We start from the raw sequence: 194185 nt of genomic DNA on the forward strand, positions 1-194185 counted from the left end.
CGCTGCGCGGCCCCAAGCATGGCGGCGCCAACGAGGTCGCGTTCGAGATCCAGAAGCGCTACGACAACCCCGATGAGGCCCAGGCAGATATCACCCGCCGCGTCGAGAACAAGGAAGTCGTGATCGGCTTCGGCCATCCGGTGTACACCATCAGCGACCCGCGCAACCAGGTGATCAAGGAAGTGGCGAGGAAGCTGTCGAAGGATGCCGGCTCGATGAAGATGTTCGATATCGCCGAGCGGCTGGAGACGGTGATGTGGGACATCAAGAAGATGTTCCCCAACCTGGACTGGTTCAGCGCGGTGAGCTACCACATGATGGGCGTGCCGACGGCGATGTTCACGCCGCTGTTCGTCATTGCGCGCACTTCCGGCTGGGCCGCCCATATCATCGAGCAACGCATCGACAACAAGATCATCCGCCCCAGCGCCAACTACACCGGCCCGGAGGACCTGAAGTTCGTGCCGATCAAGGATCGCAAGTAATACCGGCTGCCGGTTTGCTCCGCGTCGGGTTGCATTGATCCGAGCCTGCGGGCAAGGGGGTAGTTGGTCGCTGACACGGGACCACTACCCCTTTTTCATACCAATATTGATTCCCTACACCATGAATTCTGCAAACCGCAAACCGCTACCGGGCACCAAGCTGGATTACTTCGACGCGCGCGCCGCGGTCGAGGCCATCCAGCCGGGTGCCTACGACAAGCTGCCGTACACGTCGCGCGTGCTGGCAGAAAACCTGGTGCGCCGCTGCGACCCGGCCACGCTGACCGATTCGCTCAAGCAGCTGATCGAGCGCAAGCGCGAACTCGACTTCCCATGGTTCCCCGCGCGCGTGGTCTGCCATGACATCCTCGGTCAGACCGCGCTGGTGGACCTGGCCGGGCTGCGCGACGCCATCGCCGACCAGGGCGGCGATCCCGCCAAGGTCAACCCGGTGGTGCCGGTGCAGTTGATCGTCGACCACTCGCTGGCGGTGGAGTGCGGCGGCTTCGATCCTGATGCCTTCGCCAAGAACCGCGCCATCGAAGACCGCCGCAACGAAGACCGTTTCCATTTCATCGACTGGACCAAGAAGGCGTTCAAGAACGTCGATGTGATCCCGCCGGGCAACGGCATCATGCACCAGATCAACCTGGAGAAGATGTCGCCGGTGATCCACGCCGACCATGGCGTGGCCTACCCCGATACCTGCGTTGGCACCGACAGCCACACCCCGCACGTGGATGCGCTGGGCGTGATCGCCATCGGCGTGGGCGGCCTGGAAGCCGAGAACGTGATGCTCGGCCGCGCCTCGTGGATGCGCCTGCCGGATATCGTCGGCGTGGAGCTGACCGGCAAGCGCCAGCCCGGCATTACCGCTACCGACATCGTGCTGGCCCTGACCGAATTCCTGCGCAAGGAAAAAGTGGTCGGCGCCTACCTGGAATTCCGCGGCGAAGGCGCCTCGAGCCTGACACTCGGCGACCGCGCCACCATCTCCAACATGGCCCCGGAATACGGTGCCACCGCGGCGATGTTCTTTATCGACGAGCAGACCATCGACTACCTGCGCCTGACCGGCCGCACCGACGAGCAGCTCAAGCTGGTCGAGACCTATGCCAAGACCGCGGGCCTGTGGGCGGATTCGCTGAAGAACGCCGAATACGAGCGCGTGCTGAAGTTCGACCTGTCGAGCGTGGTGCGCAATATGGCCGGCCCGTCGAACCCGCACAAGCGACTGCCGACCTCCGCGCTGGCCGAGCGCGGCATCGCCGTGGACCTGGACAAGGCCCGCGCGCAGGAGGCCGAAGGCCTGATGCCGGACGGCGCCGTGATCATCGCCGCCATCACCAGCTGCACCAACACCAGCAACCCGCGCAACGTGATCGCCGCCGCGCTGCTGGCGCGCAACGCCAATGCGCGTGGCCTGACGCGCAAGCCGTGGGTCAAGTCGTCGCTGGCCCCGGGATCCAAGGCGGTCGAGCTGTACCTGGAAGACGCCAAGCTGCTGCCGGACCTGGAGAAGCTCGGCTTCGGCATCGTCGCCTTTGCCTGCACCACCTGCAACGGCATGTCGGGCGCGCTGGATCCCAAGATCCAGCAAGAGATCATCGACCGCGACCTGTACGCCACCGCCGTGCTGTCGGGCAACCGCAACTTCGACGGCCGCATCCACCCGTACGCCAAGCAGGCCTTCCTGGCCTCGCCGCCGCTGGTGGTCGCCTACGCCATCGCCGGCACCATCCGCTTCGACATCGAGAAGGACGTGCTGGGCACGGACCAGGACGGCAAGCCGGTGTACCTGAAGGACATCTGGCCGACCGACGAAGAGATCGACGCGATCGTCAAGCAGAGCGTGAAGCCCGAGCAGTTCCGCAAGGTCTACGAACCGATGTTCGCCCTGACCGCGGAAACCGGCGAGAGCGCCGCGCCGCTGTACGACTGGCGCCCGCAGAGCACCTATATCCGCCGCCCGCCGTACTGGGAAGGCGCGCTGGCCGGCGAGCGCACGCTGCAGGGCCTGCGTCCGCTGGCGGTGCTGGGCGACAACATCACCACCGACCACCTGTCGCCGTCCAACGCGATCCTGCTCGACAGCGCCGCGGGCGAATACCTGGCCAAGATGGGCCTGCCCGAAGAGGACTTCAACTCGTACGCGACCCACCGCGGCGACCACCTGACCGCGCAGCGCGCCACCTTTGCCAACCCGACGCTGATCAATGAAATGGCCGTGATCGATGGCCAGGTCAAGAAGGGTTCGCTGGCCCGCATCGAGCCGGAAGGCAAGGTCGTGCGCATGTGGGAAGCGATCGAGACCTACATGGACCGCAAGCAGCCGCTGATCATCATCGCCGGCGCGGACTATGGCCAGGGTTCGTCGCGCGACTGGGCCGCGAAGGGCGTGCGGCTGGCCGGCGTGGAAGTCATCGTTGCCGAGGGCTTCGAGCGCATCCACCGCACCAACCTGATCGGCATGGGCGTGCTGCCGCTGGAGTTCAAGGCGGGGGTGAACCGGCTGACGCTGGGGCTGGATGGCACTGAGACCTATGACGTAATCGGCGAACGCCAGCCGCGGGCGACGTTGACGCTGGTGGTCAATCGCAAGAATGGCGAGCGGGTGGAAGTGCCGGTGACGTGCCGTCTCGACAGCGATGAGGAAGTGTCGATTTACGAGGCTGGTGGCGTGCTGCAGCGGTTTGCGCAGGACTTTTTGGAGTCGACGAAGGCGGCGGCGTAAGGCTCTGTTTGCTCCCTCTCCCGCATGCGGGACAGGGGAGCGTTCACCAGGCGTTGCGGCATGCAATCAGCACATTGGCATACGACGCGCTGATCGCCACGCTCCCCAAGTGCACATTGCCGCCGCTCAAATTGATTCCTAAGCTGTGACAAGGCCCCCAAGCCTAACCCGGACATAGATTCCATGGCCCACGTACCCCAGATCAAAATCCCTGCCACCTACATCCGTGGCGGCACCAGCAAAGGTGTCTTCTTCCGCCTGCAGGACCTGCCCGAAACCGCGCAGGTGCCCGGCCCTGCCCGCGACGCGTTGCTGATGCGCGTGATCGGCAGCCCGGATCCGTATGGCAAGCAGATCGACGGCATGGGCGGTGCCACTTCCAGCACCAGCAAGACCGTGATCCTGTCGAAGAGCACGCGCCCTGACCACGACGTCGACTACCTGTTCGGCCAGGTTTCGATCGACCAGTCCTTTGTCGACTGGAGCGGCAACTGCGGCAACCTGTCCGCCGCGGTCGGCCCGTTCGCCATCAGCGCCGGCCTGGTCGACCCCAGCCGCATCCCGCAGAACGGCGTCGCCATCGTGCGTATCTGGCAGGCCAATATCGGCAAGACCATCATCGGCCACGTGCCCATCACCAACGGCGTAGTGCAGGAAACCGGTGATTTCGAGCTTGACGGCGTGACCTTCCCGGCCGCAGAAGTGCAGCTCGAGTTCATGGACCCGGCCGCCGAGGAAGAAGGCGCCGGCGGCGCGATGTTCCCCACCGGCAACGTGGTCGATGACCTGGAAGTGCCCGGCGTCGGCACGCTCAAGGCCACCATGATCAACGCCGGCATCCCGACCATCTTCGTCAATGCGCAGAGCATCGGCTACACCGGTACCGAGCTGCAGGACGCCATCAACAGCGACACCAAGGCGCTGGCGATGTTCGAAACCATCCGTGCCTACGGCGCGCTGCGCATGGGCCTGATCAAGGACGTGGACGAGGCCGCCAAGCGCCAGCACACGCCCAAGGTGGCCTTTGTGGCCCGACCGGTGGACTACGCCGCATCCAGCGGCAAGAAGGTGGCCGCGGCCGATGTCGACCTGCTGGTGCGCGCGCTGTCGATGGGCAAGCTGCACCACGCCATGATGGGCACGGCAGCGGTGGCAATCGGCACCGCCGCGGCGATCCCCGGCACGCTGGTCAACCTGGCCGCCGGCGGCGGCGAGCGCAATGCGGTGCGTTTCGGGCATCCGTCCGGCACGCTGCGCGTGGGCGCCGAGGCGCAGCAGGTGAATGGCGAATGGGTCGTCAAGAAAGCCATCATGAGCCGCAGCGCGCGCGTGCTGATGGAAGGCTGGGTGCGCGTGCCGGGCGACGCGTTCTGATCCATACCCCCTCGCGAGGCTGCTCATGTCTGCTACCGACACGCCGTCCGCCCCACGCCCCAATCCGGACCAGGTGCTGGTCGACATCGTCGACTATGTCACCGGCTACGAGATCAAGAGCGGCCTCGCCTACGATACCGCCCGCAACTGCCTGATCGACACGCTCGGTTGCGGGCTCGAAGCCCTGTCCTACCCGGCCTGCACCAAGCTGCTCGGCCCCATCGTCCCGGGCACCATCGTTCCTAACGGCGCGCGCGTCCCTGGCACCCAGTTCCAGCTCGATCCGGTCCAGGCCGCGTTCAATATCGGCACGACGATCCGCTGGCTGGATTTCAACGACACGTGGCTCGCGGCCGAATGGGGCCATCCCTCGGACAATCTCGGCGGCATCCTGGCCACCGCCGACTGGATCTCGCGCAACAACATCGCCGCCGGCCGCAAGCCGCTGATGATGAAGGCGGTGCTGACGGCGATGATCAAGGCACACGAGATCCAGGGCTGCATCGCGCTGGAGAACTCCTTCAACAAGGTCGGGCTCGACCATGTGGTGCTGGTCAAGGTGGCCTCTACCGCCGTGGTCGCGCAGATGCTGGGCCTGACGCGAGAGGAGATCATCAATGCGGTGTCGCTGGCATGGGTGGACGGCCAGAGCCTGCGCACCTACCGCCATGCGCCCAACACCGGCAGCCGCAAGAGCTGGGCCGCCGGCGACGCGACCAGCCGCGCCGTTCGCCTCGCCCTGATCGCACGCACCGGCGAGATGGGCTATCCGTCGGTGCTGACGGCCAAGAACTGGGGCTTCTATGATGTGCTGTTCAAGGGGCAGCCGTTCAGGTTCCAGCGGCCTTACGGCTCTTACGTGATGGAGAACATCCTGTTCAAGATCTCGTTCCCCGCCGAATTCCACGCGCAGACCGCGGTGGAGGCCGCCATGCGCCTGCACGTCACGCTGGCGTTGGCGGGACGCAGCGCCGCCGATATCGCCACGGTCACTATCCGCACCCACGAGGCGTGCCTGCGCATCATCGACAAGAAAGGCCCGCTCAGCAATCCCGCCGACCGCGACCACTGCATCCAGTACATGGTGGCGGTGCCACTGCTGTTCGGCCGCCTGACTGCCGCCGACTACGAGGACAACGTCGCGGCCGACCCGCGCATCGACGTGCTGCGCGACAAGATCGGCTGCGTCGAAGATCCGGCGCTGACGCACGATTACCATGATCCCGACAAGCGTTCGATCGCCAACGCGCTGACGGTGACGCTGAACGACGGCACCGTGCTCGACGAGGTGCTGGTCGAATACCCGCTCGGCCACAAGCGCCGCCGCGCCGAAGGCATTCCGCTGCTGGTGGAAAAATTCCGCACAAACCTCGCACGACGCTTCCCGCCGAGGCAGCAGGCAGCCATCCTTGCCGTATCGCTGGACCAGGCCAGGCTGGAAAGTACCGCGGTCAATGAGTATCTCGACATGTATGCAATTTGAGTTATCAGCCTGGCGACTATATGCAAAATCGGCATAACCCTTCCACCTAGCCTCCCGCGCCAAATTCTCCTCACGTATAGTCTCTGCCGCTGCCCGTCAGACCCTGAAATACAGGGCGATGGGCAAGCAGCCATGGACTGAACACAGACGACACCGTTCCACCCAAAAGGTATGTCGTGTCGCTCCTATACGTGCCTACACGTTCGTATATATACCCGAGGAGAATCATGAAACATTTCGCCCGCGTCACCACGCTGGCCGCCGCCCTGCTGTCGGCGAGCCTCATCACCGGCACCGCGCACGCGCAACTGGCACCCGCCCCGGCAATCGCGACGGCCACCGCCCAGGCCCCGGCCGAAGCCCGCAAGGCCAATATCGTCATCATCGGTACCGGTGGCACCATTGCCGGCGCCGGCGCGTCGGCGATCAACACCGCGGCCTACCAGTCCGCCGTGGTACCGGTCGACAAGATCATCGCCTCGGTGCCCGAGATCTCGAAGGTCGCCAACGTCAAGGGCGAACAGATTTTCCAGATCGGCTCGGAAAGCTTTAACAACGAACGTCTGCTGAAGCTGGGCAAGCGCGTGTCGGAAGTGCTCAAGCAGCCGGACGTAGACGGCATCGTCATCACGCACGGCACCGACACCATCGAAGAAACCGCCTACTTCCTGAACCTGACGCTCAAGAGCGACAAGCCGGTGGTCGTGGTGGGCTCGATGCGCCCCGGCACCGCGCTGGGCGCCGACGGCGCGCTGAACCTGTACGACGCCGTGCTGGTCGCTTCGAACCCGGCCTCCAAGGGCAAGGGCACGCTGGTGGTGCTGAACGACGAAATCCACACCGGCCGCGACGTCACCAAGAGCAATACCTTCAAGGCCGAAACCTTCCGTTCGCCGTTCGGCCCGCTGGGCTACGTGGTGGAAGGCCGTTCGCAGTACTACCGCCTGCCGGCGCGCCCGCACACCCTGCAGACCGAGTGGGACATCGACAAGATCGACAAGCTGCCGGAAGTGGCCGTGATCTATGCCTATGGCAACGTCAACCCGGCCAGCATCGATGCTGCGGTGAAGAGCGGCGCCAAGGGCATCATCTACGCCGCCACCGGCAACGGCAGCGTCGGCGACTACATGGTCGAGCCGCTCAAGGCCGCGCGCGGCAAGGGCGTGCAGATCGTGCGCGCCTCGCGCACCGGCAGCGGCGTGGTGGTCCGCAATGCCGAGCAGCCGGACGACAAGTACGACTGGATCGTCACCGACGACCAGCTGCCGCAGAAGGCGCGCATCCTGATGGCGCTGGGGCTGACCAAGACCAACGATCCGAAGGCGCTGCAGCAGATCTTCTGGAAGTATTGAGCCGCGCATAAGACCGGTACGGCGCGCGCGCCGTCGCGATGCGCCGGACCGCAAACAGGCAATCAGAAGCCATCGGATTACGGCAGTCGTCAGGCCGCGACCCGAGGGATCTTACGGCCCTGCGGCTCCGGTTCGGGGCCGTGGCGGCATCGACTTCTTTCCCATCCCGTCCGCCTCCATCTTGAAGGCAGCACGCGCCAGGACACTGGCGCGCTCGGTTGTGTCCGAGCACTTCTGGCGGTTAATTGCGTTATTGGAAAACGGGCGCCGGTCTCCTTCTTCGCACGTCCGGACAAGTGCTGCTCATCAATCCCTTGGCCACCATCGGACAGGGCTTCTGCAAAGTTGGGAGGCGATTTTGGACTAAGCGCCATTTCTTTGAGGAGCTTGTTGACGCACCTTTGCACACTAATACACACCCATCATTGAAATTCGGGAATTGATGTGTAAAACTACACATCAGCCCGAGTGCGCTCTTCGAAATTGATCCAAATGCTCGAACAAGATGGCTGGAAGCTCGTCCGTATTACGCGCAGTCACCACCATTTCAAGCACCCCGAAAAACGGGGATTGGTAACGGTCCCTCACCCTAAACAAGACCTGCCCACCGGAACACTTCGGAGCATTCTAAGAGCGGCGGGCATGCGTTAAATCATCGCTCTTTCGACACACGACGCCATGCAGAAGGACTCAATCGAATTTCCCATCGCTATCCACAAGGAGCCGGGGACCGTTTACGGCGTAACTGTCCCGGATATTCCCGGCTGCCACTCCTGGGGCGAATCCATCGAGGACGCCATCCGCAACGCCAAGGAGGCCATCAGCGGCCATATTGCTACGCTGGCCGAGCTCGGTGAGCAAGTGAACATCACATGCTCAAGAATCGACGATCTTGTTGCGAAGGAGGAATACGCGGGTGCCATCTGGGCGCTGGCCGACGTGGACGTGAGCAGGCTGGACACGCGACCGGAGCGTATCAATGTCAGCCTTCCGCGTTTCGTCCTGCGCCAGATCGATATGTACGTCGAGAAGCGCCATGAAACGCGAAGCGGCTTTCTTGCCCGCGCGGCCCTGGCCGCCCTCGCGCAAGAGCGCTAGCGGCATCTGCGCCCCCGAGCCTTTCCATCGCAGGAAGCATGGCTGGAGCGAGGCCCCGCCTCACCCCGTATAATGTCCCCCCGTTTCACCTGGCCCCAACTCACCACCATGCCGCAGCTTCCCGAGTCCGTCCCGCTCCGCCCTGAACCGGACACCGGCACCACGGATTCCACGCTGTCCGCGCGCCCGGACAGTCCCTGCATCGGCATCTGCTCGACCCTGTTCGATGAAATCTGCCAGGGTTGCGGCCGCACCGCGGCCGAGGTGAGCAACTGGGTGTTCTTCAGCGATGAGGAAAAGCAGGCAATCTGGGCGCGCATCACGCGCGAAGGTACCGCCCGGCGTTTCCAGACGGACTGACGCGCCCCCGTTGGCGCCCGCTTTGCGCCAGGCGCTCAACCGCCCGCGAGGCGCCGTTCCATGTCTTCGACTTCGCGCCGCTCCAGGCGCTGCCGCGCGAGCTTGCGCCAGCTCTCCGCCAGCGGCGGCAGTGCCGCCATGTCTGCGAGCGCGGCGTAGTCGAGCCGGTCGACATAAAGCACCTGCAGCAGCCGCTGCAGGGACCATTGCGGGTATGGGCGTGTCACCAGTTCCAGCGTGTCGCCCGCCGCGACGTCGCCCTCTGCCAGCACCCGGTAGTACCAGCCGGTGCGCAGGCTCTGCTGCACCGCGCGCGACATGCCGGCGTGGCCGAAACGATGATTGAGCTTCCAGCATGGCTGCCGTGCCTGCGAGACCTCGACCAGCGCGCTGCCCAGCCGGAAGCGGTCGCCGATGCAAACGTCGGCTTCGGTCAGGCCGGTCGTGCTCAGGTTTTCGCCGAAGGCGCCGGGCCGGTTCAGTACCTCGATCCCTTCGGCACTGTGCGGGCCTAGCTCAGCGCGCCACGCCGGATAGTGATCGAAGGCGTAGTGGTGCAGCGCCTTTTCCGGGCCGCCGTGGTGCCGCGGATCGCCCTGCCCGTCGCCGGCCAGCCCCAGCGTGGTCACGCGCACCCGTTCCTTCGTCGCGGCCTTGGCGATGCCGCTGGGCACCCCCTTGGGCCCGAACGGGCGTACCTGGCCGGTCAGCACGCTGCCGAGCACGGCGCGCACGGCGGATACCGCATCGCTCATAGCCCGACATCCTCCAGCCAGCGCGCAAACATGCGCTCGCCGGCGGCCGCCACCCTGGCGCCGACCTCGGCGGTACGCGCACGGATGGTGCGCGGATCGATCCCCGCCTTGCCGAGCTCGACGGTATGGCCGATCAGCCAGGCCTCGATATCGCGCGGCATCACCTCGGGATGGAATTGCAGCGCGAGCGCCTGGTCGCCGATGGTGTAGGCCTGGTTCTGTACCGCGGCGGTGGAGGCCAGCAGTTGGGCGCCGGGCGGCAGCTCGAAGGTATCGCCATGCCAGTGCAGCACCTCCCAGTTGGCAGCGGCCAGTTCGGCCAGTGCGGAATCCTGTCCTGCCGGCGTCGGTGTGATCGGCGCCCAGCCGATTTCGCGGGTGCCCGGGTAGACGCGCGCGCCGGCGGCGCGCGCGATCAGCTGCGCGCCCAGGCAAACCCCGATCATCTTGCCGCCACTGGCGAGGCGCTGGCGGATCAGTGCGAGCTCGGCCTCCAGCCACGGATAGGCGTCGGTCTCGTAGACGCCGATCGGGCCGCCAAGGATCAGCAGCAGGTCGGCAGGATTTTCGGAAATGGGAGTCAGGTCATCGACGCCGGCCTGGAATACCTGCAGCGCATGGCCGCGTGCGCGCAACGCGTTGCCGCTCACGCCCGCATGCTCGAATGCGACGTGCTGGATCACATGGGTGGTACGGGTGGCCATCGAAGACTCCTGCCGGTCGAGAGGGTCCTCATGGTAGCTTCAATTTGCGCGCGTTGCGCAAGACCACGGCACGATATCGCCTATTTGCGAATATTCCCGGCACGCCATGCCCTACCCGCGTTATTTCGCCGCAGCAGCGGGCGCCAGTACCAGCATGTCAGGCACTGAGGACACTGGCGGAATGGTCACGTACTCGACCGCCGCCCATTTGGCGGTCCAGTCGCGGTAGCGTGGCAGCAGCGCGTTGCCGGACTGTCCGGTCGAGTCCATGAAGCGCGACGCCTCCAGGTTGGCCAGGTCATAGAGCGCTCGCACGCTGGCCGCATGGGTGTTCTCGAACGGCGCCTTGTCGTCGCGCAGGTTGTGGCGGCCGACGTTGACGGTATAGGTATCGCCGCCGGTAGGCACGCGCAGGTTGAACAGTGGCGACAGGTAAGAGATCTTGCCAAACGGCTTGTGCTCGGCGCGCGCCGCATGCGCCTCGCCCCAATGCCAGCGCGAAGGGTTGTCGCCATAGCGGCGCGACAGGTCCGTCATGGCCGCGGTCCAGGCATCGGCGATGGCGTCGTCACAGCTTTCCGCCGGGCGCGTATGCGGACGATCGCACCAGAACGCGCCAAGCTTGCGCGGATCGCGCAGGATATTGAGCATGGGCTGCTGCACGTTGCGGTGCTCCCACATGCGCCCAAAGATCGGCTCGCCCACCTTTTCTTCGAACAGCCGGCGCGACAGCTCGCGCAGCCACGCGGTGACGACGAGCGGCTCGGCCCGGTCCATGTCCATGGTGCCGTCCCATTTGCGCAGCGCTTCCAGCAGCGCGCGTTCGCGCTCCGGCCGCGCGCCATCCCTGCTGACAGGTGCGGCCAGCAGCAGCGGCAAGGCGTCGCGCACGGCCAGCGACACCACGTCCTTCTGGATCGCGGCAAAGCTGTCGAGCGTGTGCTTGGGCGTAGCCGCCAGCAGTGCGTGGATCCGCTCGAAGCGGTACGGCACCGCCCATTCACTGGTGATGAAATACGGATAGTCCGGCCCGACGATGCGCTGGTTGGCCGTCACGATCACGCCGTCCGCGGGGTTGTAGCGGTGCGGCAGCGCCTCGAACGGGATAAAGCCGGTCCAGTCGTAGCGCGCATCCCAGCCCGGCGCGGGGGCCAGGCCCTTGAGGTCGTTATCGGCGCGGCGCAGCGGCACGCGTCCGGGCGCGTAGAAGCCGATATTGCCGTCGACATCGGCATAGACGATGTTCTGCTGCGGCGAGTGGAAGTCGCGCAGCGCCGCGGTGAAGCTGGCCCAGTCATGCGCCTCGTTCATCTTCAGCCCGGCCTGGAAGGTGCGATCGTCCGCACGCAGCGCGGTCCACTGGAACGCCACCACGTATTGCGCGCCGAAAGGGCCGGCGGCGCTGGCCACCGACTCCGACACATCGGAAATCACAGGCCCGTGGCGCGTTGCCCGGACTTTCAGCGTCACGTCGGGCGCGCCCTTGACGCGGATAGTTTCGGTGCGGGTCTCGAACGCGGCCCAGCCATTGGGGGTCTGGTACTGGGTGTCGTTGCCGGGCCGCAGCCGTTCGATATACAGGTCCTGTACATCGGGCGCGGTATTGGTCAAACCCCACGCGATGCGCGCGTTATGCCCGAGCACCACCAACGGCAGGCCCGGCAGCGTGGCACCTGCCACGTCGAGCCCGGGCGCCGTCATGCGCGCGAAGTACCACAGCGCTGGCGCCTGCAGCCCCAGGTGCGGGTCGTTGGCCAGCAACGGCTTGCCCGATTGCGTATGCGCGCCGGATACGACCCAGTTGTTCGAGCCCATGCCCTCGATATAACCTGGCGGCGCCTTGTCGCCGACGCTGGCCATGGCGTTGGCCAGCGGCGCGAGCTGCTGGTAGAGATGGCCGTAGTCCATCGTGCGTACCGGCTGCTCACCGGGATACGGCGCCAGCAGTTCGCTGATACGGGCCACCGGCAGCACCTGCGCCAGGCGCATGCGCAGCGTTTCCTGGGTCCAGTTGCTGCCCAGGTCCCAGGCCATCATGGTCTGCCAGCCCAGGGTATCGGCCGGCTCCCAGTGTTCGGGCTCGGTGCGCAGCAGCAGGAATTCGGGCGGCAGCGGCCCCTTGCGATGGTCGATCCAGGCATTGACGCCGTCGGCATAGGCCTGCAACGCGGCGCGGGTCTCGGGCGGGCTCTGCGCGAGGATGGCTTCGGCGTTGCGCCGCACGCCCAGCGTGCGCAGGAACTTGTCGTTATCGATCGCGGACGGGCCCAGGATCTCGGCCAGCCGGCCGGCCACGACGCGCTTGTTCATCTGCATCTGCCACAGCCGGTCCTGCGCATGCACGTAGCCCAGCGCAAACCAGGCGTCCGCCTTGCTGGCGGCGCGGATATGCGGCACGCCGTTGCCATCGCGCACGATGGTGACCTTGTCATGCAGGCCCGGCAGCGCCACCGTGCCCGCCGCCGGCGGCTGCGCCGCGTGGCGGTACCAGCCCAGCGTAGCCGCGGCACCGGCCAGCGCCACCACCAGCAGTACCATCAAAATCCTGGCCAGCCGACCGAACCAGCGCATCGTTGCTCCCCTCTATCCCTGTCGTTGTATTGTCAGAACTGCTCTCGCCGCGATTATCCACATGAAAAAATGCCCGGACCAGCCGGGCATTTCCCCTGTTGCGCAGGCGCGCCCGGCTTCAGGCCGCCGGCTTCTTGAGCTGCAGCGCCTTGTACTCCAGGAATTCCTCCAGCCCGTACTTGCCCGCCTCGCGCCCGTTGCCGGACTGCTTGTAGCCGCCGAACGGCGCCTGCATATTGAACGGGCCGCCGTTGATATCGACCTGGCCGGTGCGGATGCGCCGCGCGACGCGGATCGCCCGCGCCTCATCGCCGGACCAGACACCGCCGCCCAGGCCGTAGATGCTGTCGTTGGCGATGCGCACCGCGTCTTCCTCGGTGTCATAGCAGATGATCGACAGCACCGGCCCGAAGATCTCTTCCTGCGCCACAGTGGCGCGCGGCTCGACATTGCCCAGCACGGTCGGCTTGACGAAGAAGCCCTTGTCCAGCCCTTCGGGCGTTTCCGGGCCGCCGGCCACGAGTTCGGCGCCCTCTTCCAGGCCGCGGCGGATATAGCCGGTGACGCGGTCCTTCTGCACTGCCGAAATCAGCGGGCCCAGCTTGCTGGTTTCCTGCAGCGGATCGCCCACGGTAAAGCCCTCGACGATCTTCTGCGCGATCGCCTTCACTTCCTCGTAGCGGGCGCGCGGCACCAGCATGCGGGTATGCGCCGAGCAGGTCTGGCCGGAGTTCAGGAAGCAGGCATTGATGGTGCCCTTGACCGCCGACGGCAGGTCGGCATCGTCCAGGATCACTGAGGCCGACTTGCCGCCCAGTTCCAGCGCCACGCGCTTGACCGTCTGCGCCGCCAGCTCGGACACGCGCTTGCCGGCGCGGGTGGAGCCGGTGAACGAGACCATGTCAACTTCCGGGTGGCTGGCCAGCACCTCGCCCACCACCGGGCCGTAGCCCGTCACCAGGTTGAACACGCCCGGCGGCAGGCCGGCGGCCTCGATCACCTCGGCCAGCACGAAGGCATTGAGCGGCGCCACTTCCGACGGCTTGAGCACCACGGTGCAGCCGGCGGCGAGCGCGGGTGCAACCTTCAGCGTGATCTGGTTGAGGGGGTAGTTCCACGGCGTGATCGCCGCCACCACGCCTACCGGCTCGCGCAGCACCAGCGAGTTGCCGACCTCTTCTTCGAAGCGGAACCCGTCCAGCAGCTTTGCGGCCTGGCCCCAGTTGTAGACCGGCCCGCCTACCTGGATCGCGCGCGCCAGCTTGATCGGCATGCCGACTTCGCCGGCGATGAGCTGGGCCAGCTCTTCGCTGCGGTCCTTGAGCCCTTCGGCAATCTTGACGATATAAGCGGCGCGCTCCGCGGGCGGCGTATTTGACCAGCCGTCGAAGGCGGCGCGGGCAGCCTGGATGGCGTCCTCGGCGTCGCGCGGCGAGCCTTCGGGGATGGTGCCCATCACCGCTTCGGTGGCGGAGTGAATGACGTCGATCTTGCCGTTACCGTGCGGCGCGACCCACTTGCCGTTAATAAAGAGTTTGTCTCGTTGTTGCATGGCCACAGTTCTCGGTTTGGTGCTGGGTTTGGTGAAATGGCAATTGCAATTTTTTGTTACTTTTATGGTGCACGCACATTGTAGAGCGGAATCAGGACAACGATTTCCGCGGCGCCGGCGCGACGGGCCCCGGCGCCGCATACCGCACTCAAAAAGATGGCGATAATCGGCCGCTTTGCCTGACGAAGCGCCGACCGGATCGCGCGCCAAGGCGGCCGGACATAACAAGGGGGAGCAAGACATGGTCGATCCGATCTACCGCAAGACGGAGGCGGGGCAGGACGAGATCAGGACACGCGCGCGCAAGCTGGACCACAAGCTGCGCGCGCTGCTGCTGATGGTCAATGGCGAGCGTCGCGGGCAGGAACTGCTGGCACAGGTGGCGGGCATGGGAGTGGGCGCGGAAGCGATGGATACGCTGGTGGCGCAAGGACTGGTGGAGCCGGTGCCGCAGACGTCACAGCCTTCCCCGGCCACTTCGCCCGCTCCGCAAACGCCGGCCCGACAGCCGGCAGCCGCGACAGATACCAATTTATTTTCGGTATACGCGATGCGGCATGCGCCGCCAGATGCCAATGCCGGTACCGCGGCCGCCTCAGCCCCAGGACAGCACTCGACCACGGACATCGAGGCCTTCCAGCGGCTCTACCACTTCTACACCGACGTCATCGGCCAGCACCTCGGCCTGCGCGGCTACATGCTGCAGGTGAAAGTCGAAAAGGCCGCCGACCTGCCCGCGCTGTTGGCGTTGCGCGATCCATTGCACGCGGCATTGCTCAAGGCCAAGGGCGAAATCACGGCGCACGCCATCGTTGAGCAGCTCGACCAGATCGCCCCCGGGGTCACCGCCGGCTGACATCGCGCAGCACCGGCCGCACCAAAGCAAAAGGCCGCCCGAAGGCGGCCTTTTGCTGTCACGGCAGCGCGTGCGCTCAGCCGTCGATCCCCTGCGACTGCAGGTACTCGTCATACGTACCCAGGTAGTCGGTCAGCGTACCGTCGGTACGGATTTCGATCACGCGCGTAGCCAGCCCGCTGACGAACTCACGGTCATGCGAGACAAAGATCAGCGTGCCCGGGAACTTGTCCAGCGCCACCTGCAGCGACTCGATCGACTCCATGTCCATGTGGTTGGTCGGCTCGTCCATTGCCAGCACGTTATGGCGGCCCAGCATCAGCTTGCCCCAGATCATGCGGCCCTTCTCGCCGCCGGACAGCACCTTGACCGACTTCTTGATGTCGTCGGCCGAGAACAGCAGCCGGCCCAGCGTGCCGCGCAGCGAAGTCTCGTCGTCGCCGGCCTGCGTCCACTGGCTCATCCAGTCCATCACGTTGCGGTCTTCCGGGAATTCCTCGTACGTGTCCTGCGGCATGTAGCCCACGTTGGCGTTCTCGGCCCACCGGATCGCGCCGCGGTCAACTTCCACGCCGCGCTGCACGCCGGTCTGCACCGCGCCGTTGAGCAGGCTGCGCAGCAGCGTGGTCTTGCCCGCGCCGTTCTCGCCGATGATGGCGACGCGCTCGCCGGCCTGGATCGACAGCGTGAGGTTGTCGATGATCTTGCGGTCGTAGGTCTTGGTGACGCCTTCGGCCTCAACCGCCAGGTTGTGCAGCTTCTTCTCGAACTCGAAGCGGATAAACGGGTTCTGGCGCGACGACGGCTTGATGTCCTCGACCTTGATCTTCTCGATCTGCTTCGCGCGCGAGGTGGCCTGGCGTGCCTTGGACTTGTTGGCCGAGAAGCGGCGCACGAAGTCCTGCAGCTCGCTGATGCGCTCCTTGGCGCGCGCGTTGGCGGCCATCTGGCGCTCGCGGGCCTGCATCGACGCTTCCATGTAGTCGTCGTAGTTGCCCGGGTAGACCTTGAGCGTGCCGTAGTCCATATCGGCCATGTGGGTGCAGACCGAGTTCAGGAAGTGGCGATCGTGGGAGATGATGATCATGGTGGAGTTGCGCTCGTTGAGCACGGTCTCCAGCCAGCGGATCGTGTTGATGTCCAGGTTGTTGGTCGGCTCATCCAGCAGCAGCACGTCCGGGTTCGAGAACAGTGCCTGCGCCAGCAGCACGCGCAGCTTCCAGCCGGGGGCAACGTCGCTCATCGTGCCCTGATGCTGGGTGGTGGGGATGCCCACACCCAGCAGCAGTTCGCCGGCGCGCGACTCGGCGGTGTAGCCGTCGTATTCGGCGTACTTGGCCTCCAGCTCGGCGGCCTTCATGTAGTCTTCGTCGGTCGCTTCCGGGTTGGCGTAGATGGCGTCGCGCTCCTGCGCGGCGGCCCACATCTCGGTGTGGCCCATCATCACCACGTCCAGCACGCGCATGTCTTCATAGGCGAACTGGTCCTGGCGCAGCTTGCCCAGGCGGATGCCCGGCTCCAGCATGACGTTGCCCGACGACGGTTCGAGGTCGCCGCCCAGGATCTTCATGAAGGTGGACTTGCCGCAGCCGTTCGCGCCGATCAGGCCGTAGCGGTTGCCCTCGCCGAACTTGACCGAGATATTCTCGAACAACGGCTTGGGGCCGAACTGCATGGTGATGTTTGCGGTAGAAAGCACGTCTGGAACCTTGTCTGGAGATTGTGGCGCCGCGTTGGCCGCGACGCGCCGGTTTTGCACACGGGGCGCACCTCCATGCCGTTCAGGGGCCGGCCTTGCCGGAGAGGCATCGTGCCGGCCCGGGAGCATTCCGGGGGCCATGGCTGGCGATGCGGCAGGGGCCGCGCCCGGTTCATGCTTGAACCCGGCAGGAAGTCAGGAAATAACCGCAAATTGTATCATCCGGGCGCATTCCTTGCGCACCCGGATGGCGCGGCACTGGTGGGTATTTGGCGGACCCGCCATCAAGCCAGCGGCGGCAGCACCGGATAGCCCGAAAACGCCATGCTGAAACCCTCCGCACGTGCGGCCAGCCGCACCTGGGCGCCCACCGGCAGCGTCAGCTTGCGCGCGCAATGGCCGAAGGGCAGGCCGGTCAGCACCGGCACCGGCAGCTGCTCGCGCAGGTAGGCCACCACGGCCTCCATGTCGTAGCCGTTGTCGTAGTCGGTGACGCGGTAGTTGGAAAAGTCGCCCAGCACGATGGCGCGCTGGGCGCCGAGCACGCCGGCCTGCTGCAACTGCACCAGCATGCGTTCGACCCGGTATGGCGGCTCGTTGATGTCTTCGAGGAACAGCACCCCGCCCTCCACCTGCGGCATGAAGGGCGTGCCCAGCAGGCTGCACAGCATCGCCAGGTTGCCGCCCCACAACGTGCCTGCCACGGTGCCGGAGAACGGCTGTCCGCCCGACTGTGGCGCGATCACGTCGACGCTGTAGGCGGGATCGCGCAGGATGCCTTCGAAGTGCTGCCACATATACGGATCGACCGCGTCGGCGCCAAAGTCCGCCAGCAGCATCGGTCCGGCAAAGGTTACACCGCCGGTTGCCGCCAGGTAGGCGAGCTGGAACGCGGTGAAATCGCTGTGGCCGACGATGGGCGTGCCGCGGCTGCGCGCCTGCTCCGCGATGCGGGAAAAGTCCACCTGCGCCAGCAAACGGGCGATGCCGTAGCCACCCCGCACCGCCAGCGTCAGCTCGTGCGGCACGCCGGTGCCGATGGCGTGCAGGTCGGCAAGCCGCTCCGCGTCGGTGCCGCCGAAGCGCAGGTAGCGCCGGGCCAGCACGTCGGGGTTGGTCATGTGGTAGCCATGGTGCTTGAGCCAGGCACAGCCGCGCGCGGCGACGGCCACGTCGTGCGGGTACCCGGACGAGGCGATCAGTCGGACTTCGGTATGCGGCGGCCTGCTGTTCGGCGTACTCATGCTGCGGTATCGGTGTTGGTGTCGTTGTTCTTGCCGGAATCGATTGCGGCCGCGTTGGTGCGCGCTGCTTTCTGCGCCTTGCGCCGGGCGCCGAAGAAATCCTTCAGCATCTGCCCGCAGGTATCGGCCAGTACCCCGCCGGTGATCGTGGTCTGGTGGTTGAGCTGCGCCTGCGCGAACAGGTTGACCACGCTGCCGGCGGCGCCGGTCTTGGGATCGCTCGCGCCAAACACCACGTGGCGCAGCCGCGCATGCAGGATCGCGCCGCTGCACATCGCGCACGGTTCCAGCGTTACGTACAGCTCGCACTCGGGCATGCGGTAGTTGCCGATCACCTGCGCGGCGGCGCGCAGCGCCTGCATTTCGGCATGCGCCGACGGGTCGACCGAGCGGATCGGCAGGTTATGGCCGCGCGCGATGATGGTGTCGTTCCAGACCACCACCGCACCCACCGGCACTTCACCGGCGGCCTCGGCCAGGCGCGCTTCTTCGAGCGCGGCGCGCATGTAATGCGCGTCGCGCGCGGCGGCCTCGGCAGGATCGTCCGGCAGCGCGCGCGGGGCGTGCAATGGCAATGGCGCTAATGGCGGTAGGGGCGGCGTGTCTGGCATCGCCCTCGCTCAGTCCTGCGCCGGCAGTACGACCGGTGCGCTGACTTCGGCCCAGCAGTTGGGCGTTTCAAACAGCACCAGCCTGGTGAGCTGCAGGTGGTGGCCGAAGCAGTCCTTGAACACGGGCGCCAGGATGTCGAAGGCGACCTGGGCCAGGTTCTCCACCGTCGGGATCGCGTCCAGCACCACGGTCTTGTGCCCTTCCATCGATTGCAGGAAGTTCAGCAGCGCGGTGTCGCCCCGGTAGATCAGGAAGGCGTGGTCCCACTTGTTGACCAGGTGCTCGTTGGCGAGCGCCTTGATATCGCCGAAGTCCAGGATCATGCCGTCATCCGAGGCGCCCTCGCGGTGCAGCACCTCGCCCGACAGCGTCAGGTCGAGCCGGTAGCGGTGGCCGTGGATGTTGCGGCACTGGCCGCAATGGTTCGGGATGCGGTGGCCGGAGTCGAACTCCAGCCGGCGGGTGATGGAAACTTGTTTGCTCATGGGTAGCGGCGCCCTGCCGCCTGCGTTGGTGCGGACGCCGCGTGTGCGTCCGAAGCCTGTATTGTGTACGTTTTGCCGTCTGTTGGGCGAAACTCGCCGCGCTTAGCGGATGCCCAGCAGCTTGTGCGTCTGCAGCGACAGCCGCCAGCGCGGATGGCGCTGGCAGAAGTCCACAGCGGCGGCGGTATTTTCCCTCTGCAGCGGGCCGTCCATGGGTTGCACCAGGAAATGGCGGAAATCAAGCTGCTCGTATGCGGCGAAGTCCTGGCCGGCCTGCGGGATCACCACCTTGAGTTCGTCGCCGCGCTTGACCACCAGCTCCGCGCCCATCTTGGGGCTGACGCAGACCCAGTCGATACCCGGCGGCACGGCGATGGTGCCGTTGGTCTCGATCGCGATCTCGAAGCCCTGCGCATGCAACGCGTCGATCAGCGGCGCATCGAGCTGCAGCAGCGGTTCGCCGCCGGTGCACACCACCAGCGGCTTGCCGCCCATGCCCTGCGGCCATTCCGACGCCACCACCGCGGCCAGTTCCTGCGCCGTGCGGTATTTGCCGCCGCGCGTGCCATCGGTGCCGACGAAATCCGTGTCGCAGAACTGGCACACCGCGGTGGCGCGATCCTCCTCACGGCCGGTCCACAGGTTGCAGCCGGCAAAGCGGCAGAACACCGCGGCGCGGCCGGCGTTGGCGCCTTCGCCCTGCAGCGTATAGAAGATTTCCTTGACGGCGTAAGTCATGCGTGGGGTCTCTCTCGGACCAGCAAAGGATGATCGGCAGCCGCTGGCTGGCCGGGGTTCGTTTAATGGTTGGGCAGGGCCGGAGTGCCGGGCTTTGCGTCTGGATGCGGGGATCGAATGGATTCGACGATCGTATCGACGGGGCGGCATCGGGGGCGGCGCGCACGGACCGGGTCTGTGCAAGGCTCCGGGCGCTGCCGGAGGGGCCGTCCTGGCCTGTCGCAGGCTGCGTCCGGGATGGTTCCGGACGTGCCGTAAGTATACCAGAGGGCTCAGGGTTTCCGCTTGGCCGCCACGGGCGACCGCTCCCCGTCCGCAGGCAGGTTAGCCACCAGGAAATCCAGGAAGCAGCCGATCCGCGCCGCCAGCTGGGTGTTGAGGTAGTACACCGCGTGGATCGATTGCCGCACCTCGACCGTGTGGTCCACCAGTACCTGCACCAGGTCGCCCGCGCGGCGATCGGCCTCGGTCATGAAATCCGCCAGGCACACCAGCCCCTGGCCGGCCAGCGCCAGGTGGCGCAGCGTCTCGCCGCTTGAAGCGGCCAGGTGCGGCCGGATCGGCAATTCCGAGCCCTCTTCGGTGCGCAAGGGCCAGCGATTCAGGCCTTCGGGCTGCGTAAAGCCCAGCAGCGAATGCTGCGCCAGGTCGGCGACGCTGCGCGGCCGGCCGCGCGCCTTCAGGTAGGCGGGACTGGCCAGCACGCGCAGCCGCGAAGTGCCGAGCGCGCGCGCATGCAGGGTGGAATCGCGCAGCGTGCCGATGCGGATGGCGACGTCGGTGCGGTGCTCGATGAGGTCGATGATCTGGTCGTTGGTATTCAGCTCCAGCTCGATGTCGGGGTAAAGCCGCCGGAACTCGCCAACCAGCGGCACCACGGCGTGCAGCATGAAGGGCGACGCGGCATTGACGCGCAGCTTGCCGGCCGGGCGCTGGCGCCGCAGCGCCATCTGCTCCTCGGCCAGGTCGGCGGCCGACAGGATGCCGCGCGCGTGCGCCAGCATCGCGGCGCCCTCTTCCGTCAGCTCCAGCCGGCGCGTGGTCCGGCGCAGCAACGTGGTTTCGAGCTTGTCCTCAAGCCGGCTCAGGGCGCGGCTGATGCCGGACACGGTCTGGCCGAGCTGTTCGGCGGCGGCCGTGATCGAGCCGGTATCGACCACGGCGACAAAGGCGGCAAGTTCTTCGAGCGTCAGCTTCATCCTTGAATTCTAGTCAAATATCTTCTGCAGATCACCCGCTTATTCTGCAAAAACATCCGAGGCACACTCCGCTCATCCCTGTTTCCCTCATTCGCCAAAGCGGAGGCTTCCATGCCCATTGCCTTGTTCGCGCTGACCATCAGCGCCTTTGCCATCGGCACGACCGAGTTCGTGATCGTTGGCCTGATCCCCACCATTGCCGCCGACCTCCATGTCTCGCTGCCGTCCGCGGGCCTGCTGGTCAGCCTGTACGCGCTCGGCGTCGCCATTGGCGCGCCCGTGCTGACCGCGCTGACCGGGCGGCTGCCGCGCAAGCTGCTGTTGCTGTCGCTGATGGCGCTGTTCACGCTTGGCAACCTGCTGGCGTGGAAGGCGCCCGGCTATGAATCGCTGGTGCTGGCGCGCGTGCTCACCGGCCTGGCGCACGGCGTGTTCTTCTCGATCGGCTCGACCATCGCCACCGGCCTGGTGCCGCGCGAGAAGGCGGCCAGCGCCATCGCCATCATGTTCACCGGCCTGACCGTGGCGCTGGTGACCGGCGTGCCGCTGGGTACCTTTATCGGCCAGCATTTCGGCTGGCGCGAGACCTTCCTGGCGGTGTCGGCGCTCGGCGCGGTGGCCTTTGTCGGCAGCCTGCTGTTCGTGCCGCGCAACATCGCGCATACAGCCCCGGCCTCGCTGCTGCAGCAGGCCCGCGTACTGGCCGAGCCGCGCCTGCTGCTGGTCTACGCCAAGACCGCGATCGGCTACGGCGGCTCGTTCATCCCGTTCACCTTCCTCGCCCCGATCCTGCAGGACGTGTCGGGCTTTGACGCCGGCGCGGTGAGCCTGGTGATGCTGGTGTATGGGGTGTCGGTCGCCGCCGGCAATATCTGGGGCGGCCGCCTGGCCGACCGCCACGGCCCGATCCCGGCGCTGAAGCTGGTGTTCCTGCTGCTCGCCGTGGTGCTGTTCGTGCTGACCTTCACCGCGCCGCATCGCTGGCTGGTGGTGGCGACCGTGCTGGCGTGGGGTGCCGTGGCCTTCGGCAATGTGCCGGGCCTGCAGGTCTATGTGGTCAAGCAGGCCGAGCGCTTTACGCCTGACGCCGTGGACGTCGCCTCGGGCCTGAATATCGCCGCCTTCAACCTCGGCATTGCCGGCGCGGCCTGGGCCGGTGGCCTGATCGTGACGCACCTGGGCCTGATGCAGACCCCGTGGATCGGCGCACTGGTGGTGCTGGTGGCGCTGGCCCTGACCGAACTGAGCGGGCGCCTGGACCGCGCCGCGGGCTTCGATGCCCGCAGCGGCGGCATGCCGGCCGGTGCCGCGATGCACTGATCCGCCCCCTGAACTGGATCTCTCCCGGACACACCCCTGCAAGCCAAGGAGCACACTATGCAGATTCCATCCATCGGCCTCGGCACTTTCCGACTCAAGGGCCAGCAGGTCATCGATTCCGTGCGCGCCGGCCTGGAACTGGGCTACCGCCATATCGACACCGCGCAGATCTATGACAACGAGGCCGATGTGGGCCAGGCCATCGCTGACAGCGGCGTGCCGCGCAAGGCGTTGTTCATCACCACCAAGATCTGGACGGAGGCGTTCGGCCGCGACAAGCTGCGCACCAGCCTCGAAACCAGCCTGGAAAAGCTGCAGATGGACCAGGTCGACCTTACGCTGATCCACTGGCCTTCGCCCGGCGACGCGATTCCGGTGCAGGCATACATGGAGGCGCTGGCGGAAGCGCGCGCCGCGGGGCTGACGCGTGCCATCGGCGTGTCTAACTTCACTATCGCGCACCTGCGGCAGGCCATCGATGCGGTCGGCGCCGGCCAGATCGCCACGCAGCAGATCGAGATGCACCCGTTCCTGCAGAACCGCAACCTGGCCGACTTCACGCGCTCGCAGGGCATCCACATCACCGCCTACATGCCGCTGGCCTATGGCAAGGTGATGCAAGACCCGGTGCTGCAGCGGATTGCGCAGGCACACGATGCTTCGCCCGCACAGGTGGCGCTGGCGTGGCTGCTGCAGCAGGGCTATGCGGTGATTCCGTCGTCGACGAAGCGCGCTAACCTGGAGAGCAACCTGGCGGCGGGGCCGCTGCGCCTGACTGAAGAAGAGATGGCGGCGATCGCGGGGCTGGACCGTGGAGAGCGGCTGGCTAATCCGGACTTTGCGCCGCAGTGGGACTGAATTTCATTGCGATGGCCTGAAATGGAGCACAGGCCGGTCCCCTTCCCGCTAGCGGGAAAGGTTAGGGTGAGAGCCAGAGCATCGCGGCCTTACACCGCTTATCGCGAGGCACGCGCCTGCCCTCTCCCCCCGCCCCTCTGCCGCGCGCGGGAGAGGGGAGCAACCCGGCGGCTTCGCTTCGTCACTGCGGCGGCGCTGAACACAACCACAGGCCGGTCCCGTCTCCCGCGTGCGGGAGAGGGTTAGGGAGAGGGCCGGAGCGTCGCGACCCTACGCCCCTTATCGCGAGGCACCGCGCCTGGCCTAGGCTCCGGCCAGGTCTGAACGTTCTCTTACTTCAATCCGAGATAGTCGCGCTTGCCGATCTGCACGCCCTTATGGCGCAAGATGTCGTACGCCGTGGTCACATGGAAATAAAAATTCGGCAGCGCAAACCCCAGCAGGTATGACTTGGCGTCGAACGTCATCGGCCCCTGCCGCAGCTTCAGCTAGATCACGCGCTGCTCGCTGCCTTCAAGCTGCGCCGGTGTGATCTGCTCCAGGAACACGATGGTGCGGGCGATGCGGTCCTGCAGTTCGGCAAAGGTGGTTTCGGTATCGGCGAACGACGGCACCTCGATGCCGGCAAGCCGCGCGCCGCAGCCCTTGGCGGCATCGCTGGCGCGCTGCACCTGGGCCGGCAGTGCGTCCATGTCGGCAATCAGGCGGGTCTGGATCAGGTCTGCGGGATCCATCCCTTGCGCCTGGGCGTGGGCCGCACCCTTGTCAAGGATGGCGGCCAGGTTGCCGAGCGCGCGGATAAACAAGGGGATCGATACGTCGTACATCGAGAGCGCCATGGGGTCTCCTGTGCAGGTCTTGGCTGGAATTATCGTTGTGGTCGGGGGCCGTCGGGCGGCACCGCTGCCGCGAGCATAGACCGGATCCGCATTTGCTGCCGGACTACGGCAGCGGCGCAGGCATGAATGGGTCGCCCAGATGCCCAGGACGACCGCGGGCGACACCGGCCGCACCGCCAGGGCCGCGCGCATGGCGGGCGTCACGCTCCATGCATCCACCAGCGCCAGCCCCAGGCCCTGCTGCACAAAAGCGCATGCCGTGAGACCGGGGAATGCACCTCGATGGCGGGCCCGCCGCTGTCGCGCCAAAGAAGCCGGCCAGCGCACGGCCCAGCGGCGTGTCGGGCGGATAGCCGATCCACATGCGGCAGGCCGGCCCGGCAAACCGCCGGGCGCGTGCTGGCGCCGGAGGAATAAGAACGGCACAAGTGTGGCGCACCCCCTGGGCGGCAACCTGATTTAACATATCCGGCCATCGCCCCGGTATCAGGCGGCCTCGCCGCCGCGCCCGACATGAACGCGCCGTTCCCCCTTCGCACGGAATGCCCGCCCGGCGCCTGCATCTGCGGACGCGAAGCGCTGCTCAGTGACCCCAACGCGGACCTGCGCGTGCTGCGGCTTACCCGCGTCGAGGAAAAGCGGCTGGTCGAGCGGCTCGAAAGCCTGACCAGCCTGGAGGAGTTGCGCCGCATGGAAAGCCTGATGCAGGCGCAACTCGGCATCGTGCTGACCATCACGCCCAGTGCGCGCGGCGTGCGCACCGTTCGCGGCATCAATATCCAGGTGCAGGAGCAGCCCGGGCTGTGCCGCAAGATTCGCCAGTCCATCCCCGCCGCCATCCGCCGCAGCATGGAGCAGCATCCCGAGATCGCCTACGCGATCGTCGACGCGCATGACCTGCTGGGCGGAATCTGAAGCCTCAGGAGAGAGCTCGCATGCCCCTGAAACGCCTGCTTTGTTCCGCTGCCCTGGCCGCCGCCACGCTCGTCTGCCACGCCGAGGAGTCCAGGACCTGGCGATTTACCGCCACGGAACTGGCTGCGGCGCTCGAGGGCAAAATGGCATCGCAGGTGCGCGGCGAATCCATGCAGACCTTGTTTTCTTCCGCCTATGGGCAGGCCTACATCGTGGGCATTGCCACCAGACCCAAGGCCGGTTGTGGTGCACTCGCACTGGCGTCCTGGCCCATGAATTGAGCGACCGGGTCTATACCTATCTCTCCGAACTGCCCGACGCCCGCCTGCGCGGCAATGCCGCGCCGTTGGTCAGCGAAGCCCTGCAGAAGGCATTTCCTTGCCGGGGCGGTGAAACACGCCGTTGATTCGGCCGCGCCGACAGTTGCTCGGCTAGTTGATCAGGCGTTCTCGTTGACAAGCCACAGCGCGTAGTCGCGCACATCCGCCGGCCATGCCGCCATCCGCTGCGCGAAACCTGCCAGGTCGCCCGCGAACAGGGCACGCGTCGCCTCTTCAAAGCCCGGGAAATCCCCCGCCATCGCCGCAATGAAGTGGTATGCACGCTCGCTGGCGCGGCGGCTGCTGTCCTTGTCCGCATTATCGCGGCGCGCCTGCTCGACCAGTTTGCGCAACGCCACGGACGCGCCACCCGGCTGGGCCGACAGCCACTCCCAATGGCGCGGCAGCAGCGTCACCTCGCGCGACACCACGCCAAGCCTGGGGCGACCGCGACCGCGGCGTTCAGGCGCGTCAGTAGCGTCTGTTTCGCCGTCGGCGGGCGCGGCGGCCTCGGGCAATTGCGCCACGCGTTCTGCGGTGCGGGCGAGTACCGCATTGTCGGTTCCGCTCGTATCGAGGTCGATGGTGCGGCCGGTGCTGTCGCTGAAGACAAGGACCGGGTCTTGCGCACCGCTTTCGAGCGCGTGCTTGAGCGCCAGGGCATTGGCTTGTAAGGAACCGGTTGCAATGCGGCGATGGCCCTCGAAGGTGGTGAAGGTGCTGGCTTTTTGGGTAGCTGCTCCGCTCATGGCTGTCTGTGCTTGAAAACGATGGCCGAATAATACCCGGGTTAAAAACAAGAAATCAATATCACCCTGGTAAAATTACGGCCAGAGCTACCCACCGGTAGCGCCCGTGCCTGGGTGTCGGTTGCTGGTGCTCAAGCCATGAACCGAACCTGTCTCGACACTGCCCGCCTCCTCACACAAATTGCGCCGTTCGTTTTCGTTGACGAGACATTTGCGCTCAAGGGAGGCACGGCAATCAATCTGTTCGTGCGCGATATGCCGCGTTTGTCGGTGGACCTCGACCTTGTGTTTGCCGAAGCTCCTGGTGCGGCGCGCAGCGATCGAGGTCAAGATCGAGGTCAATTTCGTTATCCGGGGAACAGTACACCCTGCGCGCGCAGCCAGCCTGACACCGCTGGCGCGCGACACGCTGCTGACGGATCTGGAGATCCCTGTCGTGTCGCTGGAGGACGTGTATGGCGGCAAGCTCGTGGCCGCCATGGATCGACAGCACCCTCGCGACCTCTTTGACGTCATGCCTTTGTTTCTGCATGAAGGGATCACACCGGGAATCCGACGTGCGTTTGTGATGTATCTCGCCAGCCACAACCGACTGTGCACGAAGTGTTGTTTCCCGCCATGCGCGACATCCGGCTGGAATTCCTTCACAACTTCAACGGCATGACTGCGGAACCGGTCGGCCTCGATACGTTGCTGGCCACGCGGCATCGGATGGTGCAGGAACTGCAATCCGGACTGGATGTGGATGAACGGAAATTCTTGCTTTCGCTGGTCGCAGGAAGCCCCGATTGGGCCGCGCTCAATGTCGCCCACGCAGAGAATCTCCCTGCACTCCGATGGAAACTACACAACCTTGAACAACTGGCGCGCAAGAGCCCCAGGAAATTTTTTGAACAGAGGCAAGCCCTGGCCCAACGACTGTAATCAGGGTTATGACCCCTTCTGCACGACCGCCTCCGCGGTGCCAGACGTGCCGCGCCGCCCACCATCGACCAGCTCGCCCTCAAAAGCCTCCCACAGCGTATCCCGCCGTTGCAGCGCCTTGATCACAGCCGGCCGGCGCAGTTGCGCGACCGCCGAAACCAGTGCGTTGCACAGGAAGAAGGCCGCCGTGTACGAATCGAACGGCGATGCATTGGCGGTGCGCACCAGCAGGTGGTGGTCCGACAGCGGGACTAGCGGCGCGGCCGGGCTGTCGCAGATCGCCACGACCCGTGCGCCGCGCTCGCGGAATACGCGGGCGATGCTGACCGGCGCACTGGAATAGCGGCGGATGCTGAAGGCGAGCAGCACATCGTCGGGCTCGGCCCAGAGCATGGCGTCCGTGGCGGTCACCGCGCCGACGCCGAGTTCCTGCACCCGCGGGCGGCACATGTTCAGATGCAGCGCCAGCCATGCGCCCACAGGCGCGCTGTTTTTCTGGGCCAGCACAAAGAGCCGTCCGCGCGGCTCGGCCAATAGCCTTGCTATCGCCTCGAATGCAGCGACATCCATCGATTCATGCGTGGCCGCCAGGTTGTGCTGGTCATGCCGCAGCGCATCGTCAAGGCAGGCGCGCAGCGTGCGCTTGCTGCCGATGACGGCCGGCGCCCGCTGTCCCGCGGTCGGCAGCAGCGCCGTCACGCTGGCACGTGCCTCGCGCTGAGCATCGGCATAGCTGGCATAGCCCAGCTTGGCGAACAGCCGCACCACCGTCGAGGCGCTGGTGCCGTGCTGAGCCGCCAGTGCGGTGGCGGATTCCAGCAGCACATGGGGGTAGCCGCGGCTCAGCGTATCGGCCAGTCCGCGCTCCCGGACAGTGAGCGCGGCCGCTTCGCGTGCCAGACGCTCGAGCAAGGTGGCTCCCTGCGCAACCTCCTGTCGGTCTTTCATGGTGTTGACACCTCGCAATGCGTATTGCAAGATCATACCATCTTTGCAATATTCCATTCACCTCAGGGCAGGAAGCGTTAAATGACGGATAGTGAGACCCTTGCGCAGGCAGTGGACGGAGCCATCGGATGGCTGAACGGACAGCAGGCCGCAATGCAGCAGCTGCTGCAGCGCATTGTCGATATCGACAGCGGCAGCCAGCAGGAAGCCGGCGTAACCGCGGTGGCAGACATCCTGCGCGCGCGCCTGGAGGCCGCGGGCATCCCGGTCACGCTGCATACGGTGCCGGGCTACGGTGTCTGCCTGGACGCGCAAGTCCGCGGCGCCAGTGATGGTGCGCCGATCCTGCTGATGGGCCATATGGACACGGTGTTTCCCGCCGGCACAGCGGCGCGGCGGCCTTTTCGCGTGGCGGACGGGCGCGCTTATGGGCCGGGCGTGGCCGACATGAAATCCGGTCTGGTGATGAATGTCTTCGTCGCGGAAGCCCTGGCGCGCTGCGGCGGCAATGCCTTGCCGGTGCGACTGTTCTTTTCCTGCGACGAAGAAATCGGCTCGCCCGCCACCCGCGAGCGGATCATGGACGTCGCGCGCGGCGCGCGGGCCGTGTTCAACGCCGAACCCGGCCGCGTCAGTGGCAACCTGGTTACCGGGCGCAAAGGGTCGATGGTGGTCGAGTTCGAGGTTGAGGGTGTGGCGGCGCACGCGGGCATCAACCACGCGCATGGCGCCAGTGCCATTGAGGCGCTCGCGCGGAAGATCCTGGCGTTGCATGCGCTGACGGATGCCGCGCGCGGCATCACCACCAATGTCGGCTGCGTGAAGGGTGGCATCGTGCCCAATATGGTGGCGCCGCATGCCGAGGCCCAGATCGACCTGCGCTTTACCGCCGACACCGATGTCGATGCGCTGTATGAGCAAGTGCGCGCCATCGTCGAGGCCGAATCGCTGCCACGCACCCGCGGACGGATCACCGCCATGCGCCGCACCATGCCGATGGCCCAGACCCCCGAGCCGCTGCTTGCGCTGTACCAGCGCGGCGCGCAGCGGCTGGGCTTTTCGGTCGAAGGCGAGTTCACTGGGGGCGCCGCCGACAGCGGGCTCACCGCCTCGGTGGGCACCCCCACGCTGTGTGGCACCGGCCCGGTTGGCGGCCATGCGCACACCGAGCGCGAGTACTGCGAACTCTCCACCTTTGTGCCCCGAGCGCAGGCGTTGGCGCTCGCCATCCTGGAGTTGCGCTGAGTCCGGGGTCTCCGCCAGCGCCTGTTTCCCACATTGATTACCACCATGCAGAACGTGCCCTTCTCCCGCCGCCGTTTCCTTCGTACCAACCTGAGCGCCGCCGCGCTGGCGTGCTTCATGCCGCTGGCTGCGCATGCTCAGAGTGCCGCCTATCCCTCGCGCCCCATCACGCTGGTGGTGCCCTTTCCGCCAGGTGGTTCGGTGGATATCATGGCGCGTCAGTACTCGGAGCCGCTGTCGCGCATTCTCGGCGTGCCGGTGGTGGTCGACAACCGCCCCGGCGCCGGCGGCTCGGTGGCCACGCAAGCCGTGGCACGCAGCAAGCCCGATGGCTATACGCTGGTGGTGTCATCGCAAAGCAGCCACCTGGCCAATCCCCTGACGCAGCCGAAGCTGGGCTATGACCCGCTCAAGGACTTCGAGAATATCGCCATCCTGGGGCGCCAGCCGAACGCCCTGATCGTGCATAACAGCGTGCCGGTGCGCACCTTCGCCGAGTTCATCGCCTACGCGAAAAAGAATCCGGGCAAGCTCGATTACGGCAGCGGCGGCGTTGGCAGCATGGGCCAGCTCAATGTGGAGATGCTCAAGGCCAACACCGGCATCTATGCCACGCACATTCCCTACCGTGGCGGCACGCAACTCATCACGGCGGTGCTGAGCAACGAAGTCCAGTTCATCCTGGACAACCTGGTGATCATGCTGCCCCACGTCAAGGAAGGCAAAGTGCGCGCCCTGGCGGTAGCTTCCGAACAGCGCCTGCCGCAACTTCCCGACGTACCGACCCTGGCCGAGCTGGGCTATCCGCAACTCAACCTGAGTTCATGGACCGGCATTGCCGCGCCCGCTGGCACGCCCGAGCCGGTAGTGCAGAAGCTCTACCAGGCCGTGCGCCAGGCCGCCGCCGATCCCGCCATGCAGACAGCGCTGCGCGCCCGCGGCGTGATCCCGCCCGAAGAGATGTCGCCGGCCGGATTCGAGCGGATGATGGCCGAGCGACTGCAGCGGTATGGGGAGGTGGTTCGGCGCGCCAAGATTACGGCGGAATAAAGAACGGGCCCACACGATCCACCAACATCTCGGCGCATATCGATCCAGATTCCGCGTGCCAGGCACATCTTCGTCCCGGCACGCGGTCACGTATGCTGCGCCGGGTTGTCGGTATCCTGCGCCGGGTTGTCGAAGACCATATCGCACGGAGTCGGCAGCCGCGTCGCACGATACGCGTTTGGCGTTTCCCCGAATTCCTTCTTGAACTCGCGACCGAGGTGCGACGCATCGGAGAATCCGCAGGACGTCGCGATATCGGCGACCGTCCGGTCGGAACTCGTCAACAGCCACGATGCCATTCGCATGCGGATCTGCCTCGCATATACGCGGGGCGACTTGCCCGTTTCGGTGGCGAATAGGCGCTCTAGCTGCCGGACGGACACTTCGAGCCGGTACGCGAGCTCCGGTCTGGCTCAGCGGCTGGCCGATATGCTGCTCCATCAGCAGAATGGCGCGCCGCACCTTCGGATGTGTTGCGGGCTCCAGCCCCGGCGGATGCGGTTGCGGCGCGTTGCCTTTCTGGGCGTCGTCGACCAGCAGGATCCGAAGCGCCTTCCGGACGATCGTGGCCTCGACATGGCGCAGCAGGATGGCCGCGGCGACGTCGATCGACGCACGGCCTCCGGAGCAGGTGATCCGCCGCCTGTCGATCACGAAGAGCCGGTCAGCCACGAGATCGCGTTCGTCGGCGCGCGGGAAACGCTCGACGAAGTCCCAGTAGTGAAACCAGCTGACGCAGACCCGATATCCGCTCATCACACCCGCTCGCACAAGCGCAAACGCACCCGTGCAGATTCCGACGAGCGTGGCGGACGTATCGGCCATCGCGCGAATGAACGCTAGTGTCCCCTCGCTGGCCGACGGGCCCGAATGAAGCAGCCCGCCGACGATCACGACATAATCAAACGCTGTCGCATCCTCGAACGTCGTCCACGGCGTGATCTGAATGCCGCAGCTGGCCCGGACCGGCACGAGACTCTCTCCGACGATGGTCCATGAGCAACGAACCGGTCTGCTCAGGTCGCCTTCATCGCTCGCCAGCCTGAGAAGATCGACGAAGCCCGAGAATGCGGTCAACGTGAAGTTGGGCAATAGGACGATTCCGAAGCGGAGCTGCCTTGAGGCTCCAGCCTCGGCGTCTGAGGCTCCAGCCTCGGCGTCCGGCGAGCGGCGAACCATGGGACTGCCTGTGAATCAAGAACAACGAACATTCGACGTCCGGTGGCGCCGTCCGGGAGTTGACGTCATCGCCTGTTTTCGGCGACTTCGACTCCGCCTTCGGGCCATTCGCGCATCATCGCGTCGACTTCCTCGCCGAGCCACTCGCGAAACTGCCGATACTCGGCCCGCGGCTGCGCGTTCTTGTGTGTAATCAGATAGTGATGACGGTCACGAAACACGAGCGCATCCGGAACCGGTCGTACCAGGCTCCCCTGCTCGATCTGGCGATGCAGAAGGTGATGCCAGCCGAGGAGGGTCCCTTCGCCGGCTTCGGCCTGCGCAACGAGGAGCCGATAGTCGTTACTCTCCAGATGCTTGTTCTCGACAAACGTGTCCGTGCCGTCGCCTTGCTGAAACCAGTTGCGCCACACGCGCCAGTCCACGTGCTCGCACACCTGGGCGCGCCCCAGCAGCGACAGGTTCAACGTGGGATGCGACAGCAGGTCCAGCGGCTTCAGCGTCCTCGCGCGAAAGTGCCGTTCGTAGAACGACGGGCTGCAGACCGGGTAAACGACATCGTGGAATAACGGCTCGACTTCGAATTCCTGCTCGCGCGGCGGATTCTTCGTGATGATGACGTCCGGCTCCATCAGTTCGTCCAACTCCATGAAGTGCTCCGTGACCATCACGTGCAACCGGATATCGGGAAACCGCTTGCGAAACGCCGGCAGCCGGGACGACAGCCACAGCGCGGAGAACGTGTGCGACACGCAGACCGTCAATGCATGCCTTTCCGTACGACGCACCGCCTCGGCCGCTTCCGCGATGTTCATGATCGAAAGATACGATGCGTTGTACAGGATGCGTCCCGCATCGGTCAGCGCGATGTGCCTACCGGTGCGCTCGAACAGCGCCACGTCAAGCGAGTCCTCCAGTTCCTTGATCTGCCTGCTGATTGCCGCCTGCGTCACGCACAGCACCTCCGCCGCCTGAGTAAAGCTCTCGTATCTGGCCGCCGTCACGAAGCACCGGAGTGCCCGCAGCGACGGCATCTGCGCGAGGAGTCTGTCTGCAAATGGCTGCTTCTTCAACATGGCTGTCACTCTCAAAAGGGCTCGCACCGGCGCGTCGGAGGAAGTGCCGGTCATCCGGCTGACCGGGCCGCTGCTGGCAACGCAACTGTCGTGCCACGAATCATAGTGCAATGCATTGCCGGCGTGATCCATCCTCGGGGCATCCCTTTTTCAACTCGCCTAGCCCTCGCAGGGGCGCGGCTGGCGAATGGTGTCGCAGCGTTCAATCGAGCTTCAGCCAGGTTGTCTTCAGTTCGCAATATTGGTCGTGCGCGTAGACAGACTTGTCTCGCCCGCCGAAGCCCGATTGCCTGAAGCCGCCGAACGGCGTCGTCAGGTCCCCCTCGCCGAAGCAGTTCACGGTCACAGTGCCAGCGCGGATGCGAGCTGCGACCTTGTGGGCACTGTTGACGTTGTCCGTCCACAGCGATGCGGCAAGCCCGTAGCACGTGTCGTTCGCGATCCGGATCGCGTCTTCGACATCCTCGTATTCAATAAAGCAGACGACCGGGCCGAACACTTCCTCGCGCGCAATGCGCATCTCAGGCGTCACCTGATCGAAGATCGTCGGTTCGACAAACCATCCGCCGGACTCCTTCAGCGTTGCGCGGCCGCCGCATACCACGCGAGCACCCTCCTCCTTCGCCTGTTCAATATGCGCCAGCACTTTCTCGTAGTGCTTCTCCTCGATCAGCGCACCGAGCCTTACTTCCGGGTCGAGCGGATCGCCGGTCTTCCAGAGCGCAAGGACCGTCAGAACCTTCTCCAGCAGTTCCGCCTTCTTGTACGTCGGGACGATGATCCGGGAGCCGGCGCTGCAGTTCTCGCCCATGTTCCAGAACGCAGCCGCGACGGCCTGCTCGGCAACCGCATCGAGATTCGCGACGTCAGGAAGAATGACTTGCGGATTCTTGCCGCCGCACTCGAGCACCACGCGCTTCAGGTTCGTCTCCGCCGAGTAGTGCAGGAAACGCTTTCCGGTCGCGGTCGAACCGGTGAATGCGACGAGATCGACGTCGGGGTGGCGTCCCAGCGCCTGCCCGGCGCCTTCTCCGAAGCCCGGGACGACGCTTAAGACCCCCGGCGGCACCCCCGCCTCGAGTGCGAGGTCGGCGATGCGCAGCGTCGACAGCGACGTCTGCTCTGCCGGCTTGACGATCACGCTGTTACCCGCCGACAGCGCAGGGCCGGTCTTCCAGGCCAGCATCAGCGCCGGGAAATTCCACGGCAGCACCGCGCCGACGACACCGATCGGTACACGAGTAATCATGCTGACGACGTCCGATCCGGAGGGAGACAGCGCATCGTACCGCTTGTCTGTCACTTCGGCATGCCAGCGAATGCATGCGGCAGACTCGGGAATATCCAGCGCCAGGCATTCGCCGATCGGCTTGCCGGCCTCCAGCGCTTCGAGCAGCGCCAGTTCCTCCGAATGCTCATCGATCAGTTGCGCCAACCGAAGCAGCACCGACTTCCGGTGAGCCGGTGTGGCCTGTGACCACACGCCCGATTCAAATGCTCCCCGCGCCGCTGCCACCGCGCGATTCACGTCCTTGTCATCGCACCTCGCCACCTCGGCCAGCACGTTTCCCGACGCCGGATTGAGCGTGCGGAACGTTTCATTCGACGCAGCTGCACACCTCTGCCCGGCAATGAACGCTCTTCCGTCGAGCGACAACGCCTGCGCCTTCTGCTTCCATTCCTGATAAGTCGTCATGTCGTGTCCTCCCAGACTAAAGTTCGGCTCCAGCCGAGAATTCCTTTGCCCAAATCGCCGCCGACACTGCCACGTCGACGATCGGACGAACCGGCAGCCAACGCGGCTCCGGCTGATTCAGCAACTGGCGGACGAGTTCGCTCGACTGGCCCAACGCATATTCGGCGATCAGCTTGCCGGACGCGGATCCTCGGCTCAGGCCAAGGCCGTTGCAACCGACCGCCTCGAAGATGCCGTCGCCGCGGCGGCCGAACAGCGCACCATTATTCGCCGACAGGCAGAGCGGCCCGCCCCACGTGTATTCGAGTTCCACGCCCTTGAGCATCGGGAATCGGCGGTCGAACGAGCGCTGATGCAAGCTCTTTGCCTTTTCCAGATCGGCCTGCGACACTTGCAGCCCGGGGCGAAACGCAAAATGATTGCGCACGCAAATGCGATCCGTTATCAGCCGACGCACGGTCGTGCCCATCGGATCGGCGGGAATCAATGCCCATGAACGTGCGCCACCGAGGCTGGCGACCTCGTCCGCGTTCATCACGCGCGTCATCGAGGCAAACGTATAAACGGGCAACAAACCGTTCGGATGCATGCCGAACGTTGCTGCGTAGGCATTCGTGCAGAGAATCACCTGATTCGCGACGATTCTGCCGCCAGCGAAGTGCAGCACTTTCGCGTTGCCGCGATGTTCGATCTCCGTCACCGCGCTCAACTCGAAAACCTTCACGTTTTCGGGCTGCGTCGCTGCCAGGCCGCGCATCAGCGCAGCCGGCTGCACCGTGCTGCAGCCGGGCGTGAACAGCGCGCCGCGATAGAAATCCGTTCCCGTCACCGCGCCAATCCCCGCCTGATCGAGCCACTCGAACGATTCACCGATGCGGGCCAATCCGTCCGCAAAATGGGCGAGCGCGGCTTCGCCCTTCGCGTTGACCGACGCATGGAATTTGCCATCGTCCCGCCAGTCGCAGTCGATGTTGTGCCGACGCACGATCGAGCGCACATAATCGATCCCGTGCCGCTGGAACCGAACGTCGGCCTGGTCTTCTTCGATGCTGCGCGAGTAGCTCTCGCTACTGATGTCGTGCGGCAAGTCGACAAAAAATCCGGAATTTCGTCCGGCCGTTGTGCGTCCGATGCGATCCGCCTCGACCAGTGCGATCGACGCACCGGGCGCAAGCTCGGCAAGCCGGCGAGCGGCACAAAGTCCGGTGATGCCGCCGCCGACCACCACCCAGTCGTATCGATGCTCCGACGATATCTTGCTGGCGGGCGACGGGGGCGGAAGGCTTTCCCACCACCCGTTGACACCATCAGGCGCAGGAAACCGCGCGAATTCCAGATTCGAGGCCATTTTCCTTTACTGATCGTTGCGCATCAGGGGTTTGACGATCTGCGCGAACGCATTGCGTTCTTCTTCCGACAGCGAACCGAGCGGCGCGCGCGCGGCGCCTACGGGCAGACCGGCCAGCTCGCAGCCGTAGCGGACGTACTGGATGAACTTGCCGCTACGCTCAAGCAGTTCGAGCACCGGCAGAAGCTTCGCCATCAGCTCGCGCCCGCTTGCGAAATCCCTTCGCTTCACGCAGGCGTCGAACAGCGCGGTATGCGCTTCGGGCAGGAAGTTCGACGCGCCCCCTACCCAGCTCCTGGTGCCCCAGACAAAGAACTCTAGCGCCTGGTCGTCCATCCCGCAGCTCAGCACCAGCCTGTCGCCGAAACGCGTGGCAAGGTGATGCAGGTGCGAGATATCGCCGGTGCTTTCCTTCATTGCGATGAAGTTCGGCCGCTCCAGCAGCGTCTCGAGGATGCCGTCGCTGATTTCCGTACCCGTGCGCGCCGGAAAGTTGTACAGCATGATCGGCATGTCGAGCGTATCGTCGACCTTCAGCAGGTGCGCAAGAAGCTCGCCCTGCGTCGGCTGGGCATAGTACGGCGCAGCGACGAGCAACGCCGACAGGCCCGCGCGCTTCGCTTCCTGGCCCAGGCGAATCACTTCCTTCGTCGTGGTCGCGTTGATTCCCGCAGTCAGCACCGTCTTGCCGCCAGCCGCTTCGGCGACGGTGTTGAACGTCCGCACGCGCTCGTCGAAACTCAGCGCGTAGTATTCGCCAGTCGTTCCACCGATGCCGAGACCGGCGACCCGACCGGCCAGATCGGCCGCATGCTTGCCCAGCAAATCATGGTTGATTTCACCGTCCGCGTTGAACGGGGTGACCAACGGTGTATGTACGCCCTCGAAATTCATTTCAACTCCTATTTCTTGGTCAGTTCGCCAGAACCGCTGCGCGCCTCTCGATATCTGTTCGGCTGCAGTGGACTGGCAGTTTGAAGAAACACGTGGTGCCGGCTGGCGTGCCAGGCCGGATGCCGGAAGTGACGGTCGGGTCTTCGTCTGGAAGAAGCGCGAAACCGGCTTACTGCTGCAACCAGGCCTTCAGCTTGTCCGGATTGGCCTCGACGAATTTCTTTGCGGCCGTCGCGTAGTCATTGGTGGTGTTTCCTTCGAGTTCGATCGCCTCGACCTCGGCCAGCGTCAGCCTGAAACGCTTGAAGAACCCCTCCGCACGGGGAAACTTGCTGGTGAACTTCTTCGACGCAAACGCGTGAATCTGCTCCTCGCCGCCCAACGTACCCTTCGGGTCCTTCAGGTAGCGCATTTGCCATTTCTGGAAGAGCCAATGCGGGCTCCAGGCTGTCGCAACGACCCATTGCTTCGACTGGTATGCGCGCGACACGCCGGCCAGCATGCCGGCTTCGCTCGAGGCCTGCAGCTTGTATCCGTCAAGGTTGTAGGCCTTGAGGGTCTTCTCTGACGCCTGCATCAGGCCGCCGCCCGGCTCGATGCCCTGGATGGTCCCGCTCAGCTTGCTCTTCACCTCCGGCTTGCTCAGATCGTCGATCGACGACAACTGGGACTCCGGGATGTAGGCCGGCACGGCCCAGCCGTTCTTGCCCCCGGTGTAAATGATGCCGAGGTCATCCATCTCGTTCTTGTACTTCGCGTAGTACGTCGCGTGCGTTACCGGCAGCCAGCCACCCACCATGATGTCCAGGTCGCCACGCGCCACGCTTTGGAACTGGATGCCGATATCGGCTTGCACGAACTGAACGGGCTGCTTGAGCTGAGTCTCCAGCACGTACTTCGCGACATTGGCCACCGCCTGGACGTCCGCCCAGTTGGTCACCGCCATCCTGATCGGCTCGGCGGCCGACGTTGAGCCCACGCCGGCGCCGAAGGCAACGACCGTCGACACCACAAATTTCGCGACAAGCGACTTCAACCCATTGCTTTTCATCTGGTACCCCCTTGTAATCAACCAAGTCCTTAAGACGACGGACACATTCATGTAGCGTGTCTTCAGCTTTGCGCCACGCCACGCGCGCCCGCTTTGCCCGCCCGCGAAGCCGGCCTGGCCTTCTTCGCTTTCACGCCGAAGCTTTCCGTCAGGCGATCGAGCACGATGGCAAGCAACACAACCCCGAGGCCGCCTTCGAAACCGATGCCGATGTCCAGACGTTGAATGCCGCTCAGCACGTACTCACCTAGGCCGCCCGCACCGATCATCGAAGCGACCACCACCATCGAAAGCGCCATCATGATGGTCTGGTTCACGCCGGCCATGATGGACGGCAATGCGTTGGGCAGCTGGATCTTCCAGAGAAGCTGCCAGTCGGTGCTGCCGAACGAGCGCCCGGCTTCGATCAGCTCCTCGCGCACCTGGCGGATACCGAGCGTCGTCAGGCGTACGACTGGAGGCATCGCGAACACGATGGTTGCGATCACTGCCGGTACACGCCCCAGACCGAACAGAATGACAGCCGGAATCAGATAGACGAAGGCGGGCATCGTCTGCATGAAATCGAGCAGCGAGCGCAAGATGACGCCCACCCGGTTGCTGCGTGCCCCCCAGATCCCCAGCGGCACGCCTATCACCAGGCTGAAGAACGTCGCCGCGATGACGAGCGCCAGCGTGGATACGGTCTGGGCCCACAGGCCCATGTAGTGAATGACGAAGAACGCGATGCCGACAAAGACCGCAAACACGACACCGCGACGCCACAACGCGAGCCCGACCAGGATCACGGTCATTGCAATGAAAGGAATCGCAGCGAGCCCGTCTTCAAGCAGCTTCACCACTGCGCCCAGCGCTGCCGAAAAGCCATCGAATCCGCCGCGAAAATCCTGAAAGAGGAAATTGACAACGCTCTCTGCAAACTTCCCGATAACCGACGCGTTCATGCTGCCCTCCGTTCCATCACCTGTTTGAGTATCGTCCGGCAAGACACCACGCCTGCGAACTTCCCGCCGGCATCGATCACCGGAACATCGTGTTCCTGATTCAGCGCGATAGCGGCGAGCTGATGCAGATCCGTGTCCATCGCAACACTGTTGATATCCCGCAGGAATGCTTCCCGGATCGGACGATTGCCGCACTTGTGCAACGTAGCCGCCGTCACGCAGCCCAGGAACCGGCCCGACTCGTCGCATGCGTAGCCGCATTCGGCGCCGCTGTCGATCAATTGGTTGAGGTAGCGTTCGGACGGCGCGCCTGCATCGCACAGAATCAGCCCACGGCCGACCCTGGTCATCAGGCTGGATGCCCTGAGGAAGCGCGACACGCCGACGTTGCGGAAGAAGTCCCGCACGTACTCGTCCGCCGGCGACTGAATAAGCTCGGCGGGCGTGCCGACCTGTATCAGGCAGCCGTCCTTCATGATGCCGATGCGGCCGCCGATCTTGACCGCCTCTTCAATGTCGTGAGAAATGAAGACGATCGTCCGCTGCTCTTCCCTTTGCAGACGCAGCAACTCGTTCTGCATTTCGAACCGGATCAGCGGGTCGAGCGCCGAGAACGCTTCATCCATCAGAAGCACGGACGGGTTCACGGCGAGCGCGCGGGCAAGCCCCACTCGCTGCTGCATGCCGCCGGAAAGCTCGCTCGGAAGCAGCTTCTCGTACGATCCCAGACCGACACGTTGCAACGCGGCGCGCGCCACTTCATACCGTGCCGCCTTCTTGACGCCCGCGACCTCGAGCCCGTAGGCGATGTTGTCGAGCACCGTTCGGTTCGGCAACAGCGCGAAGGACTGGAAGACCATGGCCATACGCTGGCGGCGCACGGCCCGCAGTTCCGGCGTCGACATCGGAGCGATGTCGCGACCTTCGAGAATGACCTGACCAGACGTCGGCTCGATCAACCGGTTGAGCAGTCGGACGAGCGTCGATTTACCAGACCCCGACAGCCCCATGATGACGAAGATCTCGCCGGCCTTGACGCTCAGGGTCACGTCGTTGACCGCGACCATGTTGCCGGTCTCGGCGAAGATATCGTTCCGTCCGAGACCTTGCCTCATCAGCTCGAGCGCGCGTTCGGGCTTGGGACCGAAGACCTTCGACAGGTCCTTGACCGTCAGAATGTCAGCGCCGGATACGGCCACCGGCCGCGCTATCGACGGCACGCCGTCAGTGTTGATTACGCCTGGCAATACTACGTCGCCGGGCGCGAACGTCAGATTTCGAGCCATTCTGTCATCCCAACTGGCTGGTTCAAAAAGGATTGAGGCTGCCGACCTTCCGCTAATGAGCAGAAACCCGTGTCTGGCGATTCAGCGAGCGCTTAAATCAAGGCCGCCGAAAATCGCACGCATCACCACCACTCGCTAATGCATCGATTATTCGAGTTCGCTCTCGCGTTGCCGGGGCGTTATGCAGTGACCGCACTGTAGCAATCCAAATGACGGCTCCCAGCTACATTTTCTTTGCCCTTTCCCATACCTTTGGTAATGCATCGAACCGCGTGGCACCGCTGATCCGGCGTCCGGCGGCAACCCGAATGCCGCGCAAACCCAACGCCGGCGCGGCCCCACGGGCGATCGAGGGCGGCATGCGGGCATGCGTCCCGGACCGCTTCGCCGGTGGGGCTGAAATGGGCCATTAAGGGAAAATCCGGATGCCGGGCATTACGGGAAAGTACCGAGAAAGCGCGCGGTTTGTGCGGCGCCACAAAGGCACTTTCACGCTTTTGATCCAAAAACACCTTTTTAGGGCGCTCGCATCGTGTTTTGGTGCGCCGCATCTTTTTTTGGTGCGCTCGGTTCGTCCTATCGATTTGTCGTAATTGTTCTAGCAGAAACACCGCAGGTCTTTTCAAATGGCGCCCGTGGGACAACAACGTGTCTCCCGGCCCCCGCGCCGCCAGCCATCTTCAGGCTTCTGTCCGTTGCGCCATATCGCTGGCGCCCAGATGCAATAACCGTCCGACAGGACATCTCTTCACCCGCTATTGGAAACAGCATGTTCAATCGAGCCACCAGTACCGTCGAAAACCTCGATCCCGAGATCTGGCAAGCGATTCAGCAAGAGAATGGCCGCCAGGAAGCTCACATCGAGCTGATTGCCTCGGAGAACTACACGAGCCCCGCCGTGATGGCCGCGCAAGGCTCGCAACTCACGAACAAGTACGCGGAAGGCTATCCGGGCAAGCGCTACTACGGCGGTTGCGAGCACGTCGACATCGTCGAGCAGCTCGCGATCGACCGCGTAAAGCAGCTGTTCGGTGCCGAAGCGGCGAACGTCCAGCCGAATTCGGGCTCGCAGGCGAACCAGGGCGTGTTCTTCGCGATGCTGAAGCCGGGCGACACCATCATGGGGATGAGCCTCGCCGAAGGCGGCCACCTGACGCACGGCTCGCCGGTCAATATGTCCGGCAAGTGGTTCAACGTTGTCAGCTACGGCTTGAACGAAGCGGAAGACATCGACTATGAAGCTGCGCAGAAGCTGGCGCAGGAACACAAGCCGAAGCTGATTGTCGCGGGCGCGTCGGCGTTTGCGCTGAAGATCGACTTTGAGCGCCTTGCGCAGATCGCGAAATCGGTCGGTGCATACCTGATGGTCGACATGGCGCACTACGCGGGCCTGATCGCCGCGGGCGTCTACCCCAACCCGGTGCCGCACGCCGACTTCGTCACGACGACGACGCACAAGAGCCTGCGCGGCCCGCGCGGCGGCGTGATCCTGATGAAGGCCGAGTACGAAAAGCAGATCAACTCGGCGATCTTCCCCGGCATCCAGGGCGGTCCGCTGATGCACGTGATCGCCGCGAAGGCGGTCGCGTTCAAGGAAGCGCTGTCGCCGGATTTCAAGGCCTATCAGCAGAAGGTGCTAGACAACGCGCGCGTGCTCGCCGAGACGCTCGTGAAGCGCGGCCTGCGCATCGTGTCGGGCCGTACCGAAAGCCACGTGATGCTGGTCGACCTGCGCGCCAAGAAGATCACCGGCAAGGCTGCCGAAGCGGCGCTCGGTGCGGCGCATATCACGGTCAACAAGAACGCGATCCCGAACGACCCCGAAAAGCCGTTCGTAACGAGCGGCATCCGTCTCGGCTCGCCGGCGATGACGACGCGCGGTTTCGGCACGGCCCAAGCCGAGCACGTCGGCAACCTGATCGCCGACGTGCTTGAGAATCCGGAAGACGCGGCGACGATCGAGCGCGTGCGCGCGCAGGTAGCCGAGCTGACCGGGCGTTTCCCGGTCTATCGCTGATCGGCTGACCGTCACGATCGGGCATGCCTGCGGACGCAGGCACGTCCGTTCAATTGCTCAAGACAGACCACTGAGCCGGGCGGGCCGCAAGACTCGGCGGAATGCGTCAAAGCAGTAGAAGTAGAAGGCGTTTCTTAAACACACAAAGACATGAAAATGGCCTGGGAGGTCGATATGAAGAAGCAATTGTTTGCTGTGTCGCTGTTGTCTGCCATTGCTGCACCCGCGTTCGCGCAAAGCTCGGTCACCTTGTACGGGGTGCTCGACGAGGGCCTGAACTACACCAACAACGTGGGAGGTGACCGCGTATTCGAGCTGGCGAGCGGCTTCCCGCATGGCAGCCGCTGGGGTATCAAGGGCACCGAAGACCTTGGTGGCGGCGTCAAGGCGCTGTTCCAGCTCGAGAGCGGGTTCAACGTGGACAACGGCCGCTCCGCGCAGGGCGGCCTTTTGTTCGGCCGCCAGGCATACGTCGGTGTGTCGAGCGACAGGCTCGGCGCCATCACTGCCGGGCGCCAGTACGACTCGATGGTGGATTACCTGTCCCAGACATCGGTTGCCGGCAGCTGGGGCGGTTACGCGTTCGGCCACCCGTACGACAACGACAACATGGTGTATTCATTCCGGGTCAATAACACGGTGAAGTACACCAGCCCGTCGCTGGGTGGGCTGAAGTTCGGCGGTACCTACAGCTTCAGCGATGACGTGAATTTTGCCAAGAACCGCCAGTTCAGCGTCGGCACGCAATACACCAACGGCGGCTTGCTGCTGGCGGCGGCTTACCTGCAGGCCGACAGTCCTTCCTCGACGTCGTATGGCGCCATCAACAACGGCGGCGACCAGAACTTCCTCGCCAGCAAGCTGAAGATGTTTGGCGCGGGGGCCACCTATACGTTTGGTCCCGCTGCTGTGGGCCTGGTGTATTCGAATACCAATGTCAGGGATCCGCAAAGTTCCGGCTATGTCGGAGCGATTACCCCGCCGGCGGGCACGTTGTCGTCGCTGCGGTTCCAGAACTTCGAGATCAACGGCAAGTATCAGTTCAGCCCCTCGTACTGGGTCGGTGCCATGTACACCTACACGCGCGCGAGTTTCAATGCCACCTCCGGCAAGCAGCATCCGGTCTACCATTCCGTTGGCCTGATGGGCGATTATCTGCTGTCCAAGCGCACCGATATCTACCTGCAGGCCGTATACCAGCGCGTCGGCGGGGATACGACCGGTACCGTTCTGGATACCGCCTATGTCCCCGGTGCAGCCAATGTCTCCTCGAACCGGAATCAGGTGCTCGTTCGCGCGGCGATCCGGCATTTCTTCTGATCGGGCGTGCGGCCTTGACCTGCTGGCTGAATGACCGTGTCAAGGTCGTCGAGAACGCGGTGAGCCCCTATCATCGGATGCCGAATTGAACGTAGGTGGGCTGCTGGTGGTCGCCGTCGCCTTCTAAGTTGTAAAGGTCAGCGAGCTGCTCGGCGCTCAGGCCGGCGCCCGCCACTGCTACCGTCATCGTCCTGACACCGCGGCGGCGCTCTGCCGCCGGGATTCCCCATGGATCTCGCCGACGCCATCTTCGCTGGCATGCGCAGGCACAACCGCCGCCTCGCCATGGGTGGAATCAACGCCCGCCAGGTGTGGCGCGCCACCTGCGCATTCCATTCTTGCGTTAGATTGCACTGACGCCGATTTCTCGATATATTTCGTCCACAATGACCCCATCGGGGAGACCCCCCTATGAGCGTATACGTCGCACGCAGCCGAGCCAGCGCGATTGAACATATCAATTCGCGGGCAGACAGTACTGTCGACCTGGACTATGAAACCGCGTGGGAAGATGCGCTCGAGCTTGGACGGCTCGGGCAACGGTGCGGCATCGTCGTGCAGTTCCGAACCGTCGAGCATGTCTCTGTCGTGTCAGCGGATGCGCTGGCCCGCGGGCTGCGGGAAAAAAAACAGACCTTCCGACAGCGCTACCTCTACTGTCAGTTCGACATCACGGCATTGTCCGAGGACTGCCTGTGCGAACTAGAGGCGCTCGCCATCGGGCATGGCGATTACATCCTGCCTGGTCACAGGCTGGAAGAAGCCACGCTGATCTGGGAATAGCCACGCACTGTCCCCTCCGGCGATACAGCGGTCGACCTTTCGCCACTCAGCACACCGGGCCTGCATCAGCACCCAAATGCAAGGCCATGCATCCGGCATGCCAGCCGCTCGCCCTGGGGAGGTAGCAATCCTACGTAAGAAGAATCCCTACGGGCAGACACATGCTCGCATCAGTAGGATAAGGGGACGAACTTGGCATGAAGGAAGACGTCATGCGCCCCCGCTATGCGACTGAGAAGGATTGGCCCGAGGTTGAGGCACTGCTGCGTGCCTCCTCGCTTTGCGTCGATGGTGTACGCGAACAGATTACCCAGTTCATCATGGCCCGCGACAATGCCGGCCTACTCGGATGCGCCGGGGTAGAACGCTATGGCAAGACCGGCCTGCTGCGTGGACTGGCTGTCGCCACGCGCGCACGCTCGGGCGGCCTGGGCGAACTGCTACTTTCCGCCATCGTGGCTGATGTCCGGCAGCAAGGTGTCGAGTCCATTGTGCTGCAGACCACGACCGCGTCCCGCTATTTCGCGCGCCTGGGCTTCGCTCAGATCAGCTATTCAGACCTGCCGCCTGCCGTGCTGCACTCGCCGGAACTCAATCGCGCCCACGCCGATGTCGGTACGCTGATGCAGATCGCCTTGTAATGCGCGAATGGGCGACGCTGCGCCCCTGCAGTTACCAGCGCGAACGTCCCAGGACCTTCAGGTAGCGATACCTTTGAATGGTGACCTGGATTTCGATCGGAGCGCCGGCGAGGCTGCCGAGCGCCGACCAGATCGCCACCTTCTCGTCAGGCCCGATGGCAACACCTTCATGGCGCAGCCGTCCCTCGATCCACTCGGCGGCCCAGGTGCGATAGCCCTCCTGGTCGATTCGTGCGAGCGGTTGGAACGCGATGCCGCCATCGGCGCCGAGGTCGTAGTGCTCCCCGCTGAGGCCGAGAATGGTGGCGCGCATCGAGCGCCCCATGTCGAAGGCGAAGATCCGCGAGCCGGGATAGCGGCGGAACTGCATCGCTAGCGTGGCGAGCAACACCGACTTGCCCATGCCGGTCGGCCCGGCCACCAGCGTGTGCCCCACGTCGCTGATATGCGTCACCAGTCGGAACGGCGTCGCGCCGTCCGTCCGCGTGACGATCAGCGGCGGCCCATCGAGGTGGTCGTTCTTCTCCGGCCCGGCCCATACCGCCCACACCGGCATCATGTGCGCCAGAGTCAGCGTCGAGACGATGGGCTGGCGCACGTTGGCGTAGGCGTTGCCAGGGAGCGAGGACAGCCACGCATCCACGGCGTTGAGCGTTTCGGGGATCGTCACTAACCCGCGCCCCTGGATGACGCGCTCCACCATGCGCAGCTTCTCGTCGGCCACGGCGGCGTCCTCGTCCATGACGGTGACGGTCGCCGTCAGGTAGCCGAAGGCGGCTTGATCGCTGCCCAGCTCCTGCAAGGCCGCGTCCGCGTCAGCGGCCTTGTTTCTGGCGTCGGTATCGACCAGCGGGCTTTCCTGCTGGAAGATGGTTTCGCGCAGCAGCGCAAGGACGTTCTTGCGCTTGGCGAACCACTGGCGGCGCAGGCGGCCGAGTTGCTTCTCGGCCTCGGGCTTGTCCATGCAGATAAAGCGCGTGCTCCAGCGGTACGCGAAGCCGAGCCGGTTGAGGTCGTCCAAAATCCCCGGCCAAGTCGAGGTCGGAAAGCCGCGCACGGTCACGATGCGCATGTGTTGGTCGCCCAGCATCGGCGCCAGCCCGCCGATCAGCGGGGCGTCCGCCAACATCGCGTCGAGATGGAACGGCACTTCGGGCACGCCAACGCGATAGCGTCGCGTCGAGATGGCGCCGTGCAGGTAGGTCAGCGTCTCGCCGTCATCGAGCCATGCGATCTCCGGCATCACGCCGTTGAGCAGGTCGTAGAGGCGATCCGTTTCCGCGATGAACGCGGTCAGACGTTCTCGCCAGTCCACGCCCTCGGTCGGCCGGTTCTCTCGTATAGCAGGCCGGCGGCGCGGGCGCGCGATTCCTCCGGCGGCAGGTATTGCAGCGTCAGGTGATAGACGCTCTCGAAGTGGCTGCCGGATTCCTCGAAGGTCGCGCGGCGTTCTTCATCGACCAGCCATGACAGCGGTTCGGGAAAGTCGGAGTGCGGATAGTCCGCCGCCGGCCGGCGCTCGGCTTCGATGTAAAAGGCCCAGCCGGAACCGCAGCGGCGCAGCGCGTTGTTCTGCCGCGCCGCCGTGGCGATCAATTCGCCTTGCGTCGCACTGTCCAGGTCGGGGCCACGGAACCGCGCCGTGCGCTGGAAACTGCCATCCTTGTTGAGCACGACACCGGGCGCGACCAGCCCGGCCCACGGCAGCCAGTCTGCAAGCAAGGCCGGACGCTGGCGGTATTCGTCAAGGTTGAGCATCGCGGCGTCCTCCTCACACGTCCAGCAGCGGCTTGTGTTTGAGATGGCGCGCGAACACCGGCATGAACTGTGCGTCGACCCGCGCACCCCACACGGCGAGCGAATGGCCGACGATCCACAGCACGACGCCGGGAATCCACAGTTGCAACCCCAGCCCCACGGCAGCGGCCAGCGTGCCGTTGGCGATCGCCACGGTGCGCGGCGCACCGCCCATTAGGATCGGTTCGGTCAGCGAGCGGTGCAGCGGCACCTCGAAGCCCGGAAGATCGCTGGCCGTGTTCATACGACGGCCCCGCCCGAGAAGCTGAAGAACGATAGGAAGAAGCTCGATGCCGCGAACGCGATGGACAGGCCGAACACGATCTGGATCAGCTTGCGGAAGCCGCCCGACGTATCGCCGAAGGCCATCGCCAAGCCCGTGGCGATGATGATGATGAGGGCGACGATGCGCGCGACTGGCGCCTGGATGGATTCGAGGATGGATTCCAGCGGACCTTCCCAGGGCATCGAGGAACCGGCGGCCTTTGCCGTGCCGGCCGTCATCAGCACGACGACGGCCAGCAGCAAGCCGTGGTGTGCGGGCGCGACCAGGCGCCGCAGGCGCACGAAGGCCGAGGCCGGATTTACGGAAGCGCGCAAAGCATGGGCGAACGTCTGCGTCATGGCAGTTCTCCTGAGTGGTCAGGGGACGGGGAAGAAGCGACGGAAGGAAGCGCGGCAGCTCCGCAACGGCGTTTCCAGCACGTCCGCCAAGCGATAACCCGCGCCGTCTTGGCCGGCGACGCGGGCGATGCTCTCGATGCAGCGCTTGTGGCCGCGGCCGGCGATGAACACGACGACGTTCACCGCTTCGGCGATCAGGGCGCGCGGCGGGTTCACCGCGACTTCGAGAATCAACTGCTCCAGACGCAGCAGCGCGCCGAGAGCGGAACCGGCGTGGATCGTGGCGATGCCGCCCGGATGGCCGCTGCCCCATACCTTGATGAGATCCAGCGCCTCGCCGCCGCGCACTTCGCCGACGATCACGCGATCTGGACGCAGGCGCATCGTGGCGCGCACCAGCTGGCCCATCGACACGACGCCGGCGCGCGTCCGCAGCGGGACGTGGTCACGCGCCGCGCACTGCAGCTCTACTGTGTCTTCGAGCACCAGCACGCGGTCGCCTGTGGCGGCGATCTCGGCGAGCAAGGCATTCGCCAAGGTCGTCTTGCCTGTGCTGGTGCCGCCGGCGATGAGAATGTTCTGTCGCTCGCGTACTGCGCTGCGGAACTCGGCCTGCTCGACGGTCATCATTCCGTCGCTGACGTACCCATAGCGTGCGGTCGGGGTTTAGCATGATTTCCACCACATCAGCATCTTCCAGCGCGGCAGCGATCAACGGCCCCATCGCCGTACGCAACTAGCGATCCAGCGGAATGACCCCAACTGCGCGCTTGCGCAGCGCGAAAGCCGGACCTGGTGCTGCCGGCGGCAGGATGCCCTCGAAGCGTTCGCCGGTTTCCGGCAACTCGGCGGTCAACAATGGCTGGCCGCGATGCACTTCCGCGCCGACGTGCGCGGCGACCAGGCGGATGATGCGTTCGCCGTCTTCCTCGGACAGCTCAGCACCCATCGGCGAGCGGCCTGACGACCGGCGATCAAAGGGATGCCAGCCGAGCCGTGCGTTGCATGGCCGGATCGAGCTGGCGGGGAAGCGGCAACGGCGGGTCGTCGTCATCGAGCAACACCAGGTCGTTGTCGGCTGTCTGCGGTTCGAGGCTGTATTCGAAGACTTCGGTTAGCTCTGGCTGCCGGCACGGGCCGCCGTCGTCGGCGGTCCCGACGGTATCGCCGATAAGGTCAGTGACAGGCGAAGCCGGAACAGCGGGAATCGCTAGGCCGCTCCAGTCGTCGGGGCGCAGTGGCGGCGCATCGGCGCAGCAGCCTGCCACGAGCGCGGGCGGCGACAGCACACGCCGCTTGAAATTGGCATCGGAGTAGTAGCGCAGCTTCTTCGCCTTGATCAGCGCGACGCTGGACACCATCACCACGGCTTCGTCGGGAGGGAGCTGCATCATTTCGCCCGGCGTCAGCAGCGGACGCGCGGTTTCCTGGCGCGACACCATCAAGTGCCCAAGCCACGGCGCGAGCCGATGGCCGGCGTAGTTGCGCTGCGCACGCAACTCGGTTGCGGTGCCGAGTGTTTCGGAGATGCGCTTGGCGGTGCGCTCGTCGTTCATGGCGAACGTCACGCGCACATGGCAGTTGTCGAGGATCGAATGGTTCTGGCCGTAGGCTTTGTCGATCGGGTTGAGCGACTGCGCGATGAGGAAGCTGCGGATGCCGTAGCCGGCCATGAAGGCTAGTGCCGTCTCGAAGAAGTCGAGCCTCTCCAGCGCCGGGAACTCGTCGAGCATAAGCAGCAGCTTGTGACGACGTGCGATGCCGTCGCTGCCATCGAGCGATTCGGTCAGCCGCCGACCGATCTGATTGAGGATCAGTCGAACCAGCGGCTTGGTGCGGCTGATGTCCGATGGCGGCACCACCAGGTACAGCGAGACGGGATGCTCGGACGCGATCAGGTCGGCGATGCGCCAGTCACAGCGCGAGGTGACTTCTGCCACCGTGGGGTCGCGGTACAGACCGAGGAACGACATGGCCGTAGACAGAACGCCAGACCGTTCGTTGTCCGATTTGTTGAGCACTTCACGCGCAGCGGACGCGACGACAGGATGCGGTGCGTTCCCCAGATGGCGTGTCGTCATCATCCAGTGCAGCGTCACCTCAAACGGGCAAGCCGGATCGGAGAGGAAGTTGGCCACGCCGCGCAGCGTCTTGTCCGCACCCGCGTAGAGCACATGCAGGATGGCACCGACCAGCAGTGCGTGACTGGTCTTCTCCCAATGGTTGCGCTTCTCCAATGCGCCTTCGGGATCGACTAGGATGTCCGCGATGTTCTGAACGTCGCGCACTTCATGCACGCCGCGTCGGACCTCCAGAAGCGGGTTATATGCGGCCGATTTCGGATCGGTCGGGTTGAACAGCAGGCAATGCGAGAAGCGCGAACGCCATCCGGCGGTGATCTGATGAAGCGAGCCAGAACGTCCGGCGGATCACCCACCAGGCGCAGCAGATAGGTGTTCAGCATCGGCGAACCGTCGGCCAGCGGACGTGCCACGACACCGGCCTCCCGGCTCGCGGCAATGTGCGATGCACCCGCCAGTCCCAGCGCGAATCCGGCCGACACCAGCGCCATCATCAGATCGAAGGAAGCCACCCGCTCGGCAACCAGTGGCTCCTTGTCCCCCAAACGCAGTATCCGCTCGATCTGGCGCGCACGGCCTTCGCACTGTTGCGGATCGCACAGCACCAAGGGATAGCGCAACACTTCATCCAGCGGGATTCTCTTGTAGGCCAATAGAGGATGCCGCGCCGGCACGGCGACCATGAGCGGGTCGCTCCAGACCGGCTCGGCGACGATATCGTCGCCCACTTCATCCGACTGCGCGAATCCGACGTCGTACAGATCATCGTGCAAACCTTTGAGTTGCTGCGAAAGCAAAACCTCGAAAAGGCGTACCTCGACTTCCGGCTCTTCCTGCCGACACAACGCCAGGAGACTGGGCAGGCGCGAGGGGGTTATGCCGTCGGACAATGCCACGCGCAGCTGCAAGCAAAAACCATTGGTGGTTGTTCTCACGCTATCACGGGCCTGTTGCAGTGCAGTGAATACGCGGGGCACACGCTCCAGAAACAACTCGCCGGTCCGGGTCAATTGGGTACTGCGCGTGGTGCGAACGAAGAGCCGTGCGCCGAGATCCTCCTCCAACTCCTTGATAGCACGCGACAGCGGCGACTGCTCCATGTGCAGCCGCTCGGCGGCGCGCCCGAAATGAAGCTCCTCGGCAACGGCAAGAAAACAGCGAAGATGGCGCAGTTCCATTGTCGCTCTGTCTGGCAGCCTCCTTCCTCCGTCGGCCCCCGAAGGCTGGAATGATCAGCGTCGCGGCCTTTCAAGCATGTGTACTTGCGCGCCGCTACGCTATCGCAGCCCGAGTGACTCGAATTCCTTGATCGTTGTGACGACCCGCTCGACATCGCTATCCGAAAGGTGATGGTGGCAAGGGATCGTGAGTATCTCTCGCGCCAATCGCTCCGTATTGGGAAGATCAATGCGGGGCTGGCTACGAAGCCATGCTTCCTGCATGTGAATGGGCATGGGGTAGTGGATCGCCGTCTCAATGCCCCGCATCGCAAGATAGCGCTGCAGACCCTCTCGGTCCGCTGATCTGACTACATAGTGATAGAAGGAATTTCCCTGTCCGAATCCCCCCAGGTCACTTCCTGTCGCCGTTTCGGCCAGCGCTTCGTCATAGTAAGCCGCGATTGCCTTGCGGCGGTCCAGCCATTGATCCAAGTATTGCGCCTTGATGTTCAGCGCGGCCGCCTGCAAAGCGTCGAGACGTGAGTTCATTCCGAACACGGCGGACTCGCCACGGGATTTCAATCCGTGATTGCGCACGCTCTCTGCATATTCGGCGATCTTCGGATTCGTGGTGACGAGCACACCGCCATCCCCCAGACCGCCCAATGTTTTCAGCGGATGCAGCGAGAAGGCCGCAGCATCGCCAAGAATACCGACTTGCCGGCCATCTATGGTCGTACCGATCGCCTGGGCGCAGTCCTCCAGAACAGCCACCCCGCAGGGTCGGCACAAGGCAACAATCGACTCGATCCCTGCAGGCCGCCCACGCAAGTGGACAGGTACCACGGCCTTTGTTCGAGAGGACAGGAGCGGTGCAATGGTACCGGCATTGACCAGTTCGTCGTCCCCGACATCGGCGAGGATGGGGCGAGCACCGGCTGCGACAATGACACCGACTGTCGCGACGAATGTGTTCGAACAGGTGATGACTTCGTCGCCCGGCCCCACGCCCAGCGCGCGCAGCCCCAACAGAAGAGCGTCGGTGCCGGAATTCATCGACACAGCGAAGGCGCCATGACAACGCTCGGAAAACCAGGCTTCGAATCGCGAAACCTCGTCGCCAAGGATGAACTCACCACAGGCCAGAACATCCCGCCAGCGGGCGATGATGGGCTCGGCAAGATCGCGCGCCTGTTCCTGAACATCGTTGCACTTGATCATCTTGCTTGATCTCGAGAGAGCGGCCTGAAGGACACCAGCGCAATGCCGAGCGCGCCGACTGCACTGACGATGGCGACGACCAGCAGCGTTTGGGAATAGCCCGCCATGCCGCCGAGGAGACTGCTGCCGACATAGACAAGCGGGTGCGTGCCGCTGGTGACCAAGGTATCGACCGCCACCACTTTGCCGAGCTCCTTTTCCGGGGAATGCATCTGCATGGCCGTTGCCCATCCGGTGAGCCAGGATGCTTCAACGACCCCGACGAACGCCGCGCCCAGAATGACCAGCCCGGTGGAGTGGCCCATGCCGAGTAAAGCCATGGCGACAGCGAGGAACAAGGCGCAGCTCACAGCCAGTGCGATCAGTCGCTGATGAGCGGCCGCCAGAACCGTGACAATCGATCCGAAGCATGCGCCCAATCCTGAAGCGGCCAGACACATCCCCCACATCGTGTCACTGAAGCGATCACTGATGGCATACGGGGCCACCACGAGAAAGACCGGGAAGCCGAGCACACTGACGATCAAGGTTGCGGCGAAGCCCAGCGTCAAGATGAAGTTGCCGCGGATCACACTGATTCCATTGAGCGCCTCGCGGAGGGCGAACTTCTCCTGCGATTCATAAGCGCCCTTGTCGGGCAGCAACATGGTAAAAAATGCGGCGCAGAAGAACGTTACACCGTCGAACAGAATGCCCCAAACCGGGTCCCACAGGATGATGACGACGCCCAGCGTGGCCGGAAAGATTACGGCCACCAGGTTGTCCACGAAGTTCATCGCACCATTCCCCGCCACCAACGCCTGCTTGGGCAGCAGGTTCACGAGCAGAACCTGGGCACACGGGCGGGAGATGCCAATGCCGACACCGAACAACAGATAGACAGGAAGCAGACTCCACCATGAAGCGCCGGCCACGATGAGCGCGGTGGCAATGACTTGCAACGCCCCTCTCAAAACGTCGGTGAAGACGAGGACGCGCTTGGGTGATTTGCGATCCGCCAGCATCCCTCCGACCAAGGCGCCGACGACGGTGCCAATGCCTACTGCGGCCATGACGAAGCCGAAGACGCCCGCGCCAAAATCGGCACGGATCAAGGCGATGGGAAGGGCCGCCAGACAAACGGCATCGCCGACCATGGAAAGACCTTGGCCAAGCAGCAGCCTGCGGAACGGCGCGATGCTCAGGGCGTCACGATACGGCAATGCGCGGGCGGTGAACGTCATCGGTCCCCTCCAAAAAAATGAATTCGACCGTCCGCCCCTCGCTCTGTGTGCAGCACGTGCTCCCCACAAATGATCTCGACGCCCCCCTCCGCAAGCACATTGACCTTGAGTCGCTTTCCTCGGAAGCATATGGGGAACTGGTAGGAGTCCCAATGCGGCGGCAATTGCGGTTTGAAGCTAAGCCGATTGTCAGTAACACGAAGTCCCGCCAAGCCCTCGACCAGACCTTGCCATGCGCCTGCATAGGCGGAAAGATGCAACCCGTTGCAGTAATCCGATACCGGCGTGAAATCGAGGTTGTAGCGACTGGCCCGTGCGATGTAATCGGCACACGCTGCCGTGTCCCCGATGTCCGCGGCGACCACCGCGTGAGGGCCATAGCTGAGGGATGAGTCGTGAACTGTACGCGGCTCGTAGAAGCAGTATGCGGTCCGCTTCACCTCGTCAGAAAAATCGTCGGGAAACATGGCCATGAGCAGAATGATGTCGGCCTGCTTGATGACGCACGTGGCGAAATTCTGAAGTCTGCGCGCCGAGTCCCTTTCCCCTTCATCGGCAAACCGTGGCCCGCGCCTCTTGTCGATGCGAAGCTCGGCTTCCCGCAAGGCGGCGTACCCATCGAACTCTTCCGGAATCGAGATGCCATCCACTGTCATCCAGGGAAGGTGAACGTTTTCACTGATCCTGTGCCACTGCCTGACTTCGTCCGGAGAAATGGGCGGAAAGGACTCACGGTCCACCAATGAAATCGCAAATCGGATGCACCACCGGAGGAGGTAGTTCGTGAAAAAGCTGTTGTTGACGTGATAGTGATACTCGTCCGGGCCCATCACGGATTCGATGACATAGGCCTGCTTCACATCGGACCACTCGAACGCCGATGCGGCGAATCGCGCACACTCGACAACGATCCTGCATCCGCTGGTGTTCATGTACTCCTCGTCGCCCGTTGCCTCCCAATATCTGGCCAAGGCAAAGCACACGTCCGCCGAGATGTGCAGCACCTCATCAACGCTCCATTCACGTACCCGCTGTGCGTCCGGATAGGACAGCACATAGTGCGGCCCGTTCTCGGCCCCGCAATCGTTCGATGCCTCTGGAAAGCGTGCGCCAGAGAAACCCGTGGACTGGGCGAACTCGATCGCCGCCTCCAGGGTGTGATAGCGGAAATCGAGCAGTGCACGCGCCACGCGCGGGTCGTTCCAGGTCCAGAAGGCGCACTTGTGCAATTCGGTGTCGAAAAAGGTGGCCCCGGAGTGATAGGTACTGGTCAGACCCCGCGCGGGAGAAATCGCTCCCGATGCACAGCCATGGGAATCGATGCCCTGCTGCAGGAGCTCGAAAACGGCATACCGGATGCCAAGTTCGACCGGATCACCGCTAGCATGGATGGCAACGCCGTGCGCTTTCCAGAGTCGGGACCATCTGCGGCGATGCCCGGCCTGCGCACTCGCGAAATCGGCGGGCGGCAACGACGGTGCACTGGCTGGAGATACGCGCCAGTGCGCGCACAGCCGGTGCTGCCCCGCCGCCGCGAAGTCGAAAGTGGCGGACATCGCGCAACTGCTACCCTTCGAAAGCGCCCATACGGCTGACACGCCGGCAGCGCCGGGCCATCGCTCGGTATGAACGTCATAGCGCAGCCGTCGTTTCCCCACGGCGACGATCATGCTGAAGGAATCTTCACCACAGTTGCACTGCTCTATCTCATAGTGCCGTGCTGTCAGCCACGATGCCGTTCCAAGGTACTCATTGACTGCGCAAGCATCGATGCCGAAGTCCATCCGGACCCGCTGCGGCCCGCCCGCGCCATCGATTCGTCGCAGTTCCACGTCAACCGACACAGCAGCTGTGTTCGGAACATCGATGAACTGCAGGACGGTCAGCTCATATTGCCCCCCCCGGATGCACAGCCGCTCCGTGCTGATCACAGATGACTCGTCCATCGACAACACGACTGTCGGCAAACTGGAGTCCACAGGCAATGCGGGCTCACCGGTGTCAACGTCATAGATCCGGAGGATGCCTGGTGCCGGCAATGAAACGATCTCGCGGGCGACACCAACGCCGGGGGCATACACCCCCGCCGCAAGCAATTGCAGCCGCCGAGTGCGATCGCACGACAGCGGCACGTAGGGGCGAATGCCAATCAGGCCATTTGCGAGCGTGGTCAAGCACGACGCGAAGGCAGAGGATGCCGGTTCGATATCGATCACGTGCTCGCGTTGCCCACCGTAGGAAATGATCAGCATGATCACGCCCCGGACGCACCGAAGGACCAGTCGGTGGACTGCATATTGCGGACATTGTGATAGCGGATGTCCGTCAGGACGTCAGCGCTGTCGGCGAAGCACCCCGACTGCCACTGCTCGCACAGTTCAAGAACGGCATCTCGAATTCCATAAACCAACTCGAAGCCGAATTCCTGCCGCAGCCGACGCGAGTCGAGCCGATAGGAGCGCGCATCATTGGACTCTGTCGTTGTGACGGGCACATTCATGCCGAAATAGCGGTCCACAACATCCTTGACCTGCAATGCGATGTCGGCAACGGTGTGATTCTCCTCGCCCGCATTGATCGGCTGTCCACTGAACAAACCGAGAGAGCCCCTCTGGACGAGTACCAGGTAGAGCCTGGCGAGGTCGCTGATATGGACATTGGGGCGATATTGATCCCCTCCAAAGACCGTGATTTCGCCACGCGCCAGTGCGCTGGCCGTCAGGATATTCACCGTAAGGTCCAGGCGCTGCCGGGCCGACCAACCACAGACCGTCGCTGCTCGGACCGCAATGGTTTCGAACGACGCGTCGGTGAGTTCGAAGAGGAGTCGCTCTCCCTGCGCCTTGTACCGGTTGTAATCGGTGACGGGCACACAGGGTTGGTGTTCGTCGACGAGCGGCGCCGCATTGATGCCATAAACACTCGCCGACGAGGCGTAGATGAAGCGCCGGCATCCCGCACGTTTGGCACCTGCCATGAGGTGAGGCAGACAGTCGAAGTTGATGGATCGGCTCAACCCCGGGTCGGCATTGAAGCTAGGGTCGTTTGCCACGGCGGCAAGATGCACCACCGTTGCAGCACCTTGCAGTGCCTCGTCAATGACCGGCTTGTCGCGAATGTCTCCCCGGATCAACTCCAGGTATGGATGGCCAAGAAATCGGTCGAGTCCGTTGCCAAAGAACTGTGCGTCCAGAACTCTGACCCTGTAACCGGCTGCCAGCAGCTTGGGCACCAACCGTGACCCGATATAGCCCGCCCCGCCTGTCACGAGAACAACTGATTGCACCGTCATGTCCATTCCTCCGCCGTCGTACGAATGGGAAGCACAAGTTCATCGAGAGACGAAAGAACGCAGGCCCTGGAATCGGTGGCGCGCGCTTGACTCTCGTCACGCCGAATTTGACAAGCACGCATACCGAGGTGACATGCCATGTCGACAGCGTACGGGCTATCGTCGACCAGCATCACAGCAGCCGGATCGTGCCCATCGGCCAGATGCTGGAACATCGCTTCCCGTGACTGACCGCTCTGCTGTTGCACCACCGCAGCCAACTGGTTCAGCCGCAGGCCAGCCTGATGCAGCGCGGCCTCGAACAGGCCGCGCGCATTTTGCGAGGCTGTATAGAACCTGACACACTGTTGTGCCGCTAGCGTGCGTTGCAGCAGTCGCAGCGCGTCGTCGAAGAATCCGGCACGTGAAGAAAGCCGGAGAAATTCTTTCTGCTTGATCTCCGCCAACCTGGCAATGCGCGCCGGGTCGCACGGATCATCCGGCACAGCACTCCCCTTCAGCGCCAGAAGCCGGGCTGCGCCTTCGAGACGAGGCCTGCCTGAAATGACCGTCAGATATTCTTCGCGGGTAAGACCCGGCGCCCCCATCGCTTCCCCGGCGCTGCGCCAAGCTTCATAGTGGGGAGTGTCGATCAGCGTCCCATCGAGATCGAGGAGAAGAAGTGATGACATGTCGCGTTCTCCCTCACGTGTTCCCCGCCATGGCAGTGATCAACTGCACGATCCGGGATGTGGAATCGAGGACCATGTCATCGGTGAGAATCACACGCCCACCATTGCTCTCGACAAGCTCTCGTTCTGCTTGCAGCCTCGAATCCGAGCTGGAGCGGTAGTCGGCACCCTTGAAGAACGCGTCGGGCTGCAGAGCAGAGATGATGGGCTCGGCAGTGGCCGCGTGGTTCACGATCACATGATCGCAATAGCGAAGCGATGCAATGAACTCTGCGCGGCTTCGACCGGGAAATACCGGCCGGTCTGGCCCCTTATTGACGTACTTGTCCGCCGTGATGGATACGAAGAGACGGTCGACAATGGTGCTGGCCTGTTGCAGATGATGGATGTGCCCGACATGGACTATGTCGAAGCAGCCGTGACACAACCCGATAACGAGACCGCCGGACCGGTATCCGTGCGCAATGGCTTGCAATTCAGTAATGCCATCCAGGATCGCCATAGAAAGTCATCTCCGCGAATCAAGGTGCTTTGCCATGATGTTTAAATGTTCAAGTTCACCCCAATAATCAGGTATTTGCCCGACGATTTGAAATCCATTTCGCAAGTGGAAAAGGTACGCGGCGCGTTCCCTATCAATATTCCCAATATCTAGACATAGACATCTTTTCCCTAGACTCAGTGCATGCTGCTCAATTTTGGCATAAAGCAACGAAGCAATCCTGTTGCGACGACAATTGCGGTCGACAATCAGCCAATCCGCCCACAAAACATGCCTTGACGGCAAGGGCCCAATTCCACAACCCATTGACCCGACAACTGAATCGTGGACAGTGGCAACGAAACGGACCACTTCCTCCTTGGGTTGATCCAGTTCAAGCGTAAATTGCGCACGTGCAGATTCAACCAAATTATCTTCAGACTTAATTTGCGATACCAATTCGAGGATCGCATTCATATCCGAAGCTGCCAGCTTCCGAATAATGACCTGATCGTCTTTTTCAATTACCATGATATTCAAGCCTCCTCAAAGCGGAACTCAAACGATCACAGGCATCGACAATCATCGCCGGCGTATGAGCTGCGGACAAGGTGACCGGTTCCGGACAATAATCCAGGGGCAACAAGAAGCCGTACATTTCATACTCGGTCGATAGCAGTTGAAATAATTTTCGGGCAAACTTAACGGGGTAGGCTTGATGTATGTCCTTCATCGTTCGCGGACACTTGGCCATTCCAATATGCACGCCAACCCGGCCACCGTAGCCGTCCACATGACAGGGAATTCGGTGTTGGTCGAATACTTCTCGCAAGCCCCGTTTCAATTGATCCTCCAGCATGGCGACATGCCGATGGATAGCACCGTCTTTCAAGTAATCAAGAACCGCAAGGGCAACGGAAACAGAAAGGTACCGACCTGTATTGGTGCCGCTGATTTGGACAGGCCCACGCGGCGCAATGATATCCATGTAATCGGCTTTACCGGCGATCCCGGCGATGGGTATTCCGCAGCCGAACGCCTTACCGTAGGTGGCAATGTCAGGCACGACTCCGTAGTCTTTCTGCGCACCGCCCATGTTGGCCCGAAATCCTGTCAGCACTTCGTCGAAGATCAACAGCGCACCGTGGCGCGATGCAAGCTCACGCAGAGCCTGCAGAAACCCCTCATCCGGTTTGATGCAGCCGATATTCAAAGCCACAGGTTCCAAAATGATCCCCGCCACGTCATCAGCGTACATTTCAAAAGCGCGCCGAACCGCATCAAGGTCATTCCACGGAAGCGGTACGGTCAATTGGCCGAATATTGGAGGAATTCCGGCACTGCCGGCCACAGGTTCTAGAGTCCCACTTTCGCGAATTTCACCACACCGAGGAGATGAATCTACATTCCAATAAAGGGAGTCATTTAATCCGTGAAAATGACCTTCGAATTTGAAAATCACTTTCCTCCCGGTAGCTGCGCGAGCAATTCTGGTCGCATACATGGTCGCTTCCAATCCGGAATTAACCAAACGCAGCTTCTCCGCACACGGAACCATGTCGCAGAAACGCTCACTCAACTCCTGATGCTCATCGGTTTCATACTGCTGTAAAAAACCATGCGATAGAGCGCGGATAATGGCTTCGCGAATAACGGTACTGTCATGCCCCAGAAAGCATGAACCCCAGCCCATGATATAGTCATCATGCCATTTCCCAGAGTGCACCTGGATTCTTGCGCCCGAGGCATTGCGAATCTGAACGGGTCCAATGGCAGCCAAATGGTTCCATCCCGCCAGAACATTGCCCACCCGCGTTTCCTGCATTTGCATGATCAGGCTCTCCAATTTCACAATAGCTCGATTGGACACAGAGAAAAGCCGCGCTGACTCAATCAAGCGATCATGCCAGCGGCACCAGCACACGGAAATACGAAGAGAATTCTATTTCCCCGCACACCATCGTACAAATACAACTTTTCTTGCCTTCTCATAACAAGATTGGATACCCCATAGAAAACTACGTCACAAAATTCATTGCGAACGCTGTGCGCTCAATCCGGTTAATATCCGGATTTCTGCAACAGAGAAATATATTGGGAAAGCGGCAACGAATTTTCTCGCGATCGCCATATGAAATCCACATTGAATTCCATATTGAAATCGTCGATTTCAAGAAGTGTCACGTCAGCCGGGACGGAAAAATGCGCTGTCGAAGGCACGAGGGCACAGCCAACTCCAGCGGCAACGTACGCCATAACGGCCGAGTGACTACTCGCTTCCATGGCCACACGTGGAGCCACACCGCGATCGCTCAGAAGGCGAATCTGGAAATCGTAAAACCACGGCGACTGTTCTCTGGACACGAGTACCAGATCGGTGCCGTCGATAGCCGACAAATCGCAGTGATTCTGCCGCCCGAGGGGCGACATGGAACTCACGGCAAGCGACATCGTGGCTTTCAAGACAGACTGCGAATCGAGCGTCGACGTCAACAACCGCGGACTGAGAATGAAGCCGCCATCGAGCTCGCCCGAATCCACCAGGCGCATGATTTCTCCCGACAGAAGAGAGACGAGCCTGAAGCGAATGCCCGGATACTGCGAGACGTAGTTGCGGATGCTTGACAGTACGTCGGGGTGAAAGGTGTAGCACTCCGAAGCTCCGACAGCGAGGCAACCCAACTCCCCCTGGCTCGCCTGCACAGCATTGGCGACTATCTGCGCACTTTCCTTGAGCAGTCTGCGGGCACCGGTCAAGAACTCCTGTCCGCCGGCAGTAAGGCGTATTCCTCGTGGCAGCCTTTCAAACAACGTCAGCCCGACTTCCTCTTCCAGCAATCGCATCTGGCGTGACAGGGCCGGCTGCGAGATATGCAAGACGTTCGCAGCGCCCCCAATGGTGCCGGCCTCCGCTACCGCGATGAACTTTCCCAGTCGATCGAGATCCATAATCGCGCCTCGAATCACGCCTCTAGACAGCATTCCGAACTGACGTCAGGGCGAATGAAGCTGCTTCGCACAGCTTGCTGTGTTAACGGCGCAAGACGAAGCTCGATTGGATGGAGCAGGAGGGGCGCGCGTGCGGCGCACTATCACGAAACTTGTGGTATCTCAGGCGCCCACTTTGATGGCGACGCGCAAGCGTCCCGAGCATACGCCGTTCAGGAGCGTTCTTACATACAAATGGCCATGTGTATAGACCGGGCTCAAGAAAAGTGGCTGTCGTGTGACGGCTCCCGTTGCCGGCCGATCTGCCAAGACACGCTACGGCCACGCACCGTTGCCGCAATCCACTGGCCTAACCGCTGTTCGATCACCGGCTTCCATGGCACCAGCAAAAACCCCATGCCGTCATCGAGCACGGCATAACGCCCGCTGGCGAGCATGACGCTGCGCCGATAGATACCGGCCACACGTTGTCCGTCCGCCACTGGCAGATGCTCCAGTCCCGTTTCGGCAGCGATATCCCTTGCGGCCTGCGCCAGTTCGCGCCCACGAAGCGTCAAGAGCAAGTTGCGCGCGAGAACGAAACGCTGCCCGCGATGCTCGGCCAGTCCCTGCTCGACCAGAAAATCGGCGCGCTGACTTAGTGCCACCTTCACGTCTGCGCCAAAGCCAAGGTTGCCCAGTCCCTTGCCGCCGCCGATCAATTGCTGGTCGAGCCAGGTCGCGCCCATCATGCGGACTTGCCGCTCGATGGGTAGGTACGATTTCAGTTCTACCGCCACGCCGCCGCCAAGGCGCTGTGCGTCGTATTGGCGGCCCCGTTCGGCCAAGTCGCCGGGTATGTGCCAGACACCTTCTGTTTCGCGCTCCACGATTCCGGCACGGCGCAGGGCTTCAAGCCGACGCACATGAACGGCCACCACATCATGCGGATCTCGGTCGGGCGTGGCCTGACCTTGCGCGACGACCAAGTGATGATCGGTGCGGTACACACCATCGACGGCCAACGCGGTGATGGTGCGGTCGGCGGCCCGCACGCCGGCCGCGCCCCTCACCGCCACCACGGCGCCGGGCGGGTACTGTTCCAGCTCGGCGCGCGACGGCAGCGCGACGTAGTGCGCCTTGCCGTCCGTGCCATCGACAATCAGATAGCCCTTGTCGTACAGCTCATCGGCCAGCCCTTTGCCAACCACGCGGCCGACGACACGGACCTCCTCGCCGGGCTGGAACATGGCCAGCTCGCGCCGCTGACCGCTCATGGCCCGCTGCATGGTGCGGATGATGTCGCCGCGCTCGCCCATCGCCCGCAGCGTGGATTCGGCGTCGGCATGGACGGCCCAGGTGCCGGGCTGCGGCTCGGTCGCCAGGCCCATGCGTTGCAAGCGTTGCAGGCGGCCGATCAGCATTTGCCGCTGACGCTGCAGCCGGGGTTCGGCCAGCGTCTCCGGCCGCACCAGGCCGTCCACGGCCTCGCGCTGCAAGCTGCGGTCCAGCCCCGTCCACCGCTCCTGTTCCACCTCGCGCTGCATGGCGCGCTGGATCTCCAGTTCTGTGCGCGGGCCCAGCCACTGCGTCGCCAGTTCCGATGCTCGGTGGCGCATTCCCTCGGCGATGTAGTCGCGGGCGATGATGAGGTCTTTGCCGGTATCATCCTTCCCGAGCAGGACGACGTGGGTGTGCGGGTTGTCGGTGTTCCAGTGATCGACGGCCACCCATTCCAGGCGCGTGCCCAGGTCGGCCTCCATGCGCGCCATCAAGTGGCGGGTGTAGGTGCGCAGGTCGTCGAGCTGTTCGGCGTCTTCGGACGAGACGATGAAGCGGAACTGGTGGCGGTCGTCGGCGCTGCGCTCCTTGAACGCATCAAGGTCGGCGGCATCGGTCATCGGCCCGTAGGCGCGGCCTGGTCCACCCTGGCGATCGACGCCTTCGCGCTCGATGTAGCGCAGGTGCGCGGCGGTCGAGCGTGGTCCAGCCTGCGCCAGATTCACCAGCCGCGCCTTGATGGTCACGCGCCGGGCGTTCGCTCTAAGTCCCCGGCCAGCAAAGCGCGCGGCGACGTGCCCGCGCCCAAGCCGGGCGCCGGGCTGCCGGCCGGCTTTCGCCATCGCCTTGCCGGCCTTCGCCCCGGCCTTGCTGGTCTGGCGCAGCACCTGGTTGATGAAGGCGTCGCCGCGCTGCTTCGGCGCGCCAGGGCGGACGCGAAAACGGTCGTCGTCGCGGCGACTCATGGGGCAGCTCCATCCAAGGCCGTCGCAGTCCGGCGCGCGAGGCACGCGGCTTCCCCCATGCCGGCGCGGCATTGCGCACCTTCGCGGCACGCTGCTGCCTCCTGGCGCGTGCCGCGCCACTCCCATGTGCAGACGGGCTTTTCCTGAAGAAGGTCAGTGCGCTCTACGAGGCTGACTGCGATGCTTTCGCCGCCGGATTCAAGAAGTGCTGCGACATTGTTGACGCACACGATCCATCCAGCGGTAGGAATGCCACGCCGCCGCCCCCCACTGATCTCTTTCAGGACATCCAGGCTTTGAAGGACTGGGCCGCGTCTCTGCGAGACAGGCAAAAGAAGATTGCTTGAAACGTATCTGTTCACGCCAATACTGACGTGAAACACCGATCACGGCCTCGGCTACATGGAAATTGCTCTTCTACGCCACAACAGGTTGTCCCGATAGCTGCTGAACTTCACCATGTCTCCACGCAGCGTACTCATGGAGCCCGAGGTGGAACAGCTACCGCAAGCATGCAACGCGGCCGGCATCGGCGCCGACCAGCCTGTTCCCTTGCCGGGCACGGAAGCCTACGAGGCGCTGCCGCAGTTTCCGAAGCGCAGCCCCCTTCCCTTCCGGCGCACCATCCGCCGCCAGGAACTGCGGCAGATCATTCCCTTGGCCGAAACGACGATCTACGAAATGGAGCGCCGCGGCGAATTTCCACGCCGCTTCAACCTGACGCCGCGCTGCGTGGTGTGGGATCTTGCAGAGGTGGAGGCTTGGATCGAGGAGCGCAAGCAGGCCCCTCGCGCCGGCGCCGCCAAGCCGGATGTCCACCTACGCAAAACCCGCCCTGTACGGGCGGCTTCGAGCAAGGAATGAGGTCGCGCCCCCCTCATCCAACTAGGGTTTCCAGTTCCTTGGAAGCCGAGCGCGGCAACCGGCGGCCCTCTTTCGCCACGTTGACCTGCAAGGCCACCCGCGCGACCTCCAGAACGTCTTTGGTCAGCGAATAGCTGCCCTTGGCCTGCAACCAGGCCAGCACGTCCGCTAGGTGCCAGATCGACGCACTGCCCTCATGCACCGGCGCCGGGAAGCTACCCGGATGGGCCAGCATCAGCTTGCGCATGTTCTGACGCGACACGCCGACGATCTCGGCTACGTCGGTCAAGCCGACCAGATCCGGCGTCACCTCGATCAACATGGCCGACGGTATGGCGCGGCGCACGTCGGCCAACGCGCTGCGCACGGCCGCGTCCGCACTGTCCGCCTCTCGGGTGAACTCCAAGGCCAGCCGTCCCGGCTGCCCGATGCCGACCAGTGCGTCGTCGCAGCCGGCTTGGCCCAAGCGCTCGACCAGCGCGTCGGAGTCGCGGTCATCGTCGGCAAGCTGGTATTTCAGGGTGAAGGTGTATTCCATCGTGCTACTCCTCGGCACCGCCTTCGGCCTCGCGCTGCTTGCGATGCGTGGTGCAGTGGTCCACGACGCGCCTTAGAGCGCGTGCGTGGTTGCCAGGGTTCTTCGGCGTGCTCCATACGCTGGTGATGCAGAACTCGCCGCAGCGGCACTCTTCATCGTTATACGGACAATAAATCCGGCCCCAAGCGTGGCTGCCGCCGACTTCGACGCGCCAGCCCTGCCCTTCGGCGTGCCTGAGAGCCTCCTCGACCTCTTTCTTCGGATGAGCGGGACGGGCCATCAGTGATCTCCAGTATGCGGACGACAGGAAAGGTTGTCAAGTGACAACCTTTCCACCCTTTCAGGCCATTGCGCTCAACGTCGGCACGATCACGTTCGCCGCCATCAACGTCGGTACATAGTTCTGCCCGCTACCCCAGGCGTCGACCAGGTTCGCCCACTCCTGCAGCATGTGGCGTCGCTGCTCGGCGTACTCGGCCTTGTTGTAGACCGAGCGCGAGGAACGCCCCTCCTCGTGCGCCAGACACTTCTCGATCCAATCACGGTTGAAGCCGATTTCGTTCAGCAGCGTCGAGCCGGTGCGGCGCAGGTCATGAACGGTGAAGGGTTCCAGCGGTAGCCGCTTGGTTTTTGCCGCCTCCGCCACAAGTTGCGTGACGCGATTCAAAGTTGCATTGGACATGCACCGCTCGGCGTCGTAACGAGAGGGAAAAACGAATCTTGAGCCAGCCGCGCAGGCATGCAGCGTCACGAAGATGTCGAGCGCCTGACGCGACAAATAGACCACATGCGGATTGCGCCCCTTCATCCGCTGCTTCGGAATCGTCCAGGTCTTGCTCTCGAAATCGACCTCATCCCAGGTGGCTTGAATCAGCTCGCTCTTGCGCACCATCGTCAGCAGAATCAGCCGTAGCGCCAGCTTGATAGTCGGATAGGTCGCCACCGATTCCAACTGCTGCACCATCAACCGGATCTCCAATGGCGACAAGGCGCGGTCCTTTGGCACGAAGGTGGCGATCGAAGCCGCTCTCACGCTGTCCGCAGGATTTTCGACCTTTTCACCGTGGGCGATGGCGTAGACATAGACCTGCTTCACGATGTCCCGAATCTGGACCGCGGTGGCGGGCGCTCCGCGTTCCTTGACCTTGTTGCACAAGGCTCGCAGATCTTCGGCCTGGATCTCGGTCAGCAGGCGGTTCTGGAAGACCGGCAGGATGTCCCGGTCGATGATGTGCTTGCGCATGGCGCGCGTGCTGTCGGCCAATCGTGCATTGGCCAGCCACGTCTCCATCGCCGTGCCGAAGGTTTTGATGGCGACCACCCGGCGCTTTTCGCGTTGCTTTTCTAGCGCGGGCGATACGCCCTCGAGAACGGCCTTCCGCGCGTCCAGGAGCAGTTCGCGCGCCATCGCAAGTGAGATGCCGCCAGGGCCGTAGCGCCCGAGGGTCAGCGTCTCGCGGCGTCCGTTAAGGCGGTAGTCGTAGCGGAAGGTGACAGTACCGCTGGGCGATACCGTCACGTACATCCCGTCCCGGTCAGAAGCCTTATATATCTTGGACTTAGGCTTGAGATTGCGTAGTGCAGCGTCGGTGAGCATCGAGGTTTCCTCCGGCTTTTGACGGCTTTACCGTCAGGCTTTACCGTCAAGGACCTGGAGACCTGCTGATGCCCGGAAAGCCGCATAAAACAAGCTTTCCTGAGAAGGCTTTTACCGTCAAAGACGGTAAAAGTCTGAATAGTGAACTAGAGTGTCTTAATCTGGCCTCGATTTTTACCGTCAGCTCTACCGCCAACCTTTTCCGCTGGCCGGCGATAGCTACCGATAGCTGCTGCGACGTATTTATTCCTAAATCAATACGTTACGTCAGTTTTTCGATAGCTGGCGATAGTCCTCGAAGGACGTCAATTCACTCCCACTCAATAATCAACTGGCGGCTGAAACCCGCATGGACATTGGCTTTCATGCCGATTCGTTCCGGCAGTACCGTCACGGATACCGTCAAGCTTGCATGAAGCAAAAACGCCCACCGGTTGGTAGGCGTTTTGTCTGTCCAGGGCCAGCCCTGACGCGGCCGGCGTTCTGCGGCCGGCAGTCAATCTTCGCCGTGAAGCAGCACCAGAACTTCGCGGGACAGGCGGCCGGCGAGCCGCAGCATGTTGTCCAGGGTCTGGCTATCAATCGTGGTGTGCGTCGGCATGCCACGGACGGAACTGGAATTCAGGAGTTTGAGCAACGCGGCTAGTTCCTCGGCACGCTCAGCTGCGATCAGCGCTGACGTAGGCTCGGCGGCCAGGGATTCCTGCGAGGAAGCGACCAGGGAGAGTGCGGCGGTATTCGGCATGGCTTGTTCCAAGTGGGGGGTGGACCAGAGCGAGGTTGGCGGACCGGGACTTACGAACCGGCAGGGCCGAAGCCCTCCCCACTCGGCCCACCACAGACGTGACCAAGCGATGCGAACAAAAAAGCCGCGCGCAATGAATGCGGAGCGGCTCAGATGCGCCGTAAGTTTGACGGGCCGCCAAGCCCGTGCTGCCGCTGTTTCGGCAACGATGTAACGTTATCACATTTGACTGGCTTGCGTCGAGGATTCCACGGGAATTCTTCGCTCCACGTCTCTTGCCATCCGCTGTTCACCAGCTGCCAGCAGCGCGGCGGCAGCCAGTCGCAGCGCATGGCGTCGGCGCGTCTCCCTATCACCTGGTGACACGCGCGGCCCCAGCAGCGAGTCCACGCATGCGTCCCAGGTCTCGGCTTCGGTCCATGGCTCGTCCTGTTCGTAGCGGTAAGCCTGGCCCCTCATGCGAGCCCTTTGACGGCCCAGCGCACTTTGGCCATGCGATCAGCTAAGGCAGAGTCGCCAGCTCGGCAGGCGGCGCGTTCAGCGTCCAGCAGTGCAAGCACGGCATCGTCCAGGCGCTCGCGCATTTCTGTACGGCAGGCTTGGCGCTGTTCTTCAGTCTCTGCGGGCACCGCCAGGCGAGACTGGGCGGCGTGCATGGCATCGCATAGCGCGGCGCGTTGGCGTTCATTCAGCATGTTCGGGGTCGTCCTCGTTGTCGTCGTCGGCGTCTTCACCGAAATTCTGTTTGCTCAAGGTATCGGCCAGGCCCACCAGCGCCAGGTCAATCTCGGCCAGCATCACGTCCTTGAAACGGCGTTCATTCGTTTCACCGATCAGCATGGATACGGTGCGGCTGGGCAGGTTGCGCATGTTCGTTCGGACTTCTACGAACGTACTTTCCATTACTCGCTGCATCTGCTCAACAGGTGCCACCAGGGCCTTTGCTTTAACCAGTTCCAGCTGGGCCATCTCCGCGTCTGCAGTCAGCTTCGCCAGCCTGGCCTTGCTGATCTGCTCGCCAATGTCGCCGCCGGTCAGTTCGGCCACCAGCGCCGGAAGCGCATCGCCCAGGCGGTACTTGTTGCGGCCGATTCTTTCCAGGGCGCCGCGCTTGGCGAATTCGCGGACCCAGCGCGGCGATACGCCCACCAGGGCGGCTAGGTCGGCGTCGCCCACTTCAAGGTCCAGCACGGCACTCATGCCTGCCCCGCCTTGTAGTCGCGGAACCGCCATGCGGACGGCTTCCATGCCTTCATTACTTCGCGCAGGCGTTCCGCCACCTTTCGGTCGTCTGCGGTCATAGCGTTGCCGGTGGCGATGCTGTCTGCCAGTTTTTCAGCGGCCACGATCAGCGAGAATAGGTCAACGTCCTTCATTGCGTGACCTTGCGCGCTTGTTCAAGCCACGGCCCGTTCGGGTCGATCTTGCGGGCACCAGGCGCAGTACGGCGCTTCGCACGGCGCAGCTTGCGGCGGTCCTTGTGCGGCTTGTCGGCCGGCTTTCCTGCCGGTGCGGCGGCAGTTGGTGCGGCAGGCGCGGCGGCCTCGCTGGACTGGCGGGCGCGGAACAGCTGCAAAATCATTTTCAGCATGGTTCAACCCCCAAGCCTTGCCCTGTGGCCGTGCGCCTCGTCGCGCTGTGCCTGCAGCAAATCCACGGCCGTTATCTCAAGCTGGCTGGCGATGCGGCGCAGTTCAGTGGCAGCGTGCTGGATGGCCGGTGACAGCAAAGTGGGCGCGCTACGCAGGATGCCGCGCTGTACCTGCAGCGCGTCGATAAGGCGGTGTACCGTGGTGGAGAATTCTTGTCCGTGCATGTTGTCTTGTTTCAGATGAGGGGTGGCAGACTATTTCCGGCCGTCTGCCAGGGCGAAAAAAAACGGTTTTTCAGCATCGAGGGTGACCGAAAACCTCGCCGCTTTACTTTATTCCCAGGTGCAAGCGGCTACCTGTCGCGGTTACTTCCCCCGCGCCGGGGACCAAAAAGTTTTTCGGATCATCCTCCGGTGACAACTACGGCGAGGCCACGGCGCACCAGGTCGTGCGCCAACGTGCGGGGCACTGTCAGAGTGGTGGCTTGGCGGCGGTAAAGGCCTTCGATCACTACGCCTTTCGTGAGGGTGATTTGCTCGATTTCAGTGGGGTCGATGATTTCCATGTTCGGTTGCTCGATTGCAGTAGGGTCGATGACTTTCATGTTCAGTTGCTCACTTGTTGATGTTCCAGCGCCCGCCGCATCAGTGCGGCAGCTGTCGCGCTCAGGCTGGCACGCAGTCCGGTTTGCTGCTGGACGCGGCGCTGCTCGGCCTTCAGGGCCTCCACCAGCTTGGCGTCAGCTAGGAAGGTGACGCGGTGATCTTGCTTCTGTGCTTGCATGGTGGTCCTTAGATTTCCAGGGGCCGCCAGTCGGCCCACCGCTCGCCGCGCTCGGCACTCTCGGCGGCCTGCTCAGACTCGCGCAGCGCGATGCGGGCACGGTTCATCAGGAACTGCGCGGCGCGCTCGGCCTGGGTTGCATTCAGGTCGGGGAATACCTTCAGGATTACCGACTGGGCGCGTTCCTCATTGAGGACGAAGCCACGGCGCCCCGGCAGCATCACGAACGCGCGCGCCCCTTCCTCGTCGCGGAAACGCGGCACGATATGGGCTGCGTCGATGGCCGCCAGCACATCGGCCGGCGGTTCGGTGGTGAGCGGTTCAGGCCGCCGCACCAGGCGTCCAAACAAGGCGCCGGCCATGATTAGGCTGCCTTCCAGAATGCGCCAGCGTCCGGCACCAGCGGCAGCATGTTGGCGAACACGTTCAGTTCCAGATTGCCGGCCAGGCTGGTGCGCTTGGCATGCACAGCGATTTCCGGGCGGATGGCCACGCCAGCGCGGGCGAACGATCCGACGATGGTTTCGGCAATGGTCGGCGTCAGTTCGCCCAGCACACCAGCGGCACGCAGGGTGCCGTCCTGGCCCACAGCTGCGCCGGTGGCGGCGGTTCCAACAAGCGATTTCAGTTCGGCAAATTCGATTCCACGCGCAGCGGCAGCGCCCAGCGTGAAGGTCGGCGCGGCAGCCAGGGCGTTGACGATGGCTGCCAGCAGCGTCTTGTCAGCGGCGCGAGCCAAGCCCAGGACGATGGCATGCGCCACGGCGGCTTCCACGTCATAGCCGCTGTCCTTGCTCTGGCGGCGGGTGATGATCGTGCTGAACGCGATGCTGGGTGCGTCCGGCCAGCTGATGGCGGCGGACTTCACCGGCAGCGCGCTGGTGGTCGCGTTCGCGCCATCCGACACGGTGCCGAAGGTCGCCGGGTCAACGATCACCAGGGCGCCAGCGTCGCGGTACAGGGCCAGTTCATTCGTATACGGTGCGGGGCGCTCGGCAGCCACGATGATGTGGGCGCCGGCCTGCGCCACCAGGCTGCGTTGGATGACGGCAGCGGAAACGCTGGTGGTCTTCGCGGCAGGCTCGCCAGCCGGTGCGCTGGTCACGATGCCGTCTGCGTTCAGCAGCGACGGCAGCGACAGTTCGCGCAGGTCAAAATACTGGCTCGCGGCGGGAACCCTGCCGCTGACGGCGTGCGGCATGTCCATGCCGGAGCCGATGTGCTGCACGGCGGCTTGTTCGGTGCGGGCACGTGCCAGCAGGGCGGAAAGATCAAATTTGTGCATTGGGTCGTTGGTCCGATTGGAGAACATGACCGGAGTTTGAATGACCTTCGCACTCGTTTCCTCTTGTGGGTTCTTCGTGCTGTGACAGGCCCTGGCTCAATTGCCCATTGCCGATAACTCACCTTCACCGCGCGTCGCGGCGCTTAACGAAATTCGGAGCGGAAGTGATCTCAGTGGGAGTCGGAAACCTGGCTGAAAACTGGAACTGGAAGTGAAAAAAAATGGCAGGCAGATATCGGCAACTGCGGAGCCCTTGCCTCCGCACGCCGTACGGGCCTCAGGAGGACCCGGCGTCACATTTGGTGTTGCATTTATGCTACACTCTCAGCCCGCGCCTCATCGTCTGCCATCACGCCGCACCAGCCCCCGTGGCGCCAGGTCTGTGCCGCTCGGGCATGCCTGCCGGCCTCGTGGCCGCGCCTTCCATTAGCCTGTTCGCCACGCCGGCTGACCGTCCCACATGCGGGCGCGGCGGATCGAGTAGGAATCCAACGTATTACGTAGTATTACGCCACGGTAGACCCGAACCGGCGTTCTCTCAGCAGCGCGATAGACAGCTGGCGCATGTCATCCAGGACGCCGGTGCAGCGCGGTGCGTTTGGGCAGGTCGGGGTAGGTATGCAAAACTCCCTACCCCGCCCGCAAAACCTTATCCAGCAAGGGTTTGCGGGCGATTTGGGCGCATACGGGGTAGGACGGGGTGGGCATTTGCATATAGGACAACGACCGATGCCGCCGCATCTGTGTCTGTCTAATCGGTCGTCTTTTTTCTTTGTATTGGCTACCCCGTCCTACCCCGTCCATCCCAAGCCTTGTGCGACAAGGGTTTGCGGCGGGGTAGGTACGCTACGGACGGGGTAGGACGGGGTAGGTTGAAGCCAGCGGCCAATAAAAAACCCGCCGGTGTGGCGGGTTGTCTGGCTAAAAGGGTCGTCCATCGTCGTCGTCGCGGCGCCAGCCATCGTTGCGGCGTCGCGGCATCCAGAACCCCTGGCGGCCTTCATTTTTGGATTTGCGGAATCCCAGCTTCGCTAAAGCCTTGCCTGCCTTGGCAGCCTGCCCGCTCGATGGCTGGTTATACCCGATGGTGCGCAGTACTTCGGACGCCGACATGTGGCTAACCTCAGGCGCCTTCGGATCGTATCCAGCCAAGATCAGTTCCGCGATAGGGTCGCTCTGTTCGTGCCCCTCGTTGATCGCTCCCAGGCGCGCGTTTTCTTCCGGCGTCAAGTGCCACTGTTCGCCTGCTTGGAACCACGTCAGCACTTCCGCCCAAAGCTGCTGCATGTCGATGGTGTGCTGGTAGTCCATCCGCTTGACGGCGACCGTCCACCAGCGGCGGTTTCCGGTGTCGTCCACCAGGTAGTTCGCCTCATTCACTGACGCGCAGAACACCGTGCGCCGTTGCATCTCGGAATCGAGCCTGTCATACGGCTTTCGCACCTTGTCCACGCTCTGCGTGATAAACGATTTCAGGCGAGCGATATCCGCCTTGCGAAACGTCGCATCCAGCTCGCCCAGCTCCACCAGCCAGTGCGACACTGCCGTGATGATCGTATCCTTGTTCGCAGGGTCAAGCGTTGCGCCCACCAGCACCAGCTTGCTATCGGCCGGGGCCAAGCGCTTAAACCAGCGCGTTTTGCCAGTGCCCTGCGGACCAGTGAACACCAGCGCGCCGTGCGCTTCGAAGCCATCAGGTTTGAATGCAGCAGCCACGGCCGAAATCAGCCACCGCCGCAGCAGCGCGTCGCGCATTTCAGCGGGGTAGCCTTCCGCCGGCTCGATCGTCGCCGCCAGCGCATCAAAGCGGCTCACGCCATCCCACGGATTGGACATGATCCAGTCACGCACCGGGTTGTGTGGGTTCTGACCGGAGATAGTGGACATATAGCCTGGCACGTTCGACTGCGGCATGCGATTGCGTGCGCAGATGCTGAGAATCTCCGACAGCGCGGCATTGTCGAATGTATCCGCCGCAGCAATGAAGCCGGGGATGCGAACGTCCACCTTCTTCGTGATCTCGTTGTACCGCACCGTGATGCCGTAGCCGTCCAGCACGTATTCCAGATTCTCGCGCGTGTTCAGCGGCTGGCCTTTGTCCGACATGTGCGGGAAGCCATACGGGTTCACGGCGGCGTCCATCGGCATCGCAGCCGGCGCGTTATCGTTTGCCGGGACAGGTAGGGCCGCCAGCGGCTTGCCGCTCGCAATGCGCCAAGGGTCGCCAGCGTTTTGCCTGATGTGCTGCAGCACCTGGCGGCGGTCCCAGCCTTCAGCCAGTGCATCCGCCAAGTCCCAGCCGTGTGGCCCTTCGTCTGGCATATAGCCCACCATGATGACTTCGCGCGCGCAACTCTTCAGCGCCTGGGCGTGGTGCATCATGGCGCGCATGCCTGGCTGCTCATGCAGCTGCAGCAGTTCGCCTGTTTCGCGGTCGCGCTGCGCGTCGAAGTCCGGCCAAAGGATCACGCGGCGGCCCTTCAGCTGGCGCAGGCTGGCGCGGTCTGCAGTCTCCACTCCGCCCATCCAGGTGACCACCACGGCGGCATCACCCATCAGCGCCTGGCCAGCGTCGGCGGTCTTCTCGCCTTCCACCAGGATCACGTCAGCGTCCGGCATCGCTGCCAGGCGGTCCAGCCCGTACAGCGGGCGCTTGGCCTGGCCGGTGATACCGCGCCAAGTCCAGCGTTCAGCGCCATCAGGATGCTTGCACCACGAATAGGGCACCACCTGCTTGCGTTCGCCCTCCGGGTCGAACCGGCACACGTAAAGCAGCAGGCGGCCTTCCGCGTCCAGGTAGTCCCAGCGCATGGCCGGCTTGCCCCAGCGCGGATGGTGGAACGTGGGCTGCGTGGCGCTGTCGGGCACCGGCATAACAGGTTCCGGCTTCGCTTCCTCGATGCGGCGCACCTTTGCTTCGTGCGCGCGCTGGCGTGTTCCGGTGTCACCGATCCGCACGCCGTGATTGCCGGCCAGTTCGCGCGCAGCTGCGCCCTGGTCATTGCCGTGGAAAAGGTAGGCGTACAGGCTCACCAGGTCCGCGCCGCCGTCGCCGGTGGCGTAGTCCTTCCACACGCCTTTCACCAGGTTGATGGTGAAACTGCCGGGGTTCCGGTCGTTCCGCGTGGGGTTTGCCACTACGTATTCGTGGCCGCGCTTGTCGCCGCCAGGCAGCCACTGCGGCACTACGGCTGCAAGGTTCAGCGCGTCATTGATGGCCGCGAAATCAAGTTTGTTCACGCAGCACGCCCCCGCAGCGCTATCGCACGTTCATGGACCACCGGCAGCACGGCGTCAGCCAGGCTCTTATGGGCCAACTGCGACAGGTCATGCGTCACCACTTCGGGAGCCTGGCCACGGCCCAGCAGTCGCGGAACAAGATCAGCCAGCGCGGCATGAATCTGCGCAAGATTACGAGCCATCGAGACGCGCCGAAAGAGCGGGCGGTAACTGCGCGGCGATTTGGTGTTCCGCATGTAATTCGCTGTGCGCTTGGTTTTTTTCTTAAAGGATCGTCCCATCCGGTGCGGTCCTTTTTTTATTTCGCACTCGCGGCTTCCGTCTGCGCGCGCTGCCATTCCTGAATGTCGCTCAGCTTCCAGGCAGTCACGCCAACGGAAAGCTTCACCGGCTGCGGGAAACTCTTGTCCCGCACCTTCCGCCAGAGCGTGGCTTTCGTGAAAGGAACGAACCGCTCGCCAAGCAATTGCGATTCGCGAAGGAATACCTCAAGACCTAGCTTTTTTGCGTTGAGCATTATTGGCTCCGAGTGATACGGCATGTAGCCAATTAAAAGCTCTTGGCGCTATGTGGTCAAATTCGAGGTAATTTCTTTTAAATCAACCGCGCATCATTTCTAATAATTCGGCGGCACTAGACTTCACGCGCCGTCATCGAGATTTAGAATAAACACTCTAAAATTCTTTCGGCGGTTGCAGAAATACAACGCCCGCACTAGGCGGGCGCGTTTTGCGTCAGGGGCGGGGGCGTGAGCTACAGGTCGTCGTCTAGGTCGTCCTCATGGATTTCGGCCGCCCGCCGCTTAGCGTCTGCGATCAGGTCGCGCGCCGACTCGCCACGCATCCAGGCGTCGATCATGTCGGCCCAGCACTGCAGCATGATCTTTCGTTCCGACAAGTATTTGTTCACGTTGTAGATCGCCGCAATCCGGTTGCGTGGCACGTGCGCCAGCGACATTTCAATCCATCGCTCATCAAACTTCGCGCGGTTCAGGCCGGTGGAGAATGTCCGCCGCAGGTCGTGCACTCCGAACGTTTGGAATTCTGGATCGTCCTTTCGAATACGCTCCACCGCTGCGTCGATCACGCGATTTAGCGTGGCGTTGCTGATGGGCGTTTCGCTGTCGTATCGGCCTGGATGCAGGTACTGGCTAGACCCGAAGCAAGCGCGAAACGCCGTCAGAATGTCCAGCGCCTGTTCGCTCAACGGGATGACGTGGGCCTTTCCCGCCTTCATGCGCGCAGCGGGGATGGTCCACCGCTCGGCGTCGAAATCTACTTCGTTCCAGGTGGCGCCGATGAATTCGCCCTTCCGCACGCCAGTCAGCAAAACGAATTTCAGCGCCAGGCGCAGCGTTGGCGTGGTGGCCACCTGCTCCAGCGCGGTAAGGAATGTGCGAATCTCGGCTGGCGACAATGCGCGGTCGCGCGGCTCAAACGTGGCGATGGTGCTGGCCCTGATAGCCTCTGCCGGGTTGATCGCCGTCTGTCCGCTGCCTTGCGCGTGGCGGAAAACAGCCTGTACCACTTCGCGGACGTGGATAGCGACAGCAGGCCCGCGCTTCTCTTTCGCGTCGTCGCACAGCCGTTTCAGCCGCTGCGGCGTCACCTCATCCAGGCGCAGCTTGCCCAGCTCGGGTTCGATGACGCGGCGATAGGTGGAGCGCCGGAACGCCAAGGTGCTTTCCGCCAGCTGCTCGGCGCCGCTCTTTGGGTCAGCCTTGTGGGAGAAATAGCTTTCGGCCCAGCCGCCGAATGTCAGCGCCTCTGCCGCTGCGGTGCGTTTCTCGACCTTGGCGCGCGATGGCGATGCGCCCCGCTCCACGTCGCGCCTGGCGCGGTCCAGCAGCGTGCGCGCTTCGCGCAGTGACATGTCCATGCCGTATTCGAGCGTCTCGGGTTCGCGTGCCGGCTTGCTCGCCAGCGCGGCATCGTACCGGCCAATATGCAGCGTCTCGCGCCGCCCGTTTAAACGGTAGTCGTAGCGGAATGAAACCGTGCCCGTGGGCAGCACGGCAGCGTACATGCCGTCTCGGTCAGCCAGCTTGTATAGCTTTTCTTGCGCCTTCAGTTTCGCAAGCTCTCGATCAGTCAGCAAATCAGCCTCCAGGGGTCTGGTTTGCCGCTTGATACCGTCAGCGGGTCTGACGGTACAGTGGGCGGCGTTTCATACCGCCTCCGATTGTACCGTCATCCATACCGCCAAAATGACCGAGATTGAGCTATACGGGCTGAGACTACATGAGTAGCCTAAACCCTTGTATCGTCGGGGTTTCCGGGGATTTTCGATACTGCCTGAGACGGCATGAAGTGATCTTAGATCACTCCCACTCAATCGTCGCCGGCGGTTTCCCCGACACGTCATAGACGACCCGGTTCAAACCGCGCACTTCGTTAATGATCCGGTTCGAGCAACGACCCAGCAGCGCATACGGCAGGTGCGCCCAGTGTGCGGTCATGAAGTCGGTGGTCTGCACCGCGCGCAGCGCGACCACGTAGTCGTAGGTGCGGCCATCGCCCATCACGCCCACCGACTTGACCGGCAGGAACACGGCAAACGCCTGGCTGGTCAGGTCGTACCAGCTCTTGCCGACCTGGTCCGGCTCGCACAGGCCAGCGGCGGCGTCCTGTTCGGTGGCGATGGTATTGCGCAGTTCTTCGATAAAGATGGCATCGGCGCGGCGCAGCAGGTCGGCGTAGTCGCGCTTGACTTCGCCAAGAATGCGCACGCCCAGACCCGGGCCCGGGAACGGGTGGCGGTAAACCATTTCCGGCGGCAGGCCGAGTTCCACGCCGAGTTCGCGCACTTCGTCCTTGAACAGGTCGCGCAGCGGCTCTAGCAGCTTCAGGCCCAGCGTTTGCGGCAGGCCGCCCACGTTGTGGTGGCTCTTGATGGTGGTGGCCTTCTTGGTCTTGGTGCCGCCCGATTCCACCACGTCCGGGTAGATCGTGCCCTGCGCCAGCCACTTGGCATTGGTCAGCTTCTTCGCTTCGGCCTGGAACACTTCGACGAATTCGCGGCCGATGATCTTGCGCTTCTGCTCGGGATCGGTCACGCCGGCGAGGTGGCCCAGGAACTGTTCGGAAGCGTCGATATGCACGACCTTGGCGTGCAGGCGGCCGACAAACATTTCCATCACCAGCTTGCCTTCGTCCTGGCGCAGCAGGCCGTGGTCGACGAAGACGCAGGTGAGCTGGTCGCCGATGGCGCGGTGGATCAGCGCGGCGGCTACCGACGAATCCACGCCGCCCGACAGGCCCAGGATCACTTCCTCGTCGCCCACTTGTTCACGGATCTTGGCAACCGCTTCCTCGATATGATCGCGCATCACCCAGTCGGGCTTGCAGCCGGCGATCTGCAGCACGAAGCGCTCCAGCATCTGGCGGCCCTTGACGGTATGCGTGACCTCGGGGTGGAACTGCACGGCGTAATAGTGGCGCGTTTCGTCGGCCATGCCGGCGATCGGGCAGCTCGGCGTGGACGCCATCAGCTTGAAGCCCGGCGGCAGGCCGGTGACCTTGTCGCCGTGGCTCATCCAGACCTTGAGCATGCCGTGGCCTTCGGCTGTGCGGAAATCCTCGATGTCCTTGAGCAGTTCGGTATGGCCATGGGCACGCATCTCGGCGTAGCCGAATTCGCGTTGGTCGCTCCATTCGACCTTGCCGCCCAGTTGCACGGCCATGGTCTGCATGCCGTAGCAGATGCCCAGCACCGGCACCCCCAGGTCCCACACCGCCTGCGGCGCGCGCAGCTGGTGGTCTTCATAGGTGCTGGCATGGCTGCCCGACAGGATGATGGCCTTGGGGGCGTATTCGCGCACGAAGTCGTCGGAGACGTCGTTCGGGTGGATCTCGCAGTAGACGTGCGCCTCGCGGACGCGGCGGGCGATCAGCTGCGTGACCTGCGAGCCGAAATCAAGAATGAGGATTTTGTCGTGCATGATGGGCGGGTGGCGTGTCTTCCGGGATGGGCTCGGTCACGACTTCCGTGCCGGGGCCATAGCCCGGCGGCGGCGTGATGACCGGCTCACGCCGGTATTCTGGGGTATACGTTTGGCGCGCCGCGGGGGCGACGCCGGGTTCCTTCCTGCTTTCCTGTTCCTGCAGTGCGCGTTCCATCCTGAGCTGCCGTTCGCGCTCGCGCACGCGCTTTGCCGCCGGAATCTGCACCACGGCAAAGAACAGCAGCACGACGGCCATAGTCGGCAGCCAGATCTTGCCGGCGCCTTCCAGCGGCAGATCCAGGAATACCATCCAGCCGATGATCAGCAATGCGCTGGCCAGGTTCACATAGCCTGACGTGCGTGCCACCGGCACCGTCAACTGGCCGTTGAACGCGGCCTGCCACAGCAGCGCCGACAGGCCGATCAGCGCAACGCCCAGCAACTGGCCGAATAGCGCAGGTTGCGGCTGCGGCAATTGCAGCGCCGCGTACAGCGTGGTGAACGGGGACATCAACAACAAAATGCCCAGCAGCAAATCTACAAGGGCATCGAAAAACAGCACGGCACGAAGCAATACCTTCATTGGCGCTCCTCGTCTTGGGCCCGGCCGATGATGCGGCTGGCGTCAAGACAACAACGCCGGCGTGGCGGGCGGCCGGTCCGCTATCCGGTCAGGCGAAGGCCGGCAGTGGCGCGCCCTCGCCCCGACGATCGTGCGGCTGCGCGCCCGCCGCCAGGCGACGGGCGCAACCGCTGCGCGTTAGTCGATATGGTAGTTCGGCGCTTCCTTGGTGATCTGCACGTCGTGCACGTGCGATTCACGCATGCCGGCTGCCGTGATCTGGACGAACTGGGCGCTCTCGTGCCAGTCGGCGATCGACTTGCTGCCGCAGTAACCCATCGAGGAACGCACACCACCGGTGAGCTGGTGGATGATCGCCATCACCGAGCCCTTGTAGGGAACGCGGCCTTCGATGCCTTCCGGCACCAGCTTGTCGACGTTGGCGGTGTTGTCTTCCTGGAAGTAGCGGTCAGCCGCGCCGTCCTTCATCGCGCCCACCGAACCCATGCCGCGGTAGCTCTTGAACGAGCGGCCCTGGAACAGGAACACCTCGCCCGGCGCTTCTTCGGTGCCGGAGAACATGCCGCCCATCATCACGGTGTGGGCGCCGGCCGCGAGGGCCTTGGCCACGTCGCCGGAATAGCGCACGCCGCCGTCAGCGATCAGCGGCACGCCGGTGCCCTTGAGCGCCTCGGCCACGTTGGAGACGGCCGTGATCTGGGGCACGCCCACGCCTGCGACGATACGGGTGGTGCAGATCGAGCCCGGTCCGATGCCGACCTTGACGCCGTCGGCGCCATGCTCGACCAGCGCCCGCGCGGCGTCGCCGGTGGCGATATTGCCGCCGATCACCTGCACCTGCGGGAAGTTCTGCTTGACCCAGCGGACGCGGTCCAGCACGCCCTGGCTGTGGCCGTGTGCGGTATCCACAACAATCACATCGACGCCGGCCTTGACCAGCAGTTCGACGCGCTCGTCATTGTCCGGGCCCACGCCAACGGCGGCGCCTACGCGCAGCTGGCCGTGGTCATCCTTGCTGGCGAGCGGGTTGTCGACCGCCTTCTGGATGTCCTTCACCGTGATCAGGCCGCGCAGCTCGAAGGCCTGGTTGACCACCAGCACGCGCTCGAGGCGGTGGCGGTTCATCAGGCGCTTGGCTTCTTCCAGCGGCGCGCCTTCGGCCACGGTCACCAGCTTCTCGCGCGGGGTCATCTTGGCGCGTACCGGGGCCTCCAGTTCTTCCTCGAAGCGCAGGTCGCGGTTGGTGATGATGCCGACCACGGTCTTGCCTTCCACCACCGGAAAGCCGGAAATGCCGTGCTGCTGAGACAGGGCGATCACATCGCGGATCTTCATGTCCGGCGAGATGGTGATCGGATCACGCAGCACACCCGATTCGTAGCGCTTCACGCGCGACACTTCGCGGGCCTGGTCAGCCGGCTTCAGGTTCTTGTGGACGATACCGATACCACCGGCCTGCGCCATGGAAATCGCCAGGCGAGCCTCCGTCACTGTGTCCATGGCAGCGGACACCAGCGGAATGTTCAGTTCGATCGAACGGGACAGGCGGGTACGGAGGGAAACATCCCGGGGAAGGACGGCCGAATAGGCCGGCACGAGCAGCACGTCATCGAATGTGAGTGCTTTCTGGACAAGACGCATAGCAAATCCTCTAGGCGCAAAAGCGAATTATACAGGAATGCGCGCTTTGCTGATGCACTGGAATGGGTCTTGCTGCATGCGCTCTGCTATGCTCGTCGTCTTTTTATCCGGCGAAGCGAAGTATGGGAATCGGCGTATTGTGCGGGCTGCTGGCAGGCGCGTTCTGGGGCATGGTATTTATCGCCCCCAAGCTGCTGCCCGTGTTTTCGCCGTGGGAACTGGCCATCGGTCGCTACCTGGCCTACGGCTTGGTCGCCTTCGTGGCCACATTGCCGCTGATAAAGCGCATTGCCCGCAAGCTGACGCGCGCCGACTGCGTCGCACTGCTGCGCCAGGCCATTACCGGCAACCTGCTCTATTACGTGCTGCTGGCCTTTGGCGTGCAGCTTGCAGGGGTCGGCCCCACCTCCCTGATTATCGGCATCCTGCCGATCTCGGTCACCATCATGGGCCGGCGCGACCATGGCGCCGTGCCGCTGTCGCGGCTGGTCTGGCCGCTGCTGGTGGTGGCCGCCGGCATCGCCTGCATCAATATCGACCTGTTCGGCGGCGGCCAGAGCGCGCACGCGGCAACCGCCGACGCGGCGGTGCGATCCGTGTGGCAGAAGCTCGCGGGCGTCTGCTGCGCGGCGGGCGCGCTGGCCTGCTGGACGCTCTACGCCGTGGACAATGCGCGCTATCTGCAGCGCAACCCGCACTACAGCGGCAACGAATGGTCGGCGCTGTACGGGCTGTCGACCGGCGCGGTATCGGTGGTGCTTGCCGTGATCGGCTGGCTGCTGGCGGGCGATGCCCTGACCGCGGCCGACAGCGGCCGTGACTGGAAGTGGTTCTGGATGGTCAACGCGGCGGTGGCGCTGGGCGCATCGCTGATCGGCAACAACCTGTGGAATATCGCCAGCCGGCGCCTGCCGCTGACGCTGTCGGGCCAGATGATCGTGTTCGAGACGCTGTTCGCGCTGGCGTACGGCTTTATCTTCGACCACCGCTGGCCGCGGCCGCTGGAAATCGCCGCCATTGTGTTGCTGATGGCCGGCGTGGCGTGGTCGGTGCGCTTGCACGCCACGGACAAGTCTGCGTAGACTAGCGGACGATGGCGCGGGGGTCACACGTCGCCACGAAAGCAGCCATACCCAGGGTCAAACCGGCGCTACGCATCAATACAATACGGGCGCCAAGCCATCGCCGCGGCGGTCTTGCCGCGGCATCGCCTCGCGCGCAGCCGGCGGCCCAGCAGTCCATCAGCCGCACCAGTCCGTACCAGTTACCTCCATGCCACTTTGAGACGCCTCGCCATGAAACGATCGTCCGCCCTGTGCCTGCTTGCCGCCGCCGTCGCTGTCCTCGCCGTCCCCGCGCCGGCCCTCGCCTATTGGCAATGGCGCGACACCAATGGCCGCATGGTCTACAGCGATGTGCCGCCGTCGGCCGAGGCGGCCAGGATCCTGCGTACACCGGGACGCGTTGCGGGCCAATTCCAGCCGGTGGAGGGGGCAGACAGCGCCAAGGGCCCCCAGGCTTCCCAGGCCGCCCCGGCTCCGGGCAAGGCCGCGGCAAAGCCCGCCGCCCCGCCCCCGACCGCCGAAGAAGCCTTCCAGAAACGCCGCGAGGCACGGCTGAAAGCCGCCGCCGACGAAGCCCGCAAGGAAAGCGAGGCGGCCGAGCGCGAGGCGCGCTGCGCCCAGCTACGCAACTACGCCAACGGCCTGCAGAGTGGCATGCGCGCCGCGGTAGCCGGTCCGGACGGCTCGCTGCAGCAACTGAACAGCGAGCAGCGCCAGGCTGAAGTGCTCAAGACCAGCGCCAGCCTCGAAAAGAACTGCAACTGAGCACCAAGAAGCAAACGGGGCCGCAGCAGATTGGCGCCAACAAGGCCCCGTTGGTTCACGGCCTGGCCTCTCGGCTCAGCCATTGCCGCGCAGCCATTTCTGGCCTTCGCGCGCCCCACCCTCGCGCTGCTTCTGCACGCGCTTGCGCCGTGCCTGCTTGGGGTCAGCGGTCAGCGGCCGGTACACCTCGACGCGATCCCCCTCGCGCACCACCGTCTCGGGCGTCTTGAGCTTGCCGAAGATGCCCACGCGCATGGTCGACGGATCCACCTCCGGGCAGGCCTGCTGCAGCCCGGAACCGACGATGGCCGCGGCAATGGTGGTGCCGGCCGGCACATCCAACTCCTTCAGGAACACCGTATCCGGCCGCGCATAGCAAACTGCGATATGCACCGTGCCGGCAGCAACATCAGCTGGTGCCATAGACTACCTCGGCGCGTTTGACGAAGGCATCGACAAAGGTGTTGGCGATCATGCTGAACACCGGGCCGATCAGCTTTTCCAGCAGCAGGCTGGAGAATTCGTAGTGCAGGTGAAACTCGATCTTGCAGGCGTCCTCGCGCAGCGGCGTGAAGCGCCACGCGCCGTTGAAGGTCTTGAAGGGCCCGTCGGCAAAGCTCATGTCGATGCGCGTGGGCCGCTCCTGCGTATTGCGGGTGTGGAAGAACTGCTGGATCCCTTTGAAGTGTATATGGATCTTGGCGTCGAGCATGGTGTCGGTCTGCTCGAACACCTCCACGCCACCGCACCATGGCAGGAACTTGGGATAGTCCTCCACGCGCGTGACCAGGTCGTACATCTGCGCGGCGGAGTAGCCGAGCAGCACGGATTTATGGACGTCTGCCATGTAGTGGGAAATCTGGCTGCCGGCCTTGCCGGGCGCAACGCGCGGCAGCATGAGCCGGTACCGGGGCTGGTTTGCTAAAATGCGATTTTAGCCGACGCTGGCGCATGGCGGCACCTCGCCATGCGGCACTGCAGCGATCCGACCGGCTTCCACTCATTGTTCCCCCACCCGCACGCATGACCATCGCAGACAACAAAAAGGCCTTTTTCGACTACTTCATCGAAGAGCGATATGAGGCCGGGATCGTGCTGGAAGGCTGGGAGGTCAAGGCAATCCGCGCCAACCGCGTGCAGATCAAGGAAGGCTACGTGGTGGTGCGCGACGCCGAGATGTTCCTGATCGGCGCCCATATCAGCCCGCTGCAGAGCGCCTCCACCCACGTCAATCCCGACCCGGTGCGCACCCGCAAGCTGCTGCTCAAGGCCGACGAGATCAAGAAGCTGATCGGCAAGGTCGAGCAGCGCGGCTACACGCTGGTCCCGCTGAACCTGCACTACACGCGCGGGCGCGTCAAATGCGAGATCGGCCTGGCCAAGGGCAAGAAGCAGTTCGACAAGCGCGAAACCGAGAAGCAGCGCGACTGGCAGCGCGAGAAGGCCCGCATCCTGAAGGGCGGCGCCAAGGAGTAAATCCCCGCGCCGCTGTCAGCAGGCGTGCCCTCAGGCCACCTTCTGCCCCTTCACGATCTGCAGCGCCGAAGCAATCATGCTGCTCATGTCGCCCATATTGCCCGGCACGATCAGCGTATTGCCCTGCCTGGCCAGGTTGCCGAACGCGGCGACATATTCCTCTGCCACCTTCAGGTTGACCGCATCCATGCCGCCCTCGGTGCGGATCGCGTTGCCGATCTTCTGAATGGCCTGGGCGTTGGCCTCGGCCACCGCCAGGATCGCCGACGCTTCACCCTGCGCCTTGTTGATGGCGGCCTGCCGCTCGCCTTCCGATTTCTGGATCGCCGCTTCACGCGCGCCCGTAGCCAGGTTGATCTGCTCTTGGCGCTTGCCTTCGGACGCCGCGATCAGGGCGCGCTTCTCGCGCTCGGCCGTGATCTGCGCCTGCATCGCATGCAGGATTTCCTTGGGCGGGGTCAGGTCCTTGATCTCGTAGCGCAGCACCTTGACGCCCCAGTTGGAAGCGGCCTCGTCCAGCGCGTTGACCACGCTGTGGTTGATGAACTCGCGCTCCTCGAAGGTCTTGTCGAGTTCCAGCTTGCCGATCACCGAGCGCAGCGTGGTCTGCGACAACTGCGTGATCGCCACCACGAAATTGCTGGAGCCGTATGACGCCTTCATCGGGTCGGTGACCTGGAAGTACAGCACGCCGTCAACCTGCAGCTGCGTGTTGTCCTTGGTGATGCAGACCTGGCTGGGCACGTCCAGCGGAATTTCCTTGAGCACGTGCTTGTAGGCGACGCGGTCGACAAACGGCACCACGATCGACAGCCCCGGCGTCAGCGTCGCATGGTAGCGACCCAGGCGCTCCAGCACCCAGGCATGCTGCTGCGGCACGATCTTGATGCCCTTGGCGATCAGCACGATCACGGCGACGAGGATGATCAGCGGCAACAGGCCAAGCTGAAAAGCGAGCATGTAACAACCCTCCAGTCAGGAAAAATCGAGGAAACATCGGCTCGGTGCCGCCGCGTGGCGGCATGGAAATGGCCGCGCATGCGGCCATCGGGGAACACTCAAGGCAATACTCAGCAGGGCGACACCACCAGCGTGCTGCCACGCACCGCGACGATGCGGTGGCGGCCCGGCGCGGCCGTGCAGTCGGGCGCCAGTTCCACGGTCCAGTCAGCGCCCCGGTACGGCACGCGGGCGCGCCGGTGCGCGTCCCAGGCGGGCACGTCGAGTTCCTGGCCGATATCGAGATTCACGTTGGGATCGGTGGCGGCATTGCCGCGCCGCAGCTTCCCCAGGCGGGTACGGCGCAGTCCGGCGATCAGCACCGCCGCCACCACCGCCGCGGTCACGGTCTGGGCGGCCGCCGACAGTCCCATCAGGGCGCCCACGCCGGCGGCCGCGAGGCCAACGGCCACCATCAGCAGGTAAAAGGTGCCGGTGTTCAGCTCGATAATCACCAGCCCGACCGCTGCCACGAACCAGATGTAGTACGCCATCCAAGCTCCCGTCTCGATCCCGAAAAGTAAAAACCCCGCAGCGCCATTCAGCGTCTGCGGGGCAGTTGCAACACCTGACGCAGGGCCGGTGCCAGCCGGCTGCCCGAAGGCGCCGGCAATGTCGTTATTGTGGCGTTAAAAGCCTCAGGAAGCCAGCTTTTGCCAGGTCTCGACCACCGAATCAGGATTCAGCGAGATCGACTTGATGCCTTCCTTGGTCAGCCACTCGGCAAAGTCCGGATGATCCGAAGGACCCTGACCGCAGATACCGACATACTTGTTCAGGCGGATCGCGGTCGAAATGGCGCGCGACAGCATGAACTTCACTGCCGGATCGCGCTCGTCGAAGTCCTTGGCCAGCAACTCCATGCCCGAATCGCGGTCCAGGCCCAGCGTCAGCTGGGTCAGGTCGTTCGAACCGATCGAGAAGCCGTCGAAGTACTGCAGGAACTCTTCGGCCAGGATCGCGTTGGACGGCACTTCGCACATCATGATGATGCGCAGGCCGTTCTCGCCGCGCTTCAGGCCGTGCTTGGCCAGCAGGTCGATGACCTTCTCGGCCTGGCCGAGCGTACGCACGAACGGCACCATGATCTCGACGTTGGTCAGGCCCATTTCATCGCGCACGCGCTTCATGGCCTTGCATTCCATCTCGAACGCTTCGGCGAAGTCGTCGGCGATATAGCGCGAGGCGCCGCGGAAGCCCAGCATCGGGTTTTCCTCGTCCGGCTCGTAGCGCGAACCGCCGATCAGCTTCTTGTACTCGTTGGACTTGAAGTCCGACAGGCGCACGATCACGGGCTTCGGGTAGAAGGCCGCGCCGATGGTGGCGATGCCCTCGGCCAGCTTGTCGACGTAGAACGCGCGCGGGCTGGCATGGCCACGGGCCACGCTTTCCACGGCCTTCTTCAGGTCGGCATCGACTTGCGGGTAGTCCAGGATGGCCTTCGGGTGGACGCCGATGTTGTTGTTGATGATGAATTCCAGGCGGGCCAGGCCGACGCCGCAGTTCGGGATCTGCGCGAAGTCGAACGCCAGCTGCGGGTTGCCCACGTTCATCATCAGCTTGACGTCGATTGCCGGCATGTCGCCACGCTGGACCTCGGTCACTTCGGTTTCCAGCAGGCCGTCGTAGATGCGGCCTTCGTCGCCCTCGGCGCACGACACCGTCACCAGCGTGCCGTCCTTCAGCACATCGGTGGCATCGCCGCAGCCGACCACGGCCGGCACGCCCAGTTCACGCGCGATGATGGCCGCGTGGCAGGTACGGCCGCCACGGTTGGTGACGATGGCCGAGGCGCGCTTCATCACCGGCTCCCAGTTCGGGTCGGTCATGTCGGCCACCAGCACGTCGCCGGGCTGCACGCGCTCCATCTCGGACGGGTCGTTGATCACGCGGACCGGACCGGTGCCGATCTTCTGGCCGATGGCGCGGCCGCTGGTCAGCACGGGGGCGGTGCCCTTGAGCTTGAAGCGCAGCTCGGCCTTGCCGGCGGACTGGCTCTTCACCGTTTCCGGGCGGGCCTGCAGGATGTAGATCTTGCCGTCCTTGCCGTCCTTGCCCCACTCGATGTCCATCGGGCGGCCATAGTGCTTCTCGATGATCATCGCGTAGCGGGACAGCTCGGTCACGTCCTCGTCGCTGATCGAGTAGCGGTTGCGCAGTTCGCCTGGCACGTCCACGGTCTTCACACGGCCGGCTTCGCCCGGCTTGGTGAATTCCATCTTGATCAGCTTGGAGCCGATCGAGCGGCGGATGATCGGGTACTTGCCGGCCTGCAGCGTCGGCTTGAAGACGTAGAACTCGTCCGGGTTGACCGCGCCCTGCACCACCGTTTCGCCCAGGCCGTAGCTGGAGGTAATGAAGACCACGTCAGGGAAGCCCGATTCGGTATCGATGGTGAACATCACGCCCGAAGCGGCCAGGTCCGAACGGACCATGCGCTGGATACCGGCGGACAGTGCCACCACGTCATGGGCAAAGCCCTTGTGCACGCGGTAGGAAATGGCGCGGTCGTTGTACAGCGAGGCGAACACGTGCTTGATCTTGTCGAGCACGTCGTCGATGCCGCTGACGTTCAGGTAGGACTCCTGCTGGCCGGCGAACGAGGCGTCGGGCAGGTCTTCGGCGGTGGCCGACGAACGCACGGCAAACGACGCTTCGGCGCCTTCGCGCTCGGCCACGCGGGCGTAGGATTCACGGATTTCCTGTTCCAGGCGCGGCTGAAACGGCGCGGAGGCGACCCACTCGCGGATCTCGGCACCGGCCTCGGCCAGGGCCTTGACGTCGTCGACGTTCAGGGTCTTCAGGCGCTGGGAAATGCGCTCGGTCAGGTTGTTGTGGGCAAGGAAGTCGCGGAAGGCGAGCGCGGTGGTGGCAAAGCCGCCGGGAACCCGGACGCCGGCCTCCGCCAGCTGGGAGATCATCTCGCCCAGCGACGAATTCTTGCCGCCGACGATTTCCACGTCAGCCATGCGCAACTGCTCGAACGGCAACACGTAGGCGCCGTTATCTGCCTGGTTAGTCATGAGAGCCTCAAAACAAAGTAGAAAACTTGTCGCGCATGCCCGGTATCTTGTTGGAGTTCTGTTCCCGGACCCGATCGCTTGGCTAAGCAACCCCGAGCTGGCGCTGGGATAGCGCGCTGGGCGTATCGCGCTGCGGCTCTCGACAGCGCTCATCTCGCGGCGCACATTGTCGACAATTCCTGCCGCCTTTGTTGAGGCGCCGGTCGCACCGGCGGGCGCCATGCGGAATTGCTTAGCGAAAAGATCGCCGCTATTCTACCGTGCTGCGCCGCACTTTTTTGCGGAAGATTGCATCTATTTATTGCCCACCCCACTGACAATCCTCATGTCCCAGCCAGAAGCGCCCGGTGCAGCGGTTTCCGGGTCCCAGCCTGGAACGCAGCCTGAAACCCCGTCCGCCCCGGTGGCGGCGACCGCACCCGCCAGCGCGCCTGCAGCCGCGCCCCAGGCTGCGGATCGCCCCGCCGTGCGTACCGTGTTCATCGTCTCGGATGGCACCGGCATCACCGCGGAGACGTTCAGCCACTCGATCCTGGCCCAGTTCGAAATGCGCTTCCGCAAGGTGCGCATGCCTTTTGTCGATACCCCGGAAAAGGCACATATCGCCGTCGGCAAGATCAACGAGGCTTTCCACAACGAAGGCGTGCCGCCCATCGTCTTCACCACACTGGTCAACCAGGAAGCGAACAAGGCACTGCGCCGCGCCAAGGCGATGATCCTGGACATGTTCCAGACCTTCATCGAACCGCTCGAGAAGGAACTGGGGCTGAAGTCGACCCACGCCATCGGCCGCTTCCACCAGAACGCGGACACAGAGGCTTACAAAAACCGGATCGAGGCGATCAACTTCTCGCTGGCGCATGATGACGGCCAGTCACACAAGAACCTCGAAGAAGCCGATGTGATCCTGGTGGGCGTGTCGCGCAGCGGCAAGACCCCGACCAGCCTCTACCTGGCGATGCAATACGGGCTGAAGGCGGCAAATTACCCGCTGATCCCCGACGATTTCGAGCGTGGCAAGCTGCCGTCGGCGCTGTATGCGTTCAAGAGCAAGATCTTCGGGCTGTCGATCGACCCGCAGCGCCTGACCGAAATCCGCAATGAACGCCGTCCCGGCAGCAAGTACGCGGCGCTGGAAAACTGCCGCTACGAAGTGAACGAAGCCGAGGCGATGATGCGGCGTGAAGGCATCAAGTGGCTGTCGTCGACGCACAAATCGATCGAAGAGATCGCGACCACGATCCTTCAGGAGATCAAGGTCGACCGCAACGACTACTAAGCGGGACTTACTAAGCGGTAGCACCAGTCAAAAAGCGGCCACCCGGGCCGCTTTTTTTATTGCGCTGGCTCACGCGGCACGCCGCTGCCGCACCGCCTCGAACAGGCAGATCGCGGTCGCGGCCGCCACGTTCAGCGATTCCAGCCCGCCCGGCTGCGGGATGCCGACCTTGCGCGTGACATGCTGCATCCACGCGTCGCTGACCCCTGCCCCTTCATTGCCGACCACCCACGCCACCGGCCCGCGCAGGTCGGTATCGAACACCGCCGCATCGGCGTGCGACGACGTCGCCAGCAGCGGCACCGCCAGCCGTGGCGCAAGCGATTCCACGGTGCAGTGCTCGACAATATTCAGGTGGAAGTTCGCCCCCATGCCGGCGCGCAGCGTCTTGACGGACCAGGCAAAAGCGCAGCCGGTAGCCAGGAATGCATGGCCGATGCCCGCGGCGGCGGCACTGCGCAGGATCGAGCCGACATTGCCGGCATCCTGCACGCCATCCAGGATGATGCAGTCCTCTTCGATCCGCCCCGGCAGGTGGCCCGACGGCGTCTCGATCACCAGCATCAGGTCGATGCCGTTGACCACGCCGCTGATCTGCGTGAACAGCGCATCGGCCAGCACCACCACGCGCTCGGCGTCGACCTGTGCCAGCACCGGCGCCACTTCGGCATGGTCGTAGTGGCGTTCCGACACCACGCAAGTGACGGGCTGGCCGCGCGCGGCTACATAGGCCTGCGCCAGGTGCACGCCATCCAGCAGCGACTGCCCGGCCTTGCGGCGCTGGTGCGTGGAAGTGCCGAGCGCCTTCAGGTGCTTGAACAGCGCGTTATCGCGCGAGGTGACGTGCTTCACGATGCGGGAATTCTCTGGTTGCGGCGGATGGGCCTCAGGGCGCAACCGTGACCGATACCGAGGCGCTGGTCTTGCTGATTTCGACGCCTTGGGCGACTGCCGTGACTTCGCTGACTTCAGCCACCGCGGTCATGGCGGTGAACATCGGGCGCTGCGCCAGCGCCTCGCGCACCGGCGCAAAGGACTGGCGGTGATGCGGCGTGGCGCCGAATTCGGCCAGCGCCGCCATGTGCTGCGGCGTGGCATAGCCGACGTGCGAATCGAAGCCGTACTGCGGATAGCGCTCGTGCAGAATCCTCAGTTCGCGGTCGCGCGCCACCTTGGCCAGGATCGACGCGGCCGAGATCGCCCTGACCAGCGCGTCGCCCTTGACGATGGCTTCGACCGGGAACGGCACCTCAGGGCAGCGGTTGCCGTCGACCTGCACCAGGTCCGGCACGATGCCGCTGGCAGCCAGCCCCTGCACCGCGCGCTGCATCGCCAGCATGCTGGCGTGCAGGATATTCAGCGTGTCGATTTCCTCGACGGTGGCAAAGGCGATATGCCAGCCCAGCGCGCGTTCGCAGATCTTGTCGTAGAGCTGCTCGCGCTTGGCGGGGGTCAGGATCTTGGAGTCGGCCAACCCGCGGATCGGGCGCTTCGGGTCCAGTATCACCGCGGCGGCATAGACCGGCCCGGCCAGCGGGCCGCGGCCCGCTTCGTCAACGCCGCACAGCCGCTGCACGGCGGCAGCGGCCGGGGCAAGGTCCAGGCCCTTCTGGGGCGAGGCGGCATTGCGGCGCGCCATCAGACGGTCCCCCGGCTGTGCATGAGGTCCACCACCACATCGGCGGCCAGTTGCGCGGTATTGCACTTCAGCGTCTCGTGCATGCGGGTGAAATGCTCGTAGAGGAAGGCGGTGTTGCCCTCGTCGTTGAGCTGCAGCAGCGTTTCGCGGGCCAGCGCCTCGGGCGTGGCATCGTCCTGCAGCAGTTCCGGCACGACGAAGCGCCCTGAAAGGATATTAGGCAATCCCACGTACGGCAGGTAACCCTGGCGCTTCATGATCTGCGCAGTCAGCCAGGTCACCTTGTAGGAGATCACCATCGGTTTCTTGTACAGCGCCGCCTCCAGCGTGGCGGTGCCACTGGCGAGCAGCACCACGTCGGCGGCTTCCATCGCCTGGTGCGACTTGCCGTCGACGATGGTCAGGCGCAGTTCGGGATACTGCGCGTGCAGTTCCTGGACGATGGCGCGCAGCGGCGCGCTTGCGGCAGGCAGCACGAACGCCAGGTTCGGGTCCATGCGTTGCATGCGAGCCATCGCGGCAAAGAAGGTGGCGCCAAGGTTGCGCACCTCTGACTGGCGGCTGCCCGGCAGCACCGCGACCACGCGGTGCCCGGCCGGCAGGCCCAGCTCGGCGCGCGCGCCTGCGACATCGGGCACCATCGGGATCACGTCGGCCAGCGGATGACCCACGTAGGTGGCCGGGATGCCGGCCCTGGCGTAGATCTCGGGCTCGAACGGGAACAGGCACAGGATATGGTCGACCGCACGCGCAATGGTGCGGATGCGGCCGCCGCGCCAGGCCCAGATCGACGGGCTGACGAAGTGCACCACCGGGATGCCGGCGCGCCGCAGCGGCACTTCCAGCCCGAAATTGAAGTCCGGGGCATCGACCCCGATAAAGCACAGCGGCGGCTCGGCCAGCAGCCACTCGCGCACCGCGCGCCGCGTTGCCAGGATCTCGCGCAGCGAGCCCAGCACCTCGACGTAGCCGTTGACCGACAGCGTTTCCATCGGCCAGCGCGAAGTAAAGCCCTGCGCCATCATGCGCCGGCCGCCGATGCCGGCGTAATCCACCGTATCGCCCAGACGGGCCTTCAGCCCGCCCATCATCAGCGATGCCAGCAAGTCGCCGGAAGCCTCTCCGGCCACCATGGCGATGGTGCCGCGTTTGCCCGCTACGCTCCCGTTGCCCGTGGGCACGTCGCCCCGAATCGCGGCGTCGACCATGTCCGGTCCGGTCTCAGCGCACGATGCCGCGCTGAGTGGCGGCAAGGAACTCGACGAACGCGCGCAGCGGCACCGCGGTGCCGGCATCGGACTGGCCCAGCAAGGCGGTGATCTCGTTGCGCGCCTCGTCGAAGCTGAGGTCGGACTTGTAAAGCAGCTTGTAGGCCTGGCGCAGCGCGGCGATCTGGCCGGCGTCGAAGCCGCGGCGGCGCAGCCCTTCGACGTTGATGCCGTGCGGCGTGGCCTTGTTGCCGCTCTTGTCGCTGGCGGCGATCACGAACGGCGGCACGTCCTGCACCAGCGCCGAGGCGCCGCCCAGCATCGCATGGGCGCCGATGCGCACGTACTGGTGCACGCCGCTCATGCCGCCCAGGATCGCCCAGTCGCCCACTTCGACGTGGCCGGCGATCTGCGCGTTGCTGGAAAACACGGTGTGGTTGCCGACTGTGCAGTCATGCGCGATATGCACGTACGCCATGATCCAGTTGTCGCTGCCGATGCTGGTCAGGCCGCGGTCCTGCACCGTGCCGGTGTGGATCGTGGTGAATTCGCGGATGGTGTTGCGGTCGCCGATCTCGAGCCGGGTCGGCTCGTTGCGGTACTTCATGTCCTGCGGCACGCCGCCGACCGAGGCATAGGGACCGATCTGGTTGCCCTCGCCGATCGTGGTATGGCCCTCGACCGTCGTATGCGAGCCGATCCGGGTACCGCTGCCGAGCCGCACATTGGGGCCGACGATGGAGAAGGGGCCGACGCTCACGTCGGATGCCAGTTCTGCCTTCGGGTCGACCAGTGCGGTGGGGTGGATTTGCGTCATACGTCCTGTCCTGTGGTGTGTCTGGTGAAGGATGGGCCGTTGCCAGGGGCAAAGGTTCCCGTCCGGGCCGCTCGCGCCCCGTCAGGCGGAGCGCGGCGCACGGCCTGCGGCAAAGCCGCGGGCCATGCTCGGCCTCACTCGGCCTGCTTCACGGTGCACATCAGCTCCGCCTCGCAGGCCACCTTGTCGTCCACCGTGGCGAACGCCTTGAATTTCCAGATGCCGCGGATATACCGCTCGACCGTCACGTTCATGTGCAGCTGGTCGCCGGGGTACACCACCTGCTTGAAGCGGGCGCCGTCGATGCCGACGAAGTAGTACAGCGAGCCTTCCTTGCGCTCCATGTCGGCGCCAAACGTCAGCAGGCCGGCCGACTGCGCCAGCGCTTCCAGGATCATCACGCCCGGCATCACCGGCTGGTCGGGGAAATGGCCCTGGAAGTACGGTTCGTTGATGGTGACATTCTTCAGCGTCTTGATGCGCTTTTGCGGTTCAAACTCCAGCACGCGGTCGACCAGCAGGATCGGGTAGCGGTGCGGCAGCAGCTTGAGGATCTTGCGAATGTCGATATCGGCTGCGGTCATGATGATTTCTCTTAGTCTTGTGAGGTTTGGTTCCCGGCGGCCGGGCCGCGCAGGCGGCGCTCCAGCGCCACCACGCGTTCGCGCAGCTTGCTCAGGCCGCGCACGATGGCCGCGTTGCGCTCCCACTCGCCGTGCGGCAGGAACGGGAACACGCTGGTGAAATGGCCGCCGGGCTTGGTAATGGATTTGGTGATCGAGGTGCCGCCGGATACCGTGGTGCGGTCGGCAATGGTCAGGTGGCCGGCAAAATTGGCCGCCCCGCCGATCACGCAGAAACGGCCGATGCGCGTGCTGCCCGATACCGCGGCGCAGCCGGCAATGACCGTATGGGCCCCGACCCGCACGTTGTGCGCGATCTGGACCTGGTTGTCGATCTTGCAGCCCTCTTCGATCACGGTGTCGGCCATGGCGCCGCGGTCGATCGCGGTGTTGGCGCCGACCTCCACGTCATCGCCCAGCACCACGCGCCCGGTCTGCGGGATCTTCACGTACGCGACGCCGGTCGCGCTGATATCCGGCGCGAAGCCGAAGCCGTCGGCGCCGATCACCACGCCGCTGTGCAGGATGGCGCGAGCGCCGACCACGCACTGGTGGTAGACCGACACATTGGCATAGAGCAGCGAATCGTCGCCGATCTCGGCATGCGCGCCGACATAGCCGTTGGCCAGGATGCGCACGCGCTCACCCAGCCGCGCGCCGCGCTCGATCACCACGTTGGGGCCGATATAGCACGACGCCGGCACCACCGCGTCAGGCGATACGGTGGCGCGCGGGTCGATGCCGACGCGGGTGTCGGTATTGGCGGCGCGGTCGAAGCGCTGCGCCACGCGGGCAAAGCAGACGTAGGGATTGCGCGCCACCAGCCAGTTGCGGCCGTCGGCCCGGCCCTCGGCGCGGATGCGCTCGAGGTCGGCCGCCGATACGATCACGGCGCCGGCGCCGGAATCCAGCGCCTGCTGCAGGTAGAGCGGATTGGACAGGAACGAGAGCTCGGCCGCTCCGGCCTGGTCCAGCGGGGCGAGGCCAACGATCGCCAGGTCGGGATCACCCACAACCTGCGCGCCGTTCTCGGTGGCGAGCTGACCCAGTGTGGGTGTCTGCATGGCGGTACTTCCTAAAAAAACGAAAGACGAAAGAACGTGAGAACCGGTGCGGCTTAGCGGGCGCCGGCGTTCAGCGCCTTCATCACGTCGTCGGTGATGTCGATGCGGGGATTGACGTACACGGCTTCCTGCACGATCAGGTCGTACTTGCGCTGCTCGGCAAGCTGGCGGATCACGCGGTTGGCGCGCTCCAGCACCTGCGCCAGTTCTTCATTGCGGCGCTGGTTCAGGTCTTCGCGGAACTCGCGCTGCTTGCGCTGGAACTCGCGGTCCAGGTCGGCCACTTCGCGCTGGCGGCGCTGGCGGTCGGAGTCGGCCAGCACGGTGGTGTCCTTGTCGAGCTTGTCGGCCATGGACTTGATCTTCTGCGCCATGTCCTGCAGCTCGCGGTCGCGCTTGGAGAATTCCTGCTCGAGCTTGACCTGGGCCGCCTTGGCCGGCTGCGAATCGCGCAGGATGCGCTCGGAATTGACGGCGGCAATGCGCGCCTCCTGGGCCATGGCCGGCGCCGCGGCGCAGATCGCTGCCGTGGCGAGCGCGGCGGCGCCCAGGGATTTGACCAGTTTGGATTTTGTGTTCATGAAACAGATCCCTTATCAGAATCAGAATGCCGTGCCGATCTGGAACTGGAAGCGCTGGACCTTGTCGGTCTCGTCGCGCTTGAGCGGGAAGCCCATGCTGATCTTCAGCGGACCGATCGGCGACAGCCACGACATGCCGAAGCCGGTCGAGTACTTGAGTTCGCTGAAGCGCAGCGGCGCACCTTCCTGGTAGACGTTACCAAAGTCGAAGAACGTGAACAGGCGCAGCGTGCGGTCCACGCCGGAGCCCGGCAGCGGGAAGATGAATTCGATATTGCCGATCATCTTCGAGGCGCCGCCCACCGGGTTGTTGTTCTGGTCCTTCGGGCCCAGCGTGCTGGTCTGGTAGCCGCGCACCGAGCCGATACCGCCGGCGTAGAAGTACTTGAACACCGGGAACGGCGTGTTGCCGTAGCCGTGGCCGTAGGCGACTTCACCGTTAAGTGCCAGCGTGAAGGCCTTCGAGATCGGGTAGAAGTACTGCTGCTGCACGCTGGCGCGGTAGTACTGCGTATCCCCGCCCGGCAGGCCCACTTCCAGGTTGGCCTGGGTGTACGGGCCCTTGGTCGGAACCAGCGCGCTGTCGCGACGGTCGCGCGCCCAGCCGATGGTGAACGGGAAGTTGTTGATGGCGTCGCCCGAATTCTTGCCGATCCGGTTGAGCCAGTCGGTGTACTGGGTCGGCGTATTGACCGAGGTGTAAACCTGGGTCCGCTCATAGCCGATGCCGAAGAACACCGTATCGACTTCCGAGAACGGCACGCCGAACTTGAAGCCGCCGCCGGCGGAAACGATCTTGTAGTCCTGGTCGCCGGTGTAGTACAGCGGGCGCGAGGTACGGTAGTAGATGTCGGTCGAGCGGCTGATGCCGTCCACCGTGAAGTACGGATCGTACTGCGTCAGCGCGATGGTACGGAACGACTTGGCGGTGTTCACGTCCAGGCCCAGGCTGGTACCGGAGCCGAACACGTTGTCCTGGCGCAGGCCGGCCTGCAGCACCAGCTTGTCGGTGGACGAGAAGCCCACGCCCAGGCTGATCTGGCCGGTCGGCTTTTCGGTCACGTTGACGTTCACATCGACCTGGTCGGGCGCGCCGGGCACGTCCTCGGTGGTGATGTTGGTGTCGGTGAAGTAGCCGGTCCGGTTGATACGCGCCTGCGACTGCTGCAGCTTCTCGCTGTCGAACCACGAGCTTTCCATCTGCCGCATCTCGCGGCGCACCACCTCGTCGCGGGTCTTGCTGTTGCCCACCACGTTGACGCGGCGCACGTAGACGCGACGGCCGGGGTCGACCATCAGCGTCAGCGCGACTTCACGCTTCTGCTGGTCGATCTGCGGCTGCGGGTTGATGGTGGTGAAGGCGTAGCCGTAGGTGCCGAGCAGGTCGGTGATGGCCTTGGTGCTGCCGGTCAGCTTTTCGGACGAGAAGATATCGCCCTTCTTGAGCTGCAGCAGCTTTTCCATTTCGTCCTGCTTGCCGAGCAGCTCGCCCGCCAGGCGGATGTCGGACACCTTGTACTGCTCGCCTTCCTTGATGTTCAGCGTCAGGTAGATGTCCTTCTTGTCCGGCGTGATCGACACCTGGGTCGATTCGATCGCGAACTCCAGGTAGCCGCGGTTCAGGTAGAACGAGCGCAGCGCTTCCAGGTCGGCGGTCAGCTTCTGCTTCGAGTACAGGTCGTTCTTGGTGTACCAGGACAGCCAGTTTGGCGTGGAAAGCTGCATCTCGTCGCGCAGCGTGCCTTCCTTGAAGGCCTTGTTGCCGACGATATTGATCTGGCGGATCTTGGCGACGGGACCTTCTTCGACGTTGAACACCACCGAGACGCGGTTGCGGTCCACCGGCGTGATCGTGGTCTGCACGTCGGCGGCATAGTAGCCGCGCGCGACGTACTGGCGCTTGAGCTCCTGCTCCGCCTTGTCGATCAGTGCCTTGTCGTAGTAACGGGCTTCGGCCACGCCGACCGCACGCAACGAACGGCGCAGCGTGTCCTTGTCGAATTCCTTGATGCCGACGAACTCGAGCTGCGAGATGGCCGGGCGCTCTTCGACCTGCACGACCAGCACGCCGTCCTCGGCGCGGATCTGCACGTCCTTGAAGAAGCCGGTATTGTAGAGGGCACGGATGGCATCGGCGCCCTTGTCGTCGGTGAACGTTTCACCGACGCGCACCGGAAGGTAGCCAAACACGGTGCCCGGTTCGACGCGTTGCAGGCCCTCAACGCGGATGTCCCTGACGACGAACGGATCGGCAGCCCAGCCCGCCGGGCTCCAGGCTGCAATAACGGCACTCGCCAGCAAGCCCAGCGAAATGCGCTTATGTCTGATCAATGTTGATCCCCTCTTTGATTCCATCCAGGATTGCGCTCCGATGCCTCATTGGACTGCGCGTGGCAATGGCGTCCCCGGCGACGGCGTCGACGACACGACCGCCCCCCTCTGCCGACATGCGTTTCTAGCCGTTCGCCAGAAACATTCGGCTGACGTCATTGAACAAAGCGAGCGAAGTCAGGAGCAAGATGCAGGCGATGCCAACCTTCTGCAGCATTGCCTGCCAGTGGTCTGGGACGGGCCGGCCAGTCAAAAATTCCACGCAATAATACAGCAAATGCCCCCCGTCCAGAACCGGAATAGGTAACAAATTCAGTACACCGAGACTAACGCTGACCAGTGCCAGGAAGCTGACAAAGGCCTGCAGGCCGAGGTTTGCGGCACGTCCCGCGTAGTCGGCCACGGTCAGCGGACCGCTCAGGTTCTGCAGCGAAGCCTGCCCCACCAACATCTTGCCGAGCAGCTTCAGCGACAGCGCACTGGTGTCCCAGACCTGCCCCACCGCACGCGCCAGCGCCTGGTCGGCCCGGTAGCGCACGGTTTCCATCTCGACCGCCTGGCTCAGCGCCGCGCCCAGCTTGCCCGTGGGCGCGGCCGCCGCGCCGCTCGCATCCTTCCCGCCGTCGCGCGCCGCGGCGCTGTCCAGCGTCACCGGCACGTCCATCCGCTTGCCGTCGCGCTCGATCCCCAGCGTCACCGCCTGGCCCGGCTGGCTGCGCACCGCCCTGATCAGCGCGCTTGCCTGCGTCAGCGGGCTGCCCTGCCAGGCCACCACGCGGTCGCCCTTTTTCAGCCCGGCGCGTTCGGCGGCCGAGTCCGGCAGCACCTCGGTAATCGTCACCGGCCCGCCCTTCAGGTTGAGGCCCAGCGTGGCGAGCGGATCCTGCTCGGGATTGCCGCCGGTATTGGGCAGCCGCGCCAGCGTGACATCGCGCTCGGCGCCGTCGGTGCCGCGCACGCGCAGCACGGCGCGCGCATCGCCGAAGCCCCCGGCAAACACGGCCATGCGCAGGTCGTTCCACGAACGCACGGGCTCGGTATGGCCATTGGCGGTCAGCGACAGCACCCGGTCGCCCTCGCGCACGCCGGCCTGCGCCGCCATGGTGCCGGCCGTGGGCGCGGCCACGACGGGCGCGGGCTCGCGCATGCCGCCGGCGAACAGCGCAAAGTACAGCACGATCGCCAGCAGGAAATTGGCCAGCGGTCCCGCCGCCACGATGATGAAGCGCTTGCCCACCGGCTGGCGGTTAAAGGCGCGCGGCAGGTCGATCGGGTCGATGGGCGAGTCGCGCTCCGGATCCACCTCGCGCTCGTCCAGCATCTTCACATAGCCGCCCAGCGGGATCGCCGCCACCGTCCATTCGGTGCGGTCGCGGCTCTTCGAGATCCAGCGCAGCAGCGGCCGCCCGAAACCGATCGAAAAGCGCAGCACCTTCACGCCGCAGGCGCGGGCGGCGAGGTAGTGCCCCATTTCGTGCACATAGATCAGCACGCACAGGGCGACGATGAAAGCGAGTACGGTTTGCATGGGGCGTCGGGACGTCGGGACGTCGGTAACTTGGGCTGACGGGCACGCCGGATTCGGGGGAACCGGGGCGCGGCAGCCGGGATTGCAGCCGCTATTGTCGCAGATGCGGCAGGCCGCCCCGCCGGATCAACGGTTTAGGGTGAGCGCCGCCACGGCGGAGCGAGCGGCTTCGCGCGCCAGCCGGTCCGCCGCGAGCACGGCTTCGAGGGTTTCCGCCACGCCTTGCGGTGCCGCATCGAGCACCCGTCGGACGATGACGGCGATATCCGTAAAGCGCACCTTTCCGCCCAGGAAGGCCTCGACTGCCACTTCGTTGGCGGCATTGAGCGCCGTCGGAGCCACACCGCCCGCGCGCAGCGCGTCGAAGGCCAGGCCCAGGCAGGGGAAGCGCTCCAGGTCCGGCTTTTCGAAATGCAGCCCGCCGGCCACAGTCAGGTCCAGCGGCGACACGCCGGAGTCGATCCGTTCCGGATAGGCCAGCCCATAGGCGATCGGCGTACGCATGTCGGGGTTGCCGAGCTGCGCCAGCACCGAGCCATCGGTGTACGCCACCATCGAATGCACCAGGCTCTGCGGGTGGATCAGCACCTCGATGCGCTCGGCGGGGGCGCCAAACAGCCAGTGCGCCTCGATGACCTCGAGGCCCTTGTTCATCATGGTGGCGGAGTCGACCGAGATCTTGCGGCCCATGACCCAGTTGGGGTGGGCGCAGGCCTGGTCGGGAGAGATATCGTGCAGCGTGGCCGGATCACGCGTACGGAACGGCCCGCCCGACGCGGTCAGCAGCACCTTGGCCACGCCGCGGCCATAGCGCGGGTCGTCGGCCGGCAGGCACTGGAAGATCGCGTTGTGCTCGCTGTCGATCGGCAGCAGCGTGGCGCCGTTCTCGCGCACCGCATCCATGAAGATGCGGCCGGACATCACCAGCGCTTCCTTGTTGGCCAGCAGCACGCGCTTGCCCGCGCGCGCGGCGGCAAGTGTCGGACGCAGGCCGGCGGCACCGACGATCGCGGCCATCACGGCATCGGTCTGCGGGTCGGCCGCCACCGATTCCAGCGCGTCCTCGCCGTAGCTGACCTCGGTGCCGATACCGGCATCGCGCAACAGCGCCTGTAGTTCGCCAGCCGCTTGCGCGGTGCCCACCACGGCGCGGGCCGGGCGGAAGGCGATGCACTGCTCGGCCAGCTTGCGCACCTGCCGGTGGGCGCTCAGCGCATGCACGGTGTAGCGGTCGGGATGGCGCCTGACCACGTCCAGCGTGCTTTCGCCGATGGAGCCGGTGGCGCCGAGGATGGTAATGCGCTGCATATCAGACCGCTTCAGAGAACGCTTCAGAGGAAAATCAGCATCAGTGCCGCCAGCGGGAACACCGGCAGCAAGGCGTCGATGCGGTCCAGCACGCCGCCGTGGCCAGGCAGCATCCGGCTGCTGTCCTTCTTGCCGACCTGGCGTTTGAGCAGCGACTCGAACAGGTCGCCGATCACGCTGGCGGCAACCAGCACCGTGACCAGCGCGGCAACGTAGCCCAGGCCGCCACGTTCGCCCATCACCGAGAACCAGGTCGGGGCAAAGGCGTGCGTGGCCGCGAGCACCAGCCCGATCACCAGCGCCAGCACCCAGCCGCCGATGGCGCCCTCCCACGATTTGCCCGGGCTGATGCCGGGCGCCAGCTTGCGCCGGCCGATGGCCTTGCCGGTGAAATACGCGCCGATATCGGCCGCCCACACCAGCACAGCCGCGGTCAGCAGGACGCCGATGCCGGCGCCGCGCAGGATCATGGTGGCATGGGCGAACGCGGGCAGGATCACCAGCCCGAGCACCGCGCCCAGCACGGTAAAGGCCGGCGTCGCGGTGCGCACGCCGCGCGCGAGCAACACCACTGCTATGCCCCAGCACACCACCGCGGCTTGCAGCAGCCAGGTGGTGGCGTGGCGCAGCGGGAGGTCATGCCAGGTGATGGTCGCGATCAGGCAGGCCAGCGCATAGACGTAAGGCCACGGCCCGCGCAGCCCGATCAGGCGGCCGAATTCCCAGCCGGCGAGCAGCACGATCAGCCCCACCAGCCCGGCCAGCCCCGCGGGGGGCGCCAGGAACAAAATCGGCAGAATCAGCAGCAACAGGCACAGGGCCGTGATGACGCGGGTGAGGAGCATGCGCTGCGGTCCCGTGAGAGGTTGGAGTAGCCTGGCAGGCTGGTGGTTATGCCGTGCCCGATAGTCCCGGCGCGACCAGCTGCGCGCTGGTGCGGCCAAAACGGCGTTCGCGCTGGCGGTACGAGGCAAAGGCCTTGTCCAGTTCCGCGGCGTCGAAGTCCGGCCAGTACACGTCGGTGAAGTACAGCTCGGAATACGCGAGCTGCCACAGCAGGAAGTTGCTGATGCGCTGTTCGCCGCCAGTACGGATGAACAGGTCCGGCTCAGGCGCGTAGGCCATCGCCAGGTGCGGCGCCAGCATGGATTCGTCGATCGTTTCCGGATCGAGCATGGGCGAGCGCGCCAGCATCTTGCGCATGGCCTGCAGCACGTCCCAGCGCCCGCCGTAGTTGGCGGCGATGGTCACGGTCAGGCCGGTATTGCCGGCGGTGCGCGCCTCGGCATCCTTGATCAGTTGCTGGATGCGCGGGCTGAAGCGGCTCAGGTCGCCCACCACCCGCAGGCGGATGTTGTTGGCGTGCATCTTCACCACTTCGCGCCGCAGCGACATCATGAACAGCCGCATCAGGAACGTGACCTCGTCCGCCGGACGGCGCCAGTTCTCGGAGCTGAACGCGAACAGCGTCAGGTACTGCACGCCCCTGGCGGCGCAGGCCTCCACCACCGCGCGCACAGCATCAAGCCCCCGGCTGTGCCCGGCAACGCGCGGCAGGTGCCGCTGAGTCGCCCAGCGACCGTTGCCGTCCATGATGATGGCAACGTGGCGGGGCACGTAGGAGGTATCGGGTACGGCGAGCGTTGAGCTGATGTGCATGGGTGTGAGACGGTCGCTGACTGCCCCGGCAGTTGCCGGGACGGGCGTCAGACCGTCATGATCTCCTTCTCTTTTTCCGCGACCAGTTTGTCGATCTCGGCAACGTACTTGTCGGTCAGCTTCTGCACTTCTTCCTGGCCACGGCGCTCGTCGTCTTCGGAGATCGCCTTGTCCTTGACCAGCTTCTTGAACTGCTCGTTGGCATCGCGGCGCAGGTTGCGCACGGCGATCTTGGCGCCCTCGGCCTCGCCCTTGACGACCTTGGTCAGCTCCTTGCGGCGCTCTTCGGTCAGCGCGGGCATCGGCACGCGGATGACGTCGCCCATGGTGGCCGGGTTCAGGCCCAGGTCGCAATCGCGAATCGCCTTCTCGACCGCGCCAACCATCTTCTTTTCCCACGGCTGCACCGTGATGGTGCGGGCATCGGCCAGGCCGACGCTCGCCACCTGGCTGATCGGCACCATCGAGCCATAGTAGTCAACCTGAACGTGGTCGAGCAGGCCGGTGTGGGCACGGCCGGTGCGGATCTTAGCCAGATCGGCCTTGAAGGCCTCGATCGACTTCTGCATTTTCTGCTCGGCGCTCTTCTTTGTGTCGGCGACGCTCATTTTTACCTCCGGAAATCAACCAACCATGATCCCGCGGGACGGGATCGGAAATGAATCATTCTACTCTTTGCCCGGCCGCGCACCACCATTGTGGCGCGTCCAGGCAGCGTTCAGACGTGCACCAGCGTACCCTCGTCCTCGCCCAGCACCACGCGCCTGAGCGCGCCCGGCTTGACGATCGAGAACACCCTGATCGGCAGCTTCTGGTCGCGGCACAGCGCGAAGGCGGTCGCATCCATCACCTGCAGGTTGCGCGAGATGGCCTCGTCGAAGCTGATGGTGGTGTAGCGGGTGGCGCTCGGGTCCTTCTTCGGGTCGGCGGTGTAGACGCCGTCCACCTTGGTGGCCTTGAGCACGACCTCGGCACCGATTTCCGAGCCGCGCAGCGCGGCGGCGGTGTCGGTGGTAAAGAACGGGTTGCCGGTGCCGGCGGCGAAGATCACTACCTTGCCCTCTTCGAGCTGGCGGATCGCGCGCGGGCGGATATAGGGCTCGACCACCTGGTCCATGCGCAGCGCGGACTGCACGCGGCCCTCGATGTTGGCGTGGCGCATGGCATCCTGCAGCGCCAGCGCGTTCATCATGGTGGCCAGCATGCCCATGTAGTCGGCGGTGGCGCGGTCCATGCCGGCGGCGCCGCCCGCGACGCCGCGGAAGATATTGCCGCCGCCGATGACCACCGCCACCTGCACGCCGAGCTTAACGATCTCGGCAATGTCGTTCACCATCGCTTCGATGGTGGAGCGGTTGATGCCGAAGGCATCTTCGCCCATCAGGGCTTCACCGGACAGTTTCAGAAGGACGCGCTTGTAGGCTGGCATGTTCACCCTCGGACAGGAGCAAGTCGCTCGTTTGGGACGCAAAAGAGACGTATTTTTTGGCACCGGCGGCGCGGATCGCGCGCCTCCGGCGGAAGAAAGCCGGTTTTCGGGGTGGCCCAGCCTGCCGGCGGACCACCGCGAAAACTGACTGCCGCAGCGCCGCGCCGACGGTTGCGCGGCGCTTCGCTACTTATGCAGAGGGGCACCTTGCGGCGCCCCTGCGGCATTATAGGCGCCCGGAACCGCCCCGACGGGCAGTCCGCGGCGCCCCGGTCATCAGCCCTTCTGGGCAGCGGCCACCTGGGCGGCCACTTCGGCAGCGAAGTCGTCCTGCTTCTTCTCGATGCCTTCGCCCACGACATACAGCGTGAAGCCCTTGACGGTCGTGTTGGCGGCCTTGAGCATCTGCTCGACGGTCTGCTTGTCGTTCTTCACGAACGGCTGGTTGAACAGCGACACTTCCTTCAGGTACTTCTGCACCGAACCTTCGACCATCTTGGCGACGATTTCGGCCGGCTTGCCCGACTCGGCAGCCTTCTGCTCGGCGATGCTGCGCTCCTTGGCGATCAGGTCGGCGGGGACCTGGTCGGCCGACAGCGACACCGGCTTCATCGCGGCCACGTGCATGGCGACGTCCTTGGCGGCGGCTTCGTCGCCGTCGAACTCGACCATCACGCCGATACGGGTGCCGTGCAGGTACGAAACCAGCTTGCCGCCGTCGGCGTAACGGACGAAGCGGCGGATCGTCAGGTTCTCGCCGATCTTGCCGATCAGGGCGGTGCGGGTGGCTTCAACGCTCACGCCGTCGATTTCCAGCGCCGACAGGGCAGCCACGTCAGCCGGGTTCTGCTTGGCGATCAGTTCGGCAACCTTGGCCGAGAAGGCCAGGAAGTCGTCGTTCTTGGAGACGAAATCGGTCTCGCAGTTCAGTTCGACCAGCACGCCGGTGGTGCCGTCGATGAACGAAGCGACCACGCCTTCGGCGGTCACGCGCGATGCGGCCTTGCTGGCCTTGTTGCCCAGCTTGACGCGCAGCAGCTCTTCGGCCTTGTTCAGGTCGCCGTCGGCCTCGGTCAGGGCCTTCTTGCATTCCATCATCGGCGCGTCGGTCTTCGCGCGCAGTTCTGCAACCATGCTTGCGGTAATTGCCGCCATTTGTCACTCCTTGAATGGTTCGCGCCGGCTGCCGGCAGTTTTGCCCGCGGCACCCGGTCGGTGGGTCTACAGCTCACCCGCGTCAGATACTGCCTGCGGCGGATGACAACAATTCAAATTCAAAAAAAGGGGGGCGCCAGATGTGCCCCCTTTTTTGCCCTTCCTGCCCTGCTGCCGGCGTACCCCGGCTTTCGCCCTGCGCGCAGCCCGTGCTTCACGGGCGGCAAGCGTTGCTTGTCTGTCGGATGACGATGCGCGCTAGCGGGTTCCTTTCGGCAATGGGGCGGCGGGCAATCAGCCTTCCTGCACTTCGACGAATTCGTCGTCGCCGCGGGCGGCTTCCACCACTTCCTGCACCGCGTTGGCACGGCCTTCCAGGATCGCGTCGGCCACGCCGCGCACGTACAGGGCCACGGCCTTGCTCGAGTCGTCGTTGCCCGGGATCACGTAGTCGATGCCGTCCGGCGAGTGGTTGGTATCAACCACGCCGATCACGGGCACGCCCAGCTTGTTGGCTTCGGTCACGGCGATCTTGTGGTAGCCGACGTCGACCACGAAGATCGCGTCAGGCACGCCGCCCATATCCTTGATGCCGCCGATCGACTTTTCCAGCTTGATCATCTCGCGCTCGAACATCAGCGCTTCCTTCTTGCTCATGGTTTCCAGCGCGCCGGCTTCCTTGGCGGCTTCCATGTCCTTCAGGCGCTTGATCGAGGTCTTGACCGTCTTGAAGTTGGTCAGCATGCCGCCGAGCCAGCGGGCGTCGACGTAAGGCATGCCGGCGCGGCCAGCTTCTTCCGCCAGGATTTCGCGCGACTGGCGCTTGGTACCCACGAACAGGACGGTGCCGCGATTGGCTGCCAGCTGACGCACGTACTTCATGGCGTCCTGGAACATCGGCAGCGTCTTTTCGAGGTTGATGATGTGGATCTTGTTGCGATGGCCGAAGATGAAGGGGGCCATCTTCGGGTTCCAGAAGCGGGTCTGGTGGCCGAAGTGGCAACCGGCTTCCAGCATTTCGCGCATGGTAACGGACATGTGATTCTCCAAAGGGTTAGGTCTGAAGCCCGCCCCGACATTCCTGAAAAGGAACACCCCGGATAGGCGGGCCAGCGATTTCAAACAGCGCAGCAGTTTGCTGCAAAATATTCCGAGCCGGCGGGCGCAATTGCTGCACCGCAACCAGATCAGCCCGCTATTGTAGCAACAAAAACGTGGCTCGCTCAAGCCGCCCGGCACTCTGGCGCCCGGGACAGCGCCGGGGCAATGGCCGCGGCGGCCCTGCAGACAAGCTGCGATCTGGTCCCGATGGTGCGATAATCCCACATTGACCTGACGAATTCGGCGCGGCCAGTGGCCCCGCCTTCACTTTTTTGGCGACGCAGCATGAGCATTCACCTGAACACCGCCGAAGACATCGCCCAGATGCGCGTGGCTTGCCGCCTTGCCTCCGAAGTCCTCGACTACATCACGCCCTTTGTCCAGCCTGGCGTCACCACGGGCGAGCTGGATCGGCTGTGCCACGCCTATATGCGTGACGTGCAAGGCACGGTGCCGGCGCCGCTGAATTATGCCCCGCCGGGCTATCCGCCCTTCCCCGGCGCGATCTGCACCTCGGTCAACGACGTGATCTGCCACGGCATTCCCGGTGAGCGCGTGCTCAAGAGCGGCGACGCCATCAACCTGGACATCACCGTTATCACCAAGGAAGGCTACTACGGCGACACCAGCCGCATGTTTATCGTCGGCGAGGGCTCGATCCTGGCCAAGCGCCTGGCACAGGTGACCTACGAGTGCATGTGGAAGGGCATCGCCCAGGTGCGCGGAGGTGCCCGCCTCGGCGATATCGGTCATGCCATCCAGGTGCACGCCGAAGCCGCCGGCTACAGCGTGGTGCGCGAATACTGCGGCCACGGCATCGGCAAGAACTTCCACGAAGACCCGCAGATCCTGCACTACGGCCGCCCTGGCACCGGCGCCGAGATCAGGGCCGGCATGATCTTCACCGTGGAGCCGATGATCAACGCCGGCAAGCGCGATATCCGCACCATGCCTGACCAGTGGACGGTCAAGACGCGCGACCGCAGCCTGTCGGCGCAGTGGGAACACACCGTGCTGGTCACCGAGACCGGCTACGAGGTGCTGACGGTCTCCGCCGGCACCCCGGCGCCGCCAGCCTTTATCACCGAATCTGTCGCGGCCTGAGGTCGCACCCGAGCCAGGGCGCCTGACGGCGCCCTTCTTTTTCCAGCCGTGCCCACGACCCATCCCGCCCTCTCCATGGACACCACGCCGGAACTGCTGCTGGCCGCGCGCGTGCGCGACCAGCTCAAAACCGACAAGCAGGCGCTGTTTGCCGACTTCACCGACAGTGCCAACGTCGGCGCGCTGATCACGCGCCTGCGCCGCGCCGTCGACACCGCGCTGGTGGAAGCCTGGCGCGGCCTGGAGATGCCCGCCGGCGCGGCGCTGGTGGCGGTGGGCGGCTACGGCCGCGGCGAGCTGTTCCCGTACTCGGACGTCGACGTGCTGCTGTTGCTGCCGGCAGAGCCCGACCAGGACACCGCCGGGCGGCTCGAGCGATTTATCGGGCTGTGCTGGGACCTCGGGCTGGAAATCGGCTCTTCGGTGCGCACCGTCGACGACTGCATCCGCGAGTCGCGCCAGGACGTCACCATCCAGACCTCGCTGCTTGAAGCGCGGCTGCTGACCGGCAACCGCAAGCTGTTCGAGACGATGCGCGCGCGCTACCAGGCCGACCTGGACCCGGCCGCGTTCTTCCAGGCCAAGCTGCTGGAAATGCGCCAGCGCCATGCCAAGTACCAGGACACGCCGTACTCGCTCGAACCCAACTGCAAGGAAAGCCCCGGCGGCCTGCGCGACCTGCAGGTGATCCTGTGGATGACCAAGGCCGCAGGCCTGGGCGGCAGCTGGAAAGAGCTGTTCGAGAAGGACCTGCTGACGCGCCGCGAAGCGCAGGAACTGGCGCGCAACGAGCGGCTGCTCAAGACCATCCGCGCGCGCCTGCACCTGGTGGCGGGCCGGCGCCAGGACGTGCTGGTGTTCGACCTGCAGACCGCGCTGGCGGAGTCCTTCGGTTACCGCCAGAACGCCAACAAGCGCGCCAGCGAACAGCTGATGCGCCGGTATTACTGGGCAGCCAAGGCGGTGACGCAGCTCAACAGCGTGCTGCTGCTCAATATCGAGGCGATGCTGTTCCCGAGCGAGTCGCAGGTCACGCGCGTGCTCAATGAGCGCTTTGTCGAGCGCCAGGGCATGCTGGAGATCACCAGCGACGATGTCTACGAGCGCGACCCGCATGCGATCCTGGAAACCTTCCTGCTGTATGAGCGCACGCCCGGCGTAAAGGGCCTGGCGCCGCGCACGCTGCGCGGGCTGTATAACGCCCGCACCGTCATGACCGCGAGCTGGCGCAGGGATCCGGAGAACCGGCGCCTGTTCCTGGCCATCGTGCAGGAGCCGCAGGGCATCACCCACGCGCTGCGGCTGATGAACCAGACCAGCGTGCTGGGCCGCTACCTGATCAACTTCCGGCGCATCGTCGGCCAGATGCAGCACGACCTGTTCCACGTCTACACCGTGGACCAGCACATCCTGATGGTGGTGCGCAACATCCGCCGCTTCGCCATCGTCGAGCACACGCACGAATTCCCGTTCTGCAGCCAGCTGATGGCGAGCTTCGACAAGCCGTGGGTGCTGTCGGTGGCGGCGCTGTTCCACGACATCGCCAAAGGCCGCGGCGGCGACCATTCCAAGCTCGGCACCCACGATGCGCGCCGCTTCTGCAAGCAGCACGGCATCGCGCGCGAGGACGCCGACCTGATCTGCTGGCTGGTCGAGCATCACCTGACCATGAGCCACGTGGCGCAGAAGCAGGACCTGACCGATCCCGAGGTGGTGCACGCCTTTGCGCGCGTGGTCGGCAGCGAACGCTACCTGACCGCGCTCTACCTGCTGACCGTGGCCGATATCCGCGGCACCAGCCCCAAGGTGTGGAACGCGTGGAAGGGCAAGCTGCTGGAAGACCTGTACCGCATCACGCTGCGCGTGCTGGGCGGCGCCAGGGTCGACTCGCATTCGCTGTGGTCGCAGCGCAAGGAAGAGACCATCTCGCAGCTACGGCTGAAGGCATTCGATCCGGAGCTGGGCAAGAAGCTGTGGGCGCAGCTGGACGTGGCTTTCTTCCTGCGCCATGATTCGCGCGATATCGCCTGGCTGACGCGCCATCTGTACGACAAGGTCGACAGCCCGTCGCCGGTGGTCAAGGCGCGCGTCTCGCCCGCGGGCGAAGGCCTGCAGGTGGCGGTCTACATCAAGGACCAGCCGGACCTGTTCGCGCGCATCTGCGGCTACTTCGAGCGCAAGGCGTTCTCGATCCAGGACGCCAAGATCCACACCACGCGCCATGAGTACGCGCTGGATACGTTCCAGGTCACCGACCCCGGCATGGCGGGCGAAGGCGGCAACTACCGCGACATCATCGCGCTGGTGGAGCACGAGCTGTGCGAGCGGCTGCGCGAGCCGGGCGCGCTGCCCGAGCCCACGCAGGGACGGCTGTCGCGCCAGTCGCGCAGCTTCCCGATCAAGCCGCGCGTAGACCTGCGCCCCGACGAGCGCGGCCAGTATTACCTGCTGTCGCTGTCCGCCAACGACCGCACCGGCCTGCTGTACGCCATCGCCCGCGTACTGGCACGGCATCGCGTGTCCGTGCATACGGCGCGCATCAACACCCTGGGCGAACGCGTCGAAGACGTGTTCCTGGTCGACGGCAGCCGTCTTGCTGCCGACAACCGATTGCAGATTCAGCTTGAACAGGACTTGCTCGCCGCCCTCGCGATCTGAGGCGGGCGGGCAGCATCAACATATGACCGACAGCAATTCGCCGAAGCGCAAGACGCTCGGCATCAAGGCCGCAGGCGACACCGGCACGGCCGCGCGCAAGACCGGCAACCGCCCCGTGCGCGTGTCCGACCTGAACCGCAACCGCGTGCGCGCCGTGACCGAGGGCATCAAGCGCGCCCAGCAGCATTCCGGTGGCAAGGCTGGCGGGCGTCCGGCTCCGGGCGAAACGCAGGCCGGTGCGGGCGAGCCGCGCAAGCCGCGCGCGCCGCGGCCTGCTGACGGCGAGCGCCAGGCCCGGCCGCGTCGGCCCGAAGGCGGCGGTGAGGCGCGGCCGCGCCGCTTCGAGGGGGAAGCGCGTCCGCGCCGCTTTGAAGGCAGTGAAGCGCGTCCTCCGCGCCGTTTTGGCGACGATGAAAACCGTCCCCGCCGCTATGGCGATGACCGGGGCGAAGCGCGCCCGCGCCGCTTTGAAGGCAGTGAAGCGCGTCCTCCGCGCCGTTTGGGCGATGATGAAAACCGTCCCCGCCGCTATGGCGATGACCGGCGCGAAGCGCGCCCGCGCCGCTTTGAAGGTGGCGAATCGCGTCCTCCGCGCCGTTTTGGCGACGACGAGAACCGTCCGCGCCGCGCTGGCGACGACCGGGGCGAGGCACGTCCTCCGCGCCGCTTCGAAGGTGGTGATACGCGACCGCGCCGTACTGGCGACGATGACAACCGCCCGCGCCGTTTTGAAGGTGGCGACGCGCGCCCGCCGCGCCGATTTGAAGGTGGCGATGCGCGTCCGCGTCGCTTTGGCGATGACGAAAACCGTCCGCGCCGTTACGGCGACGACCGGGGCGAGGCACGTCCTCCGCGCCGCTTCGAAGGTGGTGATACGCGACCGCGCCGTACTGGCGACGATGACAACCGCCCGCGCCGTTTTGAAGGTGGCGACGCGCGCCCGCCGCGCCGATTTGAAGGTGGCGATGCGCGTCCGCGTCGCTTTGGCGATGACGACAACCGCCCCCGCCGTTATGGCGACAAGGGAGAGGCCCGACCGGGCGAGGCCGGTCCGCGCCGTTTCGAAGGCGGCGACGCACGCCCGCGCCGCTACGGCGATGACGACAACCGCGCCCGCCGACCTGCCCCCACCGGCGAACGCCGCCGCGAAGGCACCGCCCCGGCACGGCGCTTCAGCGATGCCGCGGACCGCATCCGCACGGCAGGCACGGCCCGGCCGCAGGCTCCGGCCCCGCGCGCGGAAAAGGCCGAGGCCGGCCACGACGACGGCCTGGTGCGCCTGTCCAAGCGCATGTCGGAGCTCGGCCTGTGCTCGCGCCGCGAGGCAGACGAATGGATCCCGCGCGGCTGGGTGCTGGTCGACGGCAAGCCGGTGACCGAACTCGGCTCGCGCATCCGTCCGGACGCCGAGATCGAAATCATGCAGGAAGCACGCTCCGAACAGGGCGAGCGCGTCACCGTGCTGCTGAACAAGCCGGTCGGCTATGTCTCAGGCCAGGCCGAGGATGGCTATGAGCCTGCCGCAGTGCTGTTCACCGCCGAGAACCAATGGGAAGGCGATGCCACGCGCAAGCGCTTCGCGCCGTGGCAGCGCAAGAGCCTGGCGCCTGCGGGGCGGCTCGATATCGATTCGACCGGGCTGCTGGTGCTGACGCAGGATGGCCGCGTCGCACGCGCGCTGATCGGCGAGGATTCGACTGTCGAGAAGGAATACCTGGTGCGGGTGGTGTGGCATTCACCGCAGGGCGTGGTCGAACGCAATATCAGCGCGGTGTTCCCGGCTGATCAGCTCGAGCTGCTGCGCCATGGCCTGTCGCTGGACGGCGTGCCGCTGAAGCCCGCCAAGGTGAGCTGGCAGAACGAGGAGCAGTTGCGCTTCGTGCTGCGCGAGGGCCGCAAGCGCCAGATCCGGCGGATGTGCGAACAGGTGGGCCTGGAGGTCGTCGGCCTGAAGCGTGTGCGGATGGGCCGGGTGGTGCTGGGGGATTTGCCGCCGGGGAAGTGGAGGTTCCTGGGGCAGTTTGAGAAGTTCTGATGTGGAAAGCGGCCGTGATGGCCGCTTTTTTTGGGGGACGCTCGACAGCATTTGCGATGCTGCTGCCTTCCTCTTTGCTGATTGCGTACTCCCTCTCCCGCTTGCGGGAGAGGGGAGCCAACCAGCGGTCGAGCAACGCTGTCGGGCTATCGAGCCTTAACGGCCTCCCTCAATCATCGCTATTCGCCGGCAATTCCGGAAACAACACCTCAGTAAACCCAAACCGCGAGAAATCCCTGATCCGCATCGGATAAAGAATCCCCTGCAGGTGGTCGCACTCATGCTGCACCACGCGCGCATGGAAGCCTTCCGCGACGCGCTCGAAGCGGTTGCCCATCAGGTCATACCCGCTGTACTTCAACCGCAAGTGCCGCGGCACCACGCCGCGCAGCCCCGGCACCGACAGGCATCCTTCCCACCCGTCTTCCATTTCCTCCGACTGCATCTCCAGCACCGGATTGATCAGCACTGTCTTGGGCACCATCGGCGCATCCGGATAGCGCGGATTGCGGTCGAAGCCGAAGATCACCACCTGCAGCCCCACGCCGATCTGCGGCGCCGCCAGGCCCGCGCCGTTGGCGTGGTCCATGGTGTCGAACATGTCGTCGATCAGCGTGCGCAGCTCTGGCGTGTTGAAGCGCTCGACCGGCCGCGCCACCTGCAGCAGGCGCGAATCGCCCATCTTGAGAATCTCGCGGATCATGGCAGTTCTCCCCGGTTAATCCTGTTTCGGTGCAACGCCTGCGTCGGCCAGCAGGGCCAGCATGCCGGCCTCGTCCAGCACCGGCACGCCCAGCGCCTCGGCCTTGTCCAGCTTGCTGCCGGCCTCGGCGCCGGCGACCACGTAGTCGGTCTTCTTCGAGACCGAACCTGCCACCTTGGCGCCAGCGCCTTCCAGCAGTTCCTTGGCGTCCTCGCGCGACATATTGGGCAGTGTGCCGGTCAGCACGAAGGTCTTGCCCGACAGCGGCGCCGGCGCCTTTGCCGCCGGCTCGCTTTCCGGCCAGTGTACGCCCGCGGCGCGAAGCTGTTCGATGACCTCGACGTTGTGCGGCTCGGCCAGGAAATGCGCGATCGACTGCGCCACCACCGGCCCCACGTCGTTCACTTCCAGCAGCGCCGCCTCGTCGGCCGCCATCAGCGCATCCAGCTTGCCGAAATGCTTCGCCAGGTCCTTGGCCGTGGCCTCGCCCACATGGCGGATGCCGAGCGCGAAGATAAAGCGGTTCATGGTGGTCTCGCGCGACTTGTCGATCGCCGCCACCAGGTTGGCCGCGGATTTGTCGGCCATGCGCTCCAGCGCCGCCAGCTTGGCCACGCCCAGCTTGTACAGGTCGGCCGGCGTGCGCACGATGCCCTGGTCGACCAACTGCTCGACCAGCTTGTCGCCCAGGCCTTCAATATCCATCGCGCGCCGCTGCGCGAAGTGCAGCAGCGACTGCTTGCGCTGCGCCGCGCAGATCAGCCCGCCGGTGCAGCGGGCGATGGCTTCGTCTTCCAGCTTTTCGATATGCGAGCCGCAGACCGGACAAGCGGTCGGCATCACGAAGGCGCGCGCATCCTCGGGGCGGCGTTCGGTCACTACCGCCACGACCTCCGGAATCACGTCGCCCGCGCGGCGCACGATCACGGTATCGCCGATATGCACATCCTTGCGGCGGATCTCGTCCTCGTTGTGCAGCGTGGCGTTGGTCACCGTGACGCCGCCGACGAACACCGGCTTGAGCCGCGCCACGGGCGTGATCGCGCCGGTGCGCCCAACCTGCACCTCGATGTCCTCGACGATGGTGGTCATCTCCTGCGCCGGGAACTTGTGCGCCAGCGCAAAGCGCGGCGCGCGCGAGACAAAGCCCAGCCGGTCCTGCTCGGCCAGCGCATTGACCTTGTAGACCACGCCGTCGATGTCGTACGGCAGGTCGTCGCGGCGCTTGCCGATATCGCGGTAGAACTCCAGCAGCCCCTGCGCGCCCTTCACCACCGCGCGCTCCTTGCACACCGGCAGGCCCAGCGCAGCAAAGCCGTCGAGCATCGCGCCAAGCGTAGGGGGACGGTCGACGCCCTGCAGCTCGCCCAGGCCGTAGGCGAAGAACGACAGCGGCCGCTTCGCGGTGATGCGGGGGTCGAGCTGGCGCAGGCTGCCGGCGGCCGCATTGCGCGGATTGACGAAGGTCTTCTCGCCCGCTTCGGCCTGGCGTTCGTTGAGCTTGTCGAAGTCGCGGCGGTGCATGAAGACCTCGCCGCGCACTTCCAGCACCGCGGGCGCCTGCCCGCGCAGCTTCAGCGGGATCGCCTTGATGGTGCGCACGTTGACGGTGACGTCCTCGCCGGTCTCGCCGTCGCCGCGCGTGGCGGCCTGCACCAGGCGGCCGTCCTCATAGCGCAGCGACATCGCCAGGCCGTCGAACTTCAGTTCGCAGTGGTACTCGACCGCGTCGGCGGCGCTGAACAGGTCCTGCTCGCCGGCGGGTGGCGCGGTGCGGCCCAGTCCCTGCGCGCAGCGGCGGTCGAAGTTCAGCACATCGTCGTCGGAGAAGCCGTTGTTCAGCGACAGCATCGGCACGCGGTGGCGCACCGCGTTGAAGGCGGCCAGCGGCTCGCCGCCCACGCGCTGCGTCGGCGAATCGGGCGTCTGCAGCTCCGGATGCTCCAGCTCCAGCGCCTGCAGCTCGCTGAACAGCGCGTCGTATTCCGCATCGGGAATGGTGGGCGCGTCCAGCACGTAGTACTGGTGGCTGTGGCGATCGATCTCGTCGCGCAGCCAGGCCACGCGTTTGGCAGCGGCTGCGGGCGACAAGCCGCCGGCGGGCGCGGAGGCTTCCGCCTGCGCGCCGCGGTGTTTTGCGGTCATGGCAGGCTCCGGCTAGACGCTGAACAGGCGCAGCGCCACCGGCGATCCGGCCGGCATGCCGCGCGCTTCCAGCTTGTTGTACAGCGTTTCAAGCTGGTTGAAGATGGCGACGAACGAGGCCTCGGTCAGCGGCCGCATATTGTCGTCGACCAGCTGGGCGCCCATGCGCTGGGCCAGCGTGTGGCCGTACTCGCACACCGTCTTGAACGGTTTGGCGCCGTGGTCGGCCAGCGGCACGTCGAGCAGCAGCGTGATCTGGCGCCCGGCCTTGACGGTCAGGTCGTCGCGCAGGAAGTTGGTGTCGCCGAACTGCAGCGTGAACAGCGGGCGCTGCACGCCCTCGGCGTTGGCCTGGTAGCGGATAAAGCGCGTGCCGTCGCGCGACAGCACCAGCCCGTCCTGCGTGGCCACGTTCTGCACGTAGGCCGCCGACCATGGCGCGCCGTCGGAGATCACGTTGACGCCGAGCTGCACGTCGCAGCCGGCGGCAAAGGCGTCGAGCTCGCGCGCATTGGCGACGGTCTCGGTCATGTCGGGCAGGTCGGCCGACGCATCGAGCGACTCGGCCAGCGCTTCGACCGCGGTGATGAACTCGGAGAACTCCAGCGCATTGAGCGGGCCGCTGCGGTTGGCAAGCTGCACGCCCAGCTGCAGGTCTTCGTACTGGTGGCCGGCGGTTACCGGCTCCCAGGCATTGGCTTCGGCGCGCAGGCCCTCGATATGGACCTGCTTGGTGCCGGCGCGGCGCAGCCGGCCGGTCAGCGGCAGGATGCGGTCGCCGGAGGCCTTGCGCTCCAGGTGCAGCGGCACGATGCAGTCGATCAGCGGATCGATCACGGCCGGCGTGGGCTGGCCATCGGGAATGGCCGCGGCCGGCGCGGGTGTGGGTGCGGGTGCGGGTGCGGGCGCCACTTCCTGCTTCGCCTCCGGCTTCGCTTGCGGCTTCACTTCCGCATCCACTTCAGCTTCGGCTTCGTCGAGATCTTCCTCCGGGCGCGGCACCCCCGCCGCGACTGCTACCTCCTCGGCAACCGCCTCGTCGGCATCGGCAGTACTCGCCGCTGCTGCGGCGGCGGCGCCAACGTGGTTGGGCTGGGCCACCGTGGCGCCGGCCTTGGCCGGTGCGGACGGCGTCAGCGACGGCTCGCGCCGCGCGACCGGTTCGGCGGCGGCGTCATGCGGGCGCGCGGCGGTTTCCGGCGTGGTGCCCTGCCCGGCCACCGGCTCGCGCATCGGCGGCAGGTCATCTTCGGGACGCAGTTCGCGCGGGCGGCGCGCCTTGCGGATCTGCCACTGGTTGTAGCCGAACAGCAGCGCCAGGAATACCAGGCCCGCGACGATCAGCGCGGTCTGCAGGTCCATGTTGAGGTTCATGCTGCCTCCGCCATCGAAACTGCCGCATCCATATCCACGGCCACGATACGCGAAACGCCCTGCTCCTGCATGGTCACGCCAATGAGTTGATGAGCCATTTCCATGGCGATCTTGTTATGTGAGATGAAAACGAATTGGGTCTTGTCCGACATGCGCGCCACCATGTTGGCGTAGCGCTCGGTATTGGCATCGTCCAGCGGCGCGTCCACCTCGTCCAGCAGGCAGAACGGTGCCGGGTTGAGCTGGAACATGGCAAACACCAGCGCAATCGCGGTCAGCGCCTTCTCGCCGCCCGACAGCAGGTGGATGGTCGAGTTCTTCTTGCCCGGCGGCTGCGCCATCACCTGCACGCCGGCGTCGAGGATTTCTTCGCCGGTCATGATCAGGCGCGCCTGGCCGCCACCGAACAGCGACGGAAACAGCTCGCCGAAATGGTGGTTGACCTGGTCGAAGGTGCCCTGCAGCAGCGCGCGGGTTTCCTGGTCGATCTTGGCGATCGCGTCTTCCAGCGTATTGATGGCGTCGTTCAGGTCGGCCGACTGCGCATCGAGGAAGGTCTTGCGCTCGCGCGCCGCCGCCAGTTCGTCGAGCGCGGCCATGTTGACCGGGCCCAGCGCATTGATCGCGTTGTTGATGCGCGTGACCTCGCCCTGCAGGTACGACGGCTTGAGGTCGCCGGTCAGCTTGTGGGCCAGCGCGGCCTCGTCCACCTCGGCCGTGCTCAGTTGCTCGCTGAACTGCTCCTGGTTCAGGCGCGCGGCCTGCTCCTTGAGCTGCAGCTCGGTGATGCGGTCGCGCAGCGGTTGCAGGCTGCGCTCGGCGGCCAGGCGCTGCTCGTCGTGCTGGCGCAATTGCGCCGACAGCGCGTCAAGCTCGGTGCGCGCGATGGTGAGCTTTTCTTCCTTCCCGGCGCGGCGCTCCAGCGCTTCCTGCAGGCCGGTGTGCGCGGTCTGCTCGTTGATCGTCTCCAGCTCGGCGCGGGCGTTTTCCAGCGACTCGGCGATGCGTTCGGCCTGGTCTGCCGCCACCTGGATATTGCGGCGCAGTTCCTCGATGCGGTTCGACAGGTTGCGCTCGGCAAAGAGCGCCTCCTGCGCGGCGCGTTCGAGGTCGCGCAACTGGTGGCGGGCGCCGGAGAGCTTGCTGTCCAGCGCCTCGAAGGCCATCTGCTGGTCTTCGTGGGTGGCCTGCATCTCCGCCAGCGCGGCATCGTGCTGCTCGAAGCTGGCCTCGGATTCGGCGCGGATGGCGCGCTGCTCCTCGATCTGCGCGTTGATCTCGTCCAGCTCCTCGCGGATCTGGCCGCTGCGGGCGGAATAGCGCTCCATCGCCTGCGACAGCTTGAGCACATCCATCTGCAGCGCATGCACGCGGCGCGTGGCCTGCTCGGCGCGCGCACGCGCCTCGCCCAGCGCCTGGCTGGCCTGGGTGTAGGCGGCCTCGGCGCGCACGGCCTGGGTCCTGGCTTCGTCCGACAGCAGCGTCTGCGCACGCGCCTGCTTGTGCAGGTTTTCGATTTCCTGCTCGCGCGCCAGCATGCCGGATTGCTCCGAGTCGGCGGCGTAGATCTGGATGGCGTTGCGGCCCACCAGGTGGCCTTCGGCCACGACAAACGACGCGCCCTCGGGCAGCGTGTTGCGCGCGGCCAGCGCCTGCGCCATGTCGGTGGCGACGTAGATATCGGCCAGCCAGTCCTGCATCACCGCGCGGATGCCGGGCTCGGTGATCTGCACCAGCGACATCAGCGGGCGCAGGCCGGCGGGCGTCTCGACCGGACGGGCCGCGGGCGGCGGCGAGTAGAACGCCAGCTTGGCCGGCGGCACGTCGGACAGGAAGGCCTTGACCCAGTCCAGGTTCGACACTTCCAGCGCATTCAGCTTCTCGCGCAGCACCGATTCGAGCGCGTTTTCCCAGCCCGGCTCGATATGCACCTTCTTCCACAGGCGCGGCAGCTCGGCCAGGCCATGCTTGGCCAGCCACGGCTGCACCTTGCCGTCGGTCTGCACGTTTTCCTGGAGCTGGCGCAGCGCATGCAGCCGGGCCTCGAGCGAGGCGATCGCGGCGGCTTCGCTATGCACGCGCGCCTGCGCGGCGCGACGCTCTTCGTCCAGGCGCGGCACGCTCTCTTCAGCGTCGGCCAGCACGGCCTGCGCTTCCTCGACCAGCGCTTCCTGCTCGGCCAGTTCGGCGCGCGCCTGCTCCAGCCGGGTTTCGTCCGGGCGGTCCAGGCCTTTTTCTTCCGCCGACAGGCGTTCGCGGCGCTGCTCGAGCTGCTGCAGCATCTGGTCGGCGCTGCGCTGCTGCGCGGCTTCGAGCTTGAGCGCCTGCTCGGCCTGCATGATGCCGGCGCGCTGCTCGTTGAGCAGCTGCTGCGCGTCGCGCCACTGCGCTTCCAGCGTCGGCAGTTCCTCGTTCTTGAGGGCGACAGCCTCCTGCGCCTCGACCGTGCGGCCTTCGGCCACGGCCAGGTTTTCCTCGGCCTGCGCCAGCTCGTCGGTGGCCTGCTCGGCCTTGCCCTGCCACTGCTCGCGCTGCGCGGTCAGCGCGGCGATCTGCGCCTGCACGCGGTTGCGCGATTCGACCACATAGCGGATTTCGGCTTCGAGCTTGCTGACCTCGGCGTTGGCCTCGTACAGCGCACCTTGCGCCGCGTGCATGCCGTCGGAAGCGGCGTAGTGCGCGGCGCGCAGGGTCTCGAGCTCGGCCTCGACATGGCGCAGCTGCGCGGTCTGCGCTTCCAGGTCAATCTGGGCCTGCTCGATGGCGCGCTGGTGGCGTTCCTGCTCGGCCTGCGCCTCGCGCTTGCGCAGCAGCCACAGCAGGTGCTGCTTCTCTTCACCGTCGGCCTGCAGCGTCTTGAAGCGCTGCGCCACTTCGGCCTGGCCTTCCAGCTTCTCCAGGTTGGAGCCGAGTTCGCGCAGGATGTCTTCCACGCGGGTCAGGTTCTCGCGCGTGTCGGACAGGCGGTTCTCGGTTTCGCGGCGGCGTTCCTTGTACTTGGACACGCCCGCGGCTTCTTCCAGGAAGATGCGCATGTCATCGGGCTTGGCCTCGATGATGCGCGAGATCATGCCCTGCCCGATGATGGCGTAGGCGCGCGGGCCCAGGCCCGTGCCCAGGAAGATGTCCTGGATGTCGCGCCGGCGCACCGGCTGGTTATTGATGTAGTAGGAAGAGGTGCCGTCGCGGGTCAGCACGCGCTTGACCGCCACTTCGGCGTACTGGCTCCACTGGCCGGCGGCGCGGCCCTCGGCGTTGTCGAAGACCAGCTCCACGCTGGCCCGGCCGGCCTGCTTGCGCGCGGTCGAGCCGTTGAAGATCACGTCCTGCATGGACTCACCACGCAGTTCGGAGGCGCGTGATTCCCCCAGCACCCAGCGCACGGCATCGATGATGTTGGATTTACCGCAGCCGTTGGGACCGACGATGCCGACCAGTTGGCCCGGCACCTGGAAATTGGTGGGATCGACAAATGACTTGAAGCCCGCCAGCTTGATCGAGGATAGTCGCACGGTTTCTCGTGTGGTATCGGCCGCACTCGGTCACGGAATGGGATGCCGCAACCGGTACCGGCCTGGTATCGGGGCTATTGCACTGTTCAGAAGGTCGGGCTGCGCGGGAGCCGGCGCGGCGTGACGCCAGCACCTCAAAATACCCCTTGGGCCCGAGAATTGGGGCTAATCATACCATCGCAGATGCCTTCCACGGCCCCTCTGGCGGTCGCCCCGCCGTCATATCGTGGCGCCGATTTCCCTTGCATTTCCGTCCCTTACAAGCGTTTCCGCAAGCACTTTGGCAGCCGGCGGCGACCCTGGCAGCCGCGGTGCCGGCGCAACCGTCAGGAAACTTATTAGGGTTTTGGCTAGTCTCTGAACTGTTCGCGTGATCCCGGATACGCCCGGAACCGCGCACCCATGAACGTGCCCCCGAAAGCCCTGGCTACCCCAGCCAGGCACCCCAAGGAGGACCCAGCATGAGTGAACCGTCGGCGGCCGCACGGCCGTGGTCTGTCAGCGACATCAACTATCAGGCAATCGAGGTGGAACGCGTGCGCGGCGACCGCGACCTGTTCTACCTGCTGGTGTCGGCCTCGTTTATCGAAAGCGGCTCCGACACCTATGCCGGCAATCTCGCCACTTACTACGCCCGCGTGCCCGAGGCCGCCGACTGGCTTTCAGAGCATTGGGAAGCCGAGGAACTGCAGCACGGGCTGGCATTGCGCCGCTATGTCGAGCATGTCTGGCCGGAATTCGACTGGGACCGCGGCTACGCCCGCTTCTTCGACGAGTACAGCAAGACCTGCTCGATCGACCAGTTCGAGCCCACCGAAGCGCTGGAGATGGCGGCCCGCTGCGTGGTGGAAACCGGCACCGCCGCCTACTACCGCGCGCTGGAACAGGCCAGCGACGAGCCGGTGCTGCGCGACCTGACACGGCGCATCTCCAACGACGAGGTCCGGCACTACAAGCACTTCTACCAGTTCTTCAACCGCTTCGCGCAATCCGAGCGGCTGGGACGGCTGCGCGTGCTGGGCGCGCTGGGACGCCGGCTGCTGGAGATCAAGAACGAGGACGCCGCCATCGCGCTGCGCAATGTGCTGCGCATGGAGCGCGGCGTGGAGGCCGTGCCGGAGGCCGACGTGCGCGCGCTCAATGCGCGCGTGTCGGGCGTGATCCGCCGCAATATCCCGATCGACATGACCGTGAAGATGCTGCTGCGGCCGCTGCACCTGCACCGCGGCATCGAGCGCGCGGTGCGCGGCCCGCTGGTGGCGATGGTGTCGCGGGTGATGCTGCACTGACGGGGCCGCGGCCCCGCACCGGATCAGCCGCCCGGGGCCTGCCGGGCCTGCCGGACTTGCCGCGCTTCATAGGCCTTCAGGTGGCTGTAGGCAATGCGCAGCGGCGACAGTGGCGGCAGCGCCGGGCCCGCGTGCGCGCCGCGGGCGATCAGGTCGCCAAGGATATGGTCGGCCTCGGTACGCGAGCCGTTCTCGACATCGCGCAGCATCGATGCGGTCAGCGGCGACGGCTGCAGCAGCATCTGGTTGGCGCGCGCGTCGAACTCCGGCGGCATCTGGTGGCCGTTGTGGGCGGCTACCTCGCGGCAGTCGGCCAGGATGCCTTCGATCACGGCGCGGCCGTCAGGCGTCGCCAGAATGTCGCCCACGGCGGCGCGCATCAGGCAGGTGCTGGCGGCCAGCGTGGCCAGGAAGGTCCACTTCTCCCACATGCGCTGCACGATCTGCGGGCTGGCGCTGGACTCGAACCCGGCGTCTTCCATCACCAGCCCGATCGCCTGCGCGCGCGGCGACATGCCACCGTGCAACTCGCCGAAGACCATGCCGTGGGTGTCGTTCAGGTGGACGATCTCGCCGCCCGCGTTCAGCGTCGAGGCGATCATGCACAGGCCGCCGAGCACCTTGTCTTCGCCAAAGCGCGCCTTGAGCACGTCGAGGTGGCGCATGCCGTTGAGCAGCGGCAGGATCGCCGTCGACGGTCCCACCGCGGGCGCGAAGCTGGCGATGGCGTCGTCCAGGCTGTAGGCCTTGCAACTGAGCAGCACCAGGTCATATGGCGCGGCGATGGTGTCGGACAGCACCGTGTGCACGTCGCGCAGCGTCAGGTCGCCGCGCGGGCTGCGGATCACCAGTCCGGACTCGCGCAACGCCTGCGCGCGCTTGTCGCGCACCAGGAATGTCACGTCGCGCCCGGCCGCCGCCAGCCTGCCGCCGAAATACCCGCCTACCGCCCCTGCCCCGACAACCAGAATTCGCATGATCGCTCCTCTGCTGGAATGCAGCGACTTTAGCAAGATTCCGGCAAGACGTGCTCAGGCCGCCACGCCCTCGCAAGCCTGGTCCGCGGAGGCCGGGCGCGCCCGGTGCACCAGCCCGGACAGCGCGCCCGCGGCGACGATGCACAGCCCGCCGGCCGCTTCCTTCCAGCTCAGCACCTCGGTGGCCAGCCACCACGACGACACTGCCGCGATCACGATCTCGAACAGCATCAGCAGCGACACGCGGTTGGCCGGCAGCCGCTGCAGCCCGTACTGCACCACCGAATTGCTGACCACCAGCACTGCCGCCAGGCCCAGCACCAGCATGCCCGCGCTGACCTGCGCGCCCGCGGCGATGGTGACCGAGGTGCCGTCGAGCAGCAGCGCCGCCGGTACGCCCACCACCGTGCAGCCGAGGTAGACCACCACCGTGCGCACCCGTGCATCCATCTCGGGGAAACGCTGCCCCGCACGCCGCGACAGCACGTTGTTGACGGCAAAGCCCATGCCGCCCACCAGGCCCGACCATTCCGCCGCCGAGCCCGGCAGCGGCACGCCGACCTCCGGCGTCCACAGCATCAGCCCGGCACCGAACAAGGCCAGCGCCACCAGCGCCAGGCCCGCCGCAGACAGCCGCTCGCCCAGGAACAGCCGCGCGAACAGCGCGGTCCAGACCGGCGTCAGGTAGAACAACAGCAGCACGCGCATCACATGGCCGTTGACGCTGCCCCAGACAAAGCCGGCATTGGTCACGCCCGCGGCCAGGCCGATCGCGACGAACAGCCAGTGCGGGCGCAGCCCGGCCAGGTGGCGGCGGAACGCCAGCAGCGACAGCACGGCTGCGACCGAGCTGACCAGCGCCGCGGCATGCATGCCGCCCAGCCCCCATCCCGCCAGCACGCGGTACGGAAACCAGGCGATGCCCCAGACCGAGGCGCCCAGCAGGATCGAAAGCGAAGCCTTGACCGCATGGCGGTCGGACGGCGCGTGCTGCGCCGCAATAGTGTCTGTGCTCATATCGGGAATCTGTGCGAGGCGAGCCGGGCCGCCGGCCGGGCAGCGGCAGGCAGGTCCGGACGGCGCCGGCGGCATCACCATGGCGTGATGCCCGCCATCCGCGCCCGCGGCGGGCCCCACAGGCCGCGCCGGCGCACGGAATCCCGCGCCGTTCCTCTATAATGCGTCGTTTTAACTGGCCCCGACCTACACGTGAATCCGCGCCTCGACCTGCTCCAGCCCTACCCGTTCGAGAAACTGCGGGTGCTCTTTGCGCAGGTGAAGCCTGCCGACAAGCCGGCCATCAGCTTTGGCATCGGCGAACCCAAGCATCCGACGCCCGCATTCATCAAACAAGCGCTGGCCGAGTCACTGGCGGGGCTGGCGAATTATCCCACAACGGCCGGATCCGACGCACTACGACAGTGCATCGCCGGCTGGCTGGAACGCCGCTACGGCCTGCCCAAGGTCAACGCCGCGACCGAGGTGCTGCCGGTAACCGGCTCGCGCGAAGCGCTGTTCGCCTTTGCACAGACCGTGGTCGATGGCACCAGGCCGGGCGCGCTGGTGCTGTGCCCGAACCCGTTCTACCAGATCTACGAAGGCGCCGCGCTGCTGGCCGGCGCCACGCCGGTGTTCGCCAACAGCGACCCGGCACGCAACTTCGCGCCGGCCTTCGACCGCATCGGCGACGAGGTCTGGCAGCAGGTGCAGCTGCTGTTCGTGTGCACGCCGGGCAACCCGACCGGCGCGGTGCTGTCGCTGGAGGACTGGAAGCAGCTGTTTGCGCTGGCGGACCGCTACGGCTTCGTGATCGCATCGGACGAGTGCTACTCGGAGATCTATTTCGACGAGGGCCGCGCGCCGCTGGGCGCGCTGGAAGCGGCGCACAAGCTCGGCCGCGGCTTCGAGCGGCTGGTGATGTTCTCCAGCCTCTCCAAGCGCTCCAACGTGCCAGGGCTGCGCTCGGGCTTCGTCGCCGGCGACGCCGCGCTGCTGAAGAAATTCCTGCTATACCGTACCTACCACGGCGGCGCGATGAACCCGGCGGTGCAGACCGCCAGCATCGCCGCCTGGAACGATGAAAGCCATGTGCGCGAGAACCGCGCCGCCTACGTGCGCAAGTTCAGCGAAGTGACGCCGATGCTGGCGCAGGTGCTGGACGTGGCGCTGCCCGACGCGGGCTTCTACCTGTGGGCCGACGTCTCGCGCACGGGGCTGAGCGATACCGAGTTCGCCGCGCGTCTGCTGGCCCAGCAAAACGTCACCGTGCTGCCGGGCAGCTACCTGGCGCGCGAGACCGACGGCATCAACCCGGGCGCCAACCGGGTGCGCATGGCGCTGGTGGCGACGCCGGAGGAATGCCTGGAAGGCGCGCGCCGGATCGTGGAATTCTGCAAGGCGCTGGGCTGAGGCCTGATTGTCCAATTGTGTTCTCCCTCTCCCCTCAGGGGGAGAGGGTCGGGGTGAGGGGTGGTTTAGCAAGGCAACCACGCCGGTAGAGCCGCCCGCCCTCACCCCCTGCCCCTCTCCCGCAAGCGGGAGGGGGGAGCAAACAAGAGGTCGAGGCTGAGACTCGACGATCGAACATCAACATTCAACCCTGAGAAACCCAACATGACGCAAGCACTGCAAGCCCTGATCGACCAGGCCTGGGAAGACCGCACCAGCCTGTCGCCCAAGTCCGCCCCCAACGATATCCGCGAGGCCGTCGCCAACGTCATCAGCCAGCTCGACGCCGGCACGCTGCGCGTGGCCGAGAAGCAAGGCAAGGACTGGATCGTCAACCAGTGGGTCAAGAAGGCCGTGCTGCTGTCGTTCCGCCTGGAGGACAACGCGCCGATGAGCGCCGGCGGCTTTGCCCAGTTCTACGACAAGGTGCCGACCAAGTTCGCCAACTGGAGCGGCGACGACTTCGCCAAGGCCGGCTTCCGCGTGGTGCCGCCCGCCGTGGCCCGCCGCGGTTCGTTCATCGCCAGGAACGCCGTGCTGATGCCGTCGTACGTCAACATCGGCGCCTATGTCGATGAAGGCACCATGGTCGACACCTGGGCCACCGTCGGTTCGTGCGCGCAGATCGGCAAGAACGTGCACCTGTCGGGCGGCGTGGGCATTGGCGGCGTGCTGGAGCCGCTGCAGGCCAACCCGGTCATCATCGAAGACAACTGCTTTATCGGCGCGCGCTCGGAAGTGGTCGAAGGCGTGATCGTGGAAGAGAACTCGGTGATCTCGATGGGCGTGTACCTGGGCCAGTCGACCAAGATCTATGATCGCGAAACCGGCGAGATCCACTATGGCCGCGTGCCGGCGGGCTCGGTGGTGGTGGCGGGCAACCTGCCGTCCAAGGATGGCAAGTACAGCCTGTACTGCGCCGTGATCGTGAAGAAGGTCGACGCGCAGACCCGCGCCAAGACCAGCCTGAACGACCTGCTGCGCGGCGACTGATCGCCCGCACGGCGCCGGCCCGCAGGCTGCGCCGCAACGTCCCGGGGCCGTGCCCCGGGACCGCATTGCCCCGTTGTCACCCCGCCTGGCCAGGCTGAACATGCCTTCCCTCCGCAAGCGACTCATGGCCCTGGATCCCACCACCGTCAGTACCGTGCTCTCCCTGTTGCCGACCATTCTCGAGCAGGCCAACAAGACCATCGAGAAGCTCAAGAAGAGCCGGCGCAAGGGCGAGACGCATGAAGGCGCGGTGGCCGACACGCGCGATCCCGCCGCCCGCATTGCCGAGCTGGAAGCCACCGCGATGCAGCAGGCCGAAGCGGTCAAGCTGCTGGCCGAGCAGCATGCCATCACCATCGAGGCCCTGCGCAAGGAAGCCGCGCGGCTGGACCGCCGCCTGCGCCTGATGACCGCGGTGGCGATGGGCGGCGTGGCGCTGGGGCTCGGCAGCCTGATCATCGCGCTGAACCTGTTGTTCCGCTGAGTTCCGCAGATCCAATCCATCAAGACAAGCCATGACCGTCCTGCTCTACGGCATTCCCAACTGCGATACCGTCAAGAAAGCCCGCACCTGGCTGGATGCCAACGGCGTGGCCTACACCTTCCACGACTTCAAGAAGCAAGGCGTGGACGAAGCCATGCTGCGCGGCTGGCTCAGGCACGTGCCGCTGGCCACGCTGCTCAACCGCAAGGGCACCACCTGGCGCGCGCTGTCGGACGCCGACAAGGCACGCGCCGAGGAAGAAGCCGGCGCGATCGCGCTGATGCAGCAAAGCCCGTCGCTGATCAAGCGCCCGGTGCTGGCCCACGCCGGCAAGGTGATGGTCGGTTTTTCCGCCGACCAGTACGCCGGCCAGTTCTGATTTCCATTTTCGTCATCCGATGACCGCCACCCTCGCCCTCACTGAAGACCTGATCCGCCGCCGCTCCGTCACGCCCGCCGACGAAGGCTGCCAGGCCATCCTGGAAACCCGCCTGAAGGCGCTCGGCTTCGATTGCGAAGCCCTTGTCAGCGGGCCCGATGATTTCCGCGTGACCAACCTGTGGGCGGTGAAGCGCGGCACGCAGGGCAAGGACGGCAAGCTGCTGGTGTTCGCCGGCCATACCGACGTGGTGCCGACCGGCCCGCTGGAGCAGTGGCACTCGGACCCGTTCGAGCCGACCCACCGCGACGGCAGGCTGTACGGCCGCGGCGCGGCGGACATGAAGACCTCGATCGCCGGCTTCGTGGTGGCGGTGGAGGAATTCGTCAAGGCGCATCCCGCGCATGCCGGTTCGATCGGTTTCCTGATCACCAGCGACGAGGAAGGCCCGGCGCATGACGGCACCATCAAGGTGGTCGAGGCGCTGACCGCGCGCGGCGAGCGGCTGGACTACTGCGTGATCGGCGAGCCCACCTCGGTCAACGCGCTTGGCGACATGGTCAAGAACGGCCGCCGCGGCTCGCTGTCGGGCAAGCTCACGGTCAAGGGCATTCAGTGCCATATCGCCTACCCGCACCTGGGGCGCAACCCGATCCATGAAGCCGCCCCGGCGCTGGCCGAACTGGCCGCCGAAGTGTGGGACCAGGGCAACGAATACTTCCCGCCCACGAGCTGGCAGATGTCGAATATCCACGGCGGCACCGGCGCCACCAACGTGATCCCGGGCCACGTCACCATCGACTTCAATTTCCGCTTTTCTACTGCCAGCACGCCGGAAGGTTTGAAAGAGCGCGTGCATGCGATCCTGGATCGCCACAGCCTTGAGTACACGCTGGACTGGACCCTCGGCGGCGAGCCTTTCCTGACCCCGCGCGGCGAGCTGTCCGAGGCGCTGTCGGCGGCGATCCAGGCCGAGACCGGCTTCGAGACCGAGCTGTCGACCACCGGCGGCACCTCCGACGGCCGCTTTATCGCCAAGATCTGCCCGCAGGTGATCGAGTTCGGCCCGCCCAACGCCAGCATCCACAAGATCGACGAGCACGTCGAAGTGCGCTTTATCGAGCCGCTGAAGAATGTTTACCGCGGCGTGCTGGAACGCCTGATCGCCTGATTTTTTCGCCGAAAGACACCCTACATGGCAACGCCCTCCCCCCTGCGCACCGTGCGCGACCTGCTGCGTCTCGCAGTCTCGCGCTTTACCGCCGCGCGCCTGTCCTTCGGCCACGGCAGCGCCAACGCCTATGACGAAGCGGCCTACCTGGTGCTGCATACACTGAACCTGCCGCTCGACACGCTCGATCCGTTCCTTGACGCGCGCCTGCTGCCCGAGGAAATCGATGCCGTGCTGAAGGTCATCGACCGCCGCGTCACCGAGCGCGTGCCGGCCGCCTACATCACGCATGAGGCCTATATGCATGGCCTGCGCTTCTACGTGGACTCGCGCGTGATCGTGCCGCGCAGCTTTATCGGCGAGCTGCTGCAGGAAGGGCTGGAGCCGTGGATCGGTGAGACCGGCGAGATCGGTCCGGTGCTGGAGCTTTGTACCGGCTCGGGCTGTTTGCCGATCGTGGCCGCGCACGTGTGGCCGCATGCGAAGATCGACGCGGTCGATATTTCGCCCGATGCGCTCGCGGTGGCGCGGCGCAATGTGGCGGACTACAAGATGGAGAACCGCATCCATCTGTACCAGGGCGATCTGTATGCGCCGCTGCCCCATGGTGCCACCTACGATGTGATCCTGACCAACCCGCCGTATGTCAATGAGGCGTCGATGCAGGCGCTGCCTGCCGAGTATCTGGCCGAGCCGCGCATTGCGCTGGCTGGGGGGGATGATGGGATGGATGTGGTGCGGCGGATTATTGCCGGCGCCAAGGCACATCTGAATCCGGGTGGGGTGCTGGTGGTGGAGATCGGCAACGAGCATGCCAATGTGGAGGCGGCTTTTCCGGAGTTGGAGATTGTCTGGTTGCCGGTCAGTGCGGGGGATGAGCAGGTGTTTTTGCTGACTTATGAGGCGTTGCCGGGATAACCGGCATAGCGAACCGACGGTTTGCTCCCCTCTCCCGCCTGCGGGAGAGGGGCGGGGGGTGAGGGCAGGCACTGGCATACCACTGGCCTTCACTTCGTGGATATTCCGGCCCTCACCCCAACCCTCTCCCGCAAGCGGGAGAGGCGGTACACAATCGGGATCACAAAGGTCAGCGGCCTTGCTCGCTGACTCGCAATCTGGGCGAACACCGGCCACCGCGCGGCCATCCGTCCCGCGCAAGCTCTACACTCGCTGCAGATACCGTCCAACATCGCTTCTCCGCAGCCAGCGCAGTATGCAAACCCCGAAGCCGTGACCGCCAGCAACACCCGCCTCCCCGCTTCGCCCGACACCGTACCCGCCCAGGCCACACATGCCACCCGCGGCATCGCCATACTGACTTTCGCCTTCGCGCTGAGCCAGTTCTTCCGCTCCTGCCTGGCAGTGATGGCGCCCGAGCTGCAGCACGACTTCGGCCTGTCGCCGGCCGGCTTCGGCGCACTGTCCTCTTCGTTCTTCCTCGCCTTCGCCGTAGCGCAAATCCCGGTAGGCATCGCCTTCGACCGCTACGGCGTAGGCCGCCCCACCGCGCTGCTTCTGGCCGTCGGCGCGCTGTCGTCGATCGTATTCGTGCTCGCTCCCAACGGCACCGCGGCCACGCTGGCGCAGGTCGGGCTGGGACTGGCCTGCGCCCCAGTCTTCATGGGCCTGCTGCACTTCGCTTCCGAGCAACTGTCCGAACGTGACTACACCCGCGTGGTCAGCCGCTCCAACGCCATGGGCATGATCGGCGCGTTGTGCGCCACCGCGCCGCTGGGCTGGGCGATCTCGCTGATTGGCTGGCGCCCGTCGATGGCGGTGTCGGCGTTGGGCATGGTGGCGGCGTGCTATGGCGTCTGGCGCTTCGTGCGCGACCAGGGCCATGCCGAGGCGCGCACTGCGTCGTGGCCTGCGATGCTGTCGGAGAGCGTGCAGCTGCTCAGGCTGGCACCGCTGTGGACCCTGATCCCGCTGTGCGTGGCGATGGCCGCCGGCACCGCGTTCCGCAACGCCTGGAGCGGCCCGTATCTCGCCGACGTCTTCGGCCTGGGCTCGGCACCGCGTGGCGTGGCGCTGACGCTGCTGAGCCTGGCCGGTTTTATGACTGCCTTCCTGCTGCCGGTGTTGGTCCGCCGCAGTACGCTCAAGACCACCATCGTCGGCTGGTCGTGCTTTGCCATGTCGGGCGCGATCCTGCTGGGACTCTGGCCTGCGGAGGGTATCGGCTACGGCGTGGCGATGATGGCGCTGTTGTCGACCATCGGCATGCTGCATCCGCTGGTGATGGCGCAGGGCCGCGGGTTGATTCCGCCGTCGCGGCGCGGGCGCGGGCTGGGGCTGCTCAATACCTTCGTGTTCCTCGGCTCGGCGCTGGCGTCGTGGGCGTTCGGGCTCATCGCCAATGCCGGGCATGTGCGCGACTGGCCGGTGGCGTTTACCTATTCGGCGATCTTTGTGTCGGCCGCGGTGCTGATCGCCGCGGCGCTGGTGCCGTACGTCTTCAGCCCGCCGCATCCGACCCACTGACCGGTCCACTCAGGCCGGCGCCAGCGCCCGCACCATATCGGCAATGATGGTGAAGCGGATCACGCGCAGGCACGCCAGCTCGCCCGCAAACCCGCTGGTCAGTGCCGGGCGTTGCTGCGTCAGCGCCGCGTTCTGCTGCTCGGCCAGCGCGTAGAGCGCCTGCGCCGCCGGGCCAATGCCGCGCAGCATCGCGTCCAGCCGCCGCTCGGCGGTCACGGTCGTCAGCCCCAGTGCGCGCCCCGCCTCCAGCACCAGCGCGCGCGAGAAATCGCCATAGAACTCGACACCCAGCACCGGCCACGCAAACCGGTGTGCCTGCGGCCAGCCGGTCTTGCCATAGGCGCGCGTGGCATAGGCGGCCTCGCTCAGCAGGTCGTAGAACGGTGCCAGCGCGATGCCCGCATCGGACACCAGGAAGCTCAGGTTCTTCAGGTGCGCGTCCGAGTTGCCGACCAGGATGTTGAACACCAGCCAGTCGAACAGCCGCGCCCGCGCCACCGCCGGCGCCCGGCACAGCGCCGCCAGTTCCGCCAGTCGTACAACGCTGCCCTGGTCGTACTTGAAGGTGCGCGGCAGGTTCAGCAACTGGCAGGCATCGATCGCATGCAGCCGTTCCCACTGTCCCGTCGGCGCCAGGCGGCGGTCGAAGCGGTCGATCAGGTAGACCGGTGACGGCACATAGCGCCGGTGCACCGTCGGCACATCGAGCTTCAGCCTGGCCGCCAGCGACATCACGAACCACTCGTTGGCGACCGAATGCGGATAGATCTCCTGGATCTGGTGCGTCGGCTTCAGGATATGCGTCGATGGCGTATCCGCGCCGGGCTCGTACAGCGCGCCGTCCTGCAGCACCACCGCCAGCTTGTGCTGCGCGCCCGCCAGCGACATGCGCTTGACCGCGCCATGCGTCAGCGGCACGCTCGGCAGGCTGTGGATGCGCGCATCGAGCGCCGCGTCGCTCAGCGGACGCAGGTTCGGCACGGCGGCGGGCGAGCGGCCCGGTGGCAGCAGCGTCAGCGAGCCTGCCGATTCGGCGCCATAGTGCGCCAGCAGCGCAAAGGCATCCGCCTCGTTGCGGATGCTGGCGTCGCGCGCCAGCAGCGCGCGCTGGCCGTCCTCGGGCAACAGGTTGTCGAAGTACCACTGCACCGGGCGCAGCGTGCTGCCGTCGGCCAGCGGCGCGGACTGCAATGGCAAGGCCGGGCTCAGCGCAAAGGCGTGCGGGTCGCCCAGCCACGCGGGATCATAGTGGAAGGACCACACATCGTTGGCATCGCGCAGCTCGCCCACCGGCGTGCCGTTGATGCTGGCGACCAGCGTGCGCTCAGCCATGCTGGCCGGTCCCGTCAGGGCGCTGCGCCGCGGCGCGCCTGCGGCTGCGCGCCTGGCGTTGCCTGAGCTTGTCGCGTTCGGCATCGACCAGCGGTGCCGCCGCGTCCGGCACGTCCACCGTCACACGCAGGCCCAGCCCCTCCAGCACCTGGAACAGCTTGCCCCACTGGATCCCCTCCGCGCCGTTCTCCACGCGGACCATAAAGTTCTCGCTGACGCCGATAGCGCCCGCGGCATCGTCCTGCCGCAGGCCCTGGGCCTTGCGGGCGGCGCGAACGAGGGCGCCGATATCGCTGGGGTCGCTGAGTGGTCGTTGCACAAAAATCTCCTTGATCGCAAAGACTTTAGTGCTTCCAACATGGAAAAGCAAGAAATCTCCCTGATCGCAAAGATTTCGGCTAACCAAGTCGCGCCAAGGGCAGAATCTCCTTATTCGCAAAGATTTCCAGGCCGGCGCATCCTCGGCCGGTCGCGACAAACCCGCCAGTTCATGCCCCCGCCGGCGCACCGCTTCGTCCCCAAAAAGCCAGCCTTATCGATTTAAGAATTCCGCTGGCGGCCTGACACCTTTACCGTTTGTGACAGCAACGTCCCAGCCGGCCTGAAACCCGCGCGACAACGGCCGCGCCCTGGGCCAAGACAAGCCGGCACAAGCCGGCACAAGCCAACGAGGAGACAACCAGATGGCATCCCAATTGCGCCCCGCCCGGGGCCGTCGTGCATGGCTGGCCGGCATGCTGGCCGTGGCCGCGGCCACCGCCGTCTCGCCTGGCGCCAAGGCCGAGACCTGGCCGTCGCGCCCGATCCAGTTGCTGATCCCCTATCCGCCCGGCGGCAGCGCCGACCTGCTGGCGCGCCCGGTCGCGGCAAAGCTGCAGGAGCGGCTCGGGCAGCCGGTGGTGCTGGAGTACCGCCCCGGCGCCGGCGGCACCATCGCCAGCCAGGCGCTGGCGCGCGCCAAACCCGACGGCTATACGCTGATCATGGTGCTGGCCGCGCATGCCATCAATGCCAGCCTGTACCCGAAGCTACCCTATGACACCCGCAAGGACTTCGCGCCGGTGTCGCTGGTAGCGAACCTGCCGATGATCCTGGCCGGCAGCCCCTCGCTGCAGGCCACCAACGTCAGGGAACTGATCGAGCAGGCCAGGGCCGCGCCCGGCAAGCTGACCTTCGCCTCGGCCGGCAACGGCAATACCGGCCACCTGGCGGGCGAGCTGTTCGACGCCGTGGCAGGCATCAAGATGACCCACGTTCCCTACAAGGGCAGCGCGCAGGTGGTGACGGCGATGCTGTCGGGCGAGGTCCAGCTCACCTTCGACAGCATCTCCACCACGCTGCCGCACGTGAAGAGCGGCAAGCTGCGCGCGCTGGCGGTCACCAGCGGCCAGCGCGCCGCGGTTGCACCCGACGTGCCGACACTGGCCGAAGCCGGCGTGCCCGGCATCAGCATCACCGGCTGGTACGCGGTGCTGGCGCCGGCCGGCACGCCGCAGCCGGTGATCGACCGGCTCAGCACGGAGATCGCCACCGTGCTGCGCCAGCCCGAGCTGAAGGCCACGCTGGCCGGCAATGGTTATGAGCCCGTGGGCTCCACGCCCGCCGCGCTGCGCACCCATATCGATGCCGAGATCAACCGCTGGAGCAAAGTGGTGAAGGAATCGGGCGCCCAGATCCAGTAAGCCCCCCCCTTCCCCGCCATTGCCCACTCACCTGCCCGACATGACCCAACCGACTCCGATCCAACGCCCCTTCACCACCATGTCCGTGCTGGTGCGCGAACATGCCACGCAACGCCCCGCGCAGCGCGCGCTGATGCAGGGCGAGCGCACCCTGGACTATGCCGGCCTGGACGCCGCCATGGACCGCATCGCCGCCGCACTGGTCCGCGACGGCGTGCGCCCCGGCGAGGCCATCGCGATCTGCGCTGCGTCCTCGATCGAATACGCCGCCGTCTACCTGGGCGCGGTGCGCGCCGGCGTGGTGGTAGCACCGCTGGCGCCGTCGTCCACGCCGGCCAGCCTGGCCGGCATGGTGGCCGACTCCGGGGCGCGCATCCTGTTCACCGACGCAGCCGTGGCCACGGAGATGCAGCCGGTGCGCGAGCAGCTGGCCAACACGCCGATCGTCACGCTCGATGGCAGCGATGCCGGGCAGCCATACGCGTCCTGGCTCGCGCCCGCCGGTACGCCCGTGACCGAGCCAGAGATCCGCCCGGAAATGCCGCTGAACATCATCTACTCGTCCGGCACCACGGGCCTGCCCAAGGGCATCGTGCAGTCGCATGGCATGCGCTGGGCCCATGTCGCGCGCGGTGCCGCCACCGGCTACGGCACGCATGCGGTCACGCTGCTGTCGACGCCGCTGTACTCCAACACCACGCTCGCCAGCTTCTTCCCCACCATCGGCCTGGGCGGCACGGCGATCCTGATGGCCAGGTTCGACGCCGGCCAGTATCTGGCGCTGGCGCAACGGCATCGCGTCACGCATACCATGCTGGTGCCGGTGCAGTACCAGCGGCTGCTGGCGCATCCGGCGTTCGACCGCCACGACCTGTCGTCCTTCGCGCAGAAGTTCTGCACCAGCGCACCGTTCAGCCCGGCGCTGAAGGCCGATGTGCTGCGGCGCTGGCCGGGCGGGCTGACCGAGCTTTACGGCATGACCGAAGGCGGCGGCAGTTGCCTGCTGCACGCGCACCAGTTCCCCGACAAGCTGCACACCGTCGGCCGCCCCGCGCCGGGCGCCGATATCCGCATCATCGACGACGAGGGCCGCGAGCTGCCGCCGGGCAGCACCGGCGAAGTGGTGGGCCGCTCGGCGGCGATGATGAACGGCTACCACAACCAGCCGGAGAAGACCTCTGAGACAGAATGGCACGATGCGCAGGGCCTTCGCTTTATCCGCACCGGCGATATCGGCCGCTTTGACGAAGACGGCTTCCTGGTGCTGCTCGACCGCAAGAAGGACATGATCATCTCGGGCGGCTTCAACATCTACCCGAGCGATATCGAGGCCGTTGTGCGCGAGCATCCGGCGGTGGCCGAGGTATCGGTGGTGGGCGTGCCGTCGGAGCGCTGGGGCGAGACCCCGGTGGCCTTCATCGCGCTGCGTGCGGATGGCGCAGCCACCGCGCATGACGTGCTGGCCTGGGCCAATGAGCGACTCGGCAAGACCCAGCGGCTGGCCGAAGTACATGAGGTTGACAGCCTGCCGCGCAGCGCCATCGGCAAGGTGCTCAAGCGCGAACTGCGCGACCGGCTGGTGCAGGCCTGACGATGGGGGTGTGACCGCAGACGCGCTGGCCAAAGCACAATCGAAGAAAATTCGCGCGGGTGCTTGCGCAATGGCAAAGGCGTCTCTATAATTCGCGCCTTCGCTAGGCTCGTAGCTCAGCTGGTTAGAGCACCACCTTGACATGGTGGGGGTCGTTGGTTCGAGTCCAATCGAGCCTACCAACGCACAAAAGGAAACGGACGGTACGCATCGCGCACCGTCCGTTTTTCTTTTCCGGGCGCGCGTTCGTCAGGCGCGGATGCCGAACGCCGACAACACCGCCTCCGTATGCTGGCCCAGCGCCGGCGCCTCGCCCGCAGGCCGCGCGGTGCCGGCCATGCCAGGCAGGTTGGCCCATGGCAGCTCGCCGATCCCCGCATGCGCCAGCCGGCCGAATACGCCCGCCTGCACGCACTGCTCGTTCGCCAGCAGCTCACGGGCATGGCCGACGCGTGCAAACAGCACGTCACGCTCTCTCAGCAATGCCTCCCAATGCGCCAGCGGCTGCAGCGACAACGCCTGCGCCACGCGCCCGTTCAGTTCGGCCGCGCGCGGCAAGCGGCCAGGGCCTGCAGGCGATCGCCGGCGACGGCATGTCGTGGCAGCACGAGCTGGCGATACTTTGCCGCGCCGGCGGCTACCTGTCGCCGATCTGCCAGGACTTCCGCGACGCGGTCGTCAAATGGTGCGAAGAGATGGCGCTCTGAGCCGCGGACCTGCGTGGGCCCCGCGCGGCAATGCGATCAGGGCACCCACCAGTAGCGGGTGATATGGAAGAAGATCGGCGCGGCGAACACCACCGAGTCGAGCCGGTCGAGCATGCCGCCATGGCCCTGGATCATATGGCCCCAGTCCTTGATGCCGCGGTCGCGCTTGATCGCCGACATCACCAGCCCGCCCAGGAAGCCCATCAGCGCGATCACCAGCGCAATCGCGCCCGCCTGCCACGGCCTGAACGGCGTGATCCACCATAGCGCCGCGCCCAGCGCGGTGGCACTGGCGACGCCGCCGACAAATCCCTCGACGGTCTTCGACGGCGACAGCATCGGCGCGATCTTGCGCTTGCCGCACAGCTTGCCCCACACGTACTGCAGCACGTCGCTGCCCTGCACCACGATCACCAGGAAGGCGATCAGCAGCAGGTTGCGGCCGTCGAAGCCGGGGATCGGCAGCGTCAGCAGCGCCGGCACGTGCGAGATGCAGAACACGCAGATCATCACGGCCCACTGCACTCCGGCGCAACGCTCCAGGAAGCGCGTGGTCTCCGCCGACAGTGCCGCCAGGATCGGCAAGATCAGGAAGGCATAGACCGGGATCAGGATCGAGAACATGCCGTACCAGTCGATATAGACCAGCACGTACTGCAGCGGCAGGAACACGAAGAACGCGGCGACGATGGCGCGATGGTCGCCGCGGCGCGTGGTGATGATGGTGACGAACTCGCGCAGCGCGAAGAACGACAGCAGGTAGAACAGCACGATCACCGCGGTGCGCCCCAGCGCGAAGGCCGCGCCCATGATGCCGATCATCCACCACCAGGCCGACACGCGCTGCGCCAGGTTGTCGATCACGGCGTGCTGGCCGCCACCCGCCACGCGCCAGCGCAGCAGCGCGGTCACGGTGGTGGCCAGCAGCAGCACGCCGAACAGGCCGCTGAACAGCAGCCAGGTTTCGTGGCTCCAGTGCAAGGTGGGCAGGGTCGGCATGGTCGTCATTCCAGTTCGGGGGCGAGCCCCAGCAGGCCGTCGCGGCAGCGGGACAGGAAGCCCTCCTTGTCCTCGCCGTCCGCCAGCAGCACCGGCTGGCCGAAGGTCACGGTGCACAGCAGCGGCACCGGCACGATCTCGCCCTTGGGCATCACGCGGTTAAGGTTGTCGATCCACACCGGCACGAATTCCACTTCGGGACAGGCGCGCGCCAGGTGGAAGATGCCGCTCTTGAACGGCAGCAGGCGCGCGTCGGTGGTGTTGCGCGTGCCTTCGGGAAACAGGATCAGCGAATCGCCGCCCTCGAGCGCGCCGCGCATCAGCGCGATCGGGTCGCTGCCGCTGTCGTTGCCGGCATGGCTGCGGATGCGGTCGATCAGCAGCGCGCGGAACACGTCGCGGCCGATAAAGCGCCGCAGCGGCGAGCGTTCCCAGTAATCGGCGCCGGCCACCGGCCGCGTCAGCGGGCGCAGGTCGGGCGGCAGGCAGCCCCAGATCAGCACGAAATCGCCGTGGCTGCTGTGGTTGGCAAAGTAAACGCGCTGCACCGCGGCCGGGATGCAGCCCCGCCAGTTGGCGCGCATGCCGGTCAGCAGCCGCGCGAAGACAATGATGGCACGCGCGGTGGCGCGGGCAAGCCACATGGTGATTACCTCAGCATCGATATCAGCAAGGCCAGCGCGAGCTGGAGCGCGGCCAGTGCGGCGCTGGCGCGCACCAGCCGCATCGCGCCGCGGGCGCGTTCGGGCAGCGGACGGCCGGCGCGGGCGGGCGCGATCCAGCCAAGTTCAGTCAGCGCGCGGTCGAGGCCGGCCAGGTCGGCGTGGCCGTCGCGCGTGCAGGACGCTGCCAGCGCGTCGAACAGGCGGTGGTCGATCGCCACGCGCAACAGCAACCACAACTCGGCCAGCGCCACGGCCAGCGGCGCAACCGCAAGGGCTCGTGGCAATGCGGCGGTCGCAACCAGCCAGACCGCCAGCAGCGCGAAGCCAAGGCCAGCCAGGCCGATCCGGACCGCGCCCGACAACGCCCCGTTGACGGCGTGCGCAATCCAGGCATCCGCGTTGCGCGCGCCGGGCGTGGACTCAGCGGCCATGTCAGGCGGGCTCCATTGTCGGCAAGCTGTCGAGCCAGCCCTGCAGCGTCCGGGCATGCTCCGGACTGAGCACGACCGCGGGGCGATGCTCGCGCAGCGCCGCCAGCGCGGCCTCGGCATCGCTCAAGCCCCGCTGGCGTGCCAGCCACGCCGCGCCGACCAGCGCGCTGCGCGAATAGCCCAGCGCGCAGCTCACCAATACGCGGCGCCCTTCCGCGTGCCACTGATCGAGCTGGGAGACCGCTTGTTCCAGCTGTCCGGCCGTGGGCACGGTCAGGTCCAGCACCGGCACGCAGCGATACGCGAGCGCGCGACCGTTGGCCACGCGCGGCAGTTCCGCGCTCAGGTCGAGCACCGCGTTGACGCCCAGCGCGCGCAACTCGCGCCGCGTCGCGAAGCGGCCCACCCAGACCCCGTCGGCAATCTGGCTGGCCCGCGGCGCGCGCCACGTCCACCAGCGCGAATTGATGAAGGCACCGAGCAGGTAAGGCGCGAGCACCCAGCATGCGGCCGGGGCCATCGTGCCGTTGCTGTCCTTCTGGAACCAGGCCGGCGCGGCAAGCGCATAGATGCGCGCCACACAAGCCAGCGCCAGCGCCGCCCACAGCAGCAGGAACGCCAGCGTCACCGACGCGCCCGCTGCCAGCACCGCGCACAGCAGCGCGATCGCGGCGCCCAGCGCGTAGCGGCGCGAAATCCGGCGCGTGCGCGCATCCGGCGCGGCAGCGTCGACTGCCGGCAAACGCAGCGGGAACAGGTAAACGCACAGCCATCCCACCAGCGCCCCGGTCGGCACGTCGATCAGGTGGTGCTGCCACGTCGTCAGCACCGATACGCCGATCAGCGCGAACCATCCATGCAGCAGCCAGCGCCAGCCGCCGGTCACGTGCGCCGCAAAGGCGACCCACAAGATCACCAGCAGGCTGATATGCAGCGACGGCGCCTGGTTGAACGGCAGGTCGAAGCCGCCCAGCAGCGTAAAGAGCTGGCCCGGCAGCCCGTCGGCCTGCGGGCGTTCGAAACTGAAGCGCAGCGGGAAGGCGATAAAGCACGCCACCGACACCAGTTGCGCCAGCACCAGGCGCTTCACATGCGTCAGCAGCGCCGCGCGCGTGCGCCACAGAAAAAAAGAGAGGCCGTACAGCAGGTCGATCGACCAGTACGGCACGATGGTCCACGGCAGGAACGGAATGCCGCGCTCCCATTCGAAGAAGACCGACGGCACGTCCTGGCGCTGGCTCGCAAGCCAGTTGGCGAAGCCGTAGCTGGAGAAGAACAGCGCGCCGGCCAGCGCCAGCAGCAAGCAGGCCAGCGCCCACGGGCGCGCCTCTGCCGGCGCGCCCTGCGCCGCTTCCGCGGGAAGCGTGCTCATGCGCCGCGCCTGCGTGCCAGGCTGACGGTAAAGATCCCCCACGGGTCGATGCGCTGGGTCACCTTGTCGAAGCCGGCGGCCCGCACCAGCTCGTCCATCTCGGCCTGCGCGCGGCGGCGCATCACCCACGCGGCGCCGGCGCGGTGGCTGGTCAGTGCGCGGGCGATGAACTCGAGCTGCGGGTGCCACGGCTGGCCGGTGTAGACCAGGTAGCCGCCCGGCGGCACCGCGCTGGCGAGGCCGTCGAGCGAGCGCCGCACCGGCGCGTTCTCGGGGAACAGTTCGTACAGGCCGGACACCACCGCCAGCGTCGGCGCGGGGCTGAGCCCGGCCAGGCTGTCGCCGTCGAAGGCGTCGCCCTGCTCGAAGCGGGCGATGGCCTGCAGTCCCTTGCCGGCGATCAGCGCCCTGCCCCGCTCGACGTTCAGCGCGCTGTAGTCGCGCAGCAGGATCGATTCGACCGCAGCCGCCCCGCCATTCAACGCGCCCAGCGCCTCCAGCACGTAGCGCCCGTGCCCGGCCGCGATATCGACCATCCGCACCGGGATGCCCGCCGCCTGCAGCCGGCGCACGGCTTCGGCGATCAGCGCCTCGGCGTGGACCTTGCGCTGGCGGATGCCGCGCCAGCCGATCGCGTCCAGGTATTGCTGGTCGGCGAGCCGGCCCAGCTTGCCGCGGCCGGACGGCGTGTTGCGGTACACGTAGTCGAGCGTCGAGCCGGAGTCGAAGCCGGTCTGATGGCCCAGCCGCACGCCGTCAGACAGCAGTCCGCCCAGCTTCAGGTTGGCCCGCGCCGCGCGCCAGTACCAGGCGGCCAGCGCGGACGGCGCCGACGCGAGGCGGTCGGATTCCTCGCGGAACGGGCCGATCTGGTCGGCATCGAGCAAAGAGCGCGGCGCCGACGGCGTGTCGAACTCGCGCACGATAAAGCGGCGCGCGGCATCGAGCGCCGGTTTGCGGTCGCGCTCGCCCAGCGTGTCATGGTAGAAGCCGTCGAGCACGATGCGTTCCTTCGTGCGCGACCCCAGCCGCTCGTAGAAACGGTCCTGCGGGCCGCGGTGCACGACCCAGTCGGCGCCGGAGATCAGCAACTGTGTCGGCACCGTGATCGCCGCGGCATCGGCCACGATGCGCTCGGCAGTCTCGTACAGGTCGAGCAGGATATTGACCGCGATCGGGCGCGTGATCAGCGGATCGCTGTCGTAGCTGGCGATGCGCTCCGGATCGTGCGTCAGGAACTTCGCCTTGACGTAGCTGTTGACGAAGAACTTGCCGCGCAGGCGCTGCATCAGCTTCAGCCCCGGCGGCGCGAACGGCACGTAGAGCTTGACCTTGAACGCCGGCGAGGCCAGCACCAGCGCGCGGATCGGCGGCGCGTAGTCGTGCACCCAGGTGGCGGCCAGCACCGCGCCTACACTTTGCGCCACCACCGCCATCCGCTCCAGCGGAATGCCGTGGGCCTCGGCGATATGCGTGGTGAAGGTCTGGATATCGCGCACCGAATCGGCCAGGCTGGGGCTGTAGCCGCGCTCGCCGGGCGAGCGGCCGTGGCCGCGCGCATCCCAGGCGAAGATGTCGTAGGCCGGCAGGTTGAGCTCGTCGGCCAGGTGCGCGACGCGGCCGGAATGCTCGTGGCCGCGGTGGAACAGCACCACGGCGCCGCGCGCCGGGCCCTCCACCGCCGGCCAGTGGCGATAGAACAGCGCCTGGTCATCGTGGGTCTCGAATTGCCGCTCCAGCGGCTGGCGGCTCGACAGTCGGTCCATGGGCTACTCCGCGGTGCGGGCGTGGGCCTCGGCAACGCCGTGGCGGACCCGGTTGGCAATGGTGAACAGCGACAGCAGCGACAGCGCCAGCCATAGCCAGGATGCCAGCGGGCCAAAAGCCATTCCCAGCCCGGCCCACAGCGCGATCGCGCCGACCGCGAAAGCGCGGTCGCTCTTGCCCAGCGGGCCGTCGTAGCGGCGGCTGGCGCCGGCCAGCGGGCCGACCAGGCCGGCGGCTTCCACCATCACCGCCAGCAGCGCAAAGGTGCCGACCTGCGCCAGCGTGAATGCCGGCAGCGCGCCCAGCGGCAGGATCAGCGCCAGGTCGGAGACGATATCGCCGAGTTCGTTCAGGTAGGCGCCGAGCGCGCTCTGCTGGCCGTGCTCGCGCGCCAGCATGCCGTCGATGGCATTGAGCGCCATGCGCAGGAACAGCCAGACCGGGAACAGCAGGAACAGCGTGGGGGTTTCGGCCACCAGCATGCCCACCGCTGCCAGTACGCCGATGGCAAGCGAGCCGGCGGCCGCGGCTACGGTCACCTGGTTGGCGGTGGTGCCGCGATGGGCCAGGTCCTGCACCACCGGCCGCAGCAGCGCCTGGAACCTAGGCTTGAGTTCGTAAAGGGTCATCGCGCCGGCCTCCCTGCCGAGCTGATGCCCGGAAAGCGGCGCCGCGCGCCGGAACCCTTCCGTGCTTGTTCTTGGTTTTGCAATCGGTTGGTGTTGCAACCGCCTGGCGACGAGCGGTGCCTGGCTCAGCACTCCCCCGTCAAAGGCGAGACATTATCAGAAGTGGCATAAATGTTGAATCGGACATTTCTTATCGCCTGCGGGTGTTCACGCCACCGGCCGGCGGGAGCGCAGCACCGGCTAGTATCAGGCCGCGGCCAGCGCGCTGTGCACCGCGTCTGTGGTCTGCCCCACCACGCCGTCACGCCAGTCGTCGGCATCGCCATAGAAGGCCTGCCACATGGCCTGGCGCACCAGCGCGCGCTGGTTCTCGTCCGCCTCGGGATGGCGGTGCAGCCAGTGGTCGCCGCGCAGCGCATCCAGCACCTCGCCCACCGGCAGCGTGCCGAATTCCAGTGCGATGCCCGCATAGTCCACCTCCGGCAAGGTCTGCGGCACCGCGTGCCAGGCCAGGCCGGTCAGCGGGGCGGAGGTCGACGAGCCGTCGCAGGTGGAGGTCACCCGCCCGCCCCAGATCGCGCGGGTGCGCGCGACCGCCTCGGGTGTTTCGGGGCCCATGTGGATCGGCTCGCCGTAGCCGCGCGGGCCCAGCCCGGTATGCACGTCGATCCAGCGCAGCGCCTGCCGCCCCGCGCCGAAGCGCGCCAGGATGCGGCGCAGCGTGTAGTTGCTCCAGGTGGCTTTGGTGCCGCCGAAGAACATGCCGTCCGGGTCCTGGTACTGGCCGCCGCTGAGCGCCGCCTGGTACCAGGCCATGCCGCGCTCGGCCACGGTCTTCATCAGTTGCGCCTGTTCGGTATCCGACGGCGGCCATTGCGGCGGCAGCAGCAGCGGCGCGATCTCGGCATAAGGCGCGTTATGCGGCAGCGGCTGGGTGAAGTCCATGAAATTGCGGTTCAGGTCGACGTTGTCTTCGTTGACCCGGCGCAGGTGGGAAAAGCCGTAGGGATTGACCGCGTGTACCAGCAGCAGGCAGGTATCGGCCGCGGCGCAATTGGCAAGCAGCGAGGCGTCGTGCAGCATCGCCACCTGCGCGCCGGAGCCGGCAAAGCCTTCGGCGCCGTGGACGCCGGAGGTCACCATCAGGCATTGGCGGGCCTCGGGCGAGCCGGCCAGCGCCACGTCGATCGCCAGGTCCTCGCCCGCGCTGCCGCGGCGGGTGGGATGCGGGAATTCCGCCAGTGCGGCCCCCGCTCCCCGGGCTGCGGCGAGAAACTTCTGGCGGGCTTCGGCGTAGCTGCGCGAAAAATGGCTCATGGCGTCACCGGCGGATGGCGATGCTGCGATTAGACGCCATTCGGGCGGGATTGCCAACTTCGATCCACTGCGGCGGCCTACTGCTGCCGACCGCCGCCAACCGTGGCTAAAACAGCGAGTCCGAAGGGTTTCCCGTTGGCGGCGCTGGCGCGGATGCCGTTTCCGGTCCCCAGATGCCCGGCGCAGTAAATGCCTGCGGATGCATCTCGATCCCGCCCGCGGCGAGCTGGCTGGCGGACAGCACCAGGTGCCGCGCCAGCCAGTCGTGCAGGCCGCGCAGGAAACGGATATTGCCGACGCTGTTGGACGCCGCGATCAGCCGCTCCAGCTTGATATGCGCGGTATAGACGTCGAGCAGGTTGGTGGCGCGCAGCCGCGGCGGCGTGGTCGGGCTGCGCTCGATCGCCAGGATGCGGCGCACCTGCGCCGTGGCGATATCGCCGGTGCGCAGGTACTGCTCGTAGACCGGCTCCAGCGCCGGGAAGCGCACGGTCGGCTGCACGCGCGGCACCGCGGCCACCTTTTCCATGCGCAGCACCAGGTAGCGGATCGCGGCGGCGCGCTCGGCCGTGGCGGTTTCAGCGGCGCTGCGGCGCCGGCGCGCGCCGGCCGGGATGGGGTCAGGCAAGGCGCTGCGCGGCACCGCGTCGCGCTCGGTATAGTCCGGCACCTGCAGCAGCAGGCCGGGATGCGCCACCGCGGCGCGGGCGCAGTCTTCGCCGAACGGGAATTCGTGTCCGGCGGCGTCGCGCAGGATATAGGCCTGGCCGGCGGCAAAGCCGTGGTGCCGGCGGCTGTTGCCGCGCGCATGGCAGCGCGTGGCGGGATCGACGAAGTCCTTGCGTACGGGGATCCAGCCCCCGTCGTGTGCCTGGGTCATGCGTGGGTGAAGCCTTGGGGGATTGCAAGACCCGCTATTGTCGCCGATCCCGGCGGCCGCCCCGGATTACTTCAGCATGAACGACATCGCCGACAGGCAGTTCAGCATGCGGATCGCGGCCTGCACCGAATCCGCCCGGAAGCACAGCGTGACGCCGTCGCGGCGCTCCAGCGCCGGCCACTGGCAGAACAGGTCCGCATGCGCAGGGGTCAGCGTCTGCAGCCGGCAGCTCACCGGCGTGCTGGTACGCAGGCACTGTGCTTGCGCATGGTCACGCACCGCCTCGGCGGCCGCGGCCGCGATCGCCGCGCGCGACGCCGCTGGCGACAGTGTGGTGCCGCTGCCAAAGCCGTCCGCCGACTTGGTCTCGACATAGCGCACCCACGGCATCAGCGCATGGGTCTCGTGCACGAAGACATCGTCGCCACTGGCCATCAGCACCGGCACGCCGAACTCGCCCGCCAGCGCGCCATACAGCCCGGCCTCGCCCACTTCCTTGCCGTTGAGCCAGACCCGCGCAAAGGCGCTGCTGTTGATGGTGTGCGCCAGCACGCCGCGGCTTTGCGCGCGGCCGTGGTAGCCGAGCATCATCACGCCGTTGGTGCCCGTCTCTACGCCCGCCATCATGCCGAGGTAGCGCGGCTTGCCCAGCACCAGCCGCGCGCGCGGATCGAGCTGGTCCGGCAGCAGGTTGCGAAAGCCGCCGTGCGAGTCGTTGACCAGCACCTCGGTGGCGCCGCCGGCAAACGCGCCTTCGACGGCGGCATTGGCCTCGCCAGTCATCCAGGCGCGGGCGCGCTCGTATTCGCCATTGCCGGCGCGGGTCTGCTCGGCGTGGAAGACGCCGGCGACGCCTTCGATATCGGTGGAAATCAGGATCTTCATCAGGCGGTCTTGCCCGCTTCGGGCATCACGTCGAGCAGCGCGCGGCGGCAATGGCCGTCGCGGCCTTGTACGGTTTCGGCATGCCACAGTGCGTGCAGGATGGCTTGCTCGACGCTGTCGGCCGCGGCGCGGAACAGCGGGTCGAGCTTGCTTTCATGCAGCATGGCGATGGCAGGCATGGGGCGCTCGGCTTCGTGCGGCACGGTATAGGCGGTGGAGAAGGACAGCGCGAGATCGCCCGAGCCGTGTCCGAAGACCGAGCCGGTGCGCGCCAGCCCGGCTCCCGCGCGCAGCGACAGGCGGCGCAACTGGCGCGCGTCCAGCGGCGCGTCGGTGGCGAGGATCATGATGATCGAGCCCTTTTCAGGCTGCGCCTCCGTGTCGGCCAGCCGCTGCGCCAGTTCCGGACCGACCAGCCGCCCCGCCACCGTCAGCGACTGGGGCGTGCCGAAATTGGCCAGCACCAGCGCGCCGACGCAATAGCCGCCCGCCAGCCGCGATGCCGTACCGATGCCGCCCTTGACGCCGAACGACGCCATGCCGCGCCCCGCTCCGACCGCTCCCTGCGCGACATCCTGCGCGGCGGCGGCCAGCGCCGCGTCATAGTGGCTGCCCTGCACCGCCATGCGCTGGATATCGTTCAGGTAGCCGTCATTGCATTCGAACACCAGCGGATTGACCGTAGGCAGCGATCGCCCGATCTCCGGGTTGGCGGCCACCGCGGCGCGGATCTGTGCCTGCGCCACGGCGCCAACCGAGAACGTGTTGGTCAGCGCGACCGGCGTCTCCAGCACGCCCAGTTCATCGACCTGCACCAGCCCCACGCTCTTGCCGAAGCCGTTCAGCACGGTGGCCGCGGCGGGCACCTTGTCGCGATACGGATCGCCGGCATGCGGCCGGATCACGGTGACGCCGGTCTGCACGGCGTCCTGCGCCAGCGTGCAGTGGCCGACGGTGACGCCGGCCACGTCGGCAATGCTGTGCAGCGGCCCTGCGGCCAGCGCGCCGATATGCGGTATCGAAGCAGCCATCGCTTCAGCGCCGGTCGATCTTGGGATCGAGCGCGTCGCGCAGCCCGTCGCCAAGCAGGTTGAACGCCAGCACCGTCAGGAAGATCGCCAGGCTGGGGAAGATCGCCACGTGCGGCGCGGTCACCATGTCGGCGCGGGCTTCGTTGAGCATCGCGCCCCATTCCGGCGTCGGCGGCTGCGCGCCCAGTCCCAGGAAGGACAGGCTGGCCGCGGTGATGATCGAGGTGCCGATCCGCATCGAGAAATACACCACGATCGACGACACCGTGCCCGGCAGGATATGGCGCACCAGGATGGTCCAGTCCGACGCGCCGATGCTGCGCGCGGCCTCGACATAGGTCAGGCGCTTGAGCATCAGCGTATTGCCGCGCACCAGCCGCGCAAACGCCGGGATGCTGAAGATGGCCACGGCGAAGATCACGTTGGTCATACCGTTGCCGAGGATGGCGACGATGCCGATCGCCAGCAGGATGCCGGGGAAAGCGAACAGCACGTCGGACACGCGCATCACGATGCGGTCCCACCAGCCTTCGTAGTAGCCGGCCAGCAGGCCCAGCACGGTGCCGATCACCGCGCCGATGATCACCGACAGGAAGCCCGCCGCCAGCGAGATGCGCGCCCCGGCCAGGATGCGGCTGAAGATGTCGCGCCCGAGCGAATCCACACCCATCCAGTGCGCGGCCGACGGGCCGGCGTTGAGCGCGTCGTAGTTGAAGTAGTTCTCCGGGTCGTACGGCACGATATGCGGCGCCATGATGGCGATCAGCACCAGCACCAGCACGAACGCGCCGGCGCCCAGCGCCAGGTGCTGCTTGCGGAATTTGCGCCAGAACTCGGTCCAGGGCGTGCGCTCGGCCTCCGGCACGGGGGCGGTGGCGGGTGCCGCTTGGCTTGCGGCGGGCGTGGAAAGCTCAGTCATGCCGGCCTCACTTGTAGCGGATGGTTGGGTTGATCACGGTGTAGAGCATGTCCACCACCAGGTTGATCAGGATGAATTCGAGCGAGAACAGCAGCACCTCGGCCTGGATCACGGGGTAGTCGCGCATCTCGACGGCATCGACCAGCAGGCGCCCGAGCCCCGGCCAGTTGAACACCTTCTCGACCACGATCGAGCCGCCCAGCAGGAAGCCGAACTGCAGCCCCATCATCGTCACCACCGGGATCATGGCGTTGCGCAGGCCGTGCTTGGCCACCACCAGCGTCTCGCGCACGCCCTTGGCACGGGCGGTGCGGATGAAATCTTCTTGCAGCACCTCGACGAACGAGGCGCGGGTAAAGCGCGCCATCACCGCCGCCACCGCGGCGCCCAGCGTGATCGACGGCAAGACGTAGTGCTTCCAGCTATCGGCGCCAATCGACGGCAGCCAGCCGAGCTGCACGGAGAACACCTCCATCAGCAGCATGCCCAGCGCAAAGGCCGGGAACGAAATGCCCGACACCGCCAGCGTCATGCCGAGCCGGTCCGGCCAGCGGTTGCGCCACACGGCCGAGCCGATGCCGATAGCCATGCCGAACACCACCGCCCAGGCCATCGACGCCACCGTCAGCAGCAGCGTGGGCATGAAGCGGTCGCCGATCTCTTCGCTGACCGGGCGCTTGGTGCGCAGCGAATTGCCGAACTCCCAGCGGATCGCATTGGAGAAGAAGTTGACGAACTGCTCAGGCAGGGGCCGGTCCAGGCCCAGGTCCTTGCGCACCAGTTCGACCGTGGCCGAGTCGGCCTCGGGGCCCGCCGCCAGCCGCGCCGGATCGCCCGGCAGCAGGTGGACGAACAGGAACACCAGCACTGCCACGATCAGCAGCGTGGGGATCACGCCCAGCACACGTTTGAGGAAGTAATTCAGCATGACGCACCAGAAGGAAATGCAGCAGCAGAGGCCGCGGGCCGCCCGCCTGCGACCCCGCGACGCGGGCAGGCGGCCGTCTGTCGGCTTACTGCTTTACTGCTTACTGCTCTTTGGATGGGATGACAGCCAGCACCCGTTGTTTGCTCCCCTCTCCCGCTTGCGGGAGAGGGGCCGGGGGAGAGGGCAGGAGCTTCCACGAAGTCCCGGCCCTCGTCTCACCCATTACTGCTTGATATCGATCTCTTCAAAATTGAACGAACCATCCGGCATTACATAGGCACCGGTCAGCCGCTTGCTGCGCGCAAACAGCACCTTCTCCGTCACCAGGAAAGCCCACGGTGCATCCTTCCAGATGCGTTCCTGCGCGTCCTTGTACAGGCGGGCCTTCTCGCCGCGATCCGTGGTGCGCAGCGCGCCAGCGATATCGGCATCGACCTGGTCGTTCTTGTAGTACGCGGTGTTCAGCAGCTTGGGGGGCATCGACTCAGAAGCCAGCAGCGGACGCAGCGCCCAGTCCGATTCACCGGTCGACGACGACCAGCCCACGTAGTAGATGCGCACGCCGGCGTCTTCCGGCTTGGGCACGCTCTCCACCTTCTCCACGCGCTGGCCGGCTTCGAGCGCCTGCACCGAGGCCTTGATGCCGACCTGCTGCAGCTGCTGCTGCACGAACTGGATCACCTTCTGCGCGGTGGTGTGGTTGTAGGCCGACCACAGCGTGGTTTCGAAGCCGTTCGGGTAGCCGGCTTCCTTCAGCAGCGCGCGCGCCTTGGCCGGGTCATACGGCCACGGGCCCAGCTTCTCGGCGAAGTCCACGCCCGGCGGCACCACGCCCTCGGACGGCACGGCGTAGCCGGCAAAGGCGACCTTGGCCAGCGCGTCCTTGTTGATCGCGTAGTTGATGGCCTGGCGCACCTTGGGATCGTTGAACGGCTTGACCATGGTGTTCATGGTCAGGTAGCGCTGGATGATCGACGGCGCCGAGATCAGTTCAACCTTGGGGCTGTTCTTCAACACGGCGGCCTGCTCGAACGGGATGCTGAAGGCGAAATCAGCCTCGCCGGTCTGCATGATCGCCGCGCGCGTGTTGTTATCGACCACCGGCTTCCAGGTGATGGTGTCGATTTTGGGGTAGCCGGTCTTCCAGTAGCCGGCGAACTTCTTGCCCTTCAGGTGATCGGGCTGCTTCCACTCGACGAACTCGAACGGGCCGGTGCCGACCGGGTGGAAGGCGATGTCCTTGCCGTACTTCTGCAGCGCGGCCGGCGAGATCATCACCGCCGACGGATGCGCCAGCACGTTGATGAACGGCGAGAACGGCTCTTTCAGCGTGACCTTGACGGTATTGGCATCGACCACGTCGGTCTTGGCGACGCGGTTGAACAGCGTGTAGCGCTTGAGCTTGTTGGCGGGGTTGGTGACGCGGTCCAGGTTGACCTTGACGGCAGCGGCATCGAACGTGGTGCCGTCGTGGAACTTGATGCCCTTCTTCAGCCTGAAGGTGTAGGTCAGGCCATCCTTGCTGACTTCGTGGCTGTCGGCCAGCACGTTGACCAGCTTCATGTCCTTGTCCAGGCCGAACAGCCCCTGGTAGAAGGACTTGCTGGCCGCCTGCGACAGCGTGTCGTTCGAGTCGTACGGATCGAGCGAGGTGAAGGTGGAATACACCGCCATCACGGCATCCTTGGCGGCGAAGGCCGGGGCCGAGGCCAGCATGCCCAGCGCGCCGGCGGCAAAGGCGCCGGCCATCCATCGGGGCGAAACCATACGTGCAGACATCGTCGAATCTCCTTGGAAACTTCTTGACTTCGAGGACTTCAATAAGCGCCGCCGACGGCATGCCGGGCGACATAATGGCCGAGCGACCCGCTGCCGGCGACCCGGACCAGCGGCTGCACCACCGGTTCGTCGCCAACCGCGCGGATCGGGCTGGGGATCTCGTCGTTGAGCGGCTCGCGCCGCAGGTGGCGCCGCGCCGGGTCGGCGATCGGCACCGCCGACATCAGCTTCCTGGTGTACGGGTGCTGCGGATTCTCGAAGATCGCGCGGCGCGGGCCGATCTCGACGATCTGGCCCAGGTACATCACCGCCACGCGGTGGCTCACGCGTTCCACCACCGCCATGTCGTGCGAGATAAACAGGAAGGCGATGCCCAGCTCGCGCTGCAGGTCCAGCATCAGGTTCACGATCTGCGCCTGGATCGACACGTCCAGCGCGGACACCGATTCATCGGCCACCACCACCTTGGGGTTCAGCGCCAGTGCGCGCGCAATGCAGATGCGCTGGCGTTGGCCGCCGGAGAACTCGTGCGGGTAGCGCGCCGCGTGCGACGGGTCCAGCCCCACCTTGTCGAGCAGCCAGGCCACGCGCTGCTCGGCTTCCTTGCCGCTGGCGACCTTGTGCACCAGCAGCGGCTCCATGATCGAATAGCCCACCGGCACGCGCGGATCGAGCGACGCGAACGGGTCCTGGAAAATGAACTGGATATTGCGGCGCAGGGTCTGCAGCGCCGGCCCTTCCATCTTGCTGATGTTCTGCCCGGCGAACTCGATGGTGCCGCTCTGGCTTTCCACCAGCCGCAGCAGCGAGCGGCCCGTGGTGGACTTGCCGCAGCCGGACTCGCCCACCAGCGCCAGCGTCTCGCCGGGATAGAGGTCGAAGCTGACCTTCTCCACCGCATGCACGCGCCGCTTGACGCGGCCGAACAGGCCGCCGGGCACGTCGAAGCGCGTCACCAGGTCCTGCACGCGCAGGATCGGCGCCACGCCCGGCGTCACCGTGTCCTGCGGTGCGACCGGCTCGGCGCTGGCGCTGTCGAGCCGCAGCAACGGGAACTTGGCCGGCAGGTCGGTGCCGCTCATCGCGCCCAGACGCGGCACCGCCGACAGCAGCGCACGCGTATACGGGTGCGCCGGCGCGCGGAACACGTCATCCGAAGTGCCCTCTTCCACCTTCTCGCCGCGGTACATCACCAGCACGCGGTCGGCCACCTCGGCCACCACGCCCATGTCGTGGGTGATAAAGACCACGCCCATGTGCATCTCGGCCTGCAGGCCGCGGATCAGCTGCAGGATTTCGGCCTGGATGGTCACGTCCAGCGCCGTGGTCGGCTCGTCGGCGATCAGCAGCGCCGGCTTGCACGACAGCGCCATCGCGATCATCACGCGCTGGCGCATGCCGCCCGAGAGCTGGTGCGGATAGCGTTCCAGCACGCGGCGCGCCTCGGGGATGCGCACCAGCTCCAGCATGCGCAGCGCTTCGGCGCGCGCCGCGGCGCGGCTCTTCCCCTGGTGCAGCCGGATCGATTCGGCGATCTGCTCGCCCACCGGGAACACCGGATTGAGCGAGGTCATCGGCTCCTGGAAGATCATCGCCACGTCGGCGCCGCGCACGCTGCGCAGCGTGGCGTTATCCGCGCGCGCCAGGTCGATCACCTCGCCGCCGCGCCGGCGCAGCGCCATGCTGCCCGCAGCGATCTTGCCGCCGCCATGCTCGACCAGCCGCATCAGCGCCAGCGACGTCACCGATTTGCCCGAGCCCGACTCGCCCACCACCGCCAGCGTCTCGCCGCGGTCGACATGGAAGGAGAGGTTGCGCACGGCCTCGACGGTGCGCTCGGACGTGGCAAAGCGCACGGTCAGCCCGTTCACCGAGACGACGCGCTCGGGCGGCAGTGCGATGCCGGATGCGGAAGCGTGCGATTGCGCAGGGGTAGTGGCCACTGGAACTCCTTGTGTTGCTGCTTGATGCCGGGACTCGCCGGGACTCGCCGGAACTTGCCGGTGCTGCGCGGCGTCAGCCGTAGATCGATACGTTGACCGCTTCGCCCACCCGGGCGAAACCGCGGTACATGCCTTCGGTGTTGAACGGCAGCGTGACGTTGCCAGCGCGGTCGACCGCGATCAGGCCACCGCGGCCGTTGATGGCGCGCAGTTTTTCCATCACCACGCGCCGGGCCGACTCTTCCAGCGACAGGCCGGCGTAGCGCATCTGCGCGGACACGTCATGCGCGGCCACGGTGCGGATAAACATCTCGCCGGTGCCGGTGGCCGAGACCGCCGCGACATCGTCCGCATAGCAGCCCGCGCCGATCACCGGCGTATCGCCGACGCGGCCGACCTGCTTGTTGGTCACGCCGCCGGTGGAAGTCGCGGCTGCGAGGTTGCCGCGGCTGTCGCAGGCAACCGCGCCGACGGTGCCGAACTTGTTGTCGGGATCGATCGGGTCGGCAGCGCCGTGAGGCGGTGCGGCCTTCGCGTGCGCGGCAAGCGCGGCGGCATCGTGGTCCAGCAGGGCCAAGCCGGCGTTAGCACGCGCGCGCTGCCATTGTTCGTGGCGCGCCTGCGTGAAGTAGTAATCGGGTGCGACCAGTTCCAGGCCGTGCGCCTGCGCGAACGCCTCGGCGCCGGCGCCGGCAAACATCACATGCTCGCTGTGCTCGAGCACCGCGCGGGCGGCCAGCACCGGATTGCGCAGGCGCGTGACGCAGGCCACCGCGCCGGCCGCGAGCGTGGCGCCCTCCATCACCGCGGCGTCGAGTTCATAGGTGCCGGCATGGGTCAGCACGGCGCCCTTGCCCGCGTTGAACAGCGGGCACTCTTCCAGCAGCCGCACGGCCTCGGTGACGGCGTCGAGCGCGCTGCCGCCATCGGCCAGGATGCGCTGGCCGGCTTGCAGCACGTGTTGCAGCGCCTCGGTGTATTCGCGTTCGCGCGCGGCGTCCATCGCGGTGCGGGTGATCGTGCCGGCGCCGCCGTGGATGGCAATGACTGCTTGAGGCATGAGAGATCAGGACTTCAGGGTTTTGGTGGAGCGACGGCCCGTGGCGCCGGCCTTGGTTTCGGTGGGCTTGGCCGCGGCAGACGGGGCGGTCCGCGCAGGCTCGGCGCGACTGACGCTGTCGGCGCCCGGGGTGCGGGGTGTGCCGTAGAGCCACGGCAGCAGGAATTCGGTCATTTCGGCGGCGGCCTTGACCGGCCGCTCGGCCCGGTGCGCCACCGCGCCGCACAGCGCTTCGATCAGCGCCAGCACGGTGGCATCGGAGTTGGCCGACAGCCGGTTGGCGGCCTGCGCATACAGCGCGATATCGGCAATCGGGGCCAGCGGCGAGGTCGGTCCGTCGGTCAGCGCCAGCAACTGGCAGCCATGCGCCTTGGCCCGCTGTGCGAGTTCGACGGTATCGGACACGTAGCGCGGAAACGCGATCACGATCAGCAGGTCGCTCGGCTGCAGCTTGAACAACTGGCGCGCCGCATGCGAGGCGCCGCCGGCGCCGGCCACCGAAGTGACCATGCGGCAATGCATTTCCAGCCCGTGCTGGAGCAACCCCGCCAGGAAACCGCTGGCGCCGAAGCCCGCCACATAGACGCGCTGCGCGCCCAGGATCGCCGACACCGCGCGCTCGCAGGTCTGGGCATCGAGGTTGCGCCGGGTCGCTTCGGCATTGGCGGCGGCGTCTTCCAGCGAGGCGGCAAACACCTCGTGCGCGGTCGCGGGCCGCTCCAGTTCGCTGCGCAGCCTTTCCACCGGCGCCAGCGTGGCCTCAAAACCGCGTACCAGCTCGGCACGAAACTGCGGATAGCCATCGAAGCCAAGTGCGCGGGCAAAGCGGTTGGCGGTCGCCACCGATACCTCCACCGCCGCGGCAAACTCGTCGATACGCATGGTGGCCGCGCGGAACAGGTTGGCCAGCACGTATTCCGCCATGCGCCGGTGCGCCGGAGTCAGCGTCGGCAGGCTGCGCGCGATGCGCTCGGAAATGGAATGGCCTTTGGGCATACGGGAGGGGTCAGCTAACGATTCGTAAAAGTGCGATCAGTGTGTAAATGAATTTACACGCAACCCATGCCCAAAGAAAATAGAGTTTTTCCAGACCAAGGGTAATCCCTAGTTTTGGCGCCCTCCGGGGCACTTTTGCGGTGCAGTCAGCGCGCGCGCAACAAGCCGTTTTGCACCATCCGGGCATGGCTTGCACCGGAAACGCTACAATGCCGCCCAGCGCACCAAACCCCGGCACCGCCCGCTTTTCTCCGCGTTTTTTCCGTTCTTCTTTCAGACGTTTCCCCACTCGTGATCCGAATCGACCAGCTTGTCCTCCAGCGCGGCACCAAGGTGCTGTTCGACCACACCAGCGTGACGCTCAACCCGGGCGAGCGCGTGGGCCTTGTCGGCGCCAACGGCAGCGGCAAGTCGACGCTGTTCGCGCTGCTGCGCGGCGAGCTGCATCCGGACGGGGGCGATGTCAGCGTGCCGGCGCAATGGCGCGTCGCCCACGTGGCGCAGGAAACGCCCGCAGTGGACCGCAGCGCGGTGGACTACGTGATCGACGGCGACACGCGCCTGCGCGAGATCGAAGCCGCCATCGCCGCGGCACAGGGCACCGGCGACGGCACCGCCGAGGGCGAGGCCCACGCCGAGTTTGCCGACGCCGACGGCTACACCGCCCCGGCGCGCGCCGAGGCGCTGCTGCTGGGCCTGGGCTTCACGCTGGCGCAGGTGTCGCAGCCGGTGGCGTCGTTCTCCGGCGGCTGGCGCATGCGCCTGAACCTGGCGCAGGCGCTGATGTGCCCGTCCGACCTGCTGCTGCTCGACGAACCGACCAACCACCTGGACCTGGACGCCATCGTCTGGCTGGAAGACTGGCTGGCGCGCTATCCCGGCACGCTGGTCATGATTTCGCACGACCGCGAATTCCTTGACGCGATCTGCAACGTCACCGTGCATATCGAAAACCAGCAAGTGCGCCGCTACGGCGGCAACTACACGCTGTTCGAGACGATGCGCCTGCAGCAGATGGCGCAGCAGCAGGCCGCCTACACGCGCCAGCAGAAGGAAATCGCGCACCTGGAGTCGTTCATCACGCGCTTCAAGGCCAAGGCAACCAAGGCGCGGCAGGCGCAGAGCCGGGTCAAGGCGCTGGAGAAGATGGAGCGGCTCGCGCCGGTGCACGTCGCTTCAGGCTTCGCCTTCGAGTTCCGCGAGCCCGATGCCGCGCCCAACCCGATGATGGTGCTCGACGGTGTCGATTGCGGCTATGCCGAGGCCGACCCGCCGGTGACCATCCTGCACAACCTGGCGCTGTCGATCCAGAACGGCCAGCGTATCGGCCTGCTCGGCGCCAACGGCCAGGGCAAGTCAACGCTGGTCAAGACGCTGGCGGGCACGCAGGATCCGCTCAAGGGCAACCTGCGCCTGGGCAAGGGCCTGCAGATCGGCTACTTCGCCCAGCACCAGCTCGAAACGCTGCGCGACCACGACTCGCCGCTGCAGCACCTGGCGCGGCTGGCACCCGATACCCGCGAGCAGGAACTGCGCGACTTCCTCGGCAGCTTCAACTTCCGCGGCGACATGGCCACGTCGCCGATCGAACCGTTCTCAGGCGGCGAAAAAGCGCGGCTGGCGCTGGCGCTGATCGTCTGGCAGAAGCCCAACCTGCTGCTGCTCGACGAACCGACCAACCACCTGGACCTCGACACCCGCGAAGCGCTGACCATGGCGCTGGCGCAGTTCGAAGGCACGCTGATCCTGGTGTCGCACGACCGGCACCTGCTGCGCGCGACCGCGGACCAGTTCATGCTGGTGGCCGACGGCACCATCCAGCCGTTTGACGGCGACCTGGACGACTATCGCGACTGGCTGCTGCAGCAGGCCGCTGCCAAGCGCAATGCCGCGGTGGCTGCACATCAGGCGGAGAACGCGGGCGATGCCGCGGCAACGGTCAACCGCAAGGACCAGCGCCGCGCGGAAGCGGACGAGCGTCAGCGGCTGTCGGCGCTGCGCAAGCCGTTGACCAGGGAGCTGGAGAAGGTCGAGAAACGCATGGCGGTGCTGCAGACCGCCAAGGTGGAGATCGACCGGTTCATGGCCGATGAGACCAGCTATGCCGAGGCCAACAAGGCGAAGCTGATGGAGATGCTCAAGCGCCAGGGCGAGGTAAACGGCGAGCTGGAGACGCTGGAAGAGAAGTGGCTGGAACTGCAGGAGCAGATCGAGCAGATTGCGTGAGGGCTGCGTGAAACCACAGATGACGCTCAAATAAGTCTGCCGCCCCTAGCGAACGTTCCCCTCTCCCGCATGCGGGAGAGGGGAGCAAACCAGCAGGGTTCGAACCGCGCAACAGCACCCAAAAAAACCGGCGCCCATGGCGCCGGTTCTCTTTCCCATCGTCCGCAAAGCTCAGCGGAAATTCTTCTCCCGCCGGATCAGCCCCACCGCCAACGTCAGCGTCAGCGCAAACAGCCAGATCAACGACCACGCCGGCACCGACAACCCCAGCACCGGCGGCAGCGGCGCGGTACACAGCCCATCGGCATAAAACACCTGGGGCAACGCCTTGGCCGTAGGCAGCGCGTTGACCCAGTTCTCCAGCGGATCGATGCCGCAGGTGGCCTTGGGATTCAAAAGCAACGACACGTGGTACACCGCCACCGCAATGCCGGCGATGCCGGACAGCATCCCCAGCCCCTGCCACAGCGAGCGCGTGTTCTGCGCCACCACGGCCAGCAGCGAGAAGATGCCGATGCCGATAAAGGCGAAGCGCTGCATCACGCAGAGCGGACAAGGCTGGTAGCCCTTTTCAAACTGCAGGTAGAGCGCAACGCCGACCAGGCCGAAGGAGACCAGGGCGATCAGCAGGAAATAGGCGCGGGAATTGGCTTGCATAAATGGTGATCAGGAAATCCGGTAAGCGATGCACTGCCGCCGCTTCATGGCGCGGCGTTGCTGCATTATTACCGATTTTGCTCCGGGCGCCTTTGGCGCCTCCCAGGCGGCGCATCCCCTGCCCTGTGGCGGATTGCCGCAGGGCCGCGGTCCGTCACGCGAGCCATGCCGCACGCGACAGCCGGTACAGGCAATGGGGGCGCAAGGGGTGGCCTTCCGCCAACGCCGGATGTTCGAACACCAGTTCGTCCTCGCGCATGCCCAATCGTTCCATCACGGCGCGCGAGCGCCGGTTGGCGAGCGTCGTGAAGGACACGATCTCCGCCAGCCCCAGCCGCTCGAAACCCCACGCCAGCGCGCCGCGTGCCGCCTCGGTCGCGTAGCCGCTGCCCCACGCATGCCGCGCGAGCCGCCAGCCGATCTCCACGCACGGCGTGAACGGCAGCGCCCACGCGGGCTCGTGCAGTCCGACAAACCCCAGGAAGGCGCCACCCGCCTTGCGCTCCACCACCCACAGGCCCCAACCCTTGGCCGCGATCAGGCCGCGGCAGCGGTTGGCCATCGCATCGCTTTCGGCGCGGGACAGCGGCGCGGGGAAGTAACGCATGGTCTCCGCGTCGGCATTGAGCGAGGCAAACGGCACGTAGTCCGCATCGCGCCACTGGCGCAGCAGCAGGCGTTCGGTCTCGAAGGCGATGTCGCTGGCTTCCATGCCTCAGTCCAGGTGCCGCACCCGGTCGATCGCCTGTTCGATGCGCTCCACCGCGATCACTTCCAGCCCGTCGATCTTCTGCTTGGGCGCATTCGCCTTGGGGATCACCGCCAGCGTAAAGCCCAGCTTGGCGGCCTCCTTCAGGCGCTCCTGGCCGCGCGGGCTCGGGCGGATTTCGCCCGCCAGCCCCACTTCGCCGAACACCACCAGCCCACGCGGCAGCGGCTTGTTGCGCATCGACGAATGGATCGACAACAGCACCGCCAGGTCGGCGGCCGGCTCGGTGATCTTGACCCCGCCCACCGCGTTGAGGAACACGTCCTGGTCGAAGCAGGCCACGCCCGCATGCCGGTGCAGCACCGCCAGCAGCAGCGCCAGCCGGTTCTGCTCCAGCCCCACCGCCAGCCGGCGCGGGTTGGGCACGTGGGCGGTATCGACCAGCGCCTGCACCTCCACCAGCAACGGCCGCGTGCCCTCCTGCGTCACCAGCACGCACGAGCCCGGCACGGTTTCTTCATGCTGCGACAGGAACAGCGCCGACGGATTGCTGATGCCGCGCAGGCCGCGCTCGGTCATCGCGAACACGCCCAGTTCGTTGACCGCACCGAAGCGGTTCTTGAAGGCGCGGATCAGCCGGTGCGATGAGTGGGTATCGCCCTCGAAATACAACACCGTATCGACGATATGCTCCAGCACGCGCGGCCCGGCCAGGCTGCCTTCCTTGGTCACGTGGCCGACCAGGATGATGGTGATGCCGCTGCTCTTGGCGATGCGCGTCAGCTGCGCCGCGCATTCGCGCACCTGCGCCACCGACCCCGGCGCCGAAGTCAGCGCCTCGGAGTACAGCGTCTGGATCGAGTCGATCACCGCGACCTCAGGCTTCTCTGCCTCGAGCGTCGCCTGGATCTTCTCCAGCTGGATTTCCGCCAGCAGCCCCAGCGACGGGCTTTCCACACCCAGCCGCTGCGCACGCAGCGCGATCTGCGCGCCGGATTCTTCGCCGCTGACATAAAGCACGCGGCGCTGCCCGGCCAGGTTGGCCAGCGCCTGCAGCAGCAGCGTGGACTTGCCGATGCCGGGATCGCCGCCGATCAGCACCACCCCGCCCGACACCAGCCCGCCGCCCAGCACGCGGTCGAACTCATCGATGCCGCTGGAAAAGCGCGGCACGTCGGCCGCCTCGATCTCGGACAGCTTGCGCACCATGGCCGATGCCGCCAGCGGCTGGAAGCGCTTGTTCGCGGCGGACTCGGCCACCGTCTCCACCAGCGTGTTCCACTGCTGGCAATGCGGGCACTGGCCGGCCCAGCGCGGCGTGGTGCCACCGCATTCGGTACAGGTATAGACAGTCTTGGTCTTGGCCAACGGATGTCCTTGCAGAAAAAAACGAGCCGGGCACGCAAGTGGCCCGGCCGGCATCAGTGTCAGGCGCCCGGCATGGTGCCGGCGCCTTTGTATAGCGGGATCAGACCACCGCCGCAGCGGGGCTGTCCGAGGCCGTGATGGTCGCCACCGTGGTCGGCACGCGCGGCGCCAGCGCACACATCAGCTCATAGCCGACCGTGCCGCTGGCCTGCGCCACCTCGTCGATCGGCAGGCCCTGGCCCCACAGCGTGACCGTGCTGCCGACCTTAGCTTTCGGGCACGGCGTCAGGTCCACGCACAGCATGTCCATCGACACGCGTCCCACCAGCTCGGTGCGCACGCCATCAACCAGCACCGGCGCCCGGTGTTCGCCCCAGCCGGCGGCATGACGCGGGTAGCCGTCGGCATAGCCGCAGGCCACCACGCCGATGCGCATCGGCCGCTCCGCGGTAAACAACGAGCCATAGCCCACGCTATCGCCCGGCTGCAGGTCCTGCACCGAGATCAGCTCGCTGTGCAGCGACATCGCCGGCTGCAGCCCGGTGCCGGCGATATCTGCGTCGCGGCCGCTCGGCGAGGCGCCGTACAGGATGATGCCCGGCCGCACCCAGGCCCGGTGCGCCTGCGGATGCCACAGCACCGCGGCCGAGTTCGCCAGGCTGGCCTCGCCCGGCAGGTTGGCGGTGGCGGCGTCGAAGGTCTCGATCTGGTGCGCGATGCCTCGGGGACTATCCGCATCGGAAAAATGCGTCATATGTACGATACTGCCCACACAGGGCATGGCGCGGGCGCGCTCCCAGGCGGCACGGTACTGCGCCGGCTGGAAGCCCAGCCGGTTCATGCCGGTATTGAGCTTGAGCTGGATCGCCAGCGGGCCCTTGGGGCGGGCGCTCTCCAGCATGCGCAGCTGTTCGTCGCAGTGGATCGAGGTGGTCAGGCGGTATTGCTCGATCACGGCCACGTCCTGCGGCTGGAAGAAGCCCTCCAGCAGCAGGATCGGGCCCTGCCAGCCGAGGTCGCGCAGCAGCACGGCCTCGTTCAGGTCGAGCAGGCCGAAGCCGTCGGTGCCGCGCAGCGCGGCAAAGACGCGGCGGATGCCGTGGCCGTAGGCGTTGGCCTTGATCACCGCCCAGATGCGCGAATTTGGCGCACTGCGGCGGACGACGTCGAGGTTGTTGGCCAGGGCGGGTTGATGGATGACGGCGTGGATGGGTCTTGGCATGGAGTCACATCTCGGAAAACTGGGGCCAGGGGGAGCGCAGTCAAGCGCGCAGGCAGCTATGCACGCAGTATGGGCGCCTGGAATCGCGGCTGGCTCGGCGGCTGGAAGGACGGCTCTGTCTCAATGTCGATGGCGCAAACGTCACCTGTCGGTGTGTAACTGCACGTTGGGGCGGCCGAACCACTTCATTCGGCGCGAATGTCGCGCTAATGTCATGGCAGTGTGTTCTGGTCGCCATATCGCCCGGCCAGTGCACCAGATCCCGGCAGACCCGGGCGGCTGGAAGCGATCGCAGCCGTTATTTGAACACATTCAGATGCCGCTGCCGGGGGTCTCTGGGGAATCGGCACGGCAATCCGCTGTCAAAAAGGGCCCTTGCCGGGGTTCGGGAATGTCATGGTTTCGTGATATAAAGCCGGACGCTCCGGCCATGTTCTAAAAGCGAAGCATTATGTCAATGACTGTCAGGCAAGCCGCACGTCGCCGCAGCAAAAAAATGCAACCGACACAATTCGACACGGCCGCGGCACAAGGTTCCCTGCAAACCATGGCCTCCACGGCCGGCGCCAGCCTGGCCGAGCCGCACGGAGTGCGCGATGGAGACAAAGTCGAGAGCATGAAGAAGGGTTTTTACACCATCATGGCCGCGCAGTTTTTTTCTTCGCTGGCCGACAACGCCTTACTGATCGCCGCCATCGCCCTTCTCACCGAGCTGCATTCCCCGCAGTGGATGACCCCGCTGCTCAAGCTGTTCTTCGTTCTCTCCTACGTCGTCCTCGCCGCCTTCGTCGGCGCCTTTGCCGACTCGATGCCCAAAGGGCGGGTGATGCTCATCACCAACGCCATCAAGGTGGTCGGCTGCGCGATCATGATGTTCGGGCTGCATCCGTTGCTGGCGTATGGCGTGGTGGGCTTCGGCGCGGCCGCGTACTCGCCGGCCAAGTACGGCATCCTGACCGAGCTGCTGCCGCCTGAAAAGCTGGTGATGGCCAACGGCTGGATCGAGGGGCTGACGGTGGGATCGATCATCCTCGGCACGGTAGTCGGCGGCGCGCTGATCTCGGTGCATGTGTCCGACATCCTGTTGCGGCTGGACGTGCCCATCATCAACACCGGCATCGACACCCCGGCCGAGGCGGCGATGGTGGTGATCATGCTGTTCTACGTGATCGCGTCGCTGTTCAACCTGTTTATCCCGGAGACCGGCGCACGCTACCCGCAGCAGGAAAAGAACCCGATCAAGCTGATCGCGGAGTTCGGCGACTGCTTCCTGGCGCTGTGGCGCGACAAGCTGGGCCAGATCTCGCTGGCGGTGACCACGCTGTTCTGGGGCGTGGGCGCCACGCTGCAGTTCATCGTGCTGAAATGGGCGGAGAAGTCGCTGGGCCTGAACCTGTCGCAGGGCGCGCTGCTGCAGGCCGTGGTGGCCGTGGGCGTGGCCGTCGGCGCCATCGTCGCGGCGGCACGCATCCCGCTGCGCAAGTCACTGTCGGTGCTGCCCTTCGGCGTGGCCATGGGCGCGACCGTGATGATCATGGCCTTCTACACCAAGGACGCCATGCCCCAGGTCACGCTGCACATCATGGGCCTGCACATGCCGCTGTACATGTTCATCGCCTATGTGTTCCTGATGCTGGTGGGGGCGATGTCGGGCTACTTCGTGGTGCCGATGAATGCGCTGCTGCAGCACCGCGGGCATGTGCTGCTGTCGGCCGGCCACTCGATCGCGGTGCAGAACTTCAATGAGAACGTGTCGGTGCTGCTGATGCTGTGCCTGTACGCGCTGCTGATCAAGCTGAACGTGCCGATCGGCGTGGTGATCATCGCGCTGGGGCTGTTTATCTGCGTGACGATGTTCCTGGTGCTGAAGCTGCACAAGTTCAACGTGCGGGAGTTCAATTCGCTGGCGATGATTGGCGAGGATAAGCACCACTAGGGTCGGAGCGTGGTTCCCGCGCAGGCGGGAACCCAGCGGCTTTGCGGACGCTACGCATTCCCCGGCCCGCACGGCTCAGTCTGTCTGACCAGGCGCCTCATTTGCCACGGGCCCCGGCCTCGCCGGCTCCGCCGCCCGCTCCAGCGCCCTTTCCTCCCACCCCGGCGGCACCACGAACCCACGCGAGCATTCGCGCCACCAGCCCGGCGCCTGCGCCCCCGCGGGCTCCAGTTCGCACAGCATCACCGGCGATTCGCGCCGCCAGCCGTGGTCATGGCGCGGATCGGCAAAACGCTGCGCCAGCGCCGCATGCAGCGCGCCGACATCCTCCGTGCCGCCCTCGGGCACGAACGCTCCCGACAGCCAGCCCGAGCGCGGCAGCCGGCACCAGCGCGAGCCCGGCCGGGCCGCGGCACGCGCCATCCATCCGTCCAGCGACGACCACCACCCGTGCAGGTGATCCGGCGCGATGCCGAGCGCGTCCAGCCCCGCCGGCACCTGCCCGTCGCGGTAGAACAGCCAGCCCAGCAGGTAGACCTCGCTGCGGTCGATCGCATGGCCGAGCAGCCCCTGCGCTTCGAGCGTGCGCCCGAGCGGAAGCTGGCGATGGACGATATGGCCCAGCTTGTCGCCGAGCCGGTCGACCAGGTTCGGGCCGACAAAGTCCTGCAGCCGCGACCCCTCACCCTGGCCTTGCGCCATCAGGTAGAACTTGGCCGCCATCTCCCAGTGGACCACCTCGCCCGACCCCTCGTCGCGCCAGACGAAATCCAGCTCGCCCAGCGTGCGGATGCCCTGCCGCCCCGCGCGCCGCACCGGCACGTTGGCGGCCAGCAGCGACAGACCCCGCATATGGCGCAGCGCGAAGTGCAGCAGCCGCTCGGCATGGCGGCCCAGCCGCAGGCTGCGGGTGGCGGGATCGTGGTTGGCATCGTCGACGGAAAACGGATGGCCGTCGGCCAGTTCGTCGATGGTGGCGGGCAGCGTGGCGGGATCGGCCGTTTCCAGCCAGTGGCGCCAGGCGGCCAGCGTTCCGGCCGGCCAGCGTGCCGGAGCGGCGCCCGGCACCGCCGCCAGCAGCGGCGGCGACAGCGTGGTCCAGGCCACGTCGCGTGTGCGCGCGGAGGCGGCGCGGCGCCACAGCGGCGGGCCCGACGGCAAGTTGCCGTCGCCGCCGCGGTTCAGCGCGAGATCAGGCCCCAGCTCCCGCACGATCATGCACCTCGCGCGCCAGGCACAGGTCTTCCCAGGCGCGCGCCTTGTCGGTCAGGGTTCGCAGCAGATAGGCCGGGTGGTAGGTCACCACCACCGGAATGCCCTCGTAGGTATGCACGGTGCCGCGCAGCTTGCCGATCGGCGTGGTGGTGCGCAGCAGCGACTGCGCCGCGAAGCGGCCCAGCACCACGATCACCCTGGGCTTCACCAGCGCGATCTGGCGGCGCAGGAAGGGCTCGCATTGCGCGACCTCGTCCGGCTCCGGATTGCGGTTGCCCGGCGGGCGGCACTTGAGCACGTTGGCGATAAACACGTTGCGCCCGCGTGCCAGCCCGAGCGAACCCAGCATATTGTCGAGCAGCTTGCCGGCCTGGCCGACGAAGGGTTCGCCCTGCTGGTCCTCGTTCTCGCCGGGGGCCTCGCCCACCAGCATCCATTCGGCCTGGCGGTCGCCGACGCCGAATACGGTATTGGTGCGCGTCTGGCACAGGCCGCAGGCGGTGCAGCCGGCAACGGCGGCATCCAGTTCCGGCCATGCCATCGCGGCGATGGCGGCTTCGCGGCCGGCCTGCGCCGAACCTGGCTCCGGGCCTGCCGGCACCAGCGATGGCGTCGCCGGGGTCCTGGCAACGGTGACGGGCATCTCGGCCGGCGGTGTCGGTGCGGCGGTTTCGGCCAGCTCAGCGACGGCCGCCTCGACGACGGGCGGGGTTTCGGCGACCACCGTCGCGGTGACCGCCTCCACAAACTCGGCAACCTCGGCCACGGGCTGCTGCCCGGCGCCCTTGCGCTCGCGCGGCACCCACTCCGCCGGGATTCCCAGCACCTCCAGGAACTGTGCGCGGCGGCTCATGCGCGGCCCTCCGCGCCTTCGTTGGCGGCGGCCGTCTCCGGCCAGCTACGGCGCAACACCAGCGCGTCTTCGCGCGCGCGGCCGGCGGCCGGGTAATAGCCCTTGCGGCGCCCGATCTCGATAAACCCCGCCGCCTGGTACAGCGCGATCGCCCCGGTATTGGACGGCCGCACTTCCAGCAGCATGGTGCGGATGCGGTGCGCGTGCGAAGTGGCCAGCACGATCGCCAGCATCAGCCGCCCCACCCCCTGGCGCTGGCGCCGGGGCTCGACGGTGATATTGAGCAGGTGCATCTCGTCGACCACCGGCATCAGCACCGCATAGGCCACCAGCGTGCCCGACGGGTCGCGCAGCGTCAGCCCGAGATGCCCGGCCTTGACCGAGTTCTCGAAATTGCCGCGCGTCCACGGATGGCTGTAGGCGCGTGCCTCGATGCCGGCCACCGCCTCCAGGTCAAGCGCGCTCATCCGGCCCAGCGCCCAGCCATCCGGCAGCGGCGGCATGACCGGCACGGTGGGCCAGTCGTTGCGGTCTTCCAATGGATAGGCGGCGCTCATGGTTCGCTCCCGGCCGCCTTAGTGTCGACACGGTCGACACGGTCGACACGCGCCGCCGCAGCAGCTTCGCGTTCGGCGATGGTCTGGGCGACCTTGTCGCGCAAATAGATCGGCATGGCCTGCTCGGCGTCGATGGCTTCGCCGCGAGCCAGTGCGCGCAGCGCGATGGCGACCATCGGCTGCGCATGCGGCATCGCCTCCGGCAGCACGCGCGAGGCGCGCGCGATGCCTGCCAGGCGTTCGCCGAAAACGGCGGATGCATTGCCGGCGAGCCAGAACTCGCTTTCGGGCAGTGCCAGGGTTTCCGGCGCCCCGACCTGCATCGGCGTCAGTTCGACCCATTCGTTCGCGGCGGCATCCCAGCGGAAGGCACTGGAATAGGCCTCATCCATGCGCGCATCCAGCGCCACCAGCACTGCGGTATCGGCCGGCAACCCGGCTTCGCGCACCCGCTCGGCACAGGCCATCAGCGTATTGACGGGAACGACCGGCAGTTCAGCGCCGAAAGCCAGCCCCTGCGCCACGCCACACGCGGTGCGCAGGCCGGTAAACGATCCCGGGCCGGCGCCAAAGGCAATCGCGGCGCAATCGGCCAGCGCGATGCCGGCCTCGGCCAGCAGTTCGCCGGCGGCCGGCAGCACGCGTGCGGACGAGCGTGCGCCGGTGTGCTCATGACGCACCAGGCACTCGATCCCGGCACCCGCGACGGCACGTCCGAGCGCGACCGAGCACCACTCCGTAGAAGTTTCAACAGCAAGAATCCAGGACATGGCGCGATTGTATCCGCTGGCGCCCGGAATCGAGGCCTTCTTCGGTTTTATACGGACGGTGGGACACGCTGGCGCGGCTATCATCGAAGTGCATTTTCGCAATCAGCCAGAACATACGGAGGAACCCCCATGAGCGACCTGCAGGCACGCTTCGACCAGGCCCAGATCGACGTCAAGCAACTGAGCGAGCGCCCCAGCAATATGACCCTGCTGCGCCTGTACGCGCTGTTCAAGCAAGGCAGCGAAGGCGACGCCCACGGCGACAAGCCGGGCCTGACCGACTTTGTCGGCCGCTACAAGTTCGAGGCCTGGGAAGCGCTGCGCGGCACCGCGCGCGAACAGGCGATGGAGCAGTACATCGCGCTGGTGGAGGAACTGCGCAACGGCACCGCAAGCTGATCGGTGCATGGCCATGGGGCGCCGGTGCGCTCCACGGCCATCTTCACCACCGGCCTCAGTCCGCAGGGGCCGGCCTTGGCCTTATCCGCCACGCCGCTAACATCGCGCTGGCAATCACGATCCCCACCGCCAGGAAGGTTTCATCGAAGGCCCGGATGCGCGCCGACTGCAGCGCCGCATCGCCCGCCTGGCCCAGCACCGCACCGTGCTGCGCCAGCCGCCACTCCAGGCCCACGCCCGCCAGGCTCACGCCGATCGCCCCGCCCAGCTGACGCAGGAAATTGATGCAGCTCGAGCCTTGCGCGATCAGCGAGAAATCCACGCCGCGCATCGCCCCCAGCGTCAGCGACGGCAAGATGCAGCCCAGCCCGATCCGCCCCAGCACCGCCAGCGCCACCAGCAGCAGGTACGGCGTGGAGCGCGAGCCCAGCGCCATCAGCAGGAACGACAATGCCAGCAGCGCCAGCCCCACCGACACCTGCACATGCGGCGCGATCCGGTGCGTGAAGCGCCCCGCCACCGCGATGGTCAGCGCCAGCACGATGCCCGCCGGCAGCAGCACCAGGCCCGCCCGCGATGGCGTGTATTCCAGCGCCATCTGCATATAGACCGGCAGCAAATAAGTCGAGCCGAACAGCCCCGCGCCGTAGATAAACGCCACCACCGCGCCGGCCGCGAACTGCCGGTAGCTGTACAGCCGCATATTCATCAGCGGATGCGCGGCGCGCAGCTGCCACAGCACGAACGCCGCCAGCATCAGCACGCCAAACCCTGCCAGCGCCAGTCCCGCGGGCACGCTGTCGCGCATCTCCACCACGCCGTTGAGCAGGCTGACCGTGGCGATGCCGGCCAGTCCCAGGCCGCGCCAGTCCAGCGGCTCGCGCTCGCCCATCATGATCGAGTCCACCGCCATGAAGCGGCGCGCCATGGCCACCCCGATCAGCGTCAGCGGCACCACCACGAAAAAGATCGAGCGCCAGCCAAAGGCCTCAACCAGGAAACCACCCAGGCTCGGCCCCAGCGCCGGCGCCAGCACCACGCCAAAGCCGAACATGCTGATCGCCTTGCCCTGCTCACGCTCTTCGAATACGCGCAGGATCAGGATATTGGGCAGCGGCTGCATGATGCCCGCGGCCACGCCCTCGGCCACGCGCATCGCGATCATCACGCCATAGGTCGGCGAGAAGCCGCCGAAGAGGCCGCCCGCGCCCAGCAGCAGCAAGGCGCCAAGAAAGGTGCGGCGCAGCCCGTAGCGGTTCAGCAGCCACGGCGTCAGCAGCATCGACAGCGTCATCGCGATCATGAAGCTGGCCGCCACCCATTGCGCGCGCTCCTGCCCCAGCACGAAGTGCCGGCTCAGGTCCGGGATGGCAACGTTGATGATGGTGGACGAGACGATCGATGACATGGTGCCCAGCATCAGCGTCACCAGCACCAGCCAGCGCAGGCGGTCGCCGTAGCGCGCACGCAGAGCCTGCCGGGTCAGTCCGCCCGACGGCTGGCCGGAACCCTCCGGCGGGGCGGGGCCGCGGTTCACCCCAGCCGCCCGGTGTCGGCGATCTCGCGGATCTTGCGGACGGTGTCGAGGTCGGACTCGTGATAGGCCGACTTGACGATCTCTGCGTAGCGGTCGTCGCCGCTGGCATCGACCGCCGGCATGGTGGTGTTGTAGACAAAGCGCAGCAGCAGCGCGCCCGGGCCCGGGGTCTCGATCATCATGGTCAGCGAGCCGCCGGCGTGCTCGGCGGTGGCCGCCGTTTCATAGCGCACCTGCCGCCGCGGCTCGAACACCACGCGGTCATGGACGGACGCCGCGCCAAAATGCAGCACCCGATCGATCCAGTTGTCGCCGCGGCCGGTCACCTCGGCGCGGTCCAGTCCCAGCACGAACAGTTCGGGCGACTCGGCGCGCAGCACCAGCCCTTGCCAAAGCTGGTCAGGCGTGAGCGGATCCAGTTGAGGATTGCCTGGATCGTTGATCTCAACCAAGTGCTCGAAACGCAACTTCTTTCTCCCTGTCTGCAATGAATCGATATTATGAAGTCTTCGCGTGTTCGGAAGACCTTTTTGTCTGCGCGCTGCAACATTTCCGACACGGCCGGCGTCAGTCCTTGATTACCGCCTCATTGCCGCCTACGCGGGCACCGTGATCCGGAGCAGGGAAGTGGATGGCGTGCACCTGGACGCCGAGGCTCACCTGGCGCTGGGCGACGCGCTGCGGCCGGTCGTGCGCCGGCTGCTGGAGCGCTGACCCGGTGCCTCGGCCACCGTGCCTGCCGGCCGGCTGAAACATCACTCCTGACAGGAATTGTCAGGGCCCCGGCGCACAATGCGCCCGCTCACACACAGAACGCCGCCAGGAGGTTGTCATGGAGTTGCTGATCAATATCGACGTGGACGACCTGCCGCGCGGCATCGGCTTTTACGAGCAGGGGCTAGGCCTCAGGCTGCACCGCAAGCTGTTCGACGGCACCGTCGCGGAAATGCTCGGCGGCACCACGCCAATCTACCTGCTCGCCAAGCCCGCCGGCAGCCGCCCCACCACCCGCTCGGGCACCCGGCGCGACTACCGCCGCCACTGGACGCCGGTCCACCTCGACTTTGTCGTGCCCAACCTCGAACAGGCCATCGAACGCGCGCTGGAGGCCGGCGCCGAGATCGAGGACTGGCCGCAGGATTTTGAATGGGGGCGGCAGGCGACGCTGTCGGACCCGTTCGGGCATGGGCTTTGTTTTATTGAGTGGAAGGGGGAGGGATACGGCGCGGTGGCCAGCTGACGAGGCGCACCGGCTTTCGGATATGTCGCCTGTCCAGGACCAGCCCAGGATGTCACATTTCTATGCAGTATCGCGCTTGATCTATCCTCCAAACGTTCGTCGTTATAACATTGTGCTGCCACGAAAAGTGCACGCAACCGATGAGGGGACGAGGAATGAAAGCGACAATCCGAAAGATGGGCAACTCCCAAGGGGTATTGATCCCCAAGGCAATCCTGTTGCAGCTAGGTCTGGAGGACGAAGTGGAAATGGAAATCGAGAACGACGCGCTGGTCATCCGGCGCCCAAAGATTGCACCCCGGCAAGGCTGGGCAGAAGCCAGCCAGGCCATCGCCGCTGCCGGTGTCGACAACCTCGTGCTGGGCGACTTCCCCAACCCCGACGATGCGGCGCTGAAATGGTAGCGCGGGGCGATGTCTGGCTGGTTGCGCTGGACCCCACTGTCGGCAGCGAGATCGAGAAGACCCGTCCATGCGTCGTCATTTCACCACCGGAAATGCACGACTACTTGCGCACCGTTACCGTGGCGCCAATGACTACCGGCAGTCGTCCGGCTCCGTTTCGCATCTCGGTGACGTTCCAGCGCAAGACCGGCGTGATCCTGCTTGACCAGGTGCGTACCGTGGACAAGTCACGGCTGCTCAAGCGGGCCGGCGGCCTGAATGAAAAGACGATGCTGGAGACCCTGCGCACGCTGCGCGAAGTCTTTGCGGACTGAGCCAAAATCGCAAAGGCATTTAATGCACTACATTGCGGTGGGGAATGTGAACGCCGCCGGCCTCGCCAGGACCAGCATGGCGAAGTCCGTCCTCGATGCGGGCTGGTCGTCCTTCCGCACAATGCTCGCGTACAAGGCGATTGCGCATGGCGCGTGGTATGAGGAAGTCGACGAACGTTTCACCACCCAGGTTTGCTCTTCGTGCGACGCGATGCCGCCGCAGAGGCCGAAAGGTATCGCAGACCTTGGAATAAGGCAGTGGGTATGCAGTGAATGCGGTGCCGTACATGATCGCGATGTGAACGCTGCGCTAAATATCCTTGCCCGATCGGGACATCGGTCGCCTGCAGAGGGAATCTCCTCCCTTTAGGGAGGGGAGGATGTCAAGAAGGCCCAGTACAAGGGCGCGATGGTGCCGTCGTTCTGATGGTCCGATAAGCCCGCCAGAAGCGCTTGCAAATTCCGCCGCCTTCTGTAAAATGCGGCGCTCACCTTGCCCAGGTGGCGGAATTGGTAGACGCACTAGGTTCAGGTCCTAGCGGTGGCAACACTGTGGAGGTTCGAGTCCTCTCCTGGGCACCAGAGTTTTAAGCGAAAAGCCTGCACGGAAGTGCGGGCTTTTTTGTTTTGCAACGTTTCAAAAAAGGCTTACTGCGTCGGCACATGCAATTTGGCCGGCAGCGGACCGACGAGGTCCAGTTCCTCGAATGGCAGCAACTCGCATGCATGTCACGCATCAATTTCGCGCTCGGCCGCTGAACAGAGACTGAAGGCTATGTGCACGGCACGCTTGCAAATTCCGTCGCGCCCTGTAGAATGCGGCGCTCACCTTGCCCAGGTGGCGGAATTGGTAGACGCACTAGGTTCAGGTCCTAGCGGTGGCAACACTGTGGAGGTTCGAGTCCTCTCCTGGGCACCAGAGTTTTGAGCGAAAAGCCCGCACGGAAGTGCGGGCTTTTTGTTTTTGCGCCATTGGCTGTTTAAGCCGCCGCGCAGAGCTGGGACATTGCCTGATCCAACTGAGTCTTCACCATCACCAGCAGGCAACGGACGTCGTTAGCCGACTCCGAATGCTGGCTTTCGATTTCGAGCAAGGACAGGATGGCGCTCATTCCGGCGCTGACTTGCTCTAGAGATTCCACCGTTCCGGCCGGGACGATATTCAGGACGTCTGTGGTGTTATAGCTGCGCATTGGCATAGCGTTTTACTCCGACTAGAGAAACCCACTTGCCCACTCGAAATGGAAGGGCGGCGGGCCTGACAACGGGGGTGACAACCGGGGAACATCCGAAGAGAGACCCGGCCAGCCTTGCGGCTGCCCCGCCCGGCCCGCCAAAGAAACAGCTTGCACGCGACCTCGAAAAGAACGAGATCGATTTTTCGGATGCTCTTTCGGGTTGTCACACCCGCCCACCGAACCCCTCGGTGAGGCTTCCAGTTTCACGTTCGAGCAACCACGCGTCGATAAGACCCTTCGCATTCACCCCCCGCCCTCATCGCCTACAGTAGTCCTATCGAATGGCGCGGCCGCGCCGCCTGTCGGGAGAACTGCCGTGGGCAAACTGCAAGAGCGTCGCCGTTTCCTGGGAGCCGCGCTGAGCGGCCTGCTGGTCCCTGCCCTGCCCGCCTGCGGCGGCGATGACGACCCGCCCAAGCCGCCGCCCCGTCCCGATCCCGTTCCGGAAGCACAGATCACCCAGGCCATCGCCCAGCTCGATACGCTCGCCGCCAACCTGATGGCAAGCTCCGGCGTGCCCGGCATGGCCGTTGCCGCGGTGCGCGGCAAGCAAATCATTTACGCCAGGGGCTTTGGCCGCCGACTGGTGAGCGATCCCGCGCCCGTCGACGCCGACACCGTGTTCCAGCTTGCCTCCGTCTCCAAGCCGATCGGCGCAACGGTAGTGGCGCGCCAGGTCGGCCGCGGCGCCATAAGCTGGGACACGACGGTACGCCAGCATCTGCCCTGGTTCGCCCTCTCCGAAGCCCACGTCACCGAGGCCGTCACCATCGGCGACATGTACGCCCACCGCTCCGGCCTGCCGGACCATGCCGGCGACCGTCTCGAAGACATGGGCTACGACCGCCGTCAAGTGCTGACGCGGCTGCGCTACCTGCCGCTGCATCCGTTCCGCGCGGTCTACGACTACACCAACTTCGGCATGACCGCCGCGGCCGAAGCGGTGGCCACCGCCGCGGGCATCGACTGGGCCACGCTGTCGGAACAGGCCATCTACCAGCCGCTGGGCATGACCCGCACCAGCTCGCGCTACGCCGACTTCGCCGCGCGCGACAACCACGCACTCGGTCATGTGAAAGTCAACGGCAGTTGGGTGCAAGGCATGGGCACCATGCCGGATGCGCAGTCGCCCGCGGGCGGCGTCAGCTCGTCCGTCAACGACCTGGCCAAATGGCTGATCATGCTGCTGGGCAAAGGCGAATTCGCCGGCCAACGCATTGTCGATGCCGCCGCGCTCGAGCCCGCGCTGAGCCAGCAGATGCAAAGCAGCCCGCCTGCCAACGGCCGCCCGCCCGGCTACTACGGCTATGGCTTCAATGTCGGCACGACCGAGCTCGGCCTGACTTCGCTCAACCACTCCGGCGCCTTCGCGGTCGGCGCGGCCACCAGCTTTACCGCGGTGCCGTCGCTGAACCTCGCCATCGTGACGCTGACCAACGGCTACCCCATCGGCATCCCCGAAACCCTCAACGCGCAGTTTTTCGACCTGGTCCAATACGGCGCCATCCGCCGCGACTGGGGCGCGATCTTTGGCGACGCCTTCGCGCCGCTGCTGGCGCCGGAGGGCCGGCTGGTCGGCCAGCCGCGGCCCGCCAATCCACTGCCGGCGCGCGCACTGTCCGCATACACCGGCACCTACCAGAACGACTACTACGGCCCGCTGCAAGTCACCGACCAGGGCGGCACGCTGGTGCTGACACTCGGCGCGACCCCGCTGACCTTGCCACTGACCCACTGGGACGGAGATGTCTTTACATTGACGCTCCACAACGAGAACGCGTCGCCGGGCACGATCTCGCGCGCGGCATTCGCCAGCGACCGGGTCTGGCTCGAGTATTACGATCATGAAGGGCTCGGCGTGTTGATGCGCTGACGCGAAGCAAGCGCTTTCACCCAGGCGGGCACGGGTAGTGCCGAGTTGACACTGCCGCCGACGCTGCCGATACTGCACATCGCCCCCCCCGCCTCGTCGGGTTGGATCGGTTTGAGAAGTGACTCGCCTACCGGAAGGACGATCATGACCAGACTCCGCTCAGTGGTTCTCACCGCCGCCGTTGCCACGCTCGCCGCCTGCGGCACGCCCCCGCCAACGCCCACCGCGGTCACGCAGGTGCCCACAGTGACCACCCCGACCATCCCAGCCACCGCCGGCAAGACCGAAGTCTTGTGGCTCGGCCAGTCCGCCACGCGCATCACCACGCCCGGCGGCAAGGTCATCGTCATCGATCCGTGGCTGATCAATAATCCCAAGACCCCGCCAGGCTTCAAGCAACTCCAGGCGCTGGGCAAGGTCGACCTGATCCTGGTGACACACGCCCACGGCGATCACCTCGGCGACGCGCCCGCGCTGGCCAAGCTGAACAACGCGCCGATCTACAACGGCGGCGGCCTGGGCCAGGCCCTCATCAGCCTCGGCTTGGTGCCCGCGACGCAGGCCCAGCGCTTCGGCAAGACCGGCACCGTGATGCCCTTCGGCCCCACCGGCCCCAAGATCACCGCCGTGCATGCCGAGCATTCGTCCGAACTGGTGTTCAAGAACCCCGCCACCGGCAAGGATGAAACCCACTACGGCGGCGAGCCGGTGGGCTACATCATCGAGCTGGAGAACGGCTTCAGGATCTGGCACATGGGCGATACGGGACTGTTCGGCGATATGCGCTTGATCGGCGAGCTCTACAAGCCTGACCTCGTGCTGATCCCGATCGGCGGCTATTTCACGATGGGGCCGCAGGATGCCGCGATTGCGGTGCGCGACATGATCCGGCCGCGTTTCGCGATCCCGATCCACTATCAGACTTCGCCCCAAGCGCGCGGGACGCCCGCGGAGTTTACGGCGGCGTTGGGTAGCGGCGCGGCGACACGCGTGATCGTGCCTCAGCCGGGTGAGAAAGTGGATTTCTGATTGGCTCCGATGGCGCTGGCAAGCCAGGGACAATGCCACCAGTCAGACGTAACCGCTGCAGAATTCGACAAACAGACAGCCAATGCATCCATCGGAACGGATTGACGAACTCATCGCAGGTATCACGGACTGGCGTGGCAAGACCTTCGCCAGTCTGCGCAAGACCATCCTTGCCGCCGACCCCGAAATCGTCGAGGAATGGAAGTGGATGGGAAGCCCGGTGTGGTATCGCGACGGCATCATCGCCGTCGCCAACGCCCACAAAGGAAAGGTCAAGCTGACCTTCGCCTACGGGGCAAGTCTCCCCGACCCTGACAAGCTCTTCAACGCGGGCCTTGAAGGCAACGCGAGGCGCGCGATTGATTTCTTCGAGGGCGACAAGATCAATGAGCGCGCACTGAAGAAACTGATCCGCGCCGCTATTGCATTCAATCAGGGCAAGGCAAAGCAGAAGGCGGCCGCGGGGACTCGAACGAAAGTACAACCAAACAAAGAGGCATGAAGCTATTGAACGTCTGGAAGCGACCGCTGACGTCGCTGATCGCCGTGTCGTCCCTCGGCGCCGGCATGGCGCACGCCGCCACCCTCGCGCCCGAGCTGGCGCAACGCCAGGCACAAGCCAGCTACCGCGAGTATTTCGAGTTGCTGGCCATGCCCAATGATGCGGTGGTGCCAGCGGATATTCGCCGCAACGTCGACTGGCTCGAACAGGCGTTCCGCAAGCGCGGCTTTGCCACGCGGCAACTGGCCAACGATGGCAAGCCGATGCTGTACGCGGAATTCCCGGGCAAGGATCCCGCACGCAAGACCGTGCTGTTCTACATGCACCTGGACGGCCAGCCGGTGATTGCTTCACAGTGGGCGCAGAAGAGTCCCTGGACGCCGGTGCTCAAGCGCAAGGCCGCCAACGGCGATTGGGAGGAGATCGATGCCGCGCGCCTGTTTAGCGGGCCGGTGGATCCGGAGTGGCGCGTGTTCGGCCGCTCATCGGCAGATGACAAGGGACCGATCATGATGCTGCTGACCGCCATCGATGCGTTAAAGGCGGCAGGCGGCCAGCCGGCGGTCAACGTCAAGGTGATCCTCGACAGCGAGGAGGAAAAGGGCTCGCCCTCCATTGGCAAGGTCATGCAGGCCCATCGCGAGCTGCTTGCCTGCGATGCGATGGTGATCCACGACGGCCCCATGCATGCGACGAACCGCCCCACCCTGATCTTTGGCAACCGCGGCGCAGCGCGGGCCAAACTGACTGTGTTCGGCGCCCGGGTGCCGCTGCACAGCGGCCACTACGGCAACTACGCGCCCAATCCGGCGCAACGGCTTGCCAACTTGCTTGCCACGATGAAGGACGACAGCGGCCGGGTGACGATTCCCGGCTACTACGACAAGGTCCGGATCGGCGAGGCCGAACGCAAGGTCATGGCGGCGGTGCCCGACGACGAGGGGGCGCTCAGGCGGCGCCTGGGCATCGCGCAGGCCGACAAGGTCGGTGCCAACTACCAGGAAGCGATGCAATACCCGTCGCTGAACGTGCGCGGCATGGGCTCGGCCGCGATTGGCGACAAGGTGGCCAATATCGTCCCCGACAAGGCCGAGGCCGAACTCGATCTGCGCACCACGCCCGAATCGGATGCCGCCTACCTTGGCAAGCTGATCGAGCAACATATCGTCAGGCAGGGCTACCACCTGGTGGCGGGCACGCCGACCGACGCGGAGCGCGCCCGCTACGACAAGCTCGCCAGCTTCAGCTACCAGAGCGAAGGCGCCGACGCGGCCGGTTCTCCGATCGACTCCGCGGTTGGCAAGTGGGCCTACCAGGCGCTTGCGGACAGCTTCGGCACCAGCCCGGAACCGGTACGCATCCGGATGATGGGCGGCACCGTCCCGACCGCCAAGATCGTCGAGGTGCTCCATGTGCCGTTCGTCATCCTTCCGCTGGTCAACGCCGACAACAACCAGCACGCGGCGAACGAGAACCTGCGGCTGGGTAACTATGTCAGTGGCGTGCGAACCGTCTATGGGCTGCTGACCCAGCCGTTCTGAAGCGGGCTATCAACTAGCGCATGGTGATGCGAGACATTGGCATGCAATGTCGCAAGCCCCCGCCTCAGGAAGCCCGGCTGGCCGCGTGCCTGTCGGCGATCCAGGACAGTGCCGCAACATCGGCACCGCCGATTTCCACGACCTCGGTGCCCGCCATCATTAGTCCGTAGCCGTGCTCGTCGTCCCAGGCGCACCTGAAGTCCAGTCCCAGATAAGGCGCGCCGGCGACTGGATGCACATTGATGCTGTTGAGCCGAACCAGCGACAGCAGCGTGGTCTCGTCCCAGCGCTCGGGCAGCAAGAACGCATCGTCAGGCGGGGTGCGACCCGGTCAACGCTTGTCAACGTCGAAGGCCTTCTGCCAGATATCGCTGTCGGGCGGATAGATCTCGTCAAAGTGTTGGCGCAGCATACTGATCTCCTGCACGATCTCGAACGAAAAACCATGGCGGCCGCCACGGTCGTCAAACTGCAGGTTGTTCAGGTAGCGCCGGCAGTCGACTGCATCGAACCACTTGGCGGCAATGGTATTGACGATGCGTGGGAACTGGCGCCCGAGTTCGATGGGCCGGACCTTCTCAGGCAGCTCCGCCATCCAGCGGATGGCCTCGTCGCGAAGCGTGAGGTCGTGGTCGGTGGGGCTTTTGCGTTGGAACTCTGGATCTTGAGTCATGGAGGTCTCCGGAGGCGGCCAGCAGGAGAGTCGATTGTAGTGCACTGAAGCCTCGAGAAGCCACTATGCACGGGGCATCCCGCGCTCGCCGATTCCATTGCCCGGAAGCTCTGGCCCATTTTTTCCTGCCTATAATGGTTTCCTTTGGGAGGGCATGTCATGAACGGCGTCGATGACTTCCTTAAGGGCAATCTACTCGCTGGTCTGCTGGTCGGCGTCGGAGTCGTGGTATTGGCTCCGGTAGTGCTTCCGGTGCTGGCCACCGTTGCCAAGCCGGTCGCGAAATCCGCGATCAAGACCGGCGTGATCCTGTTTGACAGAGGCCGCGAGGCGGCGGCCGAAATGACCGAGGTCTTCGAAGACCTGGTCGCGGAGGCGCGCTCCGAACTGGAGACACCTCGGTCCGCGACGTTCGCCGAGACCAGGGCAGAGAGTGATGTCGCTACCGAGACATTCCCCGAAGCCGGCCGTCCTCCCATGTCGGGGCAAAGCACATGAAGCCTGAAGATGCGCAGCTATCCCATGCGCTGCCGGGTCGATTGCGGGTCAAGGTACCGACGCGGCGGCACGACGCTGCCTACTTCGATGACGTCGTGCGGCGCCTTTCCGAATGCAGCGGCGTGGATGAAGTCAGTGTCAATCCCGTGACAGCGAGTGTGCTGATCATTCATTCGACCAGCGACGATGCGGTCGCCTCGTATGCTTTGCAGCAGGAATTGTTCAGGCTGCGGCTAGACCGCACCGCGTCGAAATCGCGCATCGTCGCGCGGCAGCTTTCCGCATCGGCGCCACGGTTGTACTCCGCCGAGCCGATGAGTCCATCGGACCGGCGCGCCGGCATGCTGAGCGCGTCACTGGCCAGCCTGGGTGTCCTGCAGACGCTGCGAAGCCAGGTCATGGTCCCCGCGATCTCGCTGCTATGGTACGCCTACGACACCTGGCGCCAGCGTCCCGGGAACCGGCCCGAACCACCTTCGATACCATAAGCAAAACTTCATCAGACCGTCACATGGCAGCGGTTCAATAGCGCACGACGCCGGCATGGCCGGCAAGATGCGCTGAAGAAGCGCTACCATCATGCAAGAGCAGTTCGCCAGAATCCACCATGTGCCCGGACGCCTTCGTCTGAAGCTGCCGGCGATGAAGCGCAACGATGACACGGCGCGCCGTATCGAGCGGTCGGTCACTGCGCTTCCCGGCGTGCGCGACGCGTGCGCCAACACCCTGACGGGCAGTATCGTCATCCGCTTCTATCCCCGGCTGACCACCGGCGAGCAGATCGTCGCCGCCCTGCGCGCCGACGGTTATGTCACGGCAGGCATGACCCTGGCGGCCCCGGCGCGGACCTCGGTGGCAACGAGCGAGCGGTCGGCGTCGCTGGCCGACGCCATCGCCAAGAAGGCAGTCGACGCGCTCGTCGAGCGTTGCGCCGTGGCGGTTATCGCGGCGCTGATCTAGTCTGCGAGCCACCGTTCTGGCGGCCTGCGACTCGTTTTACGGACGCTGAGCGGCGCCGCCGCGTCGCGCCATGGATCCAGTACGGCGCCGCCGCGCCCGCTGCGATGGTAGCGATATCCAGCGCATCGACCGGTCCCACGCCAAGCATGCTGCGCAGGCCTGGGATCAGGCCGGCCAGCACTTGCAATGCCATCCCGCCGCCAACCGCCAGGTCGAGATAGCGATTGCGCTGTGCTGGCGCGCTCCCCGTTTTGCTGCGGCTATCGGTCCGGCAATTGTAAGCATGCAGCAGCTGGCCCAGCGTCAGCGTCATGAACGACACCGTGCCAGCGGCCGGACCGGCGCCATGGCGTGCCGCCGCCAACGCATGAGCGGCCATGGCCCCACCGCCGATGGCGAGCGCCTCCATGCCGAAGCGCGCCATATCCGCGCGGCCCACGATCGGCTCGCTGGCATCCCGCGGCGGCATCAGCAGTACATCCGGCTCTGGCGGCTCCACCGCCAGCGCAAGCGCCGGAAACACATCGCTCAGCAGGTTGATCCACAGCAGCTGCATCGGCGTCAGCGGCTGTCCCACGCCAGCGCCTACGGCAGCCAGCATCACCACGATTTCGCTGAGGTTGGTTGAAACCAGGAAGTGGACGGACTTGCGGATATTGCTGTAGATGGCGCGACCCTGGCTGATTGCCACCGCCAGCGTCTGCAGCTCGTCGTCCTCCAGCACCACATCCGCGACCTCGCGTGCCAGGTCCGTGCTGTGGCGTCCCATCGCCACGCTGATGTCGGCAGCCTTCAGCGCCGGACCGTCGTTGATGCCGTCGCCCACCATCGCCACCACCTGCCCGCCGCGCTGCAGCCCCTGGACGATCTGCAGCTTGTTGGCCGCGCTCACGCGCGCAAAGATATCGACGCGCTGCGCCAACCGGGCGAACTCATCCGGCTGCATGCCGGCGATATGGCTCGCTTCGACCACCTCTGGTCCGCCATTGCCATTGTTGCCCATCCCCAACGTCTTGCCCACCGCATGCGCGGTCACGGCCTGGTCGCCGGTGATGATCGCGGTCTTGATGCCGGCGTGGCGGAACAGGTCGATCAGTTGCTGCGCGCCATGGCGAATGGGATCCGCCAGACCGAGCATGCCCAGCCAGCACAGCGGGCGCGCGTCGATGTCGAGCGTGCCGTCCCCTGTGGCATAGGCAAAGCCGAGCAGGCGCAGGCCCTCCGCACCCATCTCATGGTTGGCCGCGAGAATCGATTCGCGGTCCGATTCGGTGAGCGGCAGCCGATGTCCATCGTCCGCATGCTCGCTGCAGAGCGCCAGCACCTCGGCGGGATTGCCCTTCACCGCCAGCAGTCTCGCTCCGCCCTCGCCGCCATGCAGCGTGGCCATATAGTTGCGCTCATCGGCGCGGTACGCGACCTCGAGCAAAGGATGCCGCGTGCGCACGGCATCGACCTCGACTGAAGCGGCAAGCGCCAGTTCGACCAGCGCAAGTTCCGTCGACGAGCCATTGAGCTGGAAGCGGTCCGGGCCGCCATCGAGCCGCGCTTCATTGCAAAGCACGGCGACATGCAGCAGGCGCAGCACCGCATCATGCGCATGGGGCTCGATGCGCCCGTCCGGAGCATAAAGCCTGCCATCCACCACGGCGCTACGCTGCATCGCCGCGTGCATGGCGAGTACCCGCATACGGTTTACGGTCAGCGTACCGGTCTTGTCGAAGCACACGGTATGGACGGCGCCAAGCGTTTCCACCGCGTCGAGCCGGCGCACCAGCACGTTCTGCCGCCGCATGCGGCGGATGCCAAGCGCCAGCGTGGTCGTCGCCACGGTGGGCAGCCCCTCGGGCACCGCGGCCACGGCAAGCGAGACCGATGTCTTGAACATCGCACCCAGCCCGAGCCCGCGCAGCATGCCGATGACAAAGACCAGTGCGCACATGGCAGTGGCGAGGCGCACGGTCTGGTTGCCGAAGTGCTGGAGCTGCCGTTGCATCGGCGTCGCGGGCGGCCGGGTCGACCCGACCAGCATCTGGACCATGCCCAGCTCCGTCGCCCTGCCCACCGCGACGACCACGGCGAGCCCGCTGCCGCTGACGACGGTGGTGCCCATGTACACCATGCAGGTGCGCTCGGCCAGCGGTACGTCGCGCTCGCGCAGGCGCTTCGGCGATTTCTGCGCGGGAAGGCTCTCGCCTGTCATGGGCGACTCGTCGGCACTCAACTGGCGCGCGTCGACCAGGCGCGCATCGGCGCCGACATAAACGCCCGCCGTGAGGACGAGAATGTCGCCGACGACAACCTCGCGCGCATCCACGCGATGCAGCTCCGCATCGCGCAGCACCATCGCCTGGCGTTGCGTCATGTCGTCAAGCGCATGGATCGCGCGCTCGGCTTGTGACTCCGTGGCGTAACCGATCGCGCCATTGATCAGCACCACGCTGGCGATCACCAGTGCATCGGCGAGGCCACCTGTGGCGATCGACACGATGGCCGAGCCGGCAAGCAACGCCACCGGCAGGCTCTTGAACTGCGCGACGAACATCTCCAAGGCTGAGCGCAGCCGGGGCGGGTCGAGTTGATTCGGACCGTGGAACAGCAGGCGGCGCTGCGCGGTGCGATGTGACAGGCCCCGCTCCATGGACGAGCCCATTGCCAGCAAGGCCTCCCTGGCGTCGACGGCGTGCCATGGCCGCCCCGCGAGGCCGGCCTGCGTCGCGCCAGCCCTGGTAGTGGCTGACGGGGCGGCTGCATGCGCATGGCCGACGCGCGCGCCGAAATCAAGACGTACTACAGGTCCATTGCCACCGCACGCGCGGCTCGCCGGCGCGCCCTCGCTCACATCGCCGCCATGGCCGTCGATGCAGGCGATAATGGCTTCCAGCGGATACGCGGGGTCGAACCGCACGACGATGTTGCCGGTCCAGGCGTTGGCCTCGACATGGAGAATGCCGGCCGCCTTGCCCAATTGTTGCGCGAGGGCTGCGCAAGCCACGTCATCGCGATACAGTCGCGACACATGCAATCGCGCACGGCCGCGCACCGTATGCAAGGGAACGACCGGCGCAGCGTCGCCGTTGCCACGCTCGGACCCGCGCGGCGTCGCTTGCGAAAGGGCAGTGGAAAAACGCTGTTGCAAGCTCACGCTCATGCCCCCGTAAAACTGGAAGAATAGGACAAAGCCATGGAATTGCCAGCCGCCTCAGCCGCGTCCGCGGACGCGAAATCGCGCGACCTGCGGCGCATGAAACTGGCCGCGACCGGTCTGCTGATCGGCATGGTCGCGCTGTTCCTCATCGCACGCCGGTTTGAAGATGTGCATCCTGCGATCGGATTTCTGCGCGCATTCGCCGAGGCCGGCATGGCGGGCGGCATCGCCGACTGGTTCGCGGTCACCGCGCTGTTTCGTCATCCGATCGGGCTGCCCTTGCCGCACACCGCGATCATTCCGCGCAACAAGGATCGCATTGGCCGCAACCTCGGCGCATTCTTCGAAGCGAACTTCATGTCCAAGGAAGTGGTGTCCGCCAAGCTTGCCGAGTTCGACCTCGCCGGCGCTTTCATACGCTGGATCGGCAGGCCGGCGCAGACTGCGCAGATTGCAGACTACCTGGCAGAGCTGGCGCCCGACCTTCTGGCCAAGGCCGGCGGCAAAGACCTCGAAAACCTGGCACGCGAGACGCTGGCGGAGCGCATACGCGGCGTCGAACTGGCACCGCTTGCAACGGCAGCGCTGACGCAGATAGCGAAGGGTATCGACTATGACAAAATTATTACGCGGCTGTTCGAAGAGCAGGTGCAGTTGCTTCACCTGAACAAGGACGTGATACGCCAGCGCGTGCGCGAAGGCACCGGCTGGCTCTGGCAACGCGTGTCGCTGGACGAGAAAATCTCGGATTCACTGATCCGGGTCATGGACGAAGCGCTCGCAGAGGTGCGCGACATGCCGGACCATCCATGGCGCGCCCGCTTTACCGAAGTGGCGCATGGATGGATCATGGCGATGGCCGAAGCGCCGGCGTTCCTGACACAGTGGGAGAAACTGCGCGAGGAGATGCTCGCGCATCCTGCATTCGCAGGCGGCATCAGCAACCTGTTGGCCGAGTTGACGCAGATGCTGCGCGCCGACACACAGTCGCCGGACTCCCTCGTCAGGGCCCGCCTGCGCGCCATCATCTCGCAATGGGCACACGATGCGCTGCAGGACCAGGCACTGCAGGCCCGGGTCAATGAACGGGCGCGCTATACGCTCGCCACCACTATTACCGCCCAGCGGCACGAACTGGCGGAACTGATTGCGGACACGGTGCGGCGTTGGGACACCGCAACCGTTACCCGCAAGATCGAGGTCGAGGTCGGCAGGGATCTGCAGTTCGTGCGCATCAATGGCACGTTGATCGGCGGCCTCGTTGGTCTGGCGCTTCACGCGCTAAAAGTCTTCCCTTGAGTACTCAGCTTCGGCAGCATCACGCCGTGACGGCCGGCTCCTTCGTTGTCTGGCGCTCTTCCTCGGCGCGCATCGGCGTCCGTCCCGTCGCCGCGGAACCGGCCACCTGGCGCACACCGCCCACGCCAGTGGAGATAATGTCGCGCGCTACCGAAACGACGCCCGTTCCGAGCGTGCCGACCGTTCCCAGCGCTTCAGAGCCCACTTCTTCCGTCGCGTGCACGGCACCTGTCAGCACATCCCGCACAACCTCGACCGCGTCGTTTGCCACCAAACCGGTGGCGCGCAGCGTGCCGCTCAGCGTGTCCCGCACGAAACCGATGATCGGTCCGCCGAATTCATCCGCCGCGACGCGCGCCGGCTCTCGCAAGCCATAGCGGGCACGGCGCATGCCTGTCTCGGTCGTCACGCCCCGATCCACCCCTTCCCAGCCTTCCGTCGCTTCCGCGTCTTCCGTGCCGGTCAGCTTTTCCTCATCTGTGTCCTTGTCTCGACGTGCCATGGCAACCTCCTATGTCGCAAACGTAGCGATCGAATGGGCAGCCAACGCGCGTGCATCGGCTGCACCATGTGCGCATGGGCGCAAAGCCGCGCCCATGCTACAGAGCAAACATAGACCATAGGAAAGGTTAGCAACAATCGCTCCCGGCAGAAGACGGCGTACAGGGTCGGCAGTAGCGTGGGCAGGTGTGGACTGCTGCGAGCCATTGCAACCTTGGGGAACGACATTGCAATAAGGAAACGAGGATCGGATACGACACCGCAATGGTGCGCCGGTGCCGGGGTGCTCTGCACGCGACCGTTGAAGCCTCAGCATCGACCGGCGCTTCCTGCCGTGCGTCGTCCGGCCCGACGCGGGTTTCCCGCGCGAGCCTGGCCAGCGCCTGCGCCAGCCGGTCATGGACATCCTCATGGATATACAGCCGCTTGATCGCCAGGCAGTACTGCGCGTTGTTGGCAAACGCGCCTTCAGGTTGACCGCTGCGAAGGCCATCACGGCGCGGCCGGTCTGGGTCGAGCCGGTAAAGCTGAGCTTGTCGATGCCCGGATGGGACGACATCAACGGCCCCAGGGCATCGCCGCCACTGATGACATTCAGCACGCCAGCCGGCAAGACGTCGCGCAGCAGTTCGCCCAGCTTCAGCGTCGTCAACGGAGTGAACGGCAATGGCTTGAGCACCATCGTATTGCCGGTCAGCAAGGCCGGCGCCACCTTCCACAGCGCCAGCGCCAGCGGGAAGTTCCACGGCACGATGCCGCCAACCACGCCCAGCGGCACGCGCAGGGGGTCAGAGTCTGAAATCCGGATCGTCATGCAAATGGTGGTGGGCACGCTTACCCTGACCCTGCTGACCGACCCGGGGCCGTTGCGCTTCGACGGAGATCTGATCGAAACCAAGCTGACGGCGATGATGAAGCGGTTCTTGCTCTTGCCCTGATTTCCACACGGCCAGAGGCGTTTTCTGTCAGATCGGCTGGATCGCCCCCTGGCTTGTCCCTTCCCCCAGCCCCATGCGTGCCGCTTCCTCCCGCAGGCTGCGCACGAACGCATGCACGACCTCGTCGGCCCCGCCCTGGCGCCACACGGCGCCCACCGGGCCGAACGATTCGGCGTCGGCCACGGGCAGCACCCGCAGCAGCCCCAGCGCTTCCATATGGCGCGCCATCGCGTCTGAACAGACACCGATGTAGTCGGTGCCCCGCAGCACCGCTTCGATCGTCAGCACCGAACCGGTTTCCACGCGTGGCTGCAGGCCGGCCGCGCCGCGCTCCAGCAGCACCGTGTCCAGCCGGGTGCGCATCAGCGTCTCGCGCGGCGGCATCACCCAGGGATAGGCGAACAGGTCGCGCCAGGCGATGCGCTGGCGCGCGGCCAGCGGATGATGCCGTCCCACGACCACGCCGATGCCGTCCTCGAACAGCACCTCGTGCGCCAGATGCGGGCCATAGGCGCGCGCGTCGATAGAGCCGACGATCACGTCGTAGTCGCGCCGCTCGAGGCGCTCCAGCAACGTGTTGAAGGTGCCTTCGGTGACCTGGATCTGCACAGTGGGCCGCGCTTGCTGGAAGCTGACGATGGCGCGCGGGATCAGGTGCGCCACGCCGGCAAAGACACTGCCCACATGCAGGCGTGCGACCGCCCCTTTGGCAATGGAGCCCAGTTCCTCATGCGCGCGCGACACCTCGCCCAGCACCCGGATCGCCAGCTTGCGGACCGCGTCACCGGCCGGCGTGAGCTGCAGCCGGCGCCCACGCACGACCAGCCGCGCGCCCGCAAGCTCTTCCATTTCGCCGAGCCAGTGTGACATCGCCGACTGCGTCATGTGCAGCCGCTGCGCGGCGGCGGACAGCGTCCCGGCGTCCAGCAGGATCAGGAAGGATTCGAGGTGCCGCATCCGTAACCGGCGCGCCCAGGCCACGCTATCCGCAGGGTCAGTCATGAGTGTTTACTAATACATCCATCGGAACAATTCACTGGCGCACATGGTAAGCCAATCCAATAATGTGCGGGAGTTCTCAACATGCTCGGTTTTCTCACATTGTTTTCAGGTTTTCTACCTATGAAGAAACTCTCAGTTGTTTCGCACCTGGCGGCGGCCGCGGTTGGCCTGGGCCTGATGGCGCCCGCATGGAGTTGCGGCGAGGCGGGTTCGACCCGGCCCATCCGTCTGGTGGTGTCCCAGCAGGCGGGCGGCAGCACCGATACCATCGCCCGCATGTGGGCCGAGCATGCCGGCAAGGAACTCGGCACCACGGTGGTGGTGGAGAACAAGCCCGGCGCCGGTGGCGTCATCGCCGCCAAGTGGGTGCTGTCGCAACCCGCGGACGGCTGCACGCTGTTTCTTGCGGGCGTGTCGCAGATGGTGCTGAACAAGTTCGCCTATGCGCCGCTGGCCTACTCGCCCGAGAAGGATTTCACGCCGGTCGCGACGCTGACCAATGTGCCGTTCGTGCTGGTCGCCAATCCGCAGAGCGGTTTCCGCACGCTGGACAGCGTGATCGAGGCATCGCGCGCCAAACCCGGCGCGATCAACTTCGCCTCGTCCGGGCTCGGCAATTCGACCCATCTGGTGGTGGAGATGCTGCTCAAGCAGCGCGGATTCCGCATGACCCACGTCCCCTACAAGGGCGAGCCTGACGGTGTCATCGCCACCGTCTCCGGTGAAACGCAGGTCATGGCGCCGGTAGTCAGCACGGCATTGCCGCAAATCCGCGCCGGCAAGCTGGTGCCGTTGGTCGTGTTTGCAGCGAAGCGCGTGCCCGATCTGCCCGACGTGCCCGCGGCACCGGAGATCGGCCTCAAGGGCTTCGAGGACATCGGCTGGTCGGGCATCGCCGCCAAGGCCGGCACGCCGGCCGAATCGATCCAGCGCATGCATGCCGCCACGCAGAAGTTCCTGTCGGAACCCGCCGTCGTCGACAAGCTGCGCTCGATGCAGGTCACGCCGATGCCGGGTCCCGTCGGCAAGCTCAGTGAGCTGACGGTGCGCGACACGGTCAAGTGGAAGAACGCCATCGGTGACCTGAACCTGCGGGCTAACTGAACCGACGAGGCGCGGTGGCCCCGGCGGCCGCCGCGCGCAGCTGTCACAACACCTGAATCCCGAGATAGCAATGAAAAAAGGCATGGTCGTCTGCCCGCAGCCCGAAGCGGCGGAAGCAGGCATCGAAATCCTGCGGGCCGGCGGCAATGCGGCGGATGCCGCCGTCGCCTGCGCGTTTGCCCAGACCGTGGTGGATCCGCTGATGTGCGGCATCGCCGGGTTCGGCACCGCGGCGGTGTATATGCCGTCGAAACAGGCGCACGAATATGTCGACTTCCACGCCACCGCGCCGGCGCGTGCCACGCCCGACATGTGGGCCGACAAGCTGGAGGGCGAGGCGCGCGACGGCTTCGGCTTCTTCGTGAAGGACCGCGTCAACGACATCGGCTATCAGTCGATCGCCACCCCCGGCACGCTGCGCGGCCTGGAGGCGATCCACCAGAGCTACGGCAGGCTGCCCTGGAATGAAGTCATCGCGCCCGCGATCCGCTGGGCGCGCGAGGGCTATTTCGTGCGCCCGGGGATGTATGCGTTCTGGATCGACGTGGCCACGCTTGGCCGCGCCAGCAATCTGGAACGCCTGGCATACAGCGAGGACGGTCGGCGCCTTTACTGCCGCGAGGACGGCTCGCCAAAGACGATCGGCACGCCGCTGCACAATGCTGATTTCGCGAACACGCTGGAGCAGATCGCGCGCGAGGGGGCGGATGCGTTCTATCTGCACGATATCGCCCATCGCATCGTCGCGGACATGGAGGCGAACGGCGCCCTGCTGTCGCGCGAGGACCTGGCGGCATACCGCGTCGAACGGACGGCGCCGCTGGGCGGCACCTATCGCGACCGTACGATCACCACCAACCAGCCGCCGGGCGGTGGCGTGATGCTGATCGAGATGCTGAATATCCTCGAGCAGTTCGACCTGGCGGAGATCGGCCACAACACACCCGAATACCTGCGCATCGTTTGCGAGGCGATGAAGGCCGCGACGCGCGACAAGGACCTCCACGTCGGCGATCCGGCATTCGTCGAAGTGCCGCTCGCGCGGCTGCTCGACAAGGGCTATGCGCGCGAGCTTGCCGAACGCATCCATGCCGGCGACAAGATCGACATTCCGCGCGTCAATCCCGGCCATGTGGTGCCGCGCGATACCACGCACCTGTCGGTGGTGGATGGCGATGGCAATTGCATTTCACTGACGCATTCGCTGGCGATGCCGTCGGGCGTGATTACGCCGGGACTTGGATTCCTGCACAACGGCTGCATGGGCGTGTTCGATCCGCGGCCGGGCCGGGCAGGCAGCATTGCTCCGGGCAAGCGGCGCTTTACGTCGTCATGTCCTTCGATTGTGTTCCGGGACGGCAAGCCGGAGATCGTTCTCGGCGCGCCTGGGGGTACCCAGATTGCCATGGGTGTGCTGCAGGCCATTCTGAACGTGGTGGATTTCGGCATGGCGATGCAGCCGGCGGTGTCGGCGCCGCGCTTTTCCTCGACCAGCAATGCCATCGACGTGTGCAACCGGATTCCGCGCTATCTCACCAAGGAGCTGGAAGCGCAAGGTTATGAGGTGATCCGCAATCCGTACAACTATACGATCGCGTGGGTGCATGCGATCCGGTTGGTGAATGGAGAGCTTGATGGCGGGGCGGATCCTGGGCGGGATGGGGTTGCGTTGGAGACGGTGGTGGATTGAGGGTTGTGGGGCTGTCGGTATTGGGCATTGCCGTGGCTTCGGTAAGCGCCTGCCCTCACCCACACCCCTCTCCCGCAGGCGGGAGAGGGGAGCCTGCTGCTCGCGTTATGGCCAAGCAGCGCCCTACGTCACGGCAACACAGGATTCGCCACCGCGCGCGCAATGATCGCATCGGCATCGCGCTGCAGCAGGAAGCGCTGCGCCACCAGCTCATTGGCCGCAGCCGTAACCGCCGCAACATACCCGGCCTGGTTCGTATACAGCGACTCCAGCGACGGCCTGCTGTCCCCCGCGGCCTGGCGCGCCGCCTCGGTCTTGTGGAACGGGATAAACGCGCCTGTCAGGTTGGACAAGTCGACGATCCCCGGCGCGGCCACGTAGTTGAACTCGAGGCTGGTGCCGATCGGCGCGCGTGCTTCCACGCTGCGGATGCCGGCACGCGGAATGCCGGTGGAGGCATCGAGCTGCGGCACCAGGATCGCGTAGTCGCGGTTCAGATAAGCGGGAGGCAGGATCGACGCGATGCCCGATTCATCCTCGCGCCGGTACTGCGGGCCGAAGTCCAGCAGCGGGTAGCCGTTGTAACGGCCCAGGTACTGGAACTCCGGAATCGCGGTCTGCACCCCGGACACCGGCCACGTCAGCCCTTTCATCACCGGCACCGTTAGCGCCGAAGGCCGCACCAGCGTGCCGTCGGCCAACGCCGGCACCTGGCTCGGCGGCGGCGCCGTGTCGCGCACCACCCAATCCTCCAGATCGAGGAACAGCGCCCGGAAAGTGTCGTTGAAATGAATGACGGTGCCGGCAGGATAGACGTTGCGGGTCGGCACATAGTTGATGCTGGCCGTGCCGCCCGGGCCGCCGTGCTGGGCGCCTGCATAGTAGTAGATGCGGGCGTTGTCGGGCTGCTTGAGGTCGGTGAAGCCGTTGGCGTCGGTCAGTACCGGCGAGCCCTGCAGTTGCCAGAACTCGGTGCCGGACAGGCCGAGGAAGAACTTCGGGCAGGTGCTGGTGGCCGCGCAGCGCTTCATCACGCCGCCGGTCGTGCCGGCGACATCGTCGACATAGTCCTTGTCCAGCGCGCGCGGCGCGGTCTGCCCGAACGCGGTATGGTCGGTGCGCAGCCCGCCACCGCCGCCCGGCACGGCAAAACGCGTGTTGATATTGGTCTGGCGCGCGGCCACGTGAGCGTAGATGCCGTCGAACACCTTCGAACCATCGAGCGCCTGGTTAAAGCCCAGATGCAGGAACGTCTTCATCGCATTGCCCGACTGCGACGTGCCCTGCCCGATGGCATGCCGGATGCGGCCGGCGATCGGGTTGGGCGTGCCGGCGCTGCCGACGGCCTTGTTGCGGAAGAAGCTGACGACCTCGCGCAGCGCGGCCAGGCCCACGCCCATCACCTTCGGGTCCTTCGCCACGTAGACCAGTTCATAGAGATACTGCGGATCGAAGCCGCCGCGCAGGCAGATGCTGGCCGGATCGGCGGTGCCGGGGAACGGGTTGGCGCCATCGCACCGGGCGAATTTCCAGTCGCTGGCGGGAATCGCGACGCGGGCGTCGGTCTCGTTGATGCGCCGGGTCAGCGAGTAGCCGGGCTGGGTGTTGTCGAGGCTGGCCGGCGCGTACGGGATCATCGAGCCATTGAACACGCCGCCGGGCAGCGACATCGACGCGGTTGCCGTGGTCGGCACCAGCTCGGCGCGATACGGGCCTGTGATGGAGGTGCCGTCGGTATTCTTCGCCACCGGCACGGTGACAGTCAGGCGCGCCGGGTTAGACTTGGGCACATCGCCTTGCCAGGCCGAATAGAGGAACACGTAGCCGCGCTCGAAATAGACGGCGTCACTGGGCGTCGTGCCCGGGTTCGGCATGGTCAAAATGTTGCCGCGGTTCGGCGCGTCGTAGCGCAGCACACCGCCCGCCTTGCCCATGTCCTTGGGCTTGAGCATGACAAAATCGGTCGTGTACTCGACCATGCCATTGGTATTGACCGGCGCCAGCGCCAGGTCCTGGATGATCGCATTCCTGGGATCCTTGGGATCGACCTCGCCGGTGATGGTGCCCGTCACCTGCTCATACTGGCCCACGCTGCCGTAGCTGCCGGCGAAGTCCTGCGTGCCGGTGATCTTCAGTGTCAGTGCGGGCGTGCGCGTCTGCGGCGGTGTACCGTCACCACCTGAGCCTCCGCCCCCACCGCCATCGCTGCCACCGCATCCGGCCAACAGCAAGATGGCCGTGGCGCCGCCCAGGGCGAGCGCCATCGCGTGCCGCCCGAGTGCACGTGCTTCCATCGGTGTCTCCTCGTCTCGTCGTTATTAAAATGGTTCCCGTCGGAATTGCGGGAGGCGACTCGACTATAGAAGACTTGGATTGTGCTGATAAATTGATTGTTTGGATGGATTTATCGACGCGGCAGGTCGATCGCGGAGAGCCTGTTTCAGTGAGGTCCTCACCTTCACAGTGCTGCGCTGCGCTCAGCTTCGGCAATGCCTTCCACGCCATCCCGGAAACGCGCAGCAGCGCCATGCAGATGGCGTGCGCCGCCATGTTGCGCCGGGCCCTCGCCTTCGATTCGCAGCCGCGGCAGGAACTGCGGAAACTCGCGCTGCATGAAGTCGATCAGTCCTTCGCGCACCACGCAGCGCAAGTCCCACGCCAGCCCGGACGAGGCCGCGGTGCACAGTACGCGTATCTGCATGGTGCGCTCGGTGGCATCGGTGACCACCAGGTTGAAGAAGCGGCGGTCCCACTCAGGCGCTGCATGGACGATGCGCTCCAGCTCCTTGCGCAACGGTGCCAGCGGCATGCCGTAGTCCACGTGAAAGAACACGGATCCCAGCAGCTGAGCGTTATTGCGGGTCCAGTTCTGGAACGGCTTCTCGATGAAATACTGCAGCGGGATGATCAGACGGCGGTCGTCCCATATCCGGAGCACGACGTAGGTGCCGGTAATCTCCTCCACGCGGCCCCACTCTCCTTCGACGATCAGTACGTCATCGAGCCGGATCGGCTGGGTCAGCGCGAGTTGCAGTCCGGCGATCATATTGCTGAACACCGGCTTGGCCGCAAAGCCGGCAATCAGCCCGACCACGCCCGCCGACGCCAGCAAGCTGGCGCCGACTTGCCGCGCCCCGGGAAACGTCATCAGCAGCATTGCCGCGCCCATCACCACGACCAGCGTCATCGCAATGCGCGACAGCACGCGGGTCTGGGTGTGGATGCGCCGCGCGCCCACGTTGTCCTCCACATCGACCGGGTGCCGGTCCAGCACCCCTTGCGCAAACCCCGCGATCATGCGCGCCGCAAGCCAGGTGGTTGCGACGATCATCAGCAGCCCGTTGAAATGCCGCACGCTGTCGATCCAGCGCAGATCGTTGGGCGCGGCCTGCCAGACCGTCTGCAACGCCAGCAGCGGCAAGACTGCCTTCGATGGCGCGCGTGCCTTGATCACGATGGCATGCAGCACCGGCGCGGTCCGGGTGATCCGCAACAGCAGCAGCCCGCCAAGGCGATGCGCGATCAGCGCGGCGATGACAGCGATCAGAGCCGCCGCCCATGTGCCGAACCACGGGTGATCGATAAGGGTTGGAAGGTTCATGGGGCGTCTTGTTTCATTGGGGTTGCGCGACTATGGAGGTAGCGACACGACGAGCGGGCGGAAGGTTCCGCCTTCGGTTTTTCCTCATCCGGCTAGGCACCCTGCACGTAGGCATGCAAGCCCGAAGCCAGCGCGGCAAACGTCACCGCACATCGGGCGCTGCCGCGCAGGTCCTCGTGCATGGCGACCCAGGTATCCATCGTCATGGAGAACTGATGTTGCAGGATCCGGACCAGCCGCTTGTCCCGCGCCGCCAGCGCCGACTGGCACACGCCGATGCCGAACCCAGCCCGTATCGCGCCGAGCTGCGCCAGGTCGCTGTCAGCGCGAAACGCCAGGCTGTCGCGCGAGAAGGCCTGGAACTGTTCCTGCAGGCGGCGGATATATGCGCTTTCCTGGTCGAAGCCGATCAGCGTGAAGCCGGACAGCTCGTCCAGCGATTCGGGCACGCCACGGGCTGCCAGATAGCTGTGATGGGCATGCAGGCCCAATTCGATCCCGCCCACTCGCTGGGCCACCAGCGCTTCCTGTTCCGGCCGGAACATTCGCACCGCGATGTCCGCCTCGCGACGCAGCAGGTCGTCCACCTGGTTCGACAGGACCAGCTCGATCTCCAGCTCCGGATGCGCATCGCGCAGTGCCGTGAGTATCGGCGGCAGCACTTCGACCCCGATGACTTCGCTGGCCGACACCCGGACCGTGCCGCGCACGCCCGAGCCGTGGCCGCTGGCCACCCGCCGCATTGCCGCTGCCGTCGCGGCAATGCCAGCGGCATAGGGCCTCAGCTCGTGCGCGGCGTCGGTGGGTGCGAACCCGTCGAAAGAGCGGGTAAAGAGCTTCAGCCCCAGGACGGCCTCCAGGCTGTCGATGTGCCGGCCCACGGTCGGCTGCGTCAGGCCCATCGCGCGGCCGGCGGCGGACAGCGAGCCGGTTTCCAGCACATGAAGAAAGGTCCGGTACCACTCCCAGTTCGGTTCGCTGTTGAGCATGCTATACATTTTTGTTTAGCGACCACGCGATTATAGGGAATTTCCTTTTGGCACCAGAGTTTGCAAACTGAGGGCAATCGCAAACCAGTACCAGCTACAAGGAGAAATCACCATGCCCAGAGTCGCTCTGTTCGGCGCAGCCGGCGCGATTGGCCACAGCGTGGCCGCCGCATTGCGCAGCAAGGGACAGCCGTATCGCGTGGTCGGCCGCAACGAAGCACGTCTGCGCCAGGCATTCGGTGACGACCCGCTCGCCGAAATCGTTGCCTGGAACCCGGATTCCCCGGCCTCGGTGCAGGCAGCTGCCAGCGGCATCGACACGCTGATCTACATGGTCGGCGTCGACTACTGGCAGTTCCAGCTACACCCCGAGCTGATGCGCAAGACCCTGGATGCCGCCATAGCCGTTGGCGTCAAGCAATTCATCCTGATCGGCACCGTGTACCCCTATGGCCGCGTGCAGAGCGGCAAAACTCTTCGCGAAGACCATCCGCGCGCGCCCCACACCTTCAAGGGCCGCATGCGAAAGGCGCAGGAAGACCTGCTGATGCAGGCCGACGCCAGCGGGCAGATCCATGCGACGGTGCTGCGGCTGCCCGACTTCTACGGCCCTGGCGTGGAGGCCAGCCTGCTGCACCGCGCCGCGCAGGCAGCGGTGAATGGCGGCACGGCCGACCTGATCGGGCCGATCGACCGGCCGCATGAGTTCGTCTTTGTGCCCGACGTGGGACCGGTTGTCGCCCGGCTGATCGACACCCCGGCGGCCTTCGGCAAGATCTGGCACCTTGCGGGTGCCGGCGTCACGACGCAGCACGACCTTGTGCTGGAAATGGAACGACAGACCGGAAGCAAGCTGAAGCTGCGCGTCGCCGGCAAGGCAATGCTGCGTCTGCTGGGCCTGTTCAACCCGTTCATGCGCGAACTGGTAGAAATGCATTACCTGATGACCGACCCGTTGATCATGGACGACTCGGCGCTGCAACGGCTGATCGGCCCGATCCGCAAGACGCCTTACGCCGAGGGCATCCGCCAGACGCTGGCGGCGGTGCGCAGGGCTGGGTCTGTGGCCGAAGCTTCAGCCTGAACGGCCATGATTCGGTGCGTAGACCTCTGCGAAGCCAAGGTCACGTCGCAATCGGCCTGAACAAGGTCTACCATTTAAGCCGAGATAAGCACTCATCCTCAGCGCCATAGCGACCATGCAGCACGCAATCCAGGTACCCCCTGAAACCGTCAGGAAATGGCAAGAGATTGTCGATCTGCTCGCCGGAATCATGCGCGTTCCTTCCGCGTTGATCATGCAGGTACAGCCTCCGAACATCAGAGTCTTCGTCTCCAGCGAATCCGAAGGGAACCCTTACGAGCCCGCTGAAACCGCGCCTTTGAACACGGGACTTTATTGCGAGACCGTGATGAAGACCCGCCAGCCGCTGCTGGTCCCTGACGCGCTGCAGGACGAAGAATGGAATTCAAACCCTGATATCAAGCTGGGGATGATCTCGTACCTGGGCGTCCCGATCAGTTGGCCCGATGGCGAGATATTCGGCACGATCTGCGTGCTTGACAGAAAGAGAAACGATTACAGCGAGACTTTCCACAAACTCCTGCTGCTGTGCCGCGACGTGCTGCAGGCCGACCTGGAATCGCTCACCGCAGTCAACCAACAACTCGAAGAGCGCGAAGCGAAGATCGAGCGCCTGGTCAACGCGGACATTATCGGCATCTTTATCTGGGAACTCGGAGGCCGGATCATCGAGGCCAATGACGCGTTCCTCCGCATCGTCGGCTGCGAGCGTGAGGATCTCGTCTCCGGCAGCCTGCGCTGGACCGACCTGACCCCGCCGGAATGGCTCGACCGCGATGTCCGGCAATGGCTGCCGGAGCTGGAGCGGACCGGCCGCCTGCAACCGTTCGAGAAGGAGTATTTCCGCAAGGACGGCAGCCGGGTGCCCGTGCTGATCGGCGTGGCGAGCTTCGAAAAAGGCGGGAACCAGGGTGTCGCTTTCGTGCTCGACCTGAGCGAGCGCAAGCGCGCGGAGGCCGAAGCGCGCGAAAGCGAGCGCCGCTACCGCGAGATCCAGACTGCGCTGGCGCACGCAAACCGTGTCACGACCATGGGGCAGCTCACGGCCTCGATCAGCCATGAATTAAAGCAACCGATCGGCGCTTGCGGCATCAATGCCGAGGCGGGTCTGCGCTGGCTGGACGCACAATCGCCGAACCTGGAGGAAGTTCGCCAGGCGCTAGAACGTATCACCAAAGACGCAAGCCGCGCCGGCGAGATCATCAACCGCATTCGCGGCCTCGTCAAAAACACCCCGATGCATAAGGAGTGGGTGCAGATCAACGAGGCGATTCACGAGGTCGTTGCCCTGACGCGCGGCGAGGCGATGAAACACCACGTGTCCGTGCGGATGGAGCTTGCCGAGAACTTGCCGCTGGTTCATGGCGACCGGGTGCAACTCCAGCAGGCGATGCTGAACCTGATCATCAACGCCATTGAAGCGATGAGCGCGGCTGACGACGGACCGCGTGACCTGACGATCAGCACCGGCAACGATGAGCCGGCTGCCGTCATTGTCACGGTGCGCGATTCGGGGCCGGGTGTTGCTGCAGAGAACATCGAGCGCATCTTCGAGCCGTTCTGTACGACGAAAGCCGGCGGTATGGGCATGGGGCTTTCCATTTGCCGCTCAATCGTGCAAGCGCACGGGGGAACGCTGCAGCTGAATGCGAACGTGCCTCGCGGCGCCGTATTTCAGTTCACCGTGCCCATTTCCGCTACGCATTGACAAATCCTGCCTAGGCAGCTATCTTGTCGAGGATTCAGGGAGCTGTCATGCAAGCAAAGAAACGTTCGGTCATCACGGAACTGAGCTCAGGCGAACTCGGCTATCTCCTCACAGACGTGCGCAATCATTTCCTTGCCGCTATCGAGCGTGAACTGGAACCGTTGCAGATCACGGCAGCCCAGTTCGTGGTGCTCAACAGCATCATGTCGGGCAAAGGCCGCACGCTTAGCGAATTCTGCCGGCTGCTCGGCTATGATTCCGGCGCCATGACGCGGCTGCTGGATCGCATCGAAGCCAAAGGCGTTATCCGCCGCGTGGACAACCCGGCCGACCGACGCAGCTATATCGTGGAACTCACCGAGCAGGGCCTGGCGGTGTTCCCGCAGGCACGGCGCGGTACCGAAGTGGCGTTTCGCCGTCTGCTTGCCGGCTTCAGTGAAGCCGATGCGGAGATGCTGCGCGGCCTGCTCCAGCGCGTCCAGGCTAATGCGGCCGAGGGTAAGGCGGCCGAAAGCTGAGCCGCTCATTTTTTTGGAAATTTATCTGCCTAGGCATATTACGCCTGAGCAGATAAAACGGGAGATGCGATGACTATTGCGCCGAAGGCACCTGCCGCAGATGGCGTACCGCTGCGCCCCCTTATACCCCGGTATAGCCGCGCGAAGCCAATGTAGGGGCAGCGCCACCAGTCCGTAGAATGGGTTTCGCAGCGCTCGCTGCCTACCCTTCTCTCATGGCCTGCTTGCTATCGCTACGGGCAGATTCATGGCTGCGCGGGATCGCGCAATGCGCGCCCCTCGTCAACGTTTATCTCATTCAGGCGAATCCGTGAAACCTCCCACCGAGGGCGGATTGGCGATTTTTTGGGCAGTGATCTTGCCACGACACGATCTCAGACAACGATCCGGAGAACGGCGATGACTATTCCGCTGAAAGCGCGCACCGTTCGGGTCTTGCGGCGCTTGGGCCTGCTGAGCGCGGCCCTTCTTGTGACGGGCTGCGCCAGCATGAAGGGGCTGCAGACGCAGGCCACGATCGACGATGCCAACCGGCTTGCCGCGACCGCGTCGCTGGGCGCTACGCCCGTGTCGCCGGCGGCATGGCCGAAGCGCGCGTGGTGGCAGGGCTTTGGCGATCCGCAGCTGGATGCGCTGGTCGAGGCCGCGCTGGCCGGACAGCCCACGCTGCGCATCGCCGCGGCACGTGTGCGCCAGGCGGATGCGCAGGCGGGCGGTGCCGAAGCCGCGCTGTCTCCGCAAGCCAGCCTGAACGCCAGAAGCACGCGCCAGCGCTTCAGCGAGAACGGCCTTGCGCCGCGGCCGCTGGCGGGCAGCTGGAGATGGTCCAGCGACGTGCAGCTTGGCCTCAGCTACGAGCTGGACTTCTGGGGCAAGAACCGGGCGACGTTCGATGCGGCGCTCGATCGCGCCCGCGCCGCGGAAGTCGACTACCACGCGGCGGAACTGATGCTGACGACGTCCGTGGTGCGGACCTACCTGAAGCTAGACGCCGCGCATGCGCAGCGCGCGCTGACCGAGCAAACCTATCGCCAGCGCCAGAACACGCTGGACCTGACGCGCCAGCGCGTGGCCGCGCAACTCGATTCGCGGCTCGACATGAAGCAGGCCGAAGCGGCATTGCCGGCCACGCGCGAGCGCCTCGCCGCGATCAATGAGGTCATCGCGCTGACGCAGAACCAGCTGGCCGCGCTGGCGGGCAAAGGTCCGGACGCCGGCGCCGACATCCGCCGTCCGCAGCTGCGCGGCAGCTATGCGGCAGCGGTGCCGGCTTCGCTGCCGGCCGAGCTGATCGGCCGCCGGCCGGACGTGGTGGCGCAGCGCTGGCGCGTAGAGGCGACCAGCCATGACATCAAGGCGGCCAGGGCCCAGTTCTATCCCAACATCAGCCTGACCGCCTTTGCCGGCCTGCAAAGCCTGAGCCTGTCCGACCTGCTGACGGCAGGCAGCCGCACCTTCGGCATTGGCCCGGCGCTCTCGCTGCCCATCTTCGACGGCGGCCGGCTGCGGGCCAACCTCGGCGTGAGGCAGGCGGAGTACGACGCCGCCGCTGAGCAATACAACGCCACGCTGGTCACCGCCCTGCACGACGTGGTCAACCAGCTGGTGTCGCTGCGCTGGCTGGCCGAGCGCGCCGGCGAACAGCGCCAGGCGTTGCAACTGACGCAGGAGGCCTACGACATGGCCGTATCGCGCTACCGCAGCGGCGTCGGCAACTACCTGCAGGTGCTGTCGGCCGAAGGCCAGGTGCTGCAGCAGAAGCAATTGCTGATCGATCTCGAGACCCAGGAACGCACGCTGCACCTGGAACTGATCCGCGCCCTCGGCGGCGGATACGAAACGGCTGCCGCGCCCGCCAATGACACGGGCGCGGCCAGGATCTCCGCAACAAGGAACGCATCATGAAGCCCGCCAGCCCACCGAAT

General features: G+C 65.5%; 176 protein-coding genes, 3 tRNA genes and 9 pseudogenes. 65 read left to right on the forward strand and 123 right to left on the reverse strand.

Going from position 1 to position 194185, the window contains the following annotated elements:
* From AB1I47_RS02535 to AB1I47_RS02570, 8 genes are all read left to right on the forward strand, one after another.
* Positions 1-485: citrate/2-methylcitrate synthase (locus AB1I47_RS02535; protein WP_354682210.1), on the forward strand; the 485-nt coding region annotated here is incomplete at its 5' end.
* A 121-nt stretch (positions 486-606) separates the two neighbouring features.
* Positions 607-3219 (forward strand): Fe/S-dependent 2-methylisocitrate dehydratase AcnD, encoded by a 2613-nt coding sequence (acnD, locus tag AB1I47_RS02540; protein WP_354682211.1) that lies wholly within the window; start codon positions 607-609, stop codon positions 3217-3219.
* Positions 3220-3402: 183 nt separating this feature from the next.
* The gene (prpF, locus tag AB1I47_RS02545) at positions 3403-4593 is read left to right on the forward strand and encodes a 2-methylaconitate cis-trans isomerase PrpF (RefSeq protein WP_354682212.1); all 1191 of its coding nucleotides are present in this window, start codon (positions 3403-3405) and stop codon (positions 4591-4593) included.
* Positions 4594-4618: 25 nt separating this feature from the next.
* The gene (locus AB1I47_RS02550; RefSeq protein WP_354682213.1) at positions 4619-6076 is read left to right on the forward strand and encodes a bifunctional 2-methylcitrate dehydratase/aconitate hydratase; all 1458 of its coding nucleotides are present in this window, start codon (positions 4619-4621) and stop codon (positions 6074-6076) included.
* A gap of 227 nt (positions 6077-6303) precedes the next feature.
* Complete coding sequence (locus AB1I47_RS02555; protein ID WP_354682214.1) at positions 6304-7428, forward strand: asparaginase; 1125 nt, start codon at positions 6304-6306, stop codon at positions 7426-7428.
* A gap of 468 nt (positions 7429-7896) precedes the next feature.
* On the forward strand, positions 7897-8079 hold the full coding sequence (locus AB1I47_RS02560) for a type II toxin-antitoxin system HicA family toxin (protein ID WP_354682215.1): 183 nt from the start codon (positions 7897-7899) through the stop codon (positions 8077-8079).
* 42 nt (positions 8080-8121) lie between these two features.
* Complete coding sequence (locus tag AB1I47_RS02565; protein ID WP_354682377.1) at positions 8122-8526, forward strand: type II toxin-antitoxin system HicB family antitoxin; 405 nt, start codon at positions 8122-8124, stop codon at positions 8524-8526.
* Between the two features lie 108 nt (positions 8527-8634).
* Positions 8635-8886, forward strand: coding sequence for a DUF1289 domain-containing protein (locus AB1I47_RS02570; RefSeq protein ID WP_354682216.1), 252 nt, complete (start codon positions 8635-8637; stop codon positions 8884-8886).
* 35 nt (positions 8887-8921) lie between these two features.
* Here the strand turns inward: AB1I47_RS02570 and AB1I47_RS02575 are convergent, their stop codons facing one another.
* The 4 genes from AB1I47_RS02575 to AB1I47_RS02590 all read right to left on the reverse strand — a co-directional run bounded on the left by AB1I47_RS02575 (position 8922) and on the right by AB1I47_RS02590 (position 14468).
* On the reverse strand, positions 8922-9641 hold the full coding sequence (locus tag AB1I47_RS02575; protein ID WP_354682217.1) for an MOSC domain-containing protein: 720 nt from the start codon (positions 9639-9641) through the stop codon (positions 8922-8924).
* Positions 9638-10345, reverse strand: a complete 708-nt coding sequence (locus AB1I47_RS02580; protein ID WP_354682218.1) for a glutamine amidotransferase — start codon at positions 10343-10345, stop codon at positions 9638-9640. The genes AB1I47_RS02575 and AB1I47_RS02580 overlap by 4 nt, the downstream gene beginning before the upstream one ends.
* Positions 10346-10465: 120 nt before the next feature.
* On the reverse strand, positions 10466-12916 hold the full coding sequence (locus tag AB1I47_RS02585) for a penicillin acylase family protein (protein WP_354682219.1): 2451 nt from the start codon (positions 12914-12916) through the stop codon (positions 10466-10468).
* A 118-nt stretch (positions 12917-13034) separates the two neighbouring features.
* Complete coding sequence (locus tag AB1I47_RS02590) at positions 13035-14468, reverse strand: aldehyde dehydrogenase family protein (RefSeq protein ID WP_354682220.1); 1434 nt, start codon at positions 14466-14468, stop codon at positions 13035-13037.
* A gap of 241 nt (positions 14469-14709) precedes the next feature.
* Between AB1I47_RS02590 and AB1I47_RS02595 the strand changes: the two genes are divergently transcribed.
* The gene (locus AB1I47_RS02595) at positions 14710-15324 is read left to right on the forward strand and encodes a hypothetical protein (RefSeq protein WP_354682221.1); all 615 of its coding nucleotides are present in this window, start codon (positions 14710-14712) and stop codon (positions 15322-15324) included.
* A gap of 76 nt (positions 15325-15400) precedes the next feature.
* Here the strand turns inward: AB1I47_RS02595 and AB1I47_RS02600 are convergent, their stop codons facing one another.
* The 6 genes from AB1I47_RS02600 to AB1I47_RS02625 all read right to left on the reverse strand — a co-directional run bounded on the left by AB1I47_RS02600 (position 15401) and on the right by AB1I47_RS02625 (position 21301).
* Positions 15401-17023: an ABC-F family ATPase gene (locus AB1I47_RS02600; RefSeq protein ID WP_354682222.1), complete on the reverse strand. Its 1623-nt coding sequence runs from the start codon at positions 17021-17023 to the stop codon at positions 15401-15403.
* 284 nt (positions 17024-17307) lie between these two features.
* A complete protein-coding gene (ldcA, locus tag AB1I47_RS02605; RefSeq protein WP_354682223.1) occupies positions 17308-18267 on the reverse strand; it encodes a muramoyltetrapeptide carboxypeptidase in 960 nt (319 codons plus the stop codon).
* Complete coding sequence (gene tadA / locus AB1I47_RS02610; protein WP_354682224.1) at positions 18264-18878, reverse strand: tRNA adenosine(34) deaminase TadA; 615 nt, start codon at positions 18876-18878, stop codon at positions 18264-18266. Before tadA ends, ldcA begins: the two co-directional genes overlap by 4 nt.
* A 9-nt stretch (positions 18879-18887) precedes the next feature.
* Positions 18888-19364, reverse strand: coding sequence for a 6-pyruvoyl trahydropterin synthase family protein (locus AB1I47_RS02615; protein ID WP_354682225.1), 477 nt, complete (start codon positions 19362-19364; stop codon positions 18888-18890).
* A 102-nt stretch (positions 19365-19466) separates the two neighbouring features.
* On the reverse strand, positions 19467-20102 hold the full coding sequence (gene queE / locus AB1I47_RS02620; protein ID WP_354682226.1) for a 7-carboxy-7-deazaguanine synthase: 636 nt from the start codon (positions 20100-20102) through the stop codon (positions 19467-19469).
* A gap of 272 nt (positions 20103-20374) precedes the next feature.
* Entirely contained in the window at positions 20375-21301 is a 927-nt protein-coding gene (locus AB1I47_RS02625) for a LysR family transcriptional regulator (protein ID WP_354682227.1), read from the reverse strand.
* Positions 21302-21412: 111 nt separating this feature from the next.
* Here AB1I47_RS02625 and AB1I47_RS02630 point away from each other — a divergent pair, with 111 nt between their 5' ends.
* Both AB1I47_RS02630 and dkgB read left to right on the forward strand, forming a co-directional pair.
* Entirely contained in the window at positions 21413-22621 is a 1209-nt protein-coding gene (locus AB1I47_RS02630; RefSeq protein ID WP_354682228.1) for an MFS transporter, read from the forward strand.
* Between the two features lie 57 nt (positions 22622-22678).
* Positions 22679-23479: a 2,5-didehydrogluconate reductase DkgB gene (gene dkgB / locus AB1I47_RS02635; RefSeq protein ID WP_354682229.1), complete on the forward strand. Its 801-nt coding sequence runs from the start codon at positions 22679-22681 to the stop codon at positions 23477-23479.
* Positions 23480-23811: 332 nt separating this feature from the next.
* On the opposite strand, the pseudogene AB1I47_RS02640 reads toward dkgB, so the two are convergent.
* Positions 23812-24318 (reverse strand): annotated as a pseudogene (locus AB1I47_RS02640) (DUF1993 domain-containing protein).
* Positions 24319-24831: 513 nt separating this feature from the next.
* On the opposite strand from AB1I47_RS02640, the gene AB1I47_RS02645 reads away from it, so the two are divergent.
* Genes AB1I47_RS02645 through AB1I47_RS02655 form a run of 3 tightly spaced genes read left to right on the forward strand, consistent with a single transcriptional unit; the run spans position 24832 to position 25639 of the window.
* A complete protein-coding gene (locus AB1I47_RS02645) occupies positions 24832-25233 on the forward strand; it encodes a hypothetical protein (RefSeq protein WP_354682230.1) in 402 nt (133 codons plus the stop codon).
* Positions 25234-25253: 20 nt separating this feature from the next.
* Complete coding sequence (locus AB1I47_RS02650) at positions 25254-25514, forward strand: hypothetical protein (protein ID WP_354682231.1); 261 nt, start codon at positions 25254-25256, stop codon at positions 25512-25514.
* Complete coding sequence (locus tag AB1I47_RS02655) at positions 25511-25639, forward strand: Rap1a/Tai family immunity protein (RefSeq protein WP_354682232.1); 129 nt, start codon at positions 25511-25513, stop codon at positions 25637-25639. Before AB1I47_RS02650 ends, AB1I47_RS02655 begins: the two co-directional genes overlap by 4 nt.
* A gap of 33 nt (positions 25640-25672) precedes the next feature.
* Here AB1I47_RS02655 and AB1I47_RS02660 read toward each other — a convergent pair whose 3' ends face one another.
* Positions 25673-26302: a DUF2239 family protein gene (locus AB1I47_RS02660; RefSeq protein ID WP_354682378.1), complete on the reverse strand. Its 630-nt coding sequence runs from the start codon at positions 26300-26302 to the stop codon at positions 25673-25675.
* Between the two features lie 138 nt (positions 26303-26440).
* Between AB1I47_RS02660 and AB1I47_RS02665 the strand changes: the two are divergent.
* Positions 26441-27226 (forward strand): annotated as a pseudogene (locus AB1I47_RS02665) (nucleotidyl transferase AbiEii/AbiGii toxin family protein).
* Positions 27227-27232: 6 nt separating this feature from the next.
* Here the strand turns inward: AB1I47_RS02665 and AB1I47_RS02670 are convergent.
* Positions 27233-28174 (reverse strand): MurR/RpiR family transcriptional regulator, encoded by a 942-nt coding sequence (locus tag AB1I47_RS02670; RefSeq protein WP_354682233.1) that lies wholly within the window; start codon positions 28172-28174, stop codon positions 27233-27235.
* Between the two features lie 81 nt (positions 28175-28255).
* Here AB1I47_RS02670 and AB1I47_RS02675 point away from each other — a divergent pair, with 81 nt between their 5' ends.
* Positions 28256-29419: a M20 family metallopeptidase gene (locus AB1I47_RS02675; RefSeq protein WP_354682234.1), complete on the forward strand. Its 1164-nt coding sequence runs from the start codon at positions 28256-28258 to the stop codon at positions 29417-29419.
* Between the two features lie 45 nt (positions 29420-29464).
* Positions 29465-30469: a Bug family tripartite tricarboxylate transporter substrate binding protein gene (locus AB1I47_RS02680; protein ID WP_407935788.1), complete on the forward strand. Its 1005-nt coding sequence runs from the start codon at positions 29465-29467 to the stop codon at positions 30467-30469.
* 86 nt (positions 30470-30555) lie between these two features.
* Here AB1I47_RS02680 and AB1I47_RS02685 read toward each other — a convergent pair.
* The 8 genes and pseudogenes from AB1I47_RS02685 to AB1I47_RS02720 form a co-directional block, all read right to left on the reverse strand.
* Positions 30556-31648: pseudogene (locus AB1I47_RS02685) on the reverse strand (GlxA family transcriptional regulator).
* 65 nt (positions 31649-31713) lie between these two features.
* Positions 31714-32724 carry a LysR substrate-binding domain-containing protein gene (locus AB1I47_RS02690; protein WP_354682235.1) on the reverse strand — a complete coding sequence of 337 codons (1011 nt, stop codon included), beginning with the start codon at positions 32722-32724 and terminating at the stop codon, positions 31714-31716.
* A 202-nt stretch (positions 32725-32926) separates the two neighbouring features.
* Positions 32927-34420: an aldehyde dehydrogenase gene (locus AB1I47_RS02695; protein ID WP_354682236.1), complete on the reverse strand. Its 1494-nt coding sequence runs from the start codon at positions 34418-34420 to the stop codon at positions 32927-32929.
* Between the two features lie 16 nt (positions 34421-34436).
* Positions 34437-35768 carry an NAD(P)/FAD-dependent oxidoreductase gene (locus tag AB1I47_RS02700; protein WP_354682237.1) on the reverse strand — a complete coding sequence of 444 codons (1332 nt, stop codon included), beginning with the start codon at positions 35766-35768 and terminating at the stop codon, positions 34437-34439.
* A 6-nt stretch (positions 35769-35774) separates the two neighbouring features.
* Entirely contained in the window at positions 35775-36662 is an 888-nt protein-coding gene (locus AB1I47_RS02705) for a dihydrodipicolinate synthase family protein (protein ID WP_354682238.1), read from the reverse strand.
* A 169-nt stretch (positions 36663-36831) separates the two neighbouring features.
* A complete protein-coding gene (locus AB1I47_RS02710) occupies positions 36832-37713 on the reverse strand; it encodes a glycine betaine ABC transporter substrate-binding protein (protein ID WP_354682239.1) in 882 nt (293 codons plus the stop codon).
* A gap of 62 nt (positions 37714-37775) precedes the next feature.
* Positions 37776-38657 (reverse strand): ABC transporter permease, encoded by an 882-nt coding sequence (locus tag AB1I47_RS02715; RefSeq protein ID WP_354682240.1) that lies wholly within the window; start codon positions 38655-38657, stop codon positions 37776-37778.
* The gene (locus AB1I47_RS02720) at positions 38654-39943 is read right to left on the reverse strand and encodes a quaternary amine ABC transporter ATP-binding protein (protein ID WP_354682241.1); all 1290 of its coding nucleotides are present in this window, start codon (positions 39941-39943) and stop codon (positions 38654-38656) included. Before AB1I47_RS02720 ends, AB1I47_RS02715 begins: the two co-directional genes overlap by 4 nt.
* Positions 39944-40152: 209 nt before the next feature.
* On the opposite strand from AB1I47_RS02720, the gene AB1I47_RS02725 reads away from it, so the two are divergent.
* The 5 genes from AB1I47_RS02725 (at position 40153) to AB1I47_RS02745 (ending at position 44704) form a co-directional block, all read left to right on the forward strand.
* Positions 40153-40356 carry a hypothetical protein gene (locus tag AB1I47_RS02725; RefSeq protein ID WP_354682242.1) on the forward strand — a complete coding sequence of 68 codons (204 nt, stop codon included), beginning with the start codon at positions 40153-40155 and terminating at the stop codon, positions 40354-40356.
* Between the two features lie 356 nt (positions 40357-40712).
* Positions 40713-41960, forward strand: coding sequence for a serine hydroxymethyltransferase (gene glyA, locus AB1I47_RS02730; protein WP_354682243.1), 1248 nt, complete (start codon positions 40713-40715; stop codon positions 41958-41960).
* 174 nt (positions 41961-42134) lie between these two features.
* A complete protein-coding gene (locus AB1I47_RS02735; protein ID WP_354682244.1) occupies positions 42135-43280 on the forward strand; it encodes a porin in 1146 nt (381 codons plus the stop codon).
* A 411-nt stretch (positions 43281-43691) separates the two neighbouring features.
* Complete coding sequence (locus AB1I47_RS02740) at positions 43692-44063, forward strand: PHA-granule associated protein 4 (protein ID WP_354682245.1); 372 nt, start codon at positions 43692-43694, stop codon at positions 44061-44063.
* A 197-nt stretch (positions 44064-44260) separates the two neighbouring features.
* Positions 44261-44704 (forward strand): GNAT family N-acetyltransferase, encoded by a 444-nt coding sequence (locus AB1I47_RS02745; protein ID WP_354682246.1) that lies wholly within the window; start codon positions 44261-44263, stop codon positions 44702-44704.
* Between the two features lie 91 nt (positions 44705-44795).
* On the opposite strand, the pseudogene AB1I47_RS02750 reads toward AB1I47_RS02745, so the two are convergent.
* From AB1I47_RS02750 to AB1I47_RS02825, 16 genes and pseudogenes are all read right to left on the reverse strand, one after another.
* Positions 44796-46462 (reverse strand): annotated as a pseudogene (locus tag AB1I47_RS02750) (VirB4 family type IV secretion/conjugal transfer ATPase); the annotation flags it as partial.
* Between the two features lie 13 nt (positions 46463-46475).
* A complete protein-coding gene (locus tag AB1I47_RS02755; protein WP_354682247.1) occupies positions 46476-46745 on the reverse strand; it encodes a VirB3 family type IV secretion system protein in 270 nt (89 codons plus the stop codon).
* The gene (locus tag AB1I47_RS02760) at positions 46742-47125 is read right to left on the reverse strand and encodes a TrbC/VirB2 family type IV secretion system protein (protein WP_354682248.1); all 384 of its coding nucleotides are present in this window, start codon (positions 47123-47125) and stop codon (positions 46742-46744) included. The genes AB1I47_RS02755 and AB1I47_RS02760 overlap by 4 nt, the downstream gene beginning before the upstream one ends.
* Positions 47122-48101, reverse strand: a pseudogene (locus AB1I47_RS02765) (ATPase, T2SS/T4P/T4SS family); the annotation flags it as partial. The pseudogene AB1I47_RS02765 and the gene AB1I47_RS02760, both read right to left, overlap by 4 nt.
* Positions 48100-49539, reverse strand: a pseudogene (traG, locus tag AB1I47_RS02770) (IncP-type conjugal transfer protein TraG); the annotation flags it as partial. The pseudogenes traG and AB1I47_RS02765, both read right to left, overlap by 2 nt.
* A pseudogene (locus AB1I47_RS02775) lies at positions 49527-50384 on the reverse strand (LysR family transcriptional regulator); the annotation flags it as partial. The pseudogenes traG and AB1I47_RS02775, both read right to left, overlap by 13 nt.
* Positions 50385-50483: 99 nt before the next feature.
* A complete protein-coding gene (locus tag AB1I47_RS02780; protein ID WP_354682249.1) occupies positions 50484-51587 on the reverse strand; it encodes a DegT/DnrJ/EryC1/StrS family aminotransferase in 1104 nt (367 codons plus the stop codon).
* Entirely contained in the window at positions 51584-52810 is a 1227-nt protein-coding gene (locus tag AB1I47_RS02785; protein WP_354682250.1) for an MFS transporter, read from the reverse strand. The genes AB1I47_RS02780 and AB1I47_RS02785 overlap by 4 nt, the downstream gene beginning before the upstream one ends.
* On the reverse strand, positions 52807-55062 hold the full coding sequence (locus AB1I47_RS02790; protein WP_354682251.1) for a glycosyl hydrolase family 65 domain-containing protein: 2256 nt from the start codon (positions 55060-55062) through the stop codon (positions 52807-52809). Before AB1I47_RS02790 ends, AB1I47_RS02785 begins: the two co-directional genes overlap by 4 nt.
* Positions 55063-55064: 2 nt before the next feature.
* Positions 55065-56102 carry an NAD-dependent epimerase/dehydratase family protein gene (locus tag AB1I47_RS02795; RefSeq protein WP_354682252.1) on the reverse strand — a complete coding sequence of 346 codons (1038 nt, stop codon included), beginning with the start codon at positions 56100-56102 and terminating at the stop codon, positions 55065-55067.
* The gene (locus tag AB1I47_RS02800) at positions 56099-56773 is read right to left on the reverse strand and encodes an HAD family hydrolase (protein WP_354682253.1); all 675 of its coding nucleotides are present in this window, start codon (positions 56771-56773) and stop codon (positions 56099-56101) included. The genes AB1I47_RS02795 and AB1I47_RS02800 overlap by 4 nt, the downstream gene beginning before the upstream one ends.
* Positions 56774-56786: 13 nt before the next feature.
* Positions 56787-57275 carry an adenylyltransferase/cytidyltransferase family protein gene (locus AB1I47_RS02805; RefSeq protein WP_354682254.1) on the reverse strand — a complete coding sequence of 163 codons (489 nt, stop codon included), beginning with the start codon at positions 57273-57275 and terminating at the stop codon, positions 56787-56789.
* Between the two features lie 6 nt (positions 57276-57281).
* The gene (locus AB1I47_RS02810; protein ID WP_354682255.1) at positions 57282-57785 is read right to left on the reverse strand and encodes a GNAT family N-acetyltransferase; all 504 of its coding nucleotides are present in this window, start codon (positions 57783-57785) and stop codon (positions 57282-57284) included.
* Positions 57775-59085: an aspartate aminotransferase family protein gene (locus AB1I47_RS02815; RefSeq protein ID WP_354682256.1), complete on the reverse strand. Its 1311-nt coding sequence runs from the start codon at positions 59083-59085 to the stop codon at positions 57775-57777. The genes AB1I47_RS02810 and AB1I47_RS02815 overlap by 11 nt, the downstream gene beginning before the upstream one ends.
* Before the next feature lie 230 nt (positions 59086-59315).
* On the reverse strand, positions 59316-60203 hold the full coding sequence (locus tag AB1I47_RS02820) for a LysR family transcriptional regulator (protein ID WP_354682257.1): 888 nt from the start codon (positions 60201-60203) through the stop codon (positions 59316-59318).
* Positions 60204-60460: 257 nt separating this feature from the next.
* Entirely contained in the window at positions 60461-62428 is a 1968-nt protein-coding gene (locus tag AB1I47_RS02825; RefSeq protein WP_354682258.1) for a relaxase/mobilization nuclease and DUF3363 domain-containing protein, read from the reverse strand.
* 480 nt (positions 62429-62908) lie between these two features.
* Between AB1I47_RS02825 and AB1I47_RS02830 the strand changes: the two genes are divergently transcribed.
* Positions 62909-63292, forward strand: a complete 384-nt coding sequence (locus AB1I47_RS02830; protein WP_354682259.1) for a helix-turn-helix transcriptional regulator — start codon at positions 62909-62911, stop codon at positions 63290-63292.
* A 13-nt stretch (positions 63293-63305) separates the two neighbouring features.
* On the opposite strand, the gene AB1I47_RS02835 is transcribed toward AB1I47_RS02830, so the two are convergent.
* Genes AB1I47_RS02835 through AB1I47_RS02845 form a run of 3 tightly spaced genes read right to left on the reverse strand, consistent with a single transcriptional unit; the run spans position 63306 to position 65427 of the window.
* Entirely contained in the window at positions 63306-63830 is a 525-nt protein-coding gene (locus tag AB1I47_RS02835) for a helix-turn-helix transcriptional regulator (RefSeq protein ID WP_354682260.1), read from the reverse strand.
* A gap of 4 nt (positions 63831-63834) precedes the next feature.
* Positions 63835-64110 (reverse strand): hypothetical protein, encoded by a 276-nt coding sequence (locus AB1I47_RS02840; protein ID WP_354682261.1) that lies wholly within the window; start codon positions 64108-64110, stop codon positions 63835-63837.
* A gap of 60 nt (positions 64111-64170) precedes the next feature.
* Complete coding sequence (locus tag AB1I47_RS02845; protein ID WP_354682262.1) at positions 64171-65427, reverse strand: tyrosine-type recombinase/integrase; 1257 nt, start codon at positions 65425-65427, stop codon at positions 64171-64173.
* Between the two features lie 68 nt (positions 65428-65495).
* Here AB1I47_RS02845 and AB1I47_RS02850 point away from each other — a divergent pair, with 68 nt between their 5' ends.
* On the forward strand, positions 65496-65843 hold the full coding sequence (locus tag AB1I47_RS02850; RefSeq protein ID WP_354682263.1) for a hypothetical protein: 348 nt from the start codon (positions 65496-65498) through the stop codon (positions 65841-65843).
* An 80-nt stretch (positions 65844-65923) separates the two neighbouring features.
* Here the strand turns inward: AB1I47_RS02850 and AB1I47_RS02855 are convergent, their stop codons facing one another.
* The 17 genes from AB1I47_RS02855 to guaB form a co-directional block, all read right to left on the reverse strand.
* Entirely contained in the window at positions 65924-66172 is a 249-nt protein-coding gene (locus tag AB1I47_RS02855; RefSeq protein ID WP_354682264.1) for a hypothetical protein, read from the reverse strand.
* 455 nt (positions 66173-66627) lie between these two features.
* Positions 66628-66867 carry a hypothetical protein gene (locus tag AB1I47_RS02860; protein WP_354682265.1) on the reverse strand — a complete coding sequence of 80 codons (240 nt, stop codon included), beginning with the start codon at positions 66865-66867 and terminating at the stop codon, positions 66628-66630.
* The gene (locus AB1I47_RS02865) at positions 66857-67372 is read right to left on the reverse strand and encodes a type IV toxin-antitoxin system AbiEi family antitoxin domain-containing protein (protein ID WP_354682266.1); all 516 of its coding nucleotides are present in this window, start codon (positions 67370-67372) and stop codon (positions 66857-66859) included. Before AB1I47_RS02865 ends, AB1I47_RS02860 begins: the two co-directional genes overlap by 11 nt.
* Positions 67369-67548 carry a hypothetical protein gene (locus AB1I47_RS02870; protein ID WP_354682267.1) on the reverse strand — a complete coding sequence of 60 codons (180 nt, stop codon included), beginning with the start codon at positions 67546-67548 and terminating at the stop codon, positions 67369-67371. The genes AB1I47_RS02865 and AB1I47_RS02870 overlap by 4 nt, the downstream gene beginning before the upstream one ends.
* Positions 67545-67763 (reverse strand): hypothetical protein, encoded by a 219-nt coding sequence (locus AB1I47_RS02875; protein WP_354682268.1) that lies wholly within the window; start codon positions 67761-67763, stop codon positions 67545-67547. The genes AB1I47_RS02870 and AB1I47_RS02875 overlap by 4 nt, the downstream gene beginning before the upstream one ends.
* Before the next feature lie 3 nt (positions 67764-67766).
* Positions 67767-67988, reverse strand: a complete 222-nt coding sequence (locus tag AB1I47_RS02880) for a hypothetical protein (protein WP_354682269.1) — start codon at positions 67986-67988, stop codon at positions 67767-67769.
* A gap of 179 nt (positions 67989-68167) precedes the next feature.
* Positions 68168-68368 (reverse strand): hypothetical protein, encoded by a 201-nt coding sequence (locus AB1I47_RS02885; protein WP_354682270.1) that lies wholly within the window; start codon positions 68366-68368, stop codon positions 68168-68170.
* A gap of 2 nt (positions 68369-68370) precedes the next feature.
* On the reverse strand, positions 68371-68547 hold the full coding sequence (locus tag AB1I47_RS02890) for a hypothetical protein (RefSeq protein WP_354682271.1): 177 nt from the start codon (positions 68545-68547) through the stop codon (positions 68371-68373).
* An 8-nt stretch (positions 68548-68555) separates the two neighbouring features.
* Positions 68556-68909 carry a hypothetical protein gene (locus tag AB1I47_RS02895; protein WP_354682272.1) on the reverse strand — a complete coding sequence of 118 codons (354 nt, stop codon included), beginning with the start codon at positions 68907-68909 and terminating at the stop codon, positions 68556-68558.
* Between the two features lie 2 nt (positions 68910-68911).
* On the reverse strand, positions 68912-69832 hold the full coding sequence (locus AB1I47_RS02900) for a hypothetical protein (RefSeq protein WP_354682273.1): 921 nt from the start codon (positions 69830-69832) through the stop codon (positions 68912-68914).
* Between the two features lie 921 nt (positions 69833-70753).
* The gene (locus AB1I47_RS02905; RefSeq protein ID WP_354682274.1) at positions 70754-73072 is read right to left on the reverse strand and encodes a VapE domain-containing protein; all 2319 of its coding nucleotides are present in this window, start codon (positions 73070-73072) and stop codon (positions 70754-70756) included.
* Positions 73069-73353, reverse strand: coding sequence for a hypothetical protein (locus tag AB1I47_RS02910; protein WP_354682275.1), 285 nt, complete (start codon positions 73351-73353; stop codon positions 73069-73071). Before AB1I47_RS02910 ends, AB1I47_RS02905 begins: the two co-directional genes overlap by 4 nt.
* Positions 73354-73370: 17 nt before the next feature.
* Positions 73371-73589 carry a helix-turn-helix transcriptional regulator gene (locus tag AB1I47_RS02915; RefSeq protein ID WP_354682276.1) on the reverse strand — a complete coding sequence of 73 codons (219 nt, stop codon included), beginning with the start codon at positions 73587-73589 and terminating at the stop codon, positions 73371-73373.
* 236 nt (positions 73590-73825) lie between these two features.
* Entirely contained in the window at positions 73826-75169 is a 1344-nt protein-coding gene (locus AB1I47_RS02920) for a tyrosine-type recombinase/integrase (protein ID WP_354682277.1), read from the reverse strand.
* A 223-nt stretch (positions 75170-75392) separates the two neighbouring features.
* Complete coding sequence (gene guaA, locus AB1I47_RS02925; RefSeq protein WP_354682278.1) at positions 75393-77012, reverse strand: glutamine-hydrolyzing GMP synthase; 1620 nt, start codon at positions 77010-77012, stop codon at positions 75393-75395.
* Positions 76987-77598, reverse strand: a complete 612-nt coding sequence (locus AB1I47_RS02930) for a hypothetical protein (protein WP_354682279.1) — start codon at positions 77596-77598, stop codon at positions 76987-76989. The genes guaA and AB1I47_RS02930 overlap by 26 nt, the downstream gene beginning before the upstream one ends.
* A gap of 177 nt (positions 77599-77775) precedes the next feature.
* The gene (gene guaB / locus AB1I47_RS02935; RefSeq protein WP_354682280.1) at positions 77776-79239 is read right to left on the reverse strand and encodes an IMP dehydrogenase; all 1464 of its coding nucleotides are present in this window, start codon (positions 79237-79239) and stop codon (positions 77776-77778) included.
* Between the two features lie 122 nt (positions 79240-79361).
* On the opposite strand from guaB, the gene AB1I47_RS02940 reads away from it, so the two are divergent.
* Positions 79362-80321, forward strand: a complete 960-nt coding sequence (locus AB1I47_RS02940) for a DMT family transporter (protein WP_354682281.1) — start codon at positions 79362-79364, stop codon at positions 80319-80321.
* A 213-nt stretch (positions 80322-80534) separates the two neighbouring features.
* Positions 80535-81068 (forward strand): DUF4124 domain-containing protein, encoded by a 534-nt coding sequence (locus AB1I47_RS02945; protein ID WP_354682282.1) that lies wholly within the window; start codon positions 80535-80537, stop codon positions 81066-81068.
* A 75-nt stretch (positions 81069-81143) separates the two neighbouring features.
* On the opposite strand, the gene AB1I47_RS02950 is transcribed toward AB1I47_RS02945, so the two are convergent.
* The gene (locus tag AB1I47_RS02950) at positions 81144-81491 is read right to left on the reverse strand and encodes an RnfH family protein (RefSeq protein ID WP_354682283.1); all 348 of its coding nucleotides are present in this window, start codon (positions 81489-81491) and stop codon (positions 81144-81146) included.
* Positions 81478-81915: a type II toxin-antitoxin system RatA family toxin gene (locus AB1I47_RS02955; RefSeq protein ID WP_354682380.1), complete on the reverse strand. Its 438-nt coding sequence runs from the start codon at positions 81913-81915 to the stop codon at positions 81478-81480. The genes AB1I47_RS02950 and AB1I47_RS02955 overlap by 14 nt, the downstream gene beginning before the upstream one ends.
* 176 nt (positions 81916-82091) lie before the next feature.
* Between AB1I47_RS02955 and smpB the strand changes: the two genes are divergently transcribed.
* Positions 82092-82544, forward strand: a complete 453-nt coding sequence (smpB, locus tag AB1I47_RS02960; protein WP_039007217.1) for an SsrA-binding protein SmpB — start codon at positions 82092-82094, stop codon at positions 82542-82544.
* 30 nt (positions 82545-82574) lie between these two features.
* Here smpB and AB1I47_RS02965 read toward each other — a convergent pair whose 3' ends face one another.
* The 3 genes from AB1I47_RS02965 to ppsA all read right to left on the reverse strand — a co-directional run bounded on the left by AB1I47_RS02965 (position 82575) and on the right by ppsA (position 86566).
* Positions 82575-83504 carry an SPFH domain-containing protein gene (locus tag AB1I47_RS02965; protein WP_354682284.1) on the reverse strand — a complete coding sequence of 310 codons (930 nt, stop codon included), beginning with the start codon at positions 83502-83504 and terminating at the stop codon, positions 82575-82577.
* 110 nt (positions 83505-83614) lie between these two features.
* Complete coding sequence (locus tag AB1I47_RS02970) at positions 83615-84037, reverse strand: NfeD family protein (RefSeq protein ID WP_354682285.1); 423 nt, start codon at positions 84035-84037, stop codon at positions 83615-83617.
* Positions 84038-84181: 144 nt separating this feature from the next.
* Positions 84182-86566: a phosphoenolpyruvate synthase gene (ppsA, locus tag AB1I47_RS02975; RefSeq protein ID WP_354682286.1), complete on the reverse strand. Its 2385-nt coding sequence runs from the start codon at positions 86564-86566 to the stop codon at positions 84182-84184.
* Between the two features lie 475 nt (positions 86567-87041).
* Here ppsA and ppsR point away from each other — a divergent pair, with 475 nt between their 5' ends.
* Positions 87042-87845 carry a posphoenolpyruvate synthetase regulatory kinase/phosphorylase PpsR gene (gene ppsR / locus AB1I47_RS02980; protein ID WP_354682381.1) on the forward strand — a complete coding sequence of 268 codons (804 nt, stop codon included), beginning with the start codon at positions 87042-87044 and terminating at the stop codon, positions 87843-87845.
* Positions 87846-87914: 69 nt separating this feature from the next.
* Here the strand turns inward: ppsR and AB1I47_RS02985 are convergent, their stop codons facing one another.
* From AB1I47_RS02985 to rpsB, 16 genes are all read right to left on the reverse strand, one after another.
* Entirely contained in the window at positions 87915-88697 is a 783-nt protein-coding gene (locus AB1I47_RS02985; RefSeq protein ID WP_354682287.1) for a TrmH family RNA methyltransferase, read from the reverse strand.
* Positions 88698-88731: 34 nt separating this feature from the next.
* Positions 88732-89484 (reverse strand): ribonuclease HII, encoded by a 753-nt coding sequence (gene rnhB / locus AB1I47_RS02990; RefSeq protein ID WP_354682288.1) that lies wholly within the window; start codon positions 89482-89484, stop codon positions 88732-88734.
* Positions 89484-90692, reverse strand: coding sequence for a lipid-A-disaccharide synthase (gene lpxB, locus AB1I47_RS02995; protein WP_354682289.1), 1209 nt, complete (start codon positions 90690-90692; stop codon positions 89484-89486). Before lpxB ends, rnhB begins: the two co-directional genes overlap by 1 nt.
* A gap of 13 nt (positions 90693-90705) precedes the next feature.
* Complete coding sequence (lpxA, locus tag AB1I47_RS03000) at positions 90706-91509, reverse strand: acyl-ACP--UDP-N-acetylglucosamine O-acyltransferase (protein WP_354682290.1); 804 nt, start codon at positions 91507-91509, stop codon at positions 90706-90708.
* A gap of 134 nt (positions 91510-91643) precedes the next feature.
* The gene (fabZ, locus tag AB1I47_RS03005) at positions 91644-92093 is read right to left on the reverse strand and encodes a 3-hydroxyacyl-ACP dehydratase FabZ (RefSeq protein WP_116320654.1); all 450 of its coding nucleotides are present in this window, start codon (positions 92091-92093) and stop codon (positions 91644-91646) included.
* Positions 92094-92104: 11 nt separating this feature from the next.
* Positions 92105-93196, reverse strand: a complete 1092-nt coding sequence (gene lpxD, locus AB1I47_RS03010; RefSeq protein ID WP_354682291.1) for a UDP-3-O-(3-hydroxymyristoyl)glucosamine N-acyltransferase — start codon at positions 93194-93196, stop codon at positions 92105-92107.
* 53 nt (positions 93197-93249) lie between these two features.
* Entirely contained in the window at positions 93250-93777 is a 528-nt protein-coding gene (locus AB1I47_RS03015; RefSeq protein ID WP_354682292.1) for an OmpH/Skp family outer membrane protein, read from the reverse strand.
* A 21-nt stretch (positions 93778-93798) separates the two neighbouring features.
* Positions 93799-96108, reverse strand: a complete 2310-nt coding sequence (bamA, locus tag AB1I47_RS03020) for an outer membrane protein assembly factor BamA (protein ID WP_407935790.1) — start codon at positions 96106-96108, stop codon at positions 93799-93801.
* A 124-nt stretch (positions 96109-96232) separates the two neighbouring features.
* On the reverse strand, positions 96233-97636 hold the full coding sequence (gene rseP / locus AB1I47_RS03025) for an RIP metalloprotease RseP (protein WP_354682294.1): 1404 nt from the start codon (positions 97634-97636) through the stop codon (positions 96233-96235).
* Positions 97637-97762: 126 nt separating this feature from the next.
* A complete protein-coding gene (gene ispC, locus AB1I47_RS03030; protein ID WP_354682295.1) occupies positions 97763-98944 on the reverse strand; it encodes a 1-deoxy-D-xylulose-5-phosphate reductoisomerase in 1182 nt (393 codons plus the stop codon).
* 23 nt (positions 98945-98967) lie between these two features.
* Positions 98968-99789, reverse strand: coding sequence for a phosphatidate cytidylyltransferase (locus AB1I47_RS03035; RefSeq protein ID WP_354682296.1), 822 nt, complete (start codon positions 99787-99789; stop codon positions 98968-98970).
* 46 nt (positions 99790-99835) lie between these two features.
* Entirely contained in the window at positions 99836-100603 is a 768-nt protein-coding gene (locus tag AB1I47_RS03040; RefSeq protein ID WP_354682297.1) for an isoprenyl transferase, read from the reverse strand.
* A gap of 47 nt (positions 100604-100650) precedes the next feature.
* Complete coding sequence (gene frr, locus AB1I47_RS03045) at positions 100651-101211, reverse strand: ribosome recycling factor (protein ID WP_354682298.1); 561 nt, start codon at positions 101209-101211, stop codon at positions 100651-100653.
* Positions 101212-101321: 110 nt separating this feature from the next.
* A complete protein-coding gene (gene pyrH / locus AB1I47_RS03050; protein WP_354682299.1) occupies positions 101322-102032 on the reverse strand; it encodes a UMP kinase in 711 nt (236 codons plus the stop codon).
* Between the two features lie 276 nt (positions 102033-102308).
* Positions 102309-103187: a translation elongation factor Ts gene (tsf, locus tag AB1I47_RS03055; protein WP_354682300.1), complete on the reverse strand. Its 879-nt coding sequence runs from the start codon at positions 103185-103187 to the stop codon at positions 102309-102311.
* Between the two features lie 294 nt (positions 103188-103481).
* Positions 103482-104225 carry a 30S ribosomal protein S2 gene (gene rpsB, locus AB1I47_RS03060; RefSeq protein ID WP_354682301.1) on the reverse strand — a complete coding sequence of 248 codons (744 nt, stop codon included), beginning with the start codon at positions 104223-104225 and terminating at the stop codon, positions 103482-103484.
* Between the two features lie 348 nt (positions 104226-104573).
* Between rpsB and map the strand changes: the two genes are divergently transcribed.
* From map to AB1I47_RS03075, 3 genes are all read left to right on the forward strand, one after another.
* Positions 104574-105392, forward strand: coding sequence for a type I methionyl aminopeptidase (map, locus tag AB1I47_RS03065; protein ID WP_354682302.1), 819 nt, complete (start codon positions 104574-104576; stop codon positions 105390-105392).
* A 75-nt stretch (positions 105393-105467) separates the two neighbouring features.
* Positions 105468-108050 (forward strand): [protein-PII] uridylyltransferase, encoded by a 2583-nt coding sequence (locus AB1I47_RS03070; protein ID WP_354682303.1) that lies wholly within the window; start codon positions 105468-105470, stop codon positions 108048-108050.
* Between the two features lie 22 nt (positions 108051-108072).
* On the forward strand, positions 108073-110085 hold the full coding sequence (locus AB1I47_RS03075) for a pseudouridine synthase (protein WP_354682304.1): 2013 nt from the start codon (positions 108073-108075) through the stop codon (positions 110083-110085).
* Between the two features lie 169 nt (positions 110086-110254).
* On the opposite strand, the gene def is transcribed toward AB1I47_RS03075, so the two are convergent.
* From def to smc, 4 genes are read right to left on the reverse strand one after another with little or no spacing between them, the layout of a single operon-like run.
* The gene (gene def / locus AB1I47_RS03080) at positions 110255-110788 is read right to left on the reverse strand and encodes a peptide deformylase (RefSeq protein WP_354682305.1); all 534 of its coding nucleotides are present in this window, start codon (positions 110786-110788) and stop codon (positions 110255-110257) included.
* Between the two features lie 15 nt (positions 110789-110803).
* On the reverse strand, positions 110804-112933 hold the full coding sequence (ligA, locus tag AB1I47_RS03085; protein WP_354682306.1) for an NAD-dependent DNA ligase LigA: 2130 nt from the start codon (positions 112931-112933) through the stop codon (positions 110804-110806).
* Positions 112934-112945: 12 nt separating this feature from the next.
* Positions 112946-114307: a cell division protein ZipA C-terminal FtsZ-binding domain-containing protein gene (locus AB1I47_RS03090; RefSeq protein WP_354682307.1), complete on the reverse strand. Its 1362-nt coding sequence runs from the start codon at positions 114305-114307 to the stop codon at positions 112946-112948.
* A complete protein-coding gene (gene smc / locus AB1I47_RS03095) occupies positions 114304-117819 on the reverse strand; it encodes a chromosome segregation protein SMC (RefSeq protein WP_354682308.1) in 3516 nt (1171 codons plus the stop codon). The genes AB1I47_RS03090 and smc overlap by 4 nt, the downstream gene beginning before the upstream one ends.
* Before the next feature lie 461 nt (positions 117820-118280).
* On the opposite strand from smc, the gene AB1I47_RS03100 reads away from it, so the two are divergent.
* The gene (locus AB1I47_RS03100) at positions 118281-119108 is read left to right on the forward strand and encodes a ferritin-like domain-containing protein (RefSeq protein ID WP_354682309.1); all 828 of its coding nucleotides are present in this window, start codon (positions 118281-118283) and stop codon (positions 119106-119108) included.
* 23 nt (positions 119109-119131) lie between these two features.
* Here AB1I47_RS03100 and panE read toward each other — a convergent pair whose 3' ends face one another.
* Positions 119132-120085 (reverse strand): 2-dehydropantoate 2-reductase, encoded by a 954-nt coding sequence (gene panE, locus AB1I47_RS03105; protein ID WP_354682310.1) that lies wholly within the window; start codon positions 120083-120085, stop codon positions 119132-119134.
* Positions 120086-120139: 54 nt separating this feature from the next.
* Entirely contained in the window at positions 120140-121102 is a 963-nt protein-coding gene (locus AB1I47_RS03110; RefSeq protein WP_354682311.1) for a DMT family transporter, read from the reverse strand.
* Positions 121103-121294: 192 nt separating this feature from the next.
* Between AB1I47_RS03110 and dapC the strand changes: the two genes are divergently transcribed.
* From dapC to AB1I47_RS03145, 7 genes are all read left to right on the forward strand, one after another.
* A complete protein-coding gene (dapC, locus tag AB1I47_RS03115) occupies positions 121295-122494 on the forward strand; it encodes a succinyldiaminopimelate transaminase (protein ID WP_354682312.1) in 1200 nt (399 codons plus the stop codon).
* A gap of 204 nt (positions 122495-122698) precedes the next feature.
* The gene (gene dapD, locus AB1I47_RS03120) at positions 122699-123526 is read left to right on the forward strand and encodes a 2,3,4,5-tetrahydropyridine-2,6-dicarboxylate N-succinyltransferase (RefSeq protein WP_354682313.1); all 828 of its coding nucleotides are present in this window, start codon (positions 122699-122701) and stop codon (positions 123524-123526) included.
* 100 nt (positions 123527-123626) lie between these two features.
* Complete coding sequence (locus AB1I47_RS03125) at positions 123627-124010, forward strand: hypothetical protein (protein ID WP_354682314.1); 384 nt, start codon at positions 123627-123629, stop codon at positions 124008-124010.
* Positions 124011-124041: 31 nt separating this feature from the next.
* Positions 124042-124389, forward strand: coding sequence for an ArsC family reductase (locus AB1I47_RS03130; RefSeq protein ID WP_354682315.1), 348 nt, complete (start codon positions 124042-124044; stop codon positions 124387-124389).
* Positions 124390-124408: 19 nt separating this feature from the next.
* On the forward strand, positions 124409-125560 hold the full coding sequence (gene dapE, locus AB1I47_RS03135; protein ID WP_354682316.1) for a succinyl-diaminopimelate desuccinylase: 1152 nt from the start codon (positions 124409-124411) through the stop codon (positions 125558-125560).
* 24 nt (positions 125561-125584) lie between these two features.
* A complete protein-coding gene (gene prmB, locus AB1I47_RS03140) occupies positions 125585-126478 on the forward strand; it encodes a 50S ribosomal protein L3 N(5)-glutamine methyltransferase (RefSeq protein WP_354682317.1) in 894 nt (297 codons plus the stop codon).
* 312 nt (positions 126479-126790) lie between these two features.
* A complete protein-coding gene (locus AB1I47_RS03145; protein ID WP_354682318.1) occupies positions 126791-128044 on the forward strand; it encodes an MFS transporter in 1254 nt (417 codons plus the stop codon).
* Positions 128045-128053: 9 nt separating this feature from the next.
* Here the strand turns inward: AB1I47_RS03145 and AB1I47_RS03150 are convergent, their stop codons facing one another.
* Both AB1I47_RS03150 and AB1I47_RS03155 read right to left on the reverse strand, forming a co-directional pair.
* A complete protein-coding gene (locus AB1I47_RS03150) occupies positions 128054-129376 on the reverse strand; it encodes a HipA domain-containing protein (RefSeq protein WP_354682319.1) in 1323 nt (440 codons plus the stop codon).
* Positions 129369-129695, reverse strand: a complete 327-nt coding sequence (locus AB1I47_RS03155) for a helix-turn-helix domain-containing protein (RefSeq protein WP_354682320.1) — start codon at positions 129693-129695, stop codon at positions 129369-129371. Before AB1I47_RS03155 ends, AB1I47_RS03150 begins: the two co-directional genes overlap by 8 nt.
* A gap of 364 nt (positions 129696-130059) precedes the next feature.
* On the opposite strand from AB1I47_RS03155, the gene AB1I47_RS03160 reads away from it, so the two are divergent.
* The 3 genes from AB1I47_RS03160 (at position 130060) to AB1I47_RS03170 (ending at position 132831) form a co-directional block, all read left to right on the forward strand.
* Positions 130060-131058, forward strand: coding sequence for a Bug family tripartite tricarboxylate transporter substrate binding protein (locus AB1I47_RS03160; protein WP_354682321.1), 999 nt, complete (start codon positions 130060-130062; stop codon positions 131056-131058).
* Between the two features lie 40 nt (positions 131059-131098).
* The gene (locus AB1I47_RS03165) at positions 131099-132649 is read left to right on the forward strand and encodes a class I adenylate-forming enzyme family protein (protein WP_354682322.1); all 1551 of its coding nucleotides are present in this window, start codon (positions 131099-131101) and stop codon (positions 132647-132649) included.
* A gap of 105 nt (positions 132650-132754) precedes the next feature.
* Positions 132755-132831, forward strand: a tRNA-Val gene (locus tag AB1I47_RS03170).
* A gap of 67 nt (positions 132832-132898) precedes the next feature.
* Here the strand turns inward: AB1I47_RS03170 and AB1I47_RS03175 are convergent.
* From AB1I47_RS03175 to AB1I47_RS03255, 17 genes are all read right to left on the reverse strand, one after another.
* Positions 132899-133207: a CoA transferase gene (locus tag AB1I47_RS03175; RefSeq protein WP_354682323.1), complete on the reverse strand. Its 309-nt coding sequence runs from the start codon at positions 133205-133207 to the stop codon at positions 132899-132901.
* 185 nt (positions 133208-133392) lie between these two features.
* Positions 133393-134355 (reverse strand): phosphatidate cytidylyltransferase, encoded by a 963-nt coding sequence (locus tag AB1I47_RS03180; protein WP_354682324.1) that lies wholly within the window; start codon positions 134353-134355, stop codon positions 133393-133395.
* A gap of 5 nt (positions 134356-134360) precedes the next feature.
* On the reverse strand, positions 134361-134999 hold the full coding sequence (locus AB1I47_RS03185) for a lysophospholipid acyltransferase family protein (protein ID WP_354682325.1): 639 nt from the start codon (positions 134997-134999) through the stop codon (positions 134361-134363).
* Between the two features lie 5 nt (positions 135000-135004).
* Positions 135005-135451 carry a hypothetical protein gene (locus AB1I47_RS03190; protein ID WP_354682326.1) on the reverse strand — a complete coding sequence of 149 codons (447 nt, stop codon included), beginning with the start codon at positions 135449-135451 and terminating at the stop codon, positions 135005-135007.
* Between the two features lies 1 nt (position 135452).
* Positions 135453-136823 carry a phosphatase PAP2/dual specificity phosphatase family protein gene (locus AB1I47_RS03195; RefSeq protein ID WP_354682327.1) on the reverse strand — a complete coding sequence of 457 codons (1371 nt, stop codon included), beginning with the start codon at positions 136821-136823 and terminating at the stop codon, positions 135453-135455.
* Complete coding sequence (locus tag AB1I47_RS03200; RefSeq protein WP_354682328.1) at positions 136820-138589, reverse strand: bifunctional alpha/beta hydrolase/class I SAM-dependent methyltransferase; 1770 nt, start codon at positions 138587-138589, stop codon at positions 136820-136822. The genes AB1I47_RS03195 and AB1I47_RS03200 overlap by 4 nt, the downstream gene beginning before the upstream one ends.
* 3 nt (positions 138590-138592) lie before the next feature.
* Positions 138593-139219, reverse strand: a complete 627-nt coding sequence (locus tag AB1I47_RS03205) for a CDP-alcohol phosphatidyltransferase family protein (RefSeq protein ID WP_354682329.1) — start codon at positions 139217-139219, stop codon at positions 138593-138595.
* 246 nt (positions 139220-139465) lie between these two features.
* Positions 139466-140536, reverse strand: a complete 1071-nt coding sequence (locus AB1I47_RS03210) for a M14 family metallopeptidase (RefSeq protein WP_354682330.1) — start codon at positions 140534-140536, stop codon at positions 139466-139468.
* A 106-nt stretch (positions 140537-140642) separates the two neighbouring features.
* Positions 140643-141416, reverse strand: a complete 774-nt coding sequence (locus AB1I47_RS03215) for a hypothetical protein (RefSeq protein ID WP_354682331.1) — start codon at positions 141414-141416, stop codon at positions 140643-140645.
* Between the two features lie 66 nt (positions 141417-141482).
* Entirely contained in the window at positions 141483-142301 is an 819-nt protein-coding gene (locus AB1I47_RS03220; RefSeq protein WP_354682332.1) for a M55 family metallopeptidase, read from the reverse strand.
* The gene (locus AB1I47_RS03225; protein ID WP_354682333.1) at positions 142301-143332 is read right to left on the reverse strand and encodes a DmpA family aminopeptidase; all 1032 of its coding nucleotides are present in this window, start codon (positions 143330-143332) and stop codon (positions 142301-142303) included. Before AB1I47_RS03225 ends, AB1I47_RS03220 begins: the two co-directional genes overlap by 1 nt.
* A 4-nt stretch (positions 143333-143336) precedes the next feature.
* A complete protein-coding gene (gene gsiD / locus AB1I47_RS03230) occupies positions 143337-144251 on the reverse strand; it encodes a glutathione ABC transporter permease GsiD (protein WP_354682334.1) in 915 nt (304 codons plus the stop codon).
* A gap of 7 nt (positions 144252-144258) precedes the next feature.
* Positions 144259-145179: a glutathione ABC transporter permease GsiC gene (gene gsiC, locus AB1I47_RS03235; protein ID WP_354682335.1), complete on the reverse strand. Its 921-nt coding sequence runs from the start codon at positions 145177-145179 to the stop codon at positions 144259-144261.
* Between the two features lie 222 nt (positions 145180-145401).
* Positions 145402-146946 carry a glutathione ABC transporter substrate-binding protein GsiB gene (gsiB, locus tag AB1I47_RS03240; protein WP_407935792.1) on the reverse strand — a complete coding sequence of 515 codons (1545 nt, stop codon included), beginning with the start codon at positions 146944-146946 and terminating at the stop codon, positions 145402-145404.
* A gap of 50 nt (positions 146947-146996) precedes the next feature.
* On the reverse strand, positions 146997-148901 hold the full coding sequence (locus AB1I47_RS03245; RefSeq protein WP_354682337.1) for a dipeptide ABC transporter ATP-binding protein: 1905 nt from the start codon (positions 148899-148901) through the stop codon (positions 146997-146999).
* A gap of 73 nt (positions 148902-148974) precedes the next feature.
* Complete coding sequence (locus AB1I47_RS03250) at positions 148975-149961, reverse strand: isoaspartyl peptidase/L-asparaginase family protein (RefSeq protein WP_354682338.1); 987 nt, start codon at positions 149959-149961, stop codon at positions 148975-148977.
* Between the two features lie 6 nt (positions 149962-149967).
* Complete coding sequence (locus tag AB1I47_RS03255; protein ID WP_354682339.1) at positions 149968-150957, reverse strand: MurR/RpiR family transcriptional regulator; 990 nt, start codon at positions 150955-150957, stop codon at positions 149968-149970.
* Between the two features lie 291 nt (positions 150958-151248).
* On the opposite strand from AB1I47_RS03255, the gene AB1I47_RS03260 reads away from it, so the two are divergent.
* A complete protein-coding gene (locus AB1I47_RS03260; protein ID WP_354682340.1) occupies positions 151249-153183 on the forward strand; it encodes an ATP-binding cassette domain-containing protein in 1935 nt (644 codons plus the stop codon).
* A gap of 171 nt (positions 153184-153354) precedes the next feature.
* Here the strand turns inward: AB1I47_RS03260 and AB1I47_RS03265 are convergent, their stop codons facing one another.
* From AB1I47_RS03265 to alr, 4 genes are all read right to left on the reverse strand, one after another.
* On the reverse strand, positions 153355-153840 hold the full coding sequence (locus AB1I47_RS03265; protein WP_354682341.1) for a disulfide bond formation protein B: 486 nt from the start codon (positions 153838-153840) through the stop codon (positions 153355-153357).
* A 154-nt stretch (positions 153841-153994) separates the two neighbouring features.
* The gene (locus AB1I47_RS03270; RefSeq protein WP_354682342.1) at positions 153995-154552 is read right to left on the reverse strand and encodes a GNAT family N-acetyltransferase; all 558 of its coding nucleotides are present in this window, start codon (positions 154550-154552) and stop codon (positions 153995-153997) included.
* Positions 154553-154555: 3 nt separating this feature from the next.
* A complete protein-coding gene (gene radA, locus AB1I47_RS03275; protein WP_354682343.1) occupies positions 154556-155917 on the reverse strand; it encodes a DNA repair protein RadA in 1362 nt (453 codons plus the stop codon).
* 100 nt (positions 155918-156017) lie between these two features.
* Positions 156018-157139: an alanine racemase gene (gene alr, locus AB1I47_RS03280; protein WP_354682344.1), complete on the reverse strand. Its 1122-nt coding sequence runs from the start codon at positions 157137-157139 to the stop codon at positions 156018-156020.
* Between the two features lie 616 nt (positions 157140-157755).
* On the opposite strand from alr, the gene lplT reads away from it, so the two are divergent.
* Positions 157756-159075 carry a lysophospholipid transporter LplT gene (gene lplT / locus AB1I47_RS03285; RefSeq protein WP_354682382.1) on the forward strand — a complete coding sequence of 440 codons (1320 nt, stop codon included), beginning with the start codon at positions 157756-157758 and terminating at the stop codon, positions 159073-159075.
* A 75-nt stretch (positions 159076-159150) separates the two neighbouring features.
* On the opposite strand, the gene AB1I47_RS03290 is transcribed toward lplT, so the two are convergent.
* Genes AB1I47_RS03290 through tsaB form a run of 4 tightly spaced genes read right to left on the reverse strand, consistent with a single transcriptional unit; the run spans position 159151 to position 162470 of the window.
* On the reverse strand, positions 159151-160293 hold the full coding sequence (locus tag AB1I47_RS03290) for a DUF1853 family protein (protein ID WP_354682345.1): 1143 nt from the start codon (positions 160291-160293) through the stop codon (positions 159151-159153).
* Positions 160268-161143 (reverse strand): uracil-DNA glycosylase, encoded by an 876-nt coding sequence (locus AB1I47_RS03295; protein ID WP_354682346.1) that lies wholly within the window; start codon positions 161141-161143, stop codon positions 160268-160270. Before AB1I47_RS03295 ends, AB1I47_RS03290 begins: the two co-directional genes overlap by 26 nt.
* Positions 161140-161700: a ribosomal protein S18-alanine N-acetyltransferase gene (gene rimI, locus AB1I47_RS03300; RefSeq protein WP_354682347.1), complete on the reverse strand. Its 561-nt coding sequence runs from the start codon at positions 161698-161700 to the stop codon at positions 161140-161142. Before rimI ends, AB1I47_RS03295 begins: the two co-directional genes overlap by 4 nt.
* Entirely contained in the window at positions 161697-162470 is a 774-nt protein-coding gene (tsaB, locus tag AB1I47_RS03305) for a tRNA (adenosine(37)-N6)-threonylcarbamoyltransferase complex dimerization subunit type 1 TsaB (RefSeq protein ID WP_354682348.1), read from the reverse strand. Before tsaB ends, rimI begins: the two co-directional genes overlap by 4 nt.
* Before the next feature lie 129 nt (positions 162471-162599).
* Here tsaB and AB1I47_RS03310 point away from each other — a divergent pair, with 129 nt between their 5' ends.
* Complete coding sequence (locus tag AB1I47_RS03310; protein WP_354682349.1) at positions 162600-162869, forward strand: acyl-CoA-binding protein; 270 nt, start codon at positions 162600-162602, stop codon at positions 162867-162869.
* A 55-nt stretch (positions 162870-162924) separates the two neighbouring features.
* On the opposite strand, the gene AB1I47_RS03315 is transcribed toward AB1I47_RS03310, so the two are convergent.
* Together AB1I47_RS03315 and AB1I47_RS03320 are read right to left on the reverse strand one after the other, a co-directional pair.
* A complete protein-coding gene (locus AB1I47_RS03315; protein ID WP_354682350.1) occupies positions 162925-164406 on the reverse strand; it encodes a DHA2 family efflux MFS transporter permease subunit in 1482 nt (493 codons plus the stop codon).
* Positions 164403-164873: an SRPBCC family protein gene (locus tag AB1I47_RS03320; protein ID WP_354682351.1), complete on the reverse strand. Its 471-nt coding sequence runs from the start codon at positions 164871-164873 to the stop codon at positions 164403-164405. Before AB1I47_RS03320 ends, AB1I47_RS03315 begins: the two co-directional genes overlap by 4 nt.
* Positions 164874-165238: 365 nt before the next feature.
* On the opposite strand from AB1I47_RS03320, the gene AB1I47_RS03325 reads away from it, so the two are divergent.
* From AB1I47_RS03325 to AB1I47_RS03350, 6 genes and pseudogenes are all read left to right on the forward strand, one after another.
* On the forward strand, positions 165239-165646 hold the full coding sequence (locus tag AB1I47_RS03325) for a VOC family protein (RefSeq protein WP_354682352.1): 408 nt from the start codon (positions 165239-165241) through the stop codon (positions 165644-165646).
* Between the two features lie 155 nt (positions 165647-165801).
* A complete protein-coding gene (locus AB1I47_RS03330) occupies positions 165802-166050 on the forward strand; it encodes an AbrB/MazE/SpoVT family DNA-binding domain-containing protein (RefSeq protein ID WP_354682353.1) in 249 nt (82 codons plus the stop codon).
* Positions 166044-166364 (forward strand): type II toxin-antitoxin system PemK/MazF family toxin, encoded by a 321-nt coding sequence (locus tag AB1I47_RS03335; protein ID WP_354682354.1) that lies wholly within the window; start codon positions 166044-166046, stop codon positions 166362-166364. The genes AB1I47_RS03330 and AB1I47_RS03335 overlap by 7 nt, the downstream gene beginning before the upstream one ends.
* A 28-nt stretch (positions 166365-166392) precedes the next feature.
* A pseudogene (locus AB1I47_RS03340) lies at positions 166393-166734 on the forward strand (RNA-guided endonuclease InsQ/TnpB family protein); the annotation flags it as partial.
* 125 nt (positions 166735-166859) lie between these two features.
* A tRNA-Leu gene (locus AB1I47_RS03345) sits at positions 166860-166946 on the forward strand.
* 250 nt (positions 166947-167196) lie between these two features.
* A tRNA-Leu gene (locus AB1I47_RS03350) sits at positions 167197-167283 on the forward strand.
* Between the two features lie 61 nt (positions 167284-167344).
* Here AB1I47_RS03350 and AB1I47_RS03355 read toward each other — a convergent pair.
* A complete protein-coding gene (locus AB1I47_RS03355; RefSeq protein ID WP_354682355.1) occupies positions 167345-167557 on the reverse strand; it encodes a DUF1484 family protein in 213 nt (70 codons plus the stop codon).
* A 361-nt stretch (positions 167558-167918) separates the two neighbouring features.
* On the opposite strand from AB1I47_RS03355, the gene AB1I47_RS03360 reads away from it, so the two are divergent.
* The 4 genes from AB1I47_RS03360 to AB1I47_RS03375 all read left to right on the forward strand — a co-directional run bounded on the left by AB1I47_RS03360 (position 167919) and on the right by AB1I47_RS03375 (position 172547).
* A complete protein-coding gene (locus tag AB1I47_RS03360; RefSeq protein ID WP_354682356.1) occupies positions 167919-169475 on the forward strand; it encodes a serine hydrolase in 1557 nt (518 codons plus the stop codon).
* 144 nt (positions 169476-169619) lie between these two features.
* Positions 169620-170504 carry a metal-dependent hydrolase gene (locus tag AB1I47_RS03365; protein WP_354682357.1) on the forward strand — a complete coding sequence of 295 codons (885 nt, stop codon included), beginning with the start codon at positions 169620-169622 and terminating at the stop codon, positions 170502-170504.
* 82 nt (positions 170505-170586) lie between these two features.
* A complete protein-coding gene (locus AB1I47_RS03370) occupies positions 170587-171006 on the forward strand; it encodes a DUF1801 domain-containing protein (protein WP_354682358.1) in 420 nt (139 codons plus the stop codon).
* Positions 171003-172547, forward strand: a complete 1545-nt coding sequence (locus AB1I47_RS03375; RefSeq protein ID WP_354682359.1) for a M20/M25/M40 family metallo-hydrolase — start codon at positions 171003-171005, stop codon at positions 172545-172547. Before AB1I47_RS03370 ends, AB1I47_RS03375 begins: the two co-directional genes overlap by 4 nt.
* A gap of 64 nt (positions 172548-172611) precedes the next feature.
* Here the strand turns inward: AB1I47_RS03375 and AB1I47_RS03380 are convergent, their stop codons facing one another.
* Both AB1I47_RS03380 and AB1I47_RS03385 read right to left on the reverse strand, forming a co-directional pair.
* A complete protein-coding gene (locus tag AB1I47_RS03380; RefSeq protein WP_354682360.1) occupies positions 172612-172848 on the reverse strand; it encodes a DUF6985 domain-containing protein in 237 nt (78 codons plus the stop codon).
* Between the two features lie 30 nt (positions 172849-172878).
* The gene (locus AB1I47_RS03385) at positions 172879-173220 is read right to left on the reverse strand and encodes a hypothetical protein (protein WP_354682361.1); all 342 of its coding nucleotides are present in this window, start codon (positions 173218-173220) and stop codon (positions 172879-172881) included.
* A 159-nt stretch (positions 173221-173379) separates the two neighbouring features.
* Here AB1I47_RS03385 and AB1I47_RS03390 point away from each other — a divergent pair, with 159 nt between their 5' ends.
* The 3 genes from AB1I47_RS03390 (at position 173380) to AB1I47_RS03400 (ending at position 174678) form a co-directional block, all read left to right on the forward strand.
* The gene (locus AB1I47_RS03390) at positions 173380-173718 is read left to right on the forward strand and encodes a DUF5132 domain-containing protein (RefSeq protein ID WP_354682362.1); all 339 of its coding nucleotides are present in this window, start codon (positions 173380-173382) and stop codon (positions 173716-173718) included.
* Positions 173715-174206: an HMA2 domain-containing protein gene (locus AB1I47_RS03395; protein WP_354682363.1), complete on the forward strand. Its 492-nt coding sequence runs from the start codon at positions 173715-173717 to the stop codon at positions 174204-174206. The genes AB1I47_RS03390 and AB1I47_RS03395 overlap by 4 nt, the downstream gene beginning before the upstream one ends.
* A 91-nt stretch (positions 174207-174297) precedes the next feature.
* A complete protein-coding gene (locus tag AB1I47_RS03400; protein WP_354682364.1) occupies positions 174298-174678 on the forward strand; it encodes an HMA2 domain-containing protein in 381 nt (126 codons plus the stop codon).
* On the opposite strand, the gene AB1I47_RS03405 is transcribed toward AB1I47_RS03400, so the two are convergent.
* Entirely contained in the window at positions 174659-177673 is a 3015-nt protein-coding gene (locus AB1I47_RS03405) for a cation-translocating P-type ATPase (RefSeq protein WP_354682365.1), read from the reverse strand. The genes AB1I47_RS03400 and AB1I47_RS03405 overlap by 20 nt on opposite strands.
* Before the next feature lie 189 nt (positions 177674-177862).
* Here AB1I47_RS03405 and AB1I47_RS03410 point away from each other — a divergent pair, with 189 nt between their 5' ends.
* Positions 177863-179125: a DUF445 domain-containing protein gene (locus AB1I47_RS03410; protein ID WP_354682366.1), complete on the forward strand. Its 1263-nt coding sequence runs from the start codon at positions 177863-177865 to the stop codon at positions 179123-179125.
* 19 nt (positions 179126-179144) lie between these two features.
* Here the strand turns inward: AB1I47_RS03410 and AB1I47_RS03415 are convergent, their stop codons facing one another.
* From AB1I47_RS03415 to AB1I47_RS03425, 3 genes and pseudogenes are all read right to left on the reverse strand, one after another.
* Positions 179145-179627 (reverse strand): hypothetical protein, encoded by a 483-nt coding sequence (locus AB1I47_RS03415; RefSeq protein WP_354682367.1) that lies wholly within the window; start codon positions 179625-179627, stop codon positions 179145-179147.
* 127 nt (positions 179628-179754) lie between these two features.
* Positions 179755-180677 (reverse strand): annotated as a pseudogene (locus tag AB1I47_RS33815) (aldehyde dehydrogenase family protein).
* Positions 180592-181566, reverse strand: a complete 975-nt coding sequence (locus tag AB1I47_RS03425; protein WP_354682368.1) for a LysR family transcriptional regulator — start codon at positions 181564-181566, stop codon at positions 180592-180594. Before AB1I47_RS03425 ends, AB1I47_RS33815 begins: the two are co-directional and overlap by 86 nt.
* A 120-nt stretch (positions 181567-181686) precedes the next feature.
* On the opposite strand from AB1I47_RS03425, the gene AB1I47_RS03430 reads away from it, so the two are divergent.
* Positions 181687-182670, forward strand: a complete 984-nt coding sequence (locus AB1I47_RS03430; RefSeq protein WP_354682369.1) for a Bug family tripartite tricarboxylate transporter substrate binding protein — start codon at positions 181687-181689, stop codon at positions 182668-182670.
* Positions 182671-182752: 82 nt separating this feature from the next.
* Positions 182753-184360 (forward strand): gamma-glutamyltransferase, encoded by a 1608-nt coding sequence (gene ggt / locus AB1I47_RS03435; RefSeq protein WP_354682383.1) that lies wholly within the window; start codon positions 182753-182755, stop codon positions 184358-184360.
* Positions 184361-184488: 128 nt separating this feature from the next.
* Here ggt and AB1I47_RS03440 read toward each other — a convergent pair whose 3' ends face one another.
* From AB1I47_RS03440 to AB1I47_RS03450, 3 genes are all read right to left on the reverse strand, one after another.
* Positions 184489-186654: an alpha/beta hydrolase domain-containing protein gene (locus AB1I47_RS03440; RefSeq protein WP_354682370.1), complete on the reverse strand. Its 2166-nt coding sequence runs from the start codon at positions 186652-186654 to the stop codon at positions 184489-184491.
* Between the two features lie 164 nt (positions 186655-186818).
* The gene (locus tag AB1I47_RS03445) at positions 186819-187961 is read right to left on the reverse strand and encodes a mechanosensitive ion channel family protein (protein ID WP_354682371.1); all 1143 of its coding nucleotides are present in this window, start codon (positions 187959-187961) and stop codon (positions 186819-186821) included.
* Positions 187962-188053: 92 nt separating this feature from the next.
* Positions 188054-188950: a LysR family transcriptional regulator gene (locus AB1I47_RS03450; protein WP_354682372.1), complete on the reverse strand. Its 897-nt coding sequence runs from the start codon at positions 188948-188950 to the stop codon at positions 188054-188056.
* Between the two features lie 112 nt (positions 188951-189062).
* Between AB1I47_RS03450 and AB1I47_RS03455 the strand changes: the two genes are divergently transcribed.
* The 4 genes from AB1I47_RS03455 (at position 189063) to AB1I47_RS03470 (ending at position 194165) form a co-directional block, all read left to right on the forward strand.
* Entirely contained in the window at positions 189063-190034 is a 972-nt protein-coding gene (locus tag AB1I47_RS03455; protein ID WP_354682373.1) for an NAD-dependent epimerase/dehydratase family protein, read from the forward strand.
* A gap of 115 nt (positions 190035-190149) precedes the next feature.
* A complete protein-coding gene (locus AB1I47_RS03460) occupies positions 190150-191742 on the forward strand; it encodes a GAF domain-containing sensor histidine kinase (protein WP_354682374.1) in 1593 nt (530 codons plus the stop codon).
* 47 nt (positions 191743-191789) lie between these two features.
* Positions 191790-192260 carry a MarR family winged helix-turn-helix transcriptional regulator gene (locus AB1I47_RS03465; RefSeq protein ID WP_354682375.1) on the forward strand — a complete coding sequence of 157 codons (471 nt, stop codon included), beginning with the start codon at positions 191790-191792 and terminating at the stop codon, positions 192258-192260.
* 399 nt (positions 192261-192659) lie between these two features.
* Positions 192660-194165 (forward strand): efflux transporter outer membrane subunit, encoded by a 1506-nt coding sequence (locus AB1I47_RS03470; protein WP_354682376.1) that lies wholly within the window; start codon positions 192660-192662, stop codon positions 194163-194165.
* Positions 194166-194185 lie beyond the last annotated feature (20 nt).

It is taken from the genome of Cupriavidus necator, assembly GCF_040578825.1.
Taxonomy (GTDB): domain Bacteria; phylum Pseudomonadota; class Gammaproteobacteria; order Burkholderiales; family Burkholderiaceae; genus Cupriavidus; species Cupriavidus necator_E.

Coding starts and splice junctions, on each gene's coding strand:
- AB1I47_RS02625 (WP_354682227.1), bottom strand. CDS start 21,301: ATGAAGCTGACGCTCGAAGAACTTGCCGCCTTTGTCGCCGTGGTCGAT.
- tsf (WP_354682300.1), bottom strand. CDS start 103,187: ATGGCGGCAATTACCGCAAGCATGGTTGCAGAACTGCGCGCGAAGACC.
- AB1I47_RS02745 (WP_354682246.1), top strand. CDS start 44,261: ATGAAGGAAGACGTCATGCGCCCCCGCTATGCGACTGAGAAGGATTGG.
- AB1I47_RS03160 (WP_354682321.1), top strand. CDS start 130,060: ATGGCATCCCAATTGCGCCCCGCCCGGGGCCGTCGTGCATGGCTGGCC.
- AB1I47_RS02725 (WP_354682242.1), top strand. CDS start 40,153: ATGACGGCTCCCAGCTACATTTTCTTTGCCCTTTCCCATACCTTTGGT.
- AB1I47_RS02855 (WP_354682264.1), bottom strand. CDS start 66,172: ATGCCGAATACCGCCGCACTCTCCCTGGTCGCTTCCTCGCAGGAATCC.
- AB1I47_RS03415 (WP_354682367.1), bottom strand. CDS start 179,627: ATGGCACGTCGAGACAAGGACACAGATGAGGAAAAGCTGACCGGCACG.
- ppsA (WP_354682286.1), bottom strand. CDS start 86,566: ATGACTAACCAGGCAGATAACGGCGCCTACGTGTTGCCGTTCGAGCAG.
- AB1I47_RS03070 (WP_354682303.1), top strand. CDS start 105,468: ATGGACACCACGCCGGAACTGCTGCTGGCCGCGCGCGTGCGCGACCAG.
- AB1I47_RS03455 (WP_354682373.1), top strand. CDS start 189,063: ATGCCCAGAGTCGCTCTGTTCGGCGCAGCCGGCGCGATTGGCCACAGC.
- AB1I47_RS03125 (WP_354682314.1), top strand. CDS start 123,627: ATGCCTTCCCTCCGCAAGCGACTCATGGCCCTGGATCCCACCACCGTC.
- fabZ (WP_116320654.1), bottom strand. CDS start 92,093: ATGACCGCAGCCGATATCGACATTCGCAAGATCCTCAAGCTGCTGCCG.
- AB1I47_RS03330 (WP_354682353.1), top strand. CDS start 165,802: ATGAAAGCGACAATCCGAAAGATGGGCAACTCCCAAGGGGTATTGATC.
- AB1I47_RS02615 (WP_354682225.1), bottom strand. CDS start 19,364: ATGAGCAAACAAGTTTCCATCACCCGCCGGCTGGAGTTCGACTCCGGC.
- lpxB (WP_354682289.1), bottom strand. CDS start 90,692: ATGGTCGACGCCGCGATTCGGGGCGACGTGCCCACGGGCAACGGGAGC.
- AB1I47_RS03410 (WP_354682366.1), top strand. CDS start 177,863: ATGGAATTGCCAGCCGCCTCAGCCGCGTCCGCGGACGCGAAATCGCGC.
- gsiD (WP_354682334.1), bottom strand. CDS start 144,251: ATGACTGAGCTTTCCACGCCCGCCGCAAGCCAAGCGGCACCCGCCACC.
- AB1I47_RS03250 (WP_354682338.1), bottom strand. CDS start 149,961: ATGCCTCAAGCAGTCATTGCCATCCACGGCGGCGCCGGCACGATCACC.
- AB1I47_RS02575 (WP_354682217.1), bottom strand. CDS start 9,641: ATGAGCGATGCGGTATCCGCCGTGCGCGCCGTGCTCGGCAGCGTGCTG.
- gsiB (WP_407935792.1), bottom strand. CDS start 146,946: ATGGTTTCGCCCCGATGGATGGCCGGCGCCTTTGCCGCCGGCGCGCTG.
- AB1I47_RS02890 (WP_354682271.1), bottom strand. CDS start 68,547: ATGCAAGCACAGAAGCAAGATCACCGCGTCACCTTCCTAGCTGACGCC.
- ldcA (WP_354682223.1), bottom strand. CDS start 18,267: ATGAGTACGCCGAACAGCAGGCCGCCGCATACCGAAGTCCGACTGATC.
- AB1I47_RS03090 (WP_354682307.1), bottom strand. CDS start 114,307: ATGAACCTCAACATGGACCTGCAGACCGCGCTGATCGTCGCGGGCCTG.
- AB1I47_RS02835 (WP_354682260.1), bottom strand. CDS start 63,830: ATGGAATACACCTTCACCCTGAAATACCAGCTTGCCGACGATGACCGC.
- AB1I47_RS03335 (WP_354682354.1), top strand. CDS start 166,044: ATGGTAGCGCGGGGCGATGTCTGGCTGGTTGCGCTGGACCCCACTGTC.
- AB1I47_RS03270 (WP_354682342.1), bottom strand. CDS start 154,552: ATGGAAGCCAGCGACATCGCCTTCGAGACCGAACGCCTGCTGCTGCGC.
- AB1I47_RS03395 (WP_354682363.1), top strand. CDS start 173,715: ATGAAGCCTGAAGATGCGCAGCTATCCCATGCGCTGCCGGGTCGATTG.
- queE (WP_354682226.1), bottom strand. CDS start 20,102: ATGACTTACGCCGTCAAGGAAATCTTCTATACGCTGCAGGGCGAAGGC.
- AB1I47_RS02715 (WP_354682240.1), bottom strand. CDS start 38,657: ATGAACGCGTCGGTTATCGGGAAGTTTGCAGAGAGCGTTGTCAATTTC.
- AB1I47_RS02555 (WP_354682214.1), top strand. CDS start 6,304: ATGAAACATTTCGCCCGCGTCACCACGCTGGCCGCCGCCCTGCTGTCG.
- AB1I47_RS03040 (WP_354682297.1), bottom strand. CDS start 100,603: ATGCACATCAGCTCAACGCTCGCCGTACCCGATACCTCCTACGTGCCC.
- AB1I47_RS02755 (WP_354682247.1), bottom strand. CDS start 46,745: ATGAACACGGCCAGCGATCTTCCGGGCTTCGAGGTGCCGCTGCACCGC.
- ggt (WP_354682383.1), top strand. CDS start 182,753: ATGGTCGTCTGCCCGCAGCCCGAAGCGGCGGAAGCAGGCATCGAAATC.
- def (WP_354682305.1), bottom strand. CDS start 110,788: ATGATCCGCGAGATTCTCAAGATGGGCGATTCGCGCCTGCTGCAGGTG.
- AB1I47_RS02675 (WP_354682234.1), top strand. CDS start 28,256: ATGACGGATAGTGAGACCCTTGCGCAGGCAGTGGACGGAGCCATCGGA.
- AB1I47_RS03035 (WP_354682296.1), bottom strand. CDS start 99,789: ATGCTCCTCACCCGCGTCATCACGGCCCTGTGCCTGTTGCTGCTGATT.
- AB1I47_RS02900 (WP_354682273.1), bottom strand. CDS start 69,832: ATGCACAAATTTGATCTTTCCGCCCTGCTGGCACGTGCCCGCACCGAA.
- AB1I47_RS02690 (WP_354682235.1), bottom strand. CDS start 32,724: ATGTTGAAGAAGCAGCCATTTGCAGACAGACTCCTCGCGCAGATGCCG.
- AB1I47_RS02585 (WP_354682219.1), bottom strand. CDS start 12,916: ATGCGCTGGTTCGGTCGGCTGGCCAGGATTTTGATGGTACTGCTGGTG.
- ligA (WP_354682306.1), bottom strand. CDS start 112,933: ATGACCGCAAAACACCGCGGCGCGCAGGCGGAAGCCTCCGCGCCCGCC.
- AB1I47_RS03195 (WP_354682327.1), bottom strand. CDS start 136,823: ATGAGCACGCTTCCCGCGGAAGCGGCGCAGGGCGCGCCGGCAGAGGCG.
- guaB (WP_354682280.1), bottom strand. CDS start 79,239: ATGCGTCTTGTCCAGAAAGCACTCACATTCGATGACGTGCTGCTCGTG.
- frr (WP_354682298.1), bottom strand. CDS start 101,211: ATGAGCGTCGCCGACACAAAGAAGAGCGCCGAGCAGAAAATGCAGAAG.
- AB1I47_RS03385 (WP_354682361.1), bottom strand. CDS start 173,220: ATGACTCAAGATCCAGAGTTCCAACGCAAAAGCCCCACCGACCACGAC.
- rpsB (WP_354682301.1), bottom strand. CDS start 104,225: ATGTCCGTTACCATGCGCGAAATGCTGGAAGCCGGTTGCCACTTCGGC.
- AB1I47_RS03265 (WP_354682341.1), bottom strand. CDS start 153,840: ATGCAAGCCAATTCCCGCGCCTATTTCCTGCTGATCGCCCTGGTCTCC.
- AB1I47_RS03400 (WP_354682364.1), top strand. CDS start 174,298: ATGCAAGAGCAGTTCGCCAGAATCCACCATGTGCCCGGACGCCTTCGT.
- AB1I47_RS02915 (WP_354682276.1), bottom strand. CDS start 73,589: ATGCTCAACGCAAAAAAGCTAGGTCTTGAGGTATTCCTTCGCGAATCG.
- AB1I47_RS02630 (WP_354682228.1), top strand. CDS start 21,413: ATGCCCATTGCCTTGTTCGCGCTGACCATCAGCGCCTTTGCCATCGGC.
- AB1I47_RS03425 (WP_354682368.1), bottom strand. CDS start 181,566: ATGACTGACCCTGCGGATAGCGTGGCCTGGGCGCGCCGGTTACGGATG.
- AB1I47_RS02850 (WP_354682263.1), top strand. CDS start 65,496: ATGCCCGGAAAGCCGCATAAAACAAGCTTTCCTGAGAAGGCTTTTACC.
- AB1I47_RS03295 (WP_354682346.1), bottom strand. CDS start 161,143: ATGAGCCGCCGCGCACAGTTCCTGGAGGTGCTGGGAATCCCGGCGGAG.
- AB1I47_RS02880 (WP_354682269.1), bottom strand. CDS start 67,988: ATGCACGGACAAGAATTCTCCACCACGGTACACCGCCTTATCGACGCG.
- AB1I47_RS03430 (WP_354682369.1), top strand. CDS start 181,687: ATGAAGAAACTCTCAGTTGTTTCGCACCTGGCGGCGGCCGCGGTTGGC.
- AB1I47_RS03255 (WP_354682339.1), bottom strand. CDS start 150,957: ATGCCCAAAGGCCATTCCATTTCCGAGCGCATCGCGCGCAGCCTGCCG.
- AB1I47_RS02800 (WP_354682253.1), bottom strand. CDS start 56,773: ATGTCATCACTTCTTCTCCTCGATCTCGATGGGACGCTGATCGACACT.
- panE (WP_354682310.1), bottom strand. CDS start 120,085: ATGCGAATTCTGGTTGTCGGGGCAGGGGCGGTAGGCGGGTATTTCGGC.
- AB1I47_RS02830 (WP_354682259.1), top strand. CDS start 62,909: ATGGAGCCCGAGGTGGAACAGCTACCGCAAGCATGCAACGCGGCCGGC.
- lpxA (WP_354682290.1), bottom strand. CDS start 91,509: ATGACGCAAATCCACCCCACCGCACTGGTCGACCCGAAGGCAGAACTG.
- map (WP_354682302.1), top strand. CDS start 104,574: ATGAGCATTCACCTGAACACCGCCGAAGACATCGCCCAGATGCGCGTG.
- glyA (WP_354682243.1), top strand. CDS start 40,713: ATGTTCAATCGAGCCACCAGTACCGTCGAAAACCTCGATCCCGAGATC.
- gsiC (WP_354682335.1), bottom strand. CDS start 145,179: ATGCTGAATTACTTCCTCAAACGTGTGCTGGGCGTGATCCCCACGCTG.
- AB1I47_RS02580 (WP_354682218.1), bottom strand. CDS start 10,345: ATGGCCACCCGTACCACCCATGTGATCCAGCACGTCGCATTCGAGCAT.
- AB1I47_RS02820 (WP_354682257.1), bottom strand. CDS start 60,203: ATGGATCTCGATCGACTGGGAAAGTTCATCGCGGTAGCGGAGGCCGGC.
- AB1I47_RS02885 (WP_354682270.1), bottom strand. CDS start 68,368: ATGAAAGTCATCGACCCTACTGCAATCGAGCAACCGAACATGGAAATC.
- AB1I47_RS02860 (WP_354682265.1), bottom strand. CDS start 66,867: ATGCTGAATGAACGCCAACGCGCCGCGCTATGCGATGCCATGCACGCC.
- dapD (WP_354682313.1), top strand. CDS start 122,699: ATGACGCAAGCACTGCAAGCCCTGATCGACCAGGCCTGGGAAGACCGC.
- AB1I47_RS02760 (WP_354682248.1), bottom strand. CDS start 47,125: ATGACGCAGACGTTCGCCCATGCTTTGCGCGCTTCCGTAAATCCGGCC.
- AB1I47_RS02910 (WP_354682275.1), bottom strand. CDS start 73,353: ATGGGACGATCCTTTAAGAAAAAAACCAAGCGCACAGCGAATTACATG.
- AB1I47_RS02795 (WP_354682252.1), bottom strand. CDS start 56,102: ATGACGGTGCAATCAGTTGTTCTCGTGACAGGCGGGGCGGGCTATATC.
- AB1I47_RS02870 (WP_354682267.1), bottom strand. CDS start 67,548: ATGAAGGACGTTGACCTATTCTCGCTGATCGTGGCCGCTGAAAAACTG.
- dkgB (WP_354682229.1), top strand. CDS start 22,679: ATGCAGATTCCATCCATCGGCCTCGGCACTTTCCGACTCAAGGGCCAG.
- AB1I47_RS02840 (WP_354682261.1), bottom strand. CDS start 64,110: ATGGCCCGTCCCGCTCATCCGAAGAAAGAGGTCGAGGAGGCTCTCAGG.
- AB1I47_RS03290 (WP_354682345.1), bottom strand. CDS start 160,293: ATGATCGTGCGGGAGCTGGGGCCTGATCTCGCGCTGAACCGCGGCGGC.
- AB1I47_RS02720 (WP_354682241.1), bottom strand. CDS start 39,943: ATGGCTCGAAATCTGACGTTCGCGCCCGGCGACGTAGTATTGCCAGGC.
- prmB (WP_354682317.1), top strand. CDS start 125,585: ATGGCAACGCCCTCCCCCCTGCGCACCGTGCGCGACCTGCTGCGTCTC.
- AB1I47_RS02740 (WP_354682245.1), top strand. CDS start 43,692: ATGAGCGTATACGTCGCACGCAGCCGAGCCAGCGCGATTGAACATATC.
- AB1I47_RS02875 (WP_354682268.1), bottom strand. CDS start 67,763: ATGCTGAAAATGATTTTGCAGCTGTTCCGCGCCCGCCAGTCCAGCGAG.
- AB1I47_RS03110 (WP_354682311.1), bottom strand. CDS start 121,102: ATGAGCACAGACACTATTGCGGCGCAGCACGCGCCGTCCGACCGCCAT.
- lpxD (WP_354682291.1), bottom strand. CDS start 93,196: ATGCAGACACCCACACTGGGTCAGCTCGCCACCGAGAACGGCGCGCAG.
- dapE (WP_354682316.1), top strand. CDS start 124,409: ATGACCGCCACCCTCGCCCTCACTGAAGACCTGATCCGCCGCCGCTCC.
- AB1I47_RS02670 (WP_354682233.1), bottom strand. CDS start 28,174: ATGAAAGACCGACAGGAGGTTGCGCAGGGAGCCACCTTGCTCGAGCGT.
- AB1I47_RS03220 (WP_354682332.1), bottom strand. CDS start 142,301: ATGAAGATCCTGATTTCCACCGATATCGAAGGCGTCGCCGGCGTCTTC.
- AB1I47_RS03180 (WP_354682324.1), bottom strand. CDS start 134,355: ATGCCGACCCTGCCCACCTTGCACTGGAGCCACGAAACCTGGCTGCTG.
- AB1I47_RS02570 (WP_354682216.1), top strand. CDS start 8,635: ATGCCGCAGCTTCCCGAGTCCGTCCCGCTCCGCCCTGAACCGGACACC.
- AB1I47_RS02735 (WP_354682244.1), top strand. CDS start 42,135: ATGAAGAAGCAATTGTTTGCTGTGTCGCTGTTGTCTGCCATTGCTGCA.
- AB1I47_RS03450 (WP_354682372.1), bottom strand. CDS start 188,950: ATGCTCAACAGCGAACCGAACTGGGAGTGGTACCGGACCTTTCTTCAT.
- AB1I47_RS03185 (WP_354682325.1), bottom strand. CDS start 134,999: ATGTGGCTTGCCCGCGCCACCGCGCGTGCCATCATTGTCTTCGCGCGG.
- AB1I47_RS02815 (WP_354682256.1), bottom strand. CDS start 59,085: ATGCAAATGCAGGAAACGCGGGTGGGCAATGTTCTGGCGGGATGGAAC.
- AB1I47_RS02650 (WP_354682231.1), top strand. CDS start 25,254: ATGCCCCTGAAACGCCTGCTTTGTTCCGCTGCCCTGGCCGCCGCCACG.
- AB1I47_RS03310 (WP_354682349.1), top strand. CDS start 162,600: ATGAGCGACCTGCAGGCACGCTTCGACCAGGCCCAGATCGACGTCAAG.
- AB1I47_RS03130 (WP_354682315.1), top strand. CDS start 124,042: ATGACCGTCCTGCTCTACGGCATTCCCAACTGCGATACCGTCAAGAAA.
- rseP (WP_354682294.1), bottom strand. CDS start 97,636: ATGCAAACCGTACTCGCTTTCATCGTCGCCCTGTGCGTGCTGATCTAT.
- AB1I47_RS03210 (WP_354682330.1), bottom strand. CDS start 140,536: ATGAGCCATTTTTCGCGCAGCTACGCCGAAGCCCGCCAGAAGTTTCTC.
- AB1I47_RS02845 (WP_354682262.1), bottom strand. CDS start 65,427: ATGCTCACCGACGCTGCACTACGCAATCTCAAGCCTAAGTCCAAGATA.
- rimI (WP_354682347.1), bottom strand. CDS start 161,700: ATGAGCGCCGCCTATCCATTGGAAGACCGCAACGACTGGCCCACCGTG.
- guaA (WP_354682278.1), bottom strand. CDS start 77,012: ATGCACGACAAAATCCTCATTCTTGATTTCGGCTCGCAGGTCACGCAG.
- AB1I47_RS02810 (WP_354682255.1), bottom strand. CDS start 57,785: ATGGTAATTGAAAAAGACGATCAGGTCATTATTCGGAAGCTGGCAGCT.
- AB1I47_RS02945 (WP_354682282.1), top strand. CDS start 80,535: ATGAAACGATCGTCCGCCCTGTGCCTGCTTGCCGCCGCCGTCGCTGTC.
- AB1I47_RS03370 (WP_354682358.1), top strand. CDS start 170,587: ATGCATCCATCGGAACGGATTGACGAACTCATCGCAGGTATCACGGAC.
- AB1I47_RS02895 (WP_354682272.1), bottom strand. CDS start 68,909: ATGGCCGGCGCCTTGTTTGGACGCCTGGTGCGGCGGCCTGAACCGCTC.
- pyrH (WP_354682299.1), bottom strand. CDS start 102,032: ATGCCAGCCTACAAGCGCGTCCTTCTGAAACTGTCCGGTGAAGCCCTG.
- AB1I47_RS02785 (WP_354682250.1), bottom strand. CDS start 52,810: ATGACGTTCACCGCCCGCGCATTGCCGTATCGTGACGCCCTGAGCATC.
- AB1I47_RS03440 (WP_354682370.1), bottom strand. CDS start 186,654: ATGGAAGCACGTGCACTCGGGCGGCACGCGATGGCGCTCGCCCTGGGC.
- AB1I47_RS03225 (WP_354682333.1), bottom strand. CDS start 143,332: ATGGCTGCTTCGATACCGCATATCGGCGCGCTGGCCGCAGGGCCGCTG.
- ispC (WP_354682295.1), bottom strand. CDS start 98,944: ATGCAGCGCATTACCATCCTCGGCGCCACCGGCTCCATCGGCGAAAGC.
- rnhB (WP_354682288.1), bottom strand. CDS start 89,484: ATGGCGCGCCGCAATGCCGCCTCGCCCCAGAAGGGCCTGGACCTTGCC.
- AB1I47_RS03150 (WP_354682319.1), bottom strand. CDS start 129,376: ATGGCTGAGCGCACGCTGGTCGCCAGCATCAACGGCACGCCGGTGGGC.
- AB1I47_RS03100 (WP_354682309.1), top strand. CDS start 118,281: ATGAGTGAACCGTCGGCGGCCGCACGGCCGTGGTCTGTCAGCGACATC.
- AB1I47_RS02940 (WP_354682281.1), top strand. CDS start 79,362: ATGGGAATCGGCGTATTGTGCGGGCTGCTGGCAGGCGCGTTCTGGGGC.
- AB1I47_RS03075 (WP_354682304.1), top strand. CDS start 108,073: ATGACCGACAGCAATTCGCCGAAGCGCAAGACGCTCGGCATCAAGGCC.
- AB1I47_RS02825 (WP_354682258.1), bottom strand. CDS start 62,428: ATGAGTCGCCGCGACGACGACCGTTTTCGCGTCCGCCCTGGCGCGCCG.
- AB1I47_RS02965 (WP_354682284.1), bottom strand. CDS start 83,504: ATGCTCGCTTTTCAGCTTGGCCTGTTGCCGCTGATCATCCTCGTCGCC.
- AB1I47_RS02970 (WP_354682285.1), bottom strand. CDS start 84,037: ATGGCGTACTACATCTGGTTCGTGGCAGCGGTCGGGCTGGTGATTATC.
- alr (WP_354682344.1), bottom strand. CDS start 157,139: ATGCCAAGACCCATCCACGCCGTCATCCATCAACCCGCCCTGGCCAAC.
- AB1I47_RS03015 (WP_354682292.1), bottom strand. CDS start 93,777: ATGAACACAAAATCCAAACTGGTCAAATCCCTGGGCGCCGCCGCGCTC.
- AB1I47_RS03355 (WP_354682355.1), bottom strand. CDS start 167,557: ATGCGCAGCTATAACACCACAGACGTCCTGAATATCGTCCCGGCCGGA.
- AB1I47_RS03325 (WP_354682352.1), top strand. CDS start 165,239: ATGGAGTTGCTGATCAATATCGACGTGGACGACCTGCCGCGCGGCATC.
- AB1I47_RS02660 (WP_354682378.1), bottom strand. CDS start 26,302: ATGAGCGGAGCAGCTACCCAAAAAGCCAGCACCTTCACCACCTTCGAG.
- tsaB (WP_354682348.1), bottom strand. CDS start 162,470: ATGTCCTGGATTCTTGCTGTTGAAACTTCTACGGAGTGGTGCTCGGTC.
- AB1I47_RS03205 (WP_354682329.1), bottom strand. CDS start 139,219: ATGACCCTTTACGAACTCAAGCCTAGGTTCCAGGCGCTGCTGCGGCCG.
- AB1I47_RS03200 (WP_354682328.1), bottom strand. CDS start 138,589: ATGGACCGACTGTCGAGCCGCCAGCCGCTGGAGCGGCAATTCGAGACC.
- AB1I47_RS03190 (WP_354682326.1), bottom strand. CDS start 135,451: ATGGCCGCTGAGTCCACGCCCGGCGCGCGCAACGCGGATGCCTGGATT.
- smpB (WP_039007217.1), top strand. CDS start 82,092: ATGACCATCGCAGACAACAAAAAGGCCTTTTTCGACTACTTCATCGAA.
- AB1I47_RS02930 (WP_354682279.1), bottom strand. CDS start 77,598: ATGAAGGTATTGCTTCGTGCCGTGCTGTTTTTCGATGCCCTTGTAGAT.
- AB1I47_RS02955 (WP_354682380.1), bottom strand. CDS start 81,915: ATGGCAGACGTCCATAAATCCGTGCTGCTCGGCTACTCCGCCGCGCAG.
- AB1I47_RS02550 (WP_354682213.1), top strand. CDS start 4,619: ATGTCTGCTACCGACACGCCGTCCGCCCCACGCCCCAATCCGGACCAG.
- AB1I47_RS02645 (WP_354682230.1), top strand. CDS start 24,832: ATGAACGCGCCGTTCCCCCTTCGCACGGAATGCCCGCCCGGCGCCTGC.
- lplT (WP_354682382.1), top strand. CDS start 157,756: ATGAAGAAGGGTTTTTACACCATCATGGCCGCGCAGTTTTTTTCTTCG.
- AB1I47_RS03365 (WP_354682357.1), top strand. CDS start 169,620: ATGACCAGACTCCGCTCAGTGGTTCTCACCGCCGCCGTTGCCACGCTC.
- acnD (WP_354682211.1), top strand. CDS start 607: ATGAATTCTGCAAACCGCAAACCGCTACCGGGCACCAAGCTGGATTAC.
- tadA (WP_354682224.1), bottom strand. CDS start 18,878: ATGCCAGACACGCCGCCCCTACCGCCATTAGCGCCATTGCCATTGCAC.
- AB1I47_RS03215 (WP_354682331.1), bottom strand. CDS start 141,416: ATGACCCAGGCACACGACGGGGGCTGGATCCCCGTACGCAAGGACTTC.
- AB1I47_RS02780 (WP_354682249.1), bottom strand. CDS start 51,587: ATGATCAAGTGCAACGATGTTCAGGAACAGGCGCGCGATCTTGCCGAG.
- prpF (WP_354682212.1), top strand. CDS start 3,403: ATGGCCCACGTACCCCAGATCAAAATCCCTGCCACCTACATCCGTGGC.
- AB1I47_RS03165 (WP_354682322.1), top strand. CDS start 131,099: ATGACCCAACCGACTCCGATCCAACGCCCCTTCACCACCATGTCCGTG.
- AB1I47_RS02695 (WP_354682236.1), bottom strand. CDS start 34,420: ATGACGACTTATCAGGAATGGAAGCAGAAGGCGCAGGCGTTGTCGCTC.
- AB1I47_RS02805 (WP_354682254.1), bottom strand. CDS start 57,275: ATGGCGATCCTGGATGGCATTACTGAATTGCAAGCCATTGCGCACGGA.
- AB1I47_RS02790 (WP_354682251.1), bottom strand. CDS start 55,062: ATGCTGATCATTTCCTACGGTGGGCAACGCGAGCACGTGATCGATATC.
- AB1I47_RS02590 (WP_354682220.1), bottom strand. CDS start 14,468: ATGCAACAACGAGACAAACTCTTTATTAACGGCAAGTGGGTCGCGCCG.
- AB1I47_RS03390 (WP_354682362.1), top strand. CDS start 173,380: ATGAACGGCGTCGATGACTTCCTTAAGGGCAATCTACTCGCTGGTCTG.
- AB1I47_RS03375 (WP_354682359.1), top strand. CDS start 171,003: ATGAAGCTATTGAACGTCTGGAAGCGACCGCTGACGTCGCTGATCGCC.
- AB1I47_RS03465 (WP_354682375.1), top strand. CDS start 191,790: ATGCAAGCAAAGAAACGTTCGGTCATCACGGAACTGAGCTCAGGCGAA.
- AB1I47_RS02680 (WP_407935788.1), top strand. CDS start 29,465: ATGCAGAACGTGCCCTTCTCCCGCCGCCGTTTCCTTCGTACCAACCTG.
- AB1I47_RS02705 (WP_354682238.1), bottom strand. CDS start 36,662: ATGAATTTCGAGGGCGTACATACACCGTTGGTCACCCCGTTCAACGCG.
- AB1I47_RS03445 (WP_354682371.1), bottom strand. CDS start 187,961: ATGAACCTTCCAACCCTTATCGATCACCCGTGGTTCGGCACATGGGCG.
- AB1I47_RS02595 (WP_354682221.1), top strand. CDS start 14,710: ATGGTCGATCCGATCTACCGCAAGACGGAGGCGGGGCAGGACGAGATC.
- AB1I47_RS02700 (WP_354682237.1), bottom strand. CDS start 35,768: ATGGCCTCGAATCTGGAATTCGCGCGGTTTCCTGCGCCTGATGGTGTC.
- AB1I47_RS03460 (WP_354682374.1), top strand. CDS start 190,150: ATGCAGCACGCAATCCAGGTACCCCCTGAAACCGTCAGGAAATGGCAA.
- AB1I47_RS02950 (WP_354682283.1), bottom strand. CDS start 81,491: ATGGCACCAGCTGATGTTGCTGCCGGCACGGTGCATATCGCAGTTTGC.
- AB1I47_RS02865 (WP_354682266.1), bottom strand. CDS start 67,372: ATGAGTGCCGTGCTGGACCTTGAAGTGGGCGACGCCGACCTAGCCGCC.
- AB1I47_RS02710 (WP_354682239.1), bottom strand. CDS start 37,713: ATGAAAAGCAATGGGTTGAAGTCGCTTGTCGCGAAATTTGTGGTGTCG.
- AB1I47_RS03470 (WP_354682376.1), top strand. CDS start 192,660: ATGACTATTCCGCTGAAAGCGCGCACCGTTCGGGTCTTGCGGCGCTTG.